Raw genomic sequence first — 230,686 nt, forward strand, 5'->3', positions numbered from 1 at the left:
ATGCAAAACACATTTTATTGCAATTCCATTTACAAACTCTACTTGTTTGTTTAGAACTGAATTTTTAAAGTCTTTGTCTTTCATTTCAAAGCTTAAAACTTGTCCCTTGTAAATACCCTTCCATTGAAAGCCTCCTTTTGTCAAAACTGGTGAAACAATAACAATTACTGCTTCATCATCAATTAATGGCGAAAATTTGTCTGAATGGACAATTAATAAAGGAAATTGATTTCTAAAAACGGTGCGTTCTGGATTTGTCGGCTTGTTGTTATTGCCTAAAAGTTGTGTTGAGATTTTGTTAACCTTTGGATAGAAACTAAGTTTTTTGTAAAAATTTGATTTGTGCCATATGATTTTGTAGTCATTGTCAAGTTTCTCAATGACTTTTTCAACAATTTCGTCAGTCACATCTTCATCGGTTTTTACTTCTTGCTTAATCTTCTTTAACTCGTTCTGCTTAATTTCATTATCAAGCTTTAAGTTTTCAATTTGAAGTTTAACGAGTTCCTTGTTTTCGACTGGAATTCTTGAAATTATGACTGTAAATAATGCAAGAATTAATGTGATTTGTGCACTGTTTTTCCCTAATGCCTTCCAGCAATTTTTAAGTCCGCCTTCTAAAAAAGCTTCACTGTCAATTTCAATTTCAACATTTAATGAAACAATTAGTTCTTTTATGATTAATAGAAGTTCTCTTTCACATTCATTTCTCACTGTAGCATTCATAGAGTGAGAATTGTCAGTAAAGTAATAGTGAAGTTCGAACTTGTCTGAAGGTCTAATCATTTGAGATGTAATGTGTCACTAAAATAGCAGCCAACGTTTCGGGTATTGCCGTCAGGTGGGGGGTAGCACTGCCGCTTGATAGAAATACTAGCAAAAATGTTCATTATCGTTCCGTCATCCTCGCTTGTGGCAATACCTTGTTAGGCACACAGTTATTTGTCTTTTCTACTTTCAATAAGTGATTTTCCTCTTTCCATTTCTCGCCGAATTATACTTCTAGGATATGTGCCTTTTTCTGAAAGAATACTCAAAATTAATTCTTCTGGTAATTCTTGTTCTAGATAGTTTTGAATTTGCATTTTTAGTTCTCCTAAATTAAGTCTTTCAGGTTCTCTTCTTATAATTTCATTTTCTGAAAATATGATTTGCCTCTCATTATTGGATTCTATGTTACGTAGTCGTTTGTCAAGAATCCGAACTGTTGATAAAACATCTAACATAATATCGTTGTCCTTTCTCTTTGTTACAACTTCCGTTTCAGGTGTGGAAACAATTATTTCCTGAAAATCTATTTCAAATTGAGACCAATAAGTGTCAAACACTTTAGATAATATCGATTCTTTTAAAGCATTTTCTTTTAAGGACAAATTAATAGTTCTTACTAACTCCCAAACACTATCTCTAGTCGGAAAGGTATGATTGAATTGTGCTAATGGATTCTCTAAATCTGTGGGTGCCAAGTCAATTAAAAAAGTACAAACTCTGTTTGAAGTAAGCCCTTTTGCTAGAGCTCCCGATTCAAATAAAATCCAAGGTTTATTTTTATTTTCTTTGGTTAAACAAACTATACCAATACTGGTATTTGCTAATTGGTCGGTTATTTCAGTGAACCATAATGCACCTCGGTCAATGTCTTTTGAAGACATCCAAGGATTAACTGCTTGCAAAACACATTGAATCCAGCCGTCTAGTAATTCAGCTACTCTTTTGCTTCGGTCACCTGACCAACTAATAAATACCTTCATTTTGTTTTTGTGTTAATGATTATGGGCTATATATATATTGAGCCTAGCTAGTTAGTTTATACCCGAACCAAAAGTTCGGCAATCATGTCAAAACTAGGTAGATATACGAACCCTTTGGTGGATGATATATTGATTTAAAACTCATCATTTAACCAAAATCTGCTTCACCTCTTTAACCACAATCTCAGGCTTACCTTTATATTCAATCACTTCACCAGTTACACAGATACGTTTACGGAAGTAAGTAGTTTCAGGAGCAGAACTGAATAGCTCCCTTGCCTCCTTAGGTATCATAACTGTTAAGGGACTGTCCGGATAACGAGCGCCCAAGTTTAATAAGGTGATACCCGATTTATCAAAATACTTAGTCCCATATACACTATCACATACAGTAACTGTTTCCCCTTTATGCTTATACGCCTCTGATGTAGGGATAGTCTGGCTATATAATGATAACGCAGTGGTTACTAATAATAAAGTGGGTAAGAGCAATTTATACATTGTGATTTAGGTTGATAGCTAAGGTACGAAAATGAAATTAATTAATGCAATGATTAAATTCATTTTGTTGGTAAACTAATTTTTAAATTTCAATAAATGACGTGATATACTGACTGACTCACCCAATGAGTAAAATAAGGCTGAAATATTAGCTGATATATTTATTACAATAATTAACTATTATTAAAACCGGTTATTTGTATGTGCATAGTATGTGCCAGCATTTTGAGTTACCCTTAAATTGGGCTTAACAGTTATAATAGAGATATTAAAAGCTACCCCTTACAAGCAGAGGGTCACAGGTTCGAATCCTGTTGCTCCCACTACAAAAAGCCTTCAGATTAATCTCTGAGGGCTTTTTTGTTTTGGGAAGCCTCTGACCAGCCCGCTATAAATATCCTTTGATTTACTGAAATGTTTGTGCATAGTTTGTGCCGCAAGTGGCCATAATTCAAAACTTATGGTCTATTTAAAGCTAATTCTATATGACAGAAAGTTCAAACAAGATGATATCTATCCTATTTCTGTTAGAATTATTTATAACAGAAAAACAACAACTATTAGTTCAGGAGTTAGAATAGAAGGAAAGTATTGGGATTATGCAAGTGGTAGTATTATAAATACTCATCCCAATTATATGCTACTCAATACTAAGCTCTCTGAGTTCTATTTAAAAGTTCAGAAAGCTATCCTAAATCTGGAAAATACAGCTTCATTTTCTATAGAAGAACTTAGACAGGAGCTAAGTAATAATAAACCAGTCAATAAGATTAATAGCTCAACAAGCGGGGAACAGCACTTAGCACGATCAGGCTACAACTCAAGGCTGCCACCAATTTCGGGTAATTCAAGCCTTAAACCGGCATCAGTAAATTTCTGTAAAACCGCCTGTTTATCAAGTTTTATCGGTGGAAATGTATCATAATGCACACCGATAATATTTTTGCAGTTTATAAACCCGGCTGCCTTTATAGCATCATCGGGGCCCATAGTAAAATTATCGCCGATAGGTAAAATGGCCCAGTCCAGGTTTTCATTGGCCAGCAGCTTCATATCGTATGTTAATGCTGTATCGCCGGCAAAATAGATCTTTTTGCCCGCGGCATAAATAACATAGCCTGCCGGGTTGCCTCCATACGAGCCATCGGGTAACCCGCTTGAGTGAATGGCAACTACCATCTTAACACGTCCGAAATCAAAGTTATAGCCGCCGCCAATATTCATGGCATGAAATTTTTCTATCCCGTTACGGTTAAGCCAGCCCTGTATATCGGCTATACCGATAACGGTAGCATTGCTGTTCTTTTGTATTTGCACCACATCGGCTACGTGGTCGCCATGCCCGTGCGATAGCAGAATGTAATCGGGTTTCAGGGCATTCACATCAATGTGCTTCGCCAGCGGGTTGGGTGTAATAAAGGGATCAAACAACAGTGTTTTGCCGCCGGCTTCCAGCTGAAATGCGGCGTGACCATAAAATGTAAATTTCATTGCTGTACGTTTTTATTGTCCAAACATATTTCCAAATCCACCAAGCATATCGCGGGTAGCAGCCTGCATTTCGGCCTGACTGATCTTTTCGGCTTGTTCTAATGCTTTGTTAACAGCTACGGCAATTAACTCTTCGAGCTCTTCTTTGTTTTCGACCCGGATCAGTTCGGTATCGATACTTATCGATTCAATGTGTTTATTGGCTGTGGCCGAAACCCTGATCCTGCCACCTTCGGCTTCGCCTGATACCGAGATCGTATCCAGACGTTTTTTTATTTCTTCTGCTTTTTGTTGTGCTTCAAACAGTTTATCAAACATGACTATTAAGTAAAAAGTTAAAAGTCCGAAAGGCTTATTGACGTCTCAATAAAAGATAAAAGCACATCAATAAGTAAAAAATTTCACATCAGGCCCCAGCAAAAGAATAACATCTTATTTCTGCAAAAGTTTACAGGGTGCTGCGTATAATATCCGGCGATAGGGGTTTTGAAATAAACCCGCTTACATAAGTATATTTTTGAGAACGTAACTTGTCTTTTTCATCTACCGAAGAAGTAACAATATAAATTTTAACAGCCTTTTTCATTTTTTCGGCTATCATTTCATATTGATCTAAAAAGGCCCAGCCATCAATTACGGGCATGTTCAGATCCAATAAGATTACATCGGGTAAGTTGTGCGCTAAATGGGCATTTTTTTCTAAAAACTCCAGTGCCTGGCTTGCATCAGTATAACTGGCATAGCTGTCAAATAACTGATATTTATCTATCATGATCTGAGCTATACGCTGATGTATCGGATCGTCATCTATAATAAAAACTCTACTCATTTCGAGGGGTGCTGTACTGATGGTATAATAGTTTTAAACAAATATAATCTGCAAAGCCAAGCTTTTAATCAAAAAATTAGTTTTTTTAATAAATTTTATATTTTACCTTAAATGATTTAAAGAGCATACGGACAAATAGTTAAAACATCAAAAACAACTTATATGTTTTTCTTTCTTAATTGTTAATCGTCTGTAGCATCACCATTACCGGTATAAGCGCTTTTACGTACTATCGGCATACCGGTTATCCGGAACAACTCATCAAGTTTTAACAAACTGCCGTTGGTAAGATTTGTTAAAAGCACAATTGTTATATCGTTTTTTAAATCTCGTAAATAAATATGCCTGAAACCATGCCACCAGCCGGTATGGTAAACTACTTTCTGCCCCGGGGCTTCAAAAATACGCCAGCCGTAACCGTAGTTAAAATGCCCCCGTACCATTGGATTATGACCCGTGTAGGCCGAATCAAGCGTTTGTTGCTTTAACAGCCGGTGCGTACGTAAAGCATGGTCAAACAAATACAAATCGCCCACGGTGCTATATATCCCCTTATCGCCTACCGGTCCATCTAAAAAATTCTGAACAACCGAGTAGCGCCATTGCCCGCGATCATGCCCCACTACGTCTACCGGTATCTTATCATATACGGCTTTAGAGTACACAGCGGTATGTTTCATCCCGGCGGGCTCAAAAATATTCTCTTTCATGAATTCTGCATACGATTTTCCTGTAACTTTTTCGATAATCGCCGCCAGTACCATGAAATTAGAGTTATTGTAATGAAAAACCCGGTCTGGCTTGGTATAAGGTGCAGGCTTATATTCGGCAATGAGATTCATTACATCCATATTGGTAATGCCTTTACGCTCATCGCGATGCTCCTTTTTCCAGATATTATCCACAAAGTACACGTAGTTCATCATCCCCGAACGGTGGGTTAGCAATAGCTTAATGGTGATACCATCGTATGGAAAATCGGGGAAAAATTCTTTTACATTTTGATCCAGCTTTAGCTTGCCCTGCTCCATCAGCATCAGGATGGCGGTGCCCGTCATGGTCTTGGATATGGATGCCAGCTCAAACTGCGAGCTGATTTTCAGGCTGTCGCGATGCAGGTAATCTGCCCATCCGATAGCATTTTCGTATAAAATCTTACCTTTTTTGGCTACCAGCACATTTCCGTTAAAACCACGGGTACGATGCAGCTCTTTCATAAAGGCATCTATGCGTTTATCGGCATTTTCGGGATGATACACCAGCAGCAGGCTGTCGGCTTTGTCATCGTCAATGGTTCGGGCTACCGGTTTATCTTTTGAAGGATTAGAACTACAGGAAAATAGTGTGGTAATTAATGAAGAAACTATGATAAGGTTTCTCAGGAACGGGATCATGTTTTTAACTCAGCGCTTTGATTCTATAGTTGATAATGGTTGAAAGTTAAAAATTATTATAGCAATGGTAACAAAGAGTTTTTAACATTTTGTTATTTGGCTGGCTTATTGGGTGTTAAAATTTAATAAGACAGGCCTGTGCGACCAAAAGTGGTTAAAAACTCAGGTGAGATAGGTGGGAGAAGCGATTTTTGGGGCATTTTGGAAAAAGCACGATGTCATTACCCGGGAACAGAGCTCTTTCGGTCAGGTGCCGGCAGCTTACTTTATCGAGCTGCCGGAAGATCTGTGAATCCCGGTATCTTCAGTCATTCGTGCGACCGTGCCGCAGGTAATATCCTGCCAGCTTGATGGCAATAATACCATGATTAAGCAGGTTGGGAATAAACCCGTAATGTTTTGAGAAGATATTAAAGCGTTCCATAAGGCTTTGCCGGTGCTTCTTCTTGGACATGCCGCCAACCAGGTATTTGGCTACATACATGCGGGTATTCACAATAAGCGATGCTTTTTTTACAGCTTTGAGTATCCAGTCGATATCGGCGCTTAAGCGGTAATTTTCATCGTAAGGCTCAGTTAATGACCGTTTGATATAAATAGCCTGATGGCTCACGCTCATGCCATAGCGAAAGCTCTTATACGTAAATTGCTCCGGCGCCTGATGCCGCCGCCGGCCCAAGCTGTTCCGGTTACTGTCCAGCATCTCGGTCTCACCGTAATAGATGTCGGCATTATCGGCCGATGCAAATACTTTTTCTACGGTGTCAGGTGCATAAAATTCGTCTCCCGAATTCATAAAAATCACATAATCGCCGGTTGCCAGGGCCAAACCTTTATTCATGGCATCATAAATGCCATTATCTTTTTGCGATACCCATTTGGCCAGACGACTGTCGTATTTTTTTATAATATCAACTGTACCATCGGTAGAGCCTCCATCAATAACAATGTATTGGATATGCGGATAGGTTTGATTAATAACCGAAAGCACGGTTCGCTCAATGTCGGTAACATTGTTATAAACTACGGTGATGACTGAAAGAGTGGGATTAACGTTAATTCTATTTGAAATAAGCTCCTGGTAAAGTTCCTGGTGCCTGCCGGCGATCACCTGTTCAGAGAATTTCTTCAATACACTGTTACGGGCATTTTCGGCAATGATCATCCTGTCGGGATGGGTATATAGCCAATAAAGTCCTTCACTTAAATCTGATGCATCGCGATAAGCAGCTAAATAACCATTATATAAATGCTCAACCATATCAGGGATACCTCCGGTGGTAAATGCCACTACGGGTGTGGCACAGGCCAAACTTTCCATAACGGTATTAGGAAGATTGTCTTCAAGCGAAGGTGTAACAAATGCATCGGCAGCGCTATAGCATAACGCCAGTTGGTCTTCGCGGGCAATGGTTCCCAGAAAGCGTGTTTTTACGGGAAAATCGGGCACATTCTTTTCATCCCGGTTTCCGAAAACAACTAATTCAACCGCATGGTGATTCACTGCCGGGTTGGCAGCAAAAAGTTCCAGCGCCTGTAGCAAATACGGGGTTCCTTTATGTAAATCATTCCGTGAGGGCATAAATCCACTCAGAATTACAAAAGTATCCGGACTGATATTCAGTGCTTCTTTAGCCTTAGATTTTTCTGTTGGCTTAAAAATAGCTGTATCGAGCGTGTTGGGAATTACAAAAACATCGCGTTGGCCTAATAAGCTGCTATTCTTTACAGATTGCTTCATCCAGTTGCTGGGGGCAATAATGGTAAGCTGAAGCTTTCGGTATGCTTTTTCTTTTTTTAGCCAGATCGCATGCGAAAGATCATTGGGCCCTGATTGTTTTAGAATTGGACAAGATCCGCATACTTTTTCATAATGATTGCAGGTGTAGCGTACATGACAGCCGCCGGTAAACGTATTGCTATCATGTAATGTCCAAACAATGGGCTTATTTAATTCCTGCAATTTTTCAATATCACGCGGACGTAAAAAGCCATGATTTATCCAGTGGATATGAATAATGTCAGCTTGTTTGAGCAACGGATGTTTTGATAGGTCAATACCCCAAAGCGCTGGTGAAAATGGGATCTTTAACGGCTTACTTAACCTGGATGATACGAACCGCTCTGATAAAATGCGAAGTGCGGCAATATATTTTTTCGGGCGGGTATCAGCAAATGTATGGATCTCCGGATCGCTCCCAAACTTATAGCTTACCCAAACCTCAGATTGAATGCCTTGCTGCTTAAGTGCCTTATTTAATCGCAAACACGCTTTTCCGGCACCGCCGTTCCCATCGTATGTATTAATATGTATTATTTTCACCGTTCTCAAAAATACAAGCCTTGTTTGATTTCTTTTTATTTTCTTTGTGTTACATGTCAAATCTATTAACAGACCGCCAATTCTGGACTAAATATTGGGAGTCGAAAACAGACCTTGTTTATAAAGTTCCCTTCAATTATCCGTTCCATGAACAGCTTACTTCTATTGTTAAACATAATGCTATTCAAACGGCAATTGAACTGGGCGGTTTTCCTGGTTACTATGCGATCTTTCTTAAAAAATACCTGCAGGTAAATGCTTCTTTATTAGATTATTTTGTTCATCATGGTATTCTGAATAAACTTTTGGAACAAAATGGATTGCATCGTGAAGACATTCAGGTAATAGAAGCAGATCTATTTACATATAAATCCCATTCACAATACGATCTGGTGCTCTCCTGTGGTTTAATTGAGCATTTTACCGATACTAAAGACATCATTTCCAGACATCTTTCTTTTTTAAAACCGGGCGGTACGCTCTTTATAACGCTGCCTAATTTTAGGGGTGTGAATGGCTGGGTGCAAAAAACTTTTGACCCTGAAAATTATGCCAAACATAATATTGATTGTATGGATATCAATTTGCTGAAGCGTACGGCTGCAGAGCTTGGCCTGCATCATGTTAACGTCAGGTACTATGGCGGTTACAGCATCTGGCTTGAGAATAAGGAAAAGAAATCTGCGCTTACCCGCTTATTTATAAAATCACTTTGGTTTGCCGGTAAAATCCCTGCCAAACTGTTAGGATTTGAATCCAGGCTGTTATCACCTTATATTGTGCTGGAAGCTAAATACTAAGTTTCCGTTTCAGATAACGTACCAACCGTTGACCGAATGTACCTTTACGTTTGGCCAGGAAATTTTTAATGATTAAGTAAGCCTTAGGATCTTCACATACTGTTTCAGGAAATATATTCACCGGTTTCCGGCTAACATTTACATCATACATATTTTCTATATTAGAATGTATTCCGCTGCCATCATGCCCGATGTTATGCGTTAGTGATTGCGCCGGATTTAGCGTTAATCCTCCCCGCAAAAATATAGAAGCATACCAGCGTATGGCCCACGAATTATTTTTCCCTTTTTTAAATTCCTGCATCTGTTTCCAGAAGTTCATTTTGCCTTCAATGGAAAACTGTCTTATTTTTTCCCGGTTAAACCGTGCCATCAGCTTATCAATATCCGGTTCGAAGTGATTCCATGCACGTTGCCAGGTTGCCCATCCCCAACTGGTAGCAGCCCGGTAAAAAAAAGTCTCAGGCAGCTCTTTTGCTTCTTTTAGCGGGTACATGTAAGCACCAATATGCATCACTTTTTCTTCATGCTGATACCGGGTCAATGCGTCATTAAAATATTGCAGGGTATAGGGCGATGATATCAAATCGTCTTCAAAAACAATAACTTTACCATATTGATTGACCAAACGGCTAACACCGTTGATAATAGCATTAGCCAGCCCCTTGTTTTCTTTAGCTTCTATAATTTCTACCGAACGGAATCCTTCAGCTTGAGCAATAAGCTGGCGTACTTCTCCTACTTTCTCTTCATCATTTACAGTTTTAGGCCCATCTGAAAAAATAAATAACCGCGATTCATCCGCAAGCCGGTTTTGTTTCAGGTAATTCAATGTCCGGCGGGTATGGTCGGGACGATTGTAGACGAATAAAGCAATGGGAGCGAGGTTTTGCATGGTATGAAGGCTCAGGTAAACACAGCGTTAATATTCATATACATACATATCGCCTAAATGTTCAGACAATTATGCTCACGATAAAAAACAGAAGTAGCTTTGCGATAAAAAAAGCCAGGTGAAATACCGCTGAATGAAATATGCTTAAATCCATTCTGTTGCAAATAGGCAATGGCTTCTGAATAATATTCCCGCTCAGAATCATCCAGAATAATTACACCACTATCGGTTAACGCCTCCACAGCATGTTTACAACAATTCACCCGGTCACGGCCATCAACAATAATGATATCAAACTTTTCATCCAGGTTAAGCGGCATTTTCGCATAGTCGCCATCTTTTTCAAGATTGCAAAAAATCATTCTGGCATTTTCGGGCGAACTGCTTGTAATTTTATCGTGCCAATTTTTATCATGCTCTACCGAAACTACGCCAGCTACGCGGCTTGCATAAAAAAAGGTTGAATTTCCGGAACCAAATTCAAAAACCCGCATATCTTTCGTCAAGCGAGGCTCTATAAAATCGATAAATGAGTAAGTTACCCAGGGAATAGGTCTGTTATTACTATCCACGGGGCTTTTTGTAGTAAAGGCGTTAAACCAGCCAATTTCCGCCAAATAACCTTTTATACCAAAAGATAGCAAAGCCCGGAGTTTACGTATATTCAGCAGGCTTGAAACGGGATAATATTTTTTCACTTTTATTGTTTATGATATAGCTTTCTAAAAATCGAAATTAAAAATAAAGATTCAAGCATAAGCAAGCCCTGCTTACGCGTAGAAGATAGCGTTAAGATAAAAAAGGTTGCCACGGCATAAGCAACAAGCGTTGCCGCTGATGCGCCAACTCCTCCGTATAATGGTATGAGCCACAAATTAAGTAATACATTAATAGCTGCCCCGACAGTTGTGCGAACAAATGCTATGGTAGTATATCCCTCTACCAGTAAATATTGCGTACTGGCGCTGCCTAAGAACACAAATATACCCGACCAAATGTGTATGGATAACATCAAGCCGGCACCTTCGTACCTGTTTCCGTATAGCAGGTGAATAATGTCGTTGGCAAATAGGCTGATAATGATAGCTGTTGGTAGGCTGATACCTACCAATAGGTCGTACAGGTTTTGCAAGCGCTTGTTATAACGGTTTAAATCAGTTTTGCGGGCATTGATAATTGCAGGGAAAACAGAAGTAACAATAGCTACCGGGATAAAATACCAGGATTCGCTGATTTTTGCCGCGGCACTGTAAATCCCGACTTCGCGACTTCCGGCGGTTTTAAGCATAACCTGGTCTATCTTCATGTAAATGGAAACCATTACGGCAGACAGTATGAGCGGAAACGATTGCCTGATAAGCGACCGGGCCCTTTCGCGGTTAAACGTCCAAGTAGTTAGCTGTAAACCCCGATGCTGATAAACAATGCATAAGCCGGCAGCCAAAATGAATCCGTCAAATACCAGCGCTAAGGCAAAATAGACCAAAGGCATGTTGAAGATAACCAACACGACTTTTACCATAGCAGAAAGCACCACGCACACATTTTGTACGTGTACCACATACTTAGATTGTACCTGCGATTGAAAATAGGAATCAATTACATTAAACGATTTGAAAAATGAAGCAAAGGCAAGCAAGGCCACAATGATGGTCAGAGGTCTTCCCGGAGTTGTCGAATAATGGTGATATATCACATAAATAAGCACCGAAACAGGAACAAGCAGCAGGTTTACACCAACCCGCATCCAGAATGAAGTTCCCAGAATCTCATCCCGTTTTTCCGGCTCATTGATAATTTCGCGAATAATAAAGCTGTCCAGCCCCAGGGTTCCAACGGCAGCGATGATAGCCGTCATGGCATCGGCAAAGTTTAAATCGCCAAATAAAACCGGCCCCAGGTAGCGGGCTACTACGAAGCCTACCAGCATGCTGAGTATTTTACCAAACATCAGCCAGCCAGTATTTTTCAGGTATTTTTCAAATGCCTGCGGGTCGAAACCTTTTAATGCCGGTAATTTCATGAATGGGCAAAGGTAACAAAAGGTTGCCGGTACTCAATCCTCAAAGGCGAGGACTTATCCTGCCGTTTCCTTTTCTCTCCGGATAGCCTGCTCCAGTTCGCCGGGATGCTCAGTACCCAGGATATAAATCAACCCGTCACGGTCAGTTAACCAGATAGCTTCCTTACCACCGGCATAAAACCGTATCTTCCCTTTCTGATGCAGGTTATAAACCGGGTTATTGATAAAATATGAGCTGTAAGGCTTCCGCTCAATTTTCACAATGCTGTTCAGGTCAATTTTCACCCGTTTAGTCGTCCACAAGCCATCCAGCGTAACGCTGTTGTTTTTCACGGTAGTTTTAAAATGCAGTAAAAACATCATGATAACCGATACAATCAGGATACCGCAGCCCACAACCAGAAATAAATTGGCATTCTTATCCCGCTGTTCGCTGATAAAATAAGCGCCAAAGCAAAATAGCACCATGACCAGCCGGATGCTGATACGCGGATAATCCCGTCCGAGGTACTGTTTTTCTATAAATTCTGTTACCATGCTGATGTCTGTTTCTGCACTTCGAAGATAGTAACTTTTTTAGTGTGCGGCATAACTTTATACCTGTCGTCAGCTTTGAGGCCCGGAATACCGATAATATCGCTATTGCCATTTACCAGTACGGGGTATAATAATTTTTCCGTCAACGGGATTTTGGCGCCGGTAAACACATCACTTAACTTTTTCATTCCGCTTTTCATCCCGAAAGGACGCAGCCTATCGCCTTGTAGCCATGAGCGTACCGTTAACGGATATTGTAATAACCCGGCATCCACATACAATCTGTCAGGCGAAGGAATTATCGTAACCTCTTCCGCATCTTTGGCATCCATTGTAATTTGCAGATTATGCCAGTGCACATGCGTATCATTTTCAATGATGTTTACACTTTCCGGTAGCGCTTCTGCTCTTTTTTGTAGCAGCAACTTTCCCCTGTCAAGCAGGATAAAATGTGTTGGCGATTCAAATATTTTACCCGCTTGTCCCGGTAAGCTGCGGATTAAATCATTGATTACCGCTTCGCTAAATCCAAACGGTTTAAATAATTCAAACAGTGTAAAATGCAGTGGTTTTAATACGTTTAGTTCGCTTATCGCGATGCGAAAACTATCTTCACCGGTTTCAATGAATAATTGGCTGCGAAGTTTTTCTATCTCAGCCGATATAAATGCTTCGGCATCTGTTAGCCTGCGGACATTCTCTTCGAATGTTTGCTCCAATTGTGGATTAAGTTGCTTTAATACCGGGACAACCAGGTGCCGGATTTTGTTACGTGCATACTTAACCGATGCATTCGAGCTATCTTCGCGGTAGCTTATTTTTTCCGACTCAATAATCGCATCAATTTCATCACGGCCAATAAATAACAAAGGCCGGATTTTTATATCCCGCTTCGGGAAAATACCATGCAAACCCGCGATGCCTGTTCCACGGGTAAGATTTAGCAGTACGGTTTCAATCACATCATTCTGGTGATGAGCCAGCGCCAGGTAACTATACCCATTTTCTTTACGGACACTTTCCAGCCAATTGTAACGCAACTCACGGGCAGCCATTTGTATAGAAATACGGTTGATTTTGGCGTACGTTTCGGTATTAAAGGCGGTACTGTAAAACGGAACGTCGAAGGTATCCGCCAAAGCGGCAACAAACTTTTCATCATCATCTGCATCTTTACCCCGCAGTTTGAAATTACAGTGTGCAATACCAAACTTATAACTCGCTGCGTTAAAGAGATATGCCATCAACACAGAATCTTTACCTCCGCTTACAGCCAGCAAAATCCTGTCATTATCAAGAAATAAATGGTGCTGGTTTATAAATTGTTTAAAGGCTTGCAGCGGTAACATCTGCCCAAAATTATTTAATTTAATATCCTTAGCCAAAAAACTACTTTTGCAAGGTGAAAAAATTATTTTTCCTGATAGTACTAAATACCTGCCTGCTCAGCGCTTTTTCGCAAAATGTCAAGCAGATACAAATACTTAGCTCAAAAGAACTGAGAGGTATAAAAACAGCTCAAAAATCTTATCAACGTATTATAAGCCCGGTTTTTTTACACGAAGGAACTACACTTGCCTCTGACAGCGCAGACTATTACGCTGCCGAAAAACGGTTTAATGCTTTTGGCCATATTGTTATTACTCAACCCGACGGCACGGTAATCTATTCTGATTTACTGGATTATGACGGAAATACGCGGGTTGCCGTACTCACCAATAATGTACGCATGGTAGATAAGCAGGGTGCGACCTTAACTACCGATTGGCTTAACTATAATATGAACACCCGTATTGGCACGTATGTAAACGGCGGTAAAATTGTTAACGGCGACGACGTGCTTACCAGTAAGAATGGCTATTATTTTTCCAATACCCGCGATGCCTACTTCCGTTATAATGTAGTAATTACCAATAAAGACGCCATTACCAAGGCCGATACCATGCGTTATAATTCGGATACCAAGACAGCTTATTTTTACGGCCCTACCCATATTTATGGTAAGCAGGATACCTTGTACACCGAAAACGGAAATTACAACACCATTACACGGCAGGCCAACGGCGTTAAAAACAATTTATATACGCAGGGCACAAAATTCCTGAAAGGCGATACCATTTTTTACGATGACATCAAGGGTTTTGGCCGGGCAACCCGCAATGTGGTATTTGTAGATACTGGCTCACAGAAGATTGCCATGTTCGGACAGCTGGGCACCTACCTGCGGGCAGATTCAAGCATACTGATGACCCGCTATCCGTATGTCATCATGGAAACCAAAGATTCGGCCAGCGTTGATTCCATTTACATGACAGCCGATACGCTCTTTTCAAAATTGATAGAGCGGCGGCATTTTAAACCGGCCAAACGTTCTATTTTTAAAAGCAATGCCGAATTGGAGGAAGAAGATGCAGGTAATGAAGCCGATTCTACGGCAGCAACTCCTGCCCCTGCCGCAACCAATATCCCCAAACCCCCGGAAGTGAAACAGGAGAAACCGGTAGAAAAGCCCAAAAAGGAAAAACGAAAGCGCCGCCGTGACCGTAAGAAAGAAGAGTTGGAAAATGCTTTGGCAAAAACCGACAGTGTGGCTGCGCCGCCATTGCTTACCTCATTACCCGATTCCATTGTAATAGAGCAAAAGCCCCGTCCCAAAACAGCCGCCGAACTACGTGCCGAGGCCCGTTTAGACAGCATCCGTAAAGATTCTATCCGTTTTTCGCAGGATACCACTAAAATGCGGATTGTGCTGGCTTATCATCACGTAAAGGTTTTCAAATCTGATTTGCAGGCAAAAGCCGATTCTGCCTTTTACAGCTACCAGGATTCTACCATCCGTACATATATCAATCCCATTGTCTGGGCGCAAGGTTCGCAAATGTCTGCCGATACCATTTACATGCAGATAAAAAACCAAAAGCTCGATAATATGCTGCTACAGCATAACGGTTTTATTGTCAATGTAGAAACCGATTCCACCAAGTTTAACCAGGTAAAAGGCAAGGTGCTTACCGGCTTTTTCAAAAATAACCAGTTAGAAAGCATGTTTGTTGACGGCAATGCCGAAAGCATTTACTACGTTCGCGATAGTACGGGATACACGGGCATGAACCGTTCTATAAGCAGTCGGATGCGTATAAACTTTGCCGAGAAGCAATTACAGGATATTCTTTTCATCCGCAAACCCGACCTGGTATTTTATCCTATTGAGAAGCTCCCCAAGGATAAAGACATTCTCGAAGGATTTATCTGGAAACCCAAAGAACGACCAAAATCAAAAGAAGAAATCATCCCGTCGCTGGCAAAGCAGAAGAAACCGGTAAAACCGGCTGCCAAATCAGCTCCCAAACAACCGGCTGCGGGCAAATCCGGGCCGCAATAATTAACCTGATCAGACCTAATGTCACATAATTGCCGTATGGGCTCTGTAACCGACAACATTTTGTATACCGGTATGTAAAGCTGGAGAGAAGCATGTCTGCAAGCCGTGGAGCGGAAATCAATTTTTGTGACCTTGCCTTAAATCGCTCAAGAAAACCGATTTGGGAATTATTTTTAAACATGTTACCCTGTTTTTACTTTTTACTTTTGAACCGGGCCTTGAGCAAGCTCATTGAATATAACTTTACTTAACATTATGATCAATCTTAAAATCATCACCTCAACTACCCGGCCCGGACGGAAGGGCATTGCAATAGCAAAGTGGATCACAGATTTAGCGGTAAGCGATCCCGGTTACCAGGCAGAGCTTCTTGATCTGGGAGCAATCAATCTTCCACTGATGGATGAGCCCAATCATCCCCGGCTTCAGCAATATCAGCACGAGCATACCAAACGGTGGAGCGCAAAGATCAATGAGGCCGATGCCTTTATTATTGTGCTGGCAGAATATAATTTTAGCTTTCCGGCACCCATTAAAAATGCCTTAGACTATTTATACCATGAGTGGAAATACAAGCCGGTTAGTTTTGTGAGCTACGGTGGCGTTTCCGGCGGATTGCGCTCTGTCCAGATGTTAAAGCAGGTGGTGACTACGTTAAATATGGTTCCGGTGCTTGAATCTGTAACCATACCCATGTTCTCTAATTTTCTGGACGATCAGGACACATTTAACCCTAACGAGCTGATAAGCAAATCGGCACAGGTAATGTTACAGGAACTGAAAACCTGGAGCGACAGCTTAAAGCAACTGAGGGAAAAGAAAAAATCATAGTGATGAGGGTGTCTGAAAACCCATATCGAACCTGATCCTGGTTCCCGGCCTGTCCCCTCCCCCGGCAGGCCGGGTAACGGGCAACCGTTCATTTAGGGTCAGCTTCCCGGCTGATGCTTTTTTAAGACCACATATAGCGGATCTCTTTGGTGTTAACCACACATGGTGCTTGTTTTTGCATTAAAATCACAGGCGATAATTTTCTTGCAAAGTATAATGTAATATTAACAATAATAGCGCCTCCATTGCAATCCTTTTGGTAAAATAATATCATTATAAGGCAAAATAATTGTAAGATATACTCTGGCAACCAGATACCTTTGAATAAGCTGGGTAATTATAATTAAACGATACCTGTTCTGATTCGGACACCACTAAAACAAGATCACTTAAATGAATAAGAAAAAAAACAGGCATTACAGGTCAGGCCTGTCACTGTTCACATTAGTTGCGTTAATTGGATTCACCTCAACACTGCATGCACAATCCGGCAATTCGCAGACTAACGCTGTGCAAATAACCAGCGACAAAGGCAAAGTGCATGTTAAAGCCTTAAAGTACACCTGGGACTGGCAATCGTCTAACGATCAGTTCAGTTTTTATGACAGCGTGGGCAGGCGCATGGCAACAGGTACATTGCAGCCTGCGGTAGTGGTAAACAAGGGACGGGGTACAACCCCGTATTGCTCGGCAGGCACTGTAGCTAATGTTGAAGTTAAGGATAACGGTGTATACATCAGCTATAAGGATGTTAATGGTAAATCGGCAATCAATATGGTATGGCGCTTTGATGACCGTGGCGTATGGCAGGAGCCGGTTGAATATCGCGGGCAGGCGGGCGAAGACGTTGTCAGCTTATATTATTTTTCCAGGACCGCAAATAATCAGGCAAATCCGGGCCTGTACTTTTCCTGGCTGGTTGAGCCGGGCCTAAGCTGTTCGGCATCGGTGGGGCCGGTTCAGCCCATGTGGTCAAGAATAAACCTGGATAGCTGGCTGGGACGTGGGGTAACCGGCGATAATACCCGGATGTTGCAGCAATGGGCGCTCCCCGTGCACTTTTTTGCGGTATGAGCGCATCATCAGACCATACGCATAAAAAAGCCGGCGTATATAAATATATGAGCGATGCCTTTTGCCTGGGGCTCGCCGATCTGCCTGCTGGCGACCTGAGACTTGAGGCACGGTTGGGGTACGCGTCGCCGGTAATTGATATCCGGAGTGACTTGTGGGGACAGGCACGTGGTGCCGGGCCGCATAAGCTGGGCGCAACTTTCTATTGGGCAATAGGCGATGATTACCGTGACGCTATTGGCAACTATTACGCAGGTTTGAAAGATGGCGGAATAATCAGGGTAAAACAAAATTCGCCGGAAAAGAATGCCGTTATTGCCCTGCCCGAATTTAATACCTGGGGAGCACAGGTCGCCATTAAAAAAACAATGGATTCCTTTGACGAGGAAAGCCTGAATAATATCTACGACGACCTTAAGAGATCGCGAATGAAGGCATCGGTATTTGTGGTTGATGCCAAGTGGCAGGCAGAGTATGGCCCCTTGCAGCACGATAAAAAGAGATTTCCGCATTTTACACAATTCCTGGACCGGGTGCGTGCCGATGGCAATAAAGTGGGCTTATGGGGAGCGCTTTTCAGATGTTATGATCCTGCCGATATGGGTTTAACGCTTAAAAACATGCTGCACGATCCCGATGGCAAGCCCATAACCAAGCAGGAAGGCAAAAAATCGTTTTATTTCATGGATTTATCCCAACCCATTGTCCAGGAAGCTTTCCGTAAGCAGATCAAACAGTTTATGCACGATTATCATCCCGATATCGTGAAATACGATTTTGGATATGAGCTGCCGCCAATGTCTATGAGCATTCCTGAAAATAAAGATTGGGCCGGCGAAAAAATGCTGAAAAAATTTATTGAAGTAACCGTTGATGCGTTACGCCGGGAAAATCCCAATGTGGTGGTGATGTATTACGCATTATCGCCGTTTTTCTTAGATGAATTTGATATTCACAGCACCGACGATCTGTTTATGAATGAGGAAGAGTATGCGGTTGAGGCTAACCGGAGGCTATACTTTAGCAGCCTGATGGGGACGCTTGGCATACCAAGCTATGGCTCTGGAGGGTATAGCTGGATACACATGGACGATATATGGTTTGATACCATTGTTTCAGGCGCATTGGGCTCGCTGGGAAGTTTCAGGGGAGATAATACCGATTCCAAAGCGTCAGATGAGCTTATGGCAAAATTTAATGGCCGGGCCGCATTGCGGCGCACCAGTAATGTGTTTGATGTTAAGCCGCTGCAAACCACGCAGATAGGCGCCAATGGCGGGCGGGCCTCATCCTGGATAAGGTTTGAGCATGATGTGCCGGTTTTAATGGCGCTGCGCACACAACATATCATGACCGGCGACCCTATTCCGGCCGCCTGCCAGGACCAGGTAAAAAGCACGGCAAAAGTAGTTATTGCTTCGGCCGATGAGCAGGAGATCGCCAAAACAACAAAATTAAATGTGGTGCCGTTCGCCGATGGAACGTTAACCATCCATCATAACGGTAAAGAGAAAACTGCGACCGTTATTACCCATACCTTTAATAACCCTGCCACCGTTGCTGTAAAATATGATTTAAAGCAGGGAGTGCTGAATTTGCCGTTGACCGAAAGACTTAAAAACGGGATGCTGGTTGAACGGATGGAGGTTGTTTTTAAATAGAGTTAAAGATAGAACTATGAAAAGATTGTTTATTACCGGTATGGTTGTATGCCTGCATCTGGTGAGTAGCGCCCAGCAATTCAAATTTTCGCACCGGGGCGGGCGGGGCTTAATGCCCGAAAATACCGTTATCGCCATGGAAAATGCCCTGGATTTTGATACGGCATTGGAAATGGATCTTTACCTGAGCAGGGATAACCAGGTTTTTGTTTATCATGATGGCGTAATTTCGCCGGTTTACGCCACCAATCCTGATGGAAGCTACGTAACCAAAGAGCAGGCAAACAAAAAAAGGATAATTGAGTACACTTATCCTGAACTGAGAAGTTTTGACATTGGTACCCGGCCCAATCCTGAGTTTCCACGAAAGAAGAATGTAAAAGCTTATATTCCGCTTTTTGCCGAACTGGTAGACTCTGTTGAAAGATATGCTCAAAAAGGAGGGCTTGAAAAACCCTCCTATTCGGTTGAAATAAAAGTTCCTTCCGGAAAGCTGCCTGAGCTCTACAAGCAACACCTGGTTGATGCCGCCATGAAGATCATCGCAGAAAAAAACATAACCGACCGTGTGATTATCCAATCGTTTGATGTCGAGGCCCTGGAATACCTGCACAAAAAATATCCCGGTACAAAAACAGCATACCTTGTTTTTATTGGCAGGGATGATTTTAAAGCCAACCTGCAAAAGTTGTCATTTAAACCCACGGGCTATAGTCCGTACTATAAACAGGTAACCAGGGAAATGATTGATTATTGCCATAAAAATAATATCCAGGTTATTACCTGGACCGTGGATGACAAAAGTGAGATTGAACGGCTCAGGCAAATGGGTGTGGATGTAGTTATTTCAGATTATCCCGATTATTTTTAACCCAGGGTACCCAATAAATTAGTCGCTCAATACCACCACCATATTATGTTTCGCAATCTCCAACCGCCGGATCATATTGTATTTATCGGCTATTTCCTGTTAGTTGCCTGTTACGGCTATTACATCTACAACAAAAAGAAAAGCAGGCAGGCCAGCTCAACCGATTTTTTCCTGGCAGAAGGATCGCTCACGTGGTGGGCTATCGGGGCATCCATCATAGCCTCTAACATTTCTGCCGAGCAGTTTGTCGGGATGTCCGGCAACGGATTTCGCCTTGGTCTGGCCATTTCAGTTTATGAATGGTCGGGAGCTGTAGGATTGATCCTGGTAGCCGTATTTTTTATTCCCATTTTTCTGAAAAATGAGATTTATACCATGCCCCAGTTTCTCCAGAAACGGTATAATGAACCAGTGGGCCTGATTATGGCGGTTTTCTGGCTCTTTCTGTATGTGTTTGTCAACCTTACATCTATCCTGTTTTTGGGAACCATAGCGTTGAGTAACCTGGTTGGCGACGGCTATTTTCATATCGTGATGATTTGCCTTGCAGCGGCGGCGTTCATAATTACTATTGGCGGTATGAAAGTAATTGGTTATACCGATGTTATCCAGGTGTTTTTCCTGATTCTTGGCGGACTTGCCACTACGTATCTTGCCCTTACCCTGGTATCTGAAAAGTTTGGCATGGGCAGCAACGTTTTTGCCGGGTTCAATCAGTTGTTAAAACAGGCGCCGGAACACTTTAAAATGATTTTTGATAAACCCTCCGCAACCTCGTCTCCCGAAGAAATTAACCGGTACATAAGTCTGCCGGGACTGGCCATGATGGCTGCCGGGATGTGGGTTGCCAACCTCAATTACTGGGGCTGTAACCAGTACATCACACAACGGGCTTTAGGCGCAGATTTAAAAACAGCCCGGAACGGTATCCTCTTTTCGGCATTTTTAAAATTGTTAATGCCCCTGATTGTAGTGCTGCCCGGCATTGCCGCTTATGTTTTATACCAGCATGGCGAATTACAGCAGCAAATGCTTACCGGGGGCGAGTTCAGGGAAGATAATGCCTATGCGGCTATCCTGAATTTTTTGCCCGTTGGTCTTAAAGGATTAAGTCTTGCAGCGCTTACTGCCGCTATAGTAGCCTCGCTTGCGGGCAAGGCAAACAGTATATCCACCATTTTTACCCTGGATATTTATAAAAAGTATTTGAATAAAAATTCGGATGAAAAAAAGTTAATCTGGATAGGTCGCCTTACCATTATACTCGCAATTGTAATAGCTATTGCCGTAAACTGGAATGATGCCATAGGAATTGGCAGCAGGGGAGGCTTTGAGTTTATTCAAAAGTACACAGGTTTTGTTTCGCCGGGTATTCTGGCAGTTTTTCTATTGGGCTTTTTCTGGAAAAGAACTACTTCGGCCGCAGCCTTTACCGGTATCATCGGTTCGCTTGTTTTATCGGTAATTTTTGACCGGTTTATAGTTAACTGGCTGGGAACAGAAACCCTGTGGTATACCGCTTATCCCGATGCTAATGGAACCTGTATCATCCCGTTCATGGTAAGCATGGGTTGGGTTTTCGTATTTACCGTTGTATTGATGATTGCTATCAGCCTGTTATTTCCTGGTGGCCCAAAAGAAGGCGCTAAGATCGAGGTAGATGGTAATATGTTTCGTCTTTCGTCATCCACCTGGGTTTTAATAGCCATTATTCTGAGCATTTTAACGGCGCTTTATATCAGGTTTTGGTAAAATGGGGAAATCATTCAATTACTATTCTGGCAGCCAGATAACTAAAATTTGCCTTTTGTTATCCAAACCGGTAACTTTGACATGTGTCAGAAAAATTCCTACGAGATACTTATGTGTATGGAACCGAGTTTTGGGATTTCTATAATTCTCAAAAGAAAGAAGTTCAGGATAAGATTGATTGGGTAATTGGACTTGTAAGGACACTTAAAATTATTCCTGAGAAGTTTTTCAAACATCTGGCAGGAGCAAATGGACTTTATGAGATACGGATAAAGGTCGGTAGCAATATATTTCGCATATTTTGTTTCTTTGACAAAGGGAATTTAATAATCCTGTTGAGTGGGTTTCAAAAAAAGACCGATAAAACTCCGAAACAAGAGATTGAAAAAGCGGAACGTTTAAAACAAAGATATTATGAAGAACAAGCCAAACATAAATAATCTGGTTTCCTGGGACGAGCACTTAGATAAAAAATATGGGAAAGCAGGCACTGCTTCCCGTGAAAAGTATGAGGAAGAGTTTGAGGCGTTTAAAATCGGCATTTTAATTCAGGAAGCACGAAAACAAAAGAATCTTACGCAGGAAGAATTAGCTTTAAAAGTTGGAACAACTAAAAATTATATTTCCCGGATAGAGAATAATGCAAGTGACATCAGGCTCTCAACACTGATGCGAATTATACGGGAAGGATTAGGAGGCCATTTAAAGCTTACACTCGATTTGTAAAAAAGCATTAAGGTTATTTTCTGAATTGGTTAGCTGCATTTTCATGCCCTCTACACATTAATCTGCTTCCGGTATTCCGAAGGATTTTTATGCGTGATCAGCTTAAAGAATTTATTAAAATTAGCCAGGTTATTATAGCCGCTTTCGTAGCAGGCATCGGCAATAGAATAGTCCTTATTTTGTAAGAGCTTGCAGGCGTGCCCTATTCTGAGCTCGTTTAAAAACTGGATAAACGATTTTTGGGTATGGCTTTTAAAAAAACGGCAAAAGGCCGTGGGAGACATGTTGCCTACCGCCGAAATCTCTTCCAGGGTGATGTTTCGATGGAAATTCTGCATCAGAAACTGGTAGATCACATTAATACGCTTTGCATCCCGCTCATCCTGTAAATTTTTGTACGATACCGTTGCCAGGTATTCGTATTCCCTGGAATGTGTTAACAGGTTAATAACCCGCAAAAAAGTCAGTATTTTCTCAAAGCCCTCCATCCTGGATAGTTCAGAAAGCAGCCTGGTAACGCTTTTGTAAGCAGCGCCATAAAATTTTAAGCCCCGTGCAGCCTTCTTTATTAGTTCCTGTATGGGTTGAATAACGGAAACTTCATCAGAGAGATTTACATAAAAATCCTGGGGAAAATAAACGACGGTCGCTTTAGCCCTGAAGCTCTTTTTCTTAAGCGAAAAAACCGGGTCGTTTTGCCAGATATGCGGCAGGTAAGGGCCCATCAATACCAGGTCACCCGCCTCAAAATTAGCAATATTATCACCCACAATCCGTTTTCCATAACTTTCTTCGATCCAAACCAGCTCACAGAGGTGGTGAAAATGGAATGGACTTTCTAAAAAAAATGTATCAACTTTTTTTATCTGTATCGTATTTTTTCCGGATGAGGGTGTATCAATTAACTGGGGTCTCATGCCTATTCTGATTTGCCGGTATAACTATTGCTGGATATGATATTAATCCAATATTAACTGTAAAAAATGATAATTTGAAAATATCCGCTAAAATAACATTAATATATTGATAATATAATTGAAGGATATTCATGCTAAGCCAGATACCTTTGAATGAAAGCTATTAAAATCAGATTTCTGTTTTTTAGCAGGCATTAACATATTAACCAACATAATGAAGATTCCTGAAAACATTGCTGAAGTATTCCATATAAAGGAAGAAAAGTGGAAAGATGATGATGAATTGTTCACTATTGCCAGGAATGAGCTTTATACGGCAGTTGTAGGCGATATCATGGATAAAATAGGCCTTATGCATCAATTCTTATCCCCTGAAATAAGGCCCTTACGAAACGACATGTTTGTAGTTGGCCGGGCTATGACGGTGCTGGAAGCTGATGTTACAAGTAATGAGAGTAGTCATAACGCTGTTTTAAACAAGCCGTTTGGCCTCATGCTGGAAGCGTTAGACGATTTGAAGCAAAATGAAGTATATGTTTGTGCCGGAGCTTCGCCAACTTATGCCCTGTGGGGCGAATTAATGGCCGCCCGGGCTCAAACATTAGGTGCCGCAGGCGCCGTGGTAGACGGTTATTTAAGAGATACCAGGGGAATACTGGCTTTAAATTTTCCTTCATTTTCGTATGGAAGCTATGCCCAGGATCAGGCCCCCCGTGGAAAAGTTATTGGTTTTCGTACGCCTATACAGATGAACGGCGTGTTGATCCACCCCGGGGATATTGTTATGGGCGATATTGACGGTGTATGCGTGGTGCCGCAGCATGCGGTGACCGAGGTTTTCCGTTTGGCGATTGAGAAAGCCAGGGGCGAAAAAATGGTGCACAAAAAAATACAGGAAGGGATGAGTGCAGCAGAAGCCTTTAAAAAGTACGGCATTATGTAGCTTTCAGATAAGAGGAGAAAGGAGCTTATAATCCGGGAGCTAAGAGAGAAGTAAGAATATAGAAGTAAAAAAACAAGACAGAGAGCAGAAACTAAGCTCCCTCCCTTTGGGAGGGTTGGGGGTGGGCTTTCTGCTTGCGCTCGCTTGTAACGAGTGCATAATTATCCGGCGTTTGTAACGCCGTAAACGCTATAAGACTTTAGGCCCTTTCTGTATTAAAGAAGGGAATAACGAAAGGTAAATCAAATTATAATTAAACAATTTGTACTGTTCCAATTAAAAACGAAGCTCTAAAAATTTACGTCCATGAGATTTCTTAAGATTAGTTTTTTTATCCTGTCCATAAGCTTATCCTTATATGCTGATGCCCGGAACAGCATAGTCAATGCAGAGGCATTTAAAGCCAATATTCCCCGGCTTTCGCCCTTACCGCAGGAGGTTGCTGGTACTAAAAACGCTCAGTTAACCCTTAATGGCAAATGGCAATTTACGGTGGGCGCCGGTAATAAAACCGCGGCTATAGAAGTGCCCGGCGAATGGGAAATGCAGGGCTTTACGGTACATGAGGGTGAAACGGCGCTATATAGCCGGCCATTGAATATCCCTGCAGAATGGAATGGAAAAAGAATTAAAATTCGCTTTGATGGTGTCAGTTCGCATGCCGTAGTAAAGGTTAACGGCAAACAGGTAGCGTCGCACGAAGGCGGTTTTGTTCCATTTGAGGTAGATATAACCAGTGCGTTAAAAAGCAGTGATAATATACTGCAGGTTGAGGTACAGGCTTTAACAATCAGCGACAGGCTGGCCTGCGTTTCGCAATATGCGGCGCATACGGTTGGCGGTATTCTCCGGAAAGTGACTTTGTTCGCCCTGCCCGGTATCAACATTGCGGATATGGCTGTAACTACTACATTCGACAGCCGGTTTAAAAATGCCAGCCTGAACATTCAGTATTCAGCAGCTAACGAGGCAAATCGCTCCGGGAATGCGACCTTGAAATTCCGCCTGTCTGATAAAGAAGGAAAAATAGTAACAGAATCCGCCTCTGATATTTCCGTTAACGCGAATGCGACATCTTCAAAATCGGTTACGTTAAAAGTAAATTCCCCAAAGAAATGGGATGCCGAGCACCCGTATCTGTATACCTTAACAACCGAGTTGTATGAAAATGGCAAGCTACTACAGCGTAACACGCAACGGGTCGGGTTCAGGCAAATAGACATAAAAAATGGCCAGTTGCTGGTGAACGGGATGCCTGTAAAGCTGCGTGGGGTGAACCGGCACGATATCTACCCGTTAACCGGACGAAGCATTACGCCTGACTTGTGCAGAAAAGATGCCGAATTGTTCCGGGCAGGAAATTGCAATTATATCCGCACTTCACATTATCCACCCTCAACGGAGTTTTTAGAAGCGGCAGATGAGCTGGGGTTATTTGTAGAATCTGAGGCTGCATTGTGCTGGGTTGGTCATGGTGCTGCGCCTGTCTGGAGGAAATGGGATTATAGCGATACCCGGTTTTTACCGTTCATGGTTGCCGCGAATGTTGAGAAAATGATAGCGCAGCGAAATCATCCCTCCATTATAATCTGGTCATTAGGCAATGAATCGAGGTGGAGCCCATTGTGGAGCAAAGTAAATGAAATTGTAAAGCAGCTTGACCCGTCGCGTCCAACGTCATTTCATGACCAGGCCTGGGGTAAGGGTAACCACTACGGAAGCCAGGCCGATATCGCGGTATATCATTATCCGAACCTCAGATTCGAGGCATTTTTAGATACCATTAAGCGGCCCGTATTGTTTGGAGAGTATGCGCACGTTTCATGTTACAACAGGAGAGAGCTGGTAACAGACCCGGGCATTCGCGACGGGTATGGCGCACCACTGGCGCAAATGTATACCGCCATGTATAAATATAAATCCTGTTTGGGCGGCGCTATTTGGAGTGGAATTGATGATACCTTCCACCTGCCAGACGGGCGTATTATTGGGTACGGCCCCTGGGGTGTAATTGACGGTTGGCGCAGGCTGAAACCGGAATATTTCGGGATGAAAAAAGCCTACTCGCCGGTAGTGATTACCAATATCAGTCACCCGGTTGTTGAAAAAAATAACCTGAAACTATCTGTTGAAAACCGCTACGATTTTACCAACCTGAAAGAGCTTAAAATTTCGTGTACGGTAGATGGTAAATCTCAGACAATCCATGCTGATATTCCTCCTCACGGGCAGGGCGTTGTGAATATTCCCGTTAATGGCACCTCAAAAGAAGTGCTGATATCATTCACTGACCCACGGGGCTTCATTGCCAATGAGGAGAAAATCATACTCAAAGAAAGCCCGGTAAATGAAAACTATGATAAGGTTAACGTTTCCTATGCGGAGAATGATGCATCAATCACTGTTCAGCAGGGGAAAATTACCTACCTGATTAGTAAAACAACCGGTATGATTCTATCCGTAAAAAAAGAAAGTAAGGAAATAGTGAGGCAAGGGCCGGTTTTTGGCATTGTACCCCTGAACAAAGACGACGGCGGCAAACCGGGAGTCGCTAACCAGACGTACCAGAATGATATTTATCCTTTCAAAAATTACCCGCTATCTGTCAGGTTTACAGACAGCCTCTCGGTGCAAAAGCAGGCTGATGGCATTAAAATTTCTATGAACGTAACTTATACCAACGCGGAGGGGAAACAATCGTATCATTTTTTGAATAACGGTACGGTAACGGCTGGTTACCAGGTGCAGTATAAAGGAGTTGATTCGCTGCCCCGGCAGTATGGAATGATGATGCAGTTGCCCGTAAATTTTGATAGATTAAGCTGGAAACGAAAAGGAGATTTCAGCATGTATCCGGATAATAATATCGGGAGAAATGAAGGTGAGGCTTACCTGAATGCGGTTCACCTGCGTTCTGTTGAGAAGCCACGGGAAATGCCTGCCGGCGATTGGCGGGATGATGCCAATGATTTAGGTTCAAACGATTTCCGGTCAACTAAACGGTATATTTACCGGGCATCGTTAACAGATAAATCGGGTAACGGGATTGAAATTATTTCGGACGGTACGCAGGCGGTCAGGGCCTGGTTGCAGGATGAGCGTATGCAATTGCTGGTAGCCGATTACAACAATAATGGTTCTGAACCCTTTTACCGGCCACCGGCCAGCGATGGAAAAATCAATATAGCCCGCAAAACGGTAAGCGGCCAGGTAACATTCCGTATAAAATAAGCTCATGAAACCTGATTTGAATTTAAAGTGTCATCTTATTTATATATCCTGACGATATCAGGCTAAGCCCATTGAGTCGTTTTTGATGTGTAAGCTAATAATAACTGTCAACTGTCAACTGTCAACTGTCAATTATCAATTATCAATTATCAACTGTCAACTGTCAACTGAACTGTCAATTAAACTATGAAAATTACCGATGTCAAAGTCTGGTTAGTTGAAGGTGTAAAATACAACTGGACCTTATTGAAAATCTATACCGATACCGGGCATACCGGTGTGGGCGAAGCTACCAACTGGCCCGGAAGCCCCATTGTTTACCATGCTGCCAAGCATGTTGGCGAACGGATTATCGGCCTCGACCCGATGCGGACGGATTTTATCTGGACAAAATTATATCGCGACCTGAACTGGATAGGCCCTTTTGGCGCCAGCATGTGTGCTATCAGCGGTATTGACATGGCCCTGCTCGACCTGAAAGCAAAAATAATGCAGGTGCCTTGTTATGAGCTATTGGGCGGCGCTTTCCGCAAGGAGATTTTGCTGTACGCGAATTACTGGTTCACCGGTGGCGGACATAACGAAAGCGATTATGCCGAACAGGCGAAAAAAGTAAAGGATGCCGGATTTACCGGCCTGAAGTTCGACCCCTTTGCGCATGCCAACTACCTGTATGGCGAAGATTTGTCGTCTAATCTTACGCTAACGGCAAAACAGCAGGATTTGGCATTTAATGTAAGCAAAGCCGTGCGTGATGCGGTTGGCCCTGAATTCGATATCATGATTGAAACCCATGCCATGCTAAACTACCAGGTAGCGGTAAAAATGGCACAGCGCCTGGCCGAGCTTAACATCACCTGGTATGAGGAACCTGCCGGTCCCGAAAGCGCCGATACGTTGCGGGCCATGAGAGACCGTATTCCTTCCAATGTATCTATCTGCGTTGGCGAAAGGCATTATACCCGTTACGGTATTCGCCCGGTATTAGAAAAAAACGTTTGTGATGTGATGATGCCCGATATTACCCGCTGCGGTGGCCCTTCTGAAATGAAACGCATGGCCACCATGATGGAGGCTTACAACGTTTTATTGGCTCCCCATAATCCCAATGGGCCACTTTCCACGTTATCCAGCGCCCATGTATGTGCCTCTGTGCCCAATTTTTTCAGGCAGGAATTCATGTTCACCGATGTAGCCTGGCGGGATACGGTTATTACGCATCCTATAAAAGATATGATTAAAAACGGTCACCTGCAATTATCAGACCGGCCGGGTTTAGGAGTTGATTTAGTAGAAGAAGAAATGAAGAAACACCCCGGCATATTGAAGCCCAGGACAGGTTTTTACGTGTAACCCTGCTTATTATTACAGGGAGATGAAATACTTTTATGAAGAACGGGAACTATGGCGTTAGAAATTAATCTGAAAAACAAAACGGTACTTATTACCGGAGTTACTTCGGGTATAGGTGCGGGTATAGCAAAAATGTTTGCCCGTGCAGGTGCAGACATTGCCGGGTGCGGACGCCACAGTCGTGATAGTGACGTTGCAAAACGCTTTACCGAATCTGTAGAGGAATGTAGAGCTAAAGCCCTGTATGTACAAACCAATGTAACCAAGGCAGAGCAATTGCAGCAACTGGTAGATGAAACCATATCCCGCTTTGGGAAAATAGATATACTGGTTTCTAACGCGGGTATAAATTTTTTTGAGGGCGCAGCAGATTGTACAGAAGAAGAATGGATGAAAAATCATGATTTGAACCTGGCTGCCCATTGGCGGCTTGCAAAGCTCTGCAAACCTTACCTTCAAAAGCAGCAGGGCGTTATCATTATCATGACCTCTAACCACGCCTTTGCTACTATTCCCGGCTGTTTTCCTTATAATGTAACAAAAACGGCCTTAACGGGACTTGTACGAAGCCTTGCAATTGAATGGGGGCCTGAAATCCGGACGGTTGGCCTGGCGCCGGGATTTATTGATACGCCGGGAAATCAAACCTGGTTTAATTCATTTGCCGATGCTGCCGGAGAACGCCAGCGAACCATCGCCTTACACCCGGTTAAAAAAATCGGAACAACGGAAGAGGTGGGCGCCTGGTGCGTTTTCTTAGCCAGCGAATATGCTTCATTTGCCAGTGGCACTACCTATTTATTAGATGGCGGAAGAAGTGCGTTATTACAGGATTAAGCGTATGCCTTTAGTGCGGGTAAGAACACTGGACAACTTAAGCCTTGAATAGTGGAAAAGTTTTGAAACCTGCCGTAAAGGAAAGTAGGTTTGAGTATTTTATTTTAGCCAGAGGCTTATAAGTAGCTGAACGAAGCCGGAGCTTCGCTCAATCTGACTTTTCGGAATATTCTATTTATTCCTTATTTAACAGCCCAAGCAGCTCACTTTTTGTAAAAGATTTTGCCATACCAGCATCAGATAGAATCAGGTTATTGAACAGGTCTTTTTTACTTTCCTGCATATTCAGGATTTTCTCTTCAACGGTATCAGGACAAATCAGGCGCACCGCAACAATATTCTTTTTCTGCCCGATGCGGTAAATGCGGTCTATGGCCTGGTTTTCTACTGCCGGATTCCACCACGGGTCAACCAGGTACACATAATCAGCCTGGGTTAAATTCAAACCCGTTCCACCAGCTTTCAGGCTTATCAGGAAAACACGCTTAGTAACATCGTCCTGAAATTCCTTTACCACTTCGCTCCTGTTTTTTGTGCTTCCGGTAAGGTAACAGAATGGGATTTCCTCTTCCGTCAACGCTTTCTTTATCAGTTCAAGCATAGAAACAAATTGTGAAAATACCAGGATTTTATGCTGCGGCGATTTTGTTCTGATCTGCTCAAGAAGCGTAGCTATTTTACCGGATGCCTTTTCGTTTATTTCATCATCATGAAGCAGCAGAGGCGAATTGCAAATCTGCCTTAACCGTGTCAGCCCTTTTAAAACATGCATGGAGCTTTTAGGAATCTCTTCTTCCGTTTTGCTGCAAATAAATTCCCGGAATTCTTTTTCAAAAGCATCGTAAATGCCGCGTTGTGCGGCATCCATCGCACAATGAATAACCATCTCGGTTTTTTCCGGAAGCTCTTTTAATACCTCAGCCTTGGTTCTTCGCAGGATAAACGGCTGTATTTTTTGCTGCAATTCCAGCGCCCGTTTGCTGTCGCTGAAGGTATCAATCGGGTTAGAATAGATATCCTTAAAGTATTGTTTGCTGCCCAAAAGTCCGGGACAGGCAAACGAAAGCTGCGCATACAGGTCGAAGGTGTTATTCTCTACCGGGGTTCCCGTAATGGCTATCTTATTTCTCGATTTTAATAAACAGGCGGCCTTATACCGTTGCGAATCGGGATTTTTAATATTCTGCGATTCATCGAGAAAGACATAATTGAACGTGTAATTCTTCAAAAAACGAATGTCGGAGAGCAATGTTCCGTACGAAGTCAGTATCAGTTCATATTGACCGAACTGCTTCGTATCCAAAGAACGGCCGGTTCCATACAACGTATGCAGCTTTAACGACGGCGCAAACTTTCTCACTTCCGCCTGCCAGTTAAAAATAAGCGAAGTAGGCACAACCAGCAGGTTTGTATTATCCGCCCGCTTACCGCGTTGCGATAAAATAAAGGCAAGGATTTGAACAGATTTACCCAAACCCATATCATCGGCCAGGCAGCCGCCTAAATTAAAATCATCCAGAAAATTCAGCCAGTTGAGTCCCTGCTTCTGATAATCTCGCAATTCAGCTTTTAAATCCGGTGGTACAGGCGTATCTTCAATAGCTTCGAAATGAAGCAGCTTTTTGTTGAAAAGGGCGAGCTCGGCTTTGACCTGCCGGTCAATCTGTTCATCGTCAAACAGTGCTGTAATGACACTGAAATTGCTTTTCGCGATTTTCAGCGTATCATCCTCAATATCTCCAGAACTGAAATAAGCGGTAAACTTTTCCAGCCATTCCTGCGGCAATATCCCCAAAGTGCCATCATCCAGCGGGATATATTTGCTTTTATTACGTATCGCCCTGCTGATGGCGACCAGCCCGGCTTTTTTCTTCCCGTAACGTACATCAATATCGGCGTTGAACCAATCCGTTCCGCTCAATAAGCGGATGGTTATCTTCACCGGGTTCGGATTGAGCTTATTTCCCTTTAACGTATTGAATCCAAGAATACGGATAGCCTGGCTTTGCCACTTTTCAAACACCCGGAGAAACCAGTCCTCGTTTAAAAAATGCTTTTTATGCAGGTAGAAAAACGGAAGCACGTCTTCCATCTGCTCTTCAAAATAAGGATGCTGGTGAGTAATTTGCCTGATAAAATCAAATTCAGCCGCTTTATCCCGCTGGATAATAAAACCCGTTTTAATGCCTTTGGGATAAACCTGCCTTTTGCTGAGTATGGATATTTCATGGTTTCCGTACTTCATTACCGGGTGAAGCTCCACGTAAGGGTCAGCATCTTTCAGATAAATAAAACGTTCCGGTGGCTGGTTAAGATTATTTTCCGCCAGTTGTTCCGGGGTGGCAGGCGGCAGATAAGCGTAATTGATTTCGGCATATTCTTCCAGCTTAACCAATATGTTTTCCCTGAATTCCGGGTATTTTGACTGATGGATGAGCAGCGTATTGCTGTGCGCCTTAAAGAACTCGACGGTGCTGAGCAGCTTCAAATTTCCGGCAAGGTGAAAAGCATTATCTATCTCTAAAAAGTACTGGAATTTAATGGTTACGTCGTCCAGCGGATGCCTGTGCTGGTTCAGGTAAATAGCAGCGCTTACCTCATAAAACGGCTCTTTCAGGTCAACAGACAATTCCAGGCTGTGAATAATAGCGCCCAGTTGGATCGGGCTTAAAGCTCCCGCGACAATATTTTCTGATGACCCGGATATATGCTGGTAAAATCTGAGCTGCATTGGGTTTTTGCAGACGGCTTTTAACGCGTCTAACTCCGGCGCAGACCGCTCAGCGGTAATTTTATGCTGAAACTGGCCAATGCCGAAATAAAATTTCGATTCTGTGGGGTTTTCAGAATGCCAGACCTTTTCCGACGCGTTGATAAATTTCAGCGGATTCTTAGGCTTGCCGTTTTGTGTTAAAGCCGCTTCGTACAGCTCAATTTGCAAATGCCTGTAATACCTGTGCTGTTTAAATATTACCAGGGTTTCCTTATCGGGATTAGAAACCGTTTTGGGCAAATAACTGTCAAGAAGCAGGTTTTCCCGGAACTTTAAGGTATCGGCAGTAAGCGGTACCAGACTGGCCGAAGCCGGTTTAACAGATACGGAACCGTTGTGATACGCTAACAGAAAGTACTGTTCGATATTTTTTTCGTGCTGCAAACCGTACGGTTCCGCAAACTTCCTTAACGTATGGGCTCTCAATATCTCATCAAAAAAGATGCGTAATTCTGCACGCGTCAAAATATTATACAAGGCCTGCGATTGATGCGGACAAAGTTTATCGCTTACCGAACAACAGGAACAAGAGAGCAGCAGGCTGTTATTTTCCTGGATTACCAAGGTCGAAACGTTGTTTTGCTTTTCGCTGATAAACAAGGCGGAGTTTATTTCAATGCTTTCAGGATGAAGATTTAAAAAACCGTTCTCATGCGGGCTAAAGCTATCTGCGCTGTGTATCTGGATAAATACTTCATTCAAACCGGTAATGGTTCTATTGGGGATAGCATAGGTATAGTTTTCCGAAAGCGATGAAGTATTGCCGGCGTTCATATTTTCCAAATATCAATCAGCCGGACGACAATAGGTAATAAAAGTGGAAAAAGGTTTGCATTGCTCTTCCATTTTTAAATAAACTACTCCCTCATTTCCATTATCTTTATCCCAAAACCTTCAATCATGAAGCAGTATGTGCTGATCTTGCTTTGCCTGTACCATTTTAACGCTAATGCCCAGCATGCAGAATCTAAAGAAAATAATACGTTATATACAGCCGGACATGCCGGCGCTTTTATCGGTGGGTTGTACGATGCCTACTATCCATACAGCAAATTGAAATTACATGGCGATTTTGGGCTGGGTGCACCCGATAAGCTGGATGGTGAGCTGCTGCTGTTAAACGGACACATCTATCAGACACAAAGCAGCGGCAAAACGTTTGAAATACCCGATACCGGGTTTACACCTTTTGCGGTAGTTAACTTTTTCCATGCCGATAAGGTATTTAAAGCTACCTTGCCCTTAAGCAAAGATAAGCTCTGCGCTTACCTGGACAGCGTGCTGCCTAATCAGAATGGTATTTACGCCATTCATATCAAAGGAACGTTCGGGCAAATTAAAACGCGGGCTTTTCCGCCTGTTATGCAAAAACCGTATAAACCCCTGGCTGCCATGTTAAATCTCCAGCACTTCTTTTCATTTCATGATGTTCGTGGCGAGCTGGTGGGTTATCGTATACCAGACTATATGGAAGGCCCGAATATCAGCGGCTATCATTTTCATTTTTTATCAGCGGATAAGCAATCCGGAGGGCATATCGTCGATTTACAAACCGGCGCAGTTACCATCGAAGTAGATGTTCTGGACAGCTTTACGGTAGATATTCCGCAAACCAGCGATTTTGAGCATTTTGATTTTACCAAAGACCGCCGCGAAGAAGTGAAGCAGGTAGAAAACGGGAAGAAATAAAAATAATTCTACCATGGGGCACAATCTACGGAAGTAGAATAATGTATCCTTGGCTACAGGCTGATATTAAAACAGCTTATATTTGTTACATGGCAGATAAAAACCTTTACATTATTGCAGGTTGCAACGGCGCAGGCAAAACTACTGCCTCGTTTACCATACTGCCCGAAATTATTTTATGTAAAGAATTTGTCAATGCTGATGAAATAGCCAAAGGCTTATCGCCCTTCCAGCCTGAAAAAGTAGCCTTTGAAGCAGGTAGGATAATGTTAAACCGTATTCACGAACTGCTGGCCAATAACGAAAGCTTTGCCTTTGAAACTACCTTAGCTACCAAAAGCTATAGCGGCAAAATCAAGGAAGCCAAACGCAACGGATATACCGTAACCCTTCTCTTCTTCTGGCTGCAAAGTATTGAGCTGGCAAAAGAAAGGGTAAAAACCCGGGTAGCCGAGGGCGTCCACAACATCGCCCCCAACGTGATTGAAAGAAGATACATAAAGGTATTAGAAATTTATTCGATATTTACCTGCCCATTGTTGATGGAGTGTTGATTTTTGATAATTCAGAAGGAAAATACCAACTGATTGCAAAAAAGAACATTATAGAGAATATCGAAATTATTAACGAAATTAGTTTTAATAAATTGAAGAATTTGCGATGACTAAAGCCGAAAAACAAAAAGAACTATATGATAAAATTCTTCTTGGTCTTGAAAAAGTATATGAAAAGCTGATTGAGTTTAAAAAGCAGAAAAAATCAGAGTTGGTGATACTCAAAGACGGTAAGATTGTTAAAATCAAGCCTTGAGTGAACTTGAAAATAATAAAATTGCTCTAAACCAATCTAATCATTATCGTTGTTACGACTTTTATCGCCCTGCATAATTTGCTGAATCAAAGCGCTCCATGCAAATGGGTTGAACAATGGATTGGCTCCACGCATATTAATATTTTTATTGGTTAAAGCAACGTGGTTATTCTGGAAATTGATAGTACCCAATTCTGCGGCATCCCGCGGAAGCACTTTAGCAGAAGCCAGCAGCTTATCTTTACCCAGATTTTTCTTGGCAATTTCCAGGTCGTCATCCGCAAATTTCATGGTCATAAATTCGCGGGTAAACTCATCGATACTGGCCCAGGGGTACACCCGAACTACAGGCAGGTTTATGGCTTCGGGTTTCATTTTAACCAGTACGGTATAACGGTTATTTGAAACGCCCTGGGGTATAACAATAGCCTCTTTACGGTAACCAACCGAGCTGAAGACCAGCGTGTCCTGCTCATGTGCAACAAATGAAAAATATCCCTGGTAATTAGTTGAAAATACGGCGCTTCGGGATGTTTTATTAATGATGGTTACATACGGAACCACAGAATTGCTATCGGCATTGTACACCACACCCGAGAACTGTACAAGAGGCTTTTCCTGCGCCCTTGCTATGTTAAACAGTGCTGTGATGATGATCAGTATGGCCAATAGTTTTTTCATATCCTGGTAAAGCTATCAAAAATCATGCAATTGTATCGTTAAAAAACGTTAAATAAAAACGGCGATGCATACTTATCCACCGCCGTTTCATAAAAATATTTTTTATGCTGTTTAGTTAAACTGCTCTGGCATTACTGCATTCGGATCGTCCATATCGGTTAAATTGATGGCTTCAACGCTTTCAACTTCGGGTACAGCCTTTTTAATGGCCTGTTCAATGCCGGCTTTCATGGTCATAATGCTCATTGGGCATGAACCGCAGGCGCCTAAAAGACGTAGCTTTACCACATGGTCAGGCGTTATCTCTTCTACCAATACATTACCGCCATCTGCTTCCAGGTAAGGACGGATACTATCTAATGCCGCTTCTACTTTTTGCAACAAATCCATGAACACAAATTTTATTAGTATAAAGGTACAAAAAAATTAATTATCAGCCGGCAAATTACTTTTGGCATTAGCAATTGAAACCTGCTGTGCTACTTTTTGCGCTATTTCCTTAAAGGCCGCTGCCGCCGGGTTACCTGTTTCCAGGATAACCGGTTTGCCCGAATCACCCGAATCGCTGATACCTTTTACCAGCGGTATCTCGCCTAAAAAAGGTACCTGGAACTGCTCTGCCAGGCGCTTGCCGCCATTTTCACCAAAAATATAATATTTATTTTGCGGCAGCTCTGCCGGTGTAAAATACGACATGTTCTCTACCACACCCAGCAGCGGTACATTAATACCATTCATCATGAACATGCCGATCCCTTTACGGGCATCGGCCAAAGCCACATTTTGCGGCGTGGTAACAATAACGGCCCCGGCAACCGGGAAACCCTGGGCCAATGTAATGTGTATATCACCTGTTCCCGGTGGAAGGTCTACCACCAGGTAATCCAGATCGCCCCAGTCGGCATCATTGAACAGTTGTTTCACCGCATTAGATACCATCGGCCCACGCCACGGAACAGGCTGGTCGGGATTGGTGAAAAAGCCGATAGACAGCAGCTTGATGCCGTATTGCTCTATCGGTAAAATGCGGGTTTTGCCATCAGGCGTTTGTATGGCATGAGGCCGCTGCCCTTCAACATTGAACATAATCGGAATAGAAGGACCGTAAATATCAGCGTCAATCAATCCAACCTTTGCGCCACTCTGTGCAAGGCCCAATGCCAGGTTGGCCGATACCGTAGATTTACCCACACCGCCTTTGCCCGAAGCCACAACAATAATATTTTTGATGTTATCGAGGTACGGATTTTTTTGTGCCGCCACCCGCGATGTCATTTTAATAGTTACTTCTGCATCGGCACTTACAAAATGTTTAATAGCATTACGGCAGGCGTTTTCTATCAGGCCTTTCAGCGGACAGGCGGGAGTAGTTAATATAACCGAAAAACTGATGTGATTATCCTGGATAACAATATCCTCAACCATGTTCAGGGTAACCAGGTCTTTTTTCAGATCTGGCTCTTCAACGTGGCTTAATGCGTTTAAAACTTGCTCTTTTGTAATCATGATGCGTGTATGCTGCAAAATTACAAAACCTGTACCGTTAAGCGCTTGTTTACATGGCCTTTTTGCAGATATTTACATTCTGGAAATAATTAGTGCTTTAAAACGTTTTTAAGCCGTAACAGTTTAATGAAAAGAAAGTTCCTGTCCGTTATGCACGTTCCCGGAAAATATGTCAGAGCCGGTATTATTACTATTGCTGTTTTATTGGTTATACTCATTACGGGTATAATGATAGCGTATAATAAACGTGAATCCATTTTACAAGCTACCCTGCAAAAAGCCATCCGCAAGGCTAAGACTGAATATCACCTCAATCTTTCTGTAGATAAAGCCCGTTTTGACGGATTGCAAACCGTTGTGTTTGATAATATTACGGTTGTGCCCGAAAATCGCGACAGCCTGGCACACATCAGTAAGCTGCGTGTGGGCGTTAAGCTGTTCCCGCTGTTATTTGGTAATGTAAAGTTTGGCGAACTTGAACTGTCCGACGGGCGGATCTCGCTGATAAAACGCGACAGCCTGCGTAACTATGATTTCCTTTTCAGGAAGAAAAACCAGGATACCACTGCCCGAACGAAGCTGAACCTGGCAGAGCTGGCTAACAACCTGCTCAATAAATTGCTTAACAAGATACCGGATAACATGGATATCCGCAATTTTGATCTGAGTTACGTGGGCAATAAAGACAGCCTGCGTTTTTTTGTCAGCACGGCAACCATCAAAAACGGTGAACTGAGATCTACCATCCAGGTAAACAATAACGAATCGGTATGGCATGCCCAGGGCGAAGTGGAGCCCGGCGATAAGCAATTTGACATCAGCCTGTTTGCCGAAGGTAAGAAAGTAGAGCTGCCTTTGCTGAAACGTAAGTACGATCTGGTGCTGAATTTTGATACCATCCACGCACAGCTGCGTAAAGTAATTCATAATGGCGATGGTTTGCGTTTAAAGGGAACCTACGCCATCAGGAACCTGCTGATCAACCAGCCCAAAATTGCTGCGCACGATATTGTAGTACCTTCCGGCTCTGTTGATGCCGACCTGATGATCGGCGAAAATTATGTTTCGGTCGACAGCTCCTCCGTCATCCACCTGAAAAATATTACCGCGAAACCGTTTATAAAATACACGCTTCGCCCCAACAAAATTTACGAAGTAAAACTGCATACCGACGAGCTGGATGCCCAGGAACTGTTCAATTCCTTTCCCGAAGGTCTGTTCGAATCGCTGAACGGCATAAAAGTAACAGGCACACTTCAATACGATCTGAATTTCCGGCTGGACACTTCCAACCCCGATGCCGTGCAGTTTGATTCGAGGCTTAACAAAAAGAATTTCAAGATTGTTAGCTGGGGCACAACGCCGCTGGATAAAATAAATAACACCTTTGTCTATACGCCATACGAATACGGCAAACCCATGCGTGATATCATTGTCGGCCCGCCAAACCCCAACTTTACCCCTTTAGACAATATATCGGCCAATCTTAAAAATGCGGTTTTAACGGCCGAAGATCCCTCCTTTTATTCGCATCGCGGTTTTGTAGAAGAATCCATCCGCAAGTCTATTGCCACCGATTTTAAGGAAAAAGCATTTAAGCGTGGCGCCAGCACTATTTCCATGCAGCTGGTGAAAAACGTGTACCTGAACCGGCAAAAAACGCTGGCCCGGAAAATAGAGGAAATTTTGCTGGTATGGCTCATAGAGAATAATCACATCTCCGGCAAATCACGCATGTTTGAGACCTATCTCAACCTGATAGAGTGGGGACGAAATGTGTATGGCATTGGCGAAGCATCACGGTATTATTTTGGTAAACTTCCCGCCGACCTCACCTTAGGCGAAAGTATTTTCCTGGCCAGCATTGTCCCACGGCCTAAAAAGGGCCTGTACTTTTTTGAACCCGACGGCAGCTTACGCGGCAGTCTACGCGGATATTTTAAGCTTATCGGCGGATTAATGGCCCGAAAGGGGCTGACTGCTCCCGATACCAATGCCTACGGCTTTTATTCTGTACGACTCAAAGAAAGCCTGCGTCAGCAGATTGCCCCCGATACCATATCTATTGATACATTGATGAAAGATGTGGATGATGATGCCGACACCCGCTCATTCCTGGATCGTATCTTCGGTAAAAAGAAGGAAAAAACCGATACGCTAAGCATGCCACCGGCTAAACAACATCATCCCGTGCAGCAGCAACCGGCAGATACTGTGAAAACCCCGGCTGAGCTTCGGCGTGAACGCCGGGAACAACGGCGGCAGGAACGCAAACGGGAGCGTGAAGCAGGTTACAGATAAGTTATAAGTTGTAAGTTTTAGGTGGTAAGTTATAAGTTTTGCCTGATTATTATTTGAAAAGCAATGCCAGCACATTATCGGTTCAGACAGTTCCGTAATGCCGGATGCATAACTGCTCATAACAGATCTTTCATAAGCTTAATACAAAAATCCAAACAGCCATAACGGAATTTTTTGCTGATAGCCGATCTCTATATCATCGGCTACGACGTATGCTTTATCCAGGTGCCTGATTTGTTTTGAAGATTTATCTTTACCACCTATTTCGAATACAGTATCAGCTATCCTGAAATCACTGTCCTGTATATAGCTTACCGGCTTTACCACAGCAACCTGGTTAATAAAAAAGCTTTCACGCATATTTCCAATATTGCTGTTTGTATCTGCCAGGGCGATGTATAAATTGGGATGATGCAGGTATATTTTTTCAGGCTTTTGCAGTAAGCCGATGTCTTTAACAGCGTTATGCAAGCCACGAATAACCCGGAGGTCTTCCAGGTAATGCAGGTAATTTACCAGCGAGTTACGTGTAACTCCCGTACGTTCGCTTAGCTTAGATATATTTGGCTTGAACGGAACAGATTCGGCGATGATATGTAATAACAGGCGGATCTTTTCGATGCTGGCATAGCTGATGTCATGCGAAGCCGGAAGATCTGCTGATAAGGCCAGCGAAATGGTTTCGGCCAGTTTTAACGGATAAGTAGCGTTGTTTTCTATAAAATAGGGATAATAGCCGTATTGGAGATAATTTTTAAAATGCTCAAACGGGCGCAATATCTTAACAATATTACGGGCATGGTTGACGTGATCTTCAAGTAAATGTTCAAGAGTAATAGCATCAAGAGATCTTTTTGTAACCAGTTCAAGGTATTCCCGGAAGGAGAGGCCAAACAATTCATACATTACAGCTCTTCTGCTCAGGTCGCCTTTAGCCTTATCCAGGTGTATAATTGACGAGCCGGTAAATACAACATGCAGATCAGGATGGTCATCATAAATATTCTTTAGTTCCTGCGACCAGTTGCTGTAGCGGTGAACTTCGTCCAGCAACAGAAAGCGGCCACCCTGCTTAACAAATGCATCGGCCAGATCAGCCAGCCTGTTCTCTGTAAAATACAGATCGTCTAAGCTGGCATATAAGGTTTGATGATCCTGCGGGAGCTGTAAAGCGATATATTGAAGCAACAACGTTGTTTTACCTGCTCCTCTTGCGCCTTTAATACCGATCAGCCTGTCGTTCCAGTCTATTTTCTGATGTAAATATCGTTTAAAATCAACTGGCACACGGTCCCGCTTTTTATAGAATTTTGCTGCAAGAGTTTCCATTTTGTTCTTTGTAAAGAGCAAATATGGTTATAAATTGTTTTTTACAAAGAGCAATGTGTGGTTTAATAGTATTATTCGCTATTGGTTTTCAGCTTTTAATTTACTCCTGGATACTATACCGTATTTCGGCATCAATGTTTAACTTGCAATCCGGCAAATGAATAGATACGTTCAGTATGAATAGCGCTCATGAAAACAGATAAAACCGGTTGCAATCTTCAAAGTTGCTTTATGTGCAGGCTGGCCGCTAAGGAGTGGAAGTTCGCAATTGATGCGCACAAAAAGAATTTCCTGGTAAAGAAGGGCGAGCAGTTCATTACCGAAGGCGACCCTGTAACCGGTGTATATTTTGTGTACAGCGGTAAGGTAAAAGTTCATAAAAAATGGGGCGACCGGGAGCTGATCGTTCGTTTTGCTCATAACGGAGCTATTGTGGGTCACCGGGGCATTAGTACCCGTAACATGGTTTATCCGATATCAGCAACGGCCCTTGAAAACAGCTCAGTTTGCTTTGTGGATATTGATTTTTTCATGGCGAGCCTCAAGGTGAATCCTGAGCTGATGCTTAACCTGATGCTGTTTTACGCTGATGAACTACAGGAATCTGAAAAACGGATGCGTAACCTGGCCCTTATGTCCGTAAAGGGCCGTCTGGCGCTGGCCTTGCTTCATTTAAGAGAGCTTTTCGGGATGGATACCGCTGGCTTTATTGATATTGAGCTAAGCCGGCAGGATCTGGCTGCTTTTACGGGAGCTGCCTACGAAACTGTTTTCAGAACATTAAATGAATTTACGTTCGATAAGCTTATTGCGATAGCCGGAAAAAGAATACGTATTACAGATAACGGCAAACTTGTTAACCTGACACTGGATAATGAATCGGCAGGGTAACAAATAAAAATCCCGCTGCCTGAACCAGAACAGCGGGTCTCCTTCATCAAACTTTATTAAAACTTATAGCCAATTCCGGCGCCGGCAATCCACTTGCCGTCTTTTGCCGCGGTTTTGCTCAAGTAATAAAAAGGCAATTGTATGGCCAGGTGTTTGTACACAGCCGTAAGCCCGAAGCCCAGCGTTGGGGTTATCGTAGCGTTCTTTGTTCCTGCGGTTACCTTATCCTCTTTAATCTTTAACGAGGGAAGTAAGCCCACCAACAGACTAAAAGGTTTTTTATTGAATTTCACGCCCGGGCCTGTACAATTTACAAAGGCGCCATCGTCAGCGTAACCGGCTACCAGAACGCCATCAAATAATACAGGTTTTACTCTGCCGGCATCTGGTGTTTGCGCTTTTGCCGAAAAATTAAGCATGCAGAGTACAAGGCCGCCGTACAGGGCAGCATAGTGTTTACGTGTCATAAGGTTTGTTTTTATTTAATTGTTATCAGAAAAATCATTGTGCGGCAGAGGCAGTTACATCTTCACTTTTTCCATAGGTGTAATAAATAGCCATCCCGGTAAATAACAGGCCGCCAATGATGTTGCCCAGTGTTACAATCAGCTGATTATCCAGCCACCAGTCGGCTATGGTAACGTGGGCGCCAAACATCATCCCGGCAGGAATGACAAACATATTGACCACGGCGTGCTCATAGCCTAATGCGAAGAAAATGAAAATCGGGATACCGGCAGCCAATATTTTGCCCAGGGTAGATTTGGATGTCATGGCCATTACTACGCCCATACAGACCATCCAGTTACACAGAATAGCTTTAACAAAAGCTGTAAGCAGGCCCGCCCCTCCATGACTGGCATAGGCGATGGTCTTTTTTTCGGCTACGGCTACAATGGTTTTTTCAATAGCTCCCAATGTTCCGGACGAGCCAAATTCTGAGGCAGCCGCCCAGTACAGGAAAGCAAATAACAAACTTCCGATCAGGTTCCCGGTAAATACCCAGAACAGGTTTTTCAGCATGGTTCCGGCAGAAATTTTCTTCTCCAGGAAGGCCAGCGGAACCAGCGAAAAGCTTCCGGTTACCAGCTCCAGGCCTAAAATAACGATAATGACGAAGCCAACAGGGAATACAACGGCTCCCGCCATGCTGATGTTGGTTTGTGCTACAGCCAGAAACGCCAGCGTTACGGAAATAGCCAGCAGTGCCCCCGACATACTGCCCCGAATTAATAAATCTTTTACAGATAAAGAAGCCTTGTTAAGAGCTGCGCCCATCATGGCGCTGGCTACTTCTTTTGGTGATACATAATCCATAATGATATTGTTTAATAAGTGTTTACAATGTGAATATTAAGCGCCGGTTGCCAGCACAGGCTGCGACTGACCGTTTATCTGGCCGGTAGTTAAGCCGATGTATACTAAATTATCCTCTACCTTTACGGGATAGGTTTGTATGGCGCATTCATCGCCGCTAAGGCACTGGCCGGTAGCCAGCGAAAATGTTTTTTTATGAAACGGACAGGCAATCTTCGGCTCTCCGGCCACGGAGCCAATCATACCACGGCTTAACGCCATCTGTTTACGGTGCGGACATTCGTTTTGTGTAGCATACCACTCGTTACGACGGGTGAAATAGAACAAGGCGATTTGCTGGTCGCCATGCTTTACGCAAACGCCGCCGTTTTCAACCACATCGTTTACGTGGCAGGCGGCAATCCAGTGTGTTGTTTCCATATCTGTGTTATTTAAGGGTTGATTATTCTGTTAAGCTATTTCCAGTCGGCAGCTACTTTCTGGTTACGCATTTCATTAAATGCTACACTCGGATCTTTTTCGCCCGGTGCGTTTACAAAATGGGTAAAGCGTTTCCGGATTTCGGGAGTTTCTACCGCTACCTTCCATTCACATTGATACGCATTTACCAGTTCCTGCATTTCTTCTTCCCATTGCCCGGCCATACCCAGGCTATCGTTTATTACCACGTTACGCAGGTAATCCATACCGCCATCCATTTTATTGAGCCAGGTTGCGGTACGTGTAAGCGGGTCGGCGGTGCGGATGTAGAACATCAGGAAACGGTCGATGTACCGGATGCAGGTTTCGCTGTCGATATCAGCGGCAAGTAATAAGGCATGCTGTGGCTTGCTGCCGCCATTGCCGCATACGTACAGGTTCCAGCCTTTTTCTGTGGCTATGATGCCGAAATCCTTGCTTTGGGCCTCGGCACATTCACGGATGCAGCCGCTTACGGCGGATTTAATTTTGTGCGGCGCCCGCAATCCGCGATAGCGTTCTTCTATTTGTATGGCAAAGCTCACGCTATCGTGCAAACCAAACCGGCACCAGGTGCTGCCTACACAGCTCTTAACCGTACGCAAGGCCTTTCCATACGCGTGTCCGCTTTCAAATCCGGCAGCAATTAGCTCTTCCCAAATCAGCGGTAAATCACTCAAGTGAGCGCCAAACATATCAATGCGCTGGCCGCCGGTTATCTTAGTGTACAGGTTGTATTTCTCGGCTACGCGGCCAATCACCATGAGTTTTTGCGGGGTAATCTCGCCGCCCGGTATCCGCGGAACAACAGAATACGTGCCACCTTTCTGGATGTTAGCCAGAAAACGGTCATTGCTGTCCTGGGCGGTGTCGTTGCCCTTTTTCAGGATCATGTCGTTCCACAAGCTGGCCAGCAGCGATGATACCAACGGTTTGCATACTTCACAGCCGTCGCCTTTGCCCAGGTGGTCGAGCGCCTCATCGTATGAGCGGATATGGTGTATCTTAATAAGATCGTACAGTTCCTGCCGGCTGAAATTAAAATGCTCGCACACTACGTTACGGATATATTTCCCGTTTTGCTTCATGGTGTGCACCATCAAATCCTTGATCATTGGCATACAGCCTCCGCAGCCTGTACCGGCTTTCGTGCATTTCTTTATGGCATCCACAGACTCACAATGATGCTCTGTTACAGCGCTGCAAATGGTTCCTTTATTCACACTTTCGCAGCTACAGATCAACGCATCGTCGGGCAGGGCGGCAACGCCGGAACCTTCTGCCTGTGCCGATCTGTTACGGGCGCCTATTACCAACTCTTCGGGATCAGGCGGCAGCACTATTTTATTATTAACGGTTTGCAGCAGCATGTTATAGGCCGAGGCATCGCCAACTAAAATACCTCCAAGCAGGTATTTGCCATCATTACTGATGTTGATACGTTTGTAAGTCCCTTTGTGCGTATCTTCAAAGCTAATGGTCCGGCATTCGGGTTCAGTTATAAACGCGTCGCCATAGCTGGCTACGTCTACACCAATCAGTTTCAGCTTGGTGCTCATGTCAAATCCGGCGAAAGCCTTTGCCTGGCCACACAGGTTAGCAGCAACAATTTCTGCCATTTCGTATCCGGGTGCAATCAGGCCATAGATCATGTTGTTGTGCAGCGCACACTCGCCAATGGCAAAAACCGATGGATCGCTGGTCTGCATGGTATCATTGACCACGATGCCGCCACGGGGGCCAACCTCAAGTCCTGCTTGTCTGGCCAGCTCGTCACGCGGGCGGATGCCTGCCGAAATAACCAGCATATCTACGGGCAATTGAGTGTCGTCGTTGAATGTTAATGCTTCGATGCGTTCATCGCCTGCTATGGCTGTTGTGCTTTTGTTGAGATGTGTTGTTAAGCCGAGCTCTTTTAGCTTGGATTGCAGAATGTTGCTTCCGGCGCTGTCTATCTGGCGGGGCATTAAGCGTGGTGCATATTCTATGACATGGGTTTCGGTGATGCCTAAATCTATGAGGGCTTTAGCTGCTTCAAGGCCGAGTAAACCTCCGCCCATTACCGCACCCGATTGTGCTTTTGTAGCATAAGCGGCTATCAAATCCAGATCGTCGATGGTGCGATAGACGAAAACGCCTTCTTTGTTTATTCCGGGAATATCGGGCACAAACGGCGAGGAGCCGGTAGCCAGCACCAGGTAATCGTAATCTACAATAAGTCCCTTGCTGGATTGTACGGTTTTATAGATGCGATCTATTTCTGTAACCGGATCGTTAAGGTGCAGCGTAATGTTATTATCGGCATACCAGTTTGCGGAACAGAGTGATAAATCATCAGCGTTCTTTCCATTAAAATACTCACTCAGATGAACGCGGTCATAGGCTCGTCTTTTTTCCTCGCCAAAAACTACAATATCAAAAGAAGATGATTTTGCTATTAATTTTTCGCAAAATTTGTGACTAACCATTCCATTTCCTATAACAACTACGGATGTTTTGCTTTCTTCTGTCATTTCTTCTAAAATTTTGCCAGTTATAATTTAATTTTTAATGGTTTTAATATTTTATATTAAATAATCAGATATAAAATATTATTTTTTTATAGATTTTATAATAAATACAACAAATAAATATATAATCGCCATTTTTATTGTATTAACAATTCAAATAACATAAAATTATCATAATAAATCAATTATTTTATGATTTAAATCATAATTTTTATGAAATTTTGATAAAAAATATACCTGAAAAATGTATTTATCAATTTTTAATAGCAAAAAATGCTTTCAATTGTCAAATTTTTAACGATAAATATTTTATTTATGGATTTTTTTGATAGAAATATGGAATAATTTCACTTTTTATTGAAAAAACGTCTATTGTTTCATTGAAAAATTCAAGCTTTTTATGAAAGTGTTAGAAAATTGAAAGGTTTCACAAAGAAGAATGAGCGGTTATTGCAAAAAGCCAAAAACAAAACTGGATTTTAGTGCGATTTGCAATAAAAAGCTAATAAACTTTAAATTTTAGCGGGATAAAGGCAAAAAGTAATTTATGAGAATAATATTCTTACCAATCGCAGTAAGTTCTCTTTGTCAATGCTACTTTCTTCAGACTTATCATAAAGAATAAGCATATTAACTATTGTACCTGTTTTATGCTCATCTATAAGGTAGGTGATAATACGGTATCCTCCACTTTTTCCTTTTCCCTTGCTTTCAACAGCTAATCTAATTTTATATAAATTATTTCCGAGACTAATTCCCAAGGTAGGATTTTCAAGGAGTTCTTTTTCTAAGGCTTCTAAATCGGCAACTAAGGAGCGGTGTTTTCTCTTATATATTTTTAATCGTTTATAAAATATGGTAGTGTAAGATATGCTGTTTTTCATTTCATATCTTTCAAGGTTAAACCCTTTCGTTTTCCCTGCCGTATTAATTTAACTTCTTTTAAGGCTTCAGCTAACTCAGCATTGATATCTGGTGTATCATTACCCAATACTTTTGCATTGAATCTTTTTAAAATTTGCAATAGTAAGTCTTTGTCCTTGTCGGCAATTTGAACAGTTAAGGTAGCCATAGCTATAATATTTACACAAATATAAACAATAAATTTTGAGGGTGAATAAGGCTGTGATTCAGTGCTTTTTATATCCCTTATTTATCCAGTAAACACCGCTTAACGTAACTATTAATGCCAGCCAGGTAACCCAGGTCATACGCTCGTTCAAAAACAGGGCTCCGAGCAATAATGCAATAAAGGGGTTGATATAGGCATAAATGGAAACCAGTGTTACCGGTAGTCGCTCAAGCGCATATAAAAAACAAGTATAGGTAAATAACGAACCGATTATAATTAAATAGATAAGCGCATACCAGCTGCTTGCGCTTACGTGATGTATCTCGTTAAGATCATCAAAAAGCAAGCCCATAATGACCAGGAAAAAACCTCCGGAGCACAACTGAATAGCTGCGTTGACCAATGCGGGGGTAGTGGTAGGTTTAAATTTGGTATATATGTTACCAAACGCCCAGGCCAGGCAAGCCAGAAAAGCGACCACAATTCCTGTAAAATAATCCTGGTTATTCAAATCTTTCAGGTTATCACGAAATATAAGTACAATGCCAATACATCCTAAAAGCAATCCCAGCAATACGTGCTTATTCGGTAAGGTTCTGTTTTTGTTGGCCGCGAAATTGATGAGCGTTACATAAACCGGCATTACGGAGGTAATAAGCGCCGCTAACCCGCTTGGAATATAACGCTCGCTCCATCCCATTACACCATTACCCAATGCAATCATGAGTACGCCGGGAACAGCCTGCCGTACCAGGTTTATTTTGGTAAGAGTGCTGAGCTTTCCACTTATATACAAGTAGACAATAAGCAGTACGCCTGCCGTGGAGTGACGGATTCCCGAGAACAGCAGCGGAGGAAAAGTGGTTACCCCAATCCACATGGCGAAATAAGTTGTTCCCCATACGATGCAGACCACTGCAAGCGCCAGGTAGGCTTTGGTATTTTCGCGGGTTGAAACCATAGTAAGCAATTTAGCTACTGTATCATTAGCAGTGGCCGAAAGAATAAATATAACGACTGACGATAAAAGTTAAAGAAGGCGTTTCAAACTTACAGTCACGCTGACCCCGAAGTCTCGGAGGGAGCGTCTGTAGCCATGATAAAAATCAATCCTTCGACAAGCTCAGAATGACCATAGTTGGTTTTTGAGATACCTTCAATTATCTCATCGTAAAAATGCTAAATGCTATTTTACAAAGCCGTTTTTATCTTCAGCTCATCCAGTTGTTCGTTAGAGATGGTTGATGGCGAATCGATCATCACATCACGGCCTGAATTGTTTTTCGGGAAAGCGATCACATCGCGAATGCTGTCTAAACCGGCAAACAGCGAACACAGGCGGTCGAAGCCGAAGGCAATACCTCCGTGCGGTGGAGCGCCGTATTCAAAGGCATCCAGTAAAAACCCGAACTGATTTTGGGCTTCTTCGGGAGTAAAGCCAAGATGTTTAAACATGAGCGATTGCAGTTCGCGATTGTGTATCCGGATAGAGCCTCCGCCAATTTCGGTGCCGTTCAGCACCATGTCGTACGCGTTGGCCCGTACGTTGCCGGGATTAGTATCCAGCAGGGCGATATCTTCCGGCTTGGGCGATGTAAACGGATGGTGCATGGCGTGATAGCGGCCGGTTTCTTCATCCCATTCCAGCAGCGGAAAATCAACAACCCAAAGCGGTGCGAAGGTATCTTTATCTCGTAAGCCTAAGCGGTTACCCATTTCCAGGCGCAGCTCATTCAGTTGTTTACGCACCTTATCACCGGTGCCAGCCATTACCAGGATCAGATCGCCGGGAGCGGATTGGAATGCCTCGCTCCATTTTTGCAGATCATCCGGGGTAAAGAATTTGTCTACCGATGATTTCAGCGAGCCGTCTTCGTTGTGACGCATATAGATTAACCCAGTGGCGCCAATCTGCGGCCGCTTTACAAAATCGGTCAGCTCGTCTAACTGTTTACGGGTATAATGTGCGCATCCTTTGGCGTTAATACCCACAACTACATCAGCATTTTCAAACACCGGGAACGAAAGTTCGCCGGAGCCTTTCCAGGTTGCTGGCGCTTTATCATTAGATAGCGAAGCGTTTTTCAGCTCTACAAACTGCATTCCGAAACGGATATCGGGTTTGTCTGAACCATACAGCCGCATGGCATCGGCATAGCTCATGCGTGGAACTTCGCCTAAATCGATATTTTTAACGGCTTTGAACAGGTGCTTAATTAATCCCTCAAACAGGTTCAGGATATCTTCCTGCTCAATAAATGCCATTTCGCAGTCTATCTGTGTAAATTCCGGCTGACGGTCGGCACGCAGGTCTTCATCGCGGAAGCATTTTACTATCTGGAAATAGCGGTCAAAGCCGGACACCATCAGCAGTTGTTTGAACGTTTGCGGCGATTGCGGCAAGGCATAAAATTCGCCGGGGTTCATGCGGCTGGGCACTACAAAGTCGCGGGCGCCTTCGGGTGTAGATTTAATCAGAACCGGGGTTTCTACTTCCAGGAAATTCTGTCCGTCAAGATATTTACGTACTTCCTGCGCCATTTTATGGCGAAGCACCAGGTTGTTCCGCACCGGGTTACGGCGCAGGTCAAGATAACGGTATTTCATGCGCAGGTCGTCGCCGCCATCGGTTTCATCTTCTATTAAAAAGGGAGGGAGCTTGGCCGCATTCAGCACCTGTAACGCTGAAACCTTGATCTCAATTTCGCCGGTAGGCAGCTTAGGATTTTTGTTGGAACGCTCAATGACCTTTCCGGTAACCTGAATGACAAATTCACGGCCTAATTCACGTGCTTTACTGCGGAGGCTTTCGTCATCGTCGGTATTGAAGGTAAGCTGGGTAATGCCGTAACGGTCGCGGACATCAATAAATGTCATGCCGCCAAGGTCACGCGATTTTTGTACCCAACCTGTTAAAGTAACTTCTTTACCAATGTCATTCCGGTTTAACTCGCCGCAAGTATGTGTTCTTAACATAATCCTTTTTTCTGCTGAAGTGCAAAAGTATAATTTTTTGAGAGATGTTAACCGGTTTAAATCTAAAGGAAAGCCAGCTTTGTTATTTATTACAGCTCTACTTCACCCCTAAACACAAACTTAGCCGGTCCTTCCAGAAATACGTCTGAAAAACGCTGCCCGTCAAAGTGAAAACGGATATTAAGGTTGCCGCCTAACACCCGTATAGGTGTACTGATATTGCCCGTCAATCCTTTTTCTATGGCCATAGCCATAGCAACGGCTGTAACGCCGGTTCCACAGGCGTATGTTTCATCTTCTACGCCGCGTTCAAAGGTGCGTACGAAGTAGTGATCGCCAAAATCTTCTACAAAATTTACGTTGATGCCTTCTTGCTTATACGTTTTGTTATTGCGGATGGCATATCCATCGTGATAAACATCTTTTTGCTGAAGATCTTTGGTTAACAGTACATAATGCGGCGAACCGGTATTGAGCACATACGCTTCGCCGTCGCGATTTACCTGCGCTACTTCTATCATTTTCAGACTGATACGCTCGCCATCTTCTGAAATTTTGGCATAATGCGGCCCGTCAACTGCCAAAAAGTTCGTTTCGTTAGGAATCAGCTTCAAATCGTGTGCGAAGGCTACAATACAACGCCCGCCATTACCGCACATGCTGCCCGGGCGACCATCGGCATTATAATAGATCATTTCGAAATCATAGCCGGCCTTAGCTTGCAACAGCATTAAACCATCCGCTCCGACACCAAAATGCCGGTTACAGATACGGGCAACAGTATCGGGGCTAAAGATATCGTAGTGTGCGTTTCTGTTATCAACTAAAACAAAATCGTTGCCTGCACCCTGGTATTTGTAAAAATCTAATTTCATTCGTATGGGGATATTTACCTGCAAATTTGACAATAAGTATTGAATTGCCTGTCATAATGGATTAATAAAAGCTGGTTGTTGCTTTAAAGTATAATGGTTTAACAATTTTTAACATAAAATACCGGGTTCAAAGTTGCAGAAAGGCCTGAAGTGGTATTAAATTTGAATACGTAATCCGGACAAGGGCTTAAATTGATAGTAAATCAATGCGGGTTAGCAGGAAAACGGAGATGAAGATGGTTATTCCTCTCAAATCGAAGTTTCCGGGCTTCGCACATTAAAAAAAATAATTTATTAATATGAAAAAGATAGCAATAACTCTTTTAACCGCATTTGTTGGCGGTGCAGTTGCTGTGGGGGCGTATAAGCTTGTGGAGAATAAATACGCCGACACTGCCAGTTTAGAAGAAAAACAAAAGGTTTATTTTACCAACAATCCCCAGAGCATTACATCGTCAACGGGGCAGCTGGATTTTACCCAGGCGGCCGCGGCCGTAACGCCGGCTGTGGTGCACATTAAAACAACATACAAAGGACAGCAGGGCAACGGTGCGGGCGACCCGTTTGATGACATGTTTAACGACTTTTTCGGTGGCCGCCGCCGTCAGGCAACACCTGTTATGGCTTCTGGTTCGGGGGTAATTATTTCTGACGATGGTTATATTGTAACTAACAACCACGTTGTGGAAGATGCTACGGATATCAGCGTAGTTCTTACCGATAAGCGTACATTTAAAGCTAAGGTTATCGGCCGCGACCCGAATACCGACCTTGCCTTAATAAAGGTTTCGGCTACTAAGCTGCCGGTTGTAAAATTCGGTAACTCAGACAATGTTCGTGTAGGCGAATGGGTATTGGCAGTTGGTTATCCGTTTACCTTAAATACTACGGTAACCGCCGGTATCATCAGTGCCAAAGGTCGCCAGATCGGTATTTTAGGCCAGTCTGAATCAAATCCGTACCAACGCCGAAGCGGCCCGCAGGTCAATACCGCTATTGAATCGTTTATTCAAACCGATGCCGCTATAAACCGTGGTAACAGTGGTGGCGCTTTGGTCAATACCAATGGCGAGCTGATCGGTATTAATGCGGCTATTGCTTCGCAAAGCGGTAATTACGAAGGTTATGGCTTTGCCATCCCCATTAACCTGGCCAAAAAAGTGCTGGATGATTTCATGAAATATGGTACTGTAAAACGTGGTTATATCGGTGTTAGCTTCAGCGAGCTGGATGCCGACCGGGCTAAACAATTGGGTGTAACCGAAATCAACGGTTTATATGTCAACCAGATAGTACCGGGTAGCGGTGCCGAAGCTGCCGGACTGAAAAAAGGTGATATCATTACCAAAGTAGATGGTAACAAGATCTATGCTTCGTCTGATCTCCAGGAACGTGTAGCACGTTTGCGTCCCGGTGATAAAATTAACATTACTTATCTGCACGATGGTAAAGAGCGTACGGTAAATATTACATTGAAAAGCGAAAGTGAATCGCAATTAGCCGGAACCTCGGGCCGCAGCTCAGAAGAAGTATACAACAAGCTCGGTGCAAGCTTTGCTCCGTTAAGCTCAGCTCAAAAACAACGGTACCATATTAATGCAGGTGTGGTTGTTTCGGAAGTACGTCCCGGCGGATTTTTTGACCAGATTGAAATTCCACGTGGAACTATCATTACTTCCATCAATGGTAAACCCGTTAATAAAGTTGACGATATAGACGCTGCTATATCTGATATGCGGGGTGATATGATGCGTGTTAACGGCATAGCGCCGGATGGCTCTAAGGTTGCCTATAATTTCCAGATAGATAACTGATAATTGAATATATCCCATAGTGATAAGGGGGCTGCACTTAAAAAGTTGGCCCCCTTAATTTTTTAATGGCTAAAGACTATATTCGTTAAACATGATCTTCCTGCTCGATAAAGACAGTGATCTTCCCGATCCGGCTCTGGCCGAAGATGATGGTCTGCTGGCCGTAGGCGGCGATTTATCGACCGAACGGCTACTTTCTGCCTATCGCAAGGGCATTTTTCCGTGGTATGCTGACAATACACCTATACTCTGGTACGCTCCGCACCAGCGTTTTGTGCTGTTTCCAGATAAGGTAAAGGTCAGTAAAAGCATGAAGAAAGTAATGCGATCTAATATTTTCCGGATAACATTTAACCAGGCTTTTGCCGATGTGATCAGGCAATGTGCCGCTGTATCCAGGCAGGGACAAGACGGAACCTGGATAACTGCCGACATGCAGCAGGCCTACATAACTTTACATGAAAAAGGTTATGCTCACTCCGTTGAGGTATGGCAAAACACAGATTTGGTCGGCGGTTTATACGGCGTTGAGATCAACACCGTATTTTGCGGCGAAAGCATGTTCAGTAAACAAAGCAATGCTTCAAAAGCAGCGTTGGTATGGCTTTGCAAAAACAGGCACTACACTTTAATAGACTGCCAGGTTTACACCGGGCATTTAGAGCGTATGGGTGCGCAATATATACCAGCATCAGCTTATATGGGTTTTTTAAACGAAGGTGATAATTGAACATTGGCATCCGGTTGCAGAGGTCTTGAAAATTGAACTGAGGAATAATTTTTACTGCAGTAGCATCACATCTTTTTTTTAGCCTGAATTTCATGAGCGGCCTCAAGCAATTCGAGCAGATATACATAGAATGTTAACAGTTCGTATCGTTTGCTTTCCGGCTGTTTTGCAAAACTATCACTCGCCATAATAGTTACACATTCCCACAATATTGCTTTACTTTTTTCCGGGCTAAAGCGAAGAAAGAAATCTTTTAAGGTGTTAATAGCTGTTTGTCTTTTGGTTTCGCTATCCATCATTATACTCTTTAGGGCGGTTGTACAAAGGTATAATTCTTAGTTATGACTAAGAATATAAAAGTAAAAAATTTTCCTACTTGCAACTGTACATGGCAAAGAAATCGGCATTTGAATTAGCAATTGTTGACAGGGTAAGGGAAATGAGAAAAAAATATAAAAAATCTCAAACCTATATTGCCATGATTCTCGATGTTACAGATGGTTACATTGGGCAAATTGAGAGTACAAAATCGGCAAGTATGTATACTTATGACCAATTAAATAAAATTGCCATAGAGTTTAATTGCAGCCCAAAAGACTTCATGCCCGAAGAAGCCAGTCCAATTAGCACAAACATTAAAGATTAATTTAACCCCCGGCTTATTAAAGTCAATAATGACAATAATACCCTTGTATTGGAAATGAGGATATTATTGTTCCACTTTTGTTTATGAAATATTACAGAGACGATATTTTTATTAAACAGTTAGGCAAGCGTATTATCGCACTGCGGAAAGGGAGAAATGTTACGCAGGAAGAATTAGCTGCAAGAACAGGTTTTGAATTAAAACAGATAGGGAGAATTGAAAGAGGAGAAATAAATACAAGTATCAGCCACATACATGCAATTGCAAAAGCGCTGGAGATTGAATTGAAAGAAATGTTTGATTTTGACGCTGGTAATCAGGCAAGACGGTACTAATATATAATGCATTGGAAATGAGGTATATTTCATTAAATTTAAAAGAAATTTAGGGTATGAAATTTCCATCTGTCCATGAGCTTGCAAAATCGGCAAGACAGGTTATAAGCCGTTTTCCTTTCGAGCTTTTTTTCGCTTTAGCGGGTACTATAGCAGCAACAGCACTTGTAGAGTTGGATAATTATATATCTGCTGCCAATTGGTGCATTCGGATAATTATGACGGCCAATTTGGGGCTGGCGCTTACATTTGCAGCAGGATTATACGCAGAGAGCAAGGGTTATTCCATACGGCAAAAAAACCTGTTAAAGTTTACGGTCGCTTTTGCTGCTTTAGGATTTATATTAATTCTGAATCCGCAAAAACGGGAAACGGATTACCTGCAATTTATACTCCTTTGTCTATCGGCACATTTACTGGTATCCTTTTCAGGTTATTTAAAAAAAGATACCATTACTGGTTTCTGGCAATTTAATAAAACCATTTTTCTGCGGTTTCTTGCCGGAGTATTATATAGTACTGTATTGTTCGCCGGTCTTTCGGCAGCCATTGGTTCTATGAATTTTCTATTTGGCTTTGATTTCCGGAGCGATACTTTCAGTATACTGTGGTGCTGGATAGTCGGTATTTTTCAAACTACTTTCTTTCTTGCCGGAGTGCCCCGTGATATTACCGCCCTGCAACAGGATACATCCTATCCGAAAAGCCTGAAAATATTTACGCAATATGTGCTTGTTCCTTTAGCCAGTGTGTACGTACTTATTTTACTGGCTTATGAAACTAAAATTTTATTGGAATGGAAGTTACCGGCAGGTTTAGTATCTAACCTGATATTAGGTTACGCGGTGTTTGGTATATTATCGTTATTGCTGGTTTATCCTATACGTAACCGCGAAGAAAATAAGTGGATAAAAACATATAGCCGGAGCTTTTACTTTTTGCTTGTACCGCTGCTCATCTTATTATTCCTGGCGGTGGGCGTACGTGTTAAAAACTACGGCATTACCGAAGAACGTTATTTTCTATTGGCGCTTGCCGTCTGGCTGGGAATTATTACCGTTTATTTCCTGGTTTCTTCCCGGCAGAATATCAAAATCATACCTATATCGCTTTGTATAGTATCTGTTTTATCGGCCTTCGGGCCGCAAGGCGCCTTTTATGTTTCCAAACAATCGCAATTAAACAGGTTAACCAGATTTGTAGAAAATAAAAAGGCGAAAAACCGGAGGAAAGAAATTAAGAATATTGCTTATTACCTCAACGCCCATCATGGATTAAAGTCACTTCAGCCCCTGGTAAAGGTTGATATTGATAGCATTGAGAGACATTTTAATGCAAAAGTTAATAAGGAAAAAACAAAATGGGGATATACGTATACCACTTATGACGCTAAGAATGATAGCCGGGATAGCGTGCTGGCATTACTTGAACCTACCCTGCTAAAAGAAGAAAAGTCAGTAGGTGAATTAGTATATTTCAGTAACGATAATACCGGAAAAATAACGTTAAATCAGCCCGGCCTGATGATGACGTTCAATTCGAATATATATGCCGAAAACGGCGGAAAAACAGAATCCCGCTTTAAGGGTAAAGGCGTTTCGCTGGCGGTTGATACCAGCAAAAAATCCTATAATCTGGTAGTGAGTATTAACGATGCAAAGTTAGTTTATGAGCCATCTCAAAAATTGAAAAAATTATTTGCTGATAAGCAGCTTATTAAAAACAGTAAGAATAATCAGGTTAGTGTACCGTTAAACCAGATGCAGGATACACTTAAGCTTAGCAATCAGCAAATCATTATACGGTTTGAACAATTGAATGGATACGATACTGAACAACCGGTTAACTTTTACTCAGGGTACGTTATTGTGAATTGAGCGTTATTTAATCTAACCGGCTAAAATCCAGTATGTCGTCTGTAGTTGCACCTAATGCTTCCGCCAGTTGCGTGAGTGTGTAAGCTGTGGGATTTGCTCCATTAACTTCATAATTACTTATAACCTGTTTGTCTTTATAACCTATTTTTAAGGCTAATTCCTTTTGGGTCAGTTTAGCTTCTTTTCTTAACTGCCTCAGGTGTTTACCAAGTTTAATTTTAAAGTCCTCCAGTGTTATTGTTTCCATTTTAATAAGTTGATATTAGTACTTTACTTTTCACCTTTCCACTCGGCATAAAACTGTTCCAGGTAACATTCCATAAAACGATGACGTTCTTCGGCCAGCAGTTTGGCCGTTGCGGTATTCATGCGGTCTTTAAGCAATAATAATTTCTCATAAAAATGATTAATGGTCGGCGCCGTGCTGCTTTTATAGGCTTCTTTACTCATTTTCAAATCAGGCTTAATGCCGGGATTATAAAGTTCCCTGTTTTTATATCCGCCATAGGTAAAAGCCCGAGCAATGCCAATAGCGCCCATAGCATCCAGCCGGTCGGCATCCTGAACCACCTCAAGCTCTTTAGAATGAAAGGTAACCGTTCCTAAGCTGGCTTTGAACGACATATTACGTATAATCTGTTGTACATGCTGGATAATGGTGCTATCAACATCCATACTTTGCAGAAATTCTCCTGCCTTTTGCGGACCAATATCTTCGTTGCCATCATGAAATTTACCGTCGGCAATATCGTGCAACAGCGCAGCAAGCTCTACAACCAGTAGATCAACCTTTTCATAAAAAGCAATATGCCTGGCATTGTTCCATACCCGTTGAATATGCCACCAATCATGTCCGGATTCCGCATGTTGAAGCTCCTGTTTTACAAAAACTACCGTTTTGTCGATAATATCCATGTTGCTACAAAGATGAGTTTTAATTACCCTGCAAGAGAATAAACAATTATATTCGTTAATGTACAATTATTGCTGATGTTAGAAAAATTCAAAGATTATCTGCGGGTAAAAGCCGGCCTTACCGATGAGCAATTTACAGCCATATCGGGTAAACTTAAAACCAGAAAAATTGCTAAAGGAACTATCCTGCTGAGACAAGGCGAAGTTTGCCATCATTCATTCTTTGTTTCAAGCGGATTATTACGTTCATATACCATAGATACTGCCGGAAAAGAGCATATTATACAATTTGCTCCCGAAAACTGGATGATAACAGACCGAAGCAGCAATTATTTTAATGAGCCTTCAGAGCTGTTTATTGATGCCATAGAAGATACAGAATTTATCCTGGTCACTAATGAGTTTATTGATGCGGCAGCCTGTAGCAGCCAGAGTTTTCAACGGTATGATAACAGGGCTTTACATAATCATATCCGTCATTTACAGAGCCGGGTAAGCCTGTTGCTTGGCGCTACGGCAGAACAGCGATACCTGGATTTTATTAAACTATATACCGAACTAACCTTACGCATACCACAATGGATGATTGCTTCATACCTCGGGATAACACCGGAATCATTAAGCCGTGTGCGCAAAGAGCTTGCACATAAAAATTTTAAGCCTTACTGAGGAGGGAAACAAGAATATAGAATCAAGAGACAAGACAGAGAGCAATAATGTCATCTCAATACGCAATACTCATTACTCAATACCAAACATCATTTCTTAACATACATCAATGTTTTCGCAGTCAAGGCAGCGTATTTTTGTATAGATTAAAAACGTATGACAATGAAAACAAGAAATATTGAACTGATTTTAACACCTCCGGCTCCGCACATGGTTGGCGATGGATTCAGGGTACATAATTTTATTCCAGGTTACGGGTTGAATATGCAACGCATGAGTCAGGATTGCGCTCGTTTACAATAACGAGTGCATCATTATCCGGCGTTTATAACGCCGTAAGTTTGCAGAAATTTCTTAACATATATCAATGTAGCCGTAGATAAGGCAAAGTATCTTTGTATAGATTAAAACGTATGACAATGAAAACAAGAAATATTGAACTGATTTTAACACCTCCGGCTCCGCACATGGTTGGCGATGGATTCAGGGTACATAATTTTATTCCCGGCTACCGGTTGAATATGCAACGCATGAGCCCGTTCATCATGCTGGATTATAATTCTAAATTCTACTTTCCGCCAACCGATAAACCCAGGGGCGTAAGCGTGCATCCTCACCGCGGATTTGAAACCGTAACCATTGCTTATCATGGTAAAGTAGCGCATCATGATAGTGCAGGTAACAGCGGCGTTATTGCCGAAGGCGATGTACAATGGATGACAGCAGCCTCGGGCGTATTACATAAAGAATATCATGAAAAAGAATACAGCAAACAGGGCGGCGATTTCCAGATGGTGCAGCTTTGGGTAAACCTGCCAGCCAAAGATAAAATGTCAAAACCCCAATATCAGGAAATCACTAATGCAAGTATCAATAAATATACCCTGCCGGGTAACAATGGCGTTATTGAAGTAATAGCCGGACAGTACGAGGATGCTAAAGGAACGGCCAGCACGTTTACGCCTGTTCATTTGCAAAACGCCAAGTTAAATAAGGGAGCCGTTGTACCGTTTACATTTCCTGCCGGCTACAATACCGCATTGCTGGTTATAGAAGGAAGCATCCGTGTAAACGGCGAAGAAAAAGCTCCGGCAGATAATTTTGTAGTATTTAAAAACGATGGTGAAACATTTACCATTGAAGCTTTGGAAAATGCTGTGGTGTTGGTTTTAAGCGGTGAACCAATTAACGAGCCAATTGCCGCTCACGGGCCTTTTGTGATGAATACCCGCGAGGAAATTGTGCAGGCTTTTAACGATGTGAATATGGGTAAGTTTGGTTACCTGGAAGAATAAAAAAAGGGTTTTTAAAAAGTCAATAAAGCCAACCAATTTACAGTCACGCTTCCCCCGAATTCTCGGGGGAAGCGTTGTAGCCACAATGAACTAATCCTTCGACAGGCCCAGGATGACCATAGCAGACTTTTTAGATACTTGTGCCTAATCGTAGTAAGTAGACACGTGTATTACCCTGCATACTTTTCCAGGAAATCGTTATATGCCAGCTTAATACCTTCAGGCAGTTCTATCGTGTGTTTCCAGCCGTAGCTGTGCAGCTTAGAAACGTCCATCAGCTTACGCGGCGTGCCATCGGGTTTCGAGATATCGAAGGTTAATTCACCTTCAAAGCCAGTAATATCCTTAATCAGCAAAGCGAGGTCTTTAATGGTAATATCTTCGCCGGTGCCGATGTTTACCAAACCCGGTTCATTGTAATGCTGCATTAAAAAATAGCAGGCTTCGGCCAGGTCGTCAGCAAACAAAAACTCACGCCGTGGCGACCCGCTTCCCCAAATGGTTACCGTAGGTTGCTTGTTAACCTTGGCCTCGTGAAATTTGCGGATTAATGCCGGTAAAACGTGCGAATTTTGCGGGTGATAATTATCGTTATAGCCATACAGGTTAGTTGGCATTACCGATATGAAATTACAACCGTATTGGTCGCGGTAAGCATCACAAAGCTTAATACCCGCGATTTTTGCAATGGCGTAAGGCTCATTAGTATGTTCTAACGGTCCGGTAAGCAGGTAATCCTCTTTTAGTGGTTGTGGCGCCAGTTTCGGATAAATGCAGCTTGACCCCAAAAACATCAGCTTTTTAACGCCGTTAAGGTAAGCGTTGTGGATAATATTATTCTGAATGCACAAATTATCGTATAAAAACTCGGCCCTGTACGTGTTGTTAGCTACAATGCCGCCTACTTTGGCTGCGGCCAGAAATACATAATCGGGTTTTTCGGCAGCAAAAAACTCGGCTACAGCCTGCTGATTTCTTAAATCAAGCTCTTTGGATGTACGGGTAATGATATTGGAATATCCCTCTTTTTCAAGCTTTCTGAAAATGGCAGAACCCACCATTCCACGGTGCCCGGCAATGTAAATTTTGGCGCTTTTTTCCACGTTATTTTAATTGGGAGGTAAAGATAGATATTTTTGTGCCTTTAACATTCACAGATGGGTAAAGATAAGTTACGCCGGTTTGCCGAGATCAACACATTTTCAAACGTTTTGCAGTTGGATGAAGGTAAGGTAATGAAGGGCAGATGGGCTTCAGAACATTTTAAAAATAATCACCCCGTAGTGCTTGAGCTGGCTTGCGGTAAAGGCGAATATACCGTAAACCTGGCAAGGCTTTTTCCGGAAAAGAATTTCATTGGAATTGACTACAAGGGGAACCGGATATGGCGGGGAGCTAAAACCGCGTTAGAGGAAAATATACCTAATGTTGCCTTTCTGCGCATCCAGATAGAAAATATACTGGATTATTTTGCCGAAGGTGAAGTATCGGAAATATGGATTACATTTCCTGACCCCCAGCCGCAAATCAGCCGGGAGAAAAAGCGGCTTACCTATCCGGGATTTTTGGATAAGTACAAAGCTATTTTAGAGCACGCCGGAACTTTGCATCTTAAAACGGATAACGATGGCTTACATGCCTATACTGCGGGAAAAATTGAAGAACTTGGCTTAAATTTGCATCTTAAAACAGAAGATCTATACCAATCTGACCTGGTGGACGATGTGCTGGCGATTAAAACCTATTACGAGAAAAAATACCTGAACAGCAATAAAAACATTAATTATCTGAAATTTAGCTTTCACTGATGGAAGAAATGAGCTTCTTTGAGCAGGTTTATGAGGTTGTACGCCTTGTTCCGGCAGGGCGAGTAACTTCGTATGGCGCTATTGCCAGATATTTAGGCACAAAAGGTTCGCGTATGGTAGGTTACGCCATGAACGGTTGCCCGGGGAAAATTCCGCCGGTTCCGGCGCACCGGGTAGTTAACAGCAAAGGTATTTTAACCGGCAAGCGCTTTTTCAGCACGCCAACCCTGATGGAGCAGTTGTTAGCTAATGAAGGCATTGCTGTAGTAAACGACCGGGTACAAAATTTTGAAACCATTTTCTGGGATCCGGCTATTGAGCTGACTTTATGATAAGCCGTTAAACTTTGAATCGCCGCATGGCTCCTGCGGCGATTCAAAGGAACGATGTGATCCTTCAGGCTGTGCTCAATGAGGAAGGCTTTGGATAATCCCCTTTTATAAATAATTTATAAATAAAAAGAAAAGAGGCTGTCCGAAAGTCAAAAATGCGGTCATACTGCTTCACCAATCAACGTACCTGTTTCAAAATGACCACTTTTTGAGAAGGACATCCTCTTCCTGGACCTGCACGGTAGAAAACCGGCACAGATCACGCTGATCTAAACCTTATTTCTTTGCCAGCAGGTTTACAGCCAGCTCAAATTCGTCGTCAATAGCTTTATCGCCAATGCTTGCAAAAAAGCTTTTTGAACCGTAGCGTATGTCGTATTTGGTACGGTCTACTTTTATGGTTGGTGCAGTTGCCGTAATTACATTGCCCTGCCGTTTTACAGTTGCCAAAAAGCTGATCGGGTTAGTAATGCCTTTAATGGTTAAGTTTCCAGTAATGTTTACCTGATTTGCACCGGCCGGAGTAACTTTGGTAATTACAAAGGTTGAAACCGGGTTTTTTGCCACACTGAAAAAATCATCCGATTTAAGATGTCCCAGCAATTTTTGAGCATACTCACCTTCCAGGTCGGCATTGGTTATAGAGTTCATATCCAATGTAAAATTGCCGGTTTTCAGGTTATTGCCCGATGCGGTCAAGCTTCCTGAAGCCAGTTTAATAGTGCCATGATGCTGCCCGGTAACCTTTCGGCCGATCCAGCTTACAGATGATTTATCCGTGTCAACCGTGAATTTTTCGTCGGCCGATTTATTCGTGAATGCAGCTAAGCCGGCAATGGCTACAAAACCTATCAGTACCCTTAATCTTTTCATAATTTTCTTTTTTTAGTATTAAACAAATGCAAAGGTAAATCAGAAAAATAGATGTTTAAACATTAAATAGATTATTTACACTTATGTGTCAATCTGCAAAAGGCAGAGTGACGAAGAACCGGGCTTTTTAGACACCCGCAGTTGTTTCTGCTCCTTGTCGTGTCTCTTGCATCTATATTCTTGTTTCTAAAAATACTATCTTCCATGAATGATGAACCATTAGCCTATCTTCCACTTATAACGTAAAACTTATAACGTACAACATAAAACCTACAACTTATACCTTACAACCTTTATCTTTGCAAGCCATAATCAGCAGATTTTATCATGTCAGATCAGAAGAGAGTGCGTGTTCGTTTTGCGCCCAGTCCAACCGGCGGATTGCACTTAGGCGGTGTACGCACCGTGCTATTTAATTACCTTTTTGCCCGTCATCACCAGGGCGATTTTATTTTACGTATTGAAGATACCGACCAAACCCGCTATGTAGAAGGGGCCGAACAATATATCCTGGATTGTTTAAGCTGGTGCGGACTTATTCCCGATGAAAGGCCGCAATCAGGGGGCGAATATGGCCCATACCGCCAGAGCGAACGCAAGCACCTGTATGCACAATATGCCAAACAATTAATAGATAACGGCCATGCGTACTACGCATTTGATACACCTGCCGAACTGGAACAAATGCGTAACAGTGTTGCTAATTTCCGTTATGATCATAGCAGCCGCACACAGTTAAGAAATTCATTAACGCTTTCCGCAGATGAGGTTAGCCGCTTATTGGAGGGCGATACACCTTATGTGGTGCGTATCAAAATGCCCGAAGACCAGGTTGTTTCTTTTACTGATGCCATACGTGGCGAAATAACTTTCGAAACCTCGCAGGTTGATGACAAAGTACTGCTCAAGGCCGATGGCATGCCCACTTACCATCTTGCCGTAGTGGTTGACGATTACCTGATGAAGATAACACACGCCTTTCGTGGCGAAGAGTGGCTGCCATCTGCACCGGTACACCTGTTATTGTGGGAATACCTGGGCTGGAAAGATGCCATGCCGCAATGGGCGCATTTACCGCTGATATTAAAACCCGACGGCCACGGCAAGCTCAGCAAACGTGACGGCGACCGCCTCGGATTCCCGGTTTATGCCATGAACTGGCTCGATCCGCGAACCGGGGAGCTCACCAAAGGTTTCCGCGAACTGGGTTTTTTGCCGCAGGCATTTGTGAATATGCTGGCCATGCTGGGCTGGAACGATGGCACCGACCAGGAGATTTTCACCCTGGAAGAGCTCATTGAAAAATTTTCGCTGGATCGCGTAAGCAAGGCAGGCGCCAAGTTTGATTTCGAGAAGGCCAAATGGTTCAATGCCGAGTGGATAAAACGCCTGCCGGTTGATGAATTATTACCCGCGGTAAAAAACGTTTTGGCCCAACATAATGTTACACACACAAACGATGCTTACATAGAGCAGGTGCTCCGCTTAGTGCACGACAGGCTTACATTCATCAACGATTTCTGGCAACAGGCGTCTTTCTTTTTTGTTGCACCACAACAATATGACCTGGATGCCGTTAAGCCCAGGTGGAGCGAACAAAAAACAGCATACTTTAATAAGCTGGCAACTTGCTTTGAAGCGTTGCAAAGCTGGGATGCTGCCGGACTGGAAACCGTATTCAAAGAGCTTGCCGCCGAAGATAACCTGAAAACCGGAGAGGTGATGCTGCCTTTCCGCATTATGCTGGTTGGCGGAAAGTTCGGGCCGCAGGTTTTTGATATTGCAGCGCTGTTGGGTAAAAACAAAACATTAGACCGGATTGCTAAAGCCTTAACCCTGATCAGGGAATAAGGTTGTTTATGGTGAGCTTGCACAGATAACTGGATTTTTAATATATTCACGTATATATGAAGCGTTTAATTATCGTAACCCTACTGGGTTGCCTGCAGCTTACCCGTTTACAGGCCGAAACTATAAAAACCGGCGTACTGGTTATTAATGGCAACGCCAGCGGCGTAGCAGCGGCTATACAGTCGGCCAGATCAGGTGCCAAAACCATACTGGTAGAATCTACCGGTAAGTTAGGAACCGGTATCTCCAAAGCCGAGAATATATATCCGGCAGGACTTTATCCCGAGTTTATCAAACAGGCCAAAGCAGTAACCAAAGACAGCCTGCTTACTCACCTGGATGAAGCAGCCGTTGCCCGCGTAATAAAAAGCATCACCGATACCGTCAAAAATCTTACGGTAAAATTGAATACCAGCATTGCATCGGTTAAAAAGAACGGTAAAGGCTGGATGATCAGGCTGGCCAGCGGAACTTATATTAAAACCGATGTTGTGGTAGATGCTACCGCCGATCATCGCATTATCAAATCAGCCGGAGCTAATGTTGATAGTACGCTTATCCGCACACAAACGGTTGTTCCGCCTTTCAGTAATGAGCTTTACAGAACCAGCGTAGCCATTGGAGCTGCCAGTAACCAACCGTATGTTGTACCGCTGGGAGCGCTGATAATTACAAATGCCAGCAACCTGTTAACCACAGGAAACGTGAACGTTTCAACACCCGATGCTATGTTTGCCGGGCAGGCAGCCGGCGCTTCGGCAGCATTTTGCGCTTTCTTTAAAAAAACAACCAAAGAGCTGGATGTTCGCCTGATACAGGGCGAGTTGCTGAACTACAGATCCATGCTGGTTCCTTATGCCGATATTTTACCGTCGGACACCAACTATATAGCCATACAGCATATCGGCCTTACGGGATTAATTCCTTTACAGTACCAAAATAACAAGCTGCTTTTTTCGCCCGACAGCCCTGTAACCATTGCCGATATTAAGCCCACCATGAAAGCCTATTATTCACGCAGCCAGATCTGGTTCCTGGATAAAAAAGACGAACAGCAGCTCACCCTGGCCGATGTGTTAAGCCTGATCAAATACTCGGCCAGCCGGGGCGAAGAGCTAAACCGCGAAGTTGAACAAGGCTGGAAAGATTCATTTGCATTTACCGGCAAGTTCGATCTCAAAAAGAATATCACACGCCGCGAATTTGCCGTATTGGCCGATACTTATCTGAAACCCTTTAGCCGGGCTGTAAACCACAAAGGAATATTGATCAATTAAATAAATTTAATGATTCTATAGTTTTAATCTATATACCTATCAATAAAAAGAATAGGGATTTTCTGTTATTGGTTAGCTAAAAACTAAGAATAGCCGTACCTTTACATCAGAAAAAAATAAAGACGATTATGATAACTATAGGAGAAAAATTTCCGGCATTTTCTAAGACTGCCGTTGTAAGCCTCGAAAAAGGAAAAGAGTTTGAGACCATCACCTCAGATTACCTGGTAAATGACGATAACGTATGGACCGTATTCTTTTGGTGGCCGAAAGACTTTACATTTGTTTGCCCTACCGAAATTGCTGAGTTCAATAAAGCTTATGGCGAATTTCGCGACCGTGATGCCCGTGTAATCGGAGCTTCTACCGACTCTGAATTTGTTCACCTGGCATGGCGCAACAACCACGATGATCTTCGTGAATTAAAATTCCCGATGCTGGCCGATACTTCAAAGTCACTGGCTGAAGATCTGGGGATCTTAGAACCAACTGAAAAGATTGCTTACCGTGCAACATTCATCATTGATCCTCAGGGAATTGTACGCTGGGTATGTGTTAACGACTTAAATGTTGGCCGTAATGTAAAAGAGGTTTTACGTGTGTTAGACGGCTTACAAACTGACGAATTATGCCCTTGTAACTGGGAAAAAGGTCAGGCAACACTGAGCGTTTAATTAAATAGAATAAATCACTGATGTCAAATCCTCGCCCTGGCGGGGATTTGCTTTAAAAGGACCATATTATGAGCGAAACTACAGAAGTAATTAATGAGCTGCTGACAGGCTTTGGCTTAAATGATAGCTACCGTACATCAAGCCTGGAACTGCTCGAAGCCGGAGAATCGCGTTACCTGCGTGATCTGAAAGTAAACTTTAACAGCATATTAACTTCAGAGCATTTATCGGCCAAAGAGATTGCGCTTATCGCGATAAGCGTTTCGGTGAATAACCACAACAAGCCACTCATTGCATATTTTACGCAAATGGCGCAGCAAAATGAGGCTACCGCCGAAGAAATTGCCGAAGCCACAGCCTGCGCATCACTGTTATCATCCAACAATATTTTTTACCGTTTCAGGCATTTTACACAAAAAGAAAAATATAGCCAGATACCGGCACGCATCCGCATGCAGATCATGGTGAAGCCGGTAACCGGTAAAGAATTTTTTGAGCTGATGAGCCTGGCCGTTTCGGCAGTGAACGGCTGCGAAATGTGTGTCAATGCACACGAAGATTCGCTGATCAAGCTGGGTACTACCGAAGAACGTATTTTTGATACTGTACGCATCGCCTCACTGATCACAGCTACCGGAAAGATCATTTTTTAAATTAACAAGTATAAAAGCATCCGAAGTTTAATTTACAGGAACTTCGGATGCTTTTTTGTTACAGTTATTTATATACCGACCGGCTTTACTAAACCTGCGATTTTAAGGTATCCTTTAATCCAGTACTAGCCTTCTCACCTTTTCCGTTCGACTTTTTCGTACTTTTTACTGCCGGTTTACCAGCATCCGGAGCTTTCAATATAAGTTTATAATCTCCTGCTTCTAACACTTCAAAACCTATCTGTCCATTTTTGTTCACGGTTAGGTTTGTAAAGTTTCCTCCGGGATTTTTACCGCCTTTCACTACAATACCGCCAATAGGCTGCCCCGGTCTGGCCATTGAAGCATCCTGGCTCCGTTTAACCCCTTTTTCGTTAATACTCTTTCCCTGCGGCTCATTTTTGCGCCCACCGGTGTACGTTCTTTTTTCTCCATCTACGGCATCCTGCCTTTTAACTCCTTTTTCATTAATGCTTTTTTCTACAGGCTGCTCCGGTATGCTGAGCTGGAAAAGATAGTTTCCGGCTTCCAGATTATTCAATAGTATCTCTCCTTTGCTGTCAGATATAACCATAATGTTATTTCCCCCGGGATTTTTACCGCCTTTTACTACAATACCGCCGATAGGGCTTCCGGGCATGGCCCGTTTGGCAGGGTCATACAGTGGGTTGTCGCCTTTTGTCCCATTTCCTTTGTACAACGGGTTGTCACCCTCGTTTGCCGCTATTCCCTGAGCGACTTTCTCTCCAAAAGTCTTTCCCTGTGTTCGCTTTGGTGTAGTAACATTCATGGAAATGCGGCTTGCCGCATTAGTGGAATCAGGCGAATTTGTATTGTCAACTCCCTGTGGCTTTATTAATTTTCCCGGTGCGGCATAAGAAGCCGATGCAGCACCTGCAGGTTTTGCCGGGCGTTTTTTCCCAATGGCCATTGTTATTCCGAAATTAAGCTTCATGATACGATACCTTTCGGTGCTGGTACTGCTTTCCCAGGTTCCCCGGGCAAGCTGACGGGGTTCGTACGTGTTTTTATCATTAAAGCCGCCCTCCGGAACCAGGAAATACGTTGTATGCTTTGTTTCAGGCCCTATGTCTATGGATGGGCTCAAAAAAAAGGAAAAGTTTGGGGCAAAGTCATACCCAATTTTTACCTGCGGCTTAACTACAAATCCATTGGTATTTTGCGGCTGTGTTTTTACCAGGTCTCTTTGCTGCGTTTGGCCGTTCATGGTTACGCTGCCATTTTGCACATATCCTTTTTGCTTTACCTGCAGATACCCGGAGTTTATGGAAGGTGAAAAGTTAAGCTTTCCCAAAGCAATTCTTGCCTGAATACCAATCAGACCGGAAAAGCTTCCTGACATTGTTCCACCTGATTGGGAAGTAACTTCAACATTTCCTCCGTATACCTGATACCGGCTTGCTGCACCGGCATTATCTGGCGGGAGATTTCTGATACCGGTATAATTGCCGGAAATATTTACACCGAGTGTAAAACCGCTACCTTTTACACTGCCATCCCATCCTTTTCTATATAAAGATACAAATGCGTCGGCTTGTAAATTATAGCCATTACCCATTAAATGGGTTTTTGCAGCCTCAGATGTTTTGGATGATCCGGCTCCAAGGGATAGCCATAATTTGCTTTCCTGGGCAAAGCTGCTATGGGCCGGGATCAATATAATGCAGAGTATAAATCTTGTTTTCATGTGCTTCTATTTTGAGTTACAACTATATATCAGAACTTATATCGATTTGTTACCTGATAAGAAGCATTTTTCGTTGTTGGCCTCTTCTTGTTCGATTGACCGCCAACGTAAAAACCCAGATTCACATGATGCTTTTATGCTGAAATAAAAAAGAGGAAGTTCCGCAGCTTCAGCGAAAACCCTCCTATTAAAGGCTTACCTTATGCAGCCAAAGCTGCTTGTCATCTGTAGTATTACCTAAATAAAACAGCGTTGTTTTATCGGATGACAAATAAACCGGAAACTTATCATTAATTACATACTGCTTGTTGCCGGGATATACTATGGAGCCTGCCTTACCGTTCGTTATGGGCATATACTTCGGGTATTTATTTCCTTTTTTAGTGTACTCATACGTTGCCCATAAAACCGAGCCATCATTTAATACACTTAATAGTTGCGGAGCCGAAGCCTTCTCGGAAGCCGGTTCTGTTTGCGGAAAAACATAATGTGCCTTTATATTTCCCTGAGCGTCTATAACGAAGCCATAATTATCGCTCCGGCGGGGTTTCGTGTCTTCACGAAGCTTCCTTGATAGCTGGTATATGAATCTGTTGGGCCTTATAATCACCCGTTTGATGGGCACTTCAGGGGAAAGGAATTACCGGCCGGAATAATAGATTTACGTGCGGGTTGCAAACCCTTAGGCGGAAGCATTAATCTTTTACGTTAGCTGATCTCAAAACCGGGAACAGGTTATGCGGTAACGGTTATTTAACATGATACCCAGTACCAGCTCATGTGTACCTCGCTAATATTTCTAAGCGCCGAGGTTGTAATATCGTACGAATAGCTAAGATTAAGAAAATACCCGATATTTAAACCGGCCAGTACCGAATATGAATCGTTATTTCTGAAACTGCCGCCTACCCATACCTTATCCCGAAAGGCAAACTTAAAATTAGCATCAATAGCCAGCGGAGCATTAAGCCAATAAGTAAGCAGCACCGAAGGGATAAGGGCTATTTCATCCGCCAGGAAAAACTTATATCCGGTTGTACCATAAAATACCGGTTTTTGATAGGGCAATATACTTTGCTGTCCGTTATCAGTAACAGCCCTGCTACCTAATAGCTGCTTTGCCGAAATTCCTAAAAAATACTGTGCGCTGTACAACCAAAGGCCTGCACCGATATCGGGCCTGATCCTGTTATTATAATCGGCAGATAATAAAGGATCTGATGTATCATCCACTTTTACATGCTCCACATCCACACTTATAGACGATACGCCGCCGGAAATCCCAAATGCCAGGTTTACATCATTGCTTAAACCAATGTGGTAAGCGTAAGTGGCATTAATGGTTGTTTGATTGATTTGCCCGGCCTTATCATTTAAAATATAAAAGCCCACGCCGTGGTGCGGCTCTGCCCAAGAATAATTATTTACATACGACCGGCTCATGGGATTGTCTCCCTCGCCGGGAAAAGAATTTATAGACGATCTGACAAAATCATTTCCTACCGGGGCGTGAATGGACACATATTGCGTAACCGGAGCTCCCTCAATGCCTTTCCATTGATCGCGATAGCCCATTTTTATATCAATATAATTGTCAATGCCTGAAACCGCCGGATTTAATAAATAACTGTTAAATACGTAGTGTGTGGTTCGCAATCGCTCCTGGGCCCGCGTGTAAACACAGCTTATAATAAATACAAAACAGTAAAATGCTTTCATAGATGGATAAGCATGCTCCAATTGTTTATCAATAATAGCATTATTTCTTAGAAACATGCTAATATTTTATTCACTCTGTTAAAATTTCGAATGATCTCACTAAAGGTCTATTGGCGTACAACAACTAAAAAAGTAATGAAAACGTTGCAAATTATTTTTTTAATACTTATCTTTAACCATAAGGTTGACCGCCTTGGAACAACATAAAAATCTTTTATAAAACATTTAAAAACAAGTGTTTAGTTGGTTCAGGGTTACAGGTTTTTAATTGTTAATTTTTGAATAACCGTTGTATGGAGCTACAACGGTTATTCTTTTTTAGTGCTGCTGGCTATTAGTGTGCATCTACAGGCATACTAACATTCTTCTTAAACTTTTGCAGGTATAACAGCGGAATAGAGCATAACATAATTGCTCCGGCTACCCAATATGCATCGGTATAAGTAAGCAAAAGTGTTTGTTTAATTACAGTGCCCTCCATTGCTTTTGTTGCTATTTGCTGCGCATCCAGCAATGAGTGACCTTTAGCCATAAAACTCTTAACCATCATGTTAAAACGCTCGGTAAAAGCCGGGTTGTAAGGGTTAATGTGCTCTAATAAGGTGCTGCGGTGAAATCCCTGCCTGATGTGTATCAGCGTAGTAAGTGCGGCAATACCGAATGAACCGCCCAGCTGGCGCATCATGTTATTCAAACCTGTTCCCTGGCCAATTTCTGCGCCACGTAAATCCTGGATGGCAAGCGTAGTAAGCGGCACAAAAAGCAGGGCCATACCGATACCCCGGATCACCAGTGGCCAGAAGAAATCGCTGGTACCGGAAGATAGGGTGGACTTACTGAGCATGTGCGAGAATACAAAGAACAGGATCATTCCGGCCGTTGCCATAAACTGCGCCGGTATTCCCCGCTGAAGCATCTTACCAATAAACGGCATCATCATAATGGTGACCAAACCGCCCGGGAACAGGATCTCGCCGGTTTGCTGTGCCGAGAATCCCAACAGGTTCTGGCAGAATATCGGGAAAACGAAAACAGATCCATACAACCCGAAGCCCAGCACGAACGAGGTAAACATCCCCACACTAAAGCTACGGTGTCGCATAATTTTAAAGTTCACTATGGGATGATCTGTACTGAGCTCACGCCAGATAAATAAAATAACACCCAAAACAGCGCTTATGGTCAATACTGTAATGTACGGCGTAGCAAACCAGTCTTCAGATTCACCTTTTTCAAGCACGGTTTGCAAGCTGCCTACTGCGATGGCCAGCAACAAAATCCCCCACCAGTCAATAGACCCTTTGGTTGATTTTGGCGTTTCTTTTACAAACATGTAGGTAAAATAGGCGGCAATAGCACCTACCGGGATGTTCACATAAAATATCCAGGGCCATGAAAAGTGGTCGGTAATGTAACCGCCAATAGTTGGCCCTACGGTTGGTCCTACTACGGCTCCCAAACCAAACAGGGCGGTGGCGGTTCCTACTTCTTCTGCAGGCCAGGTTTCTAATAAAATAGCCTGTGCTGTGGATATTAAACCACCACCGGCAAGTCCCTGGAGGATACGGAACAATATCAGTTCTTCCAGGCTGGTGGCATTACCGCACAAAAAAGAGGCAATGGTAAATACAATAATGGATGTAAGAAAGTAGTTCTTACGTCCAAACCTGCTGCCCAGCCAGCCCGACATGGGCAATATAATTACGTTGGCTACGGCGTAACCAGTGGTTATCCAGGCAATATCCTCAAGGGTAGCGCCCAGGTTCCCTTGAATTTGCGGCAGTGATACGTTAACAATGGTGGTATCAATAAGCTCTAACAGCGATGCTGTTATTACTGTAATGGTTATCACCCATTTCTTTAAACCTTTTTCGGCCATGATATAATTACTCTTTAGTCAATACTGATACTTTTACGCTCATTCCGGGACGTAATTTCTGCATCAGCTCTTTGCCGGCATGTATTTTGATCTTCACCGGCACACGTTGCACTACCTTAACATAGTTTCCGGTTGCGTTATCCGGAGGCAGCAAAGAAAATTTAGCGCCTGTTGCAGGCGAAAAATTGTACACTTCGCCTTCTACCTTCTCACTGGGGAAGGCATCTACTTTAATATCAACTTTTTGTCCGCTTTTAAGGTCTTCCAGCTGGGTTTCTTTAAAGTTGGCGGTAATGTACAGGCTGCTATCGTTTACAATAGAGAACAGCGTTTGCCCGGCCTGAACCAACTGACCAACCTGCACATTTTTCTTGGATACAATGCCTGATGTTGGCGCTTTAATAGTTGTATATGAAAGTTGCAGTTTGGCCAGATCTACTTCGGCCTGGCGCTGATCGACACCGGTAGTAGTTACGGCCAGCTGCGACCGGCTTGTTCCTACTTGTTCTACGGTAGCTTTATACTGATCCTGTGCGGCCTGGTAGTTTGCCTGGGCAGCGTCTTTAGCGGCTTTTGCCTGCTCAAATTGCTGCTGGGTTACCGAACCGTCTTTTACCAGGTTGGCGTAACGGTTGTAATCCTGAGTAGCTTTCCAGAGTTGTACACGGGCAGCTTCAATGTTTGCCTTCGCGGTAGCGGTGTTGGCAGCCGTAGCCGAAATCTGTGCCTGGGTAACACCTATTGAGGCGTGTGCCCCGCGTTGTGCGGCAAGTGCTTGTTCTAATTTTACGGTATAATCCTTATCATCCAGTTTTACCAGAACCTGGCCGGCATTTACATGGGTGTTTTCTTCAAAGTAAATGGAGTCTACGTAACCGCCTACACGGGCTACAACAGGGCTGATATCGCCGTCTACCTGTGCATCGTCGGTATCTTCGTGCTTGCTAAAATAAATGTATTCACGTACGCCGAAAATAGCGCCAACAAGTAATACGATACCTAATATAATAGGAATTACTTTATTCGGTTTTTTAGTGTTGCTTTCCATTGTTAAAAGTTAATTTTTGATATTGTTCCAGTTGATTTAAGTAATGAGTAATATGCTAAACCGGCATCGGCTTTGGCTATTTCAAGGTTAATAAGTGTTTGATATAACTGTGTTTCGGCATCGATACGGTCTGTAACCGATGCAATGTTATTGTTGTATTTTGATTCCAGTATTTTATCGTTTTCGCGGGCTTGTTCAATGGCAGTTTCAAGCACCTTTATTTTATCAAGCGAGGTCTGATAATCGCGGTAGCTTTTGTTAACATCTGTTTTAATGTTATCTGTAGCCAGGCCTTTACTCAGATCAGCTTCGGTTTTTTGGATCTTGGCTTCGGCAATTTTGTTTTTATTCAGCCATAAGCGGTCAAAGTTCCATGACAGGGATGCCACACCTGTGATCGGGGTGACAAATGTATTTGCCGGGGGAATAAACTTTCCGCTTGCATTTACATAATAAGCGCTGATACCTACGCCTAAGGTTGGCATCAGATCGGCCTTGATACTTTTTATATTTTTTTCTGCCAACTGCGATTGTAAATCAGAGCCTTTTATTTCGGTGCGGTTTGCCAGTGCAGCATCAATAAACCCGTTTAATGACAGATCTGATGGCTGCTGATAGGTGAATGAGCTGACATTAACCTCGGTATCTTCCGGTAAACCCAGCAAAATATTGAGGTTGTAATTAACAATCTTACGATTAGCTTCCAGGTCAATACCGGTTAGCTCAACATTGCTGCGTTGTAACTGGAACCGCAATACATCGTTTTTAGTTACCAATCCCTGGCTGAAAAAGCGTTGTGCCTGTTTTAACTGTTTATCTACAGCTTGTATATTCTGGTCAACAACTTTTTTACTTTGCTGAATTTTGTACAGGTTGTAATAAGCGTTTATGATGGCATAAACCAATTCATCCTGATTCTTTTCTACGTCCAGGGCAGCTACTTTGGTCAGCAGGTCTGTCGACTCTTTAGCATATTTGAGCTTGTTGCCCGCAAAAATCAGCTCTTCTAAAGTAAACGTGCCTAAGTAGGCATCGGCACGGGCCGGAAGATGGATATCTTCATTACCGAATTTAAGTGTATTGGTGGGAATTTCGGCATGGTTGTACATGTAGCTCACTTTACCGGTAGGCAACGCATTATCTTTGGTCTGGTTGTAACGACTAACGGCTTCTTCTACCCTTAATTTGGATAGCTTCAAGGTCTTGCTGTTTTCAATGCCCAGTTTGATAGCCTCGTTTATGCTTAAATCCCGTTTTTGCTGTGCACTTGCGGGAACATATAAGGCAAGGAATACCAGCATGATGCCGTATTTTTGTATGATATAAACGGCTTCGGCAGATAGCTTGCGGTTTATGTACTGTTTAATTTTCTGTATCATGTTTTATCAAATAAACGTTTAGGAGATTGTGTATGTAAGTTTTTACGCGGGGATTAATTTCCTTTGCCATTATTTCCGGATCCTGCAGGTTCATATTAAATAATTGAGATGCAATAGGCGATGAGTTTACCAGGTAATATTTAATGCCGAATATGGTTGCTACCAGCATTTCTACATCCACATCTTTATTGAAGCTGCCGTTGTTAATACCCTCATTAATAATGAGCTTGATCTGGCTAATGTTTTTGTAAACATTCTCGGCGATGAACTCAGCCATATCCGAACGTTGTTCTAACGATAGCTGCCTGCTGATAATTTTATGAAAGCAATTATTGCTTAAAACCCGGTCTGCGTAGGTATCTACGGCTAACTTGAGTTTTTCCCACGAAGACATTTTTTTACTGGCAATAGAAGCAAGCGTTTGCCTGAAGCCCGATAAACGTCGCTCAAGAACCGCTTTATAGAGGCCGTCTTTAGAACCGAAATAATAGTTAAGCATTGCCATATTAACACCGGCTTCCGCAGCTATTGACCGCGTAGATGAGCCTTCGTAACCCCATTTGGCAAACAGCGTTTCGGCCGCATCCAAAATGGAATCCTTTTTTTTATCATTCTTTTCTGTCATAGCGGGCGCAAAATTAATCAATCGATTGATTAACTAAAATAAATCTGAAAAATAACCTCTTAAATGACTTTTTTCTGATAAATCAGCTTACACCAACGATAGCCGTTTATTGAAATCTTGATTTAGATACTGCTTAGCGCTATTTGTTTCACAGAATTTTTGACGGATGATCAATGCCTGTCTCATCATGGCGAAGAACATCGGGCCAATTCACGCAAAGGGCGTTCTAAATCTCATGAAATCATGTTTTTATTGGGGCTGGTGAGGACATCAGCAGCGGCTGAGGCCATAGACGGTGTCTTCACCGTCCATTCACAATGGCCACATATATGAAATTTAAACATGTTCTAAATGGCAAACAGTTCTTAGCGAAATCATGAATCGTTAGTGCTTCGCTTTCTTATTGACAGCTAATTAGTTATATCCGGTATAAGGATACTGGCGTAGGGTTTGTTTCCTGCCTTGTAAATAAATGTTTAAATCTAAAATCGAACTCTTATGAAAAAAGTAACTCGTTGGATGGCCTTATCTTTAGCTGTAGCATTGATCGTTTCAGTTTCTTCGTGTAAAAAAGACAAGGATTCTCCAAATGGAACACACAAGATTGTTTACAAAGCCGAAATATCGGGCGGCGGTCAGATCTCAACGGCCATATTTACCAATGCACAAGGCGATCAAACAACCCAGACAGACGTAAATACCACAACCTGGACCAGCGCCGAACTTACCATACCAGAATCTGTACAGGTAATCGGTTTTGGGTGCAGTGGCTCAGGAGCCACCGCCTCATCAACGCTTAAAATACAGATCTATGTTGATGGTAATTTAGTAAAAGAGAATACCGGTACAGGCACCATACTTACCGCCTCTACAACGTATTCTTTTTAAAACGCTGTTTTAACTGTTTTAAAGTAAGGAGCCGTATCAGATATGGCTCCTTACTTATTTGGTAGTAACAGTTTGTTTATTTCCCACGGCCTGTCACCCGGCAGGCTGGAAATATTGTTGGTCTGTCAGGAGGCACCCAAAAATAAGGAACCGCTTATGGTATGTTGTTAATATAATGTGAAAACATGCATGCTATTAAGCCGCAATAAATTTATTATAGTAAATTTAAGCCGTTTATAAAATGCAGCAACTATTGATCCTGTTGTGAGAGCTCTTACAGCTTCATGCTCACAGCAGAAACAGAAATATATTATGGAAAGCAAACGTCAGCAGAAATTCGCAGGTGTTATACAGAAAGACCTGGCAGAGATATTCCAACGGGAGGGAATGAACTATTTACCAAACACTCTGGTTACCATTACCAGGGTACGTGTTACACCCGATTTAGCTATTGCCCGTATATTTTTAAGCTTTTTTAATTCGGCAAACACCACACTGGCTTTGCAAACCATTAAAGCTCATGCCGGCGAAATTCGTTATAAGCTGGGCAGCCGTATAAAAGATCAGGTAAGGATAATACCGCAGCTGGAGTTTTTTGTTGACGACACCAATGAATACGTGGAGCGAATGGATAAACTCTTCGACAAGATCAGCAAAGAGCCCCGGCAGCCCGATACGGATGATTGATTCCGTTAGAATAATATAAACAGTTTTACGTTAGTAAGTTATGCTGTTTTTATACTGGATATGGATAGGCCTAACAACACTGCTCTGGATCAATCCGGAACCTAAGCCAGTATTTAAAAATGGCGAGGCCGCATTAAAGGAATTTATACGCCAATCTATTGTATATCCCGATTTTTCAAAACGAAACTGCATCCAGGGAACAATTACCGTAAGCTTTAAGCTGGATCATAAAGGGAATATTTTTGCATCAAAAGTGCAGAAAGGCTTCGGCATTGATCTTGACGATGAAGCCTTGCGGGTAACCAAGCTTACTTCGGGCAAATGGATAGTGCCAGCTGGTTACGATACCACCACCGCTGTAATACTGCCCATAAACTTTACATTGCAAAATTATAATTGCGAGAGCCGTTCACGCGAAGAGATCAACCAATCTATAAACGCCTACCGTTCTGAGCAGAACTTAAACGATGCCATTGTTAACTTTTACCAGAATAAAGAAAAAGGCAATTACAAACCTGAAGAAGAGCAAACCATTAATCAACTGAAAGCCGAACTGGGTTACGATGACGAATTTATAGCACAAAAACTAAAGCAGGCTCAAACCAAGCTGAAACAGGGCGATAAGGAAAGCGCCTGTAAAGATTTAACCTTTATTCATAACTTAGGCAGCGATAAAGCCGATAAGCTTATTGAACAAAACTGCCATTGATCCATGCGCTTTAATATTCTTCGTTTTTTTGCCTTGCTTGATGTTCTCAGCATTGCCCTGCTTAGTCAACAGGTTTTTAATATTATTATACATAGCAACACCCTGGTACTGCAAACACCATCACTAATTAAAGTGATACTTTTGCCGCTCATCTATCTATCGCTTTTCTTCACAGCATTTCTGCTGTTTCAGCAGAAAAGATCCGGCTTGATCATTTATTATATCCAGTTCCCGGTAAGGTTATTGGTATGGGTATTTTCGTTTGGCTTTATCACCATGCTTGCCTCGCTAAGCAGTAATCCGCAATTGTTTGGCTGGCTGTTCCGGCTGGTTGTTATACTGGAATTTTTCAGGCTTTACATCAGCATACGCCAGCACGGCAAACTCAACCGCAGGTTTTAGTGTAAAAATTCTATAGCAAGAGAACACTTCCGCTTAAATACATGTTATAACAACTGTTTATTTATTACCTTTAATTTATATAAAAAATTCTATGAAGATAAATTATTTGTTGCTGGCCTTGCCTGTTGTGCTGACCGGAGCCTGCAAAAATAAAACAGCGCCAGATACTACTAAACGTGTCGTTTTTTTCGATAAATCCGGCATGGACACCACCGTAAGTCCCGGCGAAAACTTTTTTAAATACGCCAATGGCGCCTGGATTAAAAAAACAACAATACCACCCTCACAAAGCAGCTGGGGATCTTTTTATATCCTGAATGATGAGAACCAGGAAGATATGAAAACCATTCTGGATGAAGTTTCGTCTAAAAGCCAGACCAAAAACAGCAAAGAGCAAAAAGTTGCCGATCTGTATGCCAGCGGCATGGATACCGCAACTATTGATAAACGAGGCTTTGACCCGGTAAAACCCTTGCTATCAGCCATCAGCTCGGTAAAAACTTACCAGGATGTTATCCACCTTTCGGCCGATGGATTTAAAGACGGTAACGGTTTTTTACTTCGCATAGATGTTGGCCCCGATGATAAAATAAGCACCAAAAATGCCATTAACTTTTTGCAGGCAGGCTTAGGTCTTCCTAACCGGGATTATTATTTTAACAACGATTCTGCTACGGTTGCCATCCGCAAAGCCTACGTTAGCTATATTGCTAAGTTGTTTACATTAACCGGTGTTAGTCAGGCTGATGCCGGTAAAAATGCTGCCGGTATCCTGAAGCTCGAAACCGGGATCGCCCAATCTCATTCCACACCGGTCGAGCTTCGTGACCCGGTTAAAAACTACCATAAGTTTTCTGTAGCACAGCTTCAGCAGCAAATACCGGATCTGGATATTGCCGATATTCTCAACCGGTTGGGAGCGCATACCGACACCATCCTGGTAGGACAACCCAATTATTACAAAGCACTGGATAAGCTGCTGAAAACCCAACCCGTAGAACTGTGGAAAAATAAACTGACCTTCGATGCCCTGAACAGGGCTGCAGGCGCCTTAAGCAAACCATTCAGGGATGCCCGCTTTGATTTTTACGGCAGGAAACTTAATGGGCAGAAACAACCCAAAGAACGTTGGAAGCAGATGGTAGAAACGGTTGACGATAACCTGGGCGAATTGTTAGGACAGCTCTATGTGGAACGCTATTTCCCGCCCGAAGCAAAAGAACGAATGCTTAAGCTGGTCAATAACCTGCAATCGGTTTACCGCACCCGCATACAAAATGTGGACTGGATGAGCGCCGAAACCAAAAAGCGGGCTATCGAAAAGCTGGATGCCTTCACCAAGAAGATCGGTTATCCCGATAAGTGGAAAACGTATGATGATGTGACCATTGAACCGGGTAAATTCTATGAGAACCTGAAATCGGTAGCACGTCATGATTATAAAGAAATGATCAATAAGCTGGGCAAACCGGTTGACCGGACTGAATGGCTGATGACGCCGCCTACGGTGAACGCTTATTACAATCCGCCTTATAACGAGATTGTTTTCCCGGCAGGCATCCTGCGGTTCCCGTTCTTTGACTTTAATGCCGATGATGCCATTAACTACGGTGCTATAGGCGCTGTTATCGGTCATGAAATGACACATGGTTTTGACGACCAGGGACGGCAATATGATAAAGACGGTAACCTGAAAGACTGGTGGACGAAAGAGGACGCCGGGAAGTTCAAAAAGAAAGCCCAGGCAGTGGTTGATCAGTATAATAACTATACGGTATTAAATAACCTGCATGTTAATGGTAAGCTTACCTTAGGCGAAAATATTGCCGATATCGGCGGACTTGCCATTGCCTACCAGGCGTTTAAAAATACCAAACAGGGCCAGGGCAATGAAAAGATAGACGGTTTAACACCAGACCAACGGTTCTTCCTGTCGTTTGCGCAGGTATGGCGTGTTAAACGCAGCGATGAACGTGTTCGAATGCTCATTAACGTTGACCCGCATTCGCCGGAAATGTACCGTGTAAACGGGCCGTTATCTAACATGCCCGAATTTTACAAGGCCTTTAATATAAAGCCGGGTGATAAATTGTACCGTGATGAGAATCAGCGGGTGAAGATCTGGTGATGTACGTTTAGTCAGCCCCGTATTTAGGCCTGTTGCTGCCGGTTAATGTAATCCGCTATCTGATCGTCTGCCAGAATTTCATCAGGTGTAAGATTATTGAGCGCATATTGCGGCATGTAAGATACCTCGGCTGTGCGGGGATCCTGGATAACCGTTTTACCCTGGTAACGCTGCACTTCCTGCAAACCCGATGTTCCGTCTGAATTAGCCCCTGATAACAGGATGGCAATGGTATTCTCGCCGTAAATTTCGGCTGCTGCCTGAAATGTGATATCGATACTGGGTCGGCTGTAGTTTACCTTTTCTGAGAAATCAACAGAAAACGTATGGTCACGTTCAATCAAAAGATGATAATCTGAGGGTGCGACATAGATACACTGACCGCAGATCAGATCTTTTTCTTCGGCTTCTTTTACCGGCAGTGTTGTTTTATACGACAGTAATTCCACCAATGGCGAATCGTCGCTGCTTTTGCGGTGTAAAACAATGATGATGGCTGTATGCTTATTCAGGCGAATATCGGGCAGTACTTTAAGGATCACATCCAGGCTACCGGCAGAACCGCCAATAACAATAACCTGTGTTGCCGCTACTGCTGTCATCCTATTTTCCTCCAGATCTTTTCACGACCCAGCTGTTTATACTTTGGCGCAATAGACGAAAAACGCAGGGTTTCTTTGGCCCCTAAAGCCAGGTAGCCCAAATGCTCCAGGCTGTCATCGAACAAGCGGAATACTTTGGCTTGAAGTTCCCTGTCAAAGTAGATAAGCACATTGCGGCATACAATAAGCTGAAACTCATTGAATGAGCGGTCTGAAACCAGGTTATGGGTAGAAAATATGATTTTGGCTTTTAGCTCATCGTTAAATTTTGCCAGGCTGTAATTGGCTGAGTAATAAGATGAAAAGTCATTTTTTCCGCCAGAGCGGATATAATTCTCCGAATATTGTTTCATCTGGCTTAGTGGAAAAAGCGCCTTACGTGCAAACTCAAGCACCCGCGGATTGATATCTGTAGCATACAGCAACGATTTGTGCAACAGGTTGGCCTCCTTTAACAGGATGGCCATAGAATACACTTCTTCGCCCGTAGAGCAGCCCGCGTGCCAGATACGTATAAACGGGTATGTGCCTAAGGCCGGTAATATTTTATTCCGCAGCTCCTGGTAAAAGTGTGGATCGCGGAACATTTCTGTAACGTTAACCGTGATTTCTTCTACAAAACGTTTCAGGTACTCCTTATCTGTTTTTATTCTGTAGCGTAATTCGGCAAAGCTTGGAAATTTATCAATGGTGAACAGCCGGTTTATACGCCGTTTTAGCGAGGCCCGGGAATATTCAATAAAGTCATAGCCGTAAGTTTCCACTATATCATTTAACAGAAGGTCTATCTCATCATCACGTATTATACCCACATCCACAGTTCAGTATTTTATAAATATCGCTTTAATATCTCCAATAAAACATCAACATCTATAGGTTTAGCAATATAATCGGTTGCGCCGGCACGAAGGCATTTTTCGCGGTCGCCAACCATGGCCTGTGCCGTTACGGCAATAACGGGAATATGGGTGGTTTCAGGGTTTTTATGCAGCACTGCCATGGCCTGGTATCCATCCATATCCGGCATCATCATATCCATCAAAATAATGCCAATATTTTTATCCTGGGCAAGAATATCTATTCCGGCCTGGGCGCTTTGGGCCGACAAACATTCGTAACCTTTGGAGCGCAGGGTGAGCCTTAACGCAAAAATATTACGATTGTCATCGTCAATAATCAATATTTTCTTTTTCATAAGCAGAGCATCAGGAGGTTTTATCGTAAAGCCAAACCCTTAGCAACGAGATCAGCTGATCGATATCAACAGGCTTGGAAATATAATCGGATGCACCGGCACTGATACATTTTTCACGGTCGCCGATCATGGCTTTTGCAGTTACAGCCAATATGGGTAGATTTTTATAGCGGGAATCGGTACGTATGCGGGCCGTAGTTTCGTAACCATCCATTTCCGGCATCATCATATCCATCAGCACCACATCCACATCCGGATTTTCTTGCAGCTGCTTGAGCGCCTCCATCCCGTCGGTAGCAGAAACTACCCGCATTTTATGTTTTTCAAGGGCTTTTGTAAGCGAGAAAATATTGCGGATATCATCGTCGGCTATTAATACGGTCTTGTTTTTAAGCACTTCATCCAGCGTACCTAACAGGTTACCTGTTGGTTTATCTTTCTTATTTTCTTCTATCAGGTGCAAAAACAGACCCACCTCGTCTAAAATACGCTGATACGAGTGTGCAGTTTTTACTACAATAGAGTCGGCATATTGCTTGATGCGGTTTTCTTCTGATTTAGAGAGGTTTTTGCCGGTAAAGATGATAATAGGCAGATTTTCAAGGCCCGGGTTGTTTTTCACGGTTTCCAATGCCTCATAGGCATTTTTATCGGGAATACCCATATCCAATATCACACAATTCACCTTTTTATCACGCAATGCCGATACACCTGCCGAAACGCTGTTTTTGATCTCGGCGCTTACGCCAAAGGTTTCCAGAAAATAGGCGAGGGCCTGGGCGTGCTTAGGGTTTTCTTCTACAATGAGTACCTTACGGGGATTTTTATTGAGCGCTGTTTCCAGTGTCTGGAATATCTGCTGCATTTGCTCCAGGGCCACCGGTTTGTTGATAAAGTCTACCGCTCCCTTTAACAGGCTTTCGCGTTTTACTTCAAGCGACGACATGATGTGCACCGGAATATGTTTGGTTTCCGGATTTGATTTCAGCTCTTCCATTACCTGCCAGCCGTCTTTAACCGGAAGCTGAATGTCCAGCAAAATAGCAATGGGCTTGTATTTTATGGCCATATCTATGGCATGATCGCCACGTACGGCTACAATGCCTTTGTAGCTGCGCTTGTGGGTAAAGTTGAGCAGCGCTTTGGCAAAGTTGGTATCGTCTTCAACAATCAGTATCACTTTCTCATTTTGATCGATACTGTTACGGTCGTCGGGTATTTCATCCGGTATAACCGGAACAATGTTATGGTGTGGCTCTTCCTGCTCTGGTTGTACAATTGGTTCCGGTTCAGCATCTTGTTTTTCGGCTTCAGGTAACGGGGTCTGCTCGGCCGGCTTTACCGGTACAATAACTGTAAACTTGCTTCCAACTCCGGGGTCGCTGTTAAGGTTGATGGAGCCGCCTAATAGCTTAGCCAGTTCGCGGCTTATGGAAAGGCCAAGACCTGTGCCGCCAAATTTTCGCCGTGTAGAGCCGTCGGCCTGCTGAAAGGCTTCGAAAATATGATCTTGCTTTTCTTTGGGTATGCCTATGCCCGTATCGGTTACGCTAAAGCTGATAAAACCGGCTGTTGCTGATGGTTCAACCGCCAATGTTACAGCGCCGCGGGATGTGAATTTGAGGGCGTTGGACAACAGGTTTTTCAGTATTTGTTCTAACCGCATTTTATCGGTTTCTATAGCGGTGGGCACCGCAGGCGAGGTAACTATTTTGAAGTCGAGATTTTTTTCGCGGGCTATAGGCATAAACAGCATCCGCATATCGCTGATAATATCATCGATATCGGTAACAGCGTATTCAAGCTCCATTTTTCCGGCCTCGATCTTAGACAGATCCAGAATTTCGTCAATAAGGCTTAATAAGCCTTTACCTGAGCTTTGAATAACTTCTGCCGATTCTACCTGGTCAGGGCTAAGGTTTTTATCGGCATTTTCAGACAGTAATCGCGATAGCAGCAAAATAGAATTTAATGGTGTACGCAGCTCGTGGCTCATGTTGGCCAGGAACTCTGATTTGTACCGTGTGCTGATCTCAAGCTCTTCGGCTTTTTTCTGTATATCGAGGTTGCGCTCTACAATTACCTGGTTCTTTTCTTCCAGTAGCCTGCTGCGTTCTTCCAGCTCCTGGTTGGCCTGCAAAAGTTCTTCCTGCTGTACTTTCAGCTCTTCTTCAGAGGCTTGTAGCTTTTGGGCCTGCGCTTCAAGCTCGGTATTGAGGTTCTCAAGCTCGCTGTGCTGTGATTGTAATTCTTCTGCCTGCGATTGTGTTTCTTCAAGCAGCTCCTGTAAACGCTTACGGTTTTGAGCCGTGTATATGGCTATACCGATATTATACGATATGGTTGTTAAAAACTCAATATGCTTTTCGGTGTACGGATTAACAGAAGCCAGCTCTAATACTCCTTTTATCTGCTGTTCATGATAGATGGGTATAGCAATAATATTTCTGGGTTTGATCTTTGCCGTGGCAAACGAAATGGCAATGTCATCCGGTTTAATATCTTTTACCAGGATAGGCTTACCCGAAGCTGCGGCTTGCCCGACAAGTCCTTCGCCAGGTTTTATGATCTCTTCCCTGGCGTTAAATGCGTAACCGCTTTGCAGGTGCAGCTGCTCATTATCAAGCAGGAACAATGCACCGGTCTGGCTCTCCGTATAAATGGCAACAAATTCCAGAACGGCGTTTGCCAGCGTTTTAATATCTTTTTCGCCGATTATCTTATCATTTAATCCGGCCACGCCAGTTTGCATCCACTCTTTTGCACTTAACAGGTCAAAAGAATGTTGCAGCGAATTGGCCATCTGGTTTAATGAAAGCGCCAGGCTGCCGAGGCCGTCCTTTTCCTCATCGTTGATACGGATAGTATAATCCCCCGATGATATCTGTCCGGCGATCTTCTGAATCACATCAATTCTTTCGGCAATTTCGCGATCTTTTTTCTGCAGTTGTTTTTGAAGCTGCTCCCGTTCTTTGAAATCTCTGTTTATACGCAGGTAAAACATAATGGTGATAATCAGGGCGAGAATAGCTGCGATAACAATTACAACGGGCGTATAACCTGCAAAACGGTTCATGCGTTCGGTGCGCCTTGCAAGCAGCTCATGCTCTATATGCTGCATGCGCTGTATGATATTCCGCGTTTCATCCATATAGCTTCTGCCTTGTTGCAGCTGTGCTGTGCTAATGGCTTTACCTGCTTTGCGTAGGTCGATAAGATTTTGCAGAATATTTAACCGGTTGATAATGGCTTTTTGTAACGCATCGCAATTTTGTTGCTGTACGGGATTATCGACAGTAAGGGTTTTAACGTTATTTACAATAACTAAGGAACGCTCATAGGCGCCTGTATATGGCGTAAGAAACTGTTCTTCGCCGGTAAGCAGATATCCCCGCTGCCCGGTCTCAGCATCTTTCATTACCGACAGAACATTTGCCAGCTCATCGAGAACCTGATTGGTGTGATTAACCATCTCTGCGCTTCTCAGCAGATTCTGAATGCTGACAAAAGATGCTACCGAGCTTATGATAAGCAGAAGCAATGAAATACTGAAACCTATTTGTAAATTGCGTGTAAATGAACTTTTCATCCGGTAAATTTTAGCGATGATTATTTAATACCACTGCCGGTAAAATTACTACTTTTTTATAATGGGAATTGAAAAATAGAAGGTTGAGCCAACGCCGGGCTCGCTTTCAACGCCGTATGTGGCATTATGCCGTTGCAATATCTCTGCACAGATGTATAAGCCGATACCCAGGCCCTGAAACCGGTATGAGGTTGCTTCTACGCGGTAAAATTTTTCAAAAATACTGGCCTGCTTATCTTTAGGAATGCCCACACCATAATCGGTAACCCGAACGGTAAGCATATCGTTATCTACCTGTGTTTCAACCAGTACATCTTTACGCTCCGGCGAATATTTGAGCGCATTGGTCAGAAAGTTGATAAGTACCTGTTCAATGCGCACATCGTCGCCATAAATTTCTACATCGGCTGTTCCGTTAATAATTATTTTGGCCTCCGGATGCGTCTGGGCGATGATATCAACAGCACTGTTCAACAACGGCTGAAAAGCAAATTCCCGCTTATTGAACTTCAGCTTACCGCTTTCTATTTTCGAAATATCAAGCAGATCGGCAATTAAATTATTAAGCTTTTCAAGCTGCAGGTTCGTTTTATGGAGATAGCTTTTTGTAGCCTCGGGATTTTTATCAATAGAGCGCTCGGATAGCTGCAGGTAAGCTTTAATGCTGGTAAGCGGTGTTTTCAGCTCGTGACTGGCAATGCTGATAAATTCGTCTTTCTTTTTTTCGGCTTCCTTGCGGTACTCGATCTCTTCGAGCAATGCTTTTTGTATACGGCTTAGTTCCTGTGTTTGTGCATGTAAACGCTTAAACGTTTTTACCTTCATCAGTAAAATGTCTACATCAACAGGTTTGGTGATATAGTCAATAGCGCCCGAAGCATAGCCTTTGGCTATGAAGCGTTTTTCTGTGTTAACAGCCGAAAGAAAAATAATGGGCGTATCTTTTGCCTTGCTATACCCGGATATGGCTTCTGCAACTTCAAAGCCATCCATATCAGGCATTTGTACGTCCAGAATTACCAGCGCATAGGTATTTTTCAATATCTTTTTTAACGCCTCTTCGCCAGAAAGAGCCGTATCTACTGCAAAATTATTTAACTCTAAAAGTTGTTTAAGCGAGAAAACATTTTCCGGCTTATCGTCTACTATTAATATCATCTAAGTGAGCGGCAATTAAATGCATCATTGTAATTTTTATAAACAACTAATTCTAAGGTATGTTTTTTTAATTATCCGGAAAAATAAAGATTATCCAGGTACTAAATTCATAATTAAGTATTGATATCATCCCGAAAAAAATCAGCAATGACATATAAATATAACTTTTAACGTTAATTATATAAGTTACCATAGAAAAAGAATATACAGATTTGCTTTTGTATGAAGCAGTTACCGGCATGAAAAAGCAACATGCCAGCTACGGTTTAAAATGAGTAACGTTTAAATTTCATGGATATGATAATTGTAAATGGACGGTGAAGACACCGTCTCCGGCCTCTGCCGCTGCTGGTGTCCCCCACCAGCAGCAATAAAAAAACGAGTAAATAATTAATTTAATATTGATAATGAGAACATTAAAAGCTATTGCACTGATAATATTTGTCGCTGCATCGTTGTCTGCAGCGGCACAAACCAAAACCGAGGTTATTAAAGTGAACGGCGAATGCAACTTATGCAAAAAGAAAATTGAAAATGCCGTAAAAGCGTCGGTTATTACCGCTAAATGGGATCCCAAAACCAAGCTGATGAAAGTGAGCTATAATCCTGAAAAAACCAGCCCGATGGAGATTCAGCAAAAGATAGCCGCCGCAGGTTATGATACTGAAAAGGTTAAAGCAAGCGATGCAGCCTACCATGCTTTAGACGAGTGCTGCCAGTACGACCGGAACCGTTTGGCTGAGTAATTTACGCCGTCATTTCGACCGCAGGGAGAAATCTGGAAGTTTTGAGAAATTGTTATAATGTGGCACTACATACTTTTGGGCAGCGCCGCTATGAAACAGATTTTACTTTGTAGCGGGTTTGTTATTACCTTCCTGTCCCCCAAGAGGCCGGAACGAATAATGTTGGTCTGTCGGGGGACAGACCAAGGGGTAGGGTAGACTTTTCAGACACTCTCTTCAAAATATCTGAAAGTCTTTGTTTCTTACAGCTTCCGTTTCACTTCAACCTGTTCGTAAGCTTCTACAATGTCGCCTACTTTAATATCGTTGAAGTTCTGGATATTCAAGCCGCATTCGTAGCCGGCAGATACTTCCTTAACGTCATCTTTATAACGTTTTAACGAAGCCAGCTCACCGGTATAAACAACCACACCATCGCGTACAATGCGTATCTTACTGTTCCGGTTAATTTTACCGTCAAGTACCATACAACCGGCAACAGTTCCTACTTTGGTAATTTTGAATGTTTCGCGTATTTCTACGTTAGCCACAATTTTCTCTTCAAACTCAGGTGCCAGCATGCCTTCCATAGCGGCCCTGATCTCGTTAATGGCATCGTAAATGATAGAGTATAAGCGGATATCAATTTGTTCCTGCTCGGCCAGCTTACGGGCGCCGGATGACGGACGTACCTGGAACCCTACGATAATAGCATCGGACGCGGAGGCCAGCAATACGTCTGATTCTGATATCTGGCCTACGCCCTTGCTGATAATATTCACCTGGATTTCTTCGGTAGATAATTTCAGCAAAGAATCGGATAAGGCTTCAATAGAACCGTCCACGTCACCTTTTACAATGATGTTCAGCTCTTTAAAGTTTCCTATGGCCAAACGGCGACCGATCTCATCCAGCGTAATGTGCTTTTGTGTACGCAAACCTTGCTCACGCATCAGCTGTAAACGTTTGTTGGCGATGTCGCGTGCTTCCGATTCGCTTTCAAGCACGTTGAATTTATCGCCTGCTGTTGGAGCGCCCTGCATACCCAGCACCTGTACAGGTACTGACGGGCCAGCCTGGTCTACTTTCTGACCGCGTTCGTTAAACAAGGCTTTTACACGACCGCTGTAGCTTCCTGCCAGTATCGGGTCGCCAACACGTAATGTTCCGGCCTGAACTAAAACGGTGGTTACAATACCACGTCCTTTATCCAGCGCAGCTTCAATTACCGTACCTACCGCCCGTTTGTTCGGGTTAGCGGTAAGCTCTAATAATTCGGCTTCCAGCAATACTTTATCCAATAAAACATCTACATTCAGGCCGCTTTTGGCAGATATTTCCTGCGACTGGTATTTTCCGCCCCAGTCTTCAACCAGGATATTCATGGTCGAAAGTTGTTCACGGATCTTATCGGCATTAGCGCCGGGCTTATCAATTTTAGTAAAGGCAAATACCAGCGGAACACCGGCTGCCTGTGCGTGGTTGATAGCCTCTTTGGTTTGAGGCATCACGGCATCGTCGGCAGCAATTACGATAATGGCAATATCAGCGGCTTTGGCGCCACGGGCACGCATGGCGGTAAACGCTTCGTGCCCCGGTGTATCTAAAAAGGTTACTTTTTTACCTGATGAAGTGGTTACCTGGTAAGCACCAATGTGCTGTGTGATACCGCCGGCTTCGCCCGCTACCACATTTGCCTTACGGATGTAGTCCAGCAACGAAGTTTTACCGTGGTCTACGTGACCCATAATGGTTACTACCGGAGCCCTTGGCTGCAGATCTGCCGGCCTGTCTTCTTCTTCCAGTATGCTGTTTTCCTCGTCTTCGGGCTTAACAAATTCTACTTCGTATCCAAACTCGTCGGCAACAATGGTTAAGGCTTCTGCATCTAAACGCTGGTTGATGGAAACAAACATCCCCAGGCTCATGCAGGTACCTATAATTTGCGTAACCGGAACGTCGATCATGTTAGCCAGCTCATTAGCCGTTACAAATTCGGTAACACGCAGCACTTTTGATTGCAGCTCACGTTCCATTGCAGCTTCTTCGGCAGAAAGCGCAACATCGTCGCGTTTCTGGCGGCGTAGCTTGGCCCGCTGTGCAAACTTACCTGACTTACCGGCGCCGCTCAGGCGTGCCAGTGTAGCTTTGATCTGGTCTTGTATCTCTTTTTCAGAAGGCTCTTCCTTCGGCACATCGCGGTGGTGTCCGCGGTTTCTGAAATCCGGCTTACCGCCGTGAGGCCTGTTGCCAAAGCCAGGTCTTCCTCCGCCGGGATGAGTGCCATGCTGCGGTCTGTTGCCCTGTTGCTCGCCCGGTGCATTGGTTTGTCCGGGTGCATCTTTACGTTTACGCTTGCGCTTATGATCGCTTCCGGCAACGTTTGATGATGAGGCTACAGGCTGATCTTTACGGCGCTGTGGCTGCGTTGGCAAGTTGATCTTTCCAACCACATTCGGGCCGCTTAAACGTTGTGCTTTGGCACGTATTACTTCGTTTTCCTCGGCTGCTTCTGCCTGTTGCTGCGGAGCTTCCTGTTTTTCTTCTTTTACCGGAGGTTTTTCCGGTGTTACAGGGGGTTCAGCCTTTACAGGTTGTTCTTCGGCTACAGGTTTGGCTTCGGGCTTCGGCTCCGGAGCAGGTGCTGGTTCCGGCTTTTTCTCCTGTTTGGATTTAGGGTTCAGGTTATTCAGGTCTATTTTACCGATAACCTTTACGCCCCGAAGACTGTTATCCTCGTTATTGTCAGATGTATTATCAGAAGGTTGTTTAACCGGTTCAGGAGCTGACCTGGGTTTCTCGGCAGGCGGCGCTGCAAAGGTACCGGCGTTCTTGATCAGAATTTCTTCGTGCTCAAAATCTGTGGTACGGGCAGGAATATCATGGCGCTCGGGAGCTGTGGGTGCAGGTTCTTCGCGACGGATCTTGCCAATGCTGATCTGCTTGGCTTCTTCCTTCACTATTTTATCACCCTGGAACTCCTTTAAGAGCACATCATACATGTCCTCGCTGAGTTTTGTGTTGGGTTTGGCATCAATTTTATAACCTTTTTTACCCAAAAACTCAGCCGCGGTTGACAAGCCGATGTTCAACTCTTTGGCAGCTCTTAACAGATTAATACTTTTTCCTTCTGACATTTAATACTATTAGTTCTCGCTTAAATTTTAAACAAAAATACGTTTTTTATATGGTTTAAATGATATGTTCCCGTTATCTATTTTTGATATTACGGTTACCGGCATTTAAACTATTCAAATTCGGCACGTAAAACGTCAAGTACCTCTTTTACGGTACTTTCTTCCAGATCGGTACGTCTTACCAGCTCATCTGTAGATAAATTGAGAATAGATTTGGCGGTATCTAAACCGATGCGTTTAAACTCATCGATGATCCAGCCGTCAATTTCATCTGCAAATTCTTCGATATCCACATCCTCCTCATCTTCATCCGCTTCGCGGTACACATCGATCTCATACCCGGTTAATTTACCGGCAAGCTTAATGTTGTGCCCGCCTCGGCCAATAGCCAGCGAAACCTGGTCGGGTTTAAGATAAACGGCAGCACGTTTTTCAACATCATCCAGTTTAATGCTGCTGATCTTTGCCGGACTTAATGCACGTTGAATATACAGCGAAAGATTGTTGGTGAAGTTGATCACGTCGATGTTCTCGTTTTTCAATTCACGAACAATACCGTGTATCCGAGAACCTTTCATACCCACGCAGGCGCCTACCGGGTCAATGCGGTCATCGTACGATTCAACGGCCACCTTTGCACGCTCGCCCGGTTCACGCACAATTTTCTTAATGGTGATCAAACCATCAAATATTTCGGGAACTTCCAGCTCAAACAGGCGCTGTAAAAACTCGGGCGCTGTACGCGATATAATGATTTTTGGGTTGCTGTTCAGCATATCCACTTTCAGGATAACCGCCCGTACAGAATCGCCTTTTTTGAAATAATCGGCGGGAATCTGCTCCGTTTTAGGCAGGATAAGCTCGTTGCCTTCATCGTCAAGCACCAGTGTTTCTTTTTTCCAAACCTGGTAAACCTCGCCCGTAACAATCTCGCCCACGCGGTCTTTGTACTTGCGGAAGATCTCGTCTTTCTCCAGCTCCAGGATCTTTGAAACCAGCGTTTGGCGTGCCGCCAGTATTGCCCGGCGACCAAAGCTCTCCAGCGTGATCTGCTCGATGTAATCGTCGCCCACTTCCAGGTCCGGATCTATCTTTTTAGCCTCTGCCAGCTCAATTTCCAGGTCGTCATCTTCCGAAAAACCATCTTCCATTACGGTACGCGTACGCCAGATCTCAAGGTCACCGTTGTCCGGGTTCACAATAACGTCGCAATTTTCGTCGGTGCCGTATTTCTTCCTGATCATGCTTCTAAACACCTCTTCAAGTACGCTGATCACCGTTGGCCGGTCAATGTTTTTGAAGTCCTTAAACTCCTGAAATGACTCAATTAAATTAATGTTGCTCATTTTACTTAAATGAAATTAAAACCTTTGTTTCCGATATATCTTTTAGCGGGATGCTGACTTCCGTCGTCTCCGCTTTTTTCCCTTTCAATTTAACCGTTTCTGCTATGCGCACACCATCATCATCAATTGCCAGCAGCTTACCTTCCCTTTTGCTGCCGTCGGCCAGCTTTATACGTACGTTCCGGCCGATATTCTTCCGGTACTGGCGCTCAAGCTTTAGCGGCGTATCAATTCCCGGCGACGAAACTTCGAGGTTGTAAGCGTGATCAATGGCATTTTCTTCCTCCAGGTGAAACCCCACATGGCGGCTTATCGCTGCACAATCCTCAATCGCAACGCCGTTATCGCCGTCAACCAGGATGATCAGCTTACCCGGCGGATGCATTTTAACATCCACCAGAAACAGGTCACTCCTGTCGGCAATTTTTTCCTCAACAAGTTCCGAAACACGTTTTTCGATATCCATTGCAGAATATTAGTGTAAAAAAAAGAGGGGACAAACGCGTCCCCTCCTCTCAGATTGGTGCAAATATAGGTAAAATAAATTTGATGTGCAAAGCCCTGATTTTAAATTGAATAAATTACAGGCATGCATCTGTATTTTTGATTTGAAAAGCAGAGACGGTATCGTTTCCGAAGCGGCAATCCCGTTTTCCGCTCATACGCCTGCAACCTGCCCCGAAACCTCGTGGGGGCCTTAGCCACAGGCCGGTATCCGCTGCAACCGGGTTTAGTTAACTGCAGCCAGTGCTGCTATTATTGCAAGAATCAGAGTACAAGCTCGTCCGCGTTTGCAAACGCGGATGCCTGAAAACAGCGATTGTATCGCTTTAACAAGGCTCAACTATGGCACTAACGCCCTGGCTCGTGTCTTCATAAATGAAGCTTCGTGAAGACACGGAGCTTGGCTTGGGCTTACTTTAGCTCGACGGGATTTATGATCTCGTCGGCAATTACCCCGGATTTATAATTCTACTAACGCCCTGGCTCGTGTCTTCACGAGCCAGCATAAATGAAGCTTCGTAAAGACACGAAGCTTGGCTTGGGTAATCCGAACGAAGCTTCAGCTTCGCCCGATTGGTAATATCATCTGCATCTCCTGTCAAGAGAATTTGCAAAAGTGAAATCTTATTCCGAATATTGGTAAACCAATTATTGGTAAACCAAATCAATTATAATTCTAAATGAGAAGTTCCCTTTTACTACTATGCACTTTGCTGTTAAGCAGTTTATCGTTTACCTATTCGCAAACCGCTATTCAAACATCATTTGAAAGCTCAGATGGCTATAATCCAGGAAATATAAATGGACAAAACGGCTGGAGCGTTACCAGCGGAGATGTCGCCGTTTCTAATGCCGCAGCTAAAACCGGAACACAATCCGTTAAGTTTAGTGCGGGCAATACGGCTTTGTTAGCAAAATACACCGCTTACAGCGGCACGGTTACCGGCTTGCGGAACGAAGTTTATGCGGATTTGTGGATAAAACCGGTAGCATTCACCACAAAGGGGTTAACTATAAACGGCGACGACCTTTTCGGAGGAAGCACCAAACGAATCTTCATGATTGAGTTTACCACTGATAATAAAATCAAAGTGTATAACGGCTCTTCGGGTAGCAATGCCGGTACATGGACAGCCAACCAATGGATACGCATTTCTGTTAAAGCCGATTTCTCTACAGAGAAATATAACGTTGCATTTGATGGCGTAGTTGCCGGAACTGACTTCGCCTTCAGGGAAACCTATGCTCCTACCACCAGCGGAAGCCGGGAAGCCGGAGTTAAGGAATTTCACTCGTTGCGGTTTAACCATAGCAGCGATTCGCAAACAGCGACCTCAGAAGCGTACATAGACGATATTTACGTAGGAACAAATCCCATAGCCGACGTATCTTTCGGAGCTTCATCTACCGCCCGTACCATAACCGTTACCCAACCCGATTATGGAACTATCAGCTTATCGCCCGCTAAATCCACATACAACCTTGGCGATGAAGTTACCGCGACACTAACATTACCATCCGGTTACACCAACCTTGGCTGGACAGGCAGCTTATCCGGAACGGAACTCAGCAAAAATTTCACCGTAACCGGCAATATGACCATTGGCGCTAATACCGGTATTGACAGCAGCAATCCGCCACCAAAATATACTATCACCATAAATCCGCCGGAGAATGCGCAAATCACGCTATCGCCAACATCGGCAGATAATACCTACTACAAAGAAACTAAGGTAACCGCTACCATTACGTATGAACCCTGTTACCAGTTCAATGGCTGGACGGGAAACCTCTCGGGAACTGAAATCAGCAAAACGTTCACGGTAACTTCCGATATGACCATTGGTGCGCAAATTGTCGAAAATACAACACCATCGGTTACCCGGACGGTAACTTCGGTTACCGAGTTAAAAATGCGCTGAACGCCATGAATCCCGGCGACATTATAGAAGTTGCTGACGGAACGTATAACCTGAGCAGCGTTAAAATCACCCGTTCAGGATGCCAGAAACGCCCCATTATCATACGGGCCCAGCACCAGGGACAAGCCATATTTAACGGCAGCACCGCTTTTGTTCTTGAAAGTATACAATATGTAACCCTTCAGGGATTTTCGTTTCAGAGTGAGAATATCGGTACAGGCATCAAGCTTCAGAACAGCAGCTATACACGTATCACCGGCAACAATTTCGCCATTAAGGAAAATAGCTCATGCAACTGGGTATACATTGGCGATACGTTCGGTAGTACTGAACCGCTTAAATCAGGTCATAACCTGATTGACCACAATGTGTTTGACGGAAAAACCCAGCCCGGAAAATACATTGTACTGGATGGAAACATTAACCAGCAAAGCCAGTATGACACTATTCGCTATAACCTGTTCAAGAATAACGGGCCGAGGGTAGCTAACGAAAAAGAGAGCATTCGCATTGGTGTAAGTGCCTTATCAAAAAGCAGCGGTTTTACAGTAGTAGAGTATAATCTTTTCCAGGATTGCGATGGAGACCCGGAAATTGTTTCCGTAAAATCATGCGACAATATGGTACGTTACAATACCTTTCAGCGGTGTCTCGGAACGGTATGTTTACGGCAGGGCGAACGAAGTGTTGTTGAAGGAAATTACTTTTTTGGCGAAGGCAAAACCGCCATTTTCACCGATGAAGACAGTGGCTCAAGCAGTACTATAGGCTGTGGCGGTGTACGTGTGTACGGTCGCGGGCATAAGGTAATTAACAATTATTTTGAAGGCCTTACCGGCGACAGGTGGGATGCCGCCTGCACCATCACAAACGGCGATGTTACCAACAGCTCAACCAGCTTATCAGACCATTACCTGCCCGAAGACCTGGTTTTCGCATTTAATACGTTGGTCAACAACAAATCTAATGTTGAAATTGGTTTTGACAACGGGGGTAAATATTCAAAGTATCCCATTAACTGCCAGATAGCCAATAACATTGTAGTGGCCAATGCCAACCCGATAATTAAATCGTACAGCACATCGGCACTGGCCGGAGTAAGCTTCTCCAATAACATCATGTATCCTACCGGGACAGCGTCTATCGGCATTTCTGCCACATCATCACAGGTAATAAATACCGACCCCAAACTAATACACCCGGCATGCAGCGGCAGTGATTGCGCTTTAACAACTGCGGCACGCATATTTCGGCTAAGCGAAAACAGTCCGGCGATTGACGCTGCCACCGGCGATTTCAATTTTGTTACGCTGGATAATGAAGCCCAATCCCGGACCGGCCTGAAAGATATCGGCGCCACCGAATATAAACCGGGCACAACCATTACTACAGGCGCATTAAACGATGAAAATGTTGGCCCCAATGCTGTGGCGTTCACCTACAGCTATAATTCATCGTCAACATTACCTGTAAAACTAACCGGTTTTCAGGCAATTGCCCAGGGTAATCAGGTTCAGCTTCGCTGGAATACCGCCAGCGAAATTAATGTGAAGCAATACGATGTGCAAGGGCAGATTGCCGATGGTTCATTTAAAACAATAGTTACGGTAATGGCTTCCGGTTCAAGGCAATATTCGGCACAGCATACCAATCCCCTCGCGGGATGGAATTATTACCGTTTAAAAATTACCGATAACGATGGCAGCTTCGATTATTCGCCGGTTGCTGCAGCTAAGATATTAACTGCCGGAGCCGTTGTATTTCCAAACCCGGCAGATCAATTTGTTAATATTAGCCTGGATAACGTACCGGCTAATGGCACAAGGCTAAACCTGGTCAATTTACAAGGCGTTGTTGTACAGACCATACCGGCGAAAGTCGCCGCCCGGCAAACACTGACAACAACTGATCTTCCAACCGGGATTTACCAGTTACAGGTTATAGAACCGGGTAGAAAACCGGTGTCATATCCCGTGGTGATTGCGCATTAATTTATAATGTTGATACATAGCGCAGACAGCATTTAAAACGCTGTCTGCGTTATTTTACTAATTTAACCCGAGTTCGAGTTATTTATTTGATTATGAGCATATTGCTTCATTCTAACGCACAATTCCAGCCTTTTCCCGAAATCTCGCATAGGCGTCAAGTTAATTTTAGAGTTTTGCTATCAATTTGTTGATTATTAGATAGTTATTGGCAAAAAAGTAGCAAGTGAACGCAGTGAGCTCATGAATGCCATTGGAAAACCATAAAACCCCTAATGAATAATCTCTGTTAAACCTGTTTTGAGCAGGATTATTAATCGAACTCACGTTAATTTAGAACCCAAAACTCACGTTATATTAAATATTAATATTGCTATAACACATAAAACAAACCTTATATTACGACATTATCCATACCGAAGACGAGAGAGATGCTGATTAACAGGGTCATTATATTGAAGATGGATTAATATGCTGCTTGAAAGCGGTATTGTTTTTCCGCGGGCACCCCAACATGACGTATTTATGCCGCTGCCCGGATAGCCCATAAACTTTTAGCCCGCGGTTTAAACTGCGGGCTAAAAGTTTGCCGGAAGTTCAGATCTCCCGGCATTTTCAGAATAACGTTGTACTAACCGGAGGTTAGCTTAAAAAATATACTTCGTGCTCAGGAAATTAGAAGTGTCATCATTAACAATTTCATTAAGCAGGCGTTTATTATTATCGTTCAGCTTGGCTGCAACCAGTGAGCGGATAGAGAACGAACGCAGGGCGTCTACTACAGACAAAGTACCTTCGGCGCTGTCCTTACGTCCGGTGAACGGAAACACGTCCGGCCCACGCTGACACTGGCAGTTGATATTTACGCGGCTTACCTGGTTCACTAACGGATCGATAAGCGATGCAATTACTGAAGCATTGTTGCTGAACACGCTCACCTGCTGACCGTGGGTTGATTCGATCAGGTATTCAATAGGCTCTTCCAGGTCATCAAACGGTACAACCGGAATTACCGGGCCAAACTGCTCTTCGCGGTAAAGCTTCATTTTAGCATTAACCGGGTACACAATGGCCGGATATACAAACGATTCAACCGTTGCGCCGCCGCCCTTATTAATTACCTTGGCTCCGTTGGCTTCGGCATTTTCAATACATTCTTTTAAATAGGCCGGCTTGCCCAATTCAGGAAGCGGTGTTAACGAAACGCCTTTTTCCCATGGCATACCGAATTTCAGCTTTTCAACGGCTTCGGTTAAACGGCGTAAAAACTCATGCGCTATGCTGCGATGTACAAAAACAATTTTAATGGCCGTACAGCGTTGTCCGTTGAACGATAAGGAACCCAGAACCGTTTCCTGAACAGCCAGATCCAGATCGGCATCTTTGGTAATGATAGCAGCGTTTTTGGCATCAAGGCCCAAAATAGCACGCAGACGGTTTACTTTAGGATGCAGCTTTTTCAGTTCATCGGCAACCTTGCTTGAGCCGATAAGGGTCAATACGTTGATCTTACCCGACTGCATCAGGGCCGGAACGATATTATTTCCACGTCCGTAAATGGTATTAACAACGCCTTTCGGGAAGCTTGAACGGAAGGCTTCCAGCATGGGGTAGTGCAATAAAGTACCATGCTTGGGTGGTTTAAACAGCAAGGTATTTCCCATGATCAGCGCCGGGATAAGCGTGGTAAAGGTTTCGTTCAGCGGATAGTTGAACGGCCCCATACACAGCACCACACCCAAAGGCGAACGGCGAACCTGGGCAACAATGCCCTGCTCAATTTCAAAGCGTGACGATTTACGGTCAATGTCTTTTAAGGCATCAATAGTAGCGTAAATATATTCTACGGTACGGTCAAACTCTTTCACAGAATCAGCGTATGATTTACCAATCTCCCACATGATCAGCTTCACCACGATGTCTTTCTTCTCAATCATTTTATGGGTAAACTGCTCAACACAAGCTATACGATCCTGAACACTCATGGTAGGCCATTGTCCGCGGCCGTTATCATAAGCAGCAACGGCGGCATCCAGCGCTTCCATTGATTCTTTTTCGGTACAAACCGGGAAGCTTCCAATACGCTTCCGCTTTAATCCATCGGCAGTTTTTATACAAACAGGGGAAAATACTTCGTTTACATTACCATTCCACGGCTTCATTTCTCCGTTGCACAGGTATTCCCGCTGGTCTATCTCCTCCAGCAGATACTCTTTCGGTATCTGGCTCTCTTCAACAAAGATTGATTCTAACTGATCTTTGATACTCATCTGATATTTATTTTGATATTATAAGGTTATAGCTTAATAACTTTCATGCGTGGAACCAGCAGCTTCATGACGCTCCAGGCCACCACATAGGCAATGGCACAGATACCGAACATAATGCTGTAACCGGTTTCTATATGACCCAGGGCTTTGTAATGGTCGAATAAAAATCCGCCAAGTTTGGTGATCAGCACACCGCCGATACCACCTGCCATACCGCCGATACCGGTCACAGAGGCAACGGCTTTTTTAGGGAACATATCGGATACCGTGGTAAATATATTGGCAGACCAAGCCTGATGTGCTGATGCCCCGATGCCGATCAATACTACCGGGAACCAAACACTCAAATGACCTAAAGGCTGTGCTGCAAGTACAATGAGCGGGAAAAGTGCGATGATCAGCATAGCCCGCATCCGGCCATCGTATGGATTGTATCCTTTTTTGATGAAATACACCGGGAACCAGCCTCCGCCAATACTGCCAAACATGGTCATGCTGTACAAAACAGCTAACGGTATGGTAATGGCCATGCCGGTTAGTCCATATTGCGCATTCAGGTAAGCCGGCAGCCAGAATAAAAAGAACCACCAAACGCCGTCTGTTAAGAACTTACCAAAGAAAAACGACCAGGTTTGCCGGTATTTCAATAGCTTGAACCACGAAACTTTTTCTGCCTCAACGGTAGAGTCTGGTTCAAGTACCGCTTCCACATCACTGTGAATGTATGCTTTTTCGGCAGCGCCCAGGCGTTTCTGTTTATCCGGTGTTTCGTAAAGCCAGAACCAGAATATCAGCCATAAAAATCCGCAGGCTCCTATAATTTCGAAAGCGGCGCCCCAACCCCAGTTAGCGGCTATCCACGGAACAGAAATTGGCGCTAAAATTGCTCCAACGTTTGAACCGGAATTGAAGATCCCGGTAGCAAAAGACCGTTCTTTCTTAGGAAAATATTCGGCAGTGGCTTTAATTGCAGCAGGAAAGTTCCCGGATTCGCCAAAACCAAGCACGGCTCTTGAAATAACAAAGCCTAATACAGAAACCGATATGGCAGTGGCCCCAAATAAGGCTGCAACCGGCAGGAACAATTCGCCTACATTTTCTGCATATTTATGCATGATAGCACCCAGCGACCAGATGATCAATGCTAAAGCATATCCCCATTTAGTTCCTAAACGGTCGATTAACCGGCCGGCAAACAGCATTGAAATAGCATAAACAAACTGGAATACGGCGGCAATATTGGCATAATCTGTATTTGACCAGCCAAACTCCTTGGATAGCAAAGGCTGCAATAAGCTTAGCACCTGCCGGTCCAGGTAGTTGATGGTTGTGGCGAAAAATAGCAGGGCACAAATCGTCCACCGGTATTTTCCTATCTTTTCCTGAATCATTTAATAAAGGTTTTTATGGTTTATCTGCAAGAATTTACAAGAGCTATGGCTTGTTTGGTCAGTGCGGCAAGCTCATCATACTTTTTATTTTCCATGATGTCTTTACTCACCAGTTTGCTGCCCATACCTACGGCACAAACACCAGCCTTGAACCATCCTTTCAGGTTATTTTCATCAACATCTACACCACCAGTCGGCATAAACAGCAGGTTAGGGAAAATTTCTTTAATAGCCGATAGAAACGCCGGGCCAAGGATATTCCCGGGGAATAGCTTCACCAGCTTTGCGCCTAACTTTTCGGCACGTATTACTTCGGTAGGGGTCATACATCCGGGAATCCATAACAAATTATGTTTGTCGGCTACTTCGGCAGCATCTTCAACCAGGCCCGGGCTGATGATATAATCGGCGCCGGCGTCGATAAATGCCTGGGCAGATTCTGCATCTTTAATAGTTCCCACACCCAGGTACATACCTTTAAGCTCGGCATCGCAAACGCGACGCATTTCTTTGAAATTGGCCAGTGCGGCGGCGCCACGGTTAGTATATTCTATGGTTTTAATACCTGCATTATACAACACTTTAAGCAGCTCGACGCTTACTTGGGTATCTTTATTAAAATACAATGGCAGTATTCCCTGCTCTGGTATCAGCTTTAAAAGCTCTGCTTTTTTGTCCATGTTAGTAGTTTGGTAATTTGGTATAAATTAGTTTGCTGCTAAAGTAGAAAATTTAAAGCTACTTAGCCAAGTAATTAGTGTTTCAATCTACGCAATCGTTCCCGGAGATTTTTAGTAAATAATTCGTTAAATGTCACTTTATGAAGTAATTTTGGTGCAGCTATTCAAAATAATTAAACGAGCAATAAACCTCTATTCAATTAATTACAGAACAAAAAATCATGTCTAAAAAAGTTGTAACACTTGGAGAAATAATGATGCGGTTATCAACTCCGGGTTTTGAAAGATTTGTGCAGGCCGATAGCTTTGATGTTACTTACGGTGGTGGCGAAGCCAATGTTGCCGCTGCAATCTGTAACTATGGCCTTAATGGTACATTTGTATCTAAAGTGCCTGATAATGCCTTAGGCCAGGCTGCTATTAACCATTTGCGCCGTTACGGTGTTGATACCCGGTTTGTTGCCAGAGGTGGTAAGCGCCTGGGCATTTATTTTCTGGAAACCGGCGCTTCTATGCGGGCATCGCAGGTTATTTATGACCGTGCAGACGCTTCTATTGCCGATGTTGACGTTTCTGAATTCGATTTTGATAAGATACTGGAAGGGGCAGACTGGTTCCACACTACCGGTATTACTCCCGCTTTAAGCGATAAAGCCGCCGCTCTTACCGAAGCAGCTTTGAAAGCAGCTAAAGCTAAAGGCATAACCACCAGCATAGACCTGAACTACCGTAAAAAATTGTGGAGCAAAGAAAAAGCCCGCGAAGTGATGACCCGTCTTTGCCAGTATGTGGATGTTTGTATTGGTAACGAAGAAGATGCCGAAACAACATTAGGCTTTAAAAGCGAAGGTACCGATATCACCAAAGGTGAGCTGAACCTTGACGGGTACAAATCGGTATTTAAGCAAATGAAAGATAAGTTTGGATTTAAATACATTGCTTCAACGCTGCGTGAAAGCCACAGCGCATCTGATAATGGATGGTCGGCTTTGGTTTATGATGGTAACGAGTTTTATCATACCCGCCAGTACGAAGTACGTATTGTTGACCGTGTAGGCAGCGGTGATTCATTTGCCAGTGGCTTTATTTATGGCTTGGTAACCGGTATGAAAATGAGCGACGCCGCCGAGTTTGGTGTGGCTGCTTCGGCATTGAAACATACTATTCCCGGCGACCTGAACCATGCCACCTTATCGGATGTAAAAGGCCTGGTTGGCGGCGACGGTTCCGGACGTGTACAACGTTAATTCTAATTTTTATTTATTTGTACTAATTGATAATCCGCCCGGTTTTCGCTGTGGCGGATTTTTTACTTTTAACTTAAAACAACATGATAATTGATTCATTAACTGCTGCCGGGAGATATAACAGCGTTCATCCGCTTTTTAAACAGGCATTTGATTATATCCGGTCGCAAAACCTGGAAGAGCTGGAAGTTGGCCGGTACGAAATTGCCGAAGGCCTGAAAGCCATTGTTTCTGATAAAAATGGCGTTACCGCCGAAGAATCGGGTGCTAAATTTGAGTGCCACAATAACAATATTGATATCCAGTTTTGCATTCGTGGTAACGAAACCATTGGCTGGAAGCCACGCAGCGCCTGCTCATCGCCCAAAGGCGAATACAATGCCGAAAAGGATGTATTGTTTTATAACGATGCTCCCGATATGTATTTCCAGCTAACCGGTGGTCAGTTTGCCATTTTCTTTCCTGAGGATGTACATGCACCCATGATCGGCGAAGGAATGATCAAAAAGCTGGTCATTAAGGTAAAGATCTGACTTCACGGCAAAGCAGAAATTACAAATAATGCGGGCAGCTGCAAGGCTGCCCGCATTATGATCAATTATAAACTTCGTAAGTGAACTATTATTAGTCCCTGCGCCCGCCAAACAGCATCATGGCTAAATAAAGCAGCTGGGCGATAGAACCCAGGGCTGCAACCACGTATGTCATGGCAGCCCACCATAAGGCATCTTTAGCTTTTACGTTCTCGTCGGAGGTTTGCATAATCCCCTGGTTTGTTCTGAGCCAGGCTAAAGCCCGGTTACTGGCGTCGAATTCAACAGGCAGCGTTACCACGCTGAATAATGTTACCACGATCATGGCGCCAAAAGCAATGAGCAGCATGGTATAACCCAGGCTTGAAAAAGCCATAATGAGCCCCAGCATAAATACCCATTGTAACAGGTTAGCCGCAACAGATACTACCGGAACCATGGCCGACCGGAAACGCAACCAGCTATATGCTTTTGCGTGTTGCACGGCGTGCCCGCATTCGTGTGCTGCCACAGCGGCGGCCGCAATACTGCGCCCCTGATAAACCTCGGGGCTTAAGTTAACCGTTTTGTTTTCAGGGTTATAATGGTCGCCAAGCTGGCCTTCTACAGAAACGATCTGAACATCATAAATGCCGTTATCATGCAGCATTTTAGCAGCTACATCTTTACCGCTTAAGCCTGAAAGCAACGGGGTTTCCGAGTATTCTTTAAACTTACTTTTAAAGCGCCATTGCACTGCAAAACTGGCAATGGCAATGATTATAAATAAGAACAATCCCATAATCTTAATTTCTATTTTCTTTGATCTATCAAATAGCATTCCTTTCCAAGTTTTATGACATATTTTCAGGCACTTGCGATTTTAATCTGCCAAAATAATAGCGCTTAAAGCGGATATTTCTTATTTTCGTTTGATAAAATTTTTAGTAATGGAATTTGTACTTATCGGTATCAGCGTTGTAATACTTATTGTAGTGATTTTGCTTTTCATCAAGAAGCCTCAACATGCTTCGGGTATTAGTACAGATGAGTTTAACCAGCTTAAGGCCGAAAACGAGCAGCTAAAGATCAGGCTGGCGGCCGCCGAGCAGCAGATAAAAAGCGGTGAAGCCGAAAAACTATCTGTTACCCAGCTTTTAAAAGAAGAAAAGCTGGAAAGCGAAGGCAAATTAACGGAGCGCATCAATCGGCTGGAAGACGAAAAAAACAGCTTGATCGAACAGCTTACCAATGAGAAGAAGCGCATGTCGCAGGCCGAAGAAGCCTTTAAAGCGCAACGTGAAAAGCTGGCCGAACAAAAGCAATATATTGATGAGTTGCAGCTGCGGTTTAAAACCGAATTTGAAAATATCGCTAATAAAATACTGGACGAAAAATCGCAGAAGTTTACCGAGGTAAATCGCAGTAACCTGGATATTTTGCTTAATCCTTTAAAAGAGAATATCAAAGCCTTTGAAGAGAAGGTAGAAAAGGTGTATAAGGCCGAATCTGACGAACGCAACGTGCTGAAAGGCGAAATTTCCAAGCTGATGGAATTGAATAAGCAGATCAGCGAAGAAGCTAATAACCTGACCAAGGCCCTGAAAGCCGATAGCAAGAAACAGGGTAACTGGGGCGAAATTGTGCTGGATAAAATCCTGGAAGCCTCAGGCTTAATTGAAGGAGAAAGCTACACCAAGCAGTCCAGCTATACGGATGAATTGGGCAACCGCTTACAACCCGACGTGGTTATCACCTTGCCGGATAATAAGCATGTGATTATCGACTCGAAGGTTTCGCTGCTGGCTTATGAGCGCATGGTAAACTGCGAAACCGAGGAAGAGCGTTCAGGTCATCTGAAAAATCACCTGTCGTCTATACGTAACCATATTGGCGGGTTGAGCGCTAAAAATTACCAGGATCTGTACCAGATCAATTCTCCTGATTTTGTGCTGTTGTTTATCCCGATAGAATCGTCGTTTGCCATAGCCATACAAAACGATATTGAGCTGTTCGACTATGCCTGGAACAGGCGCATTGTTATTGTTACGCCATCTACATTGCTGGCAACATTGCGTACCATTGCTTCTATCTGGAAACAGGAGCAGCAAACCCGCAACGCCATAGAAATTGCTACCAAAGCCGGCGCTTTGTACGATAAATTTGTACTGTTTACCGAAGACCTGAAAAAAATCGGCGACAGCATTGAACGTTCGCAGAAATCATATTCAGAGGCGATGAACAAGCTGAATACCGGCAGCGGAAACATCATCGGGCGGGTAGAAACCCTGCGTAGGCTGGGTGCCAAGGCCAGCAAACAACTCGATCAGAAATTAATTAGCGAGGAAGAATAACGCTGGCGAACCGAAGCAATAAGTATCCGCTACGCTGAGCAGCTTATCTAAATTTATAAATGGCTTTTGAAAAATAATAACAGGGTTACAGGCTTTTATTGGCAATTTTATTATCATTTTTGTTTTGTATCATTTTGCGAGCTTTGCATAAAACCATCCCTGTTTACCTGACTTTAACGGCACAATATATTATTACATGAATATCCAGATTGACGACAAAGAGTTTGAACTGATGCTGGAATACGACCAGATCCTTAAGCGGATCCGCCTGATCGGCATACAGCTTAATGTAGATTACGAGGGTCGCGTTCCGGTTTTTCTGGGTGTGCTGAACGGCGGCTTTATGTTCATGGCCGATTTGCTGAAAGAAATTGAGCTGGCATCGGAAGTGACTTTCGTCAGGATATCATCATACGAAGGTGCCAGCAGCACCGGTAACATCAACCAACTGCTGGGTTTGCAAATGAGCCTGAAAGATCGCGATGTTATCATTGTAGAAGATATTGTGGAGACAGGCGCATCATTGCATTACCTGCTAAACCTGATCAAAGCCCAGGAGCCTGCATCGGTAAAAGTTTGCAGCCTGTTGTTCAAACCTCAAACGTTGAAATATAAGTTTGATGAGCTGGAATATATCGGGTTTGAAATACTTAACCAATTTGTAGTGGGATATGGACTTGATTATAACGGATTAGGCCGCAATCTCCGGGATATTTACCGGGTAGTAGTAAAAGAAAAATAACTATCCGGGATAAAAAGCGTAATTTTGCCGTCCTTGATCCGATTAAAGTTATTATGACCATTCATAAAGAAGGATATACCTCGCTGGCACTGTGTGTACTGATCATATTTATACTCAATGCTGCCGCACATTACTACTGGCCGGACCATGCGGTTTTGCGCTGGATCTTATACATCATTTCTGCCGCTTTTTTCCTGATCATCCTTCAGTTCTTCAGAAGTCCTGCACGCATTACAGCTATTAACGAGCAGCATGTTATCTGCCCAGCCGATGGTAAGGTGGTTGTTATTGAGGAAACCGAAGAGCAGGAATATTTTAAAGATAAGCGCATCCAGATCTCCGTATTTATGTCGCCAATTAATGTGCACGTAAATCGTAATCCGGTAACAGGTGTTGTTAAGTTTTTCAAATATCATCCCGGCAAATACCTGGTAGCATGGCATCCAAAATCATCAACCGAGAATGAGCGTACTACCGCTGTTGTAGAAACGGCATCGGGTGTACCCGTTTTATTCAGGCAAATAGCGGGAGCATTGGCCCGGCGCATTGTTTGGTACATCAAAGAAGGCGATCATGTTAAACAGGGCGAACAGTTCGGGTTTATTAAATTTGGTTCGAGAGTGGATATTTTTTTACCTTTAGGAACGCAGATCAACGTTAAAATAGGTGATGTTGTGAAAGGCGGAATTACCGTTCTGGCAGATTTAAAATCTTAAAAACTATAAATTAAACTCATTATGAAAAAGTTATTTTTTGTTATGGCGCTGGCTGCATCGGTAAGCCTGGCTACAGCACAAACCAAACCCGCAACTGAGGGCGCTAAAAAAGAATGCTGTAAAAAGGGCGCCAAGTGCTGCAAATCTGAAGCTAAATGCTGCAAAGGAGAAAAACCGGCAGCAGATAAAGCTACAAAGTAAAAAATATTAAAGCATAAAAAAAGCGGACTGAGTTTTTCAGTCCGCTTTTTTTATGCTTTAAGAATGTTTTCAAATTTCGTTGGTTCGGGAGATGTGAACCTGAACAACATCTTAATATCTTTCAAAAAAAATGGAAAATATCTTTCATTTTTTTTGAAAGATATTTTCCATTTTTAATGGAAAATGCTATATTTACAATAGTTAAGATCAATCAATATGCTGTTAGAAAGCCAGTTGTCAGAAGTTTTAGATTCGCAAAACCAATCGTTTTTAAACAAAAAAACGGGTCTGATTAGGGAGAAATTAAGCGATCTAACCCCGGTTGACAATTTTGTGCTTATAATAACAGGAGTAAGAAGATGCGGAAAAAGCACACTCTTATATCAATTAATGCAAAAGAACTATCACGATGTTTTATTTCTAAGCTTTGAGGATATACGGCTTGCCGGATTTGAAACGGATGACTTTATTCGCCTGTTATCAGAAATAAAGAAAAGAGAAAAAAGAACCTTATTTTTTGACGAGATACAAATACTAACCCATTGGGAGCTATTTGTGCGGCAATTGCTCGATGAGGAATATAAAATAGTGATAACAGGCTCAAATGCTACACTATTAAGCAGGGAACTGGGTTCAAAACTTACGGGAAGACATTTATCAACAGAGCTGTTCCCTTTTTCGTACCATGAATTTTTGGATTTTAAAAACCTGCCAGACAATAGTGCCTCATTAACTGAATACATGCAAAAGGGCGGCTTTCCGGAATATTTGAAAAGCGACGAGGACGGTATGCTCAACCAACTGCTTGATGATATATTAAACAGGGATATAGCTATAAGATATGGGGTAAGAGATGTTACTATGCTTAAAAAATTAGCCGTATATCTCATCTCCAACATTGGTAAACCTGTTTCTGGTAACAAGCTTAAGGATATGTTCGGTATTAGATCGACCACTACCATACTAGAATTTTTCAGCTATTTGGAAAACAGCTACGTGATACAGTTCTTATCCAAATTTAGCTATGCTATAAAAAACCAGATACGCAATCCCAAAAAGATTTATGCTATTGATCTGGGGCTTTTTTCGCAAACTTCCATAGTGTTTAGTGATGAAAAAGGCAGAAGACTGGAAAACCTGGTTTACCTGCATTTACGTAAAACAGAGAAAGAAGTATATTACTTTCAGGAAAAAAAAGAATGTGATTTTGTAGTGGTAAGAAAAGGAAAAGCAGCCCAACTATTGCAGGTATGCTATGAGCTTACTACTGAAAACTTAGAAAGAGAAACCAGCGGCCTGTTAGCCGCTATGGATTTTTTTAATATGGACGAGGGAAAAATCATCACTTTTAACCAAACCGAGACCTTTAATAAAAACGGCAAGGTCATATCGGTTATACCGGCCTGGCAGTTTGTCGGGTAATCTAAATAAGAAGAACTGCCTAATATAGGCATTCGATCCCCCGCTGGTCGACGGAGCTATGAATATCCACTAATACCTCTATACTGTTACCGCAATGCTATGCTGCCTTTGCCCATAGTATAGCCATCAGCATACATTAAAACGGTGTAGGTGCCTTTTTGAAAAGCATTAGGATTAGTCCAGTCAATATTATACACATTACCCTCGTTGGTAAACTCAATCGCCGTTTTATAGGTATATTGTAGATCTTCGCCATCTACATTAAACATTCCGCTGTTTGACGGAATGATCAGGTTACCGCTTGGGTCTACAATACGGATAAAAATATCGTGCATACCTTTATCAGCTATCGGGTTGTCGGCAATATTAAAGGTAATACGCAGCTTTTTAGCGGTGCTTGCACGGGTAACATCCGTTTCCTTACCGCTGCTTTTCACTTTGAGCGGGGTAATAGAAATTGTGCCGATTTTTAATGCCGCTGCAGCCTTTACTTTAGAGTTAAGCGATTCGTTTTGCTTGGTAAGCTCTGTAGCACGATCTGTAACGCTGTCAACTTTGGTTTGTAAATGATCGCGTTCATTGCGTAACGAAGCGTTCTGGCGTTGCAGTTCCTCAATATCAGCCGTGTATTTGGTTACAAAATAGCGCAATTGCTTTACATCTTCCTGCGCCCTGGCCAATTGCCCTTGTGTAAGCTGATTCTTTTTAAGGGCTTCTCTTAACTGGGCTATTTTCTCGCGGGCTTCTTCCTGCTGCTTTTTCATGTCTTCAGAAAGCTGCACATTAGTGGTGTTGGCTTTATCCAGCTCGGCCTCAATTTTGTCAATCTCGGTCTCCATTTTGGATTTCTCGTCGCTCAGCGTTACAATACGGTCGTTCGCTTTTTTATCTTTAAAGAACAGGTACCCGTTGGTAACTAAAAGAGCCAGGATAACAATGATCAGAAAGTATATCTTATTAGAATCTTTTTTAGGTGTGTTTTCCGAATTGTTAGTTTCCATGTCAGTTTAGTTTGTTTAGTATTATGTTGATTTAGATTTTGGCGTTAATTACTGTACGGGTGCAACCATACCGGTTTGAGCGTTTTATTTAAGGCGCAAATGTATAAATTTTGTTTACCCATTAGCTTAATAACTTTACCGATTGAAATTTATTATCAGCCGGCAAATATATAATATTGCCCAAAACATCGACCATAACAAGTATAAACCGGTTTTGTTCAAAATAGTTTGAATTTATTTACGTTTCTTTATTAAAGACAATTTAAGGCCGTATTCATACCGGCGATTACTATCTTTGACATTTTTCTTTACAAAGGGAACATTTTCATGAGATTACTTTTTCTGTTAACAGGATTACTTACATGCTTTTCAAATCATATATTATCGCAACCCCAACCATCAGAGCCTCCCAAACATGAATTCAGGGGAGTTTGGATAGCTACCGTGGCCAATATTGACTGGCCTTCAAAACCCGGCCTTACTACAGAAGCTCAAAAAGAAGAGTTGATACGCATACTGGATACGCACCAGCGTACCGGTATTAATGCGATCATGTTCCAGGTACGGCCTGCGGCCGATGCTTTTTACAGCAAAAGCGAAGAACCCTGGAGCCGCTACCTCTCCGGAAAGCAGGGCGGCGCTCCTGATCCTTTCTATGATCCGCTTGAATTTGCCCTAACCGAAGCCCACAAACGTGGCATGGAGCTGCATGCCTGGTTCAATCCGTACCGTGCCACCATGGATATGAACCCGCAAAATACCCGCGAAGATCACATCACTAAAACCCACCCCGGCTGGTTTTTCAGCTATGGCGGCAAAAAGCTGTTCAATCCCGGTATTCCCGAAGTACGAAGCTACATTGTGCGCATCATTATGAATGTAGTGCGCAATTACGATATAGACGGCGTGCATTTTGACGATTACTTCTATCCATATCCCGAAAGCAGGCAGCTTTTACCCGATACCGATACTTACCGCTTATACGGGGCTGATTTTGACGACATCGACGACTGGCGCCGGCATAACGTAGATACGCTCATTCACCAGCTTTCGGACAGTATACATGCCGCGAAACATTACCTTAAATTTGGTATAAGCCCTTTCGGGATTTGGCGTAACAGCAAACGCGACCCCGAAGGTTCTGAAACCAATGGCCTGGAAGCCTACAGCGCCTTATATGCCGATGCCCGTAAATGGATCAAAGAAGGCTGGATAGATTACATCAACCCGCAGATCTATTTTCCATTTGGCTACGCTGCTGCACCTTATGAAAAGCTGGTGGACTGGTGGAGCAATAACACCTATAACAAGCACCTGTACATTGGCCAGGGCGTGTACCGGGTAACCGAAAACCGCGAAGGCTGGCGTGATAAGAGCCAGATACCGCGACAAATCCGTTACCTGCGAAATAATCCCCGGGTACAGGGCAGCGTATTTTTCAGCTCGAAATCGTTAACCAGTAACCTGGCCGGTATCCGCGATTCGCTGCAATATGACCTGTACCGCTATAAAGCATTGCAACCTCCTATGCTTTGGTTAGACAATACGCCGCCCCTGGAACCGATGGAGCTTACGGCAAAAACCATAGCCAATAATAAGGTTTTGCTGAACTGGAAAACACCTTTGCGTTCCCGCGATGGCGAAACAGCCTACGGTTATGTGATTTACCGTTTTAATGAGGGCGAAGAAGTAAACATCGAAAATTCGCGAAACATTCTAACCATATCGTTCGACGGCAAACAAACATCGTATACCGATGATGGCGTACGTAAAAATGTGCGTTATACTTACGCCGTTACTGCATTAGACCGTCTTAAAAACGAAAGCGGCCCGTCAAATCTGGTTGTGGTTAAAATAAATTGAAAATTAAAAAAGCCTGTAATAATACACAAGGGTGCCTTGATAAAAACTTAACAAAGTCTGAATAACTTCAAGTATTTTTGAGATACATTACCCACGATGATTGCTAAAGAAACCGTTGACAAGATATTAGAAGCTGCCCGTATTGACGAGGTTGTCGGCGATTTTGTGCACCTTAAAAAGCGGGGCACCAGCCTGATCGGCAATTGCCCGTTTCACAACGAGAAAACGCCCTCATTCCACGTATCGGTAAATAAGGGCATTTATAAATGCTTTGGCTGTGGTGCCGGGGGCGATTCCGTGCGCTTTGTAATGGAGCACGAAAAGTACACGTATCCCGAAGCGCTTAAATACCTGGCCAACAAGTATCATATTGAAATTGAGGAAGTTCAGCAAACGCCGGAGCAGCTACAAGCTGATACCCGGCGTGAAAGCCTGTTTGTTATCTCCGCCTGGGCCGGCAATTTTTTCCAGCAAACCCTGTGGGAAACCGGGGAAGGTAAAAGCATCGGCCTGAGCTATTTCAGGGAACGCGGCTTTCGCGATGATGTGGTAAAAAAATTCCAGTTGGGCTATTCGCCGGATGAGTGGGACGCCATGACTCAAAAAGCCTTAGCCGAAGGTTTTAATGCAGATTACCTGCAGGAAACCGGGCTTACCCTGAAAAATGATAAAGGCCGGCTATACGACCGCTTTCGCGGGAGGGTAATGTTCCCCATCCATAACCTTACCGGAAGGCTCATCGGTTTCGGCGGCCGTACCCTAAAAACCGACAAAAATGTCCCGAAATATGTTAACTCGCCCGAGAGCGACATCTATCATAAATCGAACGTTTTATACGGCATGTTCCAGGCCAAAAAAGCTGTCCGCGATGCCGATAACTGCTACCTGGTAGAAGGTTATGCCGACGTGCTGTCTGTACACCAAGCCGGGGTTGAGAACGTGGTAGCTTCATCCGGAACATCGCTTACCACCGAACAAATCCGGCTGATAAGCCGCTTTACCAAAAACGTAACCATTTTATACGATGGCGATGCCGCCGGTATCAAAGCCTCGTTACGCGGGCTGGATATGATACTGGAAGAAGGGTTGAACGTCAAGGTGGTCAACTTCCCGGATGGGCACGACCCCGACTCGTACGTACAGCAATTGGGCAGTGCGGCATTTAAAACCTACATCGAGAATAATCAGAAAGATTTTATTCTTTATAAAACCACCATCCTGTTAAAGGATGCCGGTAACGACCCTATAAAAAAGGCCGAAATTATCCGCGATGTGGTGGAAAGCATCGCTAAAATACCCGATAGCATCAAGGCTTCGGTATTTCTCCGCGAATGCAGCAGCCTGATGCAGATTGATGAGCGGGTGCTGATTTCGGAGCTGAACAAAATGCGCATCAGCAAACAGCGCAAAGAAAACCAGCAACAAACACCGCAGCCGCTGCCTGAACCTGATGTAAACGCACCAATACCTGAACCGGAACAACTGGCTGATACCGACGAATATCAGGAGCGTGAAATTATACGCCTGCTGTTAAACTACGGGCATTTGCTGGTACATTGGGATGAGATTACGGATACTTACATAGCACCATACATCATATCAAACCTTACGGATGTAACCTTTGCCGATCCGGTTTGTAAAAAAATTATAGACCGTTATAACGCTTCGTTCGAAAAAGGCGAGCTGCCTACCGAACAGGATTTTATCCAGGATACTGATCCGGAGATTTCCGGATTGGCCGTTTCGATGCTTACTTCGCCTTATTCGCTAAGTCCTAACTGGTATGAAAAACGAAAGATTTACGTAAAGGAAGAATCAGAAAATATGCGTGCTACGGTATTGGGCGGTATTTTTCACCTTAAAAAACGTAAGGTAGAGCGTATTTTAAAAGATCTACGTAAAGAGTTGCAACACGAGGCGGACGCGGATAACCAGGCCATACTGATGCAGCGCTACATGCGTATTAAAGAAGTAGAACGGGGCATATCCTCATTTCTCGGTTCGGTTATTGTGAAATAAATTTGGCAAAGCACCTCATCACCGGCAAACAAGGCGAGCTGTTGGCAAAACAGTTCATGGAAGCGCAAGGTTACGAAATTTTAGAGGAAAACTGGGTCACCGGCAAAGCCGAAGTAGACCTTATCGCCTTTAAGGATAATAAAATTGTATTTGTTGAAGTTAAAACCCGTAGTCAAACCAACTTTGGCGAGCCCGAAGATTTTGTACACCCGGCAAAACAACGTTTATTGCAATTTGCTGCCGAAGAATATATACATTTGATGGATTTTAACAACGAAATCCGCTTTGACATCATCGCGATTGTATTTAAAGAGAATATTCCCGTTATTAAACATATTGAAGATGCATTTTGGCCCGATATCTAAATCCGCAGTCCGTTTTTTAATCAGTGGCGTAGTACTATGCCTGTTATTTATAAGCGCCTGTAAGCAGAACCGGTCGGCTGTGTCTGTAGTGTTTATCTCGCCCGAAGCCGGCGCCAGCGTTAAGGCCGGCGACAACGTAACAGCAGATCTACAGTTTACGCCCGAGCAGGAAGTAGATTCTATCGTGTATTACATCGATTCTGCCGTGGTTGCCCATCGCACCGATACCGCCAGCCTGACACTTAGCACCAAAGGTATCGCACTGGGCAATCACCTGATATCTGCTAAAATTTATAAAAAAGATAAGGTTGAAGAAGCTGCTACCAACATCGTGGTAGTATCGTCAAAAACGCCGGAGCAATATACTTACCAGGTTGTTAACACCTTTCCGCACGATACCAGCAGCTATACACAGGGACTGGAATACCACGACGGTATTTTTTACGAAAGCGCCGGCGGTGTGCCCGATGACGGTATCGGGATCTCAAGTCTTCGTAAAGTACAACCCGAAACCGGTAAGGTGCTGAAGAAAATTGATATGCCCGAAACTATTTTTGCCGAAGGTATTACCGTGGTAGGCAACCGCATTGTACAGCTTACCTGGCAAAATGGATATGGGATCTTCTACAATAAAAACACCTTAGAAAAACTAAGCGAATTTCCGTACCAATCCAGTCGCGAAGGCTGGGGACTGTGTTTCGACGGCAAACAGATCTATAAATCTGACGGCAGTAACCGCATTTATATCCTGGATAAGGACTCCTGTAAAGAAATTGGGAATATCGAGGTATTTGACAACAAGGGCGAGGTAACCCAGCTCAATGAACTGGAATATATTGACGGGAAGATCTACGCCAACGTGTACCAAACTGATAAAATTGTCATTATTAACCCGCAAACCGGCGAGGTGGAAGCCGAAATTAACCTTACGGGATTACTGCCCGCGGCCGATCACTTTCCCAATACCGATGTGCTGAACGGCATTGCCTGGGATGCCGCTAAACAACGCCTGTTTGTTACCGGCAAGAAATGGAGTAAACTGTTTGAGATCAAGCTGGTAAAGAAGTAAAATAGCTTTAACGGGATAAGTAGAGATCGTCCGCGTTTGCAACGCGGATGTACGAGTATCGCGATTGTATCGCAGGCTAATACTTAACTCTATTTTGACAGGACGAAACCCTGGCTTCGTTCTTATTCTTTTAAGCCACCGGCTGTGACTAACTGGAATGTCCCTAAGCCTTTCCACAAATTATTTCTTAAAAATATTCCGGAACGTATAGGACTATCGCAAGCCTTTGTTGTCTTTCAGAAAAGTTTAGAAAACAATAAGGGTGATACGTTCTCTTTTCAGAAAGAAAAATAAGGTCGATACCGGGAAAAAGTACGGGTGGTTCGGTCATTACCCTTCCTGGGAACAGGCGTACAGGGAAACTTCCGGCTATGACGCAGCTATCATCCTTGAAAAAACCCGCTACGCATTATTACAGGTCAAGTCCGGGAATGCGGTATATGAACGGGATTCTGTTCTTTTTGATAAGAAACAGTATCCTTTTCCGCTTATTACATTCCTGCTTCACAGCGCCCTGAAGGAGAACAGACCACTGCATATACTGGATTTCGGCGGCTCATTGGGCAGCACCTACTACCAGGTAAAGGAATTTTTAGGGCCTAACGTTTGTGCAAGCTGGAACGTAGTAGAGCAGGCCCATTACGTAACCTGCGGAAAAGAATATTTTCAAGACGCAGTGCTGCGTTTTTTTTCATCAGTTGAGGAATGTTTGTCGGAAATTGAAATTGATTTTGTCCTCCTTTCAAGTTCAGTTCAATACCTGAAAGATCCGCATGAATTTTTACAGAAGCTTGTATCATTTGGGTTTAAGTACCTTCTTTTTGACCGCACCGCATTTGTTAATGAACCTGCCGACAGGCTCACCATTCAGCATATACCTCCCGAAATTTATGAGGCCAGTTACCCTTCCTGGTTTTTTAATGAAAAACGGTTTCTGAGCCACTTTCATCGAAAATACGTGATTGGCGGCGAGTTTTCCTCCTATGTGCCGGGCGAATCGGTCATGCGTATAGATGGTCGTTCTGTAGGTTACAGTAAGGGCTTTTATCTGATCAATAAACACTATGCTTAACTTTTGTACACTTTTCGATTCCAATTACCTCTCAAGAGGTCTGACAATGTACAGGTCGTTGGAGAAATACTGTCATGATTACCATCTCTATATTTTTGCCTTCGACAGCAAATGCTATGATATATTATCCAATCTCAATCTTGCTAAAGCGACCGTAATATCCCTGGCCGAATTTGAAGATCAGGAACTGCTCGAAGTAAAGAAAAAACGGACGTCACAGGAGTATTGCTGGACATGTACACCATCTACCATACTTTACTGCATAAATAAATTCTCGTTAGATCACTGTACCTATATCGATGCAGATCTGTTGTTTTTCAGTGATCCTAAGGTTTTGGTTGATGAAATGGGGCCGAAGTCTGTGATGATATCCGAGCATCGATATACCCCTGAATACGACCAGACTAAAAAGTGTGGCAAGTATTGTGTGCAGTTCATGACCTTTAAAAATAACCCGGAGGGGATGCATGTTTTAAACTGGTGGAAAAATGCCTGCATGGAATGGTGTCATGCCCGATTTGAAGATAACAAGTTTGGCGACCAGAAATACCTGGACAACTGGATGGAAATATTTGATTGCGTGCATGAGCTTAAACATCTTGGCGGCGGGGTAGCTCCGTGGAATGTTCAGCAATATCATTTTGAGAAAAAGAACGGGCGAATGGTCGGCAAAGAATTATCAACCAATAAAGAATTCGACCTGGTATTTTACCATTTCCAGGATTTTAGACGGAGCATTAATAATATTTACCAGATAGCCAGCTGGTATCATTTCAGCAAGGATATTATCCGCTCAATCTATGAGCCATATATCAGGACGCTTTCAGCTACAGAGCGGGAAATTATCAAGGTTTCGGGCTGGAAGCCTGTAAAAGTTGAGACAGAAATAAGCTGGCTATGGAAGTCTGTCAGGAAGACCTTCCTGGTCTTTTTCAAAGGACATTATAAAAATCACTATCACCTTAGTTATTTCTACAGAGTATGGCTAAACTGATTAACCTGAAAACCTTCACTGATAAGCGGGGGAATTTAACAGTCATTGAAAAGATTATCCCTTTTGATGTGAAACGGATTTTTTACATCTACGGAGTGGATGATTCGATACGCGGAGGCCACAGGCATCACAAAACGGTACAGGCTGCCATTTGCATCCAGGGTCAGTGTGTGATCGGCAATAACGATGGTACGCATAAAGAAGAATTTATCCTTGATTCGCCGGAGAAGTGCCTGCTCATTGAGCCTGCCGACTGGCATCTGATGCACAGCTTCAGTGAAAACGCAATTTTAATGGTGCTGGCGTCGGAATTTTTCGATCCGGAAGATTACATTTATGACCCCTATCCCGATAGAATACGAGAATTTGCATTTGCTTAATGCTCCTTTTTTCGATGAGTATAAGCAATGCTTTGCAAAATCGCTCGACACCGGGTGGTTCATACTCGGCAACCAGGTAAAATCATTTGAGGAAGAATTTGCCGCGTACTGCGGGATAAATCATTGTGCCGGGGTGGCATCAGGCCTGGATGCCTTAATACTTGCATTGAAGGTTTTCAACTTTCCCACTGGAAGCGAAGTTATTGTACCTTCGAATACATACATCGCCTCTATATTGGCTATCTATCATAGCGGATTAGTTCCTGTGCTGGCAGAACCTGATATCCACACTTACAATATCGATCCGGCAAAAATTGAGGAATGTATTACTCTCAAAACAAAAGCCATCCTGGTGGTACACCTGTATGGCAAAGCCTGCAATATGGAGGCAATACTAACAATTGCCGACAGGTATGACCTAAAGGTTGTTGAAGATTGCGCTCAATCGCATGGGGCTATGTTTAAGGGAAAGAAAACAGGAACATTTGGCGACTTTGGGGCTTTCAGCTTTTACCCGACAAAGAATCTCGGGGCGTTAGGTGACGGGGGCGCTCTTACCGGCAATAATTCTTCGCTGATGGCAATGGTTCGGGCGCTTCGCAATTACGGTTCAACGGAAAAATATATCAATGAATATATCGGCATCAATTCAAGATTAGATGAAATTCAGGCAGGTTTTCTTTCCATAAAGCTCAAAAAGCTTGACCTCATAAACCATCATAAAAGGAAGCTGGCAGCGCTTTACCAGGAGCACCTGAAAGATGATTACATCAAACCGGTTGTGCACTCCGATTATTTCGATGTTTACCATATTTACGCTATCAGGCATCCCCGCAGGCAGGAAATAAGGGAATATCTTTCAAAGAACGGCGTTATAACCGAAATTCATTATCCTGTGCCGCCTCATCACCAGAAGGCCCTGAAAGATCATCTGAAGGGGCATTTCCCGATATCGGAGGAAATACACCGCACTACTCTGAGCCTTCCTGTTTCATTTTGCCATACGGAAAGCCAGATTGAGCGGGTTATAGAACTATTAAATGCGTTTTAACCAAATAAGAGTAGCTTTGTATATAGGACTTTATTCGCTTTTGTTGTCATATTATTAAATTAAAATATGATATAAAGCAGATAAACATTCATTTCGCAGAAAAAGTAAAGAAATTGAAGAACGCAAGAGGCTTATATCTGGTTATTTTGTTGGTTGCCATAATAATGACGTCTTGTTTAAAGGAAGAATTATCTACCCGCGATGCCAGGTTAAAAGCGCCAGTGAGGTCATATTCCGTTACGGCAAGGATAGATAATAAGGAAGCTAATAATGATTCGGAGGCAAAGGGTATGCTAAAGGGCGCCTATGATGAAAGTACAATGGTTTTTACTTACACCCTGAGTTTCGAGGGAGTAACCCCCCGGGCTATTTTGTTTAAACGAGGGGCAAGAGGATCGGCCGGAACCTTACTCTGGAAAGTTCCGGAAAACGATGGAGGAAAATACAAATCGCCGGTAAAAGGGAGCACGGTTCTATCGGCTTTGCAGGAAAGAGACTTGTTAAAAGGAGCCTGGTTTATTACCATCGACTCTGAATCACGATCACCCGAAATCAGGGGTATCATTACCCTCAAGCAAAAATAAAAAAGGTTGTTTTATCTTATCAGAGCATGACTGACAAACATAATCAACCTGAAAAAGACAGGGATATTATAGAAGCTATCAGGCTGAGAGATAGAAAGGTATTTGAAACGCTTTATAAAACATATTATACAGGACTTTATACGTTATCATACCGTTACGTGGGACAGCATGAAATAGCTGAAGAAATGGTAAATGATGTGTTCATTTCCATCTGGCACAAGGCTGATCACATACAGATCGAATCATCCATGAAAAATTATCTCATACGTTCTGTCATCAATACCTCCTTAAATTACATAAAGAAGGAAAAGGGCAGTACTAAAAAGCAAGAGAAGTACGGTCTGGATAATTCTGAAACAGAAGAGTTAACAGACAGCAGATATGAAGAACAGGAGAACCTGCTGTTACGGTTAGAGAAAGCCCTGGAGCTTTTACCGCCACAATGCAAAAAAGTAATGATGATGAGCCGCTTTGAAAAAATGAAACAGCAGGAGATAGCCGACAGCCTAAACATTTCAATCAAAACAGTAAAAAATCATTTAACGTATGGATTTGCCAGACTTCGCCAGGTTTTGGCTGTTGGAACGGCGCTTTTAATAATCATAATTTCAGCAGCAATAGCTGTTTTAAAATAGGAAATAATGGGAGAGTTAAATCATAATGAGGAAGAGCTTATAACCCGCATCATTGATGACCTGGAAGGCAACCTCAGTCCTGATGAGAAGCTGGAGTTAAAACATTGGCGTGACGCCAGTCCCCGGAATGAAGAAACCTGGCAGGAATATGATCGCATCTATAAGGAGATGGATATACTGGCAATACGTCAAAAGGCAAATGCTGACACGGCATGGGCCTCTTTTGAAAAAAGGCTGCTGCTGGTGCATGAGAGCAAAGTGACAAAGCTGGCCGGTACGACAAAATGGTGGGTCGGTATTGCTGCATCATTACTCTTAGTTTTGGGATATTATTTTTATAATCAAGGCAACGGCAATATCACCATTTCAACAGCAAGTAATGAGCATAAGGAAATAGTATTACCGGATGGCTCTGTGGCGGCGCTTAACCAGAATACATCTATACAATATAACGGTACCAGCTATAAAAGAGCAAGAGATTTGAACCTTATGTATGGTGAAGCATTTTTTAATGTGAGGCATGATCCGGATCGGCCTTTTACCATTAATCTGGGGAAAGTAACGGCAATAGATCTGGGAACCAGTTTTAACGTGAGCCGTAACAGTAACGACGTAAACCTGATTGTGCAAACCGGAAAAGTGGCGTTAAAACACGCTTTAGATAAGCGCCAGCTTATACTGGAACCGGGAATGCAGGGTACTTTTATAGCGGCTGAAAACAAGCTCTCTGATACTCCCAACGTAAATATTAACTATAAATCGTGGCTGGATAAGAAGCTGGTATTTGTCAATTCGCCATTACCTTACGTTGTAAAGCAGCTCGAAAATACCTATCATGCAAAACTCACGCTGAAAGGCGATGCCTTAAAGAACAGAAGGCTCACGGCACATTTACATTATCAAACCATCGACAGCGCCCTGGTTATTGTCTCGGCATCTTTAGGCTGCAATTTTAAAAAAGTTAGCGGGCGTTATATACTAATGGAATAAATGAGGGAACAAATGCGCCCGGAGGTATTGCGTTATTGAATAATAAACAATAATATCGCTTTTTGATAAACGCTCCGGCAGCATTGAAAGGCATGTTCAGGATACTCTTACTGTTTTCTTTCCTGTTAATTATCCAGCAGTTCCGTCCCGTACATGCCCAGGAACCTCCTGTCCTGTCGCAGCCCCTTACTATTCGCTTTCAGAACGATTCTTTAAGCAGGGTCATGCTCAGGTTACAGTCAAGGACTAAAGTCCCTTTTGCTTTTGATCCCGCTATCTTTATGGGATTGAAGCCTGTTAACCAGGTCTTCGTGGCCGTTCCCCTGGAAGACATCCTGAAAAATGTACTTTTTGGCACCGGTCTGGGTTATGAGATTTATGGTAACCAGGTTGTCATCAAGAAAAAGATCAACGCCGTTACCATTGATGGGCATTTAAGAGATAAAAGCTCGGGCGAAGAGCTGATAGGAGCAAATATTTTTGTCCCGCAGCTCAACACCGGGGTGATAACCAACCAATATGGATTTTACTCACTTACATTACCCGAAGGCGATTATGTGATTCATATTTCGCACATTGGATACCAGACAGAAACCAGAACGGTTCACCTGGATAAAGCACAGACGCTTGAGATCGGGTTAACGCAAAAAACCAATGACCTGAAAGAGATTGCCATTGATACAAAATCCCTCCTGCATCCGTTGGGGCCGAATTATGAAACCAATCTTCTGCCCGATAATATTAAAGAGCTGCCCTACTATGCAGGCGAGGAAGATGTGATCAAAGCGTTGCAGATGCAGCACGGTATTAAGGCTATGACCGAGGGAAGCTCAGGCTTATTTATCCGCGGAGGCAACATGGATCAGAACCTGATCATGCTGGACGAAGCAATGATCTATAACCCTTCTCATTTATTCGGGCTGGTATCTATATTTAACCCTGATGCGATGAAGAACGTGCAGGTTTACCGCGACTATATGCCCGCGGCTTTTGGCGGACGGCTGTCGTCTGTAATAGATAACCGGATGGCCGAAGGAAATAATAAGGAATTTCATGTAAAGGGAGGGGTGAGCCTCCTATCCGCCCGCCTTGCAGTAGAAGGGCCAACTGTAAAAGAAAAGGGTTCATTTTTGGTTAGCTTCCGCAGAAGCCTGCTCGACCTGTTTGATTACAGGTTCCGGCTTGCCAATCATCAGTCTACTTACTACGATTTTAACTTTAAGACCAATTACCAGGTAAATAATCGTAATCGCATACTGTATTCCTTCTATTTTGGCGATGATTATTTAAATTCCAAAAATTCGTACTCCAATAAATGGGGAAATTTGGCCTCTACCCTACGCTGGAACCATATTTTCAGCTCACGCCTTTTTTTGAATGTTTCTGCCATTTATAGTAATTACATTAATTTACTGGATGTAAATGCCGATACGCTTTCAGAAAAATATCAGTGGAAAACTGGAGTTAAAGACATCGGGCTGAAAGGCGATTTCTCCTATTATCAAAGTAGGTTCAACAACATCAAATTTGGCCTCGCCGGAACCTGGCACCGTTTTATTCCCGGCGAAGCAACCAATGCCTTTCCCGGCGAATTTAATATTTCAAGAGACCAATCATTTGACTATGCGGCTTATATCAGCCAGCAATTAACCATAAGAAATGTGCTGGAACTGAATTATGGGATAAGGGCAACACTTTTCAGGACAACAGAAGACCTGGATGATGTTTTTGACGGACAGGGTAATAAACTAAATGCCAAGGATATCAGTCAGTATGTCGGGTTAGAGCCCCGCATAAACGTTGCCTGGCTATTTCCACAGGGACGGGCACATCTTACCTATAATCACAACAGGCAATTTATACAGCTGATACAGAGTACGGAACTTGCTTTTTCATCGCTCGAAACCTGGCTGCCTTCATCCTCGTTATTAAAGCCTCAGCGGTCAGATCACTGGTCTGCCGGCTTTGAATACCGGCCGGCAGAAGGGTATAGCGGTTCTGTAGATTTCTATTACAAAAGAATGTACAACCAGCAGGAACTGGGTGAGCACGTACAGATTATTCAGAATCCTTCGGTAAGGCAGGCTTTGCTGAAAGGCGTGTCCGACGCTTATGGCATGGAGTTTAATTTTAAAAAGAATCTTGGACGCTTTACAGGCGATCTTTCCTATGTTTATTCAAGGGCGTTCCGTAAGATAATGCAAATTAACGAGGGAAAGCGTTTTGCAGCTAATTTCGATATTCCACATGAGGTAAAGCTCCAGGTAGAATATAAAGCTACCGATAGGATTGCGCTCGGCTCTTTTTACACCTATGCTACCGGAAGACCCTTAACGCTGCCTGTAGGATATTATTGGCACGATAATGTGCAGGTTCCCATTTTCGAAGGAAGAAATACATCGCGATATCCTGATTTTTACAGGCTTGATCTGTCGGCACGATATTTTACCGGTTCTCCTGACAAATCGAAAAAAACATTCAGCAGCGTTGTTTCGGTTGGCGTATATAATGTGTTCAATCGTAAAAACCCGCTGTTTTATCGTCTCCGGCAGATGAACAGCACAGCAGATATCCCGCAGATAGAATATGCTTCGGGTATTTTACCCTGGATCTCCTATAACTTCAGAATATGATGAACACTACCAGGAACATTGTGCTGCTGTTAGTATCCATGCTATTGGTAAATTGCGGGAAAGATAATCCTGAGCTTCCTTTTATGAAGTCCGAAACTATTTATGACCTGGCCGTAGAGGGAGGGATTAATACGTACCAACGGACACAATATATCCGGCTGACTAAACCGGCGCTTCACCCTGATTCTTTACCAAAACCAGTGAGCAATGCTGATGTAAAGGTAAATGACGGGAAGAATAATATCGCTTTTCACGAAACTGCAACTCGGGGAGTGTATTCAGCAGTAGTTAATAATAATACCAATTATAATAAGGTATATACCTTAACAATACGTTACAACAACCGGGAATACCTGGCAACCGATACTCTACGCCAGGTGATCAATATCAATGACGACTATCTTCCCCTGTCGGCTATTAAAATGGCTTCAGGTAATGTGTCGGGGATCATTCCGAAACACACTTTCGGATACCTGTATTCATCAAAATGGCTTATAGCCTACAGGGGCATTCCTGCCTGGAATCCTGCAAAGTTTGACGAGGCGAACTACTACTCATATACGCATTCTTTGGGATCGCCAAACTCTCTTTACCCGCTTACCAACCAAAGCAGGAAGTTTGAATTGAAAGCCGACGAATTTATCACGATTTATAAATTCTCCATGACGGAGCGTTATGCCCGTTATTTGTATGCCCTTTTCCAGGAAACAGAATGGAAAGGTATTTTTTCGGGCGTACCGGCCAAGATCAATGGAAATATTTCTGGCAATGCACAGGGATATTTTTATGTTACCGATGTTGATGTGAGAAGATACAGGACAAGCGAACTGATACGATAATAAAGTATCTGATCCTTTAATGAGATCGTCAGCGTTTGTAATGCGGATGTACGAGTATTGCGATTGTATCGCAGGCCAATATCATACTTGCTTAAGTTTAAGTATCGATAACTGTGCGACTTGGCTGATTAACCAGATTATAAATCCCGTCGAGCTAAAGATTATGGACTGTTGGATTTATGATTCGGTTGATAAGCGCCGGCGGTAATAGCTGTATGAGCCTGCCCAGAGTAAAAATGGAAGAAGCATGAACGCAATTTGCGGCATCCATCCATCGGTGGCTATTTGTGAATAAGTTGCTCCTACTAAATCGAAGAAAAATCCGGCGCACGCCCATTCCTTTACACGTGGATAACCCGGTAATTACACCTAAAAACTTTAAGAATTCCAATAAATATGGTGAAATCGCCCGATTGAGCGAAGCTCCGGCTTCGTTCTGTAACTTTAAAGCCTGTAGCTTTATCAGGTAAATAAGGAAGTTATCTAAAAAGCCAGAATGAGCTCAACTCTATAAGGCTCCGGTTTACAAAAAAGAGGGTGTCTAAAAAGCCTACTTCTTCGTCACCCTGAACTCGATTCATCCCGAAACTTCGCATTCGCGTCAAGATAAGGGCTTTTTAGACACCCTCTTTTTGAATAGTCAATTTGAGCACAACAGTGCTGAAACTAATTTATCGAATCTTTTTAGGTGCTTTTGATGGTGGCTGCGTAAAGTGAGGTTTTCCCTTAGAGGAAATTTCTGCTGCACCCACCATGCTCATGGCACATCTGAAACCAACTTCGGCACTGCTTTCATCCTGCTGCATAAAACGGCGGGTAGCAGGGTTAAGCCAGTAAGCCCGGTCATTCCATGAACCGCCCTTATATACTTTTGAACGGTCGTTAACCAGAGTTGTTGTACCATATAAAGCCTGGTTTACGGTATCTAATTCACCTCTGAAGTCGGGATTATACGGTTTACCAGCAATGGCTGAACCAGGAGCAGTGCCGGCATTTGCTGCATTTGCTGTTGCCGCGGTATCAGCCAATTCTTCCCACTTCTGTTTTCTGCCTGATTTTGCAGGGTCTTTTATCGGGCGACCGTATTTATCTTTGGCATAAATGCCCTTGTCTTTATCAGCTAAACGCTTGTTTACATAAACGTTTCCGCGGAACGGGCTGAAATCTTCAAAATCTTCAAAGCTTAGCTTACGATAAGTGTCAGCCACCCATTCGTTTACATTGCCGGCCATGTTATACAGTCCGAAATCGTTAGGCATATAGCTCTTTACCGGGGCTGTAATGTCGGCTTTATCATTCAAATAACCGCCAACGCCCATGTTATCACCGGCTCCGCGTTTAAAGTTGGCCATAATTAATCCCTGGGTTTTCTTTTTAGATGAACGTACACCTAATCCATTCCAGGGGTAGATCTTGTAATCAGATATGTTTTCGTATTCTGTATTGCCGATCAGTCCTAAAGCGGCATATTCCCACTCTGCCTCAGAAGGTAAACGGTATGGTTGTTTTAAAACACCATCTTCAAAACGTACGGGACGGGTTGGCGCTTTGCCTTTAGTTGCCGTTGCTGCCGGATTTAAATCTTTAGGCATTTTTTTACCATCGATACCTTCACCACGATACTGACCATTTAAATAAATATCGGTGTTGAACGGTTTGATACTGTCATTTTGTGCCGAGACAGCACTGTTGGCGTTTCCTGTGCCGCCATTTTGTGCCGGGGCAGCAGCCGCACCGTTTGATTTTCCTTTGCCTGTTGCCAGGCTTTTATAATCCAATAGGGCTCCACGTTCACGCAAAATCTGCTCGTTCACACGGTCTGTGCGCCATTCGCAATAAGCGTTTGCCTGTTCCCAGGTTACACCAACTACCGGGTAATCCTGAAAAGCCGGGTGCCTGAGGTAATTGGTTACATAAGGATCGTTGTATGATAACGGCCTGCGCCAAACCAGTGTATCGGGCAATGCATTGTAATAATATTCCCTGTCATCGGGAAAATTACGCCGTATCCAGTACAAATATTCCAGCCAGTCAACATTGGCCACTTCAGTTTCGTCCATGTAGAACGACGGAACGGTCACCCTTCTTCTGGATGCATCATATTCATAGGCAAGATCCTGTGCAAGGCTTCCGCCCATCACAAAGGAACCGCCCTCAATGGCTACCAGGCCGGGGCCGGGGCCGGGCTTAACCTTTGGAGCCACCTGAAACCCGCCATTATATTTGTCATTATATTTCCAGCCGGTCTTTGAGGAAGCTGAGCTTCCTTTTTTCTTGCTTGAACACGACGAACCAACAATGCTCAGGATAACCAGGCATGATACGTACAAAGCAGCTACTCTCTTCATTGTATAACAATACGTAATAAATCTCGCTAAGATACTAATTTTCATAAAAACTATAGAAAAGTAAAAATATCTGCTGTTATACGGTTTTAATCATTCTTTCGTTATGGATATTTTATTACATACCTGTTTTTTTAATATTTTCGTTTTTATACAGTTTAATGTAACTTTCGGCGGGAAACAGTTTTGAGATACTTGGAAGAGTGTTTCTTGCCAGAAAATTTAGATTATGAACCATAAAAAATTAGCGCTTTTTATTGTGCCATTCTTAGCGGGATGCCAAATAGTATACGCCCAGGTTAATGGCGGGGGAGAAACAACAACCGATGGCCGGGTCGGGTCGGGTATTATTCAAACAGGCGTTCCGTTTCTGCTCATTGCCCCTGACGCCCGTTCGGGAGCGATGGGCGATGTTGGTGTAGCGCTTTCGCCGGATGCAAATGCTGTGCATTGGAATCCTTCAAAGCTGGCATTTGTTGAAAATGCTACCGGAATTTCGGTTTCGTATACACCCTGGCTGCAAAAGCTTGTTCCGGATATCGATTTAGCATACGTATCGGCTTATCATCGCATTGACGACCGCAATGTTATTGGCGGATCAATACGCTACTTCTCGCTGGGGCAGATACAGTACACTGATGATCAGGGTAACTCTTTGCAAACGTATAGCCCTAATGAATTTTCTGTAGGCGGAACGTATGCCCGCAAATTTGGCGACAGCTTTTCGCTGGGAACAGGCTTACGGTTCATCTATTCTAACCTGGTAAACGGGCAGTTTAGCTCCGGGCAGGATACTCATCCGGGAACGGCGCTGGCTGCTGATGTTTCGGGATACTATAAAAAAGAGACCCAGATGATGGGTAAGGATGCCCGCTTTGCTCTGGGAGTAAACATTTCGAACATCGGCAATAAAATCAGTTATACGGATGGCGGAACCAAGATTTTCCTGCCTACCAATCTGAAGATCGGCGCAGCTAACACCTTTTTTCTGGATGATTTCAGCGAGCTGACTTTTGCATTGGATTTAAATAAGCTATTAGTTCCATCGCCTCAATATAATAGCGATGGCACCCTGGTTGATCAATCGGATATGTCGGTTCCTTCAGCTATTTTCAGCTCATTTGGCGATGCCCAGGGAGGCTTTAAAGAAGAAATGCAGGAGATCAGCTATTCATTCGGTGCAGAGTATTGGTATAATAAGCAATTCGCGTTACGTGCCGGTTACTTCTACGAAAATCCTAATAAAGGCGACCGGCAATATCTTTCGCTCGGAGCCGGTTTGAAATACAACATCTTCATGCTGGATTTTGCTTATCTGGTGGCCAGCCAGGATAAAAGTCCGTTGGCTAATACGCTGCGGTTTACCTTATCATTTAACTTTGACAAGAAATGAAGATCCGCGTAGGGTTTGGTTTCGATGTTCACCAGCTTAAAGCCAACCATCCTTTTATCATGGGAGGCGTCCGGCTGGAGCATCATAGCGGAGCGTATGGACATTCGGATGCGGATGTATTGGTACACGCTATCTGCGATGCCTTGTTGGGTGCCGCCAACCTGCGGGATATCGGGTATCATTTTTCAAATACGGATGATCGGTGGAAGGGAGTAAGCAGTCTTGTTTTACTCAAGGAGTGTGTGAAGCTGCTTCGCGAAAAGGGCTGGGCGGTAGGTAATATTGACGCGATGATCTGCCTGGAAGCTCCTAAGGTAAACCCTCATGTTGAACAGATGAAAAAAAATATTGCCAACGCGATAGGTATTGATACAGACGATATATCCATTAAAGCCACCACGAACGAAAGTATGGGATTTATTGGCAGACAGGAAGGTGTAGTTGCCTATGCGGTTTGCCTGATAGAGAGTAAAAAGTGAGCCTTTGACAGGGGATAGTGGACAATTGAGAATGGACAATGGACAGAGGAGAGTTGAGAGTGGACAATGGAGATTGAGAAGGGTTAATAATTATAGATTGCCCCGGGTAGCGGGGCCGGTACGCTGCGGGCCTGGCTAAACTTCAACCAATACTATTTTTGCTTCACGGTATCGCCGGGTTTGATCTCTGAAAAATCAACGCCACATTTACCGCAGCCGCTGCTACAGCCTTTTTTTGAATGCAAATTGCGGTAAACAGACCTGCCGATGTAAGCGGCCGCAAGCAGAAATACCAGAGCTACAAGAATTCCCTGAAAAGTCATATACAAAAATAACGTATTACAGCAAAAGCAATGTCAGGTTTGTTTAAAATAATTAACAGGCAGGCCGTTCCGTTAGTTCCGGTAAAATGAAAAGTGGTGCCCGGCATAAAAGTCTGGTAAAATAAGCGTACCTTTGCGCAAAATTTTAAAAAGGCATTTGCATGCAGAAAATCCGGAATATTGCCATTATAGCACACGTTGACCACGGTAAAACTACACTGGTTGATAAAATATTACATACCTGCTCTCTGTTTCGCGAGAACGAGCAAAAAGGCGAGCTGATTCTTGACAACAACGATTTAGAGCGTGAGCGGGGCATTACCATCGTTTCTAAAAACGTATCGGTAAAATATAAAGATGTAAAGATCAACATTATTGATACACCCGGGCACGCCGATTTTGGTGGCGAGGTAGAACGGGTATTGAAAATGGCCGATGGCGTTTTACTGTTATGCGATGCTTTTGAAGGCGCTATGCCGCAAACCCGTTTTGTAACGCAAAAAGCGCTCTCACTGGGATTAAAGCCAATTGTAGTAGTTAATAAAGTCGACAAAGAAAATTGCCGTCCCGAAGAAGTTTACGAGCAGATATTTGAGCTGTTCTTCAACCTGGAAGCTACCGAAGAGCAGCTGGATTTCCCGGTAATATACGGATCATCCAAACAAGGCTGGATGAGCTATGATTACAAACAGCCTACGCAGGATATTCTTCCCTTGTTGGATACTATCTTAGAAAAAATACCCGCAGCACCTATTAATGAGGGAACATTGCAAATGCAGATCACATCCCTGGATTATTCTTCATTCGTGGGACGTATCGCCATTGGCCGGGTACATCGCGGCAGCATAAAAGAAAACCAGCCGGTATCGCTGATCAAGCGTGATGGTAAGATCCTGAAATCTCGGGTAAAAGAACTGTATACCTTCGAAGGATTAGGTAAAGTAAAAGTTGCCGAGGTAAAATCGGGCGATATATGTGCCGTAGTGGGCATTGAAGGTTTTGAAATTGGCGATACTATTGCCGATTTTGACGCACCGGAGCAATTACCGGTAATTAAGATCGACGAACCGACCATGAACATGCTGTTCACCATCAACAACTCGCCGTTTTTTGGTAAAGAAGGCAAGTTTGTAACCTCGCAGCGTATTAAAGAGCGCTTGTATAAAGAGATGGAAAAGAACCTGGCTTTAAAGGTTGTTGAAACCGAATCGCCGGATGCTTTCCTGGTGTACGGACGAGGTATTCTGCACTTATCGGTGTTAATTGAAACGATGCGTCGCGAAGGCTACGAGATACAGGTTGGGCAGCCACAGGTAATCATTAAGGAGATCGACGGCGTAAAATGTGAGCCTGTTGAAACGCTGATAGTTGATGTTCCGGGAGATGTTTCGGGTAAAGTAATTGAGCTGGTTACGCAACGCAAAGGTGAGCTGCTGGTAATGGAACCTAAAGGCGATTTACAGCATCTTGAGTTTGAAATCCCGTCGCGGGGAATCATTGGTCTGCGTAATAACGTGCTAACGGCAACAGCCGGTGAGGCGATTATGGCGCATCGCTTTAAAGCATACGAGCCCTGGAAGGGCACCATTCCGGGTCGTCTGAACGGTGTTTTGGTATCGATGGAAAAGGGACAGACAACGGCATATTCTATTGATAAGCTCCAGGATCGCGGACGTTTCTTTGTAGATCCGGGTGTGGATGTGTACGAAGGCCAGATCGTGGGCGAACATATCCGTGACAACGATTTAGTGGTTAACATAGTTAAAGGCAAGCAGCTGACCAACATGCGGGCTTCGGGAAGTGATGATAACGTACGTATTGCTCCGGCCATTAAGTTTTCGCTGGAAGAAGCTATGGAATACATTCAGTCCGACGAATACATCGAAGTAACGCCGGTAAGCATGCGCCTCCGGAAAATTTACCTGACAGAAAACGAGCGCAAGATAAACGCGAAAAAGTTTCAGTAATGGTTAATGAAGCCTGCTAAGGGTTTTATAGCTAATAAATGCACTCTTAGATTCAGACAGCTTTGCAAAGCTGTCTGAATTTTTAATTATACAAATATCAGGATAACTTTATTTTGCCCGAGCCGCGACTGGATCTGTGCGATTAATTCCCTGTTAATTTGCATATTCAAATATGCACAAAACGTTAATTCAGTTAAGAACTTACGCTATGTAAAGTTAGTGATTTCAGGATAATGAGGGCTTCTTCTACGTTCTGAACATGCTCAAACGCTATACGGAGTGTGTTTTTTACTTCCTTCAGATTGCAGCGGTGCGGGTTTTGCTGCACGAATTGTAAAACACGGTCAAACTGCGGACTTTCAAAATAGGGCGATTGCTGGTTGGAAACAAAATATCCCTTCAGCAAATGCTTCTTAAATGAGATCTTCTCAAAGCCGATCTCTTTACCCAGCCACTGCAGGCGCATGGTGTTCAGCAATTCTTTAACCGGCTGTGGCATCGGGCCAAATCGGTCGGTAAGCTGTTTGGCAAATAGCTCCAGCTCGGTTTCATTTTCCAGTTTAGAGAGTTCGGTGTACAGGTTATAGCGCTCGGTGATATTGGTTACGTAGCTGTCGGGGATGAGTGCCTCCAGGTCGGTATCAATCTGGGTAAAGCTAACGGCAGGTCGCGGTTTTTCATCAGCGAACAAGCCTTTAAACTCATCGTCTTTAAGCTCCTGTATCGCCTCATCCAGTATTTTATGGTACATTTCAAAGCCAATTTCGGCAATAAAGCCGCTTTGCTCGGCGCCAAGCAGGTTACCGCTTCCGCGGATGTCTAAATCACGCATGGCCACATTAAACCCGCTTCCCAGGTCAGAAAATTCTTCGATGGCGCTGAGACGTTTGCGTGATTCGGGCGTAAGTGTGGACAACGGCGGACTTAGTAAATAACAAAACGCTTTTTTATTGGAGCGTCCTACGCGGCCACGCATCTGGTGCAGGTCGCTCAGCCCGAATATATGTGCATGATTAATGATAATGGTATTGGCATTGGGAATATCAAGGCCGGCCTCAATAATGGTGGTGGCTACCAGCACATCTTTATCGCCGTTGATAAACTGGAGCATTACATCTTCCAGGGCATCGCCTTCCAATTGCCCGTGAGCCAAACCGATACGGGCTTTGGGCACCAGCTTATGGATCAACCCGGCCAGTTGGGGAAGATCCTGCACCCGGTTATGGATAAAAAATACCTGGCCGCCGCGATCCAATTCAAACTCAATGGCATCCTTGATCAGCTTCTCATTAAACACATGCAACTCGGTTACTACCGGCTGCCGGTTGGGTGGTGGAGTAGAAATAATGGAAAGATCGCGGGCGCCCATTAACGAGAAATGCAGCGTTCGGGGGATAGGCGTCGCGGTAAGTGTCAGCGTATCTACATTGGCACGCAGTTGCTTAAGCTTTTCTTTTACGCCCACGCCAAATTTCTGCTCCTCGTCAATGATCAATAAGCCAAGATCCTTAAACTTTACATCCTTACTCACCAGGCGATGTGTGCCGATGATGATATCCACTTTTCCTTCACGTAGCTTTTCGAGTGTTTCTTTGATCTGTTTGGTAGATTTAAAGCGATTGATGTAATCAATAGTACATGGAAAATCCGCCAAACGCGAAGTAAAGGTTTTATAATGCTGCAGGGCCAGGATGGTGGTTGGAACCAGCACGGCAACCTGCTTGCTATCGGTTACGGCCTTAAATGCGGCACGTACAGCTACTTCCGTTTTGCCAAAGCCCACATCGCCGCAAATCAGCCGGTCCATGGGGTGTGGCGATTCCATATCCCGCTTTACGTCGGCGGTAGATTTCACCTGGTCGGGCGTATCTTCGTAAATGAACGAAGCCTCCAGCTCATTTTGCAGGTACGTATCCGGGCTGAACGCGTTGCCGTTTTGTGCTTTGCGCAGAGCGTAGAGCTTGATCAGATCGCGGGCAATATCCTTAACTTTTTTTTTAGTAGTTTTTTTCAGCTTTTCCCAGGTGTCGGTACCCAGCTTGTTCATTCGTGGCACAGCGCCTTCCTTACCTGAATATTTGGATATTCGGTTCAGCGAATTGATGTTTACATACAGCAAATCATTATCGGCATATACCAGGCGTATCATTTCCTGGATCTTGCCGTTTACTTCTACTTTTTCAAGACCGGCATATTTACCAATACCGTGGTCGATATGAGTAATAAAATCGCCCGGCTTAAGCTCACGTAATTCCTTTAGTGTGATGGCTTGTGAACGGGCGTATCCCTTTTTGAGCTTATATTTGTAATAGCGGTCAAATATCTGGTGGTCGGTGTAAGCGGCAATTTTCAGCTCGTGATCAACAAAACCTTCGCGTAGCGATACATTAACCGGTGTAAATTTTACGGTGCGGTCAATATCCTCAAAAATGCTGTACAGCCGTTCTATCTGTTTAGGCGAATCGGTAAAAATGAAGTTGGCAATTTTCTGATCCTCGTTTTGCCTGATGTTGTGGATAAGCAGGTTGAAATCTTTGTTAAAAGATGGCTGCGGCTTGATATCAAAGGTTACGGTTGCCGTGGGCGTATAGAAAAACTGTTTTCCAAATTCTACCAGGGCGAAATCATGCAGTTGGTCGGCTATCAGCTTTTCGTCGCTGAAGCTGAATTTCGGATCTATCCATTCCGGGTTCTGCTGCTTATCGCTAGCCGAAAGGGCTTTCCACAACTGGCCGGCCTTTTTGTATCCTTCTTTAATAATATCCAGCGTAAACTGAACGTCTTTCAACCAGATTACCGAGTTAGCTTCAATATATTCCAGGAACGAAATGTTCTGCGTGGTAACCAGCTTGGATTGTACATTAGGAACAATGGTAACGCTCTTTACGGTTTCCACCGAAAGCTGGTCCTCAATATCGAACGTGCGGATGCTCTCGATAACATCACCAAAAAACTCGATACGGTATGGCAGGTTATGCGAGAAAGAAAAGATATCTACAATGCCGCCCCGGATGGAAAACTGGCCTGGCTCGTACACAAAATCCACCCGCTCAAAATCGTATTCAATCAGGAACTCGTTGATAAAATCAATGTCCAGCTTATGGTTGGTGGTAATTTCAAGCGTGTTTTTTTCCAGCTCATCCCGGTTTATCACCTTTTCGGCCAGGGCTTCGGGATAAGTTACAATCAGCCTGCCGAATTCTGCCGTATGGTTAAGCTCGTTCAGTACCTCGGCACGTTGCAGCACATGGTTGCTGTCGGTTTGAGTAAAGTCAAAGGGCTTGCGATACGAAGACGGAAATAACAGCACTTCCTTATCCAGCAGGTTTTCCAGGTCGCTTTGAAAATAAGCCGCTTCCTCCCTGTCGGGCAATACAAAAACAAGATGCTGGTGCTGTAAAAAATACAAGGCCAGGGCAACTATAGCATCGCTGGAACCAATAAGTCCTTTAAGATGTACCCGGCTGTTGCGGCTGTTCAGCGCTTTGGCAAGTAAGGTAACCCGCTCATCCTCTTTATACGTGTTTAAAATATCCCTGGCGTTCACAATCAAATTTTCGGTGCAAATATACGGTTAATTAAAAAGTGAAAAGTTAAAACTCCAAAGCCCGGATGTATTTCGAATGGTTGTGCCGTTGCTTTTGTAAATGGGTACCCACACTTACAGCGGATTAAATGGGTAGGTTCTTACAAATCGAAGTCGTTTTGGGACACAATGATATGATCTATTTTGCTTTTAAGCATTGATAAATCCGTTTGAATAATTTGCCAAATAATATCGGCATCTAATCCAAAGTATTCGTGTACAATATAATTCCGAAAACCTTTTATTTCACGCCAGGGTATTTCAGGATAATCTTCTTTAAGAGAATCCGGTAACTTGGATACTGCTTATCGTAAAGTTATGGAGTACAGCATGTTTAACTACTATGCCCGTATCAAACTTCATAAAATCCAGTCCTTCGGTAAACAATAATATATTGTCAATCGAATCCCGGATATCAATTAGCCAAAGCCGTATGTTACGTTGGCTCATATATGAATTAAACAGCTTTCAACATAGGGCAGATAATGCGGTTTGATACCTTTTCGGGATATGACATCTACTTTAGTTTGAAATTCATCTTCCAGTTCATTAGCCAATTTAAAGAAACCCATGCCTATTGTTCCATTAAAGCTAACCAGAATATCAATATCACTCGCTTCTGTGTGTTCGTTACGGCTTACGGAACCGAATAATGCCAACTCACTAATGGGATAGCGTTTTTGTAGTGATGGCTTTAATTGTTTAAGCCGTTTAATAATGTCTTCCCTGGAGTATTTCATAATGAGTTCGTATAGGTATTTTCACTATGCGTCCAACATCAAAGGTAGTTAATTTTCAATAAATTAAACACATAGTAGATTGAACGTCAGTAAATACAACTTGCGTAAGATGGAAACCCTTTGAATAAATTATTCGTATAACAGGAACAATTTAATATCCCGGATGTTAAATAAATATTAAAAAAATAAAGTATGAGAAACGCAATTTTATACGGATTGGTAATTGGGGTAGCCAGCGGAATATGGTTGCTTATTATGCACTTTGCCGGAGTTTTCAACTACAGCAGGGAATATGGCGAAATTCACTGGATGGAATACGCTTCGTTATTAATTCCTCTTGCCGGTTTGTATTTTGGCGTGCAGAATTTCAGAGATAATGAAAACGACGGGACAATGGAGTTTTTTGAAGGGTTATTCGAGGGGTTTAAAATCCTGGTAGTGGGAGCGGTGATAACTGCCTTTTTTTTAGTGATGTATTTCAATTATGTAGCTCCCGATTTAAAAACCGACTATATCTGGCGTATGGGCGCCGGCGGAGTGGTTGGAATACTGTTTGATTTAATGGTGGCCTTGCTGCTGATGAATAAGCAAAAGCGATTGTAATGCTAATCAAAACAGAATTAAAAATCAAAAAGGCTTAGCGCTTTGCCTGCACTTTTGGAGCTTTTAATTTTTGACTTGGACGGCAGTCTCCGTACCTTTGGGCTAAAGTAACCCGGTATGCCCTCAGAAATAACAGTTCTTATTATCGCGTTTATTATTAACACGCTTATTTACCTGTTTTTTTGTATAGACCTTAGAAAAGCACTGGCACAGGTAGATCCGGTTAACCGCAGTTTGAACGGCAACCTGATATGGCTGCTGTTGGTGCCGGTTGTAAACATCGTTCTGAACTTTTTCGTGGTAAATGGTATGGCAAAATCCTTAAAGCTGGAATTGCTTTCGCGGGATTATGACGTGGACGAAAACCCCGGCTTCTGGCCCGGAATGGTATACGCTATGATGTCTATACTGATTTATATGCCTATGCCCATGACGTTGCTGTTCCTCCTGTCGTTCACCGGGCTTATTTTCTTTATCCGGTACTGGATGAAAATTAACTGGTATCGCAAAGTGCTTGAAAACAATCTCAGCGACCAACAGGTGGTTTAAACCGTATTGATGACAGACAGCTTAACTTTTTACTTTTAACCTTTTACTCTTAACTTCACACATGGTACTCTCGGATATAACCCGCTTTCTTGAAACCCAGGCGCCCCTGGCCTACCAGGAAGATTACGATAATTCCGGTTTAATTGTAGGACGTCCGGATGCGGAAGTTGGCAGCGCTCTTATTTCTTTAGATTGTACGGAGGCCGTAATAGACGAAGCCATCCGCAAAGGCTGTAATCTGGTGATCTCACATCATCCCATTGTGTTTAAGGGATTAAAGAAGTTTACGGGCAAAACGTATGTAGAGCGAGTGGTGATGAAGGCCATTAAGCATGATGTGGCCATTTATGCCATTCACACCAATCTTGATCACGTACATACCGGTGTTAATGCCCGTATCTGCGAAGTTTTGGGAATAAAAAACTATTCCATATTATCGCCGAAAGGCAACTTGCTAAAAAAACTGGTTACTTTTTGTCCGTTAAGCCATGCCGACAAGGTGCGCAATGCCCTGTTTGCCGCGGGAGCCGGTAATATTGGTAATTACTCGGAATGTAGCTTTAATGCCGATGGCTTCGGCACCTTTAAAGCTGGTGGTAATACCCGGCCTTTTACAGGAAATATCGGTGAACAGCATCATGAACCCGAGATTCGTATAGAAACGATTTTCCTGGCAGAGAAAGAGCGCCCGATCGTGCTGGCGCTGTTAGAAGCGCATCCTTACGAAGAAGTGGCTTATGATATTTATTCCCTGGCTAATACCTGGCAGCAGGTTGGCGCCGGTATGGTGGGTTGGCTGGATGCAGAGACCGATGAAATAGATTTTCTGCGTATGATAAAACAAAAACTTCGCGGAAGCGTGATCCGGCATACGGCCTTGCGAAATAAAAAAGTGAAAAAAGTAGCCGTTTGCGGTGGGTCCGGCAGTTTTTTATTGCCACAGGCCATTGCGGCAGGTGCCGATGTATTCATCACGGCCGATTATAAATACCACGAGTTTTTTGATGCTGATGGAAAAATTGTAATAGCCGATGTGGGACATTTTGAAAGTGAGCAGTTTACGCAACAATTGTTATTGGAAATTATTCAAAAAAAATTTCCTAACTTTGCACTCCATTTAACAGAAGAAAATACAAACCCCATACAATACTTATATTAATGGAACAAACTGTAGAGCAGAAATTAAAAGCATTATACGAGCTACAAACAATCCATACTCAAATAGATAAGATACGCCGGGTACGTGGCGAGCTGCCTATGGAAGTTGCAGACCTGGAGGATGATGTTGCCGGCCTTGAAACCCGTATTCAGAAAATCAAAAATGAACTGGATGACCTGGAAGATGCCATTGTAACGCGTAAAAATACCATCAGGGATGCGCAGGCTGCTATTAAGCGGTACGAAGCGCAGCTTAACGAAGTAAAGAACAACCGCGAGTATGATGCCATCACCAAAGAGATAGAGATCCAGGGTCTGGATATCCAGGTATCTGAGAAAAAAATCAAGGAACATAGCTTTGAGATCACCAATAAGACGGAAGTTTACGAAAAGGCCCTGGCCAACCTCGAAGAGCGTAAAAAAGATCTGGATCTGAAAAAAACTGAGCTTGAAACCATTACTGCCGAAACGCAGAAAGAGGAAGAAGACCTGGTAGAGAAAGCTGAAAAAGCCGAGGAGCATATTGAAGATCGCTTGCTTACCGCCTATAAGCGCCTGCGTAAAAATGCTAAAAACGGCCTGGCGGTAGTAACCATTCAGCGTGACTCCTGCTCCGGTTGCTTTAACCAGATCCCTCCACAGCGCCAGATGGATATTAAGCAGCACAAAAAAATTATTGTTTGCGAGCACTGCGGCCGTATTTTAATTGACGAGGCTTTGGCACACGAAGTAGTTCCCGCATAAACACAATTGTTTTAAAGTATATAAAGCGACCGGATTAACCGGTCGCTTTTTTGTTTCATACACTATCAGCGAAGATATAGCTTTAACAATGTGTGTGTCATAAAAACTCATACAGAATTTCATGCGGTTGGATTTACAAGTTTACTGCCTTATATTTGCGTTCCGAAATTTGATATAACATATAATGAGAGAAATTCAGTTCAGAGAAGCCCTTCGCGAAGCGTTGAGCGAAGAAATGCGCAAAGACGAAGCGATATTTTTAATGGGCGAAGAAGTAGCCGAATACAATGGCGCTTACAAAGTAAGCCAGGGTATGCTGGATGAATTTGGAGCCAAAAGGGTTATTGATACGCCTATTGCTGAGCTGGGATTTGCCGGCATTGCAACCGGGGCTGCCATGAACGGTTTAAAACCCATTGTTGAGTTCATGACGTTTAATTTCTCGTTGGTAGCCATAGACCAGATCATTAACGGCGCTGCTAAAATACGCTCTATGAGCGGCGGGCAGTTTTCTGTTCCTATTGTATTTCGCGGCCCAACCGGGAACGCCGGACAGTTAGGAGCGCAGCACTCTCAGAATTTTGAAAATTGGTATGCCAACACACCCGGTCTGAAGGTTGTAGTTCCCGCTACGCCATACGATGCTAAAGGATTGTTAAAGCAATCTATCCTCGACCCTGATCCGGTAATTTTCATGGAATCAGAGCTGATGTATGGCGATAAGGGACCTGTACCCGAAGAAGAATATTACCTGGAGCTGGGTAAAGCCAACATCGTTAAGGAAGGCAGTGATGTGACCCTTGTTACGTTTGGTAAAATGCTGACCCGGGTGGTTAATCCGGCGGTAGAAGAGCTTACCAAAGAGGGTATCAATGCCGAGGTTATTGACCTGCGTACTGTAAGACCTATTGATTACGATACCATTATCAATTCGGTTAAGAAAACCAACCGGCTGGTTATTGTAGAAGAAGCCTGGCCGTTAGGCTCTATTGCTACCGAAATTTCTTTCAAAGTACAAAAAGATGCCTTTGACTACCTGGATGCACCTGTTATCCGTGTGGTATCGGCCGATACGCCGTTACCTTATGCACCAACCCTGATCAAAGAAGCGTTGCCTAATTCCGAACGCGTAATAGCTGCGGTAAAAAGCGTATTGTATTTGAAATAACAGGTATTCAACATATCCTATTTATAATAACAAAGCCCGGTTTATTCAAACCGGGCTTTGCTGTAAAAAAATCTTTTATTTAAACATCCAGGTTATCCAGGCATATCTGGCGTTTGATGCTTTCCTCCAGCGAGATAAACGTTTCGGTACGTTGTATGCCCTCTACGGCCTGTATCGAATCATTCAGCACGTGGCGCAGGTGATTAGTATCGCGGCAGATGATTTTAGCAAACATACTGTAAGCACCGGTACAATAATGCAGCTCTACAATTTCGTTCACCTTTTTAAGCTGCTCTACCGCGTCTTTATATATAGAACCCTTCTCCAGGAATATACCCAAAAAGGCGCATACATCGTAACCGATCTTTTGTGCATCGATAATCAGGTTTGAGCCTTTGATAATGCCCATATCCTGCATTTTCTTCATCCTCACGTGTATGGTACCGCCCGAAACGATCAAGCGTTTGGCAATTTCAGTATAGGCAATGGTAGCATCCTCTAAAAGGAATGAAAGAATCTGCAAGTCCAGATTGTCAATTCCTAAATTTTGCAGCCGTTTTTCCATGTATTTTTTAAATGCTTCTAATCGAAAGGCTAAGTAAATAAAAAATTAATAAAAATTAAAATATTTCATTAAAATATTTGCAACGAATTAGATTTTTGCCGTACATTTGTATCAAGCAAACGCTGAAACGGTAATCGCTAAAGCAACTGCTTCGATCTTTGTAGGGTGGTGGAACTGGCAGACACACCTCCTTGTCTCGGTGGCGGAGAATCTGGGAAATTCAGCAATGAACTAACCACTCCTTGAAGGTTCGACTCCTTCCCCTACAGCACCTTTCGTTTAATTTAGGTTTATAATTGGTTAGTTTGAGACGTTGCCCATCAACGTCTCTTTTTTTGTTTATAGGCCAACTATTTAGACCAAAAGTTGAAACGGTCTACAGTCAAAGCTATAACTTTCTACCCTCTCAGATGGGCTTTAAACAAATATTTTGATCAAGCGATTCACTTTTTGATTCACTTTTTTTCTGAGCATCAATCACTACTTATATTATGCTGCTGAGCCTCTTAAACCTACTAAGATGAAAGCAATTTCAGATTATGCATTGAATCCTACATGCAAGACACCTAACATTGTCGGAAAGAGACTAACTGATAAATGGTTTGTCTACTTCTACTATTATGTTGATAGTAAAAGGTACTTATACCGCGAGTCCAGAGAGCTTAACATCAATGGGCAGTCCCTGGCCGAAAAGCGTAAGAAAGCAAATGATATCTATGATTACCTAGATTCTATGCTGAAAACCCATAGGTATGATCATCAAACTAAATCCTTTCAATATGTCATAACAGAAGGCTCATTGATGGCAGACTTAATCGATCAATAACTTCTTAGCACATAAAAAGGTAAGGTAGCGGATAAGACTTCAGCGTGCAGTTTGCCAGTGGGTTTGACTATTTCTTGCAGCTATTAGTACCTAATAGATAATAAGGTATTGCCATTGTTCATAACATATCATTTTACAGCATTAACCTGACAAAACAAGGCTTTTTGCAATGTTTCACGTCAAAACTATAGTTTTTGCAATGGAAGGGTTGGGCGTATGTTGATGAACTTTATTGCATTAAAGTTAGGCTATCAGCCTTTGGAACTTTATCACCGCGAAGGAGAAAGCAGAAGAATCTAAATCCAGGCTATGAAAGCTGCTGACAATGGTAACTTCAATGATAGCGTTCTGACTTGGATAGCAATATTTATCCTGGGTGTTGTAGAATGATCTGATTGCGACATAAACTAAGATGTCTTTGTACTGTAACCCTTGTTCAGCTAAATTGCCAAAACTGGGTTTTAAAATATAGGTTCTCCTGCACATGGTCATTAACGATGTTGTGGTATATCTTATTAGGAAAAGAAATCTGGAATAATGATGGTATACTGAAACGTTACTACCTGACTGATTTTATATAAAGATACGCATTTTTGACCGGTTTCATAGGGGAATAGTAGATTACTTAGAGGGGTGTATTAAATCTATAACTGACTTACATAGCTGGTATTACTTACAACGGATATGGATTAAAGTTCAGATGGAAATGATTGTAGTATGAAGATAATACCTAATAGAATACAGATAATTTTGGTTTCCAACTGTTAAGAACAGCTTTTTCCTGTATCGTTGTTTTCTATTAGGTATAAAGACTTATTGAAAATAGTTAAGCTACTCTTACTCTTCCAACAAAGCTTCTATCTCTGCTTTCAACACAGGGATATACCTTATAATAATACTCCATACCACATCATCAGATAAGGAATCATAGCCGTGAATGATGCGGTTTCTGGCATCCACTATCTTACGAGAATTGCTGACCTCCACAGGAGTTGTATGTTTCAATATCCTGTTTATTGCCTCACCAATAATTTCAATGTTGCGCTCAACAGCCCGCTTGGTACGTAAATCGTTCTGATAGTGGGCAATCTGTTTAGGGCAGTCTGCAAAGAAGCTTTCTATCTCCACAATGGCATTCAGGATATCATAAAGCCAGGCTTTAACCTCATTGTCCATACACAAGTTGCTTTTGCTGGTTTACAGCTTGTTTGAAGTAAGGGTTTTTAATGGCTTTCTCTTCCAGCAGGTCAACAGGGCGTTGAAACATATCTTCTAATGAGAACTTGAAATCAAAGTAGTTATCCGCATAATCTTCTACCGCAACATTCGAGAAGTCAACAATCAGGTCTATATCGCTTTGATTGTTGTAGTTGTTGGTAAGCACAGAGCCAAAAGCATACAGGCTTTTAACCTTGTATTGCTTACAAAGTTTCTCAATATCTGCTATATAGCGCCTGAACCTGTCCATTAACGTATAATTACATTCAAATTTATAAAATCTTTGCAAGATATCCGTATGCAAGCCATACAACCTATGCTACACCGCCCTTAAAACACCCCCTCCTCAAATTCATAAAAAAGCTGCTTATAATATATAGTAGTACTGCCCAACCCATTCTATTAGTAAATAAAACTTTAACGTGAACTACAGTAACTAAGCTGCTTATCCACCTGTAAAAACGTTGTATGTGCTGTCCGGGAGCAGGAATGGCCGATATCAACCCCTCTCCGGATGTCGATGAAAAGTAAATAGTTATACAGCATTTATTCACTAAAAGTAATTACCATGAAAGAAATAGCATTCGTACAGTATTCATTACGCATTCGTCAGCCATCCAACCCATTTAAGCGGAGAAAGTTATGGCTGAGAGCAGAACGTGCGGTTAAACACATCAAAGTACACAACGGCTGTGTGGAATTGCTCTACCGGCAGCTAACAGATAAGGCCAAAGCGCTATACCGTACCTTACCCGAAGCTGAACGTGTTGTTGAGGACAGGGATTGCCGCTATGATACTACAGACCTGTTCGATGTACACTACTTCATGACACCCAGTTCCTACTGTTACCTGCATTGTGATATGTTGCTGCATTACAGTATTGAATATGCGTTTGGTGATTGTCCGTTTGAGGAACAGTTGAGGCCTATTTTTAGTATAGGACACCATCGGGTAGTAGAAAGATATATCGTTATTACACAGATTTAAATAATAAAAGTCATAACATACACCAACGGAGAAGAGCTTTGCTTGAGGCTATTTCACATACAGATAATCTGTTAAACATACTCAAAAATAAAAAACCGCCTCATAATTGACTTATGAGACGGCTTCTTCTATTAAGTAGCGGGGAGCAGGATCGAACTGCCGTCCGCCCTTTGGCGGATATGAATCCTGCGCTCTAACCATCTGGGCTACCGTTAATGGTGATGCATCTATTGCATTAGCAATTGCCTTCTTATAAAGTCTCGTCCTGTAGCCGATTTCAGCTGCTTTTCTCTCTTTATGGCTTCGGTTTTAGTCGCAAATATTTCAGTATAGATAATTTCCCAGGGTCTAAACTTTACGGTATATCCCTTAGTTGCCAACTGGTTGTGTGAAAGCAGTCGATTGTTTAAATCTGAGGTATAACCGATGTATATTTTATTGAACTGTTTAGAATGTAAAACATAAACGGTAAACATACTCAAAAAATAAAAAAGCCCAACAAAAGTTGGACTTTCTATTAAGTAGCGGGGAGCAGGATCGAACTGCCGACCTTAGGGTTATGAATCCTACGCTCTAACCATCTGAGCTACCCCGCCAGGTAATATTTCAAATTATCAAGGATTATTATTCCTCGTTAAACATACAGCGGATTCGAACTGCCGTCCGCCCTTTGGCGGATATGAATCCTACGCTCTAACCATCTGAGCTACCCCGCCAGGTAATATTTCAAATTATCAAGGATTATTATTCCTCGTTAAACATACAGCGGATTCGAACTGCCGTCCGCCCTTTGGCGGATATGAATCCTACGCTCTAACCATCTGAGCTACCCCGCCAGGTAATATTTCAAATTATCAAGGATTATTATTCCTCGTTAAACATACAGCGGATTCGAACTGCCGTCCGCCCTTTGGCGGATATGAATCCTACGCTCTAACCATCTGAGCTACCCCGCCATTATGATTGTCAATTTTAGCGATGCAAAGATAGGGTTCTGTTATTATTAAAACAAACCTCATTGTGTAAAACTGCATTAAATATATAACTGCTGGCAAATGGTACAAAAAAAGCTGCGCCGATGTGTTCTGCCTAAGTACGCTTTATGAAAGGGAACATGATCCCGCGGACAAATGGTTTTAGTGTGTGCCAGCCAGTGTTTACGAAGGGTAAACTCCTTTTTCCAGTACAGAAATTCAAAACTGTACGTCACGGCTTCGGTTACAAGTTCCTGTAGTTTTTCTTCGGGTAATTTGCCTGTTTTACTTTCGGGATGTACCCGGATACGAAACAATACTTCATTTTTGATGATGTTGCCAACCCCGGCAAAAATATCCTGGTTTAACAGGGCATCGCATACCAGCATATCCGGTTTCTTCCGGAGCTTTTGCAAAGCTTTTTGCGCATCCCACTGTTCATTCATCACATCAGCAGACCAATCGTAAACTTCATCCAGCGGACGCTCAATAAGCTGTACGGAACAGGCGTAAAAATTTAATTCGCCATGTTGAAATTGCAGGCTTAGCCGGGCAGGTGTCTCCTTGTGCTCGTTGATGCGGTATGAGCCAAAAAGCATAAAATGGATGCGTACGGTAAAATCAGGGAAACAGATCAGAAAATGCTTTCCCCAGCTTTTAAAATCAGTAACGGTTTGGTTTTCAATACGGGCCGGATCCAGTTTTTGTGTGTTTCCACCAGCGTATATTACTTTTTCGCCTTTAAAGGGCTGAACAGCTTCTTTTAATATTACAATAGAGGGTCCTTCGGGCATAGCACTATTTTCGGTTAGCAGAGATATGAGGGAATAACAGCCGAATGTAATTAAAGTTGTAAGTGAGATAACGGAGCAAAAGCTATTGGAGGCTCTGCAACATTCCTGTCTTCAGATATAAAGAAAACCGGTGCTTTGGTTTCTGAACCGGTTCCTGCCCAGCTCATCGAAGATAATTTTTACTTTTGAGTTTTTACTTGACCAACAGATGCGAAAAATCACCTTTCTCTTTTTCCTGCTTTGCAGTACCAGTCTTTTTGCACAGAAAATTTCCATTATTCCTGAACCGGTAGAAGCTAATTTGAAAGCCGGTCAGAACGATTTTATTATCAATGCTCAAACCAAGCTGGTTTTAGCCGGGAATGAAGCCGTCAATTCGGCAGCTTTCTTTTTACAGTATCTCGAAGAATATTATCATCTGAAAATTGATATAACCCGCAACAGTGCAGATCTAAGAAACACTATTGTTTTTAAAAAAGATACGGCCGATACAGTTAAGGGTGGATATACGTTTGATTCGGATGAGCATACGATCCACATAACGGGGAATGATGATGCCGGTATTTTCTACGGCATGCAAACACTGATACAGTTGCTGCCAACCGATAGCGCCGCTGCACTTACGATACCCGCGGCGCATATCAGGGATTACCCGCGGTTTGCTTACCGCGGATTGCACCTGGATGTCAGCCGGCACATGTTTCCGGTAAGCTTTATCAAGAAATATATCGATTATATCGCCCTCCATAAAATGAATTATTTCCACTGGCACTTAACCGATGATTCGGGTTGGCGTATCGAGATAAAGAAATACCCGCAATTAACACAGATTGGGGCCTGGCGTAAAGGAACGCTTATTGGCCAGTATCCCGGCAAGGGAAATGATGGCATACGCTATGGCGGATATTATACCCAGAACGAGATCAGGGAGGTGATACAATATGCAGCTAAACGCTATATCACCATTATTCCCGAAATTGATATGCCGGGACATTGTATGGCTGTGCTGGCAACATTTCCTGAGCTGAGTACAACGCCTGATGAGCCGAAGGAAGTGGCGACAACCTGGGGCATATTCAATAAGTTTAACAATGTGCTGGTTCCGTCCGAAAAAACATTCCGTTTCCTGGAAGATGTACTTTCTGAAGTGATGGATCTATTCCCGTCAGAATATGTTCACATTGGCGGCGACGAATGTGCTAAAAAGTGGTGGCAGCAATCAAAGGCTACGCAGGATTTTATCCGAAAGCATCATTTAAAGGATGAAGAAGGCCTGCAAAGTTATTTTGTAAACCGGGTTGAGAAGTTTGTTAATGCGCATGGTAAAAAAATTATCGGTTGGGATGAGATTTTGCAGGGCGGTTTGGCGCCTAACGCAACGGTAATGAGCTGGCAGGGAATAAAAGGTGGTATTGCCGCGGCTAAACAGCATCATCAGGTAATCATGTCGCCCAGTAAATATTGCTATTTTGATCACCCGCAATCCCTGCACGAAGATTCGCTGACGGTTACTACCGCCAAATACTTGCCGTTGGATTCGGTATATGCTTATGAGCCTGTTCCGGCGCAACTCAGCGCCGAAGAAGGCCGTTATATCTGGGGAGCGCAGGCCAACGTGTGGACAGAGTACATGGCTAATCCATCTAAAGTGGAGTATATGATCTTTCCGCGTTTAAGCGCTTTCAGTGAGGTAGTCTGGAGTCCGAAAGAAAAACGAAACCGGGCTGCATTGCAAGATAAGCTGCTGGTGCAGTTCAGGCGTTATAATTTATGGAAAAGCAGTTACAGTACCGAAATATTGAAGAAATATTGAGGTCGCTGTCAGATATAAAGCCTCAGGACAGGAAACCAGATGTAGTAGAATTGGAAGCTTCTGATATATAGTTAGTATAAAATTATATCAATATTAAATATTAAAATTAGGCAGGGCGATAGTTCAGGTCGACCAAGCCAAGTTTGTTTTCTTTTTGAAAGCCATCGAAAACACAATTATTAATTTGGTATAATGAACTTTTGGAGAGAGATTTCAATGAGTTAAAAGCGGTATATGGCAGTGCAAGTATTGATAGCCCCGATGGGAATGGATACCGGCCTTGTGGGGAATGCCCACGAGGTATCGGGGCGGGTTTGCAGGCGTATGAATGGACAGCGGGAGGAAAACCTGATAGCAGCAGGAACCGTTCCGCTTCAAATCTTAATCCTGCTGTTTAAAAATCAAAACCCATGTTGTGGAAAGGGTGCGTTCGTTAATAATTTGTGAAAAAACTTACAAAAAAGAGATAGGGTTTGCCTGGCCGTTTTATAAAACCGGCAAAGCACCTTAAAAGTTGTCAACGTTAGTATTATTCCTTGCCTTTTTTCAGCTTCGATACCGTCAGTACATCCTGACCGGTAGCATCGCCTTGCTCCTGCAGCTTTCCGAAGGCGGCGGCAGTAGCATAATCTAAGATGTCCTGCGGCTGATGTTGGTTATAGAAACCGTATATCAGACCGGCCATGAAACAATCGCCGCTGCCCGAACGGTCAACAACGCCGGTAGTGGTAAATTCGGGGGAGTTAAATTGCTGTCCGTTGGTATATAAGGTGGTGTAATACAGTAAGTCTTTACCGGGACTGTCAAACCGGAAAGTATTGGCAACGGCTTTACACTTGGGAAACCGTTTCATCAGTTCAAGCGAGGTTGCCTTAGCATGGTCCAGGTAAGCCTGTTTGGTGCCTTTGCTATGAATATCTTCATCAATGGCTGTACCTAACAAGCTGTTTGCCGACCAGATGTTGCCCATTACTACATCGCAATGCTCAACCAGTTTCGGCATAATTTCTACGGGCTGTTTGCCGTATTTCCACAGGCGTGAACGATAGTTCAGGTCAACCGAGATGGTGATATTTCGCTTGGACGCGAATTCCAGAGCCTCGAGGCAAACATCGGCTACCTGCTCATTTAGCGCCGGACTTATGGCTGTAAAATGGAACCAGGAAACATCGCGGAATATTTTATCCCAGTTGATCATGCCGCGTTTTAATTCGGAGAACGAAGAATGTTCACGGTCGTAAATGACGCTGCCTTTCAGGTCGGCGCCGCGTTCCAGGTAATAAACGCCGATGCGGTTACCGGACAGCAATACGGAGGAGGTATAAATGCCTTTATATTCCAGGTAATCAATAACGTGCCGCGACATGAAATTATCGGGCAACGCGGTACAATATTTTACCGGAATGTTCCATTCGGCCAGTGCAGTTGCGGCATTGGCTTCCGCACCACCGATATACAACAGGAAAGGGTTTTTCCCTCCGGCATCGTCAGCAGGAGCGGGAGAAACCCTCAATAATAATTCGCCGAAACAGAGAACTTTGGTTTTCACCAGCCAAAATAATTTTTGGCGTTAAAATAGCAAATATCCTGAATAATCTTTCCAATCCATTCCAAATCGCCGGGCAATTCGCCATTTTCAACGTCTTCGCCGAACAGGTTACACACGATACGCCTGAAATATTCATGCCGCGGGAACGACAGGAAGCTCCTCGAATCGGTTAGCATACCGACCATACGACTTATCAAGCCCATATTTGAAAGGGTGTTAAGCTGTTTAATCATGCCATCTTTCTGGTCTAAAAACCACCATGCCGAACCAAACTGAACTTTACCGGCAACAGAACCGTCGTTAAAGTTACCAATCATGGTTGCAATCAGTTCATTATCGGCAGGATTGAGGTTGTAGATAATGGTTTTAGCCAGCTGGTTATTGGTGTCCAGCCGGTTTAAAAACTTCGACAGCATGCGTGCCTGGCTGAAATCGCCGATAGAATCCCAGCCGGTATCAGGTCCAAGCTGGCTTAACATGCGGGTATTGTTGTTCCGCAAAGCGCCTAAATGATATTGTTGTACCCAGCCTTTCTCGTGGTCCCAAATGGCAAAATACACCAGCATTGCTGATTTGAATTTCAGGTTTTCCTGGTGCGAGATAGCCTGATTTGCCCTGATTTTGCCAAAAATTGCTACTATTTCTTCTTCGGTATAATCTTCGGCATAGATTTGCTCCAAGCCATGGTCGGACACCGAGCAGCCATTTTGTGCAAAGTAATCGTGACGTTTTTTAAGGGCATCGAGGTATTGTTGTAAGCTGCTGATGGATGTATTGCTTACTTCCTCCAGCTTATTGATGTATGTGTTCAAAGCCGATATATCGTCCGAATTCATCGCTTTATCAGGACGAAAAGCGGGTAAAGCCTTGATTTCAAAACCGCTGCCTGCTATCTGCTGATGGTATTCCAGGTTATCTACCGGGTCATCGGTGGTACAAAGCACCTGAATATTCATTTTGCGTAACAATCCACGTACTGAATATTCGGAAGTTTGCAGCTTCGCCGAACAGTTATCATAAACGCTGTGGGCGGTTTTTCCGGAAAGCAACTCGTTGACATTAAAATACCGCTGAAGTTCCAGGTGTGTCCAGTGGTACAGCGGATTACGCATGGTGTAGGGAACAGTTTCGGCCCATTTCTCAAATTTTTCAAAATCCGACGCGTTGCCGGTGATGTATTTCTCGTTCACCCCATTGGCACGCATCGCCCGCCATTTGTAGTGGTCGCCATATAGCCAGGCCTGGGTAATGTTTTCGAAATTGATATCGTTTGCAATCTGTTCCGGTATTAGGTGATTGTGGTAATCTATAATCGGCATCGCTTTAGCAAAATCATGGTAAAGCCGCTGTGCCGTTTTGGTTTGCAGTAAAAAATCCTCGTCTAAAAAAGTTTTCATTAGTCAGTTATCTATTGTTGCGGGTTACGAGTTGTGTGTTACCTGTTTTGACCCCGGGATAGGACTCGTAACTGATAACACACAACTCGTAACTTAATTTATTGTGTTGTCTCTATGTTCTTGCTTCTCTCCATTGCCTTCAACCTTCCGCCTCTTTACCCTCTACCTTTCTACAGGCTTACTCCCCGTTTCCACGGGATAAAGTCGTCCTGCCCGTGCCGTACGGCAGCAACTTCAATTTCGCCGCTGGCTACTTTTACTACGTAATCCAGTATCCGTTCGCCGGCCTGCTCAATGGTTTCCTGTCCCTCGATAATAGTTCCGGTATTGATGTCGATGATGTCTCTCATCCGGTTAAACAGCGCTGTGTTGCTGGCTATTTTTACAACCGGCGTTACCGGGTTTCCGGTTGGTGTTCCCAGTCCGGTAGTGAACAGCACAATGGTTGCACCCGAACCTACTTCGGCAGTGGTTGATTCCACATCGTTGCCCGGCGTACACAGCAGGTTAAGACCGGGCTTGGTTACCTTTTCAGGATAATCGAGCACTTCTACCACCGGCGATGTTCCCGCTTTTTTTGCGGCTCCGGCCGATTTAATAGCATCGGTTATCAAACCATCTTTAATATTTCCCGGCGACGGATTCATATCGAATCCCGACCCGGCCGCTTCGGCACGCTGGCTGTATGTTTTCATTAACCCGGAAAAACGTTCGGCATCGTTCAGGTTAATGCAACGGTCGCTCAGGTTTTGCTCCACGCCGCAAAGTTCGGGAAATTCGGCCAATATTACCGAACCGCCCAGGGCCACCAACATATCCGAGGTATAGCCAATGGCCGGGTTGGCGGAAATGCCTGAAAAGCCATCAGACCCGCCACATTCCAGGCCGATACAGATTTTACTTAACGGAGCCGGTTTGCGCACATTCTGATTAGCTTGTATCAGTCCCGCGAATGTTTGCTTAATGGCCTGCGAAAGCATATCGGCTTCGGTGCCAACTTTTTGCTGTTCCAGGATATACAGGGGCTTGTCAAAGCTCGGCGACCGCTTTTGTATTTCTTCCAGTAAAATGGGTACTTGCGCATTCTGACAGCCTAAACTTAATACGGTAGCTCCAGCTACGTTGGGATGCGTAATGTACCCGGCCAGCAATCCGCATAAGGTTTGCGAATCCTGCCGTGTGCCGCCGCAACCGCCGGTATGATTCAGGAATTTTATACCGTCTACGTTGGGGAACAGACGTTCCTGCGGCGAACGGTTATCCTTATCCTGCTGTAAATCGGCATTAAGTATTTCTTCTACCTGCCTGCCTGAACGGTACAGGTTAATCAGTTCGCGGGCTTGTGCAGAATAGACCTTATTCCGGCCGTAACCTAAAGGTTCAACCAGCGCTTCCTGCAATACTTCGAGGTTGCGGTTTTCGCAAAATACCATCGGGATAACCAGCCAGTAATTGGCTGTACCTACGCTGCCATCGCTGCGGTGATAACCGTTAAAGGTACGGTTCTGCCAGGCAGATACATCGGGTTTATGCCAGTCGGTATGACGCTGACCGGTTGTAAATCCGCTGGCGGCATGTTTTACATTGGCCGTGGTTAATACACCGCCTTTCGGGATAAAATGCTGCGCTTTGCCAACCAGCACACCGTACATAATGATATCGCTGCCCGGCTCCAGGTCGTGCTGTGCAAATTTATGCTTGGCCCGCACGGCATCTGCCAGCACAAATTCTTCATCGTTATGGGTTACGGTTTCCCCGGCCTGCAAGTCGGTAAGGGCCACAATCACATTATCTGCCGGGTGAACTTTTACTGTTTTTTTGCTCATGATTGAACGATACTGTTTTTGAGATGTTGTAGAACGGGTAAAACGCCATTCCTGCTGATGCTTCTGAGCCGGGCTGCTACGGCCTGCTCAAAACCCGATAGCTGTGTCAGGTCTTCGCCCCACAACTGTTTGTTGGCAAGCACGGCAGATACCAGCTCGTTATCCGGATGTTTTTGCCATTGTTCATAGAAATAACCGGCGTAATCATCAGTTATGAGATAAGATAAGCCGTTAACAGAACCATAATATTTACCATGCTCGTGGCGCACTGGTTTTAAGAACAACAGGTATGCCGCAAAACCGGTCGCAATATGTTCCGGTACTGCTGAGCTCAGCTTATAATGATTTAACAAAACCGGGACTACCCGCATGCGCATTTTCATGGAATACTGCACGGTAATGGCCAGCCAGGCATGTTTTATTTCCTGGTTGCGGAAACGGTCGAGCACTTTTACGGAAAAGTCCCGGGCTTCTTCGGGCGATACGGCGTAAGGTATGGCCGGCGCTATCTCGTCAAGCATCAGGTGCGAAATAAACTGTTCCATATCCTCGTTATCCATCGCATTTTTCACGGTCTCAAATCCTGCAAGGAAAGCTAAACCGCAGCTCAGGGTATGCGTTCCGTTCAATAAGCGTAATTTCAATTCCCTGTAAATTTCAATATCGGGAGCAATAATCACACCCGCGTCGGCCTGTGCAAACGACAGTTTTTCTTTCACATGCTCATCGCCTTCAATGGCCCAGAGACGGTAAACTTCGGCCACAGCAATCAGGTTATCGGTATAACCGGCCTGTGCAAAAAACTCCCCGGCTGTTTCTTTATCCGGTTTACCGGGAACAATGCGGTCTACCAGCGAATCGCAAAACGTATTGCTGGCTTGCAGCCAACTGATAAAATCTTCTTCCAGTCTATTGAACCGGGCAAGCCGGACGACAATGTTACGTAATTTTTTACCGTTATCCGGAATCAATTCTGTTGGAACGATAATAAGCCCGGCATTTTTATCGCCGTTAAAGGCTTTAAAGCGATGGTATAATACTGCGGTGAGCTTACCTGGGAAGGAATCGGGTACGCCTTGTGTAATATCTTCTTCCACGTATTGGATGCCAACCTCGGTGGTATTGGAAATCACAATTTCCAAATCCTTTGATGCGGCGATAGCCAGGATATCGTCCCATTGTTTGGTGGCGGTTATCACCCTGCTGATGGCCGAGCAGATAATATCTTCCTCAATTTTCTGACCGTTCTCAATTCCCCGGATGCACAGCGTGTACAGATTATCCTGGTTATCAAAATCGTCTGTAGAACCGTGATTGGTAGATTTCACCACCGCAATGCGCCCGTTAAAAATCCCCTGGCGATTGGCTTTGTCTATGAAATAAGCGGGCAGTCCGCGTAGAAGTACGCCGGTCCCGAACTGAAGTACTTTTTCGGGCAGGTGGAATAACGCCTCATCCGGTACGTTCACACCGGCGTTATCAATGTGTTTCAGGTTATCTTTAGAGAGAATCATACGGTCAAGTAAAAAGTAAAAATTCAAAAGTAAAAACCGGTAATGCGTTTGAAATCAGAAGTATAAAGATGAATTTTCGGGTCAGTTTATAGTTAACTTAACAATAGTTTCATTTATTTCGCATTGGTGGCCAGCCATTTCGGATAATCTTTATCGAATAGCTTTTGTGGCCAGGTGCCGTACCAGGCATATCCGGCCCGACGCTCGTTTTCTATTTCGGCGAGTGTTTCCTTAGGCTTGCTATCACGACCGACAAACTGTGGCTTGTTGGTATCAATATCATAAAATCGTGCCCAGGTAACGGAATTCGGGTCGGCAACTACAATGCCGTCTTTGCCTGTTGGCTGACTGGCATCTTTAATGATTTCAAATTTATATCCCGGTATTTTGGATTTTTCAAACCAGGCCATAGCGCTTTCTATAGATTTCTTTATTTCCGGTGACGGATTTTTTTGCCGCATTAAAAATTGCACAATTCCAACTGATTCGCCGCTGGCTATGGAAGGTAATTCAAAAGCTCGTGCTTTGGCCGGTTTCAGGGAGTCTTTATCGTATTGGGCACACCAGGCGGTTAACTTTCCATTAACAGCAATTTGCGTTTTTAATATGCAGTCAATGCCTTTGGCTACCGCGGCTTTGGCTTTGGGGACAAATGCCGGATTGACCACATCATAATCGTGCTTTTTATCTACAATATCCTGTAGGATATTGAGCACATTAATCATGGCATTATCGTTATAGGTTATTTCCGAACGGTATAAATGTTTATCGGGATAGAACTGCGGCCAGCCGCCATTATCATACTGGGCATTTAAAATGTAATTGATGCCTTTTTCGGCAGCAGCAAGGTAATTTTTGTTGCCGGTTTTCTTATAAGCTGTTACCAGGTAATTAATTTCACGACTGGTGGCCTTGTTGTCGAAAGTGGCATCTTCATGTAGTGAGTCGGCTTTGATGGCTTGCTTTTCATCCGCGGTAAGCGGCTTGTTATAATCAACTTTAATATTGTTCACCGCTTTAGGCCATCCACCTACGCTACGCTGATAAACCAGCATGTTCTCGGCTATGGGGTCTGTGGTTTGGGCATAGCTGAATTGGGCTGCCATCAGGCAGATTAACAGGACTACGGGTTTAAAAAATGTACTGCACATATTATTCATTACTTTTTTGTTGGTATTTGCCCGATAAGCCAGTTAACCAGGTCTGTTGCGGCAGCAAAATTCTGGTATTGTGCGGGCAGCTTGCGTCCGTCTAAATACTCGTTATAAAACCAGGGGTCGCCTACGGCAAAAACGGTTCCTTTGCCATATTTTGCAGTTGCTATAATTACATCGCTACCATCGGTTAAACGGGCAGTTGCAGGCTGTTTAATGTTAAGGGTCGAGATTTCTTTGATGTATATTTTTTTAGCGGTTTTGAAAATGGCATTACCTGCCGGGATGGAAATGGCTCCCTGCTCAAAATTCCGACCTTCTACTTTATTGCGGCTATCTTCATTGAAATGGATACCGAACAGTTCGGGTAACTGGTTGAAGTTTTTAAACTCACAGTTGCCTGCATCATTCATGAACAATACCAATACACCGCCAGCCTTTACCCACTGACTGATTTGTTGAGCGTATGCCGGTGTCATATAATTTGGCTTTTCGGTTTCCTTTTCAGTATCAGGGTCAACAATGATATAAATGTCGCTTCCTTTCAGGTTTGTTGCGGTGGGCGCTTCATGAAGCGTAGCCAGCTTTAAGCCACGGTTTTGGAAAATGCTTCCAAATAATGAGAACCCGTTGTTATCGTCCTCATTCCAGATATAATGAAACGGAACTTTTTCGCCGGAAGGGCCTTTGGTATATTCGTTATTGAAAAAGTTATCCAGCAAAACGGTTTTTCCCTTGCCGGTTTTCGGGATGGCGGCCAGCTCCATTTCGTTAGCGGCCAGCAGGAATGCACCTACGCCCTTAGGGTCGTTGGTAATTACCTTTTCGCTGATATAATATTCGTAGCTGCCGTCCCGGTAAGGTTTACCGCCTAAACCCGACACACTCACCGTTCCGTTCAGGTTTACCCGGTTTTGCCCGGCAGAAACAATGAACTCCTTTTTCAGACCCTCATACCCTTTTTTTGCAGCCGCGAGATACGTTTGCGGCAAATAACCCATTCGCAGGCCCTTGGCAAAACCATACACAAACATGCTGGATGCCGAAGCTTCCAGGTAATTGCCTTTTGCCGTTTGTTTGTCTAAAATATCATACCACACGCCAGATTTGGCATCCTGGTATTTTAAGGCGGCTGCCGCCGTACGGTTCAGGATAGCTAATAATTCAGCCCTTTTCGGGTGATTTGCCGGGAAATAATCCAGCACATCTACCAGCGCCATGATATACCAGCCCATAGCCCGTGCCCAGAAATTAGGCGAAGCTCCGGTTGTTTTATTGGCCCACTGCTGCGCCTTTGATTCATCCCAGCCGTGGTATAACAAACCCGTTTTTGCATCGCGGGCATGCTTTTCCATGTAAATAAACTGGTTGGCAATGTCGTTAAAAGCATCGGGCTTATTCATCAGGGCAGCATATTCCGTGTAAAAAGGTTCGCCCATGTACAGGCCGTCCAGCCACATCTGGTAGGGATAAATTTTCTTATGCCAGAAACCGCCTTCGTTGGTTCGGGGCTGCTTTTGCAGCTGTTCCCACAACTGATTGGCGGCTTTGAGATATTTTTGTTTGCCGGTAACCTTGTAAAGCAGCAACAAAGTGCGTCCGTTCTTTACATTGTCAATGTTAAAAGCCGTGGGCTTGTAAGTAGCGATATTTCCGTCGTTATCTACAAAATAATCCATGCTTTTCTGGATGTAGTTGAAATAACGTCCGTCGCCGGTTTTTCGCCATAAGGCGGCGATACCTTCTAAGACCACACCCTGGTCGTACGTCCATTTTTCAGGTTTTGGAGCCACCCCGGCAGTATCTTTCCACAAAGTTTCCATCGCGGTAGCTGCCATTTGCTCTGATAATGGGAGTGTTTGTGTGCTGCCCTGGCTGCATGCTGAGCCTATCAGCACGAACAGTAAGCCTATATATTGAACGGTCTTATTCATTATTTGCTGATTTTTATGGCTGAAGTTTTAGCACCTTCGGCGATGTTATACACTTTGGCCGCACCTGAAACATCGGTACTGTTCACTTTTATTCCTGCCGATTTTTCGCCCGTAACAGTAAACAGCAGTGCGGTTTTTTCAGGATACGTTAACTGGCTGAACGTGATATTGCTGCTGTTTTGAAGTGTTATCACCGGGTTGACATCGCCTGAAGCGATATGTACGTTTTTAAAACTGATGCCGTTGGCTTCAATACATTCAATACCTTTTTTAGCCTGGATGGTCATGTTCTCAAAAGCGATATTTTTAATGTTCATTTCGGGCAGGCCGCGTACAAATACGGCTTTTGATGCACCGTTACAGGCAATATCGCGGATATAGAAATTGCGGAACTGCGGCGTGGCTTCGGTAACGGGATAAGTAATTGTTTTCGGGGCTTCGCGTTTTTCGCCGGCCAGCGGAACAGGGTCTACCGCGGCGTAATACATATCAAACAGGATGGCTTCGCCGGCAATTTCACTCATATTGATACGGTTAATATAAATATCTTCCACTACACCACCGCGACCGCGGGTTGTTTTAAAGCGAAGACCGATATCGGTTCCGATAAATGAACAATCATACACGTGGATATTGCGTGCCCCACCAGACATTTCACTGCCGATAACAAATCCGCCGTGAGCGTGATAAACCACGTTGTTGCGTACAATCACATTCTCGGTAGGCATGCCGCGTTTGCGTCCGGCCTCGTCGCGACCTGATTTGATGCAGATGCCATCATCGCCTACATCAAACGTGCTGTTTTCTATCAGCACATTTTTGCACGATTCCACATCCACGCCGTCGCCGTTTTGAGCGTACCAGGGATTTTTGGCGTAAATGTTACGCAGCGTTAAATCTTCGCACATTAACGGATGCAGGCACCAGGCCGGCGAGTTCTGAAAAGTAACGCCCTCCAGAAGTACTTTTTTACAGTTGGTCAGCACCAGCAGGTTGGGCCGAAGAAAATCTTTGATTTCCGCATAATCGGCCAGTGTTTTCCCAGGCGCAATAACACCAGCATTTTTTGTTTTCGAACCTTTAAATGCACTTTCTGACGGATACCAGGTCTTTTTATCTTCGCTTACCATACCGCCCGAAGCCACCAGTCTTTTCCATTGCGATTCTGTAAGCTTATCTTTTTTCACCATACGCCAGGCATCGCCGCCGCCGTCAATAATACCGCTGCCGGTAATGGCAATGTTTTCCAGGTTAGCTCCCGAAATAGGTGATTGATTCCTAACCGCCGGCTGTCCTTCCCAGTTGCCTTCTACCAGCTTATACTGCGAAAAATCTTTGGTAAACAGTAAAATAGCATCGCGTTGAACGTGCAGGTTAACGTTGCTTTTCAGCTCGATAGGGCCGGTTAGCCACAAGCCTTGCGGCACAAGCACAACACCGCCGCCTTTGCTGCTGCAATCGGCAATGGCCCGGTTAATGTTTTGGCTGTTCAGAAAAAGGCCGTCGCCTTTGGCGCCGTAGCTTACAATGTTAAAGGTATCTTTTTTAAATACCGGTTCGGCAATAACGGGTAACGCCGGTTTATCTTCGGCCCGGGCCGGCAAAAACAGACCGCAGCTTAACAGCGCAGCCGGCAAAAACCATTGTAACAGATATGTTCTAAAGCAGAAATTTTTCTCCATAACGAATAATCGATTGTTGGTTAATCGGGATAGTTTATAACAATTGTACAATCTTTAAATGTAATATGGGGAGTGTAAGCGGGTAAAAATTTACGCAAACGTTGCCGGGAACGTATCCGGAAAAATTCCGGCGCAAAATCGGAAGCTAAAAAAGGGAAATTACCGGCCGGATATTATTTTTTGAAAAGCAGTTGCAGAGGTGCATCGGTTCTGATAGTCCCGTCATCCGCTGTAGCCCTCATTGCAATCGGGGCTGCCGCTTCTGCCGGGTTTAGTTTTGTTAAAACAGTGCTGCTATGTTTAATAAACCCCGTAGGTATTGCATAACGCAGACAGCGTTTCGAACGCTGTCTGCGTTATGCTGGAGATTTATAATAGCTACTTCAATTCCAAGTCGCTTCTTACCGCATAGTGGTCAGAGAGCTTTTTACCGATAACCCGGTAATTCCTGATTGAAAACTGCGGCGATGCGAGGATATAGTCAATCTGGAAGTTAGGGAAATCGCCATTATAGGTAATGCCAAAACCGCTGCCTTTTTCCTGGAAAGCGTTCTGCATGCCGTCTTCCATATAATTTACGGCATACGAAACAGGGGTATCGTTAAAATCACCGCAAACCATTTTGGGAGCGTTCCATCCCGATGCGTGTTCCTTTAGAATGTGCACCTGCTCGCTTCGTTTAATAAACGCCTGCTTCAGCCGGCTGCCTATACGTTTTGACGATTTTACATTGGTGTTTATCTGCTTCACCTCGTTTAGATACTGGTAATCTTCCGGCTGAAAGTTAATGGATTGCAGATGCACACAATAAACGCGTACCAGTTTCTTTTTATACTTTACGTCGGCAAAAATAGCTTCGTTGCCCGAGCCGGTATTCGGGAAAGCGATATGTCCCTGGTTTATGATAGGATACCGGGATAAGATAGCCAGGCCCGTTTGCTCAAAATCATTACCATTGCTCGATTCAAAGTACAGGTAAGGCAGGCCGGTAGCTTCTTTCAATATCTTTTTAAAGTTGTAAACGCCTTTCTGCCGTGTAAAAAACTCCTGGATGCAGAGGATATCCGGTTTTTCATTGGCAATCAGGTCCAGCATTTGCTGCTTGGTAGCGGTATCGCGTTTAGCGTCAAACTTCTGGAAATAATGCACATTGTAGGTAAGCACCCGTATCATATTTTCGGATGATTTGGGAGCGTTGTTTCCTGTCTGGCTTCTGAAGCCAATGGTTTTGGTAATGTACGACCATCCAACCAATACACACAGTGCCGATATCAATGCGAATTTTGGTTTGCTGATAAGCCAGTAGAGTACAAAAAATACGTTGGCAAATAATAAAAAAGGATAAGCAAGCCCGAAAAAAGAAACCGGCCAGAATGTTTTGGGGTTAATTACCGGGGCCATATAAGCAAGCAGCAGCATGCCGGCTATCAATATATTGACGACCAGAACCGCTTTGGTAAAAAAGCCTGTTTTTTTGCCTTTTCTTTTAGGATTGGCTTTTCTTGCTGGCATTAAATAATTGCTCCTTTTCTTTTTTGCTCAGGCTATCGTATCCCGACTGGGATATCTTGTCTAATAACCTGTCTATCAGTTCCTGGTCGGGTATATCTTTATCGGTTTTAGGTGTATCCCGTTTAACGGGATGATTTTTTACAACCCTGAGCCTGGGTTTTTTCTCAAATAATTTACTCCAATCATTACCTTTTTGAAGCTGTTTAATAAATACGAAACCCAATATTGCGCCACCCAGATGGGCGAAACTTCCGCCAGGATTATCCAGTATACCGATAATATCTAAAACGATGTACACAATAGCCAGCCATTTTAAACGCACCGGGCCAATAAGCAGCAACATGATCGTATAATCGGGCAGCAGCGTGGCAGTAGCTACCACAATGGCCATCACACTGGCCGATGCTCCGATAAGCGGCGGCGACAGCGTGATATTATCGCTAAAAGCGGGTAACAGGTTAAAAGCTGCTATAAACAGCAGCGCTCCGGCCAGTCCTCCCGCAAGATATGTGAAGGTAAATTGCCGGCGGTTTAAAAAATCTTCAAAAATGCGGCCCATCCAGAACAGCCAGAGCATATTCCACAGGATATGGAAAAATTCGGCATGAGCAAACATATAGGTAAAAGGCGTCCAGAATTTATACAGCAGGTTAGGCAGGTATGGCGGCATAGAAACGTGAAGAACAATCCAGCTGGCTAATCCCCACTCTGCCCGGAATATAAACTCAAGAACCTGTATCAGCTTGATTACCAGGAAAAACAGGACGTTTATCCCGATGAATAAGTTTAACCTGCTGCCCGAGCGAAAGACCTTGTATTTTATTTCGTTAAAAACCGTATTGCTCATAAAAACCTGTCGTGACGTTTATAGCCCCATGCTTTGATCAATATAAATCCAAACAATGCACCTCCTAAATGCGCAAAATGTGCAACGGAATCTCCTGCATACTGCTTGATACCCAGATATAATTCCAGTAGAATATACAACGGAATAAAATACTTTGCTTTTATGGGTACCGGAAAAAATATTAAAAATAACTCCGTTTCCGGAAACAGCATTCCAAAGGCAATAAGTATGCCGAATATGGCTCCCGAAGCGCCAACCATCGGGCTTCGGTAGATTTCCTGGAGCTTTTCAAATTGTGCTTGTGTGATGCTGCCGGATATCTGGCCGCCTACATGTACGCTGCCAACTATACCGTAAACTTCTATTGCCTGTACCAGAAATTGTAGTGCCAGTGCGCCAAATCCGGTCAGCAGGTAGAAATTGAGAAAACGTTTGGGGCCCATTACATATTCCAGCGAAGAGCCAAACATGAACAGGGCAAACATATTGAGAAAAATGTGCCCGATGCTGCCATGCATAAACATATAGGTCACTATCTGCCAGATACGGAAAAAGGGTGAATCAGGGTAAAAAACGCCAAACCACTGTATCAGGGGCTGATTGTTGAAAACAAGGGTAGCAATAAAAAAGATGATGTTAATGATAATCAGGTTTTTTACTACGGTAGGAATATTGGCAAATGGTGACGTTTTGAATGAGTTCATGTAACTAATTTTCTCTGGTTCTATTTTTCAAATTTTTGCAAAAGCTCTTCTATGGTAAACGTTAAAATAACAGGTTTTCCCTGTAGCGATACATTGGGCATGGCACAAGCGAAAAGCTCATCGATAAGCAAAGTTCGTTCTTCGGCAACGAGCGGAGTACCGGCTTTAATGGCGGCGTTTTTTGCTAAGGTACGGGCCAGGTTATCGCGTTTATCCAGCTTTAATATCGCGTGATTATTTTTAAATCCTTCTATCAGGTGCTCCAATACTTCCGATTCGCTCAGATTTGAGCCGATATCGGCAGGAATACCTTCTACTACAACGGTATTACGTCCAAATTCGCGTATCTGGAAACCGAGCGCCTGTATATCGGGCAAGAGGTCTTTTAACAGCTCAAAATCGGCAGCGTTTAACGACACGGTTTGCGGAAACAAGCTTTGCTGACTGGCTCCCTGGCGGCTTTGCAATTGCTGCGAAAACCGCTCGTACAGGATGCGCTCATGTGCAGCCTGCTGGTCTATCAGCATAAAACCCGATTTTATCTGCGTAATTAAAAAGCGGTTATGCAGCTGGAAAATCTGTTTTTCGGCCGGCTTTTGTACATCGGCCTGCTGCACAGCCTCGTTGCCGGGCAAATCCATTTGTTGCTGCTGGGGTTCGTTAGTGTCTGAACGCACAATATCGTATAGCGATCCCCAATTCTTTGCAGTCGCCGGTCGTTCGTACATTTTGGGAAGGGATTCCCGGCCAGAACGTGTTTCCTCGGTTTTAAACGGGTTAAAATCCGGGTTAAACGCTACTTTGGGCTGTACAATTTCTTCCATCGGTTTCTGGCTTATCAGGTGATTGAAGCCGGTTTCCTGGTCAAAATCAAGCGTTGGTGTAATGTTGTATCGCCCCAGCGAACGTTTTACCGCCGACCGTATAATGGCGTATATTGATTTTTCATCCTGGTACTTAATCTCGGTTTTGGTTGGATGTACGTTGATGTCGATTTTGGCGGGGTCAATATCTATAAACAATACATAAAGCGGGTAGCTGTCATCGGGCAGAATTTCGCTGTATGCTGTTATTACGGCATGGTTAAGGTAGGGGTCCTTAATAAAGCGGTTGTTTACAAAGAAGAACTGTTCGCCGCGGGTTTTCTTGGCAAATTCGGGCTTGCCTACAAAACCGCTAAGCCGGATAATGGTCGTATCTTCTTCTACGGGAACAAGCCTTTGGTTGTAATTATTTCCAAACAGGTGTACAATGCGTTGTTTGAGTCCCCCCGAAGGCAGGTGATACAATTCGTTACCATCGTGATGCAGGCTAAAAAATATACCGGGATTTGCCAACGCTGTCCGCTGAAATTCATCTACAATATGACGCATCTCTACCGGGTTCCCTTTTAAGAAATTCCTACGGGCAGGTGTATTGTAAAACAGGTTTTTGATGCTGATACTGGTTCCGGCAGGTGCGGCAACGGCTTCCTGGCTAATTACTTCGGAACCTTCAATGCATATACAGTTTCCCAGCTCATCCTCATGCCTGCGGGTTTTAAGCTCCACCTGTGCTATGGCGGCTATAGATGCCATGGCTTCGCCCCTGAAACCCATCGTACGTATGGCAAAAAGGTCTTCGGCTTTACGGATTTTTGATGTGGCGTGTCGCTCAAAGCACATGCGGGCATCGGTAACGCTCATGCCGCAGCCGTTATCAATTACCTGGATTAACGATTTCCCGGCATCTTTAACGATAAGCTGTATCTTATCGGCTCCGGCGTCTATTGCATTCTCTATGAGCTCTTTCACTGCCGAGGCGGGGCGTTGTATAACCTCGCCTGCAGCAATCTGATTCGCAACAGCGTCTGGGAGTAATTGTATAATGTCTGGCATAGCTAAGCAAAATTAGCTAAAATTTACCATTAAGCTCTTTTTTGAAAAATATGTAATTTTTGTAAAACTTATAAAAGACAGATTTATTTTTTGAAAATTTTATTTGGATATAGGAATGTTTAATATGAAAAAAATAACAAAAGTGCTTTTTGAATTAACAGTGTTAAAATTAAGTAAAGCCAATTTAAAGTCAGGGATTTGCAAAATTCAAATAACTCTTATACCTTGAATAAAATTTCACCACCAAAACCAAAACGCAACTTTTAGGAAAGGGAAAGTTGCAGAACACCAAAGCCTTACTCTGTGTAAGGAGAGCGGTGTAGCCGAAGACCGGCAAAACAAAAAAATATTTAGCAGCTATGGCTGCACGATGGGACTATTCAAACTAACCTTACTGCCCGGTACGCCGGGCAGTTGTTTTTTATAGCGGGTTGGGGACCAGCCGGTTGCATTAAAATCAAAAAATGTAATAATTCACTGTATTATTGTAAGTAAACAACGAAGGGAATAGCTTATTTATATTGTTTCCAGTTGATTGTACGCTGATTTGATAGTGGCATTTTCATCTACTGTATTTTTGAGTTCTATAACCACTAATGGCAAACCGTTGATAAACAAAATCAAATCAGGTCGCTTGTTTTTGGTTGCCTTCTATATATTTTTTTCGCCTGGTATCTTGTGAAAGGGCAGGATTGAGTTTGTCAATAGTATCATGTAAACGAGTGGTCAGCACCACTTCATTGTACGGCCTTCAGGGTGGTTGCCATCAGGAGATATATTTAGTCCGTTCAGGTATTCATATCCTAAACTTTTTAAATAATCCAAGGCGATTTCTTCTATTTCGTTTTCGGTGATGCTGTTTCTCATTTTTGTTGTTTAGTCACATTACAATTATATAAAAAAAATTGATATTCAGTGTCTTATGTGAGTTTGGCAGCCTTCAGTCACATAACCATCACATAAGATTTCAGAACCAGAAAGGGACATATTTTGCGTATTTTTTCGATTTATTTTCTGTATCATAATCTTTAATTAGACCTGCCTGAATGGTTTCAGAAATAATACGTGAAGCCATAGAATAGTTTTGTTCATCAATCCCAAACCTTTCTCTTTGGTAATTTCTATCCGATTGCTAAAAATCTCTACCATTGGCGAACTACCTTTGACGGCAAAATCCTGATGTATGATCGCATTAGCAACCAATTCACGGATAGCTAAAAGCGGATATAACGAAACTCTTTTCCGCAATGCCCTGTCTATTATTTCGTTCTAAGTATACCCCTAAAGTTAATAAACTTTATTACTTTCCCTACGTCCTAAAAACGGAGTTTAATTATGAAGGTTTGAATCAATTAAGTATATGTAATATTAGGAATTTTTCCATTTGTAGAACATAAAAAAGCCTCAACTATCGTTGAAGCTTTGCTAAGTAGCCCCGACGGGAATCGAACCCATATCTAAAGTTTAGGAAACTTCTATTCTATCCGTTGAACTACAGGGCCGGAATCAGGTCAGGTATTATTAAATTACCTCACCACGCTGCCTGCTTCAAATTTTTCGGCAGGCTGCACAAAAGTAAGTTTTCCTTCCGAATTTTCTGCCATCAAAATCATCCCCTGCGATAAAATGCCTTTTATCTCCCGTGGCTCCAGGTTGACCAGGATGCTTACCTGTTGCCCGACGATGGTTTCGGGAGCATAGTATTCAGCTATACCCGATACCACAGTACGTTGGTCTATCCCGGTATCAATAGTGAGTTTGAGCAGCTTTTTAGTTTTAGCTACCTTCTCAGCAGTCAAAATGGTTCCCACCCGGATGTCCATGCTGGTAAACTGCTCATAACTAATATTGGCCTTTGCCGGAGCTGTCGATTGACTTACTGCCGCAGCATTTGCCCGCTCTTTCAGCTTGTTAAGCTGAGCCTCGATGACGCTGTCTTCTACTTTTTCAAATAATAGTTCCGCTTGTCCCAGGCTATGACCATCTTCAAACCAAACCGGGGTATTATAATCTACGCTATCGCGGTTGATATGGAGCATCGCGAAAATCTTCTTTGCAGAAAATGGTAAAAAAGGCTGCATCAGCACGCCAAGATGTCCGATAATGTGCAGGCAATTTTGCAGCACTTCACGGGTTTGCTCCGGGTCAGTTTTATACAATTTCCAGGGTTCCTTCTCGGTCAGGTAACGATTGCCTAAACGGGCAACATCCATTACGGCCGCCAGCGCCTGCCTGAATTTGTATGAACCAATGCTTTCTTCAACTTCGGTATAAGCTTTAGCGATATCGCTCTTTACCAGTTCATCCGTTATATGCGCACTTGTACCCGAAACTTTACCCTCAAAATACTTATGCATCAGTACCATTACCCGGTTTACAAAATTCCCTAAAATGGCCACCAGCTCATTGTTTACCCGAGCCTGGTAATCTTTCCAGGTAAACTCACTATCAGAAGTTTCGGGAAGGATAGAAGTCAGCACATAGCGCAGCTCATCCTGCTTGCCCGGAAAATCCTGCAAATACTCATGCAGCCAAACAGCATGGTTCCGCGATGTGGAAAGCTTCTCGCCCTCCAGGTTTAGAAACTCGTTAGCCGGTATATTCTCGGGGAGGATATAGTCGCCATGCGCATGTAAAATCGACGGGAACGTAATGCAATGGAAAACAATGTTGTCTTTACCGATAAAATGAATCAGGCAGGAATTATCGGCCTCGTTGGGTTGCTTCTTCCAGTATTTTTCCCAATCCTTACCCTTATCCAGCGCCCATTGCTTGGTAGATGAGATATAGCCGATAGGCGCATCGAGCCACACGTATAATTTTTTACCCTTGGCCTCGTCCAGCGGAACATCTACTCCCCAATCCAAATCGCGGGTCATGGAACGGGCCTGCAAGCCTTGTTTCAGCCATGAGCTGCACTGCCCGTACACATTCGGCTTCAGCTTATCCTTTTTGCCTTCCAGCAACCATTTTTCCAGCCAGGGCTGATACTTATCTAACGGAAGATACCAGTGTTTGGTAGGGCGCAGTACCGGTGTTTTTCCGCTCAATGTGGATTTCGGGTTAATTAAATCGGTAGGATTTAACGATGTGCCGCATTTTTCGCACTGGTCGCCATAGGCATTTTCATTACCACAATGCGGACAGGTACCGGTAATGTAGCGGTCGGCCAGGAACTGGTCAAACTCCGCATCATAATATTGCTCCGAGAACTTCTCAACAAACTCACCTTTATGATACAGGTTCAGGAAAAACTCTTTAGACGTTTCGTGATGAATAGCGGCCGAAGTACGATGATAAAAATCAAAGGCAATACCAAACTCCTCAAAGCTGTTCTTTATCTGCTGATGATATTTATCAATGATCTGCTGCGGCGTTGTGCCCTCTTTTTTGGCTTTTATCGTGATAGCGGCGCCATGTTCATCCGAGCCGCATATATACACTACATCTTTACCTTTTAAACGCAGGTAACGCACAAAAATATCAGCCGGAATATAAGCGCCTGCCAGATGGCCGATATGCAGGGGGCCGTTGGCATAAGGCAAAGCCGAAGTGATGGTATATCGTTTATAAAGCTCCTGTTTCAATGTATATAAATTATCGTCCTAATATCAATTTTTATTCTTTTTTTGCTTCTGTAAATCTTTTACGTCGCTAATATCTATCAGCCTGGCACTTGATTGCTTATTGGTAATTAAATCGCCAAGACCGATATAATGTGCCTTAGTACCCTCCAATTCAATAGTAAGTTTTTTGGAATAGGCGTCCGGAAATTTTATACCATCAATACTTGTTAATATATCAATTCGCAAAGGCGGATACCCAATTTGATTTATCAGATTCTCCTTTAAAAAATCTTCTTTCCGGAACCCTAAAGAAGAAAATCCGAAGTCTTTTATAACCAATAACATTTTTTCGGCATTAGCATCAGAAATATCTATCCAAATATCAAGGTCTCCGGTATATCTGGGCTTACCATGAAATGCCATAGCATATCCGCCTACTATCAGATAATCAACTTCATATTTATTTAATAATTTTATAAAATCCTCGAAATCGGGAGATAATATCATTTTTTCATTTTTAACCGGACAATATGGCTCCTATCCATCCGCTCTCCCGGAGATAAGTTTTGATGTATAAGAAATGTTACAGCGGCAATCCTTTCTTGTGGAGATTTAGAAAGCCAATACTGCATGTCCTCAAAAGACTGATCATAATCTTTGAGATTTACTTTTTTGACCGTTCTGCTTATTTTTCTCTCCATTATAAAATGGCAATTATTATCTTGCAAAGATATTCAATTTGCCTCATTGAAGATTGAAATTAAAGATAAAAAATCAGATAAAGGATGATCGCTCCTCCATATCTAAAACAAGGCGATAAAATTGCCATCACCTGCCCGGCAAAAAAATTGCCCGGGCCTATTGATGCGGCAGTGGCCCTGTTACAATCATGGGATTTAGAAGTAGTGCTGGGTGAAACCGTAACCGCTTCGTATCATCAATATGCCGGAGATGACGAGCTGCGCACCCGTGATTTGCAGCGTTTCCTGAATGATACCTCCGTTAAAGCGATTATTGCGGCACGAGGCGGCTATGGCACCATCCGTATCATTGACCGCCTGGATTTCTCAACTTTTCAGAAACGCCCTAAATGGATTGCCGGTTTCAGCGATATTACCGTTCTGCATAGTCACATTCATGCCAATTTTTCTATACAAACCATCCACGGACAGATGCCGCTGAATGTTCCGGATGCGACTAAAGTTTCGCTGCATACCCTGCGTAAAGCCTTGTTTGGCGAAGAGCTTCATTATACCTGTAAGAGCAATAAGCTGAATAGAATTGGTAAAGCAACCGGACAACTCATCGGCGGCAATCTTACCTTGCTGATGATATTAGATGGCTCTGTTTCTGAAATGGATTTTACCGGCAAAATTTTGTTTATTGAAGATGTAGGCGAATACCTGTATTCCATTGACCGGATGCTCTGGCATTTAAAACGGGCGGGCAAGCTATCACAACTGGCCGGCTTGGTGGTAGGTGGATTTACCGCCTGCAAAGATAACGATGTTCCGTTTGGCTTAACAGCCGAAGAAATTATTGCCGAACATGTACAGGAATTTGATTTCCCGGTAGCCTTTCATTTCCCTGCCGGACATATTGATAATAACCATGCCCTGATATTCGGTAAAACGGTAACACTCCGGGTAGATGCCCGGAACGTATTGCTAACCTATTAAGCCTCTCCTTGTCTTGTTTCTTGCTTCTATGCTCTTGTTTCTGAATTAACCATCAGCCCCGTCACCTGCCAACCTTACTGGGCAGCATGTTAAACTTCTTCTTAAAAGCCGCGGTAAAATGGTGCTGGTTTTTGTAACCCACGGCTTCGGCAACCTCGCCAACGGTTTTTCCCTGTTGAAGCAGAGCATAAGCCTTTTCCATTCGCAGCTCAAACAGATATCCGAAAACCGTATTGCCAAATACACTTTTAAACCCTTTTTTCAGCTTAAAATCATTCAGTCCGCTTTTTCGGGCCAGCTCTATCAGCGAGCAGGGCGATTGTATATTTTGTTCGATAATACTTTTGGCAAGATATAATTTCTCAACATCATCGGCATCGGTAACACGCTGCTCTGCTTCCAGTCGCCCCAACTGTAACGATAGCAGCTCTAATACCTTTGCCTCCAGGAAAATGCGCCTGGCAGATGCCTGCTGACCGGCATTCAGTATGGCATGGATAATCTCCCGCGAACGCGAAGTGACCGGCCCGCTGTCTGCTACAAGCTCCAATAATATTTGGCCTTTGTCCGGCAGCTTTTTTAAATAGTTGTTAGCTAAGCAAACCCAAAAAACCTGTACCGGTTGCTTCATATAGAATTTCAGATCTAACGGACAGTCTGAAAAAGTATAATAACGGTCGTTCTTTAAAATAATATCCGGCTTACCTTCCGGCGATAAGGCCAGCGAACCTTCCAATACAAAAAGCATCAGCCAGCACACCTGTGTACACTGTGCAAGCCACCAGCTTTTTTGTTCAGGCTTAAACCGGCATCCGGTCAGGCAAACGCCATCAAACCATATCTCATTCACATCGATCTCACCGTTAATACCTTCCGTATTACGCTCTTCCAGGTATCCCTCACAGCTAAATGCTGCAGGATACTCCAGTTCCAAAAGCAGCGGGTTATCAATCGAGCCAAATGTCAGACGCATAGAAAATCCGTTAAACGTTGTTTTAAATCCGTATGTCGTTAACCCCGGCATACAAACAGGCTGCAAATTTGCATCATTATTTGTAATTAGTCTAAATAAATGCTAAAATTTATTTTTTGCCTGGTTCTTCTGATCCCTTCGCTAGCAAATGCGCAGGTAAATACCGACAGTGTTTCGGCTGGCACAGACAGCGTGAAAATTAACCAGCTTAAAGAGGTGGTAGTTACTGCTACGCAGACAGAAAAGAATCCCATGCAGGTTCCACTGCCCGTAAGTCAAATCAGCGGACAGGAAATCCGTAACCGTGGACTGGTGCGCCTGAACGAAATTTTAGCCGAGCAAACCGGGCTGGCTGTATTGCCCGACGCACACGGCCAGGGAGTGCAAATGCAGGGTTTCAGCCCCGACTATACCATGATAATGATTGACGGCTTACCGCTCATTGGTCGCACAACCGGCATTCTGGAGCTTTCGCGAATTACCACCAACAATGTAGATAAAATAGAAATTGTAAAAGGTCCGGTTTCTTCGCTATACGGCAGCGAGGCAATGGCCGGGGTCATCAATATCATAACGGCTACACCGCAGCCCGGCGTATCCGGCAGCTTTTCCAGCCGTTATGGAACAAACAATACCGCCGACCTGTCGCTTAGTGCAGGTTACGGAAATGAAAAGCTTACGGCATCCGGCTTTGTTAACCGCTACAGCAGCAGCGGATACAGCCTGCAACCGCAATCGGGCAGCCCTACCGTTTCGCCGTTTTATGGCTATACACTTAGCGGAAAAATGGCGTACAAATTAGGCCGTAATACCGATTTGAACTTATCCATCCGTAATTACAACAACAACCAAACCGACCGGTATCTGGTAGATAGCCGCCAGGTTTCAGGCGATGGCTCTGAAAAAGATTTTAACCTGTCGCCATCGGTAATTCACCGCTTTTCTGAAAAATTAACAGGAACATTACGCCTCTACCGTTCAACCTATCGCACACAATCGGCCTTAAATTATACCGATGACCACACGCTTTACGATGAATCGTACTTCAACCAGGATTTTAACCGGGCAGAAATACAGGGCGATTATAAGTTGAACCGTACGCTGCGTTTAACATCCGGCGTTGGCGGACAATATGAGCAGGTAGAAGCCACCCGTTATGACCAGAAAGAATCATTTACTTCGGGGTATTTATATGCACAAGCCGACTGGTATCCGCTAAAAAAACTGAATGTAATAGCTGGTGGACGGTACGATGCGCATAGTGTGTATAAATCACAGTTCAGTCCGAAGCTGGCAGCAAGCTACAGCCTGTTTTCAAATAAGTTCGTGATACTGGCTTCGGCCGGAAAAGGATATAAAGCGCCGGATTTCAGGCAGTTGTATCTTGATTTCACCAATGCCGTTGTGGGATATACCGTGTTCGGGTATGAGCAGGTAAAACCCGGCATTGCCCGGCTGCAGCAGGACGGACAGATACAAACCATTCTGGTTGACCCGGCATCGTTGAATAAGCTGAACGCCGAAAGCTCTACCGCTTACAATTTTGGTTACCGCTACAGCCCGTTCAAAAACCTGATGTGGACCGTCAACGCGTTTCGCAACAATATCAGCGACCTGATTGATTCAGAGCCTATCGCCATTAAAACCAACGGGCAATCGGTTTACTCTTATTCCAATATTTACAAAGTATACACCAGGGGTATTGAAACCGAAGTAAATTACCGTTTCTTTAAAAACTGGGCTGCCGCCGGAGGCTTTCAGTACCTGGAAGCTTATGATGAAAGCGTAGTTGACAAGATCAGGCAGAAACAGGTATTTGGTACAGACCCTCAAACCCGTGAGGCTGTACGGGTTACCATGAGCGATTATGGCGGTCTGCTCAATCGCTCAAAATACATGGCCAATGTACGCCTTACCTACCAGGAAAATAAATACGGCTTGACCGCTTCGCTGCGGGCCATTTACCGGGGACGTTACGGCTTTTCGGATGCCGATGGCAATGGAATTGTAAACCGCGATGACGAGTATGTAAAAGGTTACACGTTATTTAACGCATCGGTTTCAAAACTGCTCTTTAAAAAACGGTTATGCGCACAGCTTACCGCCGAGAACCTGTTCGATTATAAGGCTCCGCTTACCATCAGCAACCTGCCGGGAAGACTGCTTTACGCCGGCATTTCTTATCACTTTTCAAAAAATAACGTAAACAATTAAACATAAAATAACAATGAACAAATTCAGAACACTTGCATTAGTACTTATCGGCAGCGTAACATTGCTGGCTGCCTGCAGTAAAGACAAAGACGACGCTCAGCCCGAAGAAAGCACGCTTACCGTAAACCAGGTTAATGACCTTGACGGCTCTGCAGGCGATGTATATTACAGCCTGAGCACCAATTCACAGGTAACCGGAAATGATATACAAACCAATAAATGGGATTTAAAATTTTCGGGTACTACCATTTATGTTAACAGCGGAACTTCCGGCCCCGGCACAACCCAGGCACAGGTTGTGAACAGCACATTTGCCGATTTAACCGTAGCGCCAACAAGCGGTTATAAAAGCGATTCGGCAACAGAAAAAGCCATTACCGGCTGGTATAACTACACCAACACCACAGAGCCGCAGCATGCTATTCTGATGGTTCCCGGAAAAATAATTGTAGTAAAAACCAGTACCGGTAAATACGCGAAGCTTGAAATGCAAAGCTATTACCTGGGAAATCCCGATACAACAACGTCCGCTTTCGCTGATTTAGCGACACGTCCGAAATCAAAAGTTTACACCTTCCGCTTTGTTTACCAGGCAGACGGAACAACAAACTTAAAATAAATAAACGTACTCTATTGTTGGTTAATGGTGACTCCAGGTTCTGCCCATACCGGGCAGAACCTACTTTTTAAGTAAATATCCAGAATGAAACAACTCAGTAAGATCATTAAAAAAAACGTTATCCGGGCGATATTATTTGCTATTCCTTTAACCGGATTTGGTAAAACTCCCGCAAGAATTGTATCCGTAAACGGCACCATCAGCGAAATTTTAGCTGATATTGGTCTGGAAAACAATATTGTAGGAACAGATATTACCAGCAATTACCCGGTTAGCCTGAAATCAAAACCCAAAGTAGGCCACAACCGGAATATCTCTGCCGAAGGCATACTGGCCCTAAAGCCCGAAGTGGTTACCGGTTTAACTACCGATGTTAAACCCGAGCTGGTTGCACAGCTGAAAAGCGCCGGCGTTAAGCTGGAGCTCTTTAACCAGGAGTATTCTTCCGCCGGAACACGGAAGCTCATCCGCGAAGTAGCAGCAAAATTTGGCCGGCAACAGCAGGCTGAAACTATCATTAAAAAGCTGGATGCCGACCTTGCCGCAGCCGGTAAAATCAAAAAGGCTGCCACAAAGCCTAAAGTGCTGTTTATTTATGCCCGTGGCACAGGAACCATGATGGTTTCAGGAACAAACACTCCGGTAGAAAAAATCATACAGCTGGCCGGCGGCGAAAATGCCGTAAAAGGATTTACAGATTACAAGCCATTAACACCCGAAGCGCTGATTCTGGCAAATCCTGATGTGATTTTATTGTTCGACAGCGGCATGCAAAGCCTTGGCGGAGTTCAGGGTTTATCACAGGTAAAAGGTATAGCCCAAACCAACGCCGGAAAAAATCAAAAATTCATTACCATGGATGGCGAGCTGCTAACCAGCTTCGGCCCACGGTTGGGATTAGCCATTAACGAGTTGGCACAAAAAATAAAATAGGCTACAGTGCAAAGAAATTTTGGTTTAATACTAATTGGGTTAGCCTTGCTGCTGCTGGCAGTTATTGTTGTTTCCGCCTGTGTGGGCGCTGTATCCATCACTTTCAATGAATTTTGGGCTATCCTGTTGCACCAGTTTGGCGTAAGTAGCACAAATCATTTCGACCCGCAGCAGGAAGCAGTATTATTGGCCTTACGTATTCCACGGGTATTATTGGGCGTGCTTATCGGCGCTGGCCTGGCTATCTCCGGAGCATCCTTACAGGGATTATTCCGCAATCCGCTGGCAGAACCGGGCCTTATTGGGATATCATCCGGAGCATCCTTATTCGCCGTTCTCATGATTGTGCTTGGAGCATCCCTGTTTCACAATTTACAGGCGCAATTTGGTTATTATGCCTTATCCGTAGCGGCTTTTACAGGAGCCTGCTTAACCACGTTCCTGGTTTACCGCATTTCGGTACATCGCGGAAAATCAAATATCACGGCACTCTTGCTTGCAGGTATTGCCATTAATGCCCTTGCGTTTGCCTTTGTGGGTTTAATGACCTACCTGGCAACCGATGAGCAGCTGCGGAACATCACGTTCTGGAACCTGGGTAGCCTGGGTGGCGCCAGCTGGGAATCGGTATTAACGTTATTGCCCTTCGTGGGTATTCCATTAATCGTTTTGCCGTTCATGGCAAAATCGCTGAACGCGTTCGCTCTCGGCGAAACACAGGCCTCGCACATGGGTATTCGCATTAACCGGGTTAAAAGTGCTGTAATTATCCTGTCTACAATGGCTGTGGGAGCCTCTGTAGCGGTTTCGGGAACAATCGGCTTTATCGGGCTTATCATTCCGCACATTATCCGCATGCTTTTCAGCGCCGACCATCGCCTGGTTATTCCCGCATCCGCATTGCTGGGAGCGGCCGTGCTTACCCTGGCCGATTTGCTGGCCAGAACCATTGTTGCCCCGGCCGAATTACCCATAGGCATCATCACCGCATTGGTGGGAGCGCCGGTATTCATTTACATCATCATTACCTATCATCGAAAAAAACTGTTTTGAAATGATTATAGTTGATAACATAAGCTACCGGGTTGGCAAAAATAATCTGCTCAAAAACGTCGGTTTCCGCATACACGAAGGCGAAATGCTGGTCATTATCGGTGCCAATGGCGCCGGGAAAAGTACCTTACTTAAATTGCTTTGCGGCGACCAGCGACCACATTCGGGCAGTATCATGATTAACGACTCGCCGCTTAGCCAGCTCTCTTCCGCACAGCTGGCAGCAATCAGGGCCGTGCTCAGTCAGCATAACACCTTATCCATATCGTTTACCGTCCGCGAGCTGGTCATGATGGGGCGCTATCCGCATTACGAGCTTCGCCCGCGACCCATAGATTATGAGATAGCGGATGCGGTAATGGCCGAAACGGGTATCGCCGCTTTCGCCGAAAGAGATTACGGCACGCTGTCGGGCGGAGAACAGCAACGCGTGCAACTGGCCCGTGTCATTGCACAGATTTACGATGTTCCGGACTCATACCTGTTCCTGGACGAGCCCGTAAACGGATTAGACCTGCTGTACCAGCAACGTATATTAAACACCGCCCGCCTGCTGGCCAATAAAGGGCATGGCGTAGTTTGTGTTTTACACGATATTAACCTGGCGGCCCGCTTCGCCGACAAAATACTGATATTAAAAAAGGGCGAAATGATTGCTTACGGATTACCATCCGAAGTAATTACCTGCGAAAATATTCACCAGGCCTTTGGCATAAACGTACGCCTGATGGATGAAGAACACTCAAAATGTCCGCTGGTTATTCCGGCGGTTTACAATAACAATTAAATTTTAACAAAATGGAAAAAGAACTCATAAGCTTAAAAGAACAATGGGATAAATTAAAAGCCGAACAACCTAAACTACGCATCCGCGAAGCGGCTAAGCAGCTTCATGTTACCGAGGCCGGGCTGGTGAATACCGGTGTAGGCGAATACAATATCCGGCTAAACAGTCAGTTTCAGGAGTTGCTGAAAGAAGTGAACACACTGGGAAAAGTACTGGCGCTTACCCGTAATGATTATTGCGTTCATGAGCGGAAAGGCGTTTACAAAAAAGCGTCGTTTAACGGACATATCGGGTTGGTGGTTACTCCCGATATTGATTTGCGCCTGTTTATGGATCAGTGGCAGTTTGGTTTCGCGGTTAATGAAAATAACCGTCGCAGCCTGCAGTTTTTCGACCAGCATGGCGAAGCGGTGCACAAAATTTATCTTACAGAAGAAAGCGACGAAAGTGCTTACCACTTGCTGGTGGCAAAATACCGGGCCGAAGAGCAATTGCAGGAATTACTGATTGCGCCGGCAAGGGAAGCTGTTGATGAAACTCCGGACGAGGAAATCAATGTTGAAGGGTTTCGCGATGCCTGGAGAGCGTTGCAGGACACGCATCACTTTTTTGGTATGCTGCGCAAATATGGCGTCACACGTACACAGGCATTGAGGCTTGCGCCGGATGATTATGCCAAGCCCCTTGAAGTGGATGTCCTGAAAAAAACGCTGCAAACCGCGGCCGGCACGCAGCAGGAAATTATGGTATTTGTTGGTAATCCGGGCTGCATACAAATACACACCGGCCCCGTACAAAAATTACTTGAAACAGGTCCCTGGTTTAATGTACTCGACCCGGATTTTAACCTGCACCTGCGTTTAGACGGTGTGGCTTCGGCATGGCTGGTTAAAAAACCTACTTCCGAAGGTTTGGTGCACAGCATCGAGGCTTTTGATGAAGCAGGAAACATCGTTATCCAGTACTTTGGTAAACGCAAGCCCGGTATTCCCGAAAGCGAAGGCTGGCGTGCACTGCTGAAAAATTTAGGATTGCTTTAATTAATCAAAAGAGGGTGTCTAAAAGTCTGCGATGGTCATCCTGAGCCTGTCGAAGGATTGGTTCATTGTGGCTACAGACGCTTCCCCGAGACTTCGGGGTCAGCGTGACTGCTCATTAATTGGCTTTGTTGACTTTTTAGACACCCTCTTTGTTTAACTAAGCGTGAGTTTTGGGCCTCAAATTAACGTGAGTTCGATTAATAATCATTAGTCTTTATGTTTTTTCAATGGTATTCATGAGCTCACTGCGTTCGGTTGCTTTCCCGAGGCCTCGGGATCCTCGTCCCGAGGTTTCGCATTCGCGTCAAGATAAGAAGCTAAAAAGCCCCTACCGTCCTTCCCCCCGGGTACTCGGGGGATCCGGAATCTCCTAAATAGCAGCATAAGCGCCGCTTTAATCCCGAAGTTTCGGGATGAATCAAGTTCAGGGTGACGGGGTTCCGGGCTTTTTAGCTCTGTCTGTACTTTTTTTGAATGCAACTGCTTAATTAGCAATAAATTAGGTATAATTTCACAAAATTAACGTGACGCTAATACGGATACTCCCTCATGATGAACGTGTTTCAGCATTAGCTTTTTACGTTCATCCTAATCAATATTTCTATCGACTGAAACATAAATCATTGATACGCAATAAATAACATCCAAAGCTCACATTAACTAAACCTAAAACACAGGAGCGGATACCGGCCGTATAAGCGTGTGGCAGCACTACTTTTACCGAAGTAATGCTGCCACGGCTTTTCTAAAAATAATGATCAGGCCCCCGAACGTTATCAGCTTTTTTTCTCCGGGCTTTCCGCTTCTTCGCCCATATTATGCAACCGTACGGGTTTTGAGGCATTGGCTTTCATTTTGAGATTAAGCATTTCTACCAGGACAGAAAATGCCATGGCAAAATAAATATAGCCTTTGGGGATGTGCTGATCTAAGGCTTCGGCCAGCAACGACACACCGATGAGCAGTAAAAATGATAATGCCAGCATCTTTACGGTAGGGTGCCTGTTCACAAAATTGCTGATGCTGCCCGAAGAGATCATCATGATAATTACAGCAATAACTACGGCGGCTATCATGATCTCAATATGCTGTGCCATACCTACAGCAGTGATCACCGAGTCGAGCGAAAAAACAATATCTAATATCAGGATCTGGATAATGGTTCCCCAGAAAGATTTGGGAGCCTTTGCAGCGTTCTCGTGCTCATCGCCTTCCAGCTTCTCGTGAATTTCGCTGGTGCTTTTATAAATAAGAAATAATCCTCCGAGCAATAAGATAAGATCGCGGCCTGAGATAGCCATTTTTTCAAGCAGCGACTCGTTCTGAACATTGAACCAGGTGCCGATATTAAAAAGCGGCGAAGTTAGCGTCATGATCCAGCTTAACGAGAGCAGCAACAATACCCGTGTGATCATAGCAAGACCGAGCCCTACCTGCCGGGCCTTTTTTTGCTGGCTTTGGGGCAGCTTACCGGATAGTATGGAGATAAAAATAATGTTATCAATACCCAGAACTATTTCAAGTACGGTCAGGGTGATGAGCGAGATCCATGCCTCGGGAGTAAACAGAAATTCCATACGTGTAACCTAATCTGGGGCTAAAAGTAGAAAAAAAGAAAAATATTTTACACGTTGTAAAACGAATTAAAACAACAATTGTTATAGCCTGAAAAGTGCCTGTTTTGATGAGTTGTTTTATGAACCTAAGCTCAACGAAATTCAGCTATAATTCCTTTAATAGATATTAAAATATCAATAAATCAATGCTTTTATTATTAAAAAAATAATCTAACTGTAAAAATAGTACAACTTTAAAAATAAATGTTAAAAAATGTTAAAAAAAATTTTGAGATAAAAATTGAGTTACACACTTTTACATATTATTAATCATTAACTTTAAACACCAGAGTATGAAAAAACTTCTATCAAGTTTATTCATCCTGCTTATTGTATCTGTATGTGCAGTTGCGCAGGAGCGTACCATCACCGGTACGGTTACTGATAGCCAGGACGGTTCTCCGCTTCCCGGCGTGAGTATAAAAATCAAGGGAACAACAGTAGGTACGCAAACCGGTCCCAACGGTACGTACTCTATTAAAGCACCAAGCAGTGCTGTTTTGGTATTTACGTATATTGGTTATGCCAGTAAAGAAATAACCGTAGGCACCAGCAATGTAATCAGTACCAGTCTTTCGTTAGATACCAAACAACTGGGTGAGGTTGTTGTGACTGCGCTGGGGATAAAACGTGAGAAAAAAAGCTTAGGTTATTCCGTTCAAAATGTTGATGGTGATGAAATAGTGTCATCACGTGAACCGAATATTGTAAATGCTTTGGCTGGTAAAGTGGCTGGTGTACAAATTAATAATTCAGGTGGACAGGCTGGATCTTCTTCCCGTATCACCATTCGAGGTAATACATCTATTAATGGTAATAATGAACCTTTATTTGTAATAGATGGTATCCCGGTTGATAATAGCACTAACAGAGGGATAAGCGAAAATACAGAAAGTGCATTGTTTAATGGTTATGGCAGTAATCGGGCTATAGATATCGATCCTAATATAATTGAAAGTATTAGTGTATTAAAAGGAGCCTCGGCTAGTGCATTATATGGGTCACGCGGTGCATTTGGTGTTATTTTGATAACTACCAAGAAAGGTGAAAAAGATTTAAACAGGCGGTTTCCTAAAGTCTCATTCTCTTCTAATGCTTCATTTGATAATGCTATAACAGATGGTTATCAAACTTCATATCTTCAGGGATCATTGGGTTTATATAAAAGCGGCTTACCAGTTGAATTAGGTGGATATGCCGAAACTGGAGCAACTCAAACTTCTGCCAGCTGGGGACCTCATAAGGATTCTGTTAGTCAAAATGTGATTAATGCTATAGGGATGCCTAAAATCATTGATCCCAGGAAGGAATTTTATAGGACGGGGACTGTCTATAATAATTCAATTTCTTTAAGTGGGGGTGGAGATAAGTCAAGCTACATTGTAAGTTATTCTAACTTAAGTCAGAATGGTATAGTTCCAAACAACACCTTTAAGAAGAATTCTTTTACGGCGAATTTTACTTCTAATTTAAGCAAAAACTTTACGACCAGTACTTCTGTAAGTTATATAAATTCTGTAAATCATAGATTCTCAGAAGGGAACGGGGCTCGATCGTTTACTTATGGGCTTAATTTTGCGCCTATATCTTTTGATATAAAAGAAGCTTATGAAAAGTATGGCAATTTGGCTTGGACAGCCAATAACAACTATACAACCGGTTTTAATAATCCTTTTTGGATTGTTAATAACAATTCGCTGCCAAGCGTGGTTGATCGGATGATAATTTCCAATGAATTAAATTATCAGATTTTACCATGGTTAAAGCTAACTAATAGAGTCGGATTAGATAGTTATACTGACCAACAATCAGAAAGGATAAATATCAATACAATATCTGTTCCCAATGGTCGAATGTTCGAGGCGGCGATAAAACAGCGACAAATTAATAATGATTTAATCCTATCGGCCGATAAAAAGATTAATGATGATTTATCTTTTACAGCATTATTAGGTAATAATATTAATGACAGGTTGTATGCACGTCGTACTATACGGGGCTTAGATTTAAGTGTTCCCGGATATTATGATATTACCAATGCTGAAACAGTGCAATCTTATCAACTGGATTCACGTAGAAGATTGATAGGTTTATATGCTGCTGGCTCATTGGATTATAAGGAATATTTATTTTTAAATTTAACGGCTAGAAACGATTGGTCTTCTACATTGCCTAAGAAAAATAATTCTTTCTTTTACCCTTCAGCATCAGTAGGATTTGTTTTCTCGGATCTTTTAGGTTTATCAAACAATAAATATTTCTCTTATGGTAAGCTTCGCTTATCTTATGCACAAGCTGGTAATGATGCTGATCCTTACTTAGTTTATCAAACTTATAGTCAGGCCAACCCTAGTGATGGGACAAGGGGAGAAATCATATTTCCTTATAATGGGATAAATGGATTTCTGCTTAGTAATGTCTTAGCTAATAGTGATTTGACTCCAGAAAAAGTAACAGAAACGGAAATTGGTACAGATTTGCGGTTTTTTAGGAATCGTTTAGGAATCGAGTTCTCTTATTATGATAAAGTTTCTAAAGATCAGATATTATTACAGGAAGTAGCAAGTTCTGGCGGATACTCTGATAAGGTTATTAATGGAGGAGAGGTTTCTAATCGTGGTGTAGAATTAGTAGTGACTGCTACTCCGGTGAAATCAAAGAACTTCACCTGGGATATTTTATTGAACTATGCCAAAAATAACTATAAGCTAAAGTCTCTTGCTGAAGGCATAGACAATATATTTTTAGGAGGTTTCTCAACTCCTCAAATCAGGGTAGATAAAAAGTATGGATATGGTGTAATTTGGGGACAGGGATATAAGACTAATAGTGATGGTAAATTGTTAATAGATGATGATGGATATCCCATTCTATCTGATGAACTCGGACCTATTGGAAATGTAACTCCTGATTGGACAGGTGGCATTAGAAATACTTTTACGTATAAAGGGTTAAGCTTATCTACGTTATTTGATATAAAACAAGGGGGAGATATTCTCAACCTTGATTTGTATTATTCAACATACTATGGTACTGCTAAAGTTACAGAACAACGTAATACAACCAAGGTATGGGATGGTATACGTGAGTCTGACGGGAAAGCGAATACAATCCCTGTACTCCAAGATCAAAGCTATTTTCAAAATTTTTATTCATACGTTGACCAAAACTTTGTTGAAGACGGAAGTTTTGTCAAATTGAGAGAAATCACCCTTAGTTATTCTTTACCGAAATCTCTTATACAAAAGAGTCCATTTGAATCTGTAAGTTTTTCCGTTACAGGCAGAAATTTATGGATTAAATCTGATTTTAGTTATTTAGATCCGGAAGGTAGTTTACTGGGAGATACAAATTCTCAGGGTTTATACCATGCTATAACTCCAGGAACCCGCGGTTGGACGTTTGGTCTTAATGTTAAATTTTAACCAAGAGAATCATGAAAATGAATAATATAAAAGCAGTGTTTTTGATACTTTTTCTGTTGCCATCAATATTGGGTTGTAAAAAGTATCTGGATATTAATCACGATCCCAATGCTCCTGAGAATGTATCAGAAAAATTGATGCTTCCAGCTATATTAAGTACCTTTTCATTTGAGGTAGTTGGTGGATGGCCGGTACGTACATCAAGTTTATTAACTAAGCATTTAGCATATGCTACCGCAGGACCTCATGAGGGCAATTATAGAATTACAGCTGATGATACAGACAATTTTTGGCGGTACTCCTCTTATACAGATGTGATGAACTCCAGCACAGTACTTATAAAAAAAGCAGAAGCTAATGGTAATCCGGCATATAGTGCTATTGCCAAAATAATCATTGCTTGGAATATGTCTTATATAACAGATTGTTTTGGTGATGCGCCGTTTTCTGAGGCATTTAAAGCTGATGAGGGTATTGCACATCCTAAATATGATTCGCAGGAAGAAATTTATAAACAAATACAAAGTTTACTTGATGCGGCTATAGTAGATGCAGGAAAAGGAACAGGGCAAATTCCTGGCAGTGATGATCTGATATATGGTGGGGATATGATTAAATGGCAACATTTAGCATATACTCTAAAGGCACGTTTTTATTTGAGACTTTCTAATGCACCTGGGTATTCTGCCAGTACACAAGCAAATTTAGCATTACAAGCATTGGATGCAGGTGCTATCACAGAAACAGAGATGCCTAAAACTCAATATTTTGACAAAGCGGGAGCAGAAAACCCATGGTATCAATATACTATTGATGGTAAATGGACAACCTCAGATAAACCATCTATATTTTATATTAATTTATTGTCATCAATGAATGACCCGCGTTTGCCATATCAAATAGATCCTGTTGCTACCGGTGCTGACGCAGGTAACTATGTAGGTGTCACTAATGATGCCCCACCTAAATCTCTTGTTAATTACTCTTCTATAGGGTCATTTTATAGTGCTGCTGATGCGCCTTTATATATGTTAGTTTACGCAGAGGTGCCTTTTATAAGGGCTGAAGCAGAATTTTTGAAGGCAGGCAAAGTGGTTAATACCAATGTAATAAATGCTTATAATGCTGGTATAGATGCCTCAATGGCTATGTACGGTATAACTGATGCTCTCACAATAAATACATATAAGGCTAGCAATCAATTAAGCCTATCATCAGCAACTGCTTATAATCAGATAATGACACAAAAGTATATCGCTAACTTCTTGCAATTTGAACCGTATAATGATTTTAGAAGAACAGGGTATCCAGCTTTAACGGTAAATAATGAAGTATATCCCGGTGAAGAATTAGATATTGAACCTGTTATACCAACTATTCCGGTAAGATTTCCTTATCCTTCTTCTGAGCGTTCATATAATGAAGCGAATATTCCATCTTCGGTACCATCTGCGTTTTTACAAGCCCTTCAAATTCCGGTGTGGTGGGATAATAATTAATTAGTAAAAATTAGCTGTTAATTATAAACAAATAAAGGAAGCTTTTGAGCTTCCTTTATTTGTTATTTTAATTCCTTATTTCCCCACCAACACCACTTCCACCCGCAAATTCTTCATCCCTAATACAGTGTCTTTAGTTTGTATCAGGGGAGTTTTACCGCCCATACCGGCACATGAGATACGATTTTCGGGAATATCCTGCTTCAATAAATATTTCTTTACGGCAATGGCCCGGTTAAATGAGAGTGTTTGCAGGTAGCGCATATCGGCAAATACATTGTTGTTGGTATGCCCCACTAAGCGTACATTCAAACCGGGATAAAGCTGCAAAAATTTAACCAGCCGGTCCAGATCAGCCTGCGAGTTGGGTAAAATTTCATCCCGGTTAGGGGCAAAATGCACATTAAATAAGATCAGCTTATTGCCAGCTTTAATGGTATCAAGCAAAAAATCGACCTGTTTCTGAGGCAGCGTGTCTAACATAATATCTTCTGTAGCAAACAAATATGCCTGGTGTGAGGCTGTAACATTAACCGGCCGGTTTAACGGAGCCTTCACGCTGTAAAATCCCAGGCTGTCTGTCTCGGTCTGACTGAGTAAAACACCGGTAGAATCATCTTCTAAAGCCACATTGGCAATTAGAGGCCTGTGATGCAGCTTATCTTTTACAAAGCCTTTGACCTGGCCGGTCATGGCATAATCCGGCTTTAAAGATAACGATATGGTAAAGCCTCTGCCCTGGGGATAGATGTTATCTACCAGCAACGCTAAGCTGTCGTTTTGCTTTACCATCACAGGGCTGGAATAGCTTTTCCCCGGGCCCGGGGTAACAAACATAGCCGTATATCCGCCTTTAATACCGGTTTTTGACCGTAGCGTTTTATCATTCCGGGCATTATTTGAGCGTATAAGCAGTTGCTGCTGCAGCGGATCCTTGTAGGTGAACAGCATCCAGTCGTAATCGTCGTCTGTACTTTCCGGAGTAATTTCAAACTCAAAGATCCCGTTCATAGGCATAACCACCTTAAACCAAACACTGTTACGTTCTTCTTTAAAATAAATGTGTGAGCGTTGTGGATCTAACGGAAACTCCTGAACGTTACCAAAGCCCTCCGGCGACCGGCTGAATGTATATTGCCGGTTGACTTGTAGCTCAATGGCCCCGGGAAGATCGGCAGCCAGCGTGTTTAGCTGTTGTGCCTGGCAGAAGGTATGAGCAAAAAACAGTCCGATGAGAGCATACCGGAACATTGTTATTTTTTATCGACACTGTATTTTCCAGGCCCAATAAAGGCCATACCAATAAACACAATACCGGCTTCAATGGGATGCGATGCCTCGTTGAAGCCCTGCCCCATAGCAAAATGATTCATAGCAGCCATCAGCATAACAAACGCCAGCAGTAAGCACGCGGGACGGAATGCCAATCCGATAAGGAACAAAAAACCGCCAAAAGTTTCGGTTAAGGCAGCCATTAATCCCCAGAACACCGGGTAAAATGTGATATGAATATTCTTCATAGCGCCTCCAACAGCTTTCCACATTTCAGGCCCGCCGGCTAATTTAGGATAGCCGTGCAGAATAAACATGATGCCAACGCCTATACGTAATAACAGCAGACCTGTATTTTTATATTTTCCGAGGTTAGATAATAATGCCATGATAATTTCAGTTTAAATGGTTGTTAAAATATACTCAAAAGTACTAATAAAAGTGTATGTATTATATAGAGCCATTCTCAAACTAATTAAAACGCTAAATGATAATGAATTCAGATTATTAAGAAGATATTTCCTTCGATAGGAAGCCTTTGCGGGTAAGAAATTACAGCCGGCAAAAGAAGCTATAGCTGCAATTGAAACACCTTCTCCGGCTTAAGTTTCCAGCTTTGGGGCAGGGGTTAACTTAAGCCTTATTCTGCACATAAAACAAGGCCGCAATTTAACCCGGCAGCAGGTAGTTATTCAGCATAAGTAAGTTTTTTGCAAAAACGTTGTCAACTTTACCGGGCGCTTTGCCGGTAAAGTTGACAACGGGTTCCGGCCGGTTATTCATAAATCCGGGTGTTATATTCTTCACAACAGCACCATTTCCTCAATTACCACAGAGCCTGCCCGCTCGTTCATGCGGTCGATGATCTGCTGGCGTATCATCATCAGCTCGTTTTTTATTACCGACGATTCTACCCGTACGTACAGTTTGCGGTCGCGGATGTAGAGGGTTTTGGTGCGGTTGGCAATGGCTTTGCCCATCATTTCGGGCCAAGCGGCAACAAGCGAAGTTTCATCAAACTTGCGTTTAATGTTATACACTTTAAGCAGTTGCTCAAACACTTCCTTTAAAGGTTTATCGTTGCTGCGGTTCATGATGTTACGGTACCTTTATCTACGTTGAACAGTTTTACAGGCACGCTGATATCATCAAAAATACGCAATATTCTTTCGGCGTTGGTATCGGTAATAAAAATCTGGCCGAAATCATCGTGCGATACCATTTGCATCAGCTTGCGGGTACGCTTTTCATCCAGTTTATCAAAAATATCGTCCAGCAGGAGCAGGGGCTTAAAGCCTTTTTGCTGTTGCAGATACGTATACTGAGCCAGCTTTAAAGCTATCAGGAAAGATTTTTGCTGTCCCTGCGAACCAAATTTTTTCATGGGCAGGCCGTGAATGGTAAAGCTTAGCTCATCTTTATGAATACCCGTTGTAGTGCGTTCCAGGATACGGTCGCGTTCAGTATTGCGTTGCAGCAATCCGGCAAAATCATCGTGCAAAAGCTGCGACTCGTATACCAGCTCCACCTGTTCGGCATCTTCCGTAAGGTAGTGATAATGCTTGTTAAAAACCGGTATAAACGCTTCCATAAACATCTTGCGCTTTTCGAAAATACGCTGTCCGGATGCTACCAGCCGCTCATTGAATATTTCCAGTAGCTGCGGGTCATAACGTCCGGTATCGGCAATTTGCCGCAATAAGCTGTTGCGGTTTTGCAGGTGCTTGTTATAGGCGATCAGTTCATCCAGGTAATGATTATCGGTTTGCGAGATGGAATTATCTACAAATTTCCGGCGCTCTTCGCTGCCTTCAATAATAATGCTGATGTCATACGGTGAGATCATCACCAGCGGGAACAAACCGATATGATCAGCCAGGCGCTGGTACTCTTTCTTATTGCGCTTAAACTGCTTTTTTTGCGAGCGTTTTAATGAGCAGGCTATAACCTCGGTTTGTGCGGCACGCTCAAAAACACCCTGAAGCATAAAAAAATCGGCTCCCTGCAAAATCTGCTGCACATCAATAGGGTTGAAATAGCTTTTGCACAGGCACAGGTAATGTATGGCGTCCAATAAATTGGTTTTGCCGGCGCCATTATCACCCGCAAAGGCATTAACCGTTTCCGAAAAGCTTAATTCGGCCTCGGCATAGTTTTTAAAATTGAGCAATGATAATTTTTGCAGCCACATACCTGGTGTTAAGTCAAAAGTTAAAAGTCAAAAGTTGAATGTAGTGAAACCCCGACCCTTCGGGGTCAAAACCAGCAACAGGCTTAAATCAATAATATCAAAAACAAATTTACAGGTTAGTTTTATAGATAACTTAACACTGTTGCGCAAATGTAAGGTTTCGCCGGGCAAATAGCTATCGTGTAAGCACATTTTAAATCTCCCGGAGCTAGCCTGGAATGATGTAAAAAGCAGGCAATAATGCACGGTGAATGACAATCAATTAAACAATTTAGCAATAGAGTTGATACTACGCCTGAAAAATGTATTTTTGCAGACCTAATTTTTTTACGCAAATGGCGAAAGATCAAAAAGATAAGGCTGCTCAGCATAACTCATTAAAGGATACAGGCAGCTTTGTGCAGGAGAATCAAAAAAGCCTGTCGTTTATCGGCGGGGCTATTATTGTGCTTATTTTACTTTATTTCGGCTACCAGAAGTTTTACCTGGCGCCGCGTGCAGAAAAAGCGGCTAACGAAATGTTTAAGGCCGAAGAATATGCTGCTGTTGACTCACTTTCAGACCGTGCCATAAAAGGCGATGGCTCATATCCGGGCTTTGAAAAAATTGCCGATGAATATTCAGGCACTAAATCGGCCAATATTGCCAATGCCTATTTGGGCGGATTATACCTGCAAAAAGGCGAATATCAGAAAGCTATTGAAGCGCTGGGAAATTACAGCAGCACCGGTAGCCCGGTAATTGATCCGTTGGTTTTGGGCATGACAGGCGATGCGTACAGCGAGCTGAAAGAGTACGATAAGGCAATAACCTATTACAAAAAAGCTGCTGACAAGAACGATAATTCGTTCACTGCGCCGATGTTCCTTAAAAAGCTGGGACTGGTTTATGAACAGCAAAAAGATTACGATGCTGCGCTGGACGCATACAAGAAAATAAAAAATAAATATCCAGAAAGCAGCGAGGCAATGAACATTGACGAATATATTGCCCGTAACGAAGCTCGAAGCAAATAGAAACGCATAACAAAAGATATAATGGTTATCGTGGCAACAGCTCGCGGTAACCATTTTTACTATATATGGCAACTCAGTTAAAAAACCTTTCCGATTTTTCAAACATTATCATCCCCTCTGCAAAGGGATATAAATTTGGCATTGTAGTAGCGCAATGGAACGCCGGTATTACCGGTGCTTTATTAAATGGTGCATACAAACTGTTAACAGATAATGGTGCGGCAGAAGCCGATATTACCGTTATTGAAGTTCCCGGAAGTTTTGAGCTAACCTCAGGAGCCGATATGCTGCTGAATGCCCGTACAGATTTAGACGCTGTAATCTGCCTGGGTTGTGTTATACAAGGCGAAACACCACATTTTACTTTTATTTGCGATGCTGTTGCCAATGGTATCACACAATTAAATATTAAATACAACAAACCCGTTATTTTTGGTGTTTTAACTACAGATAACTTAGATCAGGCAAAAGACCGTTCGGGTGGAAAACACGGTAACAAAGGCGATGAAGCGGCAGTTACAGCCATACAAATGGCCCATATAAAACATTCGCTCAGGTAAATAAGTTACCTGTTTAGCGTTAAAAGCAGATAATGAAGGTAAGAAATCTCAGGCACCGGGTTTAGCAGTTTGATTTTATGACCCCGAATGGTCGGGATTTTCCCGCACCGCCTGTCCCGAGAGAACGATTCGGGATAACGGGATTTCACTACGTTCAACTTTTAACTTTTTAATTTTTACTTTTGACTTTGCAATAGTTACATTTGTACAGCAATTCGTGCTCTTATGAAAAAACTGGCAATTGGTTTATTATTTGTGGCAATATCGGCAATGATGTTACAGTCGTGCTCATCAAAGCTATGCCCGGCATATAACTCCTATCCAAAATCCAGAAGAGGCAGCTAAAGCCTATCTCCTGCTTTACTTAAAAAATGAGAGTCATACTTTCTCTGATTTTTGCCTATGCGTTATGCACGGGTTATTGTTTCTCGCAAAGTAAAAAAGAAGAAATAATTGACGAGATATGGGAATACTCGGGCGGTAAAAAGAACTGGAACGATTCACGCTTCCTGTCTTTTACCTGCCAGGCCAATTTTGGCGATAACACCCAGCTCAATGAGCATCTTTGGGACCGTTCTACCGGCGACTACCGTTTCGAGACCATGCTGCCCGATAAAAAACAGCTGGTGGTTTTATTTAACATCAATACCCAAAAAGGCACAGCATACATTAACCGGCATCGGGTTACCGGCGATGACGCAAAAAAATACCTGGACGCTGCCTATAAGGCGTTTGTTCACGATACCTTTTGGCTGTTAGCGCCCCTTGAGCTTGAAAATACCCCTACATCGTTGCAGGATCCTGAAATGCTCGACGGGAAGCTTTACCAGGTTATCCATGCCCGGTTTAGCAAAAAAAACGCCCCGGTAACCGATCTGTGGTTATATGTTAACCCCGAAACCGGGAAAATTAGCCAGTGGAAAGTACAACCGCCGTCAAAAAAAGGATTCAGGCTCTTTAAAAGCCAGCATTATAAAGATTTAGGCGGCGGCCTGCGTTTGGCAACCGTAAAAACCGGCGAAGACAATAACTGTTCTATCTCCTATCCCGTTGCCAGCGTATTATTAAGCGTAGAACCCGATAAATTAGTAAAACCATGACCTGGATACAACTCACCTCCCCACAGCAATTAGCGGACATTAAAAATTCCGCCGGCTACAGCATTATTTTCAAGCACAGCAACCGCTGCTCCATCAGCCTGATGGCAAAAAAGAAGTTTGAGCTGGATTGGGATGCCTTACCGGATGATACCGCCCTGTATTTTCTGGATGTGCTTAATCATCGCGATATTTCAAATGCCGTTGCCGAGCAATTCCAGGTGCATCATGAATCGCCGCAGTTGCTCCTGATCAAAAACGGCGAATGTATCTATGAAACCTCTCACGGCGAGATCTCTGCCGAAGAAGCCGCGGAGCAGATAGCTGTTTAACAAGTTGACCGAAGCTTACTCATAAATCTTTTTGGGGATTGCCTCCCTCGGGGCTGACCAAAAAGTCAAAAAGCACCGTCATCCTCCTGATCCCTCCCGTACATACGGGATCGCACAGGCGTTAAGATAAGAAGCTAAAAAGCCCCTGTCGTTATTTCGAGCGTAGTGAGAAATCTCCGCAGCAGTAGTACAGGCCGCCAATATGCGAGCTGTGCTATTGAGGCCTCTGCCAATGAGTTTACAGATTTCTCCTCGTACCTCGTTGAAATGACGTTGGTGTTGAATGTTCACTTTTTCGTTACGAAATACACTATTTTTTGTGTAGCCTGTTTTTTCTAAGTAGGTTTGAAGTTATTTTTTTACGACCGGTCGGGTAATTTTTGTTTTTACAATGCGTGTAGATAGCTCCAAGCCTTTTAAATTAGTGTATTCGGTGTGCAAGCATGATTTTTTGGGCTACCTGATAGAACCCCACGTTGTTCAGTTGAATCCCGACGGCGGATTTTCGTTAACCTACCAGCGATTATTTTCTAATACGGCTAAAGAATATGCCAAAACACTGACCGAAACGGATGTGAGGCTGATTAAGCTGCTGGAAGAAACCGAGCAGGGCAACATTATTAAGCGTTATTACAAAAAGCCCATACGTCCGGTTGAGTATTTCAGTAAGGTTTTTGACGATAAGCAGTTTAACGTTATCAGGCCAAAGATAGAAAAACGTATTCAGGAGGCTTTGGAGCTGCTTCGGGATAAGGAATTGTTCCTGATGAGCAAGGAGGGCTGGCCTGTGGAGCGCAAGCTGACCATTGCGGCCGAACCGGCTACGGTGCTGTTTCATTTCAGGCGTAATGAGCAGGAAACCCGCTACTTTCCGACCATAAAATACCAGGGGCTGCGTGTGGAGTTTATGTTTAAGGATGCGCAGATTATCAATAATGAGCCGGCCTGGCTGCTGGTTGATGATACGCTGTATTATTTTGAGCAGGATGTGGAGGGGAAAAAGTTTCAGCCGTTTCTGAATAAGCGCTATATCTCCATTCCTAAAAGCTCTGAGAAGGCTTATTTTGAGCGCTTTGTGGGGCCGCTGATTGAAAAATATCATGTGTATGCCGAGGGCTTTGAAATACGGACTGAAAAGTATGAGGCTGTGCCGGTGCTGAAGCTGATTTATGTTCCTAATGGAGCTTCGCAGCTGCAGCTTTATTTCAGGTATGGTGATTATGTGTTTGCCGCTTCGAGCGATAAACGGGTTTCGGTGCGTTCTGAACATCGTGGCGATGACTATGTCTTTCATCGCGTTAAGCGCTCATTGAGCTGGGAAAAGGGTAAGCTGGATAGTTTGATTCAGCTGGGATTGAAGGTTTCGGCCTCTTTGTTCTCTAACCTGGAAGTGGCGGCAGATAACGAGTTTTATTCGCTGGGTGTTATGGACTGGCTGAATGAGCATCATGATACGCTGGTAGCGCTTGGCTTTACGTTTGAGCAGCCGGATGGCAACAAGCGTTTTGTGTTCGGCAGCAGTCGCATTAACCTGGAGTTTCGTGAGAATAACGACTGGTTTGATATTTACGCCATTGTGCGTTTCGGGCAGTACGAGGTTCCGTTCATTGAGCTTAAAAATCATATCCTGAACCGCATCCGTGAGTTTGTTTTGCCTTCCGGCGAGATTGCCATTATCCCGGATAAGTGGTTTTCGCAATATACCAACCTGCTGCATTTTGTGCAGGGTAAGGAGCAGCTCCGTTTAAAGAAGCATTACATTGGCCTGGTCAATGATTTTGCCGAAAGTGAGCTGGCTCAGATTTCCATTGACCGTAAATTACAGCGTTTGGCCGGGTTTGATGAGATTGAAGATATCAGCGCTCCTGAACGGTTTAACGGAACGTTGCGCTCGTACCAGAAAGCGGGCTATAACTGGTTCCACTTTTTGCGGAAATACAATTTTGGCGGTTGTCTGGCCGATGATATGGGCTTGGGGAAAACGGTGCAAACGCTGGCCTTGCTGCAAAAAATCAAGGAAGAAAAGGAGGGAGAGGCTTCTACATCGCTGATTATTATGCCAACGTCGCTGATTTATAACTGGCAGCGTGAGGCGGAAAAGTTTGCTCCCGAACTGAAAATCCTGGCCCATACCGGTACATTCCGGAATAAGGAGGTAAGCCGCTTTATGGACTACGATGTGGTATTTACTACTTATGGCATTACTCGTGTGGATATTGATTTGCTGAAGGAACTGTATTTTCATTACGTCATCCTGGATGAGAGCCAGAACATCAAAAATTCATCGTCAAAGGCGTACCATGCGGTAAAGCAGCTTAAGTCGCGACACAAGCTCATATTGAGCGGAACGCCGGTAGAAAATTCGGTGAATGATTTGTGGACGCAGATGTCGTTTATCAACCCGGGCCTGTTGGGTAACCAGCATTTTTTCCAGAATGATTTTGTGACGCCGATAGAGAAAAAGAAGGACGATGATAAGGCCCGCAAATTACAGGCGCTCATCAAGCCGTTTGTATTACGGCGAACCAAAAGCCAGGTTGCTTCGGAGCTTCCGCCCAAAACCGAGCAGCTATTTTACTGCCAGATGAGCGAAGAGCAGGCTCAGTACTACGAAAAAACGAAATCGGAATACCGTAATGAGCTGTTACGCAGCATAGAGGAGGGCACGTTCCAGCAATCGCAGGTAAAGGTGTTGCAGGGATTGATCAAGCTGCGGCAGATTGCCAATCACCCGGAGATGATCGATGAGGAGTATACCGGTGAGTCGGGTAAGTTTGAGAACGTGATTCATACGCTTCAGAATGTGTTGTCGCGGGGACATAAGGTGCTGGTGTTTTCACAGTTTGTAAAACAACTGGCCATTTACCGTAAATATTTTGACAGGGAGCAGGTGCCGTATCTTTACCTGGATGGCGCAACCCGGAATCGTGGTGAAATTGTGCGTGAGTTCCAGGAGAATGATGAAATCCGGCTTTTCCTGATTTCCATTAAGGCTGGTGGTGTTGGGTTGAACCTTACCGATGCCGATTATGTATTTATTCTCGACCCCTGGTGGAATCCGGCGGTAGAGCAGCAGGCCATAGACCGCAGTCACCGTATCGGACAAACCAAAAATGTATTTATCTATAAATTCATTACCCGCGACAGTGTAGAGGAAAAAATACTGGCTTTGCAAAACCGTAAAAAAGTGGTCGCCGAGGCGCTGATAACTACCGAGGAAAGTTTTGTGAAATCGCTTACGGCGGATGATATACGGGAGATATTGAATTAAGATTTGATACCTTGTTAAGATTTGAACCTATACCAATAATTGGTATCTTTGAGTAAGATTTTTTGGTCATGGCTAAAAATACATCCATATTATTAGGCGATTATTTTGATAACTTTATCAATGAGCTGGTAAAGTCGGGACGTTATTCTTCTGCCAGCGAAGTTGTGAGAGCTGCTTTGCGGGTTTTTGAACAAGAAGAAAATACAAAAAAGGAGCTGATAAAGGAGCTGAAAAAAGGTGAAAAATCTGGCTTTGTAAAGGATTTTAGCAGGAATAAATTCCTGGAAAATCTTCATTCAAAACATTCTGTCGGTGACGTATAAAATTAGTAAGGAGGCTGCCGGAGATATTGAAAATATCTGGTTATATACATTTGAAAATTGGTCGGTTAAGCAAGCTGACCGGTATTATAACCTGATCATTGACGTGATAGAATATATTGCCTCGAATCCTGATTCGGGAAAAGACTATAGCCATGTAAGAAAAGGTTATCGTTGCTCAAAGGTAGGATCTCACCTGATTTTTTATCGTGTAAACGATGAAGTAGAAATAGTCAGGGTGCTGCATCAAAGAATGGATATTGAAAACCGGTTAAAAGAATAAGCCAGCTTTAATACAACGTATTCCGTTTCAGGTACAGCGTGTTATTAACGTTGTTAGATAGCTCACCGCGAAGGTTGGTTTCAAGCAATTGCGCTATACGGTCGTTGGTAAAGCCACGGCCCAGCAAGAACATCAGCTTGGTAACGGCAGCTTCATACGTCATGTCATAACCGTTTACAACACCCATATTCTTGAGCTCACGGCTGGTCTCATAGCGGCCAAGCTCTACCATCCCTACCTTACATTGCGAGATATCAAGAATGATCTTCCCGCTTTTTATGGCGATATGCAGACAATCTAAAAACCATTGGTCTGTGGTGGTGTTACCGGCGCCGAAGGTTTCCATAATAATGGCACGGGTGTCTGAATGAACAATGGCTTCTACCGCCTGCCTGCTGATGCCCGGGTATAATTTCAGTACGGCAATGGCATTATTTAATCGCTTATGTACTTTGAACACGCAATCGTCGCAGGTGCGAATGCTGGCATCGTTAAAGCGAAGGTGTACACCGGCTTCGGCCAGTACCGGGTAATTGGGTGAACGAAATGCCTCGAACTTAGCCGAATTGTATTTAAATGAACGGTTTCCCCGGAATAGCTGAAAATCGAAATAGATACATACTTCCGGAACACGGGCCTTGCCATCGGGCAATTTTGCCGAGGCAATTTCAAGTGCGGTGATCAGGTTTTCTTTGGCATCGGTACGTATCTGGCCTATGGGTAATTGCGACCCGGTAAATACAACCGGTTTGTTCAGACCTTCGAGCATAAAGCTTAATGCCGACGCGGTGAACGCCATGGTATCAGAACCATGCAGGATAACAAAACCGTCAAACTCATCGTACCGTTCTTCGATTTTTTCGGCGAGGTCTACCCATATTTCAGGCGTCATGTTCGACGAATCGATGATAGGATGAAACGAATGTACCGTAATCTGGTAGTTGAGCCGGTTCAGTTCGGGCACATTTTCAAGTATCTGGCCAAAATCAAGCGGTTTCAGTACGCCAGATCCCGAGTCATTAACCATACCTATTGTGCCGCCTGTATAAATAATGAGTATTCTGGTCATCGCTATCTGTGCCGAATTTCGGATTTAATTTTCTAAAACGGGAATGTTATCAAACACAAAAAATCTTTTTTGAATTTTCGGTGGTAATCTCAGCCAGCTTTTCTATCGACACCTGCTTTATATCGGCCACTTTTTGAGCGATATGGATTAAATAGCTGCTTTCGTTAGGCTTTCCGCGATAGGGAACCGGCGTAAGGTACGGTGCATCGGTTTCCAGCACGATGTGCTCTGCCGGAATATCAGCAACCACCTTATCCAATCCTGAATTTTTATAGGTTACTACTCCGCCGATACCGAGATAAAAGCCCAGATCAATGATTTTACGGGCTTGTTCTGTGGTTCCGGTAAAACAATGGAGTATTCCACGCAGCTTATCGTCTTTTTGCCTTAGCAGGATGCTGTAAACTTCATCAAAAGCCTCGCGGCAATGGATAACAATGGGCAGGTTTAATGTTTTCGCCCAATTGATTTGTACCTCAAACGCTTCAACCTGTATATCTAATGTGGATTTATCCCAATACAGGTCAATCCCAATTTCGCCGATAGCGTATATTTTACGTTTTCCGATTTCCCGGTGAATCTGGTCAAGCTCATCCCGGTAGGATAACGTATCTTCATCCGCTTGTAGCTTAACATCGCAGGGATGCAGGCCGAGCATGGGAAAGCAATGGTCAGGATATTTTTGTTGCAGACCAAAAACCATAGGGATGCTGCGGACATTTACATTGGGCAGAAACAACCGCGTTACGTTATTTTGCAGGGCACGCTGTACCTGCTCATCCAGCTCATGGCCGGTTTTATAGTAAATGTGGGTATGACTGTCGGTTAATATCATTGTTAAACAAAGAAGCCTCCTGTTTAACGGGAGGCTTCGCTTTTTATTTTTTTGTTGCGGGTTTTGCCGCCGGTTTAGCAGGTGTTGCTGCTTTTTTAACCGGTGTTGCCGGTTTTTTTGCAGTGGTAACCGGCTTTTTGGCTGCTGGCGCAGTAGTTGCCGCTGTTTTCGGCTTTTTCACTTTCACCAGGTCAATGTCAAATATCAGCGAGCTGAATGGTTTGATATCTTCTCCGGCTCCGCGTTCGCCATAGGCCAGGTCAGATTGAATGAGCAATTGTCCGCTTGCACCTTCGTTGAACAGTAGTAAGCCTTCATCCCAACCGGGGATCACATTGCCTTCGCCAACCACAACGCTTATAGGCTCATACGTGCGGCCGGGTTGTTGCAAGCCCGCTGTTTTGGCCACCGACTCAACGCTTGAATCGAATACTTTACCATCAACCGTACGACCGGTGTAGTTAACATATACGGTATCGCCTTTTACCGGCTTAGGTTTGGTTGAAGGTTTTGTAATGCGGTATAACAAGCCGGATGGTGTGCTTTGCAGCTCCAGCTTATTATCGGCAATGTATTTGGCCAGCGAAGCTTTTTCGTCCATTTTCATCTGATCCATGATCTTTTGGCGTTCGGCCAGCGCTTCTTCCAAGGTTTGTACCTGCTCAACTTTTATGGTAAACAGTACCGAACTTCCTTTGGGTAAAAAGGGAGGACGCTGGTCTTCGTGGTCTTTAAAAATAGAATCGGTTGGCAGCTTGATCAGGGCGCTGTCTTTTTCGGCTAACAGGGGGAATACTTCCATCAGGTCGGCGATGTTTTTTGATTCCTGAACCTGGATCTTTGCCGGCGAGCCATGCTCATAGCTGTTCATCAATACCGAATCTTTATCGGTTTTCTGGATAAAGTTGAAGGTAATCACATCGTTCAGCTTTATCTTTTTCCCGGAATTATCGGTAAAAATAGTGTACTGCAAACCTTTTGGCGTAGTTTTCATAGCCGGTGCAGGTGCTGCCGGTATAGCCACGGGAATTACTTCGGTTGTTTTAGCTTTCGCCTTATCTTTTTTGCTTTGTGCCTGGGCATAACTGCACCCTATCAGTGCCAGTAATGCTAACGAGAATACTTTTTTCATTCTGAGATTAAAGAACAATATCCGGAAAGCCCTGGTGTAGGTTAAACTTTCCGGATATGTTTCTTTGCAGTTTTTAATTATTTAGCAGGAGCGGGCGCTGCTGGTGCTGCAGCTACCGGCGCTTGTGCCGTAGGATGAATAATATTTACAATTTCGATATCAAATATCAGCGGAGTGTACGGCGGAATAGCCTGGTTGCCTTGTTGTCCGTAAGCCAGCTTTGATGGCAGGATTAAAGTTGCCTTAGTTCCTTTGGGGAACAGCATCAAGCCTTCGTCAAATCCGGGAATTGAGCCGCCTGCACCTACCGGGATCTTGATAGGTTTGTACGGACGCATCTGGTTGAAATTTCCTGATTTTTTGGCAACTTCTTCTATGCTGGTATCGAATACTTTTCCGGTCAGGAATGAACCGGTGTAGTTTACCTCAACAGTATCGCCGGCTGCGGCTTTTTCGCCCGAACCTTGCTTGGTTACCACATATTTTAATCCCGATGCGGTTACTGTGGGTTTTAAATCTTTGTTTTTAACATAAGCATCTAATTTGCCGGCTTCCTGGTTTTTGGCAGTTTCGGCTTCTGCTTTTAAGTATTCATCGATTTTGCTGTGGAAAATGCTGTCGTTCATATTTCCTTTCGGAAGCACTTTGTCAATTTTAATGTTGTAAACCAGGTATTTTCCTTTGGCGTTCTGTGGTTTTGGGCGACCCATCTTTTTCTCCATCGAATCCATATTGATCTTGAAGGTAGCGCTGTCGCCTTCGCTCAGCAACTTTAACGCTGCATATAAATCGCCTTTAAAAACAGATTTTTCTTCCAGCAATAATGACGGGCGGTCGTAATCATAAGAGCTGTATAATACAGAGTCGCCTTCTGTTTTTTCTATGGCTTTGAATGCTACAAAATCGCCTTCCTTAATAGTTGGGCCTTCCTTATCGGTGTTGATCTTGTACAGCATATCGCCTTCACCTTTTTTAAATTGCTGGCAGCTTGCAAGTGCAAGGGTAGCAAATCCTAAAACAATTAAATTTTTTTTCATTTGAGTAATTTTGTTTTTTTAGTGGCAATGAAGCTATCATGAGCATGTTAACTCATCCTGGTTTGTGAATTTCTACAGGCGCTCATGATGGTTTCATTTCTAAGTTATGTGTTATTGTATTAAAAGATTTTTATAGTCGGGTAATATAGATTTAAAACGGTTAACGGTTTGTTCTAACGATTCTTCGGAAGTGCCACCCGCCGCATTACGGTGACCGCCGCCGTTAAAGTATTTCTTGCAAATTTCGTTGGCCGGGAAATCGCCTGTAGAACGTAAAGATAATTTTACCTTGTCAGACCGCTCTACAATGAAAGCGGCTAAACGGATACCATTAATGGTTAAGGCGTAATTTACAATACCTTCAGTGTCGCCGGTTTTGATCTGGTATTGTTCCAGTTCCTGCTTGCTTACACTGATAAAAGCGGTGCGGAATTCCGGCAGAACCACCAGCTTATTCAGCAGGCAATAACCTAAGAAGCGCAGGCGGTTTTCGGTAAAATTATCGTAAACCAGCTGATGAATATGCCAGTTTTCGGCTCCGGCATTAATCAAATCGGCAATAATATGATGCACCTGGGCCGTGGTGGTTGCAAAACGGAACGAGCCGGTATCTGTCATAATACCGGTGTAGAGACAAGTGGCTACATCCTTATTGATGAGATTGCGGTCGTCCATCAGCACGGTAATGAAATCATAAACCAGTTGGGCCGTAGCGCTGGCGTTAATAGACCAATGCCGGTAATCGTCAAAACCTTCCGGTTCCAGGTGATGGTCTATCATTACCTTAACAGCGTTCGATTGCCGTACCAGCTCGTCCATATCGTTTATCCGCGAAAGCGCATTAAAATCCAGGCAAAAAATAATGCTGGCATCGGCTATCAATTGTTTGGACAAATCGGGATTCTGTGTGTAAATGGTCACTTCGGGATTACCGGGCAACCAGTGCAGAAAATCGGGATAGTCGGTCGGGGTAATTACCCGTACCCTATGCCCTTTCTGTACCAGGTAATTGTACATACCCAATGACGAACCCATCGCATCGCCATCGGGCTTATGATGCGTGGTTATAACAACGTCCTGGGGTTGCAGCAATAAATCTTTCAGCGAAGCCGTATCTAACATGTTTTATAAAAAGAATGCAAAGCTATTAAAAACCTGCATCATACAATAATAACATTAAATAATTATCATCAAGCGTGTTTGCAGAATAAAATTACTTAGAACGTGATTTTTTTATTTTTTGTATCGCTTAGGCGATATTTTTAAAAACCGTACCTTTGCGCCAATTTTTTAAAAAGTTCAACATGGCAACCAACAGAACATTTACAATGATTAAGCCTGATGCCGTAGCTAACGGATACATTGGCGCTATTTTAGACGATATTACCAAGGGCGGATTTAAAATTGTAGCCTTGAAATACACCCGCCTTTCTGCCGAGAAAGCCGGTGAGTTTTATGCTGTTCATAAAGAACGTCCTTTTTATGGCGATTTGGTTTCATTCATGTCATCAGGACCAATCGTAGCAGCTATCCTGGAAAAGGATAACGCTATTGAAGATTTCAGGAAACTGATTGGCGCAACTGACCCGGCTAAGGCTGAACCCGGAACTATCCGTAATAAATATGCCAAGTCTATTGATGCCAACGCTATTCACGGCTCAGATTCGGATGCTAATGCCGAAATTGAAGGAAACTTTTTCTTCAGCGCTTTTGAGCGTTTTTAAGGGAGAATATTTTAAGGGTTTTTAAGATAGGGCGCCGCAACGGGCGCCTTTTTTGTTGGTGCTAACGCTACTAACACTGGACTTTTGTACGCGAGTTAAGCAAAAGTTTAAGACAAGCCTTTTATCTGTTCCCAAGAGGTTTACAGAAGTATATATTCCTTACTTATAGACTAATTCGGTTCAGATAATATTTCTTAAACCAGTATGAAATTTCCTCTTTTGGAATATCATCCCAGATTTTATTTTCGCCCGATTTTTTGAAATGTCCTACCAGTCTGAAAGGTTCGTTGTCAATTGAGTTATCAAAGAAAAATGCCTGATAAGCAATTTCAGCAGCATCGTAAAGAAGTTCCAAAGCCCGGTAATATCTTTGTTCAATACGTTCGGAAGGAACATTATGTCCACCCTCTCTAACACGTAACTCCACACGGTACTTATTGATTTCCGGAGATTCGGTAGCAACAAAATAAAGATATACTTTGTACCCTGCTTTTACAGCCTCTTGCATAATATCCAGATTGGATTTATGAGAGAATACTGTTTCAAAAGAAAATCTCTTTCTTGCATCGAGAAGGGCTTTCCTTAAATATCTGGCGGTTATTTGTGCCACCCGGTCGATATTTCTGTCAATTAGTAATTTGAGATGATTTTTATTAAGCTCGAAAGATTGTTCAAATTGCTCTCTGGTAAAGTTTCCAAATAGTAGGCCGCTTTTATCCGCAAAATCTAAAAGTGTTGCTTTTTCACAGCTCACCTCATAAGCTGAAAAGGTAAAAGAACCTGATGCAATGCTTTTCGCTATATCATCTGCATTAACATAGATGCCAATATCGAGCTTGAGGTTACTGTTGTTAACCTCTGTTTCGCGAATTTTTTTAATAACAGTACTTTTTCCAGAGCCATTTGGCCCGGCAAAGATTCGCAGCCTAAGTTGTGGAGTATGTTGTTCAGGCACCCTGGGATTAAATCACTTGCAGTTTCTTTATTTGTTCAACTGTTCCGTCCTGGTGTTGCTTTACAATCCAGCCATCTTTTACCGTAACTACATATCCCATAAGTTCCATTGCATTTTTTGCTGCAACTTTACCTGCACTTTTGGCTTTATTGACCAGGATTCTTTTGGTTAGATAAGCAAATCCATCACTGGTTTTGCTTCTGGACAATCTTTTTGTTTTTGTAGTCATAATGATTAAAGATATGAAATAAAAGATTGTTTTCAAAAAGGATTAATCTATCAACTATCTTCTCATGACCTATACACCATCACCCATCTCCCCAACAAATTCAGCCATTGCTTTTCCGGGATTGTCTGTTTTCATGAAGTTCTCGCCTATCAGGAAGCCGTTAAACCCGGCTTGTTTGAGCTCTTTTATGGTTTGCGGATTACTAATGCCGCTTTCGGAGATTTTTAAGAATTGATTAGGAATATGCTTAACCAAATCGTACGAATGTTGTACGCTTACAGTAAAATCAACCAGGTTGCGATTGTTTACGCCTACGGCATCAATGTCGTGGCATAAGCTGCGTTGCAGCTCTTCCTGGTTGTGCACCTCCAGCAGCACATTGAGTCCAAGCTTTTTGGCTTGTGCTGCCAATGTTTTCAGATGTTGTGGCGTTAATATGGCTGCAATAAGCAGGATAATATCGGTGCCAAGCGATTTGGCTTCAATAACCTGGTATTCATCAATCATGAAATCCTTCCGTAGAATGGGAATCTGATTAGCGTTGCGTGCCGTTACCAGGTCGGCAGTGCTGCCACCAAAAAAGCTGCTGTCGGTTAGTACAGAAAGCGCTGAGGCAGCGGCATCCGCGTAAGCACGGGTTACTTCAATGACATCCGCCTGGTTGTTGATGATGCCTTTTGAAGGCGATGCCCGTTTAAATTCTGCGATGATGCCGGTACGTTGCGGGTCTTTAATAAAGTCGCTTAAAATGAAGCAACTGCGGTGAAAAAATTCCGATTGCTCCAAAACGTTTACCGGACGGGCTGCTTTTGCCGCTTCGACTTCATCTATTTTTTTTACGACAATTTCTGAAAGAATCCCGCCGGGATTTAATAAACCGGGATGTGTTTGCGTGTACGACATAAGCTGCTTAATTCAGGGTTAACCAGTTGCTAATCATTTTTTTACCATGCTCTGTTAAAACCGATTCGGGATGATATTGCACACCACGTACATTGAGCCCGGTGTGTTTTAGCGACATCATCACCCCATTGGCGTCTTCGCCGGTAATTTTTAATACATCGGGTAAATCGCTTTTGTTTACCGCCCACGAGTGGTAACGACCTACTTCGAACGTTTCGGGAAGACCGGTATATAGGGGTTCTGTGTTATCTGTAATATGTATGGTAGTAGCCCTGCCGTGCACGGGACTTGAGAGGTTATACAGGCTGCCGCCAAAAACTTCGGCAATGGCCTGCATGCCTAAACAAATACCTAAAATGCTTTTTGTGGCCGAATAGGTGCGGATTACATCCAGCAGGTGTCCGGCTTCGGATGGGATGCCGGGGCCCGGCGAAAGCAAAATCTTATCGAACTGTTCTACGTCGGGCAATTCAAATTTATCGTTTCTCCAAACGGTTACTTCGCGGCCACACTCGTACAGCAAATGCACCAGGTTAAAGGTAAATGAATCGTAATTATCGATAACCAGAATCTTGTCCTGGTTTTGCGGATGGTTATTTTCGGTGCTCATTACTAATGTAAATTGCTTTAATTGTTTAATTGTTCTATTGTTGCGTGTTATGGGTTACGTGTTACGGGCCTCATAACTCATAACTTTTAACTCGTAACACTTTTTTACTTGCGGACTTTCCCGACTTCCGGACTATAAGCTATGAACCATGAACTATAAGCTAACTTAAATCTCTTGTGCCATTTCAATGGCTTTGCGCAGGGCCATGATTTTGTTATTTACTTCATTCAATTCACTTTGCGGGTCTGAGTCGGCAACCAGCCCGAACCCGGCCTGGTAGTGCAATACGTTGTTGCGGCTCATGAACGACCGTATCATGATGGCATGGTTAAAGTCGCCGTTAAAGCCCATATAACCGATAGCGCCGCTGTAAAATCCGCGTTGCTGGTTCTCATAACGGTTTATCAGGGTTAAGGCCATGTATTTGGGTGCGCCGCTCAGTGTTCCGGCCGGAAAGGTATCGCCAACTACATAAAAAGGGTCGGCGTTTTGCCTGAGCTGACCGGTTACTTTTGATACCAGGTGGATAACATGCGAATAATACTGTACTTCTTTAAATGCTTTTACCGTTACATCGGCACAATGGCGACTCAAATCGTTGCGGGCAAGGTCTACCAGCATCACGTGTTCGGCGCTCTCTTTCGGGTCTTTTTCCAGTTGCTCGGCTAATTGCGCATCGAGCATATCGTTGCCGGTGCGTTTAAATGTGCCTGCAATGGGGTAGATGGCGGCTTCGCGACCTTTGATGGTAAGCTGGGCTTCGGGCGATGAACCGAAAATCTTAAAGTTGCCATAATCAAAATAGAACAGGTACGGCGATGGGTTAATGGAACGCAAAGCCCGGTAAACGTTAAATTCATCGCCGGCAAAGGTTCGTGAAAATGCCCGTGAAGGCACAATCTGGAAGACGTCGCCACGATAAATATGCTGTTTTATGCGGTCAATTAACGACAGGAACTCTTCATCGGTGAAATTGGTTTCCTCGTTTCCGGTGGTGTTAAAATGATATTCGGGAAAATCTTTGTTCTGGATGAGATACTGGATTTTCTCCAGTCCCTGGGCTCCATCCGGTTGCAGGCTATGCTCAAAAATATACAGTTCGTTACGGAAATGGTCTATAGCGATGACGTACCGGTAAACATGATATTGCATCAGCGGGATGTTCCGGCTGTCGTTGCCTTTTTTCTCCAGGCGGATATCTTCAAAATGTTCAATGGTTTCGAACGTGAAGTAGCCGAACAAACCGTTTGATATCAGCTTTAAATCCGGCACGCCGCTGCTGGTAAAGCTATCGCGAAAGCGGGCTATTTCTTCCTGCAAATTAATATTGCTTGCCGCAACCTGCCGTTGTGTTCCATCGGGAAAATAGCTGGTCAACTGTTCATCGGTTAATATAATTCCGGCTATAGGGTCGCAGCATACATAGCTCATGCTGTTTTCGCGACTGTGATAGTCTGAGCTTTCAAGTAAAACGCTGTTTGGAAAAACATCGCGTAAGCGCAGGTAAATGCTTACCGGTGTGGTTGTATCGGCCAGCAGTTTTTTGTACGTGGTATGTAAGGTGTACATCATGTTATGTGTTAAACAAAAAGCCCGACGTTCTTTTACAGCGTCGGGCTTTTAATATATCTTAATTATTGAGTCTCTCTGATTATTAATAAGCATACAATTGCCCGGCGAAGGTGTGATTACCTTGCCACCACCAGCTTTTTGTATGGATTGTTGTGCTCATCGGCAACAAAAGTATGAAGCAAAATCTGAATTGCAAATTTTTATTCAGTTTTTATTGCATAAAGTCAATCAGCGGACGTTGGCTCATAATAATGCCTACGATGATGATAATGAATGCAAGCGAGTAAAATATGGCGATGGTGCGGTGCTTGGCTGCCGTAGGCGTTATCTTTTTTGATTTGGAATGGCCAATGGTAATCAACGCGATGGCAATAAGCATGATGACGATATGCTCAACCGTCCAGTAACGTAAGGTAGCGTCTTTCATGGATACGCCCATATTAAAGTTTACTAAAGGACTTACAAAATACAATATAAGGCCGAGGAGGAACTGGATATGTGCCGAAACCATGGCGAATAGATTTAACCGCCGGGTATTGGCTGTATAGTTTCTGCCACCGAACCATCCGGTATATGATACCAGCAATGCGGTTATAAGCAATATCAGGACAACATACCTGAAGCCTGAATGTGATTCTAATAATACTTTATACATGGTTAATGGGTTTATAGTTCAAAGTAAACAAAAATTTACCATTAGAAGCTGTTTAAAAATGAAAAAGATAGGTTATACAGAGGGGCTGGTGGAGACACCAGCAGCGGCAGGAATACGTGCAGTTTATCCGGGTCAGCTTTTACGCTTACCCAACCGGCATCATCGCGTAATCAGCAGCCATCCGCGTAAAGGAGGCGTATTATTTTTCAAATCGATGAGGTAATAATAGATTCCGGCCGGTAAATTCTGATTATGGCTTTGCCCGTTCCAGGGAGTAGGGTAGCCGGTACAATGGAATACGTCATTGCCATACCGGTTAAAAACACGTACACTAGCCTGTGGATAGGATTCAAGCGCCGTAATATTCCACACATCATTGATGCCATCGCCGTTAGGCGAAAACGTATTCGGAATGATAACCTTATCGTAAACTTTTACAGTCACCTGGTCTGTGCTGATTCCGCAGCCGTCATTCGAAGTTACGGTTAAGGTGTAGGTCATGTCATGAGCCGGAGTTGCTACGGGGTTTAGCTTGGCAGGGTTATCCAGATAATCGGCTGGCGACCACTGATATGTAATATTATCTCCGGATGCGCTTCCTGCCAGCATGATGCCGTTACCCTGCACGGTGCTTTTGTCTGGCCCGGCATTAGCTACAGGTGGCTTTAATACGGTAACCGTAACATTTTTTGTGGCGGGACAGGCGCTGCTGGCATCGTAAATAGACACGGTGTACGTTGTCGTAGCGGCGGGGCTGGCCACCGGGTTGGGGCTGCTTGCATCAGATAAGCCGGTGGCCGGAGACCATTGATACGTTACACCTCCGGATGCCGATAATACGGTGCTGCTGCCGGAGCAAATGCTTACATTATTACTTACCGAGGCCGAAGGCCGGCTTCCTATAGCAACGGTAGTTTGCCCGGTAGCTTTGCAACCGGCTGCTGATGTTACCATAACGGTGTAGGTTCCCGCATTATCGTCTGTTATATTGGCAATAGTTGGATTTTGCAGAGCAGAGGCAAAACCGTTTGGCCCGCTCCACTGGTAACTTACGCCACCCTGGGAGGTAAGGTTTAAGGTTTCGCCTACACAAAGCGGACTGTTGCTTGCAGTGGTAACCTGTGGTACGGCATTGATGGTAACCGTTAATGCCGATGAAACAATACGGCATTGCGTATTGCTGAAATTTGCAGCTTCGCCAACTGCTAAGCGATATTGGTAGGTGCCTGCGGTATTGGGGTTTACTGTAACCGAAGTGCTGGTTGCGCCGGCAATATCCGTCCAGCCGCTGTTGTTAGCGTTAACCTGCCATTGATAAGCTGGCGTAGTGTAGCCGCCTGAGTTTACCGAAGCGTGAAGGTTTACCGGTTGTATAGCATCGGCGCATATAGTTAGGGTGGATGAATTGCTGGTATTCATTCCGGCATCAATAACAGGCCCGTAAGGTCTGAAGGTAATATCGTCCAGCGCCAGGTCGTTAGCGGGAGCACCGCCGGCGCTGTTGTTACGCATCCTGATAACTACGTCGGTAACATTGGCGGGTGTTGAGAAATTAAAGCCAAACTTTTTCCATACCGGGCCGCCGGAGGTAAGCGGGATACTGCCTGTGGTATAGCTGTTCAGGATGGTTCCTCCCGTGGTTTCTATGGTGAATGTAATGTTCGGCGGACTGGTATCGCTTGAGCGGAGCAGGTTGACCACCCAGGCCGAAAACTCGTACGAAGTATTTGGGCACAGGTTGCTTACGGTTGTTTTGTAAAAGTAATCGGTTACAGAAATGCTGGCATTAACTACCATCATGTATCCGTGTGTACCGCTAACATCGCCGGTATGGTCTTGTGCAGACCACCACACGCTGCCGGAACTCGCAGTGCTTTTCATCACGGTGTATGAGCCATCGTTGGGAAACGCCTGGGCCACATAGCTGTAGCTTGTTGTGCCGGCAGGTAAAGCGCCGGCGTATGTGGCGGTTCCGTTGCCGAAATCCTCGGTAAAGATTGGGTCTCCAAGCGATTGCGCCATTGTCTGCCGGTACAGCAATGAGCAAGGTATCAGCAGGATGATTCGACGTAGAGCGGTAATATGTATCATGCCTCCGGATAGGTATAACTGCATACCGAAAGGTTCCCCTGCATTTTCAATGTAAAGGTAGACCATGAGTTGCCCCCTTGCTGTTCCGGTATGGCCAGAATCAGGTATTCGCCAAAATGCTGTACCAGTAAAAACTCGCCCGTAGTATACGTGAGTGATATTTTATGAAGTGTTTTATCGGTTATACTTGAATTAATGATATGCATCTGGCAGTCATCAAACGGGAGATAATCAATTCCTGCCAGATGCGGCAAATACGGTATCTGGTGACTTAATAATTCGATATGGTGTAGAATGGCGAACTGTGTTTTATAATGCAGCGAATTAGCTTTGATATTGGCGCTGATAATTTCTTTGAAGGTGTCAAATCCATTATCCGGATTGTATTCCTGCACCTTGAGCAGGAACTCGTTATAACTATCGTGAAAAATACGTTGTGCAAAGTTGCCCGGAGTATTATTATCGATAATCTGTTTATAGCTTAATCGTACCAATGCATGAATCATGATTGCAATTATTAATGTTAACGGAAGGGTCTGGCTGCGAAGCAGCCAGGGACCCTGTACATTTCACGAGCGCATATCCTATGCAGAAACATAGATGGTTAATGATAAATCGTAACCACCGGTTGTGCTGTTGACGGTTACCGTAGCCATTTCGTTAGAAGTGCCGTCGCTAAATACATTATCGGCAGAAAAACTTGTTACCGACGTGTTTTGTCCGTGAGCGCTGTACAGCGAAGTTGCATACACTGCCTTGGTTATAGCTTCCGGAAAAGCAATCTGGGTAGTGAGCTTCAGGTTGTTGTTCACATAAATTTGGGCGTGTATATGCGTGATGCGTCCGGTGTACCAGCCGGGATAAATGCTGGTAAATTTAACCTGGCCGTTACTATCGGTTTCCTGGTAACCGCGGCAAAAAATCAGTGAACTGTTATTTTGTGTACCCAGGTATCCGGAATTTGAATAGCCTGAATAATACCCGTCTTTATCGCAATGCCAGATGTCTACCCGTGCTCCTGATAAGGCGGTACAGTTGGTATTTACATTTTTAATGGTGAGCGTAATATTTAGCGGAATACCAGTTTTACCATCAGTAATATCTGTCCGGTTTAACGCGGAACCGCGGTTGGTATAAAGCGGGTAAGGGCCATCAGTTTCGCTGTTGGTAGTACTGCACGAGCCATCGGGTGAGGTAGTGGTTCCTGTAGCACTGGTTTCGGTGTCGTTAACGCTTCCTGAATGTTTTTTACATGCTTCCGTTAATGCCGGGGCCGAAATAGCGGCTACAGCTAACGATTTAATAAATGATTTGCGTTCCATAACGAGTCGTTTAATTGTTACATATTAAAATTAGTATGTTACAATATGCCGGTCGTATGGTTATCGGTAAATGCGTAAAATGTATCGGTAAAACGGGAGGATTGGCGCTACTTACCCTGCAACCATTCTTTCACTGCCTGGTTGTAGCTTTCGCCGATGGGCAGCTCTGCGGTTGTTAGTTGTATTTTCCGGTTTACAACAGAGCGTATTTTGCTTACAGGTACAATATAGCTGCGATGTATCCGCTTAAAAGTATCCGCAGGAAGTTTTTCCAGCACTTTTTTTAAAGGTATCAGGCTCATCACCGGCTTTGAATCGGTTAAATGTATCCTGATATAATCTTCAAGGCTTTCGATGTATTCAATATTGCTTAACGGAATCTTGACCAGGCGGTATTCAGAATGTACAAACAAACATTCCTCAGCCTGCTTTTTATCATTTGTTTTGTAGTGAAAATATTCCTCAGCTTTGATAATAGCCTTTTTAAACCGGTCAAAATCAAACGGTTTCAGCAGGTAATCAAGCGCTTCGAGTTCAAAACCCTCGTAAGCGAATTGTTTATAAGCCGTAGTAAAAATGATGATGGGCTTATGCTCTAACGTTTTAACCAGGTCAATGCCACTGATGTCGGGCATATTAATATCAAGCAATAACAGGTCAACAGGATGATTGCGCAAAAATTCGGCGGCTGTAACAGCATCTTCAAATGTGCACAGCAGGTTAACCTGCGTAAGCTGCGCAACATATTTCTGAATTAATGATAATGCCAGAGGTTCATCATCTATGGCAACGCATCGAAGCATATCCGGATTTTATACACGTAAAGTTAATTTAACTGTGAATAAATCCAAATCGGTGGTAATGTTTATATCGTATTTGCCGGCATATAAGTGCTCAAGCCTTCGCTTGGTGTTGGTTAAACCGATGCCGAGATTTTCTGTCGGACTTTTTTTATTGATGGTGTTCTGGCAGAAGAAAATAATCCCCTGCTCACCACTGTATATATTGATAATAATATTAGACAAGGTATGGCTACTTGTGCCGTACTTAAACGCGTTTTCAACAAAGGTCATCAGGATAAGGGGAGCGATGTTCTTTTCGTGCGTATTTCCCTCGGCCTTAAAATTTACCAGCGTTTTCTCACCCAGGCGCAAACGTTGTAAATCAATATAATTGCTGATGCATTCAATTTCTTTGTCCAGCGGAACAATATCAGAGCTGTCTTCGGTTATATAACGCATAATTTGCGACAGCTTTAAGATGGATGCCGGGGTGTCCGCATGCTGCATCAGCGACAGCGTATAAATATTATTCAGCGTATTGAACAGAAAATGTGGGTTAATCTGCGCCTTTAAAAACGACAGCTCCGCTTTGGTCTTATCCGCTTCGGCTTTTGAAGCACGCTGCTCGGTGAACTGCCATTGCCGGTTTATTTGAGTTGCCAGGCCCAATGCAATCAGCATGATAAAGAAAAAAATGCTGATGATATCGAACCGTATCATCTTTTCAGGCAGATGGCCATTGGACGGAAAATCACGCGGGTGCGGAGGCCCGAAAGCTCCCCGGTCTGCAGGATGATGCATGGGCATCTGCGGCGACTTCATTTCGCTCCAGTCATGCTGCCTGATATTCATGGTAAAACGCTCGTAAGGCTTTATTACGGCAATAAGCAACAGCAAAGCCATAATGCATAATCCGTATGCAACATAACGTTTCCCGAAAAAAAATCGTGGAATTAAAATCTGCGTGTTAAAATAATATATCGCAATAAAAATGGCACTAAATAACAGATAGTTGGGCAATTGCTGCTGCCAGTTGGTATGTTGATATCCGTGCGAAAAAATAAAAGGCAGGCTCAGGAACAACACCCATCCGATGAGGTGCATAAACAAGTGAAGACGCCGGGAGTTTAACATGCTATCAAAATACCGCATTTTCTGCGAATGTTCAGGACAATTTATCGATGATCAGGTAAAATGTATAGGTAAACCACACAGAAAACATAAAAATCAATTTAACACAAAGCATCAAGATCGTATATTATCAGGCTATGTATCTATCCGCCAGTGGTCGGACGTATATAGTTTTAAATCCCAATGTGTTTGCTCTGATAACTTTAAATAGCTTCTGAAACATTTTACGCATAAAAATCGTAATTTTGCCACTTATGTGCCAAGATGACGTATATTGGTCTGCTGGCTTAATTGTTGAGAACATACACAGTATTTTTAACCAATTGATATGTTAGGTTTTTTAGGTAAATTATTTGGAAGTAAATCAGAACGCGATATAAAGCAGATTCAGCCTATTGTTGAAAAAATAAAGGAAGAATATGCCAAACTGGAAGGCTTGTCACACGATGAGCTTCGTGCGAAAACCGTAGATTTTAAATCACGCATAAAGGCGGCTCTGGCCGATATTGATGACGAGATAGCCAGCCTGAAAGCGCAGGCCGAAAGCGCAGCGCAGGATATTGTAGCAAAAACAGCTATCTATGATGAGATAGACACCTTAAAAAAGAAACGCGATAAGCAGCTGGAAGATGTGCTGATGGATATTCTGCCCGAAGCATTTGCCGTAATGAAAGATACGGCACGCCGTTTCACAGAAAATAAAACCATAGAAGTTACCGCCACCGATTTTGACCGTGAACTGGCTGCCCGCAAGCCGAATGTGGTTATCCAGGGCGATAAAGCCATTCACCATAATACCTGGACGGCTGCCGGCAATGAAGTTACCTGGAACATGATACATTACGATGTTCAGCTGATTGGCGGTATTGTGCTGCACCAGGGTAAAATTGCCGAAATGGCAACCGGTGAAGGTAAAACGCTGGTAGGTACGCTGCCCGCATACCTGAACGCACTTTCGGGCGAGGGCGTACACATTGTAACCGTGAACGATTACCTGGCCCGCCGTGACTCTGAATGGAACGGCCCGCTGTTTGAGTTTCATGGGTTGAAGGTAGATTGCATCGATAAGCACGAGCCCAATTCAGAAAAGCGCCGTCAGGCTTACCTGGCCGATATTACTTTTGGTACCAATAACGAGTTTGGTTTCGACTACCTGCGTGACAATATGACACAATCGCCGGAAAGCCTGGTACAGCGTAAGCTGCATTTTGCTATGGTGGATGAGGTAGACTCCGTATTGATTGACGATGCCCGTACGCCGTTAATTATTTCCGGCCCGATACCTAAAGGCGATGAGCACGAATTTCATCTGCTGAAACCACGTATTGAACGCCTGGTAAATGCACAGAAAACATACATCAACACCGTTTTAAACGAAGCCAAAAAAGCCATTAACGATAATAAATCAGGCGTTGAAGAAGGCGGTTTGGCATTATTACGGGCTTACCGCGGACTACCTAAGAACAAGGCGCTCATCAAGTTCCTGAGCGAGCCCGGTGTGAAGCAGATCCTTACCAAAACCGAGCATTATTACATGCAGGATCAAAACAAGGAAATGCATAAGGTAGATGCCGAGCTTTTCTTCGTTATTGACGAAAAGAACAACCAGGTAGAGCTTACCGAAAAAGGTATCGAGCTTATCACTGCATCGGGCGAAGACCCGCATTTCTTTGTAATGCCCGATGTAGGAACGGAGATAGCCGAAATTGAAAAATCAAACCTCACCAATGAGGAAAAAATAGAGAAAAAAGATGCATTGTTACGCGATTTCTCTATCAAGTCAGAGCGTATCCACTCGGTAAACCAATTGCTGAAAGCATATACCCTCTTTGAGCGGGATATTGAGTACATTATCGATGAAGGCAAAGTAAAAATTGTTGACGAGCAGACCGGCCGTATTATGGAAGGTCGCCGTTACTCTGATGGATTGCACCAGGCCATAGAAGCCAAGGAAAATGTAAAGGTTGAAGATGCTACGCAAACCTACGCAACCATCACCTTACAGAACTATTTCAGAATGTACCACAAGCTGGCCGGTATGACCGGTACGGCAACCACCGAAGCCGGTGAGCTATGGCAGATATATAAGCTGGACGTAGTTGAAATACCAACCAACCTGCCCATCCAGCGTAAGGATATGGAAGACATGGTGTACCGCACCATGCGTGAAAAATACAATGCCGTAGCCGATGAGATTGTGAGGCTTACACAAGCCGGACGCCCGGTGCTGGTAGGTACAACCTCGGTAGAAATATCCGAATTGCTGAGCCGTATGCTCAAGCTGCGTGGTATTAAACATAACGTGCTGAACGCCAAGCTGCACCAGAAAGAAGCCGATATTGTGGCCGAAGCCGGTTTGGCAGGAACCGTAACCATTGCCACCAACATGGCCGGTCGTGGTACCGATATTAAGCTGGGGCCCGGTGTAAAAGAAGCCGGCGGTTTAGCCATTGTCGGTACAGAGCGCCACGAGTCGCGGCGTGTTGACCGCCAGCTACGCGGTCGTTCAGGACGTCAGGGCGACCCGGGAACCAGCCAGTTCTACGTATCGCTGGAAGATAACCTGATGCGTTTATTCGGTTCGGAGCGGATAGCCAACATCATGGTGCGCATGGGTATTGAGGAAGGCGAAGTGATACAGCACTCCATGATCACCAAATCTATAGAGCGGGCACAGCGTAAAGTGGAAGAAAATAACTTCGGTATCCGTAAGCGCCTGCTGGAATACGACGATGTGATGAACTCACAACGTACCGTGATCTATGCAAAACGTCGCAATGCCCTGTTTGGCGAACGCCTGGATGTAGACCTGAACAATACCATTTACGATGTTGCCGAAGATATTGTAAATGAATACAAAGACCTTGCGAACTACGAAGGTTTTGAGCTGGAAGTAATCCGCATATTCTCGCTGAATACCGAAATCAGCGCCGATGAATTCGCAGGCTCATCAGCCGAAGTATTGACCGAGAAACTATTTACCGAGGTAAAAGCATTTTACCAGCGCAAATCAGAAGCCATTGCCAGCCAGACGCTGCCGGTATTAAAAGACGTGTTGAGAGACCGCGGAGACCACATCGAAAGCATTGTTATTCCGTTTACCGATGGTGTTCGCGGCTTGCAAATTGCCGTAAATCTGCGTAAAGCCGTGGAAACCAATGGCGCCGAAGTGGTGAAGGTTTTTGAAAAAACCGTGATACTGGCGCTGATAGATGAGGCATGGAAAGAGCACCTGCGTGAGATGGATGAGCTGAAACAATCTGTGCAAAACGCCGTATACGAGCAAAAAGACCCGCTGATTGTGTATAAGATAGAAGCATTTGAGCTGTTCAAACAAATGCTTGCTACCGTAAATAAAGATGTGGTTGGTTTCTTATTCAAGGGAGGCATACCTACACAACAGTCAGAAGATGTACGCGAAGCACGTCCGCAGCCAAAGCAGGATCTAAGCAAGTTACGGGTTTCAAAACCCGAGCTGGCACAGGTTTCCGGCAGTGGCGAATATGTAGAAGATACCCGCGAAATTCAAAAATCGCAGCCTATACGTGTAGAAAATAAAATCGGGCGTAATGACCCTTGTCCCTGTGGAAGCGGTAAGAAGTATAAAAACTGCCACGGAATGGGTGTAGTATAACAAGTCTTGGAGAAGTTGTAAATAATAGTAAATTTGAATTGCTCTCGCGGTATGATGATGGGGGTCAATAAAAAAAGGCAATTCTATGGGCAAAAAAATTGTTGTCGCTGATGATGACCCGGCAATTTTAGACATCATTTCAATCATTCTTGAAGAAGAAGGGTATGAGGTAGAAACCTCTGTTACAGGCGAATCGCTGATGCAGGTTGATGGCCCTTTACCCGATTTATACCTGGTAGATATCTGGATGCTTGGCAAAGACGGCCGTGATATCTGCCGGCATTTAAAAAGCCACGAACGCACCCGGCACATCCCGATATTAATTGTATCTGCAAACCGCGATATTGAAAAAATAGCCCGGGAAACCGGTGTGGATGCCTATTTAGCAAAACCATTTGAGATAACCGAGCTTACGGATATCATAGCGAAGTGCCTGCAATAGACCGGAAGTTCCCTTATTTTAATCGTTCACGTTTGCAACCTGCCGTTTAACCCATTTTGGTTAATGGTATATCAGTACGTTGAGTTGTTGCTTGTATTGTTTTTATTGTAGCAATACCGTTGTAAAATGCTATCCCCCGCCGGAGAAGGTAAGGGACGTGCTTGCGCTCATTTATAAAAACAAGTGTATAAATGTCCCGGTGTTTGTAATTCGGTAATCATAGTGGAAAGTTCTAAACTTTCCTGCTGTTTTTTTAAGGTATAAGCTAACCTACGGCTCCATTCTCCCGGCTGAAACTTGAGCGGTAATGGCAACTACTCACTGTCCTTTCACCTTCACGCTGCAACTGAAAACGTTTTTAACAGGTTGGCTCGACATTGCTATAGGAAATTATGGAGCAATCCGTATATTTGCAGAATCTTTTCGGGATGTAGCGTAGCCCGGTATCGCGTCAGCATGGGGTGCTGGAGGTCGCAGGTTCGAATCCTGCCATCCCGACTTACAAAGCCACACGTTAAGTGAGGCTTTTTTTAATTTTTGGTATTATTGCATGTCCATTCGGGATGTAGCGCAGTCCGGTAGCGTGCTTCGTTCGGGACGAAGAGGTCGCAGGTTCGAATCCTGTCATCCCGACTTTTAAAGTCACAATTGTCTGATTAAAAAACGATTGTAACTTTTTTGCTTTAATGAGCAGCAAGAAGGGTAGCAATAATCCTATGTGCACCATGCAGTCAATAATAAAGGTTAAGTAAAGGTGAATAATTGTTGTGTATTTGATTATACTCTTTATGCTATAAAGATAGAAAGTTCAACAGGCCGGTTATTAAGCCGGGCTTTTTGTTATACCAGAGAAGAAGAAAGGACAATATAGATAGCACTTTGCCCTTTTTAAGGCCTTTAAAGTCTTCAGAAAAGAGAATATCTCCTTTAATTGGAAAATCTAAATACTTGGAATTTTATATCAATTTTTAAGAGCCTTATTATTCTATGAAAAAAAGCGCCTAGTGCTGATGCAATAAATATAGAGGCAAAGATATATGCCAGCGCATACCACAAATTTTCAGTGGTAAAGTCAGGTATATTGTTACGAGATAACTCAGCATATGCACTAGTAATAGGCTTTTTTACTGAATCATACGTAAAGTTCAAAGATTTACTAAAGGTGAGAAATGTTATGATTTGCACGCATATTCCCCAGAATATACTTGTAATGAGCCTATCCGCAAATAAACCTGCGCCAAACTGTTTGGTAAATTGACCTTGGAAATAGAATCTCTTAAAAACACTCCGGGAACAATTAATATCACAATAAAAACAATAGTACTTATTGTAACCTGTTCTCCCATTTCGTTTCTTATTAGGAAACCAAAGTTATTTTTCTATTATTTGATAAGATAATTGTCTCTTCCTTACTACGAGTGTTTTTTAGTTTCTCAACCGCATCAATGTATTTTTTCTTATCTTCTGGATTAGAAAAAATTCTTTTCGCCTCAGAACTCATAACATCCAAGTCAGAATAAAAATATGACTCTATGACATCTCCAACTACTTGTTGTATCTGTTTCAAAACTTTCATGATTCTATATGATTAAATGTCAGGCAACGTTGAAAACTCTTACAATAACGATAGTCCCTAGGTTCTCATTACAAATATAACACAACTATTGAAAGATATAATATAATAACAATTATTGTTACATAACAACAACAACTATAATTAGTTCATTTATAGGGTGCTCTTTTCAAGTCCCTTATAACACTTAATTTATCAATTATTTTTAGTCACCTGGCCAGGTTTCAAATCCTCGCTATGAAAACCTCAAACAAACACAGGGGATGTTACTGTTTGAGCCGTTACCGCGAAAACCGCCGGTTCAGCAGCTCGTATAATTTATCAACGGTAGCCTGTTTTTCTGCCCAATTGTTTTTAGCAGCATAATTGGTTTGCAGAAAGTTATCGGCAGCTTCAAAGGTATCAAAACGGTTTACCAGCTCTATGGCTTCGCTGTAAGCCAGGCTGTAACCGTTAAACAGGTCTTTTACAAACATCAGCTTATCATTCAGGCTGATAATGGATTTCAGATCAGTTACCGGTTGCTGGATAAACTGACCTGCCCGGGTTGAGCCCTCTCTTTGCGCCGATATCAGCTCATTTAAGGTAGGCGCTTTGGCCGGTTCTGTTATTGTTGAAATCCCGGTTTCTTCTGCCGGAGGAATATCAATGCTTACCGTTTTTTCCTGGATAACAACCTCATTCACCACGGTTGACTCCGCTTCCGGCTCTTGCTGAGTGGCCTGGGTAACAGGCTCAGCAACCGGGGCAGTTTCTTCCGGCTCAGGCGTAATGGTTTCGGCAGCAGCTTCTTCCGGCTTGTCTTCTATGGGGTCGGCTTCCAGCACAAAACGCACAGGCTCCTGCTTATCTGTAGCATTTTCCTGTCCAGTTACCGGTTCTGTGGTTTCAGGCTGCCCGGTTTCATGTGCTTCGGGTTGAGCTGCTTGTTCAGGTTCTTCCTGCTGTGCTGCCTCCGGCTGTTTCTCCGGCCCAACAGGAGTGCTCTCGGGGTTAACGGAAGGTATATGGTTGGGAGTTGGCTTAGTATGCGGTTTGGCTGCATTCAACCGTCGCAAAATTTCGATATGATCTGCCAGGAAGCTGGCATTGGCCGAAAAAAGCTCCAGTTCCAGTTCGTTTAAATTTTCCTGGTTTTTAGCCAGGTAATGGTATTGCTCTGTAATCTCATCTAAAATGCTGCCGATCTTCTTAAAAATATCTGTCTGGTTCATCATATTCAGAACATAACGCTGATAAGCCTTATATGTTGGTAATTTGGTTATCAAAAATAGCATTTAATTCTGATATTAGTCCACAGCATGCTATTTAGTGAACATAATTTCAGCCGTAGAAATTGTCCGTCGGGGAATATTGAGGTGATATGCGGGTCGATGTTTTCGGGCAAAACCGAAGAGCTGATCCGGCGGCTGAGGCGTGCCCAGATCGCAAGGTTGCAGGTAGAGATCTTTAAGCCGAAAACCGATACGCGATATGATGAGGATGCCGTGGTTTCGCATAATAAAACCACCATTCCGTCTACCCCGGTAGACCATTCTTCGTCAATTTTATTATTAGGCAGCAGCACACAGGTTGTGGGTATAGACGAAGCCCAGTTTTTTGACGAGGGTTTGCCCGAAGTATGCAGTATACTGGCTAACCGTGGCATCCGTGTTATTGTTGCAGGACTGGACATGGATTACAGCGGTCGTCCGTTCGGGCCGATGCCTGCGCTGATGGCTATTGCCGAGGACGTAACCAAAGTACATGCCATTTGTGCCCGGTGCGGTAATCCGGCAGGTTACTCATACCGCACAATAACCAGCGACGCCAAAATCCTGTTAGGCGAAAAAGAAAGCTACGAACCCCGTTGCCGGGCTTGTTTTAACGAGGCTGAGCAAGCAATTTAGATTCAAAATCCAGGGCTGTAAAAGAAGCATGAAGCGCTTGCGGCACATCATCCGGAATTTATGCTTCCACTTTTTTAACAATAATAAGAGGATGATGTTGTGCCGGATTTAAAAAAACAGGCGGGAGCGTTATTTTGCAATAATAAGCTTCTTTGTTTTTTGTGTGTTGTTAAACCTGAGCCGGTAAAAGTAAACACCATCGGCCAGATCAGAAAAATTAAACTGGTACGTATACAGATCCCTGTCAAATACGCCGGAGACCAGGCGCTTAACCAGGGCGCCGTTACTGTTATATAAATTTAACGAAGTATAACCTCTGTAGGGAAGCGTGAATTTAAAAATGGTATTTCCGGTAACCGGATTGGGGTAATTCTGTAATAGTTCCGGCGTTTCTGCAATAGAAACCAATGGAGCAATAGTTGCATAGCGTTGCTGGGCCGTTTGAGCAGTGTTCTGAATATCGGTCAGGTTATCGCCGGCAATAAAGGCAAAGGCTACACGAACGGACTGGCCTGCAGGAATGGTAAAAGGGCCGTTGCCTGAAACGAACATCACATCCAGCCCGGAAGAGATATTTTCGCCTAAGCCGGTAGAAAAAATGCCGTTTGATAACGTTTGGAACTTCTCGTCCCTGGTAAAGTTATCGCCGGCCAGAAAATCATTTTCTAATTGATACGACAGGGGATAATAGATCTTAGGCAATGCGTTTGTAAGCAATTTTACACCGGCGTATATGCTGCCCGATCTGCTGTAAATATATCCCAGGTTATTTTGAGCGTCAAATTTGGTGATATTATCGCTGCCGCCGTTAATATCCCAATCGGTGAACATGCCCAGGTAAACGCCTTCCAGGTCGGTGCTGTTCTGGTTTGTAACCTCGTATTCTACAATGGTGTACTTGTCGTTTGCATACGCTAACTGCCGGTGCCTGATATAAACGTTCAGTGGGTTTGGACTTGCGCTATCGTCAAATTCAGAATATCCTTCAAAATCGCCGGTGTTTGAAGCCAGCCGCGATGCTTTCACCTTTTTGGCGAAATCCTCGTTGCTGTTATCAGAAACAGAGCGTACATTATTTGAGATCCTGGTTCCTGAAGTGCCGATCATTAACGAAGCTTCGTACAAAACAGACTGGTCTTTATAAATAAAACCCAGGCCGTTCTTAGCCCCATTGGCCTCGTATCCCACACGCCCGTTACTGGTTAAGGTGGTTGATACCTGGTTAACGGTAATGTTAATATAGTCTAACGCAACAGAAAGGTTAAAAAGCTCAAAATCCTGGTAAGCATTGTTGTTTGCCGAGTAATCCAACCGGAAAGGTATCTCGGAATTATCGGGTGTGTTGGGTTTGATATATACTTTGAAGGGGCCGATGGATTTAGTTTCCAGCAGGCCTATGGCCGGCAGGGTTTGTATGGCATTTAATATGCTGACGTACCCGTTTGTTGTGCTCAATTTAACAGTTACATTAGTTGCTGCGGTTAAAAAATTCTTCAGATCCAGGTAAAGCAGCACGGTATCGCCGGCAGGCAGCGTACCGCTACCATCATCGGTTACCGTAAGTTTTTGGTAGCGTATGGAGGGCGGCGATTTGGTTAAAGCCCGGTAAACATTTAAGCGGCCTTTACCCAGCATGCCTACATAAGCAGGATTTATATTATCGATATTATCGGATGTGATGCGCAACTGTTCGCCAACCTGCTGCATGGTGAGTTCCGGGCGGTAGCTTTTTACCAGGGCTGCAGCGCTTGAAACCATCGGCGTTGCCATAGATGTACCCGATTTCTCACCATATTTACCATTATATATGGTGCTGGTAATACCTGTTCCGGGCGCTGCTATAGAAACGTAAGCACCATAATTTGAAGATCCGCTTTTTTTATCGTTGCCGTTAACATTGGCAACTGCCAGCACGCCGCTATAGCCGGCCGGGTAGTCGGGCTCAGAAGTATTACTGTTTCCGGCGGCTGCTATAACCAGGCAGCCTTTATCTATGGCATAATTTACAATATCCTGCCCAAACTGGCTGAAGGAACCACCCCATGAGCAGTTGATAATTTGTGCACCGTGGTCGGCTGCATATTTTACACCCTCAAAGCCGGTATAGATAGAGGAGGCATCGTTATCCGCACCGGTTTTAACGATCATCAGTTTGGCGTTGAAGGCAATACTGGCTACACCGGTATGGTTATCGGAAACGGCCGAAGCAATGCCGCTGACATGTACGCCATGGTCAGTGCTGTCACTTTTTACGTTCGGATCGTTATCCGGAGTCCAGTTGTTGCCGGATGCACCTACAAAGTCCCATCCGTAATAATTGTCGATGTAGCCGTCGCCATCGTCGTCAATGCCATTAACGGGATCGGCCGTATTAATGTAAATGTTGGCAGCCAGGTCGGGGTGCGTGGTTTCAGAACCCGAATCGACAATGGCGATAATTATTCCCGAGGCATTGCGGGTAATGTCCCATGCCTGTGGCGCAGAAACCTGGCTCAACCAGGTTTGCAGTCCATACGACGTATCGTTGGGTGTATAGCTGGTGTGATAAATGTAGCTGGGTTCGGCATATTCAACCCGGGCATCTTGTAACAATTCATTAATGGCTGTTTGCAGTTTACTGCTATCCGCAATGTGTATGCTGTAAATGCGACTTAACCCAACCGGGTCAGCCTCTTTTAGTACAGTATTACCTCTCTTTAGGGATGAGGAAGTCGGCTTACCAAATTTTTTTTCAATAGCCAGTACATTAGTACTTTGCAGCTTTATAACAGGTTGCGCTTCTGCTGATGTTTGATCTTTACCTGTTGCCTGCTGACTTTGCTTAAACTTAACGATGATGACGCCGGGAAGGTAATTTTTCGCCTTAACGCCGGGCGGCAGCGCAAATGTGCGTAATGCAGGTTTAGGTTGTGCGTATGTAAACAGCACACTTAATAAAATGCCCGGAAGCAGCAGTTTCTTCATTAAGCTCAAATTGTATCAAAACTAAAGAAACTTTTAATTAATTAAAGCGGGGGAAATGTTAAAATGAATGGCACAAGCAAAACCTGAAAATAAAATAGTGATTTGCAACAGCCCGTTTCAGAAATAAAATACTATTGTTAAGTCAAAAGCCAAAAGCCAAAAGCCAAAACCCCGCAGGGCTCATTGAAGCCTCAGAAAGCAATAAGTGCACATCAATAATTAAAAACGGATAACACGTTTAAAATCAGAATATCAAAAATGTACTAATCAGACAATTTATAATTGACTTAATATTAGATAAGTGCCTGCATGAGGATTTCGGGATCATTGTGCTGTACCGTTCATAAAATCATTGATCGTTTTCTCTGCCTGGTAGGGGGATTTTTTTATGGTTGTCTGCCTGACAGCCATTGCCGGTTATGATCACTGCTTTTCCATCTGTTCTGAGTGTTGCATTAATGCTGATACATACCTTGCGTAAGAAGGTCACTACATCGTCGTCCGGCGTTTTCTTACCGTAAAACGTGCAGTTGTCTAAACGGCCTTCCACGTAGATGGGCATATTGTATTCCCGCTGCATATCGGTAATGATGTCAGTTACAGGGGTTCCGTTATAAGTATATATACCGCTTCTGCGATCCAGCAGTTCAGCGGCATTGGGGTAATTCTCTTTGCGCAGAGTAACACTGCTTCGGTCAAATACCGCCCGCTGTTTGGGCGTCAGCTCCACTGCAGCTTCCTGTTGCAGTTCGCTGTTTACCAATACTTTCCCCGTAAGGAGTGTTACGGTGGCCTGTGTCATTTCAGGATAGGATTGTATGTTAAAGCCGGCGCCGAGCACATAGGTGCGTATGCTGCCTGCATGTACAATAAAGGGATGTGCGACATCCCTGGTTACCTCGAAAAAGGCTTCGCCGCTTAATGCTACTTCACGTTTGCCGCCGTAAAAGCGTTCAGGATACTTCAGCGTACTGCCGGGGCTGAGCCATATTGTTGAGCCATCTTCCAGGTGCAGGATTTTATGCTGCCCTTTCAGTGCGGCGGTTTGCAGCATCTCGGCAGGGCTGATGATATTAGCCAGCTCATTACGGTACAGGTACATGCATACGATCAGCAGCACAGCCACAACGCCCGATACATAGCGCAATGCCGCGATAATAAGCGGCCTGCGGGTTTTACGCAGGAACCGTCGTGCAGCGGCATGCTCGTCGAACTGTTTTAGCTGGTTGGTAAGCTGGTCGATATTGTGTTGCTGCATCAACTCCCAATACAGTTGCCGGTTATCTTCGCTCCGGGCTACCCATGCGTCCAGCTCCGCACGTTCGGCGTTGGTAAGTTCATTTTTACGCATACGTCCGATGAGGTACGCTATACGCAGTCCGTGGTCAATGTTGTCGCTCATGGAGTATGCCTTTTATAGTGTATACCACAACAAAAGCGAAAAGTACTAAAGGGGATGAAAAAAAGTTTACATAAAAAAACAGCGCCCGTTTATCAGAATGCTGCCTATTATGGAGTAATGTGTTTTACTCCAATACCACGGGGTCGGAAAGAAATACCAAGCCGGAAGAATATTTTGTTAATGCCGCAACAGGTCGAACAGGGAAAGAGAGGCCAACAGCAATACAAACTGATACTGGTCAGGAGGCAGTTTATGTTTCAGTAAGGACAGTCCCCGCATTTTCTGGTTTTTAACCGTTTGCACCGATAATCCCATCTTATCGGCAATTTCCTGGTTGCTCATGTTTTCCAGGTAGCTCATGCTGATGATCTTGCTGCATTGTGGCGGCAGGTTCTTGATAGCCACGTAAATTTCGCGGGCTATTTCTACGCGTATCAGTTCGCTCAGGTAGTTGTCCTGCACTTCGCCCTGCTCCTGGCAGAACGCGGTATTGCGCTCGTTGGCGTGGGTGGATGTTTTCAGGAAATTGAGTGCTGCATTTTTAGTGGCCCGGTACAGAAAAGACTTGAGGTGCTGCTCATTCTCAAATTGCTCCTGCTTTTGCCACAGGCGCATAAAGAGGTTCTCTACGATGTCTTCGGCATCCTGCTGGCTGCTGACCAGCTTGTAGGCGAACAGGCAGAGGGCATTATAATAACACAGGTAAACCTGGCTGTAGGCATGCCTGTCCCCACGGTTCAATGCTTCCAGATCTAATTCTTTGTGCGGGAGTCCCTTTTCCATTAACAGCTATGCTATACTTGGTATATAGCCATAAGCTATAAAAGTAGATATTATTTGTTTTAAATCAAACTATTTAGGGTAATGCTATTTAGTATCTTTATTTTTAAACGGTTAGTGACTCCATGGCCTGAATATCGGACGATGAAAAGCGGCAAAGTTCTTTTAGCGGGGCGGCTGATGAATCCCATACATACATTAACGGACTATTTCCGTTCGCTGGTTTCAAAAAAATAAATCACCTGGAAAGTGGGCTTTTAGATTCGCGAAGCACTAAACATTTTTTCTGGCCCGCTTTTGGCTTGTAGCTGATATATCTGTTTATCTTAAAACATTAATTAAAAAAGAGTCATGGAAAATCAAATTCTTCAACTGGAAAAGAAGTATTGGAAGGGAATGCAGGACGGTGATTTTGAAACGGTAAAAAGCCTGAGCCACTTCCCATGCATTGTAGCCGGAAAAAATGGGGTAAGAAGTGTGGACGAAGCCACTTTCAAAATGATGTTTGATTCGGGAAAGGACAGGCAGTTGAATGTCCTGAATATTTCTGACACGCAAATGCAGAAGATCAATGAGGACAGCGCTGTTATTGCTTACCTTATTGAGTTGGAATACAATGTACAGGGAAAAAAGTCATCTGGTAAATGTGCCTGTACTTCAACCTGGGTAAAGGAAAATGGGAAATGGGTTTGTGCCCTGCATACAGAAACTGACCTACAAAAATAAGCCACCTGGAAAGGCGGCTTCAGACCTTATGTGTGCAGAGACTGACGCCGTTAAATTTAAATCTGTAATATTTTTCCTGAAAAACCTTTAAAAGGTATAAAACAAAAAAACCACTCTGCTTGAGTGGTTTTTGCTTCCCCTTCAGGGGTAAAAGCGGTCCGGACGGGACTCGAACCCGCGACCCCATGCGTGACAGGCATGTATTCTAACCAGCTGAACTACCGGACCAGTTTTGTATCAATCTATTATAGAAAGAACGATTTCTTTGTTTGTTTTTTGAGAAATAGCTCTCGCTTTTGAGCTTCACTTCTCGTTTCAAACTCCTCGAAATAAGCAACCTTCCAGGGAATCTTTTTTGAAGTATATTTAGATAAGCCCTGATTATGAAACAACAATCGCTTTTCTAAATCTTCAGTATATCCAATATAAAAAGAACTATCCTGTTCGCTCTGCAATATGTATGTTTTATATTTCATACTTCTTGCGTGACAGGCATCCCCTCCCGAGTTATTCGGGATCGGGGTAACCAGCTGAACTACCAGACCTTCCCGTTTGGGTTTGCAAATATAGCGTCTTTCTTTAGTTTTTCAATGAAAAAATAAAAAATCTTAAAACTGCTGTTCTCTAAACCGTAATCAGCTAAATAACAGCACCTTCCTTCATTTTTTCTGCGTTTTCGGCAAACTGAAGGGCATCAATAATTTCCTGAATATCGCCATCCATAATAGCAGGCAGGTTGTATAAGGTCAGGCCGATGCGGTGTTCAGTGACCCGCCCCTGCGGGTAATTATATGTTCTGATCTTTGCCGAACGGTCGCCCGTTGAAACCATCGTTTTACGTTTAGCGGCAATATCGCCGTTATGTTTTTGCAGTTCCAGGTCATAGAGCTTATTGCGAAGCATCTCCATGGCCAGCTCCCGGTTAGCCAGCTGCGAGCGTTCCACCTGGCACACTACCACAATTCCGGTGGGCTTATGCGTCAGCTGAACTTTGGTTTCCACCTTGTTCACATTCTGTCCACCGGCACCACCCGACCGCGATGTCTGCATCTCAATATCCGCGGGATTCAGTTCCACATCCACCTCCTCGGCTTCCGGCAAAACCGCTACCGATGCCGCCGACGTATGCACCCGTCCCTGCGTTTCCGTATCAGGAACACGCTGTACCCGGTGCACGCCAGATTCATATTTCAGCGTGCCGTACACATCCTCTCCCGAAACCTTCAAAATCACCTCTTTATAGCCGCCAGCCGTGCCTTCCGTAACATCCATCACCTCCACTTTCCAGCCCTTGGTTTCAAAGTAACGGGTGTACATCCGGTACAGGTCGCCGGCAAACAAAGCCGCTTCATCACCGCCGGTTCCACCGCGAATTTCAACAATAGCGTTTTTGCTGTCCTGCGGATCTTTTGGTATCAGCATCAGCCTGATCTGCTCTTCCATCGCCTCTTTTTTGTGCTGCAGCTCATCCAGGTCAAGCTTGGCCATTTCCCGCAGTTCCTCATCCTTCTCGGTAGAAAGCATGCGCTTATTGGTCTCAATATTGCTGATCACATTGCGGTAAACACGGTACTCATCCACAATTTTGCCAAGATCCTTATATTCCTTGTTCAGCCGGGCAAACCGCTTCATATCGCTCATCGTGCCCGGATCGCTCAGTTCGCGTTCAACCTCTTCCCACCGGTTTTTAATAGCTTCTAATTTATCTAACATCGTATTTTTTGAAAAGCAGGTGCACTACCCCGGTTCAGCCATAGTCCCGCTTTCCGTTGCAATACCGCATTACATGCGGCATTTACACTTCAATCGGGTTTAGCTTACAACTGCCAGTGCAATAAATAAAGGATGCAAAAATACGGTATTTTGGCCTAACTTTTTAATGCTTCTTTTTACGTAACTTTCACGCAAAGCCCGCAAAGGGATTACGCAGAGTTCGCAAAGAAAGCTTGATATTTTTAGCGTGTTATACTTGGCACTCTTGGCGTGGGATTTTTTCTCACGTATAGGCTGCAAACAACTACCAAACAATCCCAGCAATATATCAGCGTGATTTATCTTCAGCCGGATAAACATACACTGTACTATCCGTTAGAAATACCCGGATTTTACTGCCTTCGGCAACCTGCTTAACATCCTTTACAGGTAATTTCTCGCTGCTGCTTTCATAAGTCTGGGTATTCATGCTCTTCCACACATTTCCGTACCGGTACATTAACCAATCATATTTTACCTGCAAATCCGTCAGGTTGTCTGTTAAAACGGTTTTGATATAAGCGCCAAAACGGTCGAACAGCAGAACACCCTGCCGGGCATCGTGCAGGTACACATACTGGTCGTTGGCAAGGAGGATATCCGGTGAGATATTGATACCGGTTTGCTGGTAAATATTTCCCGAGCGCTGGTCATCGTTAAAATCGTTGGTTAGCTTATGCAGCTCACGGTTATTCTGATCGTAGATCCAGTAACCATTATTGTTGGCCGTAGCAGCAAGCGTAACCTGTTTGTTAATATCCTTCCTGAAATTATAGCGGGCAATTTCGCTCAGGGTATTGTTAAGTACCACCAATTGCTGCAATCCGCTATAAAATAGGGTGATCCGCATCGGGTCGGTAACATCAAGTGAAGTAATTTCGCCAAAGCTTTTATTGCTGTATCGCCATAGCAATTTACCCGAAGGGCTATATTTTAACAATTCACCTTTTGCGGTTACCAGGTAAACCTGATCCAGGTTATCGGCTGCAACGTGCACAGCCGGCACATCTATATGAACCGGATACGGAGCAGCTTGTGCAAAAGCCTGCAAGCAGGCCCACGTACCGGCCAGGAACAGAAACCATACACATAAGTGCTTACCCGTTATCATATAGTATAATTTGACAACTTTTTAAAAGTTGTCAAATTTAGTATCAAATTTAGTATTAACTGTGATTACAGCCGAAAAAAGTATCTTTGCGTTTGACTATGCAGAAAATTAAAATTGCGCTCCTGCTGTTAGGCATGAGCATTTCTACAGCTATCCAGGCACAGCAAAAAACACCGTTTACCGACTTGCTGACACAACAAAACGATTGGGTTGATTCCGTTTTTCATAAACTTCACCGCCGTGGACGTATTGCCCAACTGTTTTTTGTGCGGGCGCATACCGATAAAGGCAAAGCTTATGAAGATTCTATCGCAAATGTTATTGTTAAACAGCGCATCGGCGGACTGGTATTCTTCCAGGGTGGCCCGGTGCGTCAGGCCGGGCTGATCAATAAATATCAGTCGATATCCAGAACGCCGCTTTTAATTGCCCAGGATGGTGAATGGGGCTTGGGTATGCGGCTTGACAGCACCATCTCGTTTCCATACCAGATGACGCTGGGCGCCATACAGGATAATCAATTGATTTACCGCATGGGACTTGAGGTAGCCCGCCAGTTTAAACGGGTGGGAGTGAACATTAATTTTGCTCCTGATATAGATATCAACAATAATCCTAAGAACCCCGTGATCGGTTACCGCTCCTTTGGCGATAATAAATATAATGTTACGGCAAAAGGCGGCGCATACATGAAAGGTATGCAGGATGGCGGTTTGCTGGTTAGCCTGAAACACTTTCCCGGACACGGCGATACGGATGTGGATTCGCATTATGACCTGCCTCAATTAAAGTTCAACCGCGAACGTTTGGATTCCCTTGAAATGTATCCCTTCCGCGAACTGGTTAAACAAGGTGCGTCCGGCGTTATGGTGGCTCACATGAATATCTCGGCGCTTGATAACACACCCAACCTGCCGTCGACACTTTCGCGGCCTATTGTTACCGGCATCTTAAAAGAGCAGCTTGGCTTTAAAGGCATTGTATATTCCGATGCGATGGAAATGAAGGGCGTGGTTAAATTCTTTCCCGGTGGCGAAGCCGATGTACGTGCCGTTATAGCCGGTAATGATGTTATCGAATTATCTGAAAACAGCGAGCGTGCCATGAAGCTGGTTCGTAAAGCCATCCGCGAAAACCGGCTCACGTGGGATCAGGTAAATGCCAGCGCCCGAAAGATATTGGTAGCCAAGTTCTGGGCCGGGCTTGATACCTTTAAGGCGTTGCCGGTAACCAACCTGGTTAATGAGCTGAATACACCCGAGGCGCTAAATCTTAAACAGCAACTGAGCGACGCTGCCGTTACCGTACTAAACAGCGACAGCCTGCTTAAACATATCGACTACACTAAGCGTACCGCCCTGGTAAGCCTCGGTGTTACCGATTTAACTACATTTCAAAGCGAGCTGGCCCGGACTTTCACCAATTCAACCAATTTTATTTTATCTAAAATAGCGTCGTCTGCTGATATGTCTAAAATGCTGGCCGAGCTGAAAAAATACGATCAGATCATTGTAGGTGTGCACGATTACCGTAAACGTCCGGGCAGCACATTAGATTACAACAGTCCGTTAAAAGTTTTTATAGCCAATTTAGCCCGGCTGAATACCATCACCTGTGTTTTTGCCAACCCATACACGGTTGCAGGTCTGCCGGGTATTGAGCAAAGCAAAACCCTGCTAATGAACTATGAGAACAGCGATGAAACGCAGAAAGCCGCGGCCAAAGTAATTAAGGGTGAAATCGGTGCCAATGGCCGGCTTCCGGTTAGCATCAATGTCTTTTACAAAAATGGCGATGGAATTGTGGTAGGGAGATAAGATAAGTTTTAGTCTTTCTGCTTGTACCTTAATAAATATTCCCGCTTGCACTCGTTTGCAAAACGAGTGCATCAATCTCCGGCGTTTGCAACGCCGTAAGCGTAGCAAAAGTTTTAAAACTTTTCGTTATTTTAAGGCTTAAGTAGGCCCCAATTGCTCAATGGTTTGGCTGAAACTTAAGCCAGAAATGTGCTTCCGGTTAGTATCAATGTTTTTTGCAGAAATGGTGATAGGATGATGGTGGAGAGATGAGAAGTTGTAGTCTTCCGGATTTATGCTTCTTTGATTCATATCAAAACGGAGCCGAAATATGTTCCTGTTTTACAGAAAAAATTTCGGCTCCGTTCAACGGAATTACTCTACTAATAGCTTAAATGGCTGATTGTGGCCAGCTTTTACTACATAAACTCCTGTTGCCGGTTTTGCTGATAGTTCTACCTGTACCTTACCTGATAATGCCTGAACAGTTTTTTTGTAAATTTCTTCACCTGACAGATCGCTGATGCTAATAGTTACCGGACCGGTTAATTTTTTATTGAGCGTAATACTAAATGAGTTGCCTTTAAGCGGATTTGGATATATTTTTTGCGGCGTATTGCTCAATGAAATGTCTGCTGTACTTATAGCCAGCTCTTTAGCTTTTCCATCGTTATCTACCTGCGTTAACCGGTAATAATTTGTACCGTTAGCCGGATTTCTATCCATGAACTGGTAGTCCTGTCGGGTTGTGCTGTTGCTTCCTTTTGAAGGTATTTTATCCAGTGTGCTAAACACCTTACCATCGGTGCTGCGCTCTAACAGGAAATAGCTGTTATTGCTTTCAGAGGCGGTAGACCACTTTAACGTTACTATGCCGTTTGCTGTAGCTGAGATAAAATCAATTAAGCTTACAGGCAGGGGAGCTGCACACACATCTCCTACCGTATATGTTACTGGATTACCAATGTTATTATTTTCGCCAGTGTTGTTCGTTGCTGAACCACGTCTGTACGTAAACTTTAGTTCAAGAGCAGTACCTGAGGTTTGATTATTCAAAGTGGCAGTAAGATAACCTGACGACGTATCGTAAGTCATTAGATTTCCGTTTACAATAGCAAAATCACAACCTGCTGCCGCACCTATACCATGAAGTGTAACGGTAACATTTCCGCTGCCATCTGTTTCTGCCCTCCATTCAAATTCATCGCCGGTAGTTGGTACGGCATTGCCTGCGCTCTGTCCGCACCATTGTGTTGTAAAACTTCCATTAACTGTAATTACAACAGGACTTGACGTGGTTGAGCCGAGCATGTTATCTGTTGCTTTAGCAGTTATAGAATACGTGCCGGGCTGCACATTGGTCCATTGGAAAGTATATGGATTACCGGTACTGGTAGATTCTCCAATTTTAGCAGACCCATTATAAAACTCTACTTTAGTAACTGTTCCGTCTTCATCGGCGGCGTTCGCGGAAATGTTTATTGTTGCTGGTGAGGTGAAAGAATCAGAAGCAGCAGGCGATGTTAAAGATACCGTGGGTTTAATATTGACTGAACCACCAGAGCATTGCCCTACTATAAACGAGTGTCTGTTACCACTATTGTCTTTATTGCCCGGGCCGTCGGGATTATTGTAAACAAAATAAAAATATATCACCTGCCCATCAGTCAAGCCAGTGAGTTCATACGGCACATTTGGAGTAGGGGTGTTGGCTCCAGTAGCGCCAGCGGGATCAGTGCCATAGAAAAATAATAAGGTAGTGCTTCCCGCTCCCGGTTTATCGGGAATGAAAGTCATGTATGTTTTGCCATCAGCCTGCGTTACCTGATAGTGGTAATCACCATCTTGTCCATTCCCACTACAGGCAGGTTCTTCTGCGGCCTTAACGCTAAAAGGCAGGTACAACAAGGTGCAAATAATTGCAATGATTGTAGTTTTCATTTTCATAACATTTGGTTTTAAGTTAACATTTAATTGATTAGCGGATTTACTACCTTATGCATAATAGTTAAATCATTGTACAATAGTAATTTGTAAAAATCATAGTGACGATTTTCTTACCCCAACAATACTGCAACATAAGCCTGAGATTTGTTTAAAAGTCAGATTTTCCATACTACATTTATACTACAGCAGGTAAAAAGTACTCCTGTAAATTCGCATCTAACCGGGCAATTCTGGTTGTAAGCTATGTTTGCATCTGTTCTACAGAGCAAAAATTACAGGATGAATGGGTGCTTTTTCTTTATTTTATCACCCCTTTACTACACGGCTATTGGCGAAGCAAAACGATTATCTGGCATGTGAAGCGCTATTGAGCGTTTTTTTGATAAACTTTTACATAATCTACATACATGTTCGCCTCGCCACCGGCCAGGCCTGTAATCTGGTTAATATCCCAAATTTGGGTGAAATTCCCCCCTACAGCTAAATTAAAAAGAATAGAAAATTCCTTGTTGAAATACTTTCCGGGCGATTTATCATTTTCAACACTGGTAATATTCATCTCATAATATGGAAGAGCTTCGGGGTTTTTATCTAAATCTAAATACATCTTAATGGCCTGTTCATCCCATATAAGTGTGTATAAATGAAAGCCATCTTGTAATCCATAGCTTGCCGTAATATGCTTTGCATTACTTGCAACACTGTTGGCGTTTGGCCCCCAATGGCATGCTCCATTAAAATATTTATCCTGCAAGTTGTTCTTAATTCCATAATCATTGCCCATCTCTACAATATCTACTTCACCGCTTTTGGGCCAACCTACCTGTGGAAAATCTGCTCCTAACATCCAGAAAGCGGGCCACAAGCCGTTTGCCGTTTTAGGGAATTTAATACGGGCCTCAAGCTTACCATACTTGAAGGAATATTTTCCTATGGTATTTATTCGCCCTGAGGTAGCTTTTTTGCCCATATAATTTTCCTTTTTCGCGGTAATGATCAAACAATTGCTACCTGTTTCGGGCTCTTTGCCAACAGAAATATTATCTTCTTTATAGTATTGTAGCTCACTATTGCCTCCGCCATCGCCATTTACTTCTATAGTCCAGTTGCTTTTATTTAATGTTGAACCATCAAAGAGATCTTCCCACACCAATTTATAACCTGTTTCTGCTTCGGTGTCATTATCGGGCGGCTGCTTTATATCCGACTCCCTGTTTTTACATGCTAAAAAAGGAGCAATGAATAACAGCGTTAATATGCTTTTTATAATTATCTTTTTCATTATTATTTCTTTTGATACAGGCGTACGTAGTCCACTTTCATTTGTACCGGCTTAGCGGGATTATTGAATATTGAATCATCGATTTGCCCTCCCCAGGTGCCACCTATTGAAAGATTAAGTATCACATAAAAATCGGCTGTAAATGGCCAAACCGCTAAGTCGTTAATATTATGGGGTTGATATAACCGGGTACTCTCTTTATCATCTATGTAAAAGATGATGCAGTCGTCGCCATCATCATAATCATTTAACCATTCTATAGCATACGTGTGAAACTCTCCCTCAACTACTCCGGGATATTGCTTATTCTGCCAGTTCTGTCCGTTCGAGCCGTTTTTTTGTGCGGTGTGCACCGCATGTGAGATCATGGTAGGATCTGAGCCGACATGCTCCATAATATCAATCTCGCCATACGTTGGCCAATATCCCACTTCGGGAAGCATCCAGAAAGCCGGCCACGTTCCTTTACCGGAAGGTAAGCTGATACGGGCTTCTATCTTTCCGTATTTCAAAAAGCCCTTTTTCTTGGAGTTTATCCTTGCCGATGTATATGAACAGTTATTGTAATCTTCTTTATAAGCAGTGATAACAAGATTTCCATCCTCTACTTTAACGTTCTTCTCCCTGTCGGTACAATACTGTTTTTCCTGGTTGCCAAACCCGGTACCGGTCTCATAATTCCATTTATCGGTATCTAATTTGGTGCCGTCAAATTCGTCAGACCAAATCAGCTCATATTTTTTTTCCTTATCTGTGTCTTTGGGCTTTGAGTTCTCTGACTTGCCGCACCCAAAGAATAGCAGGGAATAAGAAATGGCTGCAATTGAGAAACACCTGGCTTTTAATATATCCATCGCTTTATAATTTTTAGAATAGATAAGGTATACTTTTGTACACCTTATCTATTAACTGGTATAATAACCCTATTTTTTAGGCTTATAAATAAATACTCCATCTATGTCAAGGGTTTTGCCTGCTACCCCGCCGCTAAGCATAGAGAACACATTTCCAGTTGTAATAGGATTACCCGGGCGGTATATCAATCCCTGTTTAGTAAATTCAGAAATCGGGATTTCAATATGGTGCCATTCGCCGTCACGGGTAAAATCTGTATAAGCAGGAGTTATTCTACCAGCACCTGCATCGTTAAATGCGGCTGGCCCTATAGCTACTCTATAGTCTGTTCCGCTGGCATCCCACAAGGCAACCACATGGGTAGCGTTATCTTTGCTTTTCATAGCCAAGTGTAATACGTAATCGTTACCCACACCGCTAAGATCTAATTGTGCGCCTCCCGGATGACCATCAACATCCGGAGAAATACCAAACCCTGACCAGCCAGCAGGCGCTGCTACCACCAAACTGGTCCATGGGGCCACTGCACCAAATGAGTTCGGGCCACTTGGGGTGCCTGCTGAATAGGTATTCTCCCATACATACAGAAATAGATTACTGTCGTTCGGTCGGTAATCTTTAACTACTTTGCTACTAATCTTTGCTTCGGTTTCTGAGTCCATTGATAACAGGTAATAATTGCTTCCCTGCAAATAGGCGGTTACGTTAGTGTTACCATTATCATCGCCGTCGCCATCGCCGTTGTTGTCTTCCTGCTTCGGACCTTCGTTGCTCTTTTTTGAACAAGATGTAGTAAATCCTACGAATAGTATCCCTACAAATAGTAATAATAATGTTTGCTTTTTCATGATTTTGCTTTTTTGATTAGTTTTTATTTTTTAATTGATTTGATTTATTTACTGTCCTAAATCGCCGAGATTAATTTCTTCTTCAGGAATGGGGAATAATTCACTTTTGCCCTTAATAAAGGTTGCTATATGCTGCTGTACCTCAGGTGTTTCTGTTGCTTTATAAGCATCCATAATTTCTTTGGCTACGCCCCAGCGGCATATATCAAACCAGCGATGTCCTTCCATTGCCAGC

204 protein-coding genes, 6 tRNA genes and 5 pseudogenes (2 of these 215 cut by a window edge) are annotated in these 230,686 nt (G+C 43.5%); 98 read left to right on the forward strand and 117 right to left on the reverse strand.

The annotated features are described in order from the left end of the window. The 3 genes from FW774_RS01735 to FW774_RS01745 all read right to left on the reverse strand — a co-directional run. Positions 1–726: the 5' portion of a hypothetical protein gene (locus tag FW774_RS01735; protein WP_149346433.1), read on the reverse strand. 165 nt of this gene lie to the left of the window's left edge; 726 of the gene's 891 nt are visible here — the first part of the coding sequence; it begins with the start codon at positions 724–726; its stop codon lies off the left edge, out of view. A gap of 212 nt (positions 727–938) precedes the next feature. After that, positions 939–1,751: a toll/interleukin-1 receptor domain-containing protein gene (locus FW774_RS01740; RefSeq protein ID WP_149346434.1), complete on the reverse strand. Its 813-nt coding sequence runs from the start codon at positions 1,749–1,751 to the stop codon at positions 939–941. A gap of 144 nt (positions 1,752–1,895) precedes the next feature. Further along, on the reverse strand, positions 1,896–2,252 hold the full coding sequence (locus FW774_RS01745; RefSeq protein WP_149346435.1) for a DNA-binding protein: 357 nt from the start codon (positions 2,250–2,252) through the stop codon (positions 1,896–1,898). Between the two features lie 460 nt (positions 2,253–2,712). On the opposite strand from FW774_RS01745, the gene FW774_RS20820 reads away from it, so the two are divergent. Further along, the gene (locus FW774_RS20820) at positions 2,713–3,177 is read left to right on the forward strand and encodes an Arm DNA-binding domain-containing protein (protein WP_149346436.1); all 465 of its coding nucleotides are present in this window, start codon (positions 2,713–2,715) and stop codon (positions 3,175–3,177) included. Here the strand turns inward: FW774_RS20820 and FW774_RS01755 are convergent. The 5 genes from FW774_RS01755 to FW774_RS20775 form a co-directional block, all read right to left on the reverse strand. Then, positions 3,066–3,743, reverse strand: coding sequence for a metal-dependent hydrolase (locus tag FW774_RS01755; protein ID WP_149346437.1), 678 nt, complete (start codon positions 3,741–3,743; stop codon positions 3,066–3,068). The genes FW774_RS20820 and FW774_RS01755 overlap by 112 nt on opposite strands. A gap of 12 nt (positions 3,744–3,755) precedes the next feature. Further along, complete coding sequence (locus FW774_RS01760; RefSeq protein ID WP_149346438.1) at positions 3,756–4,061, reverse strand: YbaB/EbfC family nucleoid-associated protein; 306 nt, start codon at positions 4,059–4,061, stop codon at positions 3,756–3,758. A 130-nt stretch (positions 4,062–4,191) separates the two neighbouring features. Beyond that, positions 4,192–4,572, reverse strand: coding sequence for a response regulator (locus FW774_RS01765; RefSeq protein WP_149346439.1), 381 nt, complete (start codon positions 4,570–4,572; stop codon positions 4,192–4,194). A 182-nt stretch (positions 4,573–4,754) separates the two neighbouring features. Continuing rightward, a complete protein-coding gene (locus FW774_RS01770) occupies positions 4,755–5,966 on the reverse strand; it encodes a serine hydrolase domain-containing protein (protein WP_149346440.1) in 1,212 nt (403 codons plus the stop codon). 304 nt (positions 5,967–6,270) lie between these two features. Then, positions 6,271–8,289, reverse strand: coding sequence for a glycosyltransferase (locus FW774_RS20775; RefSeq protein WP_317132753.1), 2,019 nt, complete (start codon positions 8,287–8,289; stop codon positions 6,271–6,273). 53 nt (positions 8,290–8,342) lie between these two features. On the opposite strand from FW774_RS20775, the gene FW774_RS01780 reads away from it, so the two are divergent. Next, positions 8,343–9,089 (forward strand): class I SAM-dependent methyltransferase, encoded by a 747-nt coding sequence (locus FW774_RS01780; protein ID WP_149346441.1) that lies wholly within the window; start codon positions 8,343–8,345, stop codon positions 9,087–9,089. Here the strand turns inward: FW774_RS01780 and FW774_RS01785 are convergent. Genes FW774_RS01785 through tilS form a run of 5 tightly spaced genes read right to left on the reverse strand, consistent with a single transcriptional unit; the run spans position 9,079 to position 13,893 of the window. Further along, positions 9,079–9,984 carry a glycosyltransferase gene (locus FW774_RS01785; protein ID WP_149346442.1) on the reverse strand — a complete coding sequence of 302 codons (906 nt, stop codon included), beginning with the start codon at positions 9,982–9,984 and terminating at the stop codon, positions 9,079–9,081. The two genes, FW774_RS01780 and FW774_RS01785, sit on opposite strands and share 11 nt — an antisense overlap. A 53-nt stretch (positions 9,985–10,037) precedes the next feature. Next, the gene (locus FW774_RS01790; RefSeq protein WP_149346443.1) at positions 10,038–10,682 is read right to left on the reverse strand and encodes a class I SAM-dependent methyltransferase; all 645 of its coding nucleotides are present in this window, start codon (positions 10,680–10,682) and stop codon (positions 10,038–10,040) included. Positions 10,683–10,684: 2 nt separating this feature from the next. Then, the gene (locus FW774_RS01795) at positions 10,685–12,007 is read right to left on the reverse strand and encodes a flippase (protein WP_149346444.1); all 1,323 of its coding nucleotides are present in this window, start codon (positions 12,005–12,007) and stop codon (positions 10,685–10,687) included. A 54-nt stretch (positions 12,008–12,061) separates the two neighbouring features. Beyond that, on the reverse strand, positions 12,062–12,544 hold the full coding sequence (locus FW774_RS01800) for a hypothetical protein (protein ID WP_149346445.1): 483 nt from the start codon (positions 12,542–12,544) through the stop codon (positions 12,062–12,064). Beyond that, entirely contained in the window at positions 12,538–13,893 is a 1,356-nt protein-coding gene (gene tilS, locus FW774_RS01805; protein ID WP_149346446.1) for a tRNA lysidine(34) synthetase TilS, read from the reverse strand. Before tilS ends, FW774_RS01800 begins: the two co-directional genes overlap by 7 nt. 53 nt (positions 13,894–13,946) lie before the next feature. On the opposite strand from tilS, the gene FW774_RS01810 reads away from it, so the two are divergent. The 8 genes from FW774_RS01810 to FW774_RS01845 all read left to right on the forward strand — a co-directional run bounded on the left by FW774_RS01810 (position 13,947) and on the right by FW774_RS01845 (position 22,841). Beyond that, positions 13,947–15,926: an OstA-like protein gene (locus FW774_RS01810; protein WP_149346447.1), complete on the forward strand. Its 1,980-nt coding sequence runs from the start codon at positions 13,947–13,949 to the stop codon at positions 15,924–15,926. 255 nt (positions 15,927–16,181) lie between these two features. Continuing rightward, positions 16,182–16,757, forward strand: a complete 576-nt coding sequence (locus FW774_RS01815) for an NADPH-dependent FMN reductase (RefSeq protein WP_149346448.1) — start codon at positions 16,182–16,184, stop codon at positions 16,755–16,757. A gap of 393 nt (positions 16,758–17,150) precedes the next feature. Continuing rightward, a complete protein-coding gene (locus FW774_RS01820; RefSeq protein WP_149346449.1) occupies positions 17,151–17,831 on the forward strand; it encodes a hypothetical protein in 681 nt (226 codons plus the stop codon). Further along, complete coding sequence (locus FW774_RS01825; RefSeq protein WP_187774775.1) at positions 17,828–19,492, forward strand: TIM-barrel domain-containing protein; 1,665 nt, start codon at positions 17,828–17,830, stop codon at positions 19,490–19,492. Before FW774_RS01820 ends, FW774_RS01825 begins: the two co-directional genes overlap by 4 nt. A 16-nt stretch (positions 19,493–19,508) precedes the next feature. After that, entirely contained in the window at positions 19,509–20,363 is an 855-nt protein-coding gene (locus FW774_RS01830) for a glycerophosphodiester phosphodiesterase family protein (RefSeq protein WP_149346451.1), read from the forward strand. 45 nt (positions 20,364–20,408) lie between these two features. Beyond that, a complete protein-coding gene (locus FW774_RS01835; RefSeq protein WP_149346452.1) occupies positions 20,409–22,115 on the forward strand; it encodes a sodium:solute symporter family transporter in 1,707 nt (568 codons plus the stop codon). Between the two features lie 83 nt (positions 22,116–22,198). Then, positions 22,199–22,555 (forward strand): type II toxin-antitoxin system RelE/ParE family toxin, encoded by a 357-nt coding sequence (locus FW774_RS01840; protein ID WP_149346453.1) that lies wholly within the window; start codon positions 22,199–22,201, stop codon positions 22,553–22,555. Beyond that, positions 22,530–22,841 carry a helix-turn-helix domain-containing protein gene (locus FW774_RS01845; RefSeq protein WP_149346454.1) on the forward strand — a complete coding sequence of 104 codons (312 nt, stop codon included), beginning with the start codon at positions 22,530–22,532 and terminating at the stop codon, positions 22,839–22,841. The genes FW774_RS01840 and FW774_RS01845 overlap by 26 nt, the downstream gene beginning before the upstream one ends. A 50-nt stretch (positions 22,842–22,891) precedes the next feature. Here the strand turns inward: FW774_RS01845 and FW774_RS01850 are convergent, their stop codons facing one another. Continuing rightward, positions 22,892–23,758, reverse strand: a complete 867-nt coding sequence (locus FW774_RS01850) for an AraC family transcriptional regulator (RefSeq protein WP_149346455.1) — start codon at positions 23,756–23,758, stop codon at positions 22,892–22,894. Positions 23,759–23,972: 214 nt separating this feature from the next. On the opposite strand from FW774_RS01850, the gene FW774_RS01855 reads away from it, so the two are divergent. From FW774_RS01855 to FW774_RS01870, 4 genes are all read left to right on the forward strand, one after another. After that, the gene (locus tag FW774_RS01855) at positions 23,973–24,701 is read left to right on the forward strand and encodes an RraA family protein (protein ID WP_149346456.1); all 729 of its coding nucleotides are present in this window, start codon (positions 23,973–23,975) and stop codon (positions 24,699–24,701) included. Positions 24,702–25,007: 306 nt separating this feature from the next. After that, positions 25,008–27,932 (forward strand): glycoside hydrolase family 2 TIM barrel-domain containing protein, encoded by a 2,925-nt coding sequence (locus tag FW774_RS01860; protein WP_149346457.1) that lies wholly within the window; start codon positions 25,008–25,010, stop codon positions 27,930–27,932. Positions 27,933–28,118: 186 nt separating this feature from the next. Continuing rightward, positions 28,119–29,285: a mandelate racemase/muconate lactonizing enzyme family protein gene (locus FW774_RS01865; protein WP_149346458.1), complete on the forward strand. Its 1,167-nt coding sequence runs from the start codon at positions 28,119–28,121 to the stop codon at positions 29,283–29,285. A 51-nt stretch (positions 29,286–29,336) separates the two neighbouring features. Beyond that, the gene (locus FW774_RS01870) at positions 29,337–30,122 is read left to right on the forward strand and encodes an SDR family NAD(P)-dependent oxidoreductase (protein WP_149346459.1); all 786 of its coding nucleotides are present in this window, start codon (positions 29,337–29,339) and stop codon (positions 30,120–30,122) included. A gap of 175 nt (positions 30,123–30,297) precedes the next feature. Here the strand turns inward: FW774_RS01870 and FW774_RS01875 are convergent, their stop codons facing one another. After that, positions 30,298–33,669: a DEAD/DEAH box helicase gene (locus FW774_RS01875; protein ID WP_149346460.1), complete on the reverse strand. Its 3,372-nt coding sequence runs from the start codon at positions 33,667–33,669 to the stop codon at positions 30,298–30,300. A 126-nt stretch (positions 33,670–33,795) separates the two neighbouring features. On the opposite strand from FW774_RS01875, the gene budA reads away from it, so the two are divergent. The 3 genes and pseudogenes from budA to FW774_RS20320 all read left to right on the forward strand — a co-directional run bounded on the left by budA (position 33,796) and on the right by FW774_RS20320 (position 35,394). Further along, on the forward strand, positions 33,796–34,584 hold the full coding sequence (gene budA / locus FW774_RS01880; RefSeq protein WP_149346461.1) for an acetolactate decarboxylase: 789 nt from the start codon (positions 33,796–33,798) through the stop codon (positions 34,582–34,584). A gap of 89 nt (positions 34,585–34,673) precedes the next feature. After that, positions 34,674–35,248 (forward strand): annotated as a pseudogene (locus tag FW774_RS01885) (zeta toxin family protein). Beyond that, complete coding sequence (locus tag FW774_RS20320; protein WP_187774776.1) at positions 35,245–35,394, forward strand: hypothetical protein; 150 nt, start codon at positions 35,245–35,247, stop codon at positions 35,392–35,394. The pseudogene FW774_RS01885 and the gene FW774_RS20320 overlap by 4 nt, the downstream one beginning before the upstream one ends. A 36-nt stretch (positions 35,395–35,430) precedes the next feature. On the opposite strand, the gene FW774_RS01890 is transcribed toward FW774_RS20320, so the two are convergent. The 3 genes from FW774_RS01890 to FW774_RS01900 form a co-directional block, all read right to left on the reverse strand. Then, positions 35,431–36,075, reverse strand: a complete 645-nt coding sequence (locus FW774_RS01890; RefSeq protein WP_149346462.1) for a carboxypeptidase-like regulatory domain-containing protein — start codon at positions 36,073–36,075, stop codon at positions 35,431–35,433. 111 nt (positions 36,076–36,186) lie between these two features. Next, the gene (locus FW774_RS01895) at positions 36,187–36,465 is read right to left on the reverse strand and encodes a NifU family protein (RefSeq protein WP_149346463.1); all 279 of its coding nucleotides are present in this window, start codon (positions 36,463–36,465) and stop codon (positions 36,187–36,189) included. A 36-nt stretch (positions 36,466–36,501) separates the two neighbouring features. After that, positions 36,502–37,581 (reverse strand): Mrp/NBP35 family ATP-binding protein, encoded by a 1,080-nt coding sequence (locus FW774_RS01900; protein WP_149346464.1) that lies wholly within the window; start codon positions 37,579–37,581, stop codon positions 36,502–36,504. Between the two features lie 126 nt (positions 37,582–37,707). Here FW774_RS01900 and FW774_RS01905 point away from each other — a divergent pair, with 126 nt between their 5' ends. After that, entirely contained in the window at positions 37,708–39,882 is a 2,175-nt protein-coding gene (locus FW774_RS01905) for a biosynthetic peptidoglycan transglycosylase (RefSeq protein ID WP_149346465.1), read from the forward strand. A gap of 138 nt (positions 39,883–40,020) precedes the next feature. Here FW774_RS01905 and FW774_RS01910 read toward each other — a convergent pair whose 3' ends face one another. Then, positions 40,021–41,211, reverse strand: a complete 1,191-nt coding sequence (locus FW774_RS01910; protein WP_149346466.1) for an ATP-binding protein — start codon at positions 41,209–41,211, stop codon at positions 40,021–40,023. 189 nt (positions 41,212–41,400) lie between these two features. On the opposite strand from FW774_RS01910, the gene FW774_RS01915 reads away from it, so the two are divergent. After that, positions 41,401–42,102 (forward strand): Crp/Fnr family transcriptional regulator, encoded by a 702-nt coding sequence (locus FW774_RS01915; RefSeq protein ID WP_149346467.1) that lies wholly within the window; start codon positions 41,401–41,403, stop codon positions 42,100–42,102. 56 nt (positions 42,103–42,158) lie between these two features. On the opposite strand, the gene FW774_RS01920 is transcribed toward FW774_RS01915, so the two are convergent. The 9 genes from FW774_RS01920 to dapF form a co-directional block, all read right to left on the reverse strand. Continuing rightward, entirely contained in the window at positions 42,159–42,569 is a 411-nt protein-coding gene (locus tag FW774_RS01920; protein ID WP_242457673.1) for a hypothetical protein, read from the reverse strand. Between the two features lie 34 nt (positions 42,570–42,603). Then, the gene (locus tag FW774_RS01925; RefSeq protein WP_149346468.1) at positions 42,604–43,419 is read right to left on the reverse strand and encodes a formate/nitrite transporter family protein; all 816 of its coding nucleotides are present in this window, start codon (positions 43,417–43,419) and stop codon (positions 42,604–42,606) included. 36 nt (positions 43,420–43,455) lie between these two features. Then, positions 43,456–43,839, reverse strand: coding sequence for a nitrite reductase small subunit NirD (nirD, locus tag FW774_RS01930; RefSeq protein WP_149346469.1), 384 nt, complete (start codon positions 43,837–43,839; stop codon positions 43,456–43,458). Between the two features lie 35 nt (positions 43,840–43,874). Beyond that, positions 43,875–46,391 carry a nitrite reductase large subunit NirB gene (nirB, locus tag FW774_RS01935; protein WP_149346470.1) on the reverse strand — a complete coding sequence of 839 codons (2,517 nt, stop codon included), beginning with the start codon at positions 46,389–46,391 and terminating at the stop codon, positions 43,875–43,877. A 542-nt stretch (positions 46,392–46,933) separates the two neighbouring features. Then, positions 46,934–47,272 carry an addiction module toxin RelE gene (locus FW774_RS01940; RefSeq protein WP_149346471.1) on the reverse strand — a complete coding sequence of 113 codons (339 nt, stop codon included), beginning with the start codon at positions 47,270–47,272 and terminating at the stop codon, positions 46,934–46,936. Continuing rightward, positions 47,269–47,460: a hypothetical protein gene (locus tag FW774_RS01945; protein ID WP_149346472.1), complete on the reverse strand. Its 192-nt coding sequence runs from the start codon at positions 47,458–47,460 to the stop codon at positions 47,269–47,271. Before FW774_RS01945 ends, FW774_RS01940 begins: the two co-directional genes overlap by 4 nt. Positions 47,461–47,518: 58 nt before the next feature. Beyond that, entirely contained in the window at positions 47,519–48,421 is a 903-nt protein-coding gene (locus FW774_RS01950) for a DMT family transporter (RefSeq protein WP_149346473.1), read from the reverse strand. 230 nt (positions 48,422–48,651) lie between these two features. After that, positions 48,652–50,436 (reverse strand): aspartate--tRNA ligase, encoded by a 1,785-nt coding sequence (aspS, locus tag FW774_RS01955; RefSeq protein ID WP_149346474.1) that lies wholly within the window; start codon positions 50,434–50,436, stop codon positions 48,652–48,654. Between the two features lie 89 nt (positions 50,437–50,525). After that, positions 50,526–51,311 carry a diaminopimelate epimerase gene (dapF, locus tag FW774_RS01960; protein WP_187774777.1) on the reverse strand — a complete coding sequence of 262 codons (786 nt, stop codon included), beginning with the start codon at positions 51,309–51,311 and terminating at the stop codon, positions 50,526–50,528. A 299-nt stretch (positions 51,312–51,610) separates the two neighbouring features. On the opposite strand from dapF, the gene FW774_RS01965 reads away from it, so the two are divergent. Further along, the gene (locus tag FW774_RS01965) at positions 51,611–53,125 is read left to right on the forward strand and encodes a Do family serine endopeptidase (RefSeq protein ID WP_149346475.1); all 1,515 of its coding nucleotides are present in this window, start codon (positions 51,611–51,613) and stop codon (positions 53,123–53,125) included. Between the two features lie 91 nt (positions 53,126–53,216). Then, positions 53,217–53,855 carry a leucyl/phenylalanyl-tRNA--protein transferase gene (gene aat / locus FW774_RS01970; RefSeq protein WP_149346476.1) on the forward strand — a complete coding sequence of 213 codons (639 nt, stop codon included), beginning with the start codon at positions 53,217–53,219 and terminating at the stop codon, positions 53,853–53,855. 65 nt (positions 53,856–53,920) lie between these two features. Here aat and FW774_RS01975 read toward each other — a convergent pair whose 3' ends face one another. After that, entirely contained in the window at positions 53,921–54,154 is a 234-nt protein-coding gene (locus FW774_RS01975) for a hypothetical protein (RefSeq protein WP_149346477.1), read from the reverse strand. A gap of 89 nt (positions 54,155–54,243) precedes the next feature. Between FW774_RS01975 and FW774_RS01980 the strand changes: the two genes are divergently transcribed. The 3 genes from FW774_RS01980 to FW774_RS01990 all read left to right on the forward strand — a co-directional run bounded on the left by FW774_RS01980 (position 54,244) and on the right by FW774_RS01990 (position 56,713). Continuing rightward, positions 54,244–54,501, forward strand: coding sequence for a helix-turn-helix domain-containing protein (locus FW774_RS01980; RefSeq protein ID WP_149346478.1), 258 nt, complete (start codon positions 54,244–54,246; stop codon positions 54,499–54,501). A gap of 83 nt (positions 54,502–54,584) precedes the next feature. Next, a complete protein-coding gene (locus FW774_RS01985) occupies positions 54,585–54,836 on the forward strand; it encodes a helix-turn-helix domain-containing protein (RefSeq protein ID WP_149346479.1) in 252 nt (83 codons plus the stop codon). A gap of 56 nt (positions 54,837–54,892) precedes the next feature. Next, positions 54,893–56,713, forward strand: a complete 1,821-nt coding sequence (locus FW774_RS01990) for a DUF4153 domain-containing protein (protein ID WP_149346480.1) — start codon at positions 54,893–54,895, stop codon at positions 56,711–56,713. A 7-nt stretch (positions 56,714–56,720) separates the two neighbouring features. On the opposite strand, the gene FW774_RS01995 is transcribed toward FW774_RS01990, so the two are convergent. Next, a complete protein-coding gene (locus tag FW774_RS01995; protein ID WP_149346481.1) occupies positions 56,721–56,960 on the reverse strand; it encodes a helix-turn-helix domain-containing protein in 240 nt (79 codons plus the stop codon). Positions 56,961–56,983: 23 nt separating this feature from the next. After that, positions 56,984–57,628, reverse strand: coding sequence for an HD domain-containing protein (locus FW774_RS02000; RefSeq protein WP_149346482.1), 645 nt, complete (start codon positions 57,626–57,628; stop codon positions 56,984–56,986). Positions 57,629–57,703: 75 nt separating this feature from the next. Between FW774_RS02000 and FW774_RS02005 the strand changes: the two genes are divergently transcribed. The 3 genes and pseudogenes from FW774_RS02005 to FW774_RS02015 all read left to right on the forward strand — a co-directional run bounded on the left by FW774_RS02005 (position 57,704) and on the right by FW774_RS02015 (position 59,592). Beyond that, on the forward strand, positions 57,704–58,297 hold the full coding sequence (locus FW774_RS02005) for a Crp/Fnr family transcriptional regulator (RefSeq protein WP_149346483.1): 594 nt from the start codon (positions 57,704–57,706) through the stop codon (positions 58,295–58,297). 162 nt (positions 58,298–58,459) lie between these two features. Beyond that, positions 58,460–58,576: pseudogene (locus FW774_RS02010) on the forward strand (pirin family protein); the annotation flags it as partial. Between the two features lie 140 nt (positions 58,577–58,716). Continuing rightward, positions 58,717–59,592 carry a pirin family protein gene (locus tag FW774_RS02015; protein WP_149346484.1) on the forward strand — a complete coding sequence of 292 codons (876 nt, stop codon included), beginning with the start codon at positions 58,717–58,719 and terminating at the stop codon, positions 59,590–59,592. A 170-nt stretch (positions 59,593–59,762) separates the two neighbouring features. Here FW774_RS02015 and FW774_RS02020 read toward each other — a convergent pair whose 3' ends face one another. Further along, complete coding sequence (locus FW774_RS02020; protein ID WP_149346485.1) at positions 59,763–60,695, reverse strand: GDP-L-fucose synthase family protein; 933 nt, start codon at positions 60,693–60,695, stop codon at positions 59,763–59,765. A 54-nt stretch (positions 60,696–60,749) separates the two neighbouring features. On the opposite strand from FW774_RS02020, the gene trmB reads away from it, so the two are divergent. Further along, a complete protein-coding gene (gene trmB, locus FW774_RS02025; protein WP_149346486.1) occupies positions 60,750–61,400 on the forward strand; it encodes a tRNA (guanosine(46)-N7)-methyltransferase TrmB in 651 nt (216 codons plus the stop codon). Further along, on the forward strand, positions 61,400–61,732 hold the full coding sequence (locus FW774_RS02030; protein WP_149346487.1) for an MGMT family protein: 333 nt from the start codon (positions 61,400–61,402) through the stop codon (positions 61,730–61,732). Before trmB ends, FW774_RS02030 begins: the two co-directional genes overlap by 1 nt. A 276-nt stretch (positions 61,733–62,008) precedes the next feature. Here FW774_RS02030 and FW774_RS02035 read toward each other — a convergent pair whose 3' ends face one another. After that, the gene (locus FW774_RS02035) at positions 62,009–62,605 is read right to left on the reverse strand and encodes a YceI family protein (protein ID WP_149346488.1); all 597 of its coding nucleotides are present in this window, start codon (positions 62,603–62,605) and stop codon (positions 62,009–62,011) included. 327 nt (positions 62,606–62,932) lie between these two features. Between FW774_RS02035 and gltX the strand changes: the two genes are divergently transcribed. From gltX to FW774_RS02055, 4 genes are all read left to right on the forward strand, one after another. Further along, positions 62,933–64,456, forward strand: a complete 1,524-nt coding sequence (gltX, locus tag FW774_RS02040; protein WP_149346489.1) for a glutamate--tRNA ligase — start codon at positions 62,933–62,935, stop codon at positions 64,454–64,456. Between the two features lie 56 nt (positions 64,457–64,512). Then, entirely contained in the window at positions 64,513–65,733 is a 1,221-nt protein-coding gene (locus tag FW774_RS02045) for an FAD-dependent oxidoreductase (RefSeq protein WP_149346490.1), read from the forward strand. 128 nt (positions 65,734–65,861) lie between these two features. Then, positions 65,862–66,407 (forward strand): peroxiredoxin, encoded by a 546-nt coding sequence (locus FW774_RS02050; RefSeq protein WP_187774778.1) that lies wholly within the window; start codon positions 65,862–65,864, stop codon positions 66,405–66,407. A gap of 68 nt (positions 66,408–66,475) precedes the next feature. Continuing rightward, positions 66,476–67,060 carry a carboxymuconolactone decarboxylase family protein gene (locus tag FW774_RS02055; protein WP_149346492.1) on the forward strand — a complete coding sequence of 195 codons (585 nt, stop codon included), beginning with the start codon at positions 66,476–66,478 and terminating at the stop codon, positions 67,058–67,060. Positions 67,061–67,148: 88 nt separating this feature from the next. On the opposite strand, the gene FW774_RS02060 is transcribed toward FW774_RS02055, so the two are convergent. The 7 genes from FW774_RS02060 to FW774_RS02090 all read right to left on the reverse strand — a co-directional run bounded on the left by FW774_RS02060 (position 67,149) and on the right by FW774_RS02090 (position 75,418). Continuing rightward, positions 67,149–68,768: a collagen binding domain-containing protein gene (locus tag FW774_RS02060; protein ID WP_149346493.1), complete on the reverse strand. Its 1,620-nt coding sequence runs from the start codon at positions 68,766–68,768 to the stop codon at positions 67,149–67,151. 187 nt (positions 68,769–68,955) lie between these two features. Next, entirely contained in the window at positions 68,956–69,393 is a 438-nt protein-coding gene (locus FW774_RS02065; protein WP_149346494.1) for a hypothetical protein, read from the reverse strand. A gap of 128 nt (positions 69,394–69,521) precedes the next feature. Then, positions 69,522–70,544 carry a type IX secretion system membrane protein PorP/SprF gene (locus FW774_RS02070; protein WP_242457674.1) on the reverse strand — a complete coding sequence of 341 codons (1,023 nt, stop codon included), beginning with the start codon at positions 70,542–70,544 and terminating at the stop codon, positions 69,522–69,524. A gap of 277 nt (positions 70,545–70,821) precedes the next feature. Then, a complete protein-coding gene (locus FW774_RS02075; protein ID WP_149346495.1) occupies positions 70,822–72,366 on the reverse strand; it encodes a DHA2 family efflux MFS transporter permease subunit in 1,545 nt (514 codons plus the stop codon). Positions 72,367–72,373: 7 nt separating this feature from the next. Then, positions 72,374–73,414, reverse strand: coding sequence for an HlyD family secretion protein (locus FW774_RS02080; RefSeq protein ID WP_149346496.1), 1,041 nt, complete (start codon positions 73,412–73,414; stop codon positions 72,374–72,376). Positions 73,415–73,416: 2 nt separating this feature from the next. Then, complete coding sequence (locus FW774_RS02085) at positions 73,417–74,793, reverse strand: TolC family protein (RefSeq protein ID WP_149346497.1); 1,377 nt, start codon at positions 74,791–74,793, stop codon at positions 73,417–73,419. Further along, on the reverse strand, positions 74,777–75,418 hold the full coding sequence (locus tag FW774_RS02090) for a TetR/AcrR family transcriptional regulator (RefSeq protein ID WP_149346498.1): 642 nt from the start codon (positions 75,416–75,418) through the stop codon (positions 74,777–74,779). The genes FW774_RS02085 and FW774_RS02090 overlap by 17 nt, the downstream gene beginning before the upstream one ends. Before the next feature lie 498 nt (positions 75,419–75,916). Between FW774_RS02090 and FW774_RS02095 the strand changes: the two genes are divergently transcribed. From FW774_RS02095 to FW774_RS02115, 5 genes are all read left to right on the forward strand, one after another. After that, positions 75,917–76,306 (forward strand): hypothetical protein, encoded by a 390-nt coding sequence (locus FW774_RS02095; RefSeq protein ID WP_149346499.1) that lies wholly within the window; start codon positions 75,917–75,919, stop codon positions 76,304–76,306. Between the two features lie 312 nt (positions 76,307–76,618). Then, positions 76,619–76,993, forward strand: a complete 375-nt coding sequence (gene rbfA, locus FW774_RS02100) for a 30S ribosome-binding factor RbfA (RefSeq protein WP_149346500.1) — start codon at positions 76,619–76,621, stop codon at positions 76,991–76,993. Between the two features lie 40 nt (positions 76,994–77,033). Then, on the forward strand, positions 77,034–77,702 hold the full coding sequence (locus tag FW774_RS02105; protein ID WP_149346501.1) for a TonB family protein: 669 nt from the start codon (positions 77,034–77,036) through the stop codon (positions 77,700–77,702). A gap of 3 nt (positions 77,703–77,705) precedes the next feature. After that, entirely contained in the window at positions 77,706–78,104 is a 399-nt protein-coding gene (locus FW774_RS02110) for a hypothetical protein (protein ID WP_149346502.1), read from the forward strand. Positions 78,105–78,195: 91 nt separating this feature from the next. Further along, a complete protein-coding gene (locus FW774_RS02115; RefSeq protein ID WP_149346503.1) occupies positions 78,196–80,232 on the forward strand; it encodes a M13 family metallopeptidase in 2,037 nt (678 codons plus the stop codon). A gap of 23 nt (positions 80,233–80,255) precedes the next feature. On the opposite strand, the gene FW774_RS02120 is transcribed toward FW774_RS02115, so the two are convergent. From FW774_RS02120 to FW774_RS02140, 5 genes are read right to left on the reverse strand one after another with little or no spacing between them, the layout of a single operon-like run. After that, positions 80,256–80,834 carry a chemotaxis protein CheB gene (locus FW774_RS02120; RefSeq protein ID WP_149346504.1) on the reverse strand — a complete coding sequence of 193 codons (579 nt, stop codon included), beginning with the start codon at positions 80,832–80,834 and terminating at the stop codon, positions 80,256–80,258. Beyond that, on the reverse strand, positions 80,831–81,640 hold the full coding sequence (locus FW774_RS02125) for a CheR family methyltransferase (RefSeq protein ID WP_149347129.1): 810 nt from the start codon (positions 81,638–81,640) through the stop codon (positions 80,831–80,833). The genes FW774_RS02120 and FW774_RS02125 overlap by 4 nt, the downstream gene beginning before the upstream one ends. Positions 81,641–81,663: 23 nt before the next feature. Then, positions 81,664–82,029, reverse strand: a complete 366-nt coding sequence (locus FW774_RS02130) for a response regulator (protein ID WP_187774779.1) — start codon at positions 82,027–82,029, stop codon at positions 81,664–81,666. A 10-nt stretch (positions 82,030–82,039) separates the two neighbouring features. Beyond that, positions 82,040–85,618, reverse strand: a complete 3,579-nt coding sequence (locus FW774_RS02135) for a response regulator (RefSeq protein WP_149346506.1) — start codon at positions 85,616–85,618, stop codon at positions 82,040–82,042. Between the two features lie 48 nt (positions 85,619–85,666). Beyond that, positions 85,667–86,776 carry a sensor histidine kinase gene (locus FW774_RS02140; protein WP_149346507.1) on the reverse strand — a complete coding sequence of 370 codons (1,110 nt, stop codon included), beginning with the start codon at positions 86,774–86,776 and terminating at the stop codon, positions 85,667–85,669. A gap of 407 nt (positions 86,777–87,183) precedes the next feature. On the opposite strand from FW774_RS02140, the gene FW774_RS02145 reads away from it, so the two are divergent. Continuing rightward, a complete protein-coding gene (locus FW774_RS02145) occupies positions 87,184–87,522 on the forward strand; it encodes a heavy-metal-associated domain-containing protein (protein WP_149346508.1) in 339 nt (112 codons plus the stop codon). 242 nt (positions 87,523–87,764) lie between these two features. Here FW774_RS02145 and infB read toward each other — a convergent pair whose 3' ends face one another. The 3 genes from infB to rimP all read right to left on the reverse strand — a co-directional run bounded on the left by infB (position 87,765) and on the right by rimP (position 92,450). Beyond that, positions 87,765–90,638 (reverse strand): translation initiation factor IF-2, encoded by a 2,874-nt coding sequence (gene infB, locus FW774_RS02150; protein ID WP_149346509.1) that lies wholly within the window; start codon positions 90,636–90,638, stop codon positions 87,765–87,767. Positions 90,639–90,748: 110 nt separating this feature from the next. Further along, on the reverse strand, positions 90,749–91,984 hold the full coding sequence (gene nusA / locus FW774_RS02155; protein WP_149346510.1) for a transcription termination factor NusA: 1,236 nt from the start codon (positions 91,982–91,984) through the stop codon (positions 90,749–90,751). 1 nt (position 91,985) lies between these two features. Beyond that, on the reverse strand, positions 91,986–92,450 hold the full coding sequence (rimP, locus tag FW774_RS02160; protein ID WP_149346511.1) for a ribosome assembly cofactor RimP: 465 nt from the start codon (positions 92,448–92,450) through the stop codon (positions 91,986–91,988). Positions 92,451–93,168: 718 nt separating this feature from the next. Here rimP and FW774_RS02165 point away from each other — a divergent pair. Together FW774_RS02165 and FW774_RS02170 are read left to right on the forward strand one after the other, a co-directional pair. Next, positions 93,169–94,410, forward strand: coding sequence for an InlB B-repeat-containing protein (locus FW774_RS02165; RefSeq protein WP_149346512.1), 1,242 nt, complete (start codon positions 93,169–93,171; stop codon positions 94,408–94,410). A gap of 5 nt (positions 94,411–94,415) precedes the next feature. Continuing rightward, on the forward strand, positions 94,416–96,401 hold the full coding sequence (locus FW774_RS02170) for a chondroitinase-B domain-containing protein (protein ID WP_149346513.1): 1,986 nt from the start codon (positions 94,416–94,418) through the stop codon (positions 96,399–96,401). Between the two features lie 644 nt (positions 96,402–97,045). Here FW774_RS02170 and FW774_RS02175 read toward each other — a convergent pair. From FW774_RS02175 to FW774_RS02185, 3 genes are read right to left on the reverse strand one after another with little or no spacing between them, the layout of a single operon-like run. Beyond that, positions 97,046–98,668 carry an NADP-dependent glyceraldehyde-3-phosphate dehydrogenase gene (locus FW774_RS02175; protein ID WP_149346514.1) on the reverse strand — a complete coding sequence of 541 codons (1,623 nt, stop codon included), beginning with the start codon at positions 98,666–98,668 and terminating at the stop codon, positions 97,046–97,048. Positions 98,669–98,694: 26 nt separating this feature from the next. Further along, complete coding sequence (locus FW774_RS02180; protein ID WP_187774780.1) at positions 98,695–100,059, reverse strand: MFS transporter; 1,365 nt, start codon at positions 100,057–100,059, stop codon at positions 98,695–98,697. A 20-nt stretch (positions 100,060–100,079) separates the two neighbouring features. Beyond that, positions 100,080–100,739: a bifunctional 4-hydroxy-2-oxoglutarate aldolase/2-dehydro-3-deoxy-phosphogluconate aldolase gene (locus FW774_RS02185; protein WP_149346515.1), complete on the reverse strand. Its 660-nt coding sequence runs from the start codon at positions 100,737–100,739 to the stop codon at positions 100,080–100,082. Positions 100,740–100,960: 221 nt separating this feature from the next. Between FW774_RS02185 and FW774_RS02190 the strand changes: the two genes are divergently transcribed. Further along, complete coding sequence (locus tag FW774_RS02190; RefSeq protein WP_149346516.1) at positions 100,961–101,986, forward strand: sugar kinase; 1,026 nt, start codon at positions 100,961–100,963, stop codon at positions 101,984–101,986. Positions 101,987–102,069: 83 nt separating this feature from the next. Beyond that, on the forward strand, positions 102,070–102,519 hold the full coding sequence (locus FW774_RS02195) for a YhcH/YjgK/YiaL family protein (protein WP_149346517.1): 450 nt from the start codon (positions 102,070–102,072) through the stop codon (positions 102,517–102,519). Between the two features lie 91 nt (positions 102,520–102,610). Here FW774_RS02195 and FW774_RS02200 read toward each other — a convergent pair whose 3' ends face one another. Then, a complete protein-coding gene (locus FW774_RS02200) occupies positions 102,611–103,300 on the reverse strand; it encodes a zinc metallopeptidase (RefSeq protein ID WP_149346518.1) in 690 nt (229 codons plus the stop codon). Positions 103,301–103,448: 148 nt separating this feature from the next. Here FW774_RS02200 and rmuC point away from each other — a divergent pair, with 148 nt between their 5' ends. The 5 genes from rmuC to FW774_RS02225 all read left to right on the forward strand — a co-directional run bounded on the left by rmuC (position 103,449) and on the right by FW774_RS02225 (position 107,933). Next, positions 103,449–104,852, forward strand: a complete 1,404-nt coding sequence (rmuC, locus tag FW774_RS02205) for a DNA recombination protein RmuC (protein WP_149346519.1) — start codon at positions 103,449–103,451, stop codon at positions 104,850–104,852. Positions 104,853–105,048: 196 nt separating this feature from the next. Next, positions 105,049–105,594, forward strand: a complete 546-nt coding sequence (gene hpt / locus FW774_RS02210; protein ID WP_149346520.1) for a hypoxanthine phosphoribosyltransferase — start codon at positions 105,049–105,051, stop codon at positions 105,592–105,594. Positions 105,595–105,647: 53 nt separating this feature from the next. Continuing rightward, entirely contained in the window at positions 105,648–106,310 is a 663-nt protein-coding gene (locus FW774_RS02215) for a phosphatidylserine decarboxylase family protein (RefSeq protein WP_149346521.1), read from the forward strand. A 21-nt stretch (positions 106,311–106,331) separates the two neighbouring features. Further along, a complete protein-coding gene (locus tag FW774_RS02220) occupies positions 106,332–106,511 on the forward strand; it encodes a hypothetical protein (protein WP_149346522.1) in 180 nt (59 codons plus the stop codon). A 216-nt stretch (positions 106,512–106,727) separates the two neighbouring features. Beyond that, the gene (locus tag FW774_RS02225) at positions 106,728–107,933 is read left to right on the forward strand and encodes an ATP-binding protein (protein WP_149346523.1); all 1,206 of its coding nucleotides are present in this window, start codon (positions 106,728–106,730) and stop codon (positions 107,931–107,933) included. 86 nt (positions 107,934–108,019) lie between these two features. On the opposite strand, the gene FW774_RS02230 is transcribed toward FW774_RS02225, so the two are convergent. Further along, a complete protein-coding gene (locus FW774_RS02230; protein ID WP_149346524.1) occupies positions 108,020–108,934 on the reverse strand; it encodes a hypothetical protein in 915 nt (304 codons plus the stop codon). A 327-nt stretch (positions 108,935–109,261) separates the two neighbouring features. Here FW774_RS02230 and FW774_RS02235 point away from each other — a divergent pair, with 327 nt between their 5' ends. The 13 genes from FW774_RS02235 to FW774_RS02295 all read left to right on the forward strand — a co-directional run bounded on the left by FW774_RS02235 (position 109,262) and on the right by FW774_RS02295 (position 123,428). Next, positions 109,262–110,797: a glycoside hydrolase family 10 protein gene (locus FW774_RS02235; protein ID WP_149346525.1), complete on the forward strand. Its 1,536-nt coding sequence runs from the start codon at positions 109,262–109,264 to the stop codon at positions 110,795–110,797. A 96-nt stretch (positions 110,798–110,893) separates the two neighbouring features. Beyond that, the gene (dnaG, locus tag FW774_RS02240; RefSeq protein ID WP_149346526.1) at positions 110,894–112,816 is read left to right on the forward strand and encodes a DNA primase; all 1,923 of its coding nucleotides are present in this window, start codon (positions 110,894–110,896) and stop codon (positions 112,814–112,816) included. A gap of 2 nt (positions 112,817–112,818) precedes the next feature. Then, a complete protein-coding gene (locus tag FW774_RS02245) occupies positions 112,819–113,181 on the forward strand; it encodes a YraN family protein (RefSeq protein WP_149346527.1) in 363 nt (120 codons plus the stop codon). Further along, entirely contained in the window at positions 113,159–114,250 is a 1,092-nt protein-coding gene (locus FW774_RS02250; RefSeq protein ID WP_149346528.1) for a glutaminyl-peptide cyclotransferase, read from the forward strand. The genes FW774_RS02245 and FW774_RS02250 overlap by 23 nt, the downstream gene beginning before the upstream one ends. A 262-nt stretch (positions 114,251–114,512) precedes the next feature. After that, a complete protein-coding gene (locus FW774_RS02255; protein ID WP_242457675.1) occupies positions 114,513–115,322 on the forward strand; it encodes a methyltransferase, TIGR04325 family in 810 nt (269 codons plus the stop codon). Beyond that, entirely contained in the window at positions 115,315–116,316 is a 1,002-nt protein-coding gene (locus FW774_RS02260) for a glycosyl transferase (protein WP_149346530.1), read from the forward strand. Before FW774_RS02255 ends, FW774_RS02260 begins: the two co-directional genes overlap by 8 nt. Beyond that, a complete protein-coding gene (locus FW774_RS02265) occupies positions 116,304–116,696 on the forward strand; it encodes a sugar 3,4-ketoisomerase (protein ID WP_149346531.1) in 393 nt (130 codons plus the stop codon). The genes FW774_RS02260 and FW774_RS02265 overlap by 13 nt, the downstream gene beginning before the upstream one ends. After that, positions 116,653–117,747 carry a DegT/DnrJ/EryC1/StrS family aminotransferase gene (locus FW774_RS02270; protein ID WP_149346532.1) on the forward strand — a complete coding sequence of 365 codons (1,095 nt, stop codon included), beginning with the start codon at positions 116,653–116,655 and terminating at the stop codon, positions 117,745–117,747. The genes FW774_RS02265 and FW774_RS02270 overlap by 44 nt, the downstream gene beginning before the upstream one ends. 164 nt (positions 117,748–117,911) lie before the next feature. Beyond that, positions 117,912–118,331 (forward strand): CHRD domain-containing protein, encoded by a 420-nt coding sequence (locus FW774_RS02275; RefSeq protein ID WP_149346533.1) that lies wholly within the window; start codon positions 117,912–117,914, stop codon positions 118,329–118,331. A 26-nt stretch (positions 118,332–118,357) separates the two neighbouring features. Beyond that, positions 118,358–118,966 (forward strand): RNA polymerase sigma factor, encoded by a 609-nt coding sequence (locus tag FW774_RS02280; RefSeq protein ID WP_149346534.1) that lies wholly within the window; start codon positions 118,358–118,360, stop codon positions 118,964–118,966. Positions 118,967–118,972: 6 nt separating this feature from the next. Continuing rightward, positions 118,973–119,956, forward strand: coding sequence for a FecR family protein (locus tag FW774_RS02285; RefSeq protein WP_149346535.1), 984 nt, complete (start codon positions 118,973–118,975; stop codon positions 119,954–119,956). Positions 119,957–120,018: 62 nt separating this feature from the next. Further along, positions 120,019–122,589 carry a TonB-dependent receptor gene (locus FW774_RS02290; protein ID WP_242457676.1) on the forward strand — a complete coding sequence of 857 codons (2,571 nt, stop codon included), beginning with the start codon at positions 120,019–120,021 and terminating at the stop codon, positions 122,587–122,589. Further along, complete coding sequence (locus FW774_RS02295; RefSeq protein ID WP_242457677.1) at positions 122,586–123,428, forward strand: DUF4249 domain-containing protein; 843 nt, start codon at positions 122,586–122,588, stop codon at positions 123,426–123,428. The genes FW774_RS02290 and FW774_RS02295 overlap by 4 nt, the downstream gene beginning before the upstream one ends. A 671-nt stretch (positions 123,429–124,099) precedes the next feature. Here FW774_RS02295 and FW774_RS02300 read toward each other — a convergent pair. Continuing rightward, positions 124,100–125,776: an SUMF1/EgtB/PvdO family nonheme iron enzyme gene (locus FW774_RS02300; RefSeq protein WP_149346536.1), complete on the reverse strand. Its 1,677-nt coding sequence runs from the start codon at positions 125,774–125,776 to the stop codon at positions 124,100–124,102. Positions 125,777–126,002: 226 nt separating this feature from the next. Here FW774_RS02300 and porV point away from each other — a divergent pair, with 226 nt between their 5' ends. Further along, positions 126,003–127,166, forward strand: a complete 1,164-nt coding sequence (gene porV / locus FW774_RS02305) for a type IX secretion system outer membrane channel protein PorV (protein WP_149346537.1) — start codon at positions 126,003–126,005, stop codon at positions 127,164–127,166. Further along, positions 127,163–127,645, forward strand: a complete 483-nt coding sequence (gene ispF, locus FW774_RS02310; protein WP_149346538.1) for a 2-C-methyl-D-erythritol 2,4-cyclodiphosphate synthase — start codon at positions 127,163–127,165, stop codon at positions 127,643–127,645. Before porV ends, ispF begins: the two co-directional genes overlap by 4 nt. A 152-nt stretch (positions 127,646–127,797) precedes the next feature. On the opposite strand, the gene FW774_RS02315 is transcribed toward ispF, so the two are convergent. Next, on the reverse strand, positions 127,798–127,968 hold the full coding sequence (locus tag FW774_RS02315; RefSeq protein ID WP_149346539.1) for a FeoB-associated Cys-rich membrane protein: 171 nt from the start codon (positions 127,966–127,968) through the stop codon (positions 127,798–127,800). A gap of 161 nt (positions 127,969–128,129) precedes the next feature. Between FW774_RS02315 and typA the strand changes: the two genes are divergently transcribed. After that, complete coding sequence (gene typA / locus FW774_RS02320) at positions 128,130–129,935, forward strand: translational GTPase TypA (protein WP_149346540.1); 1,806 nt, start codon at positions 128,130–128,132, stop codon at positions 129,933–129,935. A 193-nt stretch (positions 129,936–130,128) separates the two neighbouring features. Here typA and mfd read toward each other — a convergent pair whose 3' ends face one another. From mfd to FW774_RS02335, 3 genes and pseudogenes are all read right to left on the reverse strand, one after another. Beyond that, the gene (gene mfd, locus FW774_RS02325; RefSeq protein WP_149346541.1) at positions 130,129–133,482 is read right to left on the reverse strand and encodes a transcription-repair coupling factor; all 3,354 of its coding nucleotides are present in this window, start codon (positions 133,480–133,482) and stop codon (positions 130,129–130,131) included. 140 nt (positions 133,483–133,622) lie between these two features. Continuing rightward, positions 133,623–133,790 (reverse strand): annotated as a pseudogene (locus FW774_RS20825) (DUF86 domain-containing protein); the annotation flags it as partial. Positions 133,791–133,967: 177 nt separating this feature from the next. Beyond that, entirely contained in the window at positions 133,968–134,261 is a 294-nt protein-coding gene (locus FW774_RS02335; protein ID WP_149346542.1) for a nucleotidyltransferase family protein, read from the reverse strand. A gap of 192 nt (positions 134,262–134,453) precedes the next feature. Here FW774_RS02335 and FW774_RS02340 point away from each other — a divergent pair, with 192 nt between their 5' ends. From FW774_RS02340 to FW774_RS02360, 5 genes are all read left to right on the forward strand, one after another. Then, the gene (locus tag FW774_RS02340; RefSeq protein WP_149346543.1) at positions 134,454–134,864 is read left to right on the forward strand and encodes a DUF4199 domain-containing protein; all 411 of its coding nucleotides are present in this window, start codon (positions 134,454–134,456) and stop codon (positions 134,862–134,864) included. A gap of 117 nt (positions 134,865–134,981) precedes the next feature. Further along, positions 134,982–135,413 (forward strand): hypothetical protein, encoded by a 432-nt coding sequence (locus FW774_RS02345; RefSeq protein ID WP_149346544.1) that lies wholly within the window; start codon positions 134,982–134,984, stop codon positions 135,411–135,413. Positions 135,414–135,474: 61 nt separating this feature from the next. After that, positions 135,475–136,572 (forward strand): Nif3-like dinuclear metal center hexameric protein, encoded by a 1,098-nt coding sequence (locus tag FW774_RS02350; RefSeq protein ID WP_149346545.1) that lies wholly within the window; start codon positions 135,475–135,477, stop codon positions 136,570–136,572. Next, positions 136,572–137,315, forward strand: a complete 744-nt coding sequence (locus FW774_RS02355) for a zinc ribbon domain-containing protein (RefSeq protein WP_149346546.1) — start codon at positions 136,572–136,574, stop codon at positions 137,313–137,315. The genes FW774_RS02350 and FW774_RS02355 overlap by 1 nt, the downstream gene beginning before the upstream one ends. 184 nt (positions 137,316–137,499) lie before the next feature. Beyond that, a complete protein-coding gene (locus FW774_RS02360) occupies positions 137,500–138,483 on the forward strand; it encodes a pyruvate dehydrogenase complex E1 component subunit beta (RefSeq protein ID WP_149346547.1) in 984 nt (327 codons plus the stop codon). A gap of 79 nt (positions 138,484–138,562) precedes the next feature. Here FW774_RS02360 and FW774_RS02365 read toward each other — a convergent pair whose 3' ends face one another. Beyond that, positions 138,563–139,048 (reverse strand): Lrp/AsnC ligand binding domain-containing protein, encoded by a 486-nt coding sequence (locus FW774_RS02365; protein WP_149346548.1) that lies wholly within the window; start codon positions 139,046–139,048, stop codon positions 138,563–138,565. A gap of 159 nt (positions 139,049–139,207) precedes the next feature. Here FW774_RS02365 and FW774_RS02370 point away from each other — a divergent pair. Beyond that, positions 139,208–139,317, forward strand: a tRNA-Asp gene (locus FW774_RS02370). A gap of 251 nt (positions 139,318–139,568) precedes the next feature. Continuing rightward, entirely contained in the window at positions 139,569–139,874 is a 306-nt protein-coding gene (locus tag FW774_RS02375; protein WP_149346549.1) for a hypothetical protein, read from the forward strand. Positions 139,875–140,711: 837 nt separating this feature from the next. Here FW774_RS02375 and FW774_RS02380 read toward each other — a convergent pair. Both FW774_RS02380 and FW774_RS02385 read right to left on the reverse strand, forming a co-directional pair. Continuing rightward, entirely contained in the window at positions 140,712–141,050 is a 339-nt protein-coding gene (locus FW774_RS02380) for a DUF86 domain-containing protein (protein ID WP_149346550.1), read from the reverse strand. Then, positions 141,040–141,381 carry a nucleotidyltransferase family protein gene (locus FW774_RS02385; RefSeq protein ID WP_410522721.1) on the reverse strand — a complete coding sequence of 114 codons (342 nt, stop codon included), beginning with the start codon at positions 141,379–141,381 and terminating at the stop codon, positions 141,040–141,042. Before FW774_RS02385 ends, FW774_RS02380 begins: the two co-directional genes overlap by 11 nt. A gap of 279 nt (positions 141,382–141,660) precedes the next feature. On the opposite strand from FW774_RS02385, the gene FW774_RS02390 reads away from it, so the two are divergent. Beyond that, on the forward strand, positions 141,661–142,080 hold the full coding sequence (locus FW774_RS02390) for a hypothetical protein (protein ID WP_149346552.1): 420 nt from the start codon (positions 141,661–141,663) through the stop codon (positions 142,078–142,080). A gap of 227 nt (positions 142,081–142,307) precedes the next feature. Here the strand turns inward: FW774_RS02390 and FW774_RS02395 are convergent, their stop codons facing one another. The 3 genes from FW774_RS02395 to FW774_RS02405 form a co-directional block, all read right to left on the reverse strand. Then, complete coding sequence (locus tag FW774_RS02395) at positions 142,308–142,556, reverse strand: GIY-YIG nuclease family protein (protein WP_149346553.1); 249 nt, start codon at positions 142,554–142,556, stop codon at positions 142,308–142,310. Positions 142,557–142,602: 46 nt separating this feature from the next. Beyond that, positions 142,603–142,676, reverse strand: a tRNA-Met gene (locus tag FW774_RS02400). A 437-nt stretch (positions 142,677–143,113) separates the two neighbouring features. Continuing rightward, complete coding sequence (locus tag FW774_RS02405) at positions 143,114–143,848, reverse strand: DNA-formamidopyrimidine glycosylase family protein (RefSeq protein WP_149346554.1); 735 nt, start codon at positions 143,846–143,848, stop codon at positions 143,114–143,116. Positions 143,849–144,056: 208 nt separating this feature from the next. On the opposite strand from FW774_RS02405, the gene FW774_RS02410 reads away from it, so the two are divergent. Then, positions 144,057–145,661 carry a beta-N-acetylhexosaminidase gene (locus FW774_RS02410; RefSeq protein WP_149346555.1) on the forward strand — a complete coding sequence of 535 codons (1,605 nt, stop codon included), beginning with the start codon at positions 144,057–144,059 and terminating at the stop codon, positions 145,659–145,661. 200 nt (positions 145,662–145,861) lie between these two features. Beyond that, a complete protein-coding gene (locus tag FW774_RS02415) occupies positions 145,862–146,059 on the forward strand; it encodes a hypothetical protein (protein ID WP_187774781.1) in 198 nt (65 codons plus the stop codon). A gap of 131 nt (positions 146,060–146,190) precedes the next feature. Here the strand turns inward: FW774_RS02415 and FW774_RS02420 are convergent, their stop codons facing one another. The 16 genes and pseudogenes from FW774_RS02420 to FW774_RS02495 form a co-directional block, all read right to left on the reverse strand. Further along, positions 146,191–147,210, reverse strand: a complete 1,020-nt coding sequence (locus FW774_RS02420) for a sugar kinase (RefSeq protein WP_149346557.1) — start codon at positions 147,208–147,210, stop codon at positions 146,191–146,193. Continuing rightward, complete coding sequence (gene uxaC, locus FW774_RS02425; RefSeq protein WP_149346558.1) at positions 147,207–148,607, reverse strand: glucuronate isomerase; 1,401 nt, start codon at positions 148,605–148,607, stop codon at positions 147,207–147,209. The genes FW774_RS02420 and uxaC overlap by 4 nt, the downstream gene beginning before the upstream one ends. Positions 148,608–148,777: 170 nt before the next feature. Beyond that, positions 148,778–150,433, reverse strand: coding sequence for a UxaA family hydrolase (locus FW774_RS02430; protein WP_149346559.1), 1,656 nt, complete (start codon positions 150,431–150,433; stop codon positions 148,778–148,780). Beyond that, the gene (locus FW774_RS02435; protein ID WP_149346560.1) at positions 150,430–151,947 is read right to left on the reverse strand and encodes a tagaturonate reductase; all 1,518 of its coding nucleotides are present in this window, start codon (positions 151,945–151,947) and stop codon (positions 150,430–150,432) included. The genes FW774_RS02430 and FW774_RS02435 overlap by 4 nt, the downstream gene beginning before the upstream one ends. Positions 151,948–152,060: 113 nt before the next feature. Next, positions 152,061–153,053 carry a pectate lyase gene (pelA, locus tag FW774_RS02440; RefSeq protein WP_242457678.1) on the reverse strand — a complete coding sequence of 331 codons (993 nt, stop codon included), beginning with the start codon at positions 153,051–153,053 and terminating at the stop codon, positions 152,061–152,063. 53 nt (positions 153,054–153,106) lie between these two features. Continuing rightward, the gene (locus FW774_RS02445) at positions 153,107–155,035 is read right to left on the reverse strand and encodes a glycoside hydrolase family 88 protein (protein WP_149346562.1); all 1,929 of its coding nucleotides are present in this window, start codon (positions 155,033–155,035) and stop codon (positions 153,107–153,109) included. After that, positions 155,035–156,717 (reverse strand): glycoside hydrolase family 28 protein, encoded by a 1,683-nt coding sequence (locus FW774_RS02450; protein ID WP_149346563.1) that lies wholly within the window; start codon positions 156,715–156,717, stop codon positions 155,035–155,037. The genes FW774_RS02445 and FW774_RS02450 overlap by 1 nt, the downstream gene beginning before the upstream one ends. Positions 156,718–157,095: 378 nt before the next feature. Then, entirely contained in the window at positions 157,096–158,229 is a 1,134-nt protein-coding gene (locus FW774_RS02455; RefSeq protein WP_149346564.1) for an endonuclease/exonuclease/phosphatase family protein, read from the reverse strand. Continuing rightward, positions 158,204–159,076 carry a rhomboid family intramembrane serine protease gene (locus FW774_RS02460; RefSeq protein WP_149346565.1) on the reverse strand — a complete coding sequence of 291 codons (873 nt, stop codon included), beginning with the start codon at positions 159,074–159,076 and terminating at the stop codon, positions 158,204–158,206. Before FW774_RS02460 ends, FW774_RS02455 begins: the two co-directional genes overlap by 26 nt. Further along, entirely contained in the window at positions 159,073–159,780 is a 708-nt protein-coding gene (locus FW774_RS02465) for a rhomboid family intramembrane serine protease (RefSeq protein WP_149346566.1), read from the reverse strand. Before FW774_RS02465 ends, FW774_RS02460 begins: the two co-directional genes overlap by 4 nt. Before the next feature lie 20 nt (positions 159,781–159,800). Then, the gene (gene mutL, locus FW774_RS02470; RefSeq protein ID WP_149346567.1) at positions 159,801–161,657 is read right to left on the reverse strand and encodes a DNA mismatch repair endonuclease MutL; all 1,857 of its coding nucleotides are present in this window, start codon (positions 161,655–161,657) and stop codon (positions 159,801–159,803) included. Positions 161,658–162,141: 484 nt separating this feature from the next. After that, positions 162,142–162,524, reverse strand: a pseudogene (locus tag FW774_RS20830) (type I restriction endonuclease); the annotation flags it as partial. 100 nt (positions 162,525–162,624) lie between these two features. Beyond that, positions 162,625–162,926, reverse strand: a pseudogene (locus FW774_RS02480) (hypothetical protein); the annotation flags it as partial. A gap of 161 nt (positions 162,927–163,087) precedes the next feature. Continuing rightward, positions 163,088–163,159: transfer RNA gene (locus FW774_RS02485), tRNA-Arg, on the reverse strand. Positions 163,160–163,183: 24 nt separating this feature from the next. Continuing rightward, the gene (metG, locus tag FW774_RS02490) at positions 163,184–165,244 is read right to left on the reverse strand and encodes a methionine--tRNA ligase (protein WP_149346568.1); all 2,061 of its coding nucleotides are present in this window, start codon (positions 165,242–165,244) and stop codon (positions 163,184–163,186) included. Positions 165,245–165,268: 24 nt separating this feature from the next. Then, complete coding sequence (locus tag FW774_RS02495; protein ID WP_242457679.1) at positions 165,269–165,730, reverse strand: hypothetical protein; 462 nt, start codon at positions 165,728–165,730, stop codon at positions 165,269–165,271. 278 nt (positions 165,731–166,008) lie between these two features. Between FW774_RS02495 and FW774_RS02505 the strand changes: the two genes are divergently transcribed. After that, positions 166,009–166,902 carry an LD-carboxypeptidase gene (locus tag FW774_RS02505; RefSeq protein WP_149346570.1) on the forward strand — a complete coding sequence of 298 codons (894 nt, stop codon included), beginning with the start codon at positions 166,009–166,011 and terminating at the stop codon, positions 166,900–166,902. 61 nt (positions 166,903–166,963) lie between these two features. Here FW774_RS02505 and FW774_RS02510 read toward each other — a convergent pair whose 3' ends face one another. Further along, positions 166,964–167,875, reverse strand: coding sequence for a helix-turn-helix transcriptional regulator (locus FW774_RS02510; RefSeq protein ID WP_187774784.1), 912 nt, complete (start codon positions 167,873–167,875; stop codon positions 166,964–166,966). 99 nt (positions 167,876–167,974) lie between these two features. Here FW774_RS02510 and FW774_RS02515 point away from each other — a divergent pair, with 99 nt between their 5' ends. From FW774_RS02515 to FW774_RS02540, 6 genes are all read left to right on the forward strand, one after another. After that, a complete protein-coding gene (locus tag FW774_RS02515) occupies positions 167,975–170,089 on the forward strand; it encodes a TonB-dependent receptor plug domain-containing protein (protein WP_149346572.1) in 2,115 nt (704 codons plus the stop codon). 13 nt (positions 170,090–170,102) lie between these two features. Next, the gene (locus tag FW774_RS02520) at positions 170,103–170,708 is read left to right on the forward strand and encodes an HmuY family protein (RefSeq protein WP_149346573.1); all 606 of its coding nucleotides are present in this window, start codon (positions 170,103–170,105) and stop codon (positions 170,706–170,708) included. 84 nt (positions 170,709–170,792) lie between these two features. Then, positions 170,793–171,641 carry a hemin ABC transporter substrate-binding protein gene (locus tag FW774_RS02525; protein WP_149346574.1) on the forward strand — a complete coding sequence of 283 codons (849 nt, stop codon included), beginning with the start codon at positions 170,793–170,795 and terminating at the stop codon, positions 171,639–171,641. Positions 171,642–171,647: 6 nt separating this feature from the next. Further along, entirely contained in the window at positions 171,648–172,694 is a 1,047-nt protein-coding gene (locus FW774_RS02530) for a FecCD family ABC transporter permease (protein ID WP_149346575.1), read from the forward strand. 1 nt (position 172,695) lies between these two features. After that, positions 172,696–173,481, forward strand: a complete 786-nt coding sequence (locus FW774_RS02535) for a heme ABC transporter ATP-binding protein (RefSeq protein WP_149346576.1) — start codon at positions 172,696–172,698, stop codon at positions 173,479–173,481. Positions 173,482–173,492: 11 nt separating this feature from the next. After that, entirely contained in the window at positions 173,493–174,521 is a 1,029-nt protein-coding gene (locus tag FW774_RS02540) for a hemin-degrading factor (RefSeq protein WP_149346577.1), read from the forward strand. Positions 174,522–175,297: 776 nt separating this feature from the next. Here the strand turns inward: FW774_RS02540 and FW774_RS02545 are convergent. After that, positions 175,298–176,098, reverse strand: a complete 801-nt coding sequence (locus tag FW774_RS02545) for a TerC family protein (RefSeq protein WP_149346578.1) — start codon at positions 176,096–176,098, stop codon at positions 175,298–175,300. A gap of 332 nt (positions 176,099–176,430) precedes the next feature. On the opposite strand from FW774_RS02545, the gene FW774_RS02550 reads away from it, so the two are divergent. Next, entirely contained in the window at positions 176,431–179,562 is a 3,132-nt protein-coding gene (locus tag FW774_RS02550; protein ID WP_149346579.1) for a SusC/RagA family TonB-linked outer membrane protein, read from the forward strand. An 11-nt stretch (positions 179,563–179,573) separates the two neighbouring features. Further along, positions 179,574–181,061, forward strand: coding sequence for a SusD/RagB family nutrient-binding outer membrane lipoprotein (locus FW774_RS02555; RefSeq protein ID WP_149346580.1), 1,488 nt, complete (start codon positions 179,574–179,576; stop codon positions 181,059–181,061). Positions 181,062–181,136: 75 nt separating this feature from the next. On the opposite strand, the gene FW774_RS02560 is transcribed toward FW774_RS02555, so the two are convergent. From FW774_RS02560 to recF, 5 genes are all read right to left on the reverse strand, one after another. Then, positions 181,137–182,312, reverse strand: coding sequence for an OmpA family protein (locus FW774_RS02560; protein ID WP_149346581.1), 1,176 nt, complete (start codon positions 182,310–182,312; stop codon positions 181,137–181,139). Between the two features lie 2 nt (positions 182,313–182,314). Next, positions 182,315–182,722 (reverse strand): DoxX family protein, encoded by a 408-nt coding sequence (locus FW774_RS02565; protein ID WP_149346582.1) that lies wholly within the window; start codon positions 182,720–182,722, stop codon positions 182,315–182,317. 280 nt (positions 182,723–183,002) lie between these two features. Next, entirely contained in the window at positions 183,003–183,140 is a 138-nt protein-coding gene (locus FW774_RS20330) for a hypothetical protein (RefSeq protein WP_187774785.1), read from the reverse strand. Continuing rightward, complete coding sequence (locus tag FW774_RS02570; RefSeq protein WP_149346583.1) at positions 183,137–183,427, reverse strand: DUF721 domain-containing protein; 291 nt, start codon at positions 183,425–183,427, stop codon at positions 183,137–183,139. The genes FW774_RS20330 and FW774_RS02570 overlap by 4 nt, the downstream gene beginning before the upstream one ends. Next, positions 183,424–184,524 (reverse strand): DNA replication/repair protein RecF, encoded by a 1,101-nt coding sequence (gene recF, locus FW774_RS02575; protein ID WP_149346584.1) that lies wholly within the window; start codon positions 184,522–184,524, stop codon positions 183,424–183,426. Before recF ends, FW774_RS02570 begins: the two co-directional genes overlap by 4 nt. A gap of 335 nt (positions 184,525–184,859) precedes the next feature. Here recF and FW774_RS02580 point away from each other — a divergent pair, with 335 nt between their 5' ends. The 7 genes from FW774_RS02580 to FW774_RS02610 all read left to right on the forward strand — a co-directional run bounded on the left by FW774_RS02580 (position 184,860) and on the right by FW774_RS02610 (position 191,403). After that, positions 184,860–185,540: a tetratricopeptide repeat protein gene (locus FW774_RS02580; protein WP_149346585.1), complete on the forward strand. Its 681-nt coding sequence runs from the start codon at positions 184,860–184,862 to the stop codon at positions 185,538–185,540. A 65-nt stretch (positions 185,541–185,605) separates the two neighbouring features. Further along, the gene (gene ribH, locus FW774_RS02585; RefSeq protein ID WP_149346586.1) at positions 185,606–186,100 is read left to right on the forward strand and encodes a 6,7-dimethyl-8-ribityllumazine synthase; all 495 of its coding nucleotides are present in this window, start codon (positions 185,606–185,608) and stop codon (positions 186,098–186,100) included. 371 nt (positions 186,101–186,471) lie between these two features. After that, the gene (locus tag FW774_RS02590; protein WP_149346587.1) at positions 186,472–187,200 is read left to right on the forward strand and encodes a hypothetical protein; all 729 of its coding nucleotides are present in this window, start codon (positions 186,472–186,474) and stop codon (positions 187,198–187,200) included. Continuing rightward, positions 187,197–187,529, forward strand: a complete 333-nt coding sequence (ytxJ, locus tag FW774_RS02595; protein WP_149346588.1) for a bacillithiol system redox-active protein YtxJ — start codon at positions 187,197–187,199, stop codon at positions 187,527–187,529. Before FW774_RS02590 ends, ytxJ begins: the two co-directional genes overlap by 4 nt. A 391-nt stretch (positions 187,530–187,920) precedes the next feature. Next, entirely contained in the window at positions 187,921–190,800 is a 2,880-nt protein-coding gene (locus tag FW774_RS02600; protein ID WP_149346589.1) for a DEAD/DEAH box helicase, read from the forward strand. Positions 190,801–190,868: 68 nt separating this feature from the next. Then, positions 190,869–191,123, forward strand: coding sequence for a type II toxin-antitoxin system ParD family antitoxin (locus FW774_RS02605; RefSeq protein ID WP_149346590.1), 255 nt, complete (start codon positions 190,869–190,871; stop codon positions 191,121–191,123). Beyond that, complete coding sequence (locus FW774_RS02610) at positions 191,113–191,403, forward strand: type II toxin-antitoxin system RelE/ParE family toxin (protein ID WP_149346591.1); 291 nt, start codon at positions 191,113–191,115, stop codon at positions 191,401–191,403. Before FW774_RS02605 ends, FW774_RS02610 begins: the two co-directional genes overlap by 11 nt. 7 nt (positions 191,404–191,410) lie before the next feature. On the opposite strand, the gene FW774_RS02615 is transcribed toward FW774_RS02610, so the two are convergent. The 5 genes from FW774_RS02615 to FW774_RS02635 all read right to left on the reverse strand — a co-directional run bounded on the left by FW774_RS02615 (position 191,411) and on the right by FW774_RS02635 (position 196,598). Further along, on the reverse strand, positions 191,411–192,472 hold the full coding sequence (locus FW774_RS02615) for an asparaginase (protein WP_149346592.1): 1,062 nt from the start codon (positions 192,470–192,472) through the stop codon (positions 191,411–191,413). 49 nt (positions 192,473–192,521) lie between these two features. Continuing rightward, a complete protein-coding gene (locus FW774_RS02620) occupies positions 192,522–193,307 on the reverse strand; it encodes a TatD family hydrolase (protein WP_149346593.1) in 786 nt (261 codons plus the stop codon). A 43-nt stretch (positions 193,308–193,350) separates the two neighbouring features. After that, positions 193,351–194,439 (reverse strand): FKBP-type peptidyl-prolyl cis-trans isomerase, encoded by a 1,089-nt coding sequence (locus FW774_RS02625; RefSeq protein ID WP_242457680.1) that lies wholly within the window; start codon positions 194,437–194,439, stop codon positions 193,351–193,353. Positions 194,440–194,516: 77 nt separating this feature from the next. Next, entirely contained in the window at positions 194,517–195,476 is a 960-nt protein-coding gene (locus FW774_RS02630; protein WP_149346594.1) for an FKBP-type peptidyl-prolyl cis-trans isomerase, read from the reverse strand. 111 nt (positions 195,477–195,587) lie between these two features. Next, positions 195,588–196,598, reverse strand: coding sequence for a DHH family phosphoesterase (locus tag FW774_RS02635; RefSeq protein ID WP_149346595.1), 1,011 nt, complete (start codon positions 196,596–196,598; stop codon positions 195,588–195,590). Between the two features lie 182 nt (positions 196,599–196,780). Here FW774_RS02635 and FW774_RS02640 point away from each other — a divergent pair, with 182 nt between their 5' ends. Then, positions 196,781–197,200, forward strand: a complete 420-nt coding sequence (locus FW774_RS02640; protein WP_149346596.1) for a nucleoside-diphosphate kinase — start codon at positions 196,781–196,783, stop codon at positions 197,198–197,200. A 163-nt stretch (positions 197,201–197,363) separates the two neighbouring features. On the opposite strand, the gene FW774_RS02645 is transcribed toward FW774_RS02640, so the two are convergent. The 11 genes from FW774_RS02645 to FW774_RS02695 all read right to left on the reverse strand — a co-directional run bounded on the left by FW774_RS02645 (position 197,364) and on the right by FW774_RS02695 (position 207,471). After that, entirely contained in the window at positions 197,364–198,155 is a 792-nt protein-coding gene (locus FW774_RS02645; protein WP_149346597.1) for a zeta toxin family protein, read from the reverse strand. A 7-nt stretch (positions 198,156–198,162) separates the two neighbouring features. Beyond that, positions 198,163–198,384, reverse strand: a complete 222-nt coding sequence (locus FW774_RS02650) for a hypothetical protein (protein ID WP_149346598.1) — start codon at positions 198,382–198,384, stop codon at positions 198,163–198,165. A gap of 69 nt (positions 198,385–198,453) precedes the next feature. Continuing rightward, the gene (gene trpC, locus FW774_RS02655) at positions 198,454–199,287 is read right to left on the reverse strand and encodes an indole-3-glycerol phosphate synthase TrpC (protein ID WP_149346599.1); all 834 of its coding nucleotides are present in this window, start codon (positions 199,285–199,287) and stop codon (positions 198,454–198,456) included. A 7-nt stretch (positions 199,288–199,294) separates the two neighbouring features. Continuing rightward, positions 199,295–199,897, reverse strand: coding sequence for an anthranilate synthase component II (locus FW774_RS02660; protein WP_149346600.1), 603 nt, complete (start codon positions 199,895–199,897; stop codon positions 199,295–199,297). Between the two features lie 165 nt (positions 199,898–200,062). Beyond that, positions 200,063–201,469, reverse strand: a complete 1,407-nt coding sequence (locus FW774_RS02665; protein WP_149346601.1) for an anthranilate synthase component I family protein — start codon at positions 201,467–201,469, stop codon at positions 200,063–200,065. A 211-nt stretch (positions 201,470–201,680) separates the two neighbouring features. Then, complete coding sequence (locus FW774_RS02670; protein ID WP_149346602.1) at positions 201,681–202,124, reverse strand: cytochrome B; 444 nt, start codon at positions 202,122–202,124, stop codon at positions 201,681–201,683. 159 nt (positions 202,125–202,283) lie between these two features. Further along, positions 202,284–204,239, reverse strand: coding sequence for a gliding motility-associated C-terminal domain-containing protein (locus FW774_RS02675; RefSeq protein ID WP_187774786.1), 1,956 nt, complete (start codon positions 204,237–204,239; stop codon positions 202,284–202,286). Beyond that, positions 204,212–204,721, reverse strand: coding sequence for a hypothetical protein (locus tag FW774_RS02680; protein WP_149346604.1), 510 nt, complete (start codon positions 204,719–204,721; stop codon positions 204,212–204,214). The genes FW774_RS02675 and FW774_RS02680 overlap by 28 nt, the downstream gene beginning before the upstream one ends. 78 nt (positions 204,722–204,799) lie before the next feature. Continuing rightward, positions 204,800–205,537 (reverse strand): intradiol ring-cleavage dioxygenase, encoded by a 738-nt coding sequence (locus FW774_RS02685; protein WP_149346605.1) that lies wholly within the window; start codon positions 205,535–205,537, stop codon positions 204,800–204,802. Positions 205,538–205,644: 107 nt separating this feature from the next. After that, positions 205,645–206,340: a LytR/AlgR family response regulator transcription factor gene (locus tag FW774_RS02690; RefSeq protein ID WP_149346606.1), complete on the reverse strand. Its 696-nt coding sequence runs from the start codon at positions 206,338–206,340 to the stop codon at positions 205,645–205,647. 9 nt (positions 206,341–206,349) lie between these two features. Further along, positions 206,350–207,471, reverse strand: a complete 1,122-nt coding sequence (locus FW774_RS02695; protein ID WP_149346607.1) for a sensor histidine kinase — start codon at positions 207,469–207,471, stop codon at positions 206,350–206,352. A gap of 307 nt (positions 207,472–207,778) precedes the next feature. Between FW774_RS02695 and secA the strand changes: the two genes are divergently transcribed. The 4 genes from secA (at position 207,779) to FW774_RS02715 (ending at position 212,159) form a co-directional block, all read left to right on the forward strand. Beyond that, positions 207,779–211,084 (forward strand): preprotein translocase subunit SecA, encoded by a 3,306-nt coding sequence (gene secA / locus FW774_RS02700; RefSeq protein WP_149346608.1) that lies wholly within the window; start codon positions 207,779–207,781, stop codon positions 211,082–211,084. 85 nt (positions 211,085–211,169) lie between these two features. Further along, positions 211,170–211,526, forward strand: coding sequence for a PleD family two-component system response regulator (locus tag FW774_RS02705; protein ID WP_149346609.1), 357 nt, complete (start codon positions 211,170–211,172; stop codon positions 211,524–211,526). A 424-nt stretch (positions 211,527–211,950) separates the two neighbouring features. After that, positions 211,951–212,024, forward strand: a tRNA-Pro gene (locus tag FW774_RS02710). A 61-nt stretch (positions 212,025–212,085) separates the two neighbouring features. Further along, a tRNA-Pro gene (locus tag FW774_RS02715) sits at positions 212,086–212,159 on the forward strand. A gap of 724 nt (positions 212,160–212,883) precedes the next feature. On the opposite strand, the gene FW774_RS02720 is transcribed toward FW774_RS02715, so the two are convergent. Continuing rightward, entirely contained in the window at positions 212,884–213,102 is a 219-nt protein-coding gene (locus tag FW774_RS02720; protein ID WP_149346610.1) for a hypothetical protein, read from the reverse strand. Positions 213,103–213,380: 278 nt separating this feature from the next. Beyond that, positions 213,381–214,376: a hypothetical protein gene (locus FW774_RS02725; RefSeq protein ID WP_149346611.1), complete on the reverse strand. Its 996-nt coding sequence runs from the start codon at positions 214,374–214,376 to the stop codon at positions 213,381–213,383. A 24-nt stretch (positions 214,377–214,400) separates the two neighbouring features. On the opposite strand from FW774_RS02725, the gene FW774_RS02730 reads away from it, so the two are divergent. Then, on the forward strand, positions 214,401–214,988 hold the full coding sequence (locus tag FW774_RS02730; protein WP_149346612.1) for a thymidine kinase: 588 nt from the start codon (positions 214,401–214,403) through the stop codon (positions 214,986–214,988). Between the two features lie 129 nt (positions 214,989–215,117). Here FW774_RS02730 and FW774_RS02735 read toward each other — a convergent pair whose 3' ends face one another. The 3 genes from FW774_RS02735 to FW774_RS02745 all read right to left on the reverse strand — a co-directional run bounded on the left by FW774_RS02735 (position 215,118) and on the right by FW774_RS02745 (position 220,137). Next, positions 215,118–217,952: a S8/S53 family peptidase gene (locus tag FW774_RS02735; RefSeq protein WP_149346613.1), complete on the reverse strand. Its 2,835-nt coding sequence runs from the start codon at positions 217,950–217,952 to the stop codon at positions 215,118–215,120. Positions 217,953–218,301: 349 nt separating this feature from the next. After that, positions 218,302–219,354 carry a FecR family protein gene (locus FW774_RS02740; protein ID WP_149346614.1) on the reverse strand — a complete coding sequence of 351 codons (1,053 nt, stop codon included), beginning with the start codon at positions 219,352–219,354 and terminating at the stop codon, positions 218,302–218,304. A gap of 177 nt (positions 219,355–219,531) precedes the next feature. Continuing rightward, positions 219,532–220,137 (reverse strand): RNA polymerase sigma-70 factor, encoded by a 606-nt coding sequence (locus tag FW774_RS02745; RefSeq protein ID WP_149346615.1) that lies wholly within the window; start codon positions 220,135–220,137, stop codon positions 219,532–219,534. A gap of 348 nt (positions 220,138–220,485) precedes the next feature. On the opposite strand from FW774_RS02745, the gene FW774_RS02750 reads away from it, so the two are divergent. Beyond that, positions 220,486–220,860, forward strand: a complete 375-nt coding sequence (locus tag FW774_RS02750; protein WP_149346616.1) for a nuclear transport factor 2 family protein — start codon at positions 220,486–220,488, stop codon at positions 220,858–220,860. Between the two features lie 154 nt (positions 220,861–221,014). On the opposite strand, the gene FW774_RS02755 is transcribed toward FW774_RS02750, so the two are convergent. From FW774_RS02755 to FW774_RS02770, 4 genes are all read right to left on the reverse strand, one after another. Then, a tRNA-Asp gene (locus tag FW774_RS02755) sits at positions 221,015–221,088 on the reverse strand. A 17-nt stretch (positions 221,089–221,105) separates the two neighbouring features. Continuing rightward, positions 221,106–221,336, reverse strand: a complete 231-nt coding sequence (locus FW774_RS02760) for a GIY-YIG nuclease family protein (RefSeq protein WP_149346617.1) — start codon at positions 221,334–221,336, stop codon at positions 221,106–221,108. A 163-nt stretch (positions 221,337–221,499) separates the two neighbouring features. Next, positions 221,500–222,573, reverse strand: coding sequence for a peptide chain release factor 1 (gene prfA, locus FW774_RS02765; protein WP_149346618.1), 1,074 nt, complete (start codon positions 222,571–222,573; stop codon positions 221,500–221,502). A 328-nt stretch (positions 222,574–222,901) separates the two neighbouring features. Beyond that, positions 222,902–223,723 (reverse strand): hypothetical protein, encoded by an 822-nt coding sequence (locus FW774_RS02770; RefSeq protein ID WP_149346619.1) that lies wholly within the window; start codon positions 223,721–223,723, stop codon positions 222,902–222,904. Between the two features lie 98 nt (positions 223,724–223,821). Here FW774_RS02770 and FW774_RS02775 point away from each other — a divergent pair, with 98 nt between their 5' ends. Further along, positions 223,822–225,540, forward strand: coding sequence for a glycoside hydrolase family 3 protein (locus FW774_RS02775; protein WP_149346620.1), 1,719 nt, complete (start codon positions 223,822–223,824; stop codon positions 225,538–225,540). Between the two features lie 354 nt (positions 225,541–225,894). On the opposite strand, the gene FW774_RS02780 is transcribed toward FW774_RS02775, so the two are convergent. The 5 genes from FW774_RS02780 to FW774_RS02800 all read right to left on the reverse strand — a co-directional run. Continuing rightward, positions 225,895–227,466, reverse strand: coding sequence for an Ig-like domain-containing protein (locus FW774_RS02780; protein ID WP_149346621.1), 1,572 nt, complete (start codon positions 227,464–227,466; stop codon positions 225,895–225,897). Positions 227,467–227,830: 364 nt separating this feature from the next. Then, on the reverse strand, positions 227,831–228,748 hold the full coding sequence (locus FW774_RS02785; protein WP_149346622.1) for a family 16 glycosylhydrolase: 918 nt from the start codon (positions 228,746–228,748) through the stop codon (positions 227,831–227,833). Between the two features lie 2 nt (positions 228,749–228,750). Further along, on the reverse strand, positions 228,751–229,602 hold the full coding sequence (locus tag FW774_RS02790; protein WP_149346623.1) for a family 16 glycosylhydrolase: 852 nt from the start codon (positions 229,600–229,602) through the stop codon (positions 228,751–228,753). Positions 229,603–229,671: 69 nt separating this feature from the next. Continuing rightward, complete coding sequence (locus FW774_RS02795) at positions 229,672–230,451, reverse strand: hypothetical protein (protein ID WP_149346624.1); 780 nt, start codon at positions 230,449–230,451, stop codon at positions 229,672–229,674. A 48-nt stretch (positions 230,452–230,499) separates the two neighbouring features. Further along, positions 230,500–230,686, reverse strand: partial view of a RagB/SusD family nutrient uptake outer membrane protein gene (locus FW774_RS02800; RefSeq protein ID WP_149346625.1) — the final stretch only. The gene runs 1,397 nt beyond the window's last position; only the last 187 of its 1,584 coding nucleotides appear in the window; the start codon falls outside the window, past its right edge; its stop codon occupies positions 230,500–230,502.

It is taken from the genome of Pedobacter sp. BS3 (genome assembly GCF_008274585.1).
In the GTDB taxonomy this organism is placed as follows: Bacteria; Bacteroidota; Bacteroidia; order Sphingobacteriales; family Sphingobacteriaceae; genus Hufsiella_A.

Coding starts and splice junctions, on each gene's coding strand:
- FW774_RS01740 (WP_149346434.1), bottom strand. CDS start 1,751: ATGAAGGTATTTATTAGTTGGTCAGGTGACCGAAGCAAAAGAGTAGCT.
- FW774_RS01745 (WP_149346435.1), bottom strand. CDS start 2,252: ATGTATAAATTGCTCTTACCCACTTTATTATTAGTAACCACTGCGTTA.
- FW774_RS20820 (WP_149346436.1), top strand. CDS start 2,713: ATGGTCTATTTAAAGCTAATTCTATATGACAGAAAGTTCAAACAAGAT.
- FW774_RS01755 (WP_149346437.1), bottom strand. CDS start 3,743: ATGAAATTTACATTTTATGGTCACGCCGCATTTCAGCTGGAAGCCGGC.
- FW774_RS01760 (WP_149346438.1), bottom strand. CDS start 4,061: ATGTTTGATAAACTGTTTGAAGCACAACAAAAAGCAGAAGAAATAAAA.
- FW774_RS01765 (WP_149346439.1), bottom strand. CDS start 4,572: ATGAGTAGAGTTTTTATTATAGATGACGATCCGATACATCAGCGTATA.
- FW774_RS01770 (WP_149346440.1), bottom strand. CDS start 5,966: ATGATCCCGTTCCTGAGAAACCTTATCATAGTTTCTTCATTAATTACC.
- FW774_RS01780 (WP_149346441.1), top strand. CDS start 8,343: ATGTCAAATCTATTAACAGACCGCCAATTCTGGACTAAATATTGGGAG.
- FW774_RS01785 (WP_149346442.1), bottom strand. CDS start 9,984: ATGCAAAACCTCGCTCCCATTGCTTTATTCGTCTACAATCGTCCCGAC.
- FW774_RS01795 (WP_149346444.1), bottom strand. CDS start 12,007: ATGAAATTACCGGCATTAAAAGGTTTCGACCCGCAGGCATTTGAAAAA.
- FW774_RS01800 (WP_149346445.1), bottom strand. CDS start 12,544: ATGGTAACAGAATTTATAGAAAAACAGTACCTCGGACGGGATTATCCG.
- tilS (WP_149346446.1), bottom strand. CDS start 13,893: ATGTTACCGCTGCAAGCCTTTAAACAATTTATAAACCAGCACCATTTA.
- FW774_RS01815 (WP_149346448.1), top strand. CDS start 16,182: ATGATCAATCTTAAAATCATCACCTCAACTACCCGGCCCGGACGGAAG.
- FW774_RS01820 (WP_149346449.1), top strand. CDS start 17,151: ATGAATAAGAAAAAAAACAGGCATTACAGGTCAGGCCTGTCACTGTTC.
- FW774_RS01825 (WP_187774775.1), top strand. CDS start 17,828: ATGAGCGCATCATCAGACCATACGCATAAAAAAGCCGGCGTATATAAA.
- FW774_RS01830 (WP_149346451.1), top strand. CDS start 19,509: ATGAAAAGATTGTTTATTACCGGTATGGTTGTATGCCTGCATCTGGTG.
- FW774_RS01835 (WP_149346452.1), top strand. CDS start 20,409: ATGTTTCGCAATCTCCAACCGCCGGATCATATTGTATTTATCGGCTAT.
- FW774_RS01845 (WP_149346454.1), top strand. CDS start 22,530: ATGAAGAACAAGCCAAACATAAATAATCTGGTTTCCTGGGACGAGCAC.
- FW774_RS01850 (WP_149346455.1), bottom strand. CDS start 23,758: ATGAGACCCCAGTTAATTGATACACCCTCATCCGGAAAAAATACGATA.
- FW774_RS01855 (WP_149346456.1), top strand. CDS start 23,973: ATGAAGATTCCTGAAAACATTGCTGAAGTATTCCATATAAAGGAAGAA.
- FW774_RS01860 (WP_149346457.1), top strand. CDS start 25,008: ATGAGATTTCTTAAGATTAGTTTTTTTATCCTGTCCATAAGCTTATCC.
- FW774_RS01865 (WP_149346458.1), top strand. CDS start 28,119: ATGAAAATTACCGATGTCAAAGTCTGGTTAGTTGAAGGTGTAAAATAC.
- FW774_RS01870 (WP_149346459.1), top strand. CDS start 29,337: ATGGCGTTAGAAATTAATCTGAAAAACAAAACGGTACTTATTACCGGA.
- FW774_RS01875 (WP_149346460.1), bottom strand. CDS start 33,669: ATGAACGCCGGCAATACTTCATCGCTTTCGGAAAACTATACCTATGCT.
- budA (WP_149346461.1), top strand. CDS start 33,796: ATGAAGCAGTATGTGCTGATCTTGCTTTGCCTGTACCATTTTAACGCT.
- FW774_RS20320 (WP_187774776.1), top strand. CDS start 35,245: ATGACTAAAGCCGAAAAACAAAAAGAACTATATGATAAAATTCTTCTT.
- FW774_RS01890 (WP_149346462.1), bottom strand. CDS start 36,075: ATGAAAAAACTATTGGCCATACTGATCATCATCACAGCACTGTTTAAC.
- FW774_RS01895 (WP_149346463.1), bottom strand. CDS start 36,465: ATGGATTTGTTGCAAAAAGTAGAAGCGGCATTAGATAGTATCCGTCCT.
- FW774_RS01900 (WP_149346464.1), bottom strand. CDS start 37,581: ATGATTACAAAAGAGCAAGTTTTAAACGCATTAAGCCACGTTGAAGAG.
- FW774_RS01905 (WP_149346465.1), top strand. CDS start 37,708: ATGAAAAGAAAGTTCCTGTCCGTTATGCACGTTCCCGGAAAATATGTC.
- FW774_RS01910 (WP_149346466.1), bottom strand. CDS start 41,211: ATGGAAACTCTTGCAGCAAAATTCTATAAAAAGCGGGACCGTGTGCCA.
- FW774_RS01915 (WP_149346467.1), top strand. CDS start 41,401: ATGAAAACAGATAAAACCGGTTGCAATCTTCAAAGTTGCTTTATGTGC.
- FW774_RS01920 (WP_242457673.1), bottom strand. CDS start 42,569: ATGACACGTAAACACTATGCTGCCCTGTACGGCGGCCTTGTACTCTGC.
- FW774_RS01925 (WP_149346468.1), bottom strand. CDS start 43,419: ATGGATTATGTATCACCAAAAGAAGTAGCCAGCGCCATGATGGGCGCA.
- nirD (WP_149346469.1), bottom strand. CDS start 43,839: ATGGAAACAACACACTGGATTGCCGCCTGCCACGTAAACGATGTGGTT.
- nirB (WP_149346470.1), bottom strand. CDS start 46,391: ATGACAGAAGAAAGCAAAACATCCGTAGTTGTTATAGGAAATGGAATG.
- FW774_RS01940 (WP_149346471.1), bottom strand. CDS start 47,272: ATGAAAAACAGCATATCTTACACTACCATATTTTATAAACGATTAAAA.
- FW774_RS01945 (WP_149346472.1), bottom strand. CDS start 47,460: ATGGCTACCTTAACTGTTCAAATTGCCGACAAGGACAAAGACTTACTA.
- FW774_RS01950 (WP_149346473.1), bottom strand. CDS start 48,421: ATGGTTTCAACCCGCGAAAATACCAAAGCCTACCTGGCGCTTGCAGTG.
- aspS (WP_149346474.1), bottom strand. CDS start 50,436: ATGTTAAGAACACATACTTGCGGCGAGTTAAACCGGAATGACATTGGT.
- dapF (WP_187774777.1), bottom strand. CDS start 51,311: ATGAAATTAGATTTTTACAAATACCAGGGTGCAGGCAACGATTTTGTT.
- FW774_RS01965 (WP_149346475.1), top strand. CDS start 51,611: ATGAAAAAGATAGCAATAACTCTTTTAACCGCATTTGTTGGCGGTGCA.
- aat (WP_149346476.1), top strand. CDS start 53,217: ATGATCTTCCTGCTCGATAAAGACAGTGATCTTCCCGATCCGGCTCTG.
- FW774_RS01975 (WP_149346477.1), bottom strand. CDS start 54,154: ATGATGGATAGCGAAACCAAAAGACAAACAGCTATTAACACCTTAAAA.
- FW774_RS01980 (WP_149346478.1), top strand. CDS start 54,244: ATGGCAAAGAAATCGGCATTTGAATTAGCAATTGTTGACAGGGTAAGG.
- FW774_RS01985 (WP_149346479.1), top strand. CDS start 54,585: ATGAAATATTACAGAGACGATATTTTTATTAAACAGTTAGGCAAGCGT.
- FW774_RS01990 (WP_149346480.1), top strand. CDS start 54,893: ATGAAATTTCCATCTGTCCATGAGCTTGCAAAATCGGCAAGACAGGTT.
- FW774_RS01995 (WP_149346481.1), bottom strand. CDS start 56,960: ATGGAAACAATAACACTGGAGGACTTTAAAATTAAACTTGGTAAACAC.
- FW774_RS02000 (WP_149346482.1), bottom strand. CDS start 57,628: ATGGATATTATCGACAAAACGGTAGTTTTTGTAAAACAGGAGCTTCAA.
- FW774_RS02005 (WP_149346483.1), top strand. CDS start 57,704: ATGTTAGAAAAATTCAAAGATTATCTGCGGGTAAAAGCCGGCCTTACC.
- FW774_RS02015 (WP_149346484.1), top strand. CDS start 58,717: ATGAAAACAAGAAATATTGAACTGATTTTAACACCTCCGGCTCCGCAC.
- trmB (WP_149346486.1), top strand. CDS start 60,750: ATGGGTAAAGATAAGTTACGCCGGTTTGCCGAGATCAACACATTTTCA.
- FW774_RS02030 (WP_149346487.1), top strand. CDS start 61,400: ATGGAAGAAATGAGCTTCTTTGAGCAGGTTTATGAGGTTGTACGCCTT.
- FW774_RS02035 (WP_149346488.1), bottom strand. CDS start 62,605: ATGAAAAGATTAAGGGTACTGATAGGTTTTGTAGCCATTGCCGGCTTA.
- gltX (WP_149346489.1), top strand. CDS start 62,933: ATGTCAGATCAGAAGAGAGTGCGTGTTCGTTTTGCGCCCAGTCCAACC.
- FW774_RS02045 (WP_149346490.1), top strand. CDS start 64,513: ATGAAGCGTTTAATTATCGTAACCCTACTGGGTTGCCTGCAGCTTACC.
- FW774_RS02050 (WP_187774778.1), top strand. CDS start 65,862: ATGATAACTATAGGAGAAAAATTTCCGGCATTTTCTAAGACTGCCGTT.
- FW774_RS02055 (WP_149346492.1), top strand. CDS start 66,476: ATGAGCGAAACTACAGAAGTAATTAATGAGCTGCTGACAGGCTTTGGC.
- FW774_RS02060 (WP_149346493.1), bottom strand. CDS start 68,768: ATGAAAACAAGATTTATACTCTGCATTATATTGATCCCGGCCCATAGC.
- FW774_RS02070 (WP_242457674.1), bottom strand. CDS start 70,544: ATGTTTCTAAGAAATAATGCTATTATTGATAAACAATTGGAGCATGCT.
- FW774_RS02075 (WP_149346495.1), bottom strand. CDS start 72,366: ATGGCCGAAAAAGGTTTAAAGAAATGGGTGATAACCATTACAGTAATA.
- FW774_RS02080 (WP_149346496.1), bottom strand. CDS start 73,414: ATGGAAAGCAACACTAAAAAACCGAATAAAGTAATTCCTATTATATTA.
- FW774_RS02085 (WP_149346497.1), bottom strand. CDS start 74,793: ATGATACAGAAAATTAAACAGTACATAAACCGCAAGCTATCTGCCGAA.
- FW774_RS02090 (WP_149346498.1), bottom strand. CDS start 75,418: ATGACAGAAAAGAATGATAAAAAAAAGGATTCCATTTTGGATGCGGCC.
- FW774_RS02095 (WP_149346499.1), top strand. CDS start 75,917: ATGAAAAAAGTAACTCGTTGGATGGCCTTATCTTTAGCTGTAGCATTG.
- rbfA (WP_149346500.1), top strand. CDS start 76,619: ATGGAAAGCAAACGTCAGCAGAAATTCGCAGGTGTTATACAGAAAGAC.
- FW774_RS02105 (WP_149346501.1), top strand. CDS start 77,034: ATGCTGTTTTTATACTGGATATGGATAGGCCTAACAACACTGCTCTGG.
- FW774_RS02110 (WP_149346502.1), top strand. CDS start 77,706: ATGCGCTTTAATATTCTTCGTTTTTTTGCCTTGCTTGATGTTCTCAGC.
- FW774_RS02115 (WP_149346503.1), top strand. CDS start 78,196: ATGAAGATAAATTATTTGTTGCTGGCCTTGCCTGTTGTGCTGACCGGA.
- FW774_RS02120 (WP_149346504.1), bottom strand. CDS start 80,834: ATGACAGCAGTAGCGGCAACACAGGTTATTGTTATTGGCGGTTCTGCC.
- FW774_RS02130 (WP_187774779.1), bottom strand. CDS start 82,029: ATGAAAAAGAAAATATTGATTATTGACGATGACAATCGTAATATTTTT.
- FW774_RS02135 (WP_149346506.1), bottom strand. CDS start 85,618: ATGAAAAGTTCATTTACACGCAATTTACAAATAGGTTTCAGTATTTCA.
- FW774_RS02140 (WP_149346507.1), bottom strand. CDS start 86,776: ATGATATTAATAGTAGACGATAAGCCGGAAAATGTTTTCTCGCTTAAA.
- FW774_RS02145 (WP_149346508.1), top strand. CDS start 87,184: ATGAGAACATTAAAAGCTATTGCACTGATAATATTTGTCGCTGCATCG.
- infB (WP_149346509.1), bottom strand. CDS start 90,638: ATGTCAGAAGGAAAAAGTATTAATCTGTTAAGAGCTGCCAAAGAGTTG.
- nusA (WP_149346510.1), bottom strand. CDS start 91,984: ATGAGCAACATTAATTTAATTGAGTCATTTCAGGAGTTTAAGGACTTC.
- rimP (WP_149346511.1), bottom strand. CDS start 92,450: ATGGATATCGAAAAACGTGTTTCGGAACTTGTTGAGGAAAAAATTGCC.
- FW774_RS02165 (WP_149346512.1), top strand. CDS start 93,169: ATGAGAAGTTCCCTTTTACTACTATGCACTTTGCTGTTAAGCAGTTTA.
- FW774_RS02170 (WP_149346513.1), top strand. CDS start 94,416: ATGAATCCCGGCGACATTATAGAAGTTGCTGACGGAACGTATAACCTG.
- FW774_RS02175 (WP_149346514.1), bottom strand. CDS start 98,668: ATGAGTATCAAAGATCAGTTAGAATCAATCTTTGTTGAAGAGAGCCAG.
- FW774_RS02180 (WP_187774780.1), bottom strand. CDS start 100,059: ATGATTCAGGAAAAGATAGGAAAATACCGGTGGACGATTTGTGCCCTG.
- FW774_RS02185 (WP_149346515.1), bottom strand. CDS start 100,739: ATGGACAAAAAAGCAGAGCTTTTAAAGCTGATACCAGAGCAGGGAATA.
- FW774_RS02190 (WP_149346516.1), top strand. CDS start 100,961: ATGTCTAAAAAAGTTGTAACACTTGGAGAAATAATGATGCGGTTATCA.
- FW774_RS02195 (WP_149346517.1), top strand. CDS start 102,070: ATGATAATTGATTCATTAACTGCTGCCGGGAGATATAACAGCGTTCAT.
- FW774_RS02200 (WP_149346518.1), bottom strand. CDS start 103,300: ATGGGATTGTTCTTATTTATAATCATTGCCATTGCCAGTTTTGCAGTG.
- rmuC (WP_149346519.1), top strand. CDS start 103,449: ATGGAATTTGTACTTATCGGTATCAGCGTTGTAATACTTATTGTAGTG.
- hpt (WP_149346520.1), top strand. CDS start 105,049: ATGAATATCCAGATTGACGACAAAGAGTTTGAACTGATGCTGGAATAC.
- FW774_RS02215 (WP_149346521.1), top strand. CDS start 105,648: ATGACCATTCATAAAGAAGGATATACCTCGCTGGCACTGTGTGTACTG.
- FW774_RS02220 (WP_149346522.1), top strand. CDS start 106,332: ATGAAAAAGTTATTTTTTGTTATGGCGCTGGCTGCATCGGTAAGCCTG.
- FW774_RS02225 (WP_149346523.1), top strand. CDS start 106,728: ATGCTGTTAGAAAGCCAGTTGTCAGAAGTTTTAGATTCGCAAAACCAA.
- FW774_RS02230 (WP_149346524.1), bottom strand. CDS start 108,934: ATGGAAACTAACAATTCGGAAAACACACCTAAAAAAGATTCTAATAAG.
- FW774_RS02235 (WP_149346525.1), top strand. CDS start 109,262: ATGAGATTACTTTTTCTGTTAACAGGATTACTTACATGCTTTTCAAAT.
- dnaG (WP_149346526.1), top strand. CDS start 110,894: ATGATTGCTAAAGAAACCGTTGACAAGATATTAGAAGCTGCCCGTATT.
- FW774_RS02250 (WP_149346528.1), top strand. CDS start 113,159: ATGCATTTTGGCCCGATATCTAAATCCGCAGTCCGTTTTTTAATCAGT.
- FW774_RS02260 (WP_149346530.1), top strand. CDS start 115,315: ATGCTTAACTTTTGTACACTTTTCGATTCCAATTACCTCTCAAGAGGT.
- FW774_RS02265 (WP_149346531.1), top strand. CDS start 116,304: ATGGCTAAACTGATTAACCTGAAAACCTTCACTGATAAGCGGGGGAAT.
- FW774_RS02270 (WP_149346532.1), top strand. CDS start 116,653: ATGACCCCTATCCCGATAGAATACGAGAATTTGCATTTGCTTAATGCT.
- FW774_RS02275 (WP_149346533.1), top strand. CDS start 117,912: ATGACGTCTTGTTTAAAGGAAGAATTATCTACCCGCGATGCCAGGTTA.
- FW774_RS02280 (WP_149346534.1), top strand. CDS start 118,358: ATGACTGACAAACATAATCAACCTGAAAAAGACAGGGATATTATAGAA.
- FW774_RS02285 (WP_149346535.1), top strand. CDS start 118,973: ATGGGAGAGTTAAATCATAATGAGGAAGAGCTTATAACCCGCATCATT.
- FW774_RS02295 (WP_242457677.1), top strand. CDS start 122,586: ATGATGAACACTACCAGGAACATTGTGCTGCTGTTAGTATCCATGCTA.
- FW774_RS02300 (WP_149346536.1), bottom strand. CDS start 125,776: ATGAAGAGAGTAGCTGCTTTGTACGTATCATGCCTGGTTATCCTGAGC.
- porV (WP_149346537.1), top strand. CDS start 126,003: ATGAACCATAAAAAATTAGCGCTTTTTATTGTGCCATTCTTAGCGGGA.
- ispF (WP_149346538.1), top strand. CDS start 127,163: ATGAAGATCCGCGTAGGGTTTGGTTTCGATGTTCACCAGCTTAAAGCC.
- FW774_RS02315 (WP_149346539.1), bottom strand. CDS start 127,968: ATGACTTTTCAGGGAATTCTTGTAGCTCTGGTATTTCTGCTTGCGGCC.
- typA (WP_149346540.1), top strand. CDS start 128,130: ATGCAGAAAATCCGGAATATTGCCATTATAGCACACGTTGACCACGGT.
- FW774_RS02335 (WP_149346542.1), bottom strand. CDS start 134,261: ATGAAATACTCCAGGGAAGACATTATTAAACGGCTTAAACAATTAAAG.
- FW774_RS02340 (WP_149346543.1), top strand. CDS start 134,454: ATGAGAAACGCAATTTTATACGGATTGGTAATTGGGGTAGCCAGCGGA.
- FW774_RS02345 (WP_149346544.1), top strand. CDS start 134,982: ATGCCCTCAGAAATAACAGTTCTTATTATCGCGTTTATTATTAACACG.
- FW774_RS02350 (WP_149346545.1), top strand. CDS start 135,475: ATGGTACTCTCGGATATAACCCGCTTTCTTGAAACCCAGGCGCCCCTG.
- FW774_RS02355 (WP_149346546.1), top strand. CDS start 136,572: ATGGAACAAACTGTAGAGCAGAAATTAAAAGCATTATACGAGCTACAA.
- FW774_RS02360 (WP_149346547.1), top strand. CDS start 137,500: ATGAGAGAAATTCAGTTCAGAGAAGCCCTTCGCGAAGCGTTGAGCGAA.
- FW774_RS02365 (WP_149346548.1), bottom strand. CDS start 139,048: ATGGAAAAACGGCTGCAAAATTTAGGAATTGACAATCTGGACTTGCAG.
- FW774_RS02375 (WP_149346549.1), top strand. CDS start 139,569: ATGAAAGCAATTTCAGATTATGCATTGAATCCTACATGCAAGACACCT.
- FW774_RS02380 (WP_149346550.1), bottom strand. CDS start 141,050: ATGGACAATGAGGTTAAAGCCTGGCTTTATGATATCCTGAATGCCATT.
- FW774_RS02390 (WP_149346552.1), top strand. CDS start 141,661: ATGAAAGAAATAGCATTCGTACAGTATTCATTACGCATTCGTCAGCCA.
- FW774_RS02395 (WP_149346553.1), bottom strand. CDS start 142,556: ATGTTTACCGTTTATGTTTTACATTCTAAACAGTTCAATAAAATATAC.
- FW774_RS02405 (WP_149346554.1), bottom strand. CDS start 143,848: ATGCCCGAAGGACCCTCTATTGTAATATTAAAAGAAGCTGTTCAGCCC.
- FW774_RS02410 (WP_149346555.1), top strand. CDS start 144,057: ATGCGAAAAATCACCTTTCTCTTTTTCCTGCTTTGCAGTACCAGTCTT.
- uxaC (WP_149346558.1), bottom strand. CDS start 148,607: ATGAAAACTTTTTTAGACGAGGATTTTTTACTGCAAACCAAAACGGCA.
- FW774_RS02430 (WP_149346559.1), bottom strand. CDS start 150,433: ATGAGCAAAAAAACAGTAAAAGTTCACCCGGCAGATAATGTGATTGTG.
- FW774_RS02435 (WP_149346560.1), bottom strand. CDS start 151,947: ATGATTCTCTCTAAAGATAACCTGAAACACATTGATAACGCCGGTGTG.
- pelA (WP_242457678.1), bottom strand. CDS start 153,053: ATGGCAGCCCAATTCAGCTATGCCCAAACCACAGACCCCATAGCCGAG.
- FW774_RS02445 (WP_149346562.1), bottom strand. CDS start 155,035: ATGAATAAGACCGTTCAATATATAGGCTTACTGTTCGTGCTGATAGGC.
- FW774_RS02450 (WP_149346563.1), bottom strand. CDS start 156,717: ATGGAGAAAAATTTCTGCTTTAGAACATATCTGTTACAATGGTTTTTG.
- FW774_RS02455 (WP_149346564.1), bottom strand. CDS start 158,229: ATGCCAGCAAGAAAAGCCAATCCTAAAAGAAAAGGCAAAAAAACAGGC.
- FW774_RS02460 (WP_149346565.1), bottom strand. CDS start 159,076: ATGAGCAATACGGTTTTTAACGAAATAAAATACAAGGTCTTTCGCTCG.
- FW774_RS02465 (WP_149346566.1), bottom strand. CDS start 159,780: ATGAACTCATTCAAAACGTCACCATTTGCCAATATTCCTACCGTAGTA.
- mutL (WP_149346567.1), bottom strand. CDS start 161,657: ATGCCAGACATTATACAATTACTCCCAGACGCTGTTGCGAATCAGATT.
- FW774_RS02495 (WP_242457679.1), bottom strand. CDS start 165,730: ATGATATTATCTCCCGATTTCGAGGATTTTATAAAATTATTAAATAAA.
- FW774_RS02505 (WP_149346570.1), top strand. CDS start 166,009: ATGATCGCTCCTCCATATCTAAAACAAGGCGATAAAATTGCCATCACC.
- FW774_RS02510 (WP_187774784.1), bottom strand. CDS start 167,875: ATGCGTCTGACATTTGGCTCGATTGATAACCCGCTGCTTTTGGAACTG.
- FW774_RS02515 (WP_149346572.1), top strand. CDS start 167,975: ATGCTAAAATTTATTTTTTGCCTGGTTCTTCTGATCCCTTCGCTAGCA.
- FW774_RS02520 (WP_149346573.1), top strand. CDS start 170,103: ATGAACAAATTCAGAACACTTGCATTAGTACTTATCGGCAGCGTAACA.
- FW774_RS02525 (WP_149346574.1), top strand. CDS start 170,793: ATGAAACAACTCAGTAAGATCATTAAAAAAAACGTTATCCGGGCGATA.
- FW774_RS02535 (WP_149346576.1), top strand. CDS start 172,696: ATGATTATAGTTGATAACATAAGCTACCGGGTTGGCAAAAATAATCTG.
- FW774_RS02540 (WP_149346577.1), top strand. CDS start 173,493: ATGGAAAAAGAACTCATAAGCTTAAAAGAACAATGGGATAAATTAAAA.
- FW774_RS02545 (WP_149346578.1), bottom strand. CDS start 176,098: ATGGAATTTCTGTTTACTCCCGAGGCATGGATCTCGCTCATCACCCTG.
- FW774_RS02550 (WP_149346579.1), top strand. CDS start 176,431: ATGAAAAAACTTCTATCAAGTTTATTCATCCTGCTTATTGTATCTGTA.
- FW774_RS02555 (WP_149346580.1), top strand. CDS start 179,574: ATGAAAATGAATAATATAAAAGCAGTGTTTTTGATACTTTTTCTGTTG.
- FW774_RS02560 (WP_149346581.1), bottom strand. CDS start 182,312: ATGTTCCGGTATGCTCTCATCGGACTGTTTTTTGCTCATACCTTCTGC.
- FW774_RS02565 (WP_149346582.1), bottom strand. CDS start 182,722: ATGGCATTATTATCTAACCTCGGAAAATATAAAAATACAGGTCTGCTG.
- FW774_RS02570 (WP_149346583.1), bottom strand. CDS start 183,427: ATGAACCGCAGCAACGATAAACCTTTAAAGGAAGTGTTTGAGCAACTG.
- recF (WP_149346584.1), bottom strand. CDS start 184,524: ATGTGGCTGCAAAAATTATCATTGCTCAATTTTAAAAACTATGCCGAG.
- FW774_RS02580 (WP_149346585.1), top strand. CDS start 184,860: ATGGCGAAAGATCAAAAAGATAAGGCTGCTCAGCATAACTCATTAAAG.
- ribH (WP_149346586.1), top strand. CDS start 185,606: ATGGCAACTCAGTTAAAAAACCTTTCCGATTTTTCAAACATTATCATC.
- FW774_RS02590 (WP_149346587.1), top strand. CDS start 186,472: ATGAGAGTCATACTTTCTCTGATTTTTGCCTATGCGTTATGCACGGGT.
- ytxJ (WP_149346588.1), top strand. CDS start 187,197: ATGACCTGGATACAACTCACCTCCCCACAGCAATTAGCGGACATTAAA.
- FW774_RS02600 (WP_149346589.1), top strand. CDS start 187,921: ATGCGTGTAGATAGCTCCAAGCCTTTTAAATTAGTGTATTCGGTGTGC.
- FW774_RS02605 (WP_149346590.1), top strand. CDS start 190,869: ATGGCTAAAAATACATCCATATTATTAGGCGATTATTTTGATAACTTT.
- FW774_RS02615 (WP_149346592.1), bottom strand. CDS start 192,472: ATGACCAGAATACTCATTATTTATACAGGCGGCACAATAGGTATGGTT.
- FW774_RS02620 (WP_149346593.1), bottom strand. CDS start 193,307: ATGATATTAACCGACAGTCATACCCACATTTACTATAAAACCGGCCAT.
- FW774_RS02625 (WP_242457680.1), bottom strand. CDS start 194,439: ATGAAAAAAGTATTCTCGTTAGCATTACTGGCACTGATAGGGTGCAGT.
- FW774_RS02630 (WP_149346594.1), bottom strand. CDS start 195,476: ATGAAAAAAAATTTAATTGTTTTAGGATTTGCTACCCTTGCACTTGCA.
- FW774_RS02635 (WP_149346595.1), bottom strand. CDS start 196,598: ATGTTAGATACGGCTTCGCTGAAAGATTTATTGCTGCAACCCCAGGAC.
- FW774_RS02640 (WP_149346596.1), top strand. CDS start 196,781: ATGGCAACCAACAGAACATTTACAATGATTAAGCCTGATGCCGTAGCT.
- FW774_RS02650 (WP_149346598.1), bottom strand. CDS start 198,384: ATGACTACAAAAACAAAAAGATTGTCCAGAAGCAAAACCAGTGATGGA.
- trpC (WP_149346599.1), bottom strand. CDS start 199,287: ATGTCGTACACGCAAACACATCCCGGTTTATTAAATCCCGGCGGGATT.
- FW774_RS02660 (WP_149346600.1), bottom strand. CDS start 199,897: ATGAGCACCGAAAATAACCATCCGCAAAACCAGGACAAGATTCTGGTT.
- FW774_RS02665 (WP_149346601.1), bottom strand. CDS start 201,469: ATGATGTACACCTTACATACCACGTACAAAAAACTGCTGGCCGATACA.
- FW774_RS02670 (WP_149346602.1), bottom strand. CDS start 202,124: ATGTATAAAGTATTATTAGAATCACATTCAGGCTTCAGGTATGTTGTC.
- FW774_RS02675 (WP_187774786.1), bottom strand. CDS start 204,239: ATGCAGTTATACCTATCCGGAGGCATGATACATATTACCGCTCTACGT.
- FW774_RS02680 (WP_149346604.1), bottom strand. CDS start 204,721: ATGATTCATGCATTGGTACGATTAAGCTATAAACAGATTATCGATAAT.
- FW774_RS02685 (WP_149346605.1), bottom strand. CDS start 205,537: ATGGAACGCAAATCATTTATTAAATCGTTAGCTGTAGCCGCTATTTCG.
- FW774_RS02690 (WP_149346606.1), bottom strand. CDS start 206,340: ATGCTTCGATGCGTTGCCATAGATGATGAACCTCTGGCATTATCATTA.
- FW774_RS02695 (WP_149346607.1), bottom strand. CDS start 207,471: ATGCGGTATTTTGATAGCATGTTAAACTCCCGGCGTCTTCACTTGTTT.
- secA (WP_149346608.1), top strand. CDS start 207,779: ATGTTAGGTTTTTTAGGTAAATTATTTGGAAGTAAATCAGAACGCGAT.
- FW774_RS02705 (WP_149346609.1), top strand. CDS start 211,170: ATGGGCAAAAAAATTGTTGTCGCTGATGATGACCCGGCAATTTTAGAC.
- FW774_RS02720 (WP_149346610.1), bottom strand. CDS start 213,102: ATGAAAGTTTTGAAACAGATACAACAAGTAGTTGGAGATGTCATAGAG.
- FW774_RS02725 (WP_149346611.1), bottom strand. CDS start 214,376: ATGCTATTTTTGATAACCAAATTACCAACATATAAGGCTTATCAGCGT.
- FW774_RS02730 (WP_149346612.1), top strand. CDS start 214,401: ATGCTATTTAGTGAACATAATTTCAGCCGTAGAAATTGTCCGTCGGGG.
- FW774_RS02735 (WP_149346613.1), bottom strand. CDS start 217,952: ATGAAGAAACTGCTGCTTCCGGGCATTTTATTAAGTGTGCTGTTTACA.
- FW774_RS02740 (WP_149346614.1), bottom strand. CDS start 219,354: ATGAGCGACAACATTGACCACGGACTGCGTATAGCGTACCTCATCGGA.
- FW774_RS02745 (WP_149346615.1), bottom strand. CDS start 220,137: ATGGAAAAGGGACTCCCGCACAAAGAATTAGATCTGGAAGCATTGAAC.
- FW774_RS02750 (WP_149346616.1), top strand. CDS start 220,486: ATGGAAAATCAAATTCTTCAACTGGAAAAGAAGTATTGGAAGGGAATG.
- FW774_RS02760 (WP_149346617.1), bottom strand. CDS start 221,336: ATGAAATATAAAACATACATATTGCAGAGCGAACAGGATAGTTCTTTT.
- prfA (WP_149346618.1), bottom strand. CDS start 222,573: ATGTTAGATAAATTAGAAGCTATTAAAAACCGGTGGGAAGAGGTTGAA.
- FW774_RS02770 (WP_149346619.1), bottom strand. CDS start 223,723: ATGATAACGGGTAAGCACTTATGTGTATGGTTTCTGTTCCTGGCCGGT.
- FW774_RS02775 (WP_149346620.1), top strand. CDS start 223,822: ATGCAGAAAATTAAAATTGCGCTCCTGCTGTTAGGCATGAGCATTTCT.
- FW774_RS02780 (WP_149346621.1), bottom strand. CDS start 227,466: ATGAAAATGAAAACTACAATCATTGCAATTATTTGCACCTTGTTGTAC.
- FW774_RS02785 (WP_149346622.1), bottom strand. CDS start 228,748: ATGAAAAAGATAATTATAAAAAGCATATTAACGCTGTTATTCATTGCT.
- FW774_RS02790 (WP_149346623.1), bottom strand. CDS start 229,602: ATGGATATATTAAAAGCCAGGTGTTTCTCAATTGCAGCCATTTCTTAT.
- FW774_RS02795 (WP_149346624.1), bottom strand. CDS start 230,451: ATGAAAAAGCAAACATTATTATTACTATTTGTAGGGATACTATTCGTA.